Raw genomic sequence first — 230686 nt, forward strand, 5'->3', positions numbered from 1 at the left:
TCGTCGAGCGTGGATCTGGAGCGGGTGTTCGATCGTGAGGGCTGGCCGACGGTCACCTTCGATGTCGTCAACATCAACAAGGCCAAGCGGGACTCGTACTTCCAGTTCGAGAGCGCGCAGTTCGGGTTCTATGACCCGGGCCGCACCTTCCAGCTCGGTGTGCGCGGCGAGTTCTGACCTGACCCGCCCCTCCCGGGCCTGCCGTCCCTCGGCAGGCCTGAGGAGGAGGTCATGATTGCGTTAACATTAATGTTAGAATCATGTCCGAAGGCTTCACCCCGAACCCTATACTGCCGTCCCGAGGGGCGGCACCAGCAATCGAGGAACCCATGACTACCATCCAAGCCAATCCGCTTCCCGATGACCTCGACCGCGCGCTGCTGGTCGGCCGGGTCTGGCGCACCGGCGCCAACGAAGGTCCAGCCGTGGTCGCCGTGCGCGGCGGCCGCCTGGTCGACATCACCCGCCATGCGCCGACCGTGGCCGACCTGTTCGAGCGCAGCGACCTGCTGGCCATCGCGGGCGGCGCCGAGGGCGAAGACCTTGGCGAGGTGCGCGCGCTGATGGACGCCGCGCTGCGCGGCGAGGCCGGCGCCAACGGCATGCGCCTGCTGGCGCCATGCGACCTGCAGGCGATCAAGGCCGCCGGCGTCACCTTCGCCGTCAGCCTGCTGGAACGCGTGATCGAAGAGCAGGCCAAGGGCGACCCGTCGCGCGCCGAGGCTCTGCGCGCGCAGCTGCAGGCGACGATCGGCACCGACCTGTCGGACATCGTGCCGGGCTCGGAGGCCGCGCAGCGCCTGAAGACCGAACTGTCGGCGCGCGGCCTGTGGTCGCAGTACATGGAAGTGGGCATCGGCCCCGACGCCGAAGTCTTCACCAAGTCGCAGCCGATGTCCGCGGTCGGCCACGGCGCCGACATCGGCCTGCATCCGACCTCGCACTGGAACAATCCCGAACCCGAGATCGTGCTGGCGGTGAACAGCCGCGCCGAGATCGTCGGCGCCACGCTGGGCAACGACGTCAACCTGCGCGACATCGAAGGCCGCAGCGCCCTGTTGCTGGGCAAGGCCAAGGACAACAACGCTTCCTGCGCCATCGGCCCCTTCATCCGCCTGTTCGACGATGCGTACTCGCTCGACACGCTGCGCGCGTGCGAGGTGAACATGCTGATCGAAGGCGTGGACGACGGCTTCATCCTCGAAGGCAGCAGCCGCATGCGCGAGATCAGCCGCGACCCGCTCGACCTGGTGGCCCAGACCTGCGGCGCGCACCACCAGTACCCGGACGGCTTCATGCTGTTCCTCGGCACGATGTTCTCGCCGATCAAGGACCGCGACGCCGAAGGCGGCGGCTTTACCCACCACCTGGGCGACAAGGTCGGCATCTCGACCCCATCGCTCGGCACCCTGGTCAACACCGTGCAACGCAGCGACGCGATCACGCCCTGGACCTTCGGCGTGCGCGCGCTGTACGCCAACCTGGCGCGGCGTGGCCTGCTGGTCCAGGAATAAAAACAGCCCTTAATACGAAAACCCATGTCTGACACTAATCAACCAGCCTTTGTATACGCAACTTATCCGGACCTGAACGGCAAGCGCGTCGTCATCACCGGCGGCGGCAGCGGCATCGGCGCCGAGCTGGTCACCGCCTTCGTCGGGCAGGGCGCCCGGGTCTGGTTCCTCGACATCGCCGAGGGCGCAGGACGCGCCCTGGCCGAGTCGCTGGACGGCGCGACCCACGCACCGCGCTTCGTCCACTGCGACCTGACCGACCTCGATGCGCTCAAGCGCGCCTTCGACGGCATCGTGCAGGACGCCGGCGCCGTCGACATCCTGCTCAACAACGCGGCCAACGACGATCGCCACAGCATCGGCGACGTCACCCCGGCCTACTGGGAAAGCCGGATGAACGTCAACCTGCGCCACCAGTTCTTCTGTTCCCAGGCCGTCATTCCCGGCATGCGGGAGCAGGGCCACGGCGTGATCCAGAATTTCGGCTCGATCTCGTGGCACCTGCCGCATACCGAGCTGGCCCTGTACATGACGGCCAAGGCCGGCGTCGAGGGCATGACGCGCGCGATGGCGCGCGAGCTCGGGCCGCACGGCATCCGCACCGTGGCCGTGGTGCCGGGCGCGGTGCGCACCCCGCGCCAGGAAGCGCTGTGGCATACGCCGCACGAGGAAGCGCGCATCCTCAACGGCCAGTGCCTGCAGGAGCGCGTGGAGATGCAGGACGTGGCGGCGCTGTCGCTGTTCCTGGCCTCGAACAATGCGCGCCGCTGCAGCGGCCGCGAATACTTCGTCGACGCGGGCTGGTACGGCGCATGAACACCAACATCACCCTGCACTGCCTCTGGGAGGTGGGCGCCACGCTTGGCGAAGGCGCGCTGTGGCATGGCGCGGCGGGCCAGGTGTGGTTCGTCGACATCAAGGGCCGGCGCCTGCATTGCTATGGCGCCGACGATGGCGAAAAACGCAGCTGGGACGCGCCGGGGCAGGTGAGTTTCGTGGTGCCGGTCGCGGGCGGCGGTTTCGTCTGTTCGCTGGAGGACGGCCTGTACCGCTTCCACGAGGCGAGCGGCGAGTTCACCCCCTTGCTGAAGGTCGAGGCCGACCAGCCGGGCAACCGCTTCAACGACGGCCATGTCGACGCCGCCGGCCGCCTGTGGTTCGGCTCGATGGACGACGCCGAGGACCAGCCCAGCGGCGCCCTGTACCGTTTCGACGGACGCGCGGCGAGCCGCGTGGACGACGGCTACGTGATCACCAACGGCCCGGCCATCAGCCCCGACGGGCGCACGCTGTACCACACCGACACGCTGGCCAGGCGCATCTACGCCTTCGACCTGGGCCAGGACGGCCTGGTCGCGCGCAAGCGCCTGTTCGCCGAGCTGGCCGACGGCGGCTATCCGGACGGGATGGCGGTCGATGCCGAGGGCTGCCTGTGGGTGGCCACCTTCGGCGGCTGGCGCATCGACCGCTTCGACCCGCAGGGACGCAAGGTGGGCGAAGTGCGCTTCCCGTGCGCCAACATCACCAAGCTCGCCTTCGGCGGCGACGACCTGCGCACCGTGTACGCCACGACCGCGCGCAAGGGCCTGTCGGCCGCCGAGCTCGACGCGCAGCCGCTCGCGGGCGGGCTGTTCACCTTCCGCGCCGACGTGCCGGGACTGCCGCAGCATGCGCTGCGGCTGCAGGATCAACCATAGAATAATTGACTCATGAGCAACAACGTCAGCAATAAAGCCAAGCGTCGCTACCGGTCCCAGGACTGGTTCGACAATCCCGAGCGCATCGACATGACCGCGCTCTACCTCGAGCGCTTCATGAACTACGGGATCACGCCCGAAGAGCTGCGCTGCGGCAAACCGATCATCGGCATCGCCCAGAGCGGCAGCGACATCACCCCGTGCAACCGCATCCACCTGGAGACCGTCAAGCGGGTGCGCGACGGCATCCGCGACGCCGGCGGCATCCCGATGGAATTCCCGCTGCATCCGATCTTCGAGAACTGCCGCCGTCCGACCGCGGCCCTGGACCGCAACCTGGCCTATCTCGGCCTGGTCGAGATCCTGCACGGCTATCCGATCGACGCCGTGGTGCTCACCACCGGCTGCGACAAGACCGTGCCGGCCCAGCTGATGGCCGCGGCCACGGTCGACATTCCGGCCATCGTGCTGTCGGGCGGGCCGATGCTCGACGGCTGGTTCGAGGGTGAGCTGGTCGGCTCCGGCGCCGCCATCTGGAAGGCGCGCCGCCAGCTGGCGGCCGGCGCCATCGACGAAAAGAAGTTCGTCGACATCGCCACCGCGTCGGCGCCATCCGCCGGGCACTGCAACACCATGGGCACCGCCTCGACCATGAATGCCGTGGCCGAGGCGCTGGGCATGTCGCTCACCGGCTGCTCGGCGATCCCCGCGCCTTACCGCGAGCGCGGCCAGATGGCCTATGAAACCGGCCGCCGCATCGTCGAACTGGCGAAGGACGACGTGCGCCCCTCGCAGATCATGACGCGCGAAGCCTTCCTGGACGCGATCGTGGTCAACGCCGCGATCGGCGGCTCGAGCAACGCCCAGCCGCACATCGTGGCCATGGCGCGCCATGCGGGCGTGGAGATCACGCCCGAGGACTGGATGGAATACGGCTACGACGTGCCGCTGCTGCTGAACATGCAGCCGGCCGGCAAATACCTGGGCGAGCGCTTCCACCGCGCCGGCGGCGTGCCGGCCGTGATGTGGGAGCTGGAGCAGGCGGGCAAGCTGCGCTCGCAGCGCCCCACCGTCACCGGCAAGACCATGGCCGAGAACGTCTACGACCGCGAGACCGACGACCGCGAGATGATCAAGCCGTTCGCCGAGCCGCTCAAGGAAACCGCGGGCTTCCTGGTCCTGAAGGGCAATCTGTTCGACTTCGCGATCATGAAGACCAGCGTGATCTCGCCGGCCTTCCGCGCGCGTTATCTCGCCAATCCGGGGCACGAGAACTGCTTCGAGTGCAAGGTGGTCGTATTCGACGGCTCGGACGACTATCATTACCGGATCAACGATCCGAGCCTGGGCATCGACGAGAACACGATGCTGGTGATCCGCGGCGCGGGTCCGGTGGGCTGGCCCGGTTCGGCCGAGGTGGTCAATATGCAGCCGCCCGATCACCTGATCAAGGAAGGCATCAACAACCTGCCGACGCTGGGCGACGGCCGCCAGTCGGGCACCTCGGACAGCCCGTCGATCCTGAACGCCTCGCCCGAGAGCGCGGCCGGCGGCAACCTGTCGCTGCTGCGCACGGGCGACGTGATCCGGGTCGACCTGAACCACGGCCGATGCGACGTGCTGCTGTCGGACGAGGACCTGGAAGCGCGCCGCAGCGATGCGCCGCCGGCGATCCCCGCCAGCCAGACCCCGTGGCAGGAGATCTACCGCGCCACGGTGGGCCAGCTGCACAAGGGCGCCTGCATGGAGCTCGCCCTGCCGTATCGCGGCGTGGGGCACGACATGCCGCGCCACAACCACTGATCCGGCCGCGCGGTCACTCCACCACGACCGCGCTGCTGCCGCCACCGGCGGGTCGGACCAGCACCTTGGTCGCGATCCGCTCGGTCATCTCCTGCACGTGCGAGATCACGCCGACCTTGCGGCCCATCGATTGCAGCGCGTCCAGGGCGTCCATCGCCACCCCCAGCGTTTCGCTGTCGAGGCTGCCGAAGCCCTCGTCGATGAACAGCGATTCGACCCGCACCCGGTTCGAGGACAGCGAGGCCAGGCCCAGCGCCAGCGCCAGCGACACCAGGAACGATTCGCCGCCCGACAGCGAGTTCACCGATCGCACTTCGCCGCCCATGTCCTGGTCGCGCACCATCAGCGCCAGCGACGGCATGCCCTGGTAGCTGACGCGCTCCAGGCGGTAGCGGCGGGCCAGCTGCTTCAGGTGTTCGTTGGCATAGCCGAGCAGCACGTCGAGCGTGAATTGCTGGGCGTAGTTGCGGAACTTCTTGCCGTCGCTGGAGCCGATCAGCTCCGACAGCTTGCCCCAGCGCTGCTCGAGCGCCTGCTGGCGTTCGATCTCGGCCAGGCTCGATTCGGCCTGGCGGCGCCGCTCGTCGTCCTGCATCACGCGCAGGCGCAGCGCGGTCGCCGCCTCGATCGCTGCCTGGCGTTCGACGACCAGCGCGTCGAAGGTGGCCTGCACCGCCTCGAACGATTGACCGTCCGCAGGACTGGACTCGAGGTGGGCCGCGCGCTGGGCGCGGCGCTCGTTCAGGATCGCGCTGGCATTGGCGACCGCGCTCTCGATGGCGTTCAGCGCGCTGCGCTCCTGCGCCAGCCAGGCGGCGCCGACCTGCAGCAGGCGCGCCAGTTCGTCGGTGTCCCCGATGTCGTCCAGGCCGTCGGCCTGGCGCCGGTAGTCTTCCAGCCATTCGGCCAGTTGCGCGCTGGCCGTGGCGCCAGCCCCGTCGAGTTCCGCGATGCGCTCGATCAGCTGGGCCTGCGCGGTGCGGGCCCGGGTCTCGGCCTGCGCCGCCTCATTGGCGGCTTGCTGGCGCGCCGCTACCTGCGCGCGCGCCCCGCTCACGGCGCTGGTCAGTTCGCGTTCGACCTCGGCCGCCGCGCGGCCTTGCCACAAGGCGGCGCGCGCCGCGCGTTTCGCGCCCAATTCGCCGTCGATGCGCTCGAACTCGAAGGCCAGCCGGGCGCCGGCCGCGTCGATTTCGGCGATGCGCGCCTGGAGCGCGTTCGCCTCGACTTCGAGGGTCGCGCTCGCGGCGGCGCCGCGCGCCTGGGCCTCGGTCTGCTCGCGCCACCCGGCGGCTTCGGCAGCGCGGGCCTGGCTCCAGCCAGCGGGATCGTGGCGCCAGGCCGTCTGCCAGCCGTCGCCATGGGCGGCGGCCATGGCAGGGTCGAGCTCGGCCAGCAGGGCGTCCAGTTGCGCAGCTGCCGCCTGCTGGCCGGCGTCCAGCGCTTTCAGTTCGCTCTGCAGGCGGGTTGCCGTTTCGCGCTCGGCCTCGGCATTCTGGCGCAGCCGCGCCAATACCGATTGCGCGCCGTCGACGTCGCGCTGGGCCGCATCGCGCGCGCTGGCGGCGCCGCGCAGGGCCTGTTCGCGTCGCCCCAGCGCATCGAGGGCGTCGCGCATGGCGCCGCGTTGCAGGCCGAACCAGTCGCCGCGTTCCTGTTCGCCCGGCGCCTCGGCCGCCAGTGGATCGGCATCCCAGGCCCCGGCCAGGCCGGCGATCTGGAGATCGACCGCCGCGCGATCGTTGGCAAGCGCAGCCAGACGTTCCTGGGCGGCGGCGAGCGCGGCGCCATGGGTCGCCTGCAGCGCGCCATTCTCGCGCACGCGCAGGCGGCAGCCGTCGACCTCGGCCCGCAGGCCCGTCAACATCGCCTTCAGCGTCGCATCCTGGTGGGCGTATGGGTGGTCGAGGGCGCCGCACACGGGGCAGGGGGCGTCGTCCACCAGGTTCGCGCGCAGTTGCTCCACATTGGTGGCGCACGCCAGTTCGGCCGCGCTCAGCGAGCGTTCGGCCTGGGCCATCGCCGCGTCCAGTGCCGGCGCGGCGGCGCGCGCCTCCTGCAGGGCGCGTTCGGCGCCTGCCGCGGCGGTCGCGGCGCGGTCCGCTTCGCGCGCGAGTCGGGCCAGCGTGTCGCGCGCCGCCGACAGGTCGAGCCAGGTACGTTCGGCCGCCGCCAGCCGTTCGCGGCGTCCTTCCAGCTGCTGGCGCTCGGCGCCGATCGTCTCGGCGTCGAACTCCCCGAGCGCCGCCATCGCCGCGCGCCGGTTTGCCTCCAGCAGGTCGCGACGTTCGATGGCCTGCGCCAGCGCGCCGGCCGCCTGGGCGTCGCGTCCGAGCGCCTGGTCGGCCGCGGTGCGGGTCGCTGCCAGCGCCGCTGCGCCCGCAGCGAGCGCAGTTTGCGCCTGGCCGGCCTGGCGCAGCAGGCGTTCCCATTGCGCCCAAGCGGTGGCCACGGCTTCGTGCCGCGACTGCGCCGCCAGCCACGCGGCCGCGGCCTCGACCAGGCCGCGCGCGCGCGCGAGTTCTTCGGACTTCGTCCCGTGCCGGACCCGCGCCTCGCGGGCTTGCTGGCGCGCCGCTTCCAGCGCAGTCTTTGCCTGGGCATGGCCGGGAGCAAGCGTCTCGAGCGCCGCATCCAGGGCCTTGGCCTGGTCCAGCTGCGGCGCGGCGGCGCGCAGCTGCTCTTCGAAGGCGTCGAGACGCGCGATGGCGGCGTCGACGTCGGCATTGCTCACGCGGCGCGCTTCGAGCGCCGCCGCCAGCTCGCTTTCGAGCTTCGCGACCGAAGAATGGGCCTGGCGCCGTTCGGCTTCCAGGCGTTGGACCTCGGCCGCCAGCGGCCGCGCGGGCTGCACCGCTTCCAGCGTGGCCAGGCGCTGGCGCCGTTCGGCGGCCGCGGCGCGCTCGCTGTTGGCGGCGGCCAGCGCTTCCTCGGCCTGGGCCTGGGCGCGCCCGAGCTTGTCGAGCTCCTGGTGCCAGCGCAGCTGCTGTTCCAGCAGGGCGTGGCGGCTGTCGAGCGCCTCACGCGCGGCGTCGGCGGCGCCGCGCTCGAGGTCGAGCTGGGCGCGTTCGCCTGGCGCCAGCGGCGCCACATTGGCCAGCTGGGCCTGCAGCACCTGGGTGCGCTGCTGTTCGAGCTTGTAGCGCTCGAAGGCGCGGCGCGAGATCTCACTGTAGACCGTGGTGCCGGTCAGGGTCTCGAGCAGCTCGCCGCGCTCGTTCTCGTCGGTCTTCAAGAATGCCGAGAACTCGTTCTGGGCCAGCAGCACGGCGCGCGTGAACTGCTCGAACGACAGGCCGATGCGCTGCACGATCTCCGCCGCCACCTCGGTCTTGGTGCCGCCGATCGGCGCGAGTTCCGGCAGGCGGTGCAGGCTCATCTTGGCCGGCTGCAGCGCGCCGCCCGGCTTGTTGTAAGAGCGGCGCACGCTCCAGCGCGCGCGGTAGCGGCCGTCGTCGCTGCCGACGAAGTCGACTTCGGCCCAGGCCTCGGCCGCGCCGCGCCGCAGCAGGGTGCGCGGGTCGAGCGCCGAGACGGTGTCGCCGCCGACGTCCGGCAACTGGCTGCCGGCGCGCTTGAGCATGCGCGGGGTGGCGTCGTACAGCGCCAGGCACAGGGCGTCGAGCAGGGTGCTTTTTCCCGCGCCGGTGGGGCCGCTGATGGCGAACAGGCCGCTGGTGGCCAGCGGTCCGGATTCGAAGTCGACCGCGAATTCGCCCGCCAGCGAGGCCAGGTTCTTGCCGCTGATGCGCAGGATCTTCATCGCGCCTCTCCTTCCACGGCGTGGAACAGTTCGGCGAACGATTCGATCTGCTCTGGCGGCGCCTCATCGCCATATTTTTGCCGCCACAGGCGGCGGAAGATATCGTCCGGCTGCAGCTGCGCCAGCTGGTCCAGGCTCAGCGCTTCGGCCTCGTCGTTTGCCGCGACCAGCTTGCGCGTCGGCTCGATCTTGGCCAGCCGCACGGGTTTGCCCGCCAGGACCGCCTCGATGCGGGCGCGCAGGCCCGGCTCGGGGCCGTCCAGCAGCACCCGCACCTCGAGATAGGGCCAGGCCTGCTGCGGCAGATCCGGGTCCAGTTCCAACGCTTCCAGCGCCGCCAGCGCTTCTTCCAGTGGCGCAGGCGTTGCGGGCACGCGCAGCAACTGGACCGGACGCGGTACGAACAGTGGCGTAATGGCGGCGGCCTTGCCGCCATCGAGATCGATGCGCAGCACCTGGTGCTGGTAGCCGACCTCGGAGAACGACAGCGGCAGCGGGCTGCCGCAATAGCGCACGTGTTCGAGGCCGCCGACGCGCTGGGCCAGGTGCAGGTGTCCCAGCGCCGCATAGGCGATGCTGGCGTCGAACATGCCGACCGGCAGGGCTTCGCTGCCGCCGATCACGATGCGGCGCTCGGAGTCTTCGGACGGCTGGCTTTTCGCCATATGGCAGTGGCCCATGGCGACGATGGCCTGGCCCGCGGCGGCCCGTTCGCGCGCCAGCGCATGCGCCTGGCGGTAGAGCAGGGCGGCGCCGTGCAGATAGGGATCGCTTGGCGCGGCCTCGGCCGGGTCGACGCCTTCGGCCGCGCGCAGGCGCGGCAGGTCGCCGGGACGCAGGAAGGGCACGGCCAGGCACCAGGCCGCCGTCGCGCCGTCGCGGTCGCGCAGCGGCACCAGCAGCCGCTCCAGGTCGATCTCGCCATCGCCGCGGCGCAGGACGTTGCCGACCACGATCGTGCCATGGGCTTCGAGCAGCGGCGTCGGCGCCTCCAGCCGGCCCGGCGAATCGTGGTTGCCGGCGATGACCACCACCTGCAGGTGCGGCACGCGGGCGCGCGCCTGCTGCAGGAAGCGGTACAGCTGGCGCTGGGCGCTCGAGGAAGGATTGGCGGTGTCGAAGATGTCGCCCGCGATCAGGAGCACGTCGATGCGCTCCTGCACCAGCGTGTCGGCCAGCCAGTCGAGGAAGCACTGGTGTTCGTAGGTCCGGTCGTGATTGTGCAGGGTCTGGCCGAGGTGCCAGTCGGAGGTGTGCAGCAGCCGCATGAGAGACTCGAGAAAGGTGGATCGACAAATCGGCGCCTACTATAACGCAGCCGAGCGCTCGTCTGCTGGAGAATGCCGGGACGGTTGACGCGATGTTGCCCAAACGTTCAGAATGGTTGGATGAGCGAACTGACCCTGTCGATCGGCGCCGCGCGCGCACTGCACCTGGCGGCCCAGGGCCTGGCGACGGCGCGCCGCCGCCGCGCGAGCAAAGATGACGTGCTGGCCGCGATCCGGCGCATGCGCATGCTGCAGATCGACACCATCAGCGTGGTCGCGCGCAGTCCCTACCTGGTGCTGTGGAGCCGGCTGGGCGACTACGATCCGGCCTGGCTCGACGAGCTGCTGGCCGAAGGCCACCTGTTCGAATACTGGGCCCACGAAGCCTGCTTCCTGCCGATCGAGGACTATGGCCTGTACCGGCACCGCATGCTCGATCCGGAAGCGATGGGCTGGAAGTATTCGGCGCGCTGGATGCGCGAGCGCGCCGACGAGGTGGCGCGGCTGGTCGAGCATATCCGCGCCGGCGGGCCGGTGCGGGCCGCCGACTTCGCGCGCCAGGACGGCAAGTCGGGCGGCTGGTGGGAGTGGAAGCCCGAGAAGCGCTCGCTCGAGGTCCTGTTCACGGCCGGCGCCCTGATGATCGCGCGCCGCCACAACTTCCAGCGCGTGTACGACCTGGCCGAGCGCGTCCATCCGACCTGGCACGACGACCGGATGCCGGCGCTGGACACGGTGCGGCGCGAATTCGCGCTGCGCGCCGTGCACGCGCTCGGCCTGGCGCGGGCCGCGTGGATCCCGGACTACCACCGCACGCGCCGGCCGCACGTCGATCCGGCGCGGCTGGCCCACGAGGGCTTGCTGGTCGCCGCCCGGGTCGAGGGCTGGCGCGATCCGGTCTACATCCACCCCGAGCACCTGGCGCTGGCGCGCCAGGCGGCGGACGGCGCGTTGGCCGCGAGCCTGACCACCTTGCTGTCGCCGTTCGACCCGGTGGTGTGGGACCGCCGCCGCGCGCTCGAGCTGTTCGGCTTCGATTACCGGCTCGAGTGCTACACCCCGGCGCCCAAGCGCCGCTACGGCTACTTCACCTTGCCGATCCTGCGCCGCGGCGCCCTGGTCGGCCGCATCGACGCCAAGGCGCACCGCAAGCAGGGCGTGTTCGAACTGCGCAGCGTGGCGCTGGAGCCAGGCGTGCGCCCGAGCGCCAGCCTGGCGCGCGACGTCGCCGGGGCCGTGGCCCGCTGCGCCGGCTGGCACGGTTGCCCACGGATCGCGGTGGTGGGCAGCGACCCGGCCGCTTTCGGTAACATGTTGGAAGGGTATTTTGTAGAGGAAATTCACCCCAACTGACCTCGCTCGCATTGTGAAATCGGGTTTGAGCAATGTCAAACCTACTGACCTTCTTCTCTCTACACTACGAAGTTCCTGTCGGCCGGCGCATGACAAGCCAGGAACGCAAACCACTAGCCGGCTACCCCTATAAAGCATCCCCGACCGCCCCAGGCGTGGACTTTCCACGCGCGCCGGAGGAGCAAATTGAGAGGAGACACCATGCTGACATCAACCTATACGCTGGTCGCCTTGTCCGTCGAGCAGGCCCGCGCGCGGATCGAGGTGCAGGCGTTGCTCGAACGCTGGCGACCTTGCGCCTGGTGGGGCGAACCGCCCGCGATGCGCCAGTATCAACAGGCGTGCGATGCGCTGCGCCAGGTGTGCGAGGCCTGTCACTGGCGCAAGCTCGACAAGTTCGTGCTGCCGGCGCTGCGCCGCTGCGGCGAGGACGCCGCCCGCCTGGTGGCCGCGCTGGATGGGTTGAGCCGGCAGGCGCTCGACGCGCGCCAGGCGGCGCAGGCCGCCGCTGTCGACGGCGATCCCGGCTGCCTGGCGGCGCTCGAACGCTGCTGCCAGCTGCTGCTCGAACGGCTCGAGCGCGAAGAGCGCGAACTGCTGCCGATGACGCGCACCATGATCCCGGGCGAGGCCTGGTTCGCCATCGCCAACCAGATGCTGGCGCACGATGCGCACCAGAGCGAAAGCCGGGGTGAAACCCGCGGCGACGGGCGCGGCGCCGACATCGGCGCGATGCGGGCTTTGCCGCCATCAGAGCTTTCTCCGAGGCAAAAGCGGGCCTTGCCGCTGGTAAACTGAGGAGCGTAGCCGGGCCGGACATGCCGAACGATACCGGGGTTCTTTGCTATGATGGGAGTTTTGGAAGTGCGATTTCATCATGTTCGAATTCCTATTCAAGCGGCAGGGCGGGAAATCGGCCACGTCCGGCGACAAGCCGGAGGCCAGGCCTGCCGCGGCGAAGGCTTCCGCGACCGCCGGCGCCAGGCCTGGCGCCGGCAAGTCGGGCAGCGCGCCGTCCGCGCCGTCCCCTGATGCGCAGGCTGCACGTGCGGCGCTCGCCGATGCCCGCGCGCGCCAGGCCGAACGGCTCAAGGGGCTGGACGCCGACGAAGCGGCCGCCGTCGATTTCATCCTCCAATCCGAATTCTCCGAACTGCGTCTCGCCGCGGCCGAACTGGTCCACGGGCGCGAGCACCTCGAGCGCGTGCATGCGGCGATGCGCAACGTCGACCGCCGCGTCGCCAAGCTGGTGCAGGGCAGGCTGGACGCGATCCGCCACCACGACTCCGAACTGCGCCGCGGCGAAGAGACGCTGGCCCAGGCCAGGTCGCTGCTGGGCGACGCCCTCCTGACCCCGAACCACGTGGCCGAGCTGGACCGCAAATGGTCGGTCATCCGCGCGCCCGAGCTGGCAGCCGACTTCGCCACGGTGCGCGACGAGCTCGGCCGTCGCCTCGCAGCGCAGGTGGCGCTGCAGCGCGCCATGATCGACCGCCTGGCCGTCTTGCGCGGCCTCGAGGCGGCCGGGCTGGACGCGGCCGCGCTGGCCGCGCGCCTGGCCGGGCTGCAGCAGGAGCAAGAGGCGGCCCTGGTCGATCCCGGCCACGCCTCGCTGCCGCGCGCCCTGGTGGCCGAATTCGCGACCGAACACGCGCGCCTGACCGCCAGCCTGGCGACCATCGAGCAAGACCAGGCCGCGCTGGCCGCGCGCGAGGCGGCCCTGGGCGCATGGCAAGCCCAGGCCCCGGCCGAACTCAAGCACGAGACCTTGCGCAGGGAGTGGCAGCGCCTGCCGGCCCTGCCGGCGCACGCCGCCGGCGCCGCCCTGCAGGCGCGTTTCGACGCGCTGCTCGCAAGCGTGCCGCAGGAAGCACGTCCGCCCAAGCCGGCGCCGGCCGCGAAGGACGGAGCGAAAGATGGCGCAAAAGAGGGCGCCAGGCCGGCCGCGCGCGGCGCCGACCAGGCCTTCCTCGACAAGCTGGATGCGCTCGAAGCCGCCTTGCAGCAGGGCTCCCTCGGCACCGCCGCCGAGCTCGACAAGGCGCTGAAGGAAGCCAAGGACAAGGGCATGCGCCTTTCCGCGCCGCAGGCCGACCACCTGGCCCATCTGCGCGCCGAGCTCAAGCGGCTGTCGGACTGGGCGCGCTGGGGCGGCAACGTCTCGCGCGAAGAACTGATCAAGACCGTCGAAGCGCTGCCAACCCAGGGCCTGGCGATGGCCGAGCTGGCCAAGAAGGTGGGCAGCATGCGCGATCGCTGGAAGGCCCTGGACAGCCTGTCCGGCCCCGCGCCGCGCAGCCTGTGGGAGCGCTTCGACGCCGCCTGCAGCGCCGCCTATGCGCCGGCTGCGGCCCACTTCAGGCAGCTGGCAGACGAGCGCCACGCCAACGCGGCGCGCGGCCAGGCCCTGGTCGAGGAAGCCCAGGCCGAGATCGGGCGCCTGCAATCGGGCGAGGCCGACTGGAAGCACGTGTCCGGCACCGTGCAGCGCCTGCGCACCGCCTGGAGCCACCTGGGCGCGGTCGACCGCAAGGAAAAGAAGCGCCTGGACGCGCTGTTCGCCGACGCGCTGACCACCTTGCAACGTCCGCTCGAAGACCAGCGCAAGGTCGAGATCGCGGTGCGCGAGCAGCTGATCGAAGAAGTGCGCAAGCTCGACCCGCACGAGCGCCATGCGGTGGACATGCTGCGCGAGCTGCAGGCGCGCTGGCAAGAGCACGCGCGCGCGCTGCCGCTCGAGCGCAAGGCCGAGCAGGCGCTGTGGCAGCGCTTCCGCGGCGCCTGCGACGCGCTGTTCGCCGCGCGCAAGGAGCAGGCGCACGCGGCCGACAGCGAGCGCCGCGCCCACGAGGCGGCCAAGGAAGCCCTGTGCGAACGCCTGGAGGCCGCCGCGCCGGACGCCACGCCTGCCAACGTCGGCAAGCTGCTGCGCGAGGCGGCTGCCGAATGGAATGCGATCGGTCCGGTGCCGCGCGCCCACGAGGCGCGCATCGACAAGCGCTATCACGCCGCCGTCGCCAAGGTGCAGCAGCATGCCGACGCCGCCCGCCGCGCCCAGGATACGGTCCTGGCCGGCGCCGTGCGCGACAAGCTGCGCCTGGTCCAGGCGCTCGAGAATGCGCTGGCCAATCCCGCGGCCCATACCCACGATTCGGACTGGCGCGGGCGCTGGGACGCCATGCTGGCGCTGGAAGGCGGCTACGAGCCGATCCTGCGCGCGCGCTTCGACGCCGCGCTGGCGGCCCTGGACGCGACCGAAGTCGAGCGCGCCGCTTACGTGCGCACGATGGAAGACAACCGCGCGCGCCTGCTGGACGACTTGCTGCGCCTGGAAATCGCGGCCGGCATCGACAGCGGCCCCGAGTTCGCGCGCGAGCGCCTGCGCCTGCAGGTCGAGGTGCTGCAAAGCTCGCTCAAGTCGGGCCAGAAGCCCGGCGCGCAGGCGGCCGAGCTGCGCGCGCTGCTGGCGCTGCCGGCGCTGCTCGACGTGCGCCTCGAGACCCGCATCGAACACCTGTTGTTGCGCCAGCCGAAGGACAATCCATGAATGAAGTACGGGTGCAGGCCGGGGATTTCGACCTCGGCCACGAAGTGGCGCGCCTGCGCGCGAACGATGCGCGCATCGGCGCCGTGGTGTCGTTTGTCGGCACCGTGCGTGACCTGAACGATGGCGCGAAGGTCTCCGAGATGGAGCTGGAACACTATCCGGGCATGACAGAAAAGTCGCTGGAAGCGATCGCGGCGCGCGCCTGCGAGCGCTGGCCCCTGTACGGCACCCTGGTCATCCACCGCGTCGGCCCATTGGCCCCGCTGGACCAGATCGTGCTGGTCGCCTGCAGCGCCGCCCATCGGGGCGATGCCTTCGCGGCCTGCGAGTTCATCATGGACTACCTCAAGACCGAGGCGCCGTTCTGGAAGAAAGAGCAGACGCCGGACGGCGCGCGCTGGGTCGACGCCCGCGTCACCGACGACAGCGCGAAGGCCAGGTGGGAAGCGCCCTGAGCTTCGCCGCGGTCGGCCTGGGCGCCGCGCTCGGCGCCTGGCTGCGCTGGGGCCTGGGCCTGTGGCTGGGCGGCCTGCACGGCTTCGTGCAGGTCGGGACGCTGGCGGCCAACCTCGTTGGCGGCTACCTGGTCGGCCTGGCGCTCGGCTTCTTCGCCGGCCAGCCGGACCTGGCGCCCGAGTGGCGCCTGTTCGTCATCACCGGCTTCCTCGGCGGCCTGACCACCTTTTCCAGCTTCTCGGGCGAGTCGGTGACCCTGCTGCAGCGCGGGGAGGTCGGCTGGGCGCTGGCGCACACGGCCTTGCACCTGTTCGGTTCGCTGCTGCTGTGCGCGGCCGGCTTCGCGACCTGGCGCGCCCTGCGTGGTTGAACCGTCCTACCCATCGGCGCCGATGCCTGCCCGAGCTGGCCATCGACGACGACGACTGGTTCGAGGACGATCATTGCGCCCGGGTGCCGTCCGCGATCGAGGGCAAGAAGTGGGCGTTCTCGTATTCGGTGTACGCCGACGGCAACACCGGCCGCGAATGATGCGTGGACGAGATCGAGAGCGTCGGCCTTGGCCGCGGCAACTACGCCGAGCGCTTCGGCGGTTTCGTGCGGCCGAGCGGGCTGGGGATCGACAAGCTGCAGCTGCTGCATCTCGTGCATCTGTGGTCGTGCGCGGCGTGGTGTACGGCGGGGTGGACAAGGCCGAGTCGAGCAGTTAGCGCTGGTCGGCCCCGATTCAGCTTGGCGCGGCTGCCTTGCCGTTCAGCGAGAGGGGGGGGCGGCGACCACTACCCGGTTACGCCCGGCCTTCTTCGCCGCGTACAGGGCGCGGTCGGCCGCCTGTAGTGGATCGGCCTCCTGCCCGCCATCGCCACGCCACTCGGCCACGCCGAACGAAGCCGAGATGCCCGAGATCGTCGCGCCCTGATGCTGGATGACCATCCCGGTCAGGGTCAGGCGTATCGCTTCGGCACACTTCGCGGCTTCTTCGGCGTCGCAATCGGGCAGCATCAGCACCAGTTCCTCGCCGCCGTAACGGCACGCCACGTCGCTGGCGCGCACCCGCTGTAACAGCACGCGGCTGGCCGACTGCAGCACCAGATCGCCGCCATCGTGGCCATAGGTGTCGTTGATGCGCTTGAAATGGTCGAGGTCGATCATCACGACCGAGCAAACGCTGCGGCTGCGCTGGGTGCGCGCCAGTTCGCGCTTGAGCGACTCGTCGAAGAATCGCCGGTTGTACATGCCAGTCAGCGGATCGACGGTCGACTGGTAGCGCAGCGTATTGCGCAGCAAGACGTTGCTGACTGCCAGGCTGAGCTGTTCGGCCAGCGTGACGATGTGCGCGTTGTCGACCGGATTTCCGTCGTGCCAGTCGCCGGCGATCACCAGCATGCCGATCACATCGCCCTGGGAGATCATCGGCACACAGGCCTGGGTCTCGTGGGCACTGAGCCAGACGGCGCCGTGGTCGCAGCACAGGTCGTGTTTTCGCGTGGCGAGATGGACTTTGCCCAAGCGCAGGCCCCAGCATTCGCCTGGCGCCACCGTGGGCGGCGTATCGTCTACCTGGCCCCAGCTTGCCTTCAGCTCGAGCACGTCACGCGAATTACGATAGAGATAGACCGCGCCAGATGTGTCCGGCAACAATTTACGCAGGAATACCGGTAACACCTGCTCCAGCTCGGACAGTGTCTTCACGCTGTCGAGCGCCTGCAGCATACTGGCCGTGATCGATAAACGCTCGGCGCGCGTGGCCGACTGTTGCGCCAGCTGTGCGTTGCTCTCCGCGAGCGACTTCGACTGGCGCGCCGATTCCGCCTGTTCGTTCAGGCTCCGGGTCACGATGTAGATGGTCGCCCCAATCAGGACCAGGCTGGCCAGGCTGGCGCCAATGCCCAGTGCCGAGTTGTAGCGCAGGGTCGCGGTCAGCTCGTCGCGCAAGCCGTTGCGATGGTCGGCCAGCGCTTTTTGCTGGCGGCCGAGCAGGGTGCGCAACTCGTCCATGATGATCTTGCCGTTCTGGCTGGCCACCATGTCCATGGCCGCCTGCGTATTGCCGGCTTTCTTGAGGCGGATGGTGCGGTCCATTTCAAGGAGCTTCGCCTCGCTCAGTTCGGCGATACGCGCCACCTGCGTGCGCTCCGCTTCCGAACTGGCGTGCCGCTGCAGATGCTCGAGTGCTGCGGGAATGCCCGCCACGCCGGCATTGTACGGGGCCAGAAAACTCTCGTCGCTGCCGATCAGGAAGCCGCGCTGTCCGGTTTCGGCATCCTGCAGCAGGTCGAGCATCAGATTGTAGGCACGTTCCTTGGCCGCCCCTTCCTTCAGCGCTTCAAGGGTGGCGTTGGCCTGGGAACTGCTGAGGATCGGCAGCGTGGCAAGGCAGGCAAGGATGACGATGATCAGGGCGCCGAAAATCTTCAGGCTGGAGTCGAGTCGCGAAAACATGCTTCTGAGAAATAATATATTTGTTGAATCATAGCGCTGGTCGGGTATGAGCGATGCATGGAAAAGCCGGCGACTTCCGCTTCAATTCTGATAACCGGCGCCGGCGCCATAGGCGCGGGTTACGCCGGGAGGCGATATGTCAGGTGGCCGGCGTCAGCGCCGTCGCATATGCCGCACGCGGCCCATACGTTCCCAAGGCGGCCAATGCTGCGTCGTACCCCGTTTCCGCCTGCTCGAAACTGGCTGCCGTCCAGATTGCCGCGAAGTGCTCCGCAGCCCAGGTATTCACCCCGGTCTGCACATAGGTGGACGCCCACGGCGCATCGAGCAGCAGCACCCCGCCCGCGCGCCAGCATGGCGTGCATCACGGCCGTGTCTTCGCTGCGCGCCAGTGCCGGGTAGGCCGGCAGGCTCGCACGCCTGGGCGGCGTGGGCCTGGTCGGTGATGAGAATGCTGAATAATTCATTTGCAGGGACGAAAAGCGTCGTGTGCGCATTGTACGGGATGGCAGGAGAGCACAGCCCGCCACCATCTTGAAATGTCGCCACTCACCCCTATCTTGCTCTCCAGCTAATAACAAACCTCTAGGGAGCAACACCATGCGGCAAGATAAATTGACGACCAAGCTCCAGGAAGCCCTGGCGGATGCCCAGAGCCTGGCGGTCGGCAACGATAACCAATACATCGAAACAGTCCATCTCCTGCTCGCCCTGCTGAACCAGGACGACGGCAGCGCGCGCTCGCTGCTGCAGCGCGCCGGCGTCAATGTCGGCGGGCTGACCAATGCCTTGAAGGCGGCGCTCGAGCGCCAGCCCAAGGTGACCGGCGCCGGCGGCAACGTCCAGGTCGGACGCGACCTGATGGCGCTCCTGAACCTGTCCGATCGCGAGGCGCAAAAGCGCGGCGACCAGTTCCTGTCGTCCGAGATGGTGCTGCTGGCGCTGACCGAAGACAAATCCGACGCCGGCCGCCTGGCGCGCGAGAACGGCCTGGCGCGCAAGTCGCTCGAATCGGCCATCTCGGCCGTGCGCGGCGGCGAAGCGGTGAATTCGCCCGAGGCCGAAGGCCAGCGCGAAGCCCTCAAGAAGTACACGCTCGACCTGACCGAGCGCGCCCGCGCCGGCAAGCTCGACCCGGTGATCGGCCGCGACGACGAGATCCGGCGCGCGATCCAGGTGCTGCAGCGACGCAGCAAGAACAATCCGGTGCTGATCGGCGAACCCGGCGTCGGCAAGACCGCCATCGTCGAGGGCCTGGCCCAGCGCATCGTCAACGGCGAGGTGCCCGATTCGCTCAAGGGCAAGCGCGTGCTGTCGCTCGACATGGCGGCGCTGCTGGCCGGCGCCAAGTTCCGCGGCGAATTCGAGGAACGGCTGAAGAGCGTATTGAAGGAGCTCGCGCAGGATGAAGGCCAGACCATCGTCTTCATCGACGAGATCCACACCATGGTCGGCGCCGGCAAGGCCGAAGGCGCGATGGACGCCGGCAATATGCTGAAACCCGCGCTGGCGCGCGGCGAGCTGCACTGCGTCGGCGCGACCACGCTGGACGAGTACCGCAAGTACGTCGAGAAGGACGCCGCCCTCGAGCGCCGCTTCCAGAAGATCATCGTCGACGAGCCGAGCGTGGAGGCGACCATCGCCATCCTGCGCGGCCTGCAGGAGAAATACGAGCTGCACCACCAGGTGGACATCACCGACCCGGCGATCATCGCCGCGGCCGAGCTGTCGCACCGGTATATCACCGACCGCTTCCTGCCCGACAAGGCGATCGACCTGATCGACGAGGCGGCGGCCAAGATCAAGATCGAGATCGACTCCAAGCCCGAAGTCATGGACCGCCTCGAGCGGCGCATGATCCAGCTGAAGATCGAACGCGAGGCGGTGCGCAAGGAAACCGACGAGGCCTCGCAGCGCCGCCTGGAGCTGCTGGGCGAAGAGATCGCGCGCCTGGAACGCGAGTACAACGACTACGAGGAAGTGCTGAAGGCCGAGAAGGCCGCGGTGCAGGGCACGACCCATATCAGGGAAGAGATCGAGCGCATCCGCTACCAGATGGAGGAAGCACGGCGCCAGAGCAACTGGCAGCTGGCCTCGGAACTGCAGTATGGCCGCCTGCCGGAGCTGGAGGCGCAGCTGCGCCAGGCCGAGGACGCCACGGCCCGCGCCGAAGCCGACAACGTCAAGCCGAAGCTGCTGCGCACCCAGGTGGGCGCCGAGGAGATCGCCGAGGTGGTCTCGCGCGCGACCGGCATTCCGGTGGCGCGCATGATGCAGGGCGAGCGCGACAAGCTGCTGCACATCGAGGACGAGCTGCACAAGCGCGTGGTGGGCCAGGACGAGGCGATCGAGGCGGTGTCCGACGCCATCCGCCGTTCGCGCGCCGGCCTGTCGGATCCGAACCGTCCTTACGGCTCCTTCATGTTCCTGGGGCCGACCGGGGTCGGCAAGACCGAGCTGTGTAAAGCGCTCGCCGCCTTCCTGTTCGACACCGAGGATGCGCTAATCCGCATCGACATGAGCGAATTCATGGAGAAGCATTCGGTCGCCCGCCTGATCGGCGCGCCGCCGGGCTATGTCGGCTACGAGGAGGGCGGTTACCTCACCGAGGCGGTGCGCCGCAAGCCCTATAGCGTGATCCTGCTCGACGAGATCGAGAAGGCGCACCCGGACGTGTTCAACGTGCTGCTGCAGGCGCTGGACGACGGCCGCATGACCGACGGCCAGGGCCGCACCGTGGACTTCAAGAATACGGTGATCGTGATGACCTCGAACCTCGGTTCGCACCGGATCCAGTCGATGGACACCGACGAGCCGGCCGTGGTCAAGCTGGCCGTGATGGCCGAGGTGCGGGGTCACTTCCGTCCCGAGTTCATCAACCGGATCGACGAGATCGTGGTGTTCCATGCGCTCGACGAGAAGAACATCGGCGCCATCGCCCGCATCCAGCTGCACAACCTGGAAGCGCGCCTGGCCAAGATGGAGATGACGCTCGACATCGACGACGAGTCGCTGCAAAGAATCGCGGAGGCCGGCTACGATCCGGTGTATGGCGCGCGTCCGCTCAAGCGCGCGATCCAGCAGCAGATCGAGAATCCGCTGTCCAAGGCGATCCTGGCGGGACGCTTCGGGCCGAAGGACACGATCCCGGTGCGGGTGCGCCACGGTGAACTCGCGTTCGGCGAGGAGACGGTCGACCTGGCCAAGTAACTGAACGGTTGTTCCGGTAACGAAGGGCGCGGCATTTGCCGCGCCCTTCGTCGTTTTTCATGATGCGAAATCACGGCCCCGCGATGCGGGATGCGCAGCAAATCCGCGTGCGGCTGTGATCTCATGGTGAGAAATTTTATTTCATATCATGGAGTGGCAAGAGCAACTATATGATTATAAAAGGATAAAATTTACTGTTCTGTCTTATATAAGAGTGATTGTGCTGCGCACAAACCGCGCTAAGATGATGTCAACGGATTCGCACTACCTTCAATCATGTCTTTGACTTCAGGAGAGCATCATGACTAGCCGTGAACAGCAAATCGCCGAACTGCAGCAGGAATGGGACAGCAACCCGCGCTGGAAAGGCGTGGTCCGCAACTACACCGCGGCCGACGTCGTCCGCCTGCGCGGCTCGCTCCCGATCGAGCACACCCTGGCCAAACGCGGCGCCGACAAGCTGTGGAAGCTGGTGCACGACGAGCCCTACGTCAACGCCCTCGGCGCCCTGACCGGCAACCAGGCCATGCAGCAGGTGAAGGCCGGCCTGAAGGCGATCTACCTGTCCGGCTGGCAGGTGGCGGGCGACGCCAATGCCGCCGGCGAGATGTATCCCGACCAGTCGCTGTATCCGGCCAATTCGGTGCCGCTGGTCGTGCGCCGCATCAACAACACCTTCCAGCGTGCCGACCAGATTCAATGGTCTGAGGGCAAGGACGACATCGATTACTTCGCGCCGATCGTGGCCGATGCCGAGGCCGGTTTCGGCGGCGTGCTCAATGCCTACGAGCTCATGAAGTCGATGATCGAGGCGGGCGCCGCCGGCGTGCACTTCGAAGACCAGCTGGCCTCGGTCAAGAAATGCGGCCACATGGGCGGCAAGGTGCTGGTGCCCACCCGCGAGGCGGTCGAGAAGCTCAACGCCGCGCGCCTGGCCGCCGACGTGATGGGCACCTCGACCCTGGTCATCGCCCGCACCGACGCCGAGGCGGCCGACCTGCTGACCTCCGACGTCGACGCCAACGACAAGGAGTTCTGCACCGGCGAGCGCACGGTGGAGGGCTTCTTCCGCGTCAAGCCCGGCATCGAGCAGGCGATCTCGCGTGGCCTGGCCTATGCGCCGTATGCCGACCTGGTGTGGTGCGAGACCGGCAAGCCCGACCTCGAGTTCGCGCGCCGCTTCGCCGACGCCATCCACGCCAAATTCCCGGGCAAGATGCTGGCCTATAACTGTTCGCCCTCGTTCAACTGGAAAAAGAACCTGGACGACGCCACCATCGCCAAGTTCCAGAAAGAGCTGGGCGCCATGGGCTACAAGTTCCAGTTCATCACGCTGGCCGGCTTCCATGCGCTCAACTACGGCATGTTCAATCTGGCCCACGGCTATGCCCGCAGCGGCATGTCGGCCTTCGTCGAGCTGCAAGAGGCCGAATTCGCGGCGGCCGAGAAGGGCTTCACCGCCGTCAAGCACCAGCGCGAAGTCGGCACCGGCTACTTCGACGCCGTGACCCAGGCCATCCAGCAGGGCCAGAGCTCGACCACCGCATTGCATGGCTCGACGGAGGATGAACAGTTCTTCGAAGCGAAGAAAGTCGCCTGAACTTGTAATACCTTCCGCGTCGCTCTCTTGCCAGCCGCGGTCCCACAAGGGCTGCGGCTTTTTGCGCGGCGCAATGCATTTCCAGCCCCAGGCGGTTGTAGTGGATAATGGCGCCTAATTCTGCCGCCAACTTTCTCGCGGCAACCTCTTTTAGGAATTCCAGCTTATGTTGAGCTACCGCCACGCCTTCCACGCGGGTAACCACGCCGATGTCCTCAAGCATTTTGTACAGGTGCAGCTGCACCTGTACATGAACCAGAAGGATGCCGCCTACACCTATATCGACACCCACTCGGGGGCCGGCGTGTATGCGCTCGACAGTTTTCAGGCGACCAAGACCGCCGAGTTCGATACCGGCATCGGCCCGCTGTGGAACTGCAGCGACGTCCCGGCCCCGCTGAAGGAATACCTCGACCTCATCAAGAGCATGAATCCGAGCGGCAAGATGCGCTACTACCCGGGGTCGCCCTGGGTGGCCGAGCAGATGTCGCGCGAGCAGGATCGCCTGCGCCTGTTTGAGCTGCACCCAGCGGATTGCAAGATCCTGGCCGAAAACTTCCGCAAGCTCGACGCGCACAAGGCCGAGCAGGGCGAGCGCTCGCGCGGCCGCCGTGTGATCATCGAGCATGGCGACGGCTTCCACAGCATGAAGGCGCTGCTGCCGCCGCCGTCGCGCCGCGCATTGGTGCTGATCGATCCGCCCTACGAGATCAAGGACGACTACAAGCGTGTGCGCGACGCGCTCGACGAGGCGCTGGGCAAGTTCCCGAGCGGCATGTACGCAATCTGGTATCCGGTGCTGCAGCGCATGGAGTCGCGCCAGTTCGCCGACCGCCTCAAGCGCCTGCCGGCCAAGGAATGGCTCAACGTCACGCTCACCACCAATACCCCGACCCCGGACGGCACCGGCCTGCACAGCAGCGGCATGTTCATCCTGAATCCGCCGTACACGCTGGAGGCGATCCTGCGCGAGGTCATGCCCTACCTGGTGCGCGTGCTGGGCAAGGATGCCGGCGCCCGCTTCACGATCGAAAAGGGCACGCAGGTGACGGGCGCCGCCGCCGGTCGCCTGGTGGGCGACGCGCCGCGCGTGCCGGTGGGCAATGCGCGCCGCGCCAGCCCGCTGTCGGGCAAGGGCAGCCTGCGCCTGCCGGGCCAGAGCATGCCGCGCGCCGACGAAGCGCCGGCCGCCCCGGCCAAGCCGGCGCGCGCCGGTGGCCCACGCAGCGCCACCCCGCGCGACGGCGCACTGCGCGATGGCGCGCCACGCGGCAACGCGGCCCGCACCCGCCCTGACGCAGCCACCGGCCCGCGCGACGGCGCGCCGCGCAGCGCGCGCACCAGCGCAGCGCGACCGGCGGCGCCGGGCGCGCCACGCAACGGGCGAACCCGCCAGGGTGGCGGCGGCCGCGGCTGATCCGCGCCCCGTTCGATTCGATGTCGAAATGCTAAGATTAGCATTTTTGTAGTATAGTCGGCGCTAGGTGGATGGCGCGTGCCGTCCGCCGGGCGCGGCGCGCTGCCGTGACTGTTTCCAGGAGTATTTTTCGATGCACGCCGATGCAACGGCAGCGGTCTCCGTGCCGTCCGACGATTTCTTTCTTGCGCGTCAGCCCATCCTCGGGCGCGACCAGCATCTGGTGGCGTTCGAGCTGCTGTTTCGTGCGGCCGGCGAGGACGTCGACGCCAAGCTGACCGACGGCGCGGCGGCCACCGCCGCCGTCATCTCGCATGCATCCCAGCTCGGCATGGAGCAGGTGGTGGGCGAGCAACTGGCCTTCGTCAACGTCGACGAGGTGGTGTTGATGAGCGACTTCGTGCGCTTCCTGCCGTCCCACAAGGTGATCCTGGAAATCCTCGAGACCGTGAAGCCGACGCCGGAACTGCTGGCGCGGGTGGCCGAGCTCAAGGAGCTGGGCTTCAAGTTCGCGGTCGACGACGTGGTCGAGCACTCGAGCGAGCTCGACAAGCTGGTGCAGCTGGTCGACATCATCAAGGTCGACGTCAAGGGCGTCGCCCCGAACGAGCTGGCGCAGTTGGTCGATTCACTGCGCCGCACCGGCAAGCGCCTGCTGGCCGAGAAGGTCGAGACCATCGACGAGTTCAAGCTGTGCATGGAACTCGGCTTCGAATATTTTCAGGGCTATTATTTTGCGCGTCCGGCGATCCTGAGCGGACGCAAGATCACGCCGTCCGAGATCACGATCCTGCGCCTGCTGGAACTGGTCAACTCGAATGCCGACAGCCAGGCGATCGAGACCGCCGTCAAGCGCGACGCCCTGATCAGCCTGAACCTGCTGCGCCTGGTGAACAGCCGCGCGGTGCCCGGTCCGCGCATCGAATCGCTGTCGCAGGCCCTGGTCCAGCTCGGCCGGCGCCAGCTGGGGCGCTGGCTGCAGATCCTGCTCTACACGGCGGCCGGGGCCCGGGTCGAGCTCAAGTCGCCATTGCTGCAGTTGGCCACGACGCGCGGCAAGCTGCTCGAACTGATGACGCTGCGCGTGCGGCCGGGCGACACCGCCAGCGCCGACCGCGCCTTCACGGTCGGCATCATGTCGCTGGCCGAAGCCCTGTTCTCGGTGCCGATGGCAGACATCCTGGCCCACGTCGACATCGCGCACGACGTGCGCGAGGCGCTGCTCGAGCGCGAGGGCGATTTCGGCACCATGCTGCGCATCGCCGAACTGCTCGAGGCGGCCGAGGGCGGCGGCAAGCTGGCCTGCGCGCTCAAGAAGATCGGCCTGACCGTGCCCGAGGTGCGCGAGATCGAGCTGGCGGCGTTCGACTGGGTGCGCGAATTGACCAACGAGGCCCAGGAGCCAGTGCAGCAGTCACTGCAGTAGCGATCCTGAAGCCGGCCCGCGTCCGGCTTACTGCCCCAGCAACAGGAACACGGTTGGCTTCTTGTGGAAGTCCGGCCCTTTATTCGCCGCCAGCGCCGCCTTCCACTTGGCCGCCGTCAAGGTGCGCACCGACTCGGTCGCCAGGGTCAGGTCGGTCGCCACGCAGATCAGGGTGCCTGGCTGGCAGCTCGCCGCCAGCGCTTCCAGCATGGCGCCGTTGCGGTACGGCGTCTCGATCAGCAACTGGGTCTGGCGCTCGGTGCGCGAACGTTTTTCCAGGTCGTGGATGCGTTTCGTACGCTGGGCGGCATCGGTCGGCAGGTAGCCGTTGAAGGCGAAGCTCTGGCCGTTCAGGCCGCTGGCCATGACGGCCAGCAGCAGCGACGACGGTCCCACCAGCGGACGCACGTTGACGCCGTGCTGGTGGGCCAGGCGCACCAGGTCGGCGCCGGGGTCGGCCACGGCCGGGACGCCGGCTTCCGACACCAGGCCGGCGTCGCGTCCCGCCAGCAGCGGGGCCAGCAGTTGCGCCAGCGCCGCCGGCGGCGTGTTCACGTTCAATTCCGCGATCTCGATTTCCTGCAGCGGCTTGGCCAGCGGATGATCGATCGCGATCAGCTTCAGGAAGGCGCGCGCGGTCTTGGCGTTCTCGGCCACGAAATAATCGAGCTTGCTGGTCAGCGCCTGCACCTGGGTCGGGAGCAGGGCATTCAGGGCGCCTGGAGCGGGGTCAAGCGGGCCAAGGGTGTTCGGGATCAGGTACAGGGTGCCGGGCATGATGGGATCAAAAGTGTTTCAGGCGCCAAAAAACTCGACGCCGGCCTTGCGCAACATGCCGGTCAGGGCAATCAGCGGCAGGCCGGTGAGGGCGGTGGGGTCGTTCGATTGGATGCGCTCGAGCAGGGCGATGCCCAGCCCTTCGTTCTTGGCGCTGCCGGCGCAGTCATACGGCTGCTCGATGCGCAGGTAGGCGTCGAGTTCACGGTCCGGCAAGTCGCGGAAAGCGACGCGCACCTGCACGTTCTCGAGCTGGGCGGCCTGGCCCGGGTCGGCGACGCGGCCATCCCACAGGCACAGAGCGGTATGGAACACGACTTCGCGTCCGCGCATCAGTTGCAACTGGGCAAGCGCGCGTGCCTGGTCGCCGGGCTTGCCGATCTGCAGCCCGTCCAGCGTGGCGACCTGGTCGGAGCCGATCACCAGCGCGCCAGGATGCAGGGTTGCTACGGCCTGCGCCTTTTCGCGCGCCAGGCGCAGGGCGGTGGCTTGCGGTGTTTCGCCATCCAGCGGCGTCTCGTCGATGTCGGGCGCGACGGCCTCGAACGGCAGGCCCAGGCGCTGCAACAGTTCGCGGCGGTAGGCGGAACTCGATGCGAGGATGAGTGGAGGCATTAGTGTCATGGCGCTGTTGGACGAGAATCGAGATTGCGACGGGAGAATGCGACGGGAGAATGCGACGGTTTTTTGACGCTGGCGCGAAAAGCCTGCTATTATCGCAGGTTTTCCGGGGTAACTTTTCAAATGAGCGCTTTTGTCATCGACGCCTTCGAGTTTTGCAAGAACGACGGCCATCGTGAAGGCTCTACGCCCCTGGTCGAGATGACCCGTCTCGCCGCCGAGAGCACGGACAAGAGCGGCGATATCCGCTGGTCCATCCAGGGCGGCCAGACCCGTCAGGGCTATCCTTCGCTGACCCTCGCGGTCGCCGGGCATGTGAAGCTGGTGTGCCAGCGTTGCTTGCAGCCTATGGATTACGAGATCGATTCGTCGACCATGCTGGTGCTGGGCGAGAACGACGAGGATGCCGACGCGATCGAGGAAATCCTCGACGACGAAAGCATCGACGTGATCGTCGGCAGCCGCAGCTGCGACATCCGCGAGCTGCTCGAGGACGAGGCCCTGCTGGCCTTGCCGCAATCGCCACGGCATGACGTTTGTCCGGATACGGGCTTGCTCGATAGCCTGAAAACCGATAAAGTGTCGCCTTTCGCCGCCCTCAAGAACTTGAAGACGGACTAAGCAGAAGTAATAGCAAGAAAAATCAGCAGCACAGGATTCGCAGTACGGTGGCGGCAGCGTAGAAACAATGTCGTCCAAAATCTGCAAACGAACGTGTCAAACGCGTGCAATCGAGTATGGCATTCGCGGTAGTTGTAGCAGCGTTCAACATGTCGGCAGGCGTCAAAAGCTTGCCGCCGAGATACTCGATTTGCATCTGGTTTGCATATCGAATGTGTTAAAATTTTAGAACTTTGTACTAGGAGTTATCATGGCAGTTCAACAGAATAAGAAATCCCCATCGAAGCGCGGCATGCACCGTTCGCACGATTTCCTGACCGCCCCTAACCTGGCAGTCGAGCCGACCACCGGCGAAACCCATCTGCGTCACCACATCTCGCCAAACGGCTTCTACCGTGGTCGCAAGGTCCTGAAGACCAAGAACGACGAGTAATCGACGTTCTGGCTTTTAGCATCATGAAAGCGGCGCAACGTATGTTATCTGCGTGGCGCCGCTTTTTCTTTGGCATCTGCTCAGTAACCGGCTGCATCCCTAGCACCGCCGTCATGTTGAACAGCCTGGATCCCGTGCGCATGTGCGCCACGAACCGATCCCCTCTGGCCGCCCGTCCTGTGTGAGCCGCGGCATCTCCAACAAATGACAATTAAAATATCCATTGACTGCATGGGCGGCGATCACGGCCCCTCAGTTACCATTCCGGCAGCCATCTCCTTTCTCAAAAAGCAAGCTGACGCCGAGCTCGTGCTCGTGGGCGTCGAAGATGTGCTGCGCGCAGAACTCAAGAAGCATCACGCGGACAACAACCCGCGCCTGACCGTCAAGCACGCCTCCGAAATCGTCACGATGGAAGACCCGGTCGAAGTGGCCCTGCGCCGCAAGAAGGATTCGTCGATGCGGGTGGCGATCGAGGCCGTCAAGGATGGCAGCGCCCACGCCTGCGTCTCGGCCGGCAATACCGGCGCCCTGATGGCCGTCTCGCGCTACGTGCTCAAGACCATGGCCGGCGTCGACCGCCCGGCGATCTGCTCGATCATGCCGAACCAGAAGGGCGGCCCGACCTATATCCTCGACCTCGGCGCCAACGTCGACTGCGAGCCGGACCACCTGCACCAGTTCGCCATCATGGGCTCGGTGCTGTGTTCGGCGATCGAGGGCATCCCGCGCCCGACCATCGGCCTGCTCAACGTCGGCACCGAAGACATCAAGGGCAACGAGGCGGTGAAAGCCACCGGCGTGCTGCTGCGCGCCGACGCCGAACGTGGCAAACTGAACTTTTTCGGCAATGTCGAAGGCAATGACATCTTCAAGGGCACGGTCGACGTCGTCGTGTGCGACGGTTTCGTCGGCAACGTCATGCTCAAGGCGATCGAAGGCCTGTCGCGCTTCATGAAGGCCACGTTCAAGGAAAGCGTCATGTCGATGCTGGGCGCGGTGTTCGCGCGCAAGGCGCTCAAGAAGCTCAATCCGGAACGCTACAACGGCGCCGGCCTGCTGGGCCTGAAAGGCCTGGTCTTCAAGAGCCACGGCGGCGCCAATGCCTATGCCTTCGAGTGGGCGATCAAGCGCGCCTACGATGCCGCACACAATAATGTGCAAGAGCACCTGTCGGCCCTGATCGCCGAACTGATGCCGAACTCCCCGCTAACGGCTCCGGCCGCCGCGCCCGCAGTTACGCCGGCATCGGCGCTCGACGGCCAGCGCCAGGCGCAATAACCCAGCAGGATGGTGAAGCAATGACCTTGTATAGCAAAATCACCGGCACCGGCAGCTACCTGCCGGCCAACCGTGTTACCAACGAACAGCTGGCGGCCCAGCTGGCGGAGATGGGCGTCGAGACCTCGCACGAGTGGATCGTCACCCGCAGCGGCATCGAGGCGCGCCACTTCGCCGCGGCAGGCGAACTGTCGTCCGACCTGGCCGTGCACGCCGCGCGCCGCGCGCTCGAGATGGCCGGCAAGGCGCCGGGCGACGTCGACCTGGTGATCGTCGCCAGTTCCACCCCCGACTTCCACGGCAGCTTCCCCAGCACGGCCTGCATCGTGCAGCAGAAGCTGGGCATGGCCAACGGCAGCGCCGCCTTCGACGTGGCGGCCGTGTGCAGCGGCTTCGTGTATGCGATGTCGACCGCCGACGCCTTCATCCGCGCCGGCAACCACAAGCGGGTGCTCGTGATCGGCGCCGAAGTGTTTTCGCGCATCGTCGACTTCAACGACCGCACCACCTGCGTGCTGTTCGGCGACGGCGCCGGCGCCGTGCTGCTCGAGGCATCGAACGAGCCGGGCATCCTCGGCGCTAAATTGCATGCCGACGGCAGCCATGCCGACATCCTGTCGATCCCCGGCAACCTGGCCAATGGCGCGGTCGCCGGCAGCGGCTTCCTGCACATGGACGGTCCGGCGGTGTTCAAGCTGGCGGTGTCGGTGCTCGAAAAAGTCGCGCACGAGGTGCTCGACCACGCCGGCGTGACCGCCGACCAGATCGACTGGCTGGTGCCGCACCAGGCCAATATCCGCATCATGAACGGCACCGCCAAGAAACTCGGCCTGCCGCTGGAAAAGATGGTCGTCACCGTCAACGAACATGGCAATACCTCGGCCGCCTCGATCCCGCTGGCGCTCGACCAGGCGGTGCGCGACGGCCGCATCAAGCCGGGCCAGAACGTCCTGATGGAAGGTGTGGGCGGCGGCTTCACCTGGGGCGCGGTGCTGGCGCGCATGTAAGCGCCGGCCCGGCCTCCAAGAACAACAACTACGGAAAACAACGATGAGCAAATTCGCATTCCTGTTCACCGGACAAGGCGCCCAGGCAGTGGGCATGCTGAACGGCTTCGCCGGCAACCCGGTCGTCGACCAGACGGTGCAAGAAGCGTCCGACGCCCTGGGCTTCGACCTCAAGCGCCTGATCGCCGAGGGTCCGAAAGAAGACCTCGACCTCACCACCAATACCCAGCCGGTCATGCTGACCGCCGCGGTCGCCGTCTACCGCGCCTGGATCGCGGCCGGCGGCCCGGTGCCGAACGTGGTCGCGGGCCATAGCCTGGGCGAGTATTCGGCCCTGGTGGCGGCCGGCGTGATCCCGTTCGCCGACGCGGTGCCGCTGGTGCGCTTCCGCGCGCAATCGATGCAGGACGCGGTCCCGGTCGGGCAGGGCGGCATGGCCGTCATCCTGGGCCTCGCGGCCGACGACGTGCGCGCCGTCTGCATTGAGGCGGCGCAGGGCGAAGTGGTCGAGGCCGTGAACTTCAACGAGCCGACCCAGATCGTGATCGCCGGCCATACCGCCGCGGTCGAGCGCGCCTGCGAGATCGCCAAGGCCAAGGGCGCCAAGCGCGCCATGAAGCTGGCGGTGTCGGCGCCATTCCACTCGTCGCTCCTGAAGCCGGCATCCGACCGCCTGCGTACCTATATGGCGGAGCTGAAGTTTGCGGCTCCACAAATTGACGTCATCAACAACGTCGACGTCGCCGTGCTGAACGATCCCGAGCAGATCAAGGACGCACTGGTGCGCCAGGCCGCCGGTCCGGTCCGCTGGGTCGAGACCATGCAGAAGATGGCGGCTGATGGCGTGACCCAGGTCATCGAATGCGCGCCCAGCAAGACCCTGATCGGCATGGCCAAGCGCATCGACGCGAACCTGGTCGGCGAAGCGCTGGTCGACCAGGCCGCGCTGGAGCGCGTGCTGGCGTCGATCTCCGAATAAACGATAAAGGAAACCTATGAATCTGCAGAACCAAGTCGCCCTCGTCACCGGCGCATCGCGCGGCATCGGCAAGGCCATCGCGCTGGAACTGGCGCGCCAGGGCGCCAAGGTCGTCGGCACCGCCACCAGCGAATCGGGCGCCCAGGCGATTTCCGATTACCTGGCCGAATTCGGCGGCAAGGGCGTGGTCCTGAACGTGCTCGACGCGGCCCGCTGCGCGGAAGTCGTGGACGAAGTGCAAAAGGGCTTCGGCAGCCTGTCGATCCTGGTCAACAATGCCGGCATCACCCAGGACAACCTGGCCATGCGCATGAAGGACGACGAGTTCGACAACGTGATCGCCACCAATCTCACCGCCGTCGGCCGCCTGTCGCGCCTGGTGCTGCGGGGCATGATGAAAGCCAAGGCCGGTCGCATCATCAGCATCACCTCGGTGGTCGGCGCGGCCGGCAACCCGGGCCAGATGAACTACGCGGCCGCCAAGGCCGGCGTGGCCGGCATGACCCGTGCGCTGGCGCGCGAGATCGGCAGCCGCAACATCACCGTCAACTGCGTGGCCCCGGGCTTCATCGACACCGACATGACCAAGGCGTTGGGCGAAGGCCAGCACGAAGCCCTGCTGACCCAGATTCCGCTGGGCCGCCTGGGCCAGCCGGAAGACATCGCCCATGCGGTGGCCTTCCTGGCCGGACCGACGGCCGCCTACATCACGGGCACCGAGCTGCACGTGAATGGCGGCATGTACATGAATTAATCAGTACAGTAATAGATTGATAAAGACCGCGTTCCAATCGGCCCCGGGGAGCCGGTCCCGATTGGGACGCAATCTCGACTTTTAGCAGGACTTTCCGGCGAAATAGCCGCAGTCGCCGAAAATAGTTTTTCGGGTCGCAAACCTGATAAAATGCGCGCACTTTCCGCAACACATACCTTAATGGAGCCAAAACATGTCGGATATCGAACAACGCGTTAAAAAAATCGTCGCTGAGCAACTGGGCGTTGCCGAAGCAGACATCAAAATCGATTCCTCGTTCGTTGACGACCTCGGTGCAGACTCGCTGGACACCGTGGAACTGGTGATGGCACTGGAAGACGAGTTCGAAATGGAAATCCCTGACGAGCAGGCTGAGAAGATCACCACCGTCAAGCAAGCCATCGACTACGCAACCGCGCACGTCAAGGCCTGAGTAGTCGCTTTACAGTTTTTGGGAGAATCGCTTGAGTCGTTCACGCAACCGCCGTGTCGTCGTCACCGGCCTGGGCTGCATTTCACCGATCGGCAACACCGTTGCCGAAGCGTGGGATGCGGCACTGGCCGGCAAGTCGGGCATTGCCAACATCACCAAGTTTGATGCAGCGCCATTCACGACCCACTTTGCTGGTGAGGTCAAGAACTTCAACGTCGAAGACTACCTGCCGGGCAAGGAAGGCCGCCACATGGATACCTTTATCCATTTCGGCATGGCAGCCGGCATCCAGGCCCTGAAGGATTCGGGCCTGGAAGTCACCGAAGAGAACGCGGACCGCATCGGCGTGGTGATCGGTTCGGGCATCGGCGGCCTGCCGATGATCGAAGCGACCAAGGAAGAATACGCGAACCGCGGCGCACGCCGCATCTCGCCGTTCTTCGTGCCGGCATCGATCATCAACATGATCTCGGGCGATCTCTCGATCAAGTTCGGCCTGCGTGGTCCGAACCTGTCCATCGTCACCGCCTGCACCACCGGCCTGCACAGCATCGGCGCGGCAGCGCGCCTGATCGAGTACGGCGATGCCGACGTGATGATCGCGGGCGGCGCCGAATCCACCGTGTCGCCGCTGGGCCTGGGCGGTTTCGCCTCGGCGCGCGCGCTGTCGACCCGCAACGACGACCCGTCGACCGCCTCGCGTCCATGGGACCGCGACCGCGACGGCTTCGTGCTGGGCGAGGGCGCCGGTGTCATGGTGCTCGAAGAATATGAACACGCCGTCGCGCGTGGCGCCAAGATCTATGCTGAAGTCATCGGCTTCGGCATGAGCGCGGACGCCAACCACATCACCTCGCCGGTCGAGGATGGCAGTGGCGCGGCGCGTTGCATGGTCAACGCGTTCAACAACGCCGGCATCAACGTCGACCAGGTGCAGTACGTGAATGCGCACGGCACCTCGACGCCGCTGGGCGACGTGGCCGAAGTGCGCGGCATCAAGCGCGTGTTCGGCGACCATGCCAAGAGCCTGGTCGTGAACTCGACCAAGTCGATGACCGGTCACCTGCTCGGTGGCGCCGGCGGCCTGGAATCGGTGTTCACCGTGCTGGCGATCCACAACCAGGTGTCGCCACCGACGATCAACATCTTCAACCAGGATCCGGAGTGCGACCTGGACTTCTGCGCCAACACGGCGCGCGAGATGCAGATCGACTACGCGGTGAAAAACTCCTTCGGCTTCGGCGGCACCAACGGTACGCTGATCTTCGCCAAAGTCTGAACCACTTCGCCCCGTCCCGGTCTAACGGGATGGGCGCTTCCAACAGCCCGGCCTGTCGCCCGTTCGTGGCGGCCGGCCGGTGCTGGCGGTAGAAGAGGAGCTTCCTCCGCCCGCCATCCTGCCCGCCGGCAGGTCCTTCCCTCGATTCTTCCTGTGCCTCATGTCGCTTGCGGTGTCCGCCGTCATCGCGCCGTCGCGTCGCCTGCGCTGCGTGCTCGCCGCCTTCTGCGCGTCGCTGTGCGCGGCTGCCCTGGCCGTGGGCCTGCTGCTGCCCGAACGCTTCGCATTCGGCGGCGCTGTCGCATGCGCGCCGCTGCTTGCCGCGCTGTCGCTGGCGCGCCCACTTTTTTCCGCCGTGGCCGGCTGGCCGCGCCGCCTTTGGCGCGTCGATGGGGGCGCCGCAGGCGCCCACCGCCCCACACATTCCAACGCGATCTTGCACGCGATTGCAACGGTGCGCCGGATTGATATTTCTGGAGTTGGGCAGATACGCCTGACGGTACAACAGGAGTTGGGGAAACGCGGGCCGGCGGCCGGGAAACCGGAGCCGGGCTCACCCATGACGCTGCTGCCCGGCGCCACGGTCTGGCCCTGCTGCATCTTGCTGCGCCTGCGCGCCGAGGACGGCGCGATCTGGCCGCTGGTGCTGCTGCCAGATGCCGTGGGCGCCGGCCAATACCGCGCGCTGGCGGTCGCCGTGCGTGCGCTGGCCAATGGCGCTGCAACAATACCGATACAAAACAGTGTGAACTTATTGCAGGGGGCCAACTCTTAAGGATGTACCGATTTTTGCGCTGTACGCATCAGTCGGTGCCTCCTCGCGAGAGGGTCGCCAATGGGGCATGGTCCGTGACGACAGAACGCGAGTGTGATCAGTTGCTGGTAGAGCGCGTCCAGGCCGGGGACCAGGGGGCTTTTGATTTGCTTGTCTCCAAGTACCAACGTCGCCTGATGCGCCTGGTGTCGCGTCTCGTCCACGATCCGGCCGAAGCCGAAGACGTGGTGCAAGAGACCTTCATCAAAGCATACCGGGCCCTGCGCCATTTTCGCGGGGATTCGGCTTTCTATACGTGGCTTTATCGAATAGGAATCAACACGGCCAAGAATTTTTTAGTCACCCAGGGGAGGCGCGCACCGACCTCGACCGAGACGGACGCCGAACGCGCCGAAGGATTCGATGATGCAGACAGCTTGCGCGACATTAACACGCCTGAATCCATGCTCGCCAGCAAACAAATCGCCCATACCGTCAACGCGGCCATGGAAGCCTTGCCGCTCGAGCTGCGTACGGCGATCGTCTTGCGCGAAATCGAAGGACTCAGCTATGAGGAAATCTCCGAAGTGATGGCCTGTCCAATAGGTACGGTGCGCAGCCGGATTTTCCGCGCGCGCGAAGTCATTGCCGAGAAATTACGCCCTTTACTCGATTTCCCGGTTGACAAACGTCGGTAGGTAGCGGGATCGTACGAACACAGCACATATTGAACACTACCGACGTCGATGGAACCGCCGATGGACACCAATAGAAAATTACGCGAGCAGATATCTGCCCTGAAAGATGGCGCCTTGCTCGACGCCGACCTGGAGCTGGCATTGGCCGCACTGCAGGGCAGCGACGGCCGCCAGGCCTGGGATCTGTATCACCTGATCGGCGACACGCTGCGCGACACGGCCGCGCCGGCGCTGTCTCCGGCATTTAACGCGCGCCTGGCCGAACGCCTCGCCGGCGAGCCGCCGCCGCTGCGCCGCGCGGCCGTCGCGGCCGAGTCCACCGGCCTGGCGGCGGTGCTCGCCAAGACCGCTTCTTCCTGACTTCCCGCCAGCCTTCCTTATCCCAGGCTTAAATTCCTTCTCTCACTGCCCGGTCGTGGGCGGCGCGCGGCGGGCGTGGCGCGACAAAGCGCGCAATTTGGCTTACCATTCAGTCAATCTTAGCCATTCGATAGCGAATCCATGACCAGTAAAACTGCCAGCCTGCTCCTGTCGGCACTGCTCGTGTCCGGCGCCACGGCCTTCATCCAGCCCGTCCACGCCGCCGCCCCCGTACCCACCCCGACCGTCACCGGCCTGCCCGACTTCACCGACGTCATCGACAAGGTGGGGCCGGCCGTCGTCAATATCCGCACCACCGAAAGGGTGCGCACCCGCGGCGGCGCACCGGGCGAAGAAGAAATGCAGGAATTCCTGCGCCGCTTCTTCGGCGGCCAGATGGTCCCGCGCGGCGGCGGCCGGCGCGGCCAGCCGCAAGAAGAAGAACGCGAAGTGCAGCGCGGCGTCGGCTCCGGCTTCATCATATCAAGCGACGGCTTCGTGCTGACCAATGCCCACGTGGTAGAGGGCGCCGACGAGGTCACGGTGACGCTCTCCGACCGGCGCGAGTTCAAGGCCAAGGTGCTGGGCGCCGACCGCCGCTCCGACGTCGCGCTGCTCAAGCTCGACGCGACCAACCTGCCTTACCTGCGCACCGGCGACTCCAGCAAGATCCGGGTCGGCGAGTGGGTGCTGGCCATCGGTTCACCGTTCGGCCTCGAGAATACCGTGACCGCCGGCATCATCTCGGCCAAGTCGCGCGATACCGGCGAATACCTGCCCTTGATCCAGAGCGACGTCGCGGTCAACCCCGGCAACTCGGGTGGTCCGCTGATCAATCTGCGCGGCGAAGTCATCGGCATCAACTCGCAGATCGCGACCTTGTCGGGCGCCTATAACGGCATCTCGTTCGCGGTGCCGATCGACGAGGTCATCCGCGTGTCCGACCAGCTCAAGACCACCGGCAAGGTCACCCGTGGCCGCCTGGGCGTGCAGATCAGCGAAGTCACGCGCGACGTGGCCGAGTCGCTGGGCCTGGGCAAGGCGCGCGGCGCCGAAGTCTCGATGGTCGAGCCGGGCGGCCCGGCCGAGAAGGCGGGCATCAAGGTCGGCGACATCATCCTGGCCTTCAACAAGCAACCGATCCAGTCGACCACCGACCTGCCGCGCCTGGTGGGCGCCTCCAAGGTCGGCAGCCGCGCCAGCGTCACCGTGTGGCGCCGCGGGGCCCAGGTCGAGGTGCCGGTCACCATCGTCGAACTGCAAGAGGAGCGTCCGACCCCGGGCCGCCAGCAGCCGAAGAAACCGGCGCCGGGCGCCGCGCCGGACGCGCTGGGCCTGCACATGTCGAATATTTCCCCAAGCGACCGCAAGGAGCTGGGGATCGACCACGGCCTGCTGGTCGAGGAGGCGCAGGGCCCGGCCGCCAGCGCCGGCATCCAGCCGGGCGATGTGATCTTGCAGTGGAACAATACGCCGATCACCAGCGTCGAACAGTTCAAGGCCTTGCTGGCCAAGCACGACAAGTCGAAGGCGGTGGCGTTGCTGGTGCAGCGCGAGGACACCACGCAGTACATCACGCTCAAGCCGCGCCAGTGACGCAGCAGCGAGGCGAGCACGCGCCTGCGCCGACGCAATTCGGCCCAAGCTTCGTCCTGTATTCGCGCAGCTGGTGCCACCTGTGCGAGGACATGCTGGCGGCGCTGCGCGCGCTCGAGCCGCCCGGGCAGCCGTTCGGCGTCGCCGTGCTGGACGTCGACTCCGACCCGGCGTTGCTGGCGCGCTTCGACGAGCTGGTGCCGGTGCTGTATGGCGATCCCGGCCAGCCCGAGCTCTGTCACTACTTCCTGGACGAGGCGGCGGTGCGGGCCTACCTGGCCGCCTGCGCCGCCACGCGGGCCGCGTCCTGAGCCACCCTCTGGAAACCGGCCTTTCTGCCTCGAAATCCGGTAAAATGCCGGGTCGGAGCGGTGATTGCACACCTTCCAAAGAATTTCCTGCTTTGCCAAGGCGCTCGCCTGGGGACCGGCACGGCCCCCGACGCAGCGCTTTTTCGTATTGCGCAGCCAATTCGTGCTGCACGGCAGTACGCCTTATATCGTCGTAGTCGCCGCCTTTCGCGGCCTTTTTGGTTTTGAGCTTTGTTAATGAACAACATACGTAACTTCTCCATCATCGCCCACATCGACCATGGCAAATCGACCCTGGCCGACCGCATCATCCAGCTGTGCGGCGGCCTGTCGGACCGCGAAATGGACGCCCAGGTGCTCGATTCGATGGACCTGGAACGCGAGCGCGGCATCACCATCAAGGCCCAGACCGCGGCGCTGCAGTACAAGGCGCGCGACGGCCAGGTCTACAACCTGAACCTGATCGACACCCCGGGCCACGTCGACTTCTCGTACGAAGTCAGCCGCTCGCTGTCGGCCTGCGAAGGCGCGCTGCTGGTGGTCGACGCTTCGCAGGGCGTGGAAGCGCAGACGGTCGCCAACTGCTACACCGCGCTCGACCTGGGCGTCGAAGTGGTGCCGATCCTGAACAAGATCGACCTGCCGCACGCCGACCCGGACAATGCCAAGAAAGAAATCGAGGACGTGATCGGCATCGACGCGTCCGACGCCACCGTGTGCTCGGCCAAGACCGGCCTGGGCGTGGAAGACGTGCTTGAAACCCTGATCGCGAAAGTGCCGCCGCCGAAGGGCGATCCCGACGCGCCGCTGCAGGCCCTGATCGTCGACTCCTGGTACGACCCGTACGTCGGCGTCGTGATGCTGGTGCGCGTGGTCAACGGCACCCTGCGTCCAAAAGACAAGATCCGCCTGATGGCCACCGAGTCGGTCAACCTGGTGGAAAACATCGGCGTGTTCACCCCGCGTTCGGTGTCGCTGCCACAGCTGACCGCCGGCCAGGTGGGCTTCATCATCGCCGGCATCAAGGAACTGACCGCCGCCCGCGTGGGCGACACCGTGACCCTGGCCAGCCGTCCGGCGCCCGAGCCGCTGCCGGGCTTCAAGGAAGTGCAACCGCAGGTGTTCGCCGGCCTGTTCCCGGTCGAGGCGAACCAGTACGACGCGCTGCGCGACTCGCTCGAGAAGCTGAAGCTGAACGACGCCGCCCTGATGTACGAGCCGGAAGTCTCGCAGGCGCTGGGCTTCGGCTTCCGCTGCGGCTTCCTGGGCCTGCTGCACATGGAGATCGTGCAAGAGCGCCTGGAGCGCGAATTCGACATGGACCTGATCACGACGGCGCCGACCGTGGTGTACGAGGTCGAGATGAAGGACGGCAGCATCATCCGCGTCGACAATCCGTCGAAGATGCCGGAACCGTCGAAGATCAACGAAGTGCGCGAGCCGATCGTCGACGTCAACCTGTACATGCCGCAAGAGTACGTGGGTTCGGTGATGACCCTGTGTAACGGCAAGCGCGGCATCCAGATGGACATGGCCTACCACGGCCGCCAGGTCAAGCTGCACTACGAGATCCCGATGGCCGAGATCGTGCTGGACTTCTTCGACCGCCTCAAGTCCACCTCGCGCGGCTATGCCTCGATGGACTACGAGTTCAAGGAAAATCGCGCGGCCGACGTGGTCAAGGTCGACATGCTGATCAACAGCGAAAAGGTCGACGCCCTGGCCATCATCGTCCACCGCGCCAACGCGCCGTATCGCGGACGCCAGGTGGCGGCCAAGATGCGCGAACTGATCCCGCGCCAGATGTTCGACGTCGCGATCCAGGCCGCCATCGGCGCCACCATCATCTCGCGCGAAAACGTGAAGGCGCTGCGCAAGAATGTCCTGGCCAAGTGCTATGGCGGCGACATCTCGCGTAAGAAAAAGCTGCTGGAGAAGCAAAAGGCCGGCAAGAAGCGCATGAAGCAGGTCGGCTCGGTGGAGATTCCACAAGAAGCCTTCCTGGCCATTCTCCAGGTGGAAGATAAATAATGAACCTGCAACCCATCCTGGGCAATTTTGCCCTGATCCTGTTCGTCTTGATGGTGATCACGGGCATCATCTGGTGCCTGGACACATTCTATTTGGCGAAACAGCGGCGCCGCGCCGCCGATGCCGCCCTGCGCGAGTACGATACGCGCAACGCCAAGCTGGTCGCGGATGGGATCAAGGTCGACCACAACGGCAACCGCGCGGCGATCGAGCAGGCCCACCTGCGCCAGCCGACCTGGATCGAGTATTCGGGCAGCTTCTTCCCGGTGATCGCGCTGGTGTTCATCCTGCGCTCGTTCCTGTGGGAGCCGTTCAAGATCCCGTCGTCGTCGATGGTGCCGACCCTGCTGGTGGGCGACTTCATCCTGGTGAACAAATACACCTATGGCATCCGTCTACCGATCATTAACAAAAAAATCATCCAGATCAATAATCCCCAGCGCGGCGACGTGATGGTGTTCAAGTATCCAAAAGACATGAACCAGGATTACATCAAGCGCGTCATTGGCGTGCCGGGTGATAAAATCACGTACGAGGACAAGCGCCTGACGGTCAACGGCAAGCCGGTCGAGTACACGGCGCTGGACGACTACCTGGACGATCAGCATCCGATCTACCACAAGCAGTTCGTCGAGAAACTGCCGAGCCCGGGCGGCTTGACCCAGCACCGCATCCTGAACACGGCCGACAAGCGCAATATCGACCTGGGCAGCGTAGACAATTTCCCGCTGCGTGAAAACTGCGAATACACCTACGACAAGTTCACCTGCGTGGTGCCGGAAGGGCAGTATTTCATGATGGGCGATAATCGCGACAATAGCGCGGACAGCCGTTACTGGGGTTTCGTGCCTGATCGCAATATCGTCGGCAAGGCCTTCGTGGTCTGGATGAACTTCAGCAATCCGAAACGTGTCGGCGGTATCCAATAACAAGGGGCGCGCATGGATCGCAGGAAGATAGTTAACAAACAAGACGGTCTTTCCCTGTCCGGCCTGATCGGGGCGCTGGTCGTCATCGGCGTGGCCGGCATCTTCGCCATGCGCATGGTCCCGGCCTATATCGAGTACAACGCGATCAAGTCGGCGATCGCCAAGGTCAAGGACAGCGGCGGCAGCATCCGCGAGATGCAGCAAGCCTTCAACCGCCATACCAGCGTCAACGACGTCGAGGCCGTACGCGGCCAGGACCTGGTCTTCACCCGCGATGGTGAAGAAACGCAGATCAGCTTTGCCTACGAAAAGCGGCTGCCGCTGATGGGCAACGTCAGCCTGCTGATCGACTTCGCCGGCACCACCGACCCCAGCGGCGTGGTGGCCGAGGCCGACAGCACCGCTCCCTGAGCCTTTATAGACACACCGTGGCCTGCCGGCCACACACACGACATCGACAATGAATCTTCAGTTATTGCAAACGCGCTTGGGGTATACGTTCCGGGACATCGGGCTGCTGCAGCAAGCCCTGACCCACCGTAGCCATAGCAGTCTGCATAACGAGCGCCTGGAATTCCTGGGCGATTCGGTCCTCAACTGCGTCGTCGCTTCGGTGCTGTACGAACGTTTCGGCACGCTTGACGAGGGCGACCTGTCGCGCCTGCGCGCCAACCTGGTCAAGCAGCAGGCGCTGTTCGAGATCGCCCAGAAGCTCGACCTGTCGCAATTCCTGCGCCTGGGCGAGGGCGAGCTCAAGTCCGGCGGTTTCCGCCGGCCCTCGATCCTGGCCGACACCCTGGAAGCGCTGCTCGGCGCGATCTTCCTCGACAGCGGCTTCGACAGCGCGCGCGACGTGATCCGCGCCTTTTACATTCCACTGCTGGAGACGGTCGACCCGGCCACGCTCGGCAAGGACGCCAAGACCTTGCTGCAGGAATTCCTGCAGGCCAAGCGTATTGCGCTGCCGACCTATAATGTGGTGGCCACCCACGGCGCCGCCCACAGCCAGGAATTCGAAGTCGAATGCCTGGTGCCGAAGCTGAACGTGCAGGTGTTCGGCCGCGGCGGCAGCCGCCGCGCGGCCGAGCAGGCCGCCGCCAGCCTGGCCCTCGACGCGGCCCAGAAGGCGCTGACCAAGACGCCCGGCGCGCGCAAGCCACGCCAGCGCTCGGCCCAGTTGAAACTGGCCGGCATCGGCACCAATCAGGGCGACGCCGCATCGGCCGCCCAAGCAGAACAACCAGGAACAGAAAAAGCATGAACGCCACTCCCGACAATTTCCGCTGCGGCTATATCGCCATCGTCGGCCGCCCGAACGTCGGCAAGTCGACCCTGATGAACGTCCTGATCGGCGCCAAGGTGTCGATCACGTCGCGCAAGGCCCAGACCACGCGCCACCGCATCACCGGCATCCAGACCCGCGACGACGCGCAATACATCTACGTCGACACCCCGGGCTTCCAGACCCGCCATGCCAATGCGCTGAACAAGACGCTGAACAAGACCGTCTCGAACACGCTGACGTCGTCGGACGCGATCCTGTTCCTGGTCGAAGCCGGCACCTTCGGCCCGGCCGACCAGCAAGTGCTGGACATGCTGCCAAAGAATGTCCCGGTGATCCTGGTCATCAATAAATCGGACCGCGTGAAGGACAAGGCGGTCTTGATGCCGTTCGCGCAAAAGATCTCGGCCCTGTTCAACTTCGCCGCCATCGTGCCGGTCTCGGCCAAGCTGCGCTTCCAGGTCGACGCGCTGGAAACCGAGATCAAGCGCCACCTGCCGGAAAATCCGCCGGTATTCGGGCCGGACGACATCACCGACCGCAGCGAGAAATTCCTGGCGGCCGAGATCGTGCGCGAAAAAGTGTTCCGCCTGCTGGGCGACGAACTGCCGTACACCAGCACCGTCCTGATCGAACAGTTCGAACAGGAAGGCAATCTGCGCCGGATCTTCGCCGCGATCCTGGTCGAGCGCGACACCCATAAATCGATGATCATCGGTAACAAGGGTGCGCGCCTGAAAGAGATTTCGACCCAATCGCGCCTCGATATGGAGAAACTGTTCGGCGGCCCGATCTATCTGGAAATTTGGGTCAAGGTCAAATCCGGCTGGGCCGACAACGAAGCAGGCCTGCGCGCTTACGGTTACGAGTAAGGGCGGGGGACGCAAGCCACGCGCATGTCCAGCCACGACCAATTCATCGACGACCTGCCGGAGCAGGGCACGCCGGCCGCGGGCAAGCGCCCGCGCGCGCCGGCACGCGACAGCCGCATCGTCGGCCAGCCGGGTTTCGTGCTGCACAGCTATCCCTACAAAGAAACCAGCCTCATCATCGACATGTTCACCCGCGACCATGGCCGGGTGGGCGTGGTGGCCAAGGGCGCCAAGCGCCCGTTCTCCAAGCTGCGCGGCGTGCTGCAGACCTTCCAGCCCCTGAGCGTCTCGTGGAGCGGCAAGTCCGAGCTGCGCACCCTGATCGATGCCGAGTGGGTGGGCGGCATGCTGCCGCTGGAACGCACGGCGCTGCTGTGCGGCTTCTACCTGAACGAACTGCTCGTCAAATTGCTGGCGCGCGACGACCGCCATCCGGCCCTGTTCGACCATTACGTCTCGACCCTGAACCAGCTCGCCCACGGCGAACCGGCGCAAATCGTCTTGCGAAAATTCGAAAGAGCCTTACTTAAGGAAACAGGCGTGGCAGCCGATCTCGGCCGCTGCACGAACAGCCGCGCCCCGGTGGAGCCGGGCCGCGATTACGTGGTCGATCCGGAGCGCGGCGCGCGCGCGGCGGGCCCAGGCGAAGTCTGGCCCGTGGTATTGGGCAAGACCCTGCTCGACATGGAGCGCGAGGACTATACTGATCCGGCGACCCAGGCGCAGAGCAAGCAATTGATGCGCTTCCTGCTGGCGCACCACCTGGGCGGACAGCCGCTCAATACGCGCCAGATTTTGATCGATTTGATGCAACTGTAAAAAGAACACTATGAGCTTCCTGCAACCCGCCGGCCAGGTGATCGACCTGGGCGTGAACATCGACCATATCGCCACCGTGCGCAATGCGCGCGGCACGACGTATCCGGACCCGCTGCGCGCCGCGCTGCTGGCCGAGCAGGCGGGCGCCGACCTGATCACGCTGCATTTGCGCGAAGACCGGCGCCACATCAAGGATGCCGACGTGCTGGCCCTACGCCCGCTGCTGGCGACGCGCATGAACCTGGAAGCGGCCGTCACCCGTGAGATGATCGACTTCGCCTGCCAGGTGAAACCGCAGGACGTGTGCCTGGTGCCGGAGCGGCGCGAGGAAGTCACGACCGAGGGCGGCCTGGACGTGGTGCGCTACTACAACGAGGTCGAGGCGGCCGTGAAGCAGCTGAAGGAAGAGGGCATCCGCGTCTCGCTGTTCATCGATGCCGATGCGCGCCAGATCGAGGCGGCGGCCGCCGTCGGCGCCACCGTGATCGAATTGCACACGGGCCGCTATGCCGAGGCCGAAGGCGATGAAGTGGCGCACGAGCTGGAACGCATCAAGCTGGGCGTGCATGAGGGCGCGAAACGCGGCCTGCGCGTGAATGCCGGCCATGGCCTGCACTATACCAACGTGCAGCCGATCGCGGCGATTCCGGACCTGCACGAGCTGAACATCGGCCACGCGATCGTGGCGCATGCGCTGTTCGCCGGCTGGGAAAACGCGGTGCGCGAGATGAAGGCGATCATGGTCGCGGCGCGCCTGGGCGTGAGTTACACCGCGAAAGCCGGGGCCTGAGATGATCTACGGCATCGGCACCGACATCGTCCAGATCTCGCGTGTCGAGGCTGCCCTCGCACGCAGCGGCCCGCGCTTCGCCGAGAAAATCCTCGGCCCGCAAGAGCTGGAAAAATACCATGCCCGCAGCGCCAAGAACGCGGTGCGCGGCCTGCGCTTCCTCGCCACCCGTTTCTCGGCCAAGGAGGCGTTCTCGAAAGCCATTGGTCTCGGCATGCGCATGCCCATGACCTGGCGTTCCGCCCAGATGCTGAATGACCCGAGCGGCAAACCGGTCATCGTCTGCAGCGGCGCCCTTGGCGACTTCATGCGCGAGCACCGGCTCAGCGCCCAGGTGACGATCAGCGACGAGGCCGACTACGGCGTCGCCTTCGTGATCGTGACCCAGGCGCCGTTGGCATCACCATCATTGGCAGAGTAATGTCCGAAGCAAAACCCGCAGCAGCTGGCAACCCATCCGTCGAACTCACCCCCGAACTGGCCGCGCGGCTCGGCCGCGAGCGCCTGTCGGAGGCGCGCGAGGAAATGCGCGCCGAAGCCAACCGCGAGCTGAGCCCGAAGGTGGATGCCGACGTGCGCGCGCAGGTGCTGGCCGTCGTCAATCGCCTGCCGGGGCTGCCCGGCGTGTACCGCTACTTCGATGCGGCCGACAACGTGCTCTACGTCGGCAAGGCGCGCAACCTCAAGAACCGCGTCTCGAGCTACTTCCAGAAAAACCTGTCGAGCCCGCGCATCGCGATGATGGTGTCGCAGATCGCGCGCCTGGAAACGACGGTGGTGAGCAGCGAGGCCGAAGCGCTGATCCTGGAAAACAACCTGATCAAGACGCTCAAGCCGCGCTACAACATCCTGTTCCGCGACGATAAGTCTTACCCCTACATCAAGATCACGGGCGGCGAAGCGCCGCGTATGGCGTATTACCGCGGCGCGCTGGACAAGAGGAACCAGTACTTCGGTCCTTTCCCCAGCGCCTGGGCGGCCAAGGAATCGATCCAGCTGCTGCAGCGCGTGTTCAAGCTGCGCACCTGCGAGGACAGCGTCTATGCGAACCGCACGCGCCCCTGCCTGCTGCACCAGATCGGCCGCTGCAGCGCGCCCTGTGTAAAACTGATCGCGCCGGAGGAATACAAGCTCGACGTCGAGAACGCGGCGCGCTTCCTGCGCGGACGCCAGAGCGAGGTGATGGCCGACCTCGAGCAGAAGATGCAGGATTACGCGATGGAGCTCAAGTTCGAGCAGGCGGCGTCGGTGCGCAACCAGATCCAGGCGCTGTCGAAGGTGCTGCATGCGCAGAGCATGGAGACGACGGGCGACGCCGACGTGGACGTCATCGCGGTGGTGGTGCAGGGCGGACGCGCCTGCGTCAACCTGGCCATGGTGCGTGGCGGACGCCACCTGGGCGACCGCGCCTACTTCCCGAGCCACGTGGGCGAATCGCTGGGAGAATGCCCGATCGAGGTCGAGGTGCTGTGCGCCTTCCTGGCCCAGCACTATGCGGGCCAGTTCATCCCGGGCACCCTGATCCTGAACGTCGAATTCGACCAGCCCGAACTCATCATGGCCTTGCAGGAGCAGTGCGGCCACCGCATCAGCCTGGTGCTGCAGCCGGGCGGCCAGCGCCGCCAGTGGCTCGAGATGGCGTGCAAGGGCGGAGAAATCGCGCTGGCGCGGCTGCTGTCCGAGCAGGGCTCGCAACAGGCGCGCACGCGCGCGCTGGCCGATACCTTGCAGCTCGACAGCGAAGACCTGGACGCCCTGCGCATCGAATGCTTCGACATCAGCCACACGGCGGGCGAGGCGACCCAGGCCTCGTGCGTGGTGTTCCACCACCACCAGATGCAGAACGGCGAGTATCGCCGCTTCAACATCAACGGCATCACGCCGGGCGACGACTATGCCGCCATGCGCCAGGTGCTGACGCGTCGCTATGAGAAAGTGGCGGGCGGGGAGGGCGTGATGCCCGACATCGTGCTGGTCGACGGCGGCAAGGGGCAAGTGGAGATGGCGCGCCAGGTGTTTACCGAGCTGGGGCTGGACATCTCCATGATCGTCGGCGTGGCCAAGGGAGAAGGGCGGCGCGTGGGCCTGGAGACCCTGATCTTCGCCGACGGCCGCCCGGCCCAGGAGCTGGGCAAGGAATCGGCGGCGCTGATGCTGGTGGCCCTGATCCGCGACGAGGCGCACCGCTTCGCCATCACCGGCATGCGCGCCAAGCGCGCCAAGGCGCGCCAGGCTTCGCGCCTGGAAGAGATCGAAGGCATCGGCGCCAAGCGCCGCCAGCGCTTGCTGGCGCGCTTCGGCGGCCTGCGCGGCGTGATCGACGCCAGTGTCGAAGACCTGATGACGGTGGAGGGCATTTCGAGCGCGTTGGCGGAAGAGATTTACAGGCAGCTGCATTGAATGACCCCGTCCACCCTACGTTCAATCAACGGTGGGGTGGGCGGCTTGCCGTCTACGCGTTCAACCAGCATGCGAACTACCCGTTCGGCATCAATATTTCCATGCAGTCAACCCGAAACAACCGCCAACCGTTGAGCCGCCAGGCTCCGCGCCTCCCCATACAGATGAGTCAACTGGCCCAAACCAGCATACCCATGTAGACTAACGGCCAAGCATTTTTCCACGGTAATCAGCTCTCTCATGCCCTTCAATATACCGATTCTCCTGACCTGGTTACGCGTCGCGCTCATTCCCCTCGTAGTCGGATTGTTCTACTTGCCGGTTGACTGGATGACGCTCCCCGAGCGCAATCTCGCGGCGACCGCCGTCTTCATCATCGCCGCCGTCACCGACTGGTTCGACGGTTTCCTAGCCCGCCGCTGGAACGAAACCTCGGCCTTCGGCGCCTTCCTCGACCCGGTCGCGGACAAGCTGATGGTGGCCGGCGCGCTGCTGGTGCTGGTCCAACTGGACCGGGTGGACGCGATCATCGCCGGCATCATCATCGGCCGCGAGATCACCATCTCGGCGCTGCGCGAATGGATGGCCCAGATCGGCGCCACCCGCTCGGTGGCGGTGAGCTCGATCGGCAAGATCAAGACCGCGGCCCAGATGACGGCGATCCCGATGCTGCTGTTCCATGACCGCCTGTTCGGCATCGATATCCACTTCTGGGGCGAGTACCTGCTGTGGGTGGCGGGCGTGCTGACGGTGTGGTCGATGTTCTATTATCTGCGCCGCGCCTGGCCCCTGATCAAGGAGAAGGCGGGGGCGATTTAATTTGTTTCGTGGCATCCTTGACGTACAGAATAGAATCTCTATAATGCCTGCCTGTTGCGACAACAACGCAACAGAATGAAAGACGAAGCGGGAGTAGCTCAGTTGGTAGAGCGCAACCTTGCCAAGGTTGAGGTCGAGAGTTCGAGACTCTTCTCCCGCTCCAAAGATTGCAAAGCTGTAAAGCGATCTTGGAAAAACGTCAAAGTTCTGTCATAATCGTTGTTCTGTACGCGGGAGTAGCTCAGTTGGTAGAGCGCAACCTTGCCAAGGTTGAGGTCGAGAGTTCGAGACTCTTCTCCCGCTCCAGTTTTCTAAACTGGCGCTGCAGTTGGTAGTACATTGTAAGGCTCCATGCGGGAGTAGCTCAGTTGGTAGAGCGCAACCTTGCCAAGGTTGAGGTCGAGAGTTCGAGACTCTTCTCCCGCTCCAGGTTTTACAAGATAAGTGGTAACACTCCTAAGCGGGAGTAGCTCAGTTGGTAGAGCGCAACCTTGCCAAGGTTGAGGTCGAGAGTTCGAGACTCTTCTCCCGCTCCAGAATTCAGGAAGATTCCTTCTTCCCTTGTTGATGTGTTTCATAACCGTTCACATCGATCAAGCGCACTATATCCTCTGGCGAGGTAGCAAAGCGGTTATGCAGCGGCCTGCAAAGCCGTCTAGACGGGTTCGACTCCCGTCCTCGCCTCCAGATCCTCATAGTACGGGCCCCGTTGGGGCCCGTTTGCATTGGGTTCAACACCACACGCCAAGTGTGGTGCACCACACCTGATAACGGCCAAATGGCCGTCGCTTGGCCGTTTACATTTCGACGCCAGGTTCTATGATCTATGCATCATGGCGACCATCATCAAGCGTCCGTACGGGTACCAGCTAAGGGTCACTCATAAGCTTCTACCGAAGCCGCTTTACCATACCTTCGACGACTACGAAACCGCTGAGCGATACGGAAAGCAGCTGGAAGCGCTGCTGGCGCAGGGGATTGTGCCGGCAGCACTCCTAGAGAAGAAGAGCTCAAAGGGAGAGACTTGGACACTCCAGAGGTGCGTTGCCGAGTACCTGCGCCATAATTCTGTTCCTCTGTCCGACCGCAAGCTTCTGGACACACTACTTCCTAGTGTCGCTCTGATATCCACTAGCATGCTGAACTATGAATGGGCCGAGGCATGGGTGAGGGAGATGAAGCGCGACCAGCACCTAGCGCCGTCGACCATCAGGCACAGGCATGGCGCGCTTGCCAGGTGCCTGGACTGGATGATACGTAAGCACCCAGACATCATGGTAGCGAACCCGCTCCGGCTACTGAAACGAGGCTTCTCGACATACACTGAAGGCGACGCAGAAGTGCTTGCAAAGGCTGGCAAGCTGCCGCGCTACGATGAGCAGCGCGATCGACGGCTCCATGAAGGCGAGGAAGAGTGTATCCTCGAGAAACTTTCAGACTTGCCTGACGAAAGAATGCTTTTCCAGCTGGCCTTGAATACAGCTATGCGGCTCAGGGAGTGCTATACGCTCGAACTGTCCCAAATTGCCCTTCAAAAAAAGACAATCACGCTGGAGCGAACGAAAAATGGCGATAATAGGCAGGTGCCACTACCGAGTACGTTGATTCCGCTACTGTCGAACTACACGTCGGAAAAGAACCTAGATATCCAGCAGCGGAACCGCATAATTTTTCCATACTGGTCCGGCGAACGCGATGAGCGAGTTCTTGATAAGGTTACTGCTGAATTATCTGCCAAGTTTGCTGCAATTTTCCACGATGCCGGAAGCCCGGATTTACACTTCCACGATTTACGTCACGAAGCCACCTGCAGGCTTTTCGAACGGACCGCATTGTCGGATACCCTGATCGCCAAGATAACTGGACACCGGGACCCTCGCATGCTGAAACGGTATGCGAGCCTTCGGGGAAGCGATCTCGCCTCTCAACTGTGGTAGTTCGTCGTAGACGGTAATCCAGGCAGCAGTGGTGGGGCGCGGCGGCGAGTACGAGTCTTCAGCACCGCAACTGGCTTTGGAGGATCGCCTTCCTTGAAAAGGGCTTCGCTTTCACTTTCTCTCACGGCGCGACGCGCCTCCGTTTCGGCGGCAATGCGCCTGCGAAGAAAATCGAGTACGTCTTCTCTGAGAAAAATCCAGCCCTTGCCGATTTGTGCTCCGGGTAATTCACCTTTTCGAGCCAATTGCGAAATGGTTTCGGTCTTGGCGCCTAAATAAGCGGCGGCAGTCTGAAGGTCCATCGTTTCAAATGTCGTCATGGTGGCAATTTATCCGGTAATTATATTTGAGAATATCTGCAGCAAGATATAGGCGCTGACGTAGTATTTAATTCGACGGCATAGAATGACTTTATCCGTTCGAGCATCACACTGCAATCTCGTCTTTGAGATTTTTTGTTTACGCTCAGGCTGCAACGACACTCAGTAGCCGACTAAAAATTCTAGTGATCAGGAATTTGACATGGCGATACTGTGCGGCAGTTCAATTGAGAAATTTGCAATGAAGTTCACCTCATGAATGCAATCTATATTGACAAGGGAACTGACCGCTGGATGCAACAAGGCGGGGAGAATTTTATCTTCGATTGCTAAAGAAGTAATCCCATGATGGACCGGTCAGGACGTGATGCTAGGAGCATTCGCGTGCGAATGAATAGGGCCTGTTCAACATTCTATGGTTGCAATAAAATGTTCGCTCTCTGCTAAAATACTGTATGAAAAAACAGTATTCGGTGGCGTATGGACGTTCATGTGGTTAAGATGAGGAAAGCTGGAGTCGAGATCGACCGGCGCGTGCTTGGCCAAGCTATCGGTCAGCGCGGCGTTTTGCTGATCATGGACGTCACCGATCAGGGACTACGGCGACCCTGCAAGGTTGCGAGACTTCTTCAGGATGGTCTGGTAAGGTCTGAGCTGTCCGACGTACACGTCGTCTGGCTCAACGAGCGACGCATGACGCTAACGGGGTTCGAGCGCGGAGTGGGTGAGGCAGGGCAGGTAGCCGACTATGCACAGTCATGGCTCATCACCTTCATCGAGCCCCGTTCGCTGAATGACGCAAGACATTGATCAGTTCTGCATGCTGTACTACAAGGTTTTGGCTGTTAGTCAATCTCGGTACGCGTTTAGGTCATCCACTGACTCCGGAAGGGTCGATATCAGTCTACAGACAACACTTGCCAGGAAAGCTGCACGGTGGCGTCCTGTTTCATCCAGATCCAGTGTTCCGCCAGTTGCCAGTACTCTCAGTCCGATCGCGGCATCAGCGAGGTCGCGATCGCCGCAGGAGTAGGTTGCAGTACTCAGTGCCAGTGCGCCGGCGATGAGTCGGGACCGATTTTCTACAGGGTGTGCATCAGCGAGATCGCGCAGCACCTTGACCGCATCCTGCAGGCTCATCTCACCGCTCCCTTAGAATAGCGGCGCACTCTCACGCGCTTGTTCCACGAATGCGCATCCAGCGGCATCTACGTCGACGCTCCAAGCTGATCGTTCCCGCCGATAGCGCACCAACTGCATCCGGTTTCGTCCACGGCCACGCATCCAGGTCGCCAAGCTTCAGGATTCCGGAGTTCGTTCACCCATCCTTGTGCGATGCCATCGAAGACAACAACGATGCCACCCCGTCCGGCGTAGCCGCGACGCGCTCGCCACTCCTGCGCAGCTTGTAGGTCTTCCATGGAGCCACCTCTTATCAAATCGGTTCTGTGTTGGACACGTCATCGGAGCGTTCGTTTCCTGCGTAGTCGTACCAGCCCCGCCTCCAGGAGCAGTAGACGCCAGGCTGCATAGGCGATCTTCGCGTGCGTACTCGATGACGGGGGAGCGAGCCAGCGCCGGACAGCCCTGCCATCCCGTACTCCCACCAGCGCCGCTACCTGATCGGCGGTCAATCCCAGCATGTCGATCACCACCCTGATATCTTCCGGCTCCGGAACTTGATAACCCTCGTCGGTATAAAGGCACAACGTCGCTGGTGCCGGCCCGGTCATGACTTCCGTACCGGGTGCTTGGCTTGCAGGAACGTAGGGGCCGCATACTCCGCATCGGCACGCCGCGACAACGTGCGTGGCTTGCTATATGAGCGATCGGTTCGACGAGCAGACTGTGGAAAACGCCCTGTGCCTCGGGCCTGCGCGTTGCAATCCATCGGGTCGAGTGTGAGGAAGGCATGGATCAGGGGCTCGTTCGCCAGCATGCGGCGTGCGACCATGGTCACGCAGTGGACGTCATGGCCCTGTGCACCCTGTAGAACGCCGTCGCAGTTCAGGCAGTAGACGTGCCCTCCGACCACTTCGGCATAGCCTTCCGCAATCTTCTCAACACACTGGCGCCACCCTTCCGGCGCCAGTTCGAGGTGCTGGGCGCTTAGTTCCGAGATCACTGATTGAACGGATCGAGGATCGACCGTGTTCATGATAATGACTCCTGTCGAGGCCTGGCCGGGGTGGCCTGGCATATAGACAGGATAGGTCTGAACGACCTAGCGCTCATTGAGGTGAATCAGGTCTTATCGACCTACCTTGACAGGTCTTCTGCGTTGTCGACGGCGTGTTCGCGAAGACGTTTTTTCACCTGCTCGACCAAGGCTCGTTGTATCTGGCGCCGCTCCGAATCAAGGGGAGCCATGTCCTTGGCGAATCGCTCTACCTGATCGGCCAGCTCGGAATCACCCTCGCGACGAAGTCGGACAGCATTTTCCGCGAGTTCACGCAGTACATCGCGCCGCCGCGCCGCCATCGCGATTTCCCATGGCTTCGGTTCGGTCCTGCCCTCGCGCAGTTCCTCTGCCGCAGCATGGAAGCGGGCCACCCTGGCTTGCGATGCATCGCCGGAACCGCGGGGGCCTGTAGCGTTCTGATACCGCTTTTGGATATGCCACTCGGCGCTGCTAACCGCCTTGCGCGACCGTCCACGCTCGGCGCGCGAAGTCGCGTTCGCGTCGATGCCGCGTGCGCGCAGCTCCGAGGCAAACAGTTCGCGCCAGGCGCGCAGGTCGGTCTTGCGGATGTGGATCCGATTCCCATCCTCGTCCTCTGCCCGCAGGATCAGGTGGACGTGCGGGTGCTCGGGAGCGTCCTTCGCTGGATCAGTCTCATGCGTATGTAGCGCCATGAGGTATTGGTGGCCCTGGAAGCTTGCTTGCGCGACTGCCTGGGCCGCTTCAAGGACCTTCTCCGGGTCGGTCTTGGCCGGCATGGAGAAGATGATGTTGAACGAGGGATGCAGAGGCACGTTTTTCATGCCCTTCATTCGCTGCATGTCGAGGTTCCACGACGCATGCTTGTCGTGCACTTCTTCGCGTCCCTCGCTCCGTTCGCCGTGCTCGTCGAACGTCGGCAGCTGCCCATTACGCGAGATATACATCATGTAGCGCAGAACTCCTTCGATCGCGGCATGGTCGCTGTCTTGCGACCGACGGCTGCCCTTGACGTTGATGACGACTTCGGGGGCGCGCTTCACGGTGAGGCGCAACCCCTCCTTGATAGTGGCCCAGTCTCGACTGCGCCATGACTGCCCTGATCCCTTCGGCGAGTCAGCCGATACATTCCGAGTCGGCGGGTGGAAAACCAGTCTCTTGATGCTTGGCCGTCGACCAGGGCGAGCGTCGCCCAGTGGTTCATGCTTCTGCATCGCACACTCCCCATCCACGTACGTTCGCCTGCATCAGGTTTCTGACGGCGGAGGATTCGAGGTCTATGATCATTTTGACCAGCTCGAAATCGAGCGATGTCACGAGGTGTGCATGCTCCAGCGACGCATTCAGCTTCCTGGCAATCTGGTTGATGTTCCGGCCCAAGTCCGCTAACTGCCGTGCCACTTGCCGAACGGCGTTGATTTCGGCCTCACAAAGCACCGGGGAGTTTGTAACGTGTGCGCGGAAGAGGTTCGCAAGATATGTCCCTCGATACCAAAGCCGTTCCTGCGCCAGTCTTCCCAGTTCTTCGAAGTAGAAGGGCTCAAGACGCACAAAGACCTGCTCCGTCTTCGCTTCGACCTCTTTCGCCTGCATGGTCATCGGCGGCACCGAAGGCGTTTTTCCTGCCGCCTTGTCCGTTACAACACCCTGCGCGAGAAAGTCGCCGATGATGGCCGCGGCCAGTCGCGAAGAGGTCGTGCCGCGTGACCGCGCTTCCAGATCGAACTGCGCTTTTATCTCGTCAGTGACTATCGTGCCTATCTGTGCCATTTGCATCCTCCACAAATTTCTGATGGTTGCGAATCGACTTCGGTATAGTCCTGGCCGCGCTGGGCCTGACGGTTTTGTCTTGCTTGCGGTTTTAGGTCTTAGGCAGGATAGACTGTCGTCTTAAATGCTTAATCTCTTCGAGATCAAGCATTGGTCCTCGCCCTTCGGGCTGCGGGCGCACAGCTTAGATGTCGCGAACAATCGTGGTCCCCTCGGGCGCCACAAGGCGCAATGCCGTGTCATAGAAGACCGAAGCGGCGGTCGACGTTAGAGCGAGACCAGCGCCGGACAACATTGGTATCTGCAGATCGGGACGAAACAGCGCGCAGAACGCAAACACGACGACTCCGATGGCGGCCGCTACACCTGCGACCGGAAGGAAAACTCGCCCGACCAGAAGCAACAGCACGTAAAGAGAGAACTTGACCACTGCAAACATGCTCCTAGCGGCAACTACCAGCAGCGCTTTCGTCGTTTCCTTCACGGTAAGCTCCTTGTCGATCGGATGGCGCAACGTCATCGACTTTTCGAAAACTCCAAATCCGCCAACCTCACTTCGGTTCTTTCACCATCAACAGCAATCGTCACTTTTGTTTCCGGCGATACCGTTGCATCGCGACCCATGTAACGCACCGGAATCTCCTCGCTAGTAGCGTCGCCGTTCCAAGCCGGATTGGTGGTTGACGGGTTCGCGCCAGATGACTTGCGAGACGGCGCTGGCGTCGAGGCCGCAGGTGAGGGAGGGCTCCGCAAAATTACGTCATGACGTAATCCGCCGCTCGTTGAAGGCGGATCGCCGGACTGCTGTTCTTCACCACCGCAGTTCAACGTAGGCTCGTCACGCTGAGGGCATGCAACGATTACGTCATGACGTAATCGCGCACGCTCCAAAGCGTCCTGAACATTATTTGAGCCGGATTCATCTCCTGCCTGGTCATCGGCACGAGTCCTTGTTTCGAGCGTGCTATTAGGCAATGCGATCTCGCTCTCCTGCTGTGAAACGGCCCCGATTACGTCATGACGTAATCCCTCCAGCAACTCCCTGATTGAATCCCTTGTAATCCTCGCACCACCGAGGCACCACGCATCGACCTGCTCCGGAAACTCGTCATGCGCGCGACGCAAGTCGTACAGAGTCCGCGGCGATCGAACCGCGTTCGCATATGCCCCGTGTACGCAATGCGGAGCATCGACCAGAGCCAGATGTTCCGTCACATAGTTCAGTCCTTCTTTCCCGAGCCGCTGCGCGATCGCGGTCTTCGACTGACCCTCATCGAGTTTACGCTTGATGAAGCCTGCGATCGCCCAGATCGACAAGTCACTACGGTGCAAATTCTCGGCAACCTGGTCGTAGCTATCGAAGTTTGGATCGATAAAATAGGGAATCGTGGGGAACCCTGCAGCTTCGGCCGCATCGTACCTGCAATGCCCATGATTGATCACCCACGTATCCGGCTCCGATGGATGAGGGCGGAGCGAAATCGGCGACTTGATACCACGCTGCCGGACGTTTTCGTTCAGCTCGATCTGCTGCTGCTGTTCGTCCGGCGTACGAAGGTGCAGCGGCGGTCGAGGATTCTCCGGATCCCTGACAATCTTGGAAAGCGGCATCTCGGGCGGACGGCCGTCGGCGTGCGGCGGTGCCTTGGCAGCCTGTTTCAATGCGGTCAGCGCCCTCATGTCAGGACCTCGTTCGTGTCCATCAGCTTCTTAAAATAGGCAAAGACAGTAAGGATCTCCTTGCCAGCATCGCGAGCCGCAGTCTTGACATGATTCCCGTCGTCGCTGCGCAGTCTCCACACGGGCACCCTCGCGCAGACCGCTTCGCGATAGGCCTGCCGGTCCGTGATGGCGTACGGGACCATCAAATCTCCATGTTCCTCAAGTAGCCGGCCGAATTGCTTCACCTGAAACGGCTGACGCGGGTCGTACTCATTCACCAGGATGCCAAGGAAGGTCAGCTTTTCATTGCGCATGCGCGGATCCGTGTGCGTTTGTACTCCACCAATACGTCCAATAGTCTCAACCGATTCCCGGATACTGTGCTCATCAATCTTGGTTGGAACTGCTACAAAATCGGATGCAATCAGAAATGCGTTGGCAATACGACTATTGGCACCTGCAGTGTCGAAAACGGCATATTGGTAGTGCGGTTCCAACTCCGCTAACCGTGCTCGCAAATTGATGACTAACTGCAGGTCATCGGTCGTAGATTCTTCAATCTCGCGGAGTGCTTCACGATCCGAGGCGATTAAGCTGAGCATCTTGGATGGCGCCGTTGTATTAAGTGGAAGATTGCCGAACAGGTGATGAGTACGGATTCCAGGTAATTCGTATTCAATCATCATGTCATTGGTGTCTTCCTGTTCATCGCCATTAATGATCAGCGTGGAATTGCCGGCTTCAGCCAAGCAATGCGAGAAATTGCAGTTGGTATTTGTTTTCCCAACTCCGCCTTTCTGATTTACAGCAGCGAACTTCTTCATCTTCGCCTCCTCTGTAGCACATCCGCAAGCTCTTCCACAACTTCCGCGTATTCCGCTGGAAGCACTACCTCTACCGTCCTCCACCCCTCTGGCCGAATACCGTACTTGAGATGAGCCGCCCAGGCGCGTGCAACCATCGCACTGACGGCTTCTTTACTCATTCCCAGTTCTGCGGCGATATCTTTTTGCATGATCCCATCAACCAAAATCCGGCGGATTGCTTCGATATTCTTGCTGCTAAATTTATTTAAGTGAATGCGGATGGAGTTGAATTCAATTTCTGTGAGTTTCTTTTTGTGTCTCACGATTCCGCTCCCTCTCGCACCATTTAGTGCTGTGTCTACTATATATAACTTAAATGTTAAGTCAACATAGTAGGTTTGCGTTTACTCAAAGTGGACTATTAAGTCATTGGATAACTTTTGGATCAATGTATGAAACGAAGCTGCAACTATTATTTCCCCAGGGATTTATTCATCATAACGAGTTCAAAATTTTGGCCCGCTTTTCTTATTTGGGGGAAATTACTTATGTGGGAGTTTCGTAAGTTCATTTTTTTCCTAGTTGGATGTTCCGCTAATGCGCTAGCTCAGTCTTCCTATCCAGTTATCGACAATAAAACTCAGGAAGCACGAGATCAGGAACGTCACCTGATCCTCAACACGGAACTGTTGGCGGAATATCAAGAATTTTGGAAGACCACGGGTGCGTTGGCTGCAAGCCCAACACCGGAGCTCGCAGCAAAAGCGCATCGTCATGACGAGAACATCAAGGCACTCCAGAGAGAGCTCCGTAGCGCCGACGCAGGACGGAAGCCCCCGAATGCGCCGCTACGTGTCGTCGTTAGGGCGGAACGCCAGGCAGGGCCGAGAGGCGGAGCCGGGGCCGCCACCTATTGGAACCCCTACAACCGCGCGACCAATGACAGGTCGCCCAACGTTTCTTCAACCACCCTGAGGAGGGACGCACCATGAGTACCAAAACCGATCGTGCACTCGCTGCCGCCATGCTAGCTGGCCTGTGTGCGCTGCAGGTGTCGACAGCATTCGCCCAGTTCACCGGAACCGGTACGCAGGCCACGAACTGGGTCGTGGAACTGCTGACCCCTATCATTCCGCTGGCCGCTGCCGTGGTCGGCGTCCTGGCCTGGACCGGTCGTGTCAACTGGGGCTGGTTCCTCGGTGCGATCGTCGGAACCATTCTGTTCTTCGGCCGCGACCAGGTAGTCAGCATGCTGCGCGGCTGGACGGGAGCCTGAGATGGACGTCGAGGACGGCGTCAACGTCGACACGCTCGCGGTCGGACTCACCCGGCCCTCGACGATCCTCGGCGTGCCTTACGGGGCCGTGATGCTCAACCTGCTGGTGTCGGTCGAGACCTTGTCCGTGACCGAAAACCTGATCTGGCTGCTGATGTGCATCCCGGTCCACGGAATCTTCTATCTCGTTACGCTGAAAGATCCGCGCACGTTCGAGCTGATCGGGCTGTGGGCGCGGACCACTTTCGGCACGCTGATCTCGTCAAGATGGTACTGGGCGGCCTCATCTTACAGCCCCCTGACGTTCAGGGACCGGCCGGGATTCTTCAAACGGTGGCGCCTCCAGCGTCGCCAGCAGCAGGGAGAGCGATCATGAGTATTTCAGAGAGACGTCGCGAAGCGGTGCGACGCGAAACCCCCGCCGCCAGGCACATACCGTATCAAGGGCACCTGACACGCAACATCATCGACACTATCACCGGTGAGTGCCTGTGCGTGCTGCGCCTTGCCGGCGCAGCCTTCGAATGCGCTGACGACGACGTGATCAACAACCGCCACGACCGCCTCAACCGCGTGATGATGGGCCTGGCCGATCCGCGCATCGCCGTCTGGCAGCACATCGTGAGACGGCAGGAAAACCAGTACCCGGAGGGTGAATTCGCTCCTGGCTTCGCGCGGGAACTCAATGACCGCTTCCGGACAAAGGTGAGCGCCGAACGGCTCATGGCGAACGAGCTGTACCTGACAATCGTCTTGCGTCCCCACGGGTCGAGGACCGAAAGCGTGCTTGCCGCATTATTCTCCGCGAGGAGTGCGGAAGAGATCAGGCGCGCCAGAACTAGGCAAGTGGCCGAGCTGGAGCGTATCGTGACCGATCTCGTTGCAGCGCTGGCCTACTACGAAGCTGAATGCCTCGAGCTGTACGAGCGCAACGGTGTCCTGTTCTCGGAGCCTGCGGAGCTATTCAATTTCCTCATGACCGGGAAGTGGGAACGCGTTCCCTACGCCCCGGTACCGTTGAACCGACTGATTGGCGGCATGCGGCCGGTTTTCGGCGACGAGTCCGTCAAGGTCCTCAATCCGGACAGTACCCACTTCGGCGCCATGCTTGGCATCGAGGCCTATCCGTCGGAAACCAACCCAATGTTCCTCGACGACCTGCTGACGCTGCCGTTCGAGCTGGTGGTCACGCAGTCCTTCGAGTTCCACGCCAAGGATGCGGCGCTACTCAAGATGCAGATGAGAGGCCGTCGCATGGAGAACGTCGGCGACGCGGCGCAGTCGCAAATCGACGAAATTCCCGAACTCGCTGACGACCTGGTCTCCCGGCGCACTGTGCTGGGCGCGCATCACTATAACGTGCTGGTGAAGGCAGAGAGCCTGGAACAGCTGCAACAGAACGTCGCGGACGCCCGGAGCGTCCTAATCGACGCCGGCATCAAGCCCGCGCGCGAGGACCTGGTCGTCGAGGCAGCCTACTGGGCACAGCTGCCGGGCAACTTCGCGATGCGTCCAAGGCTATCGCCGATCAACAGCCGCAACATGTGCGGCTTCGTCCCGCTGCATAACTTTCCTACCGGGCGACGTAGTGGAAACCATTGGGGGCCCGCGATCACGATGCTGGTGACCGCGGCCGGGACGCCGCACTACTTCAACCTGCATGCCTCCGACCCCAAGGCCAAGAATGGGGGCAACAAGAAGGACGTGGCGAACACCCTCGTGATGGGTCCTACCGGTTCGGGCAAGACGGCGACCGTCACATTCACGCTGACAATGATGCAGAAGTTCGGGATGACGTCGGTGCTGTTCTCGACCGACCGCGATACCGAGATCGCAGTGCGCCGCCTCCATGGAAAGGTATATCGGCTCCGGCTGGACGAACCGACCGGACTTGCTCCGTTCGCGCTCGACCCGGACGAGGCGGAGACTCGCCGACACCTGCAGATACTGGTCCGCAAGCTGGTCAGCCGGCCGGTCGTGTCCGAGGCCGGTGTCGAAGTCGACAGCAAGCCGCTGACCGTGCAGGAAGGAAAGGACGTCGACAAGGCGATAGACGCTGTCCTTCACATGCAGCCAAGGGAGGTCCGGCAGCTCGGGCGGGTGCTCGACTTCCTGCCGAAAGGGGAGGTCTACGACCGGCTAGCCCGCTGGTGTCATGCGCGCGAAAAAGGAAGGGAAGACGGGCCGCTGGCGTGGGTTTTCGACAACCCGGTCCCCAGGATCGCCAGCGAACTCGGAACGGCTCCCATCACCGCATTCGACACCACCGCATACCTGGACGATCCGGAACTGCGCACGCCGATCAACATGCACCTGCTGCACCTGGCATCGCGCCTGGTTGACGGCCGGCGTTTCGGCCTGTTTGTCGCGGAATTCTGGAAGCCGCTGGGCGACAGCCACTATGCTGCCTACTTCAAGAAGGCCCTCAAAACTGTGAGGAAGCTGAACGGCTTCGTCGTGCTCGACACACAGTCGCCCAGCGATGCTCTAAGGCTAGAGATTTCGCGCACTCTAGTCGAGCAGTGCCCGACGCTGATCCTGTTCCCGAACCCGCAGGCGGACCGGAAGGAGTACCGCGAATACCTCGGCTTGTCCGAGCGGGAATTCAAGCTGATCAAGACCGACCTGCCGGAGGGATGCGGCATGTTCCTGCTTAAACAGGGCCGGCACTCAACCGTCGTCCGCCTCCCCCTGGACGGCATGGACGACGACATGGCGGTCCTGTCGGCGCGCACCACCAATCTGGCCCTCATGGACCGCCTGATTGCGCAGTACGGCGAGGACCCCGATGCCTGGGTTCCACGCTTCAATGAGGAAAGGAAATCATCATGAAAATCCGCACTCTAGTGCTCGTCTCCCTCATGGCAGGGACGTCGTTGCAGGCCCATGCCCAGTGGGCGGTGATCGACGCCGCAAATCTCGGCCAGGCTACCCAGCAAGTGAAGGCATGGGCCGAGCAGTACAAACAGATGCGCGCCCAAATCGATAGCATGACAGCGCACTACAAGGCCATGACGGGAAATCGCGGGATGGCGACGCTGCTGCCAACGGTGGCACCGTCGCTCCCCCCCGACTGGGCAATGGCAATGCGAAACTTGTCCTCGCTGGCCCAGCAGATTCGGCAGTCACAGGCTGTCCTGACACCTGAACAGGCTGTCCACATGACGCAGCAACTCCAGCAGTTTCTGGCCCAGGCCCAGGATTTGTCGGCCGCGAACCAGGCCATGGCGCAGATCGCATTTAATGACGCCGCTGCCCGTCAGTCGCGCCTGCAGACACTCACAGCGACGTTGGCCACTGCCGAGGACCCAAAGGCTGCCTATGACCTGGCTAACCGGATCGCCATCGAGCATGCGGCATTGGTCAAGGACCAGAACCAGCTGGAGGCGGCGGCCAGCGCGGCGACAGCCCAGGACCGGGCGCAGCGCCTCATGATCAGCCAGATGCGCGCCGCATCGGCTGGTACTGCGATCCCGCGGTTCGATATGCCGCAGCCTTGACCACCATTCCCATCCTTCCTGGAGTTTGCCATGCAACGTTCCATTCTCTTCTTCCTTCTGCTGGCCGCAACCGTTGCCGGCTGCAAGCGCCAGGCGGTCATCGTGCCTGCCGATCGCGTCTATACCGTCGATGAGTACCTTGCCGCCCCCGAACTTCGCCGGAGGGTGAGTGCCGCCTGCAGCAACGACCCCGGACGCACCGCGCAGGACCCCAACTGCGTCAACGTGCATCGCGCCGACCGGGTAGCAACTGCGGGAACCCTGGGCGGCATGCCGCGCACCGTTCCCTAGGAGACGACATCATGGCAGCGCCCATCACCCTGTACACCGAGAGCCTCAACTACATTAACGCGGTCTGCGAGAGCTACGTGGGCGAAAACGTGGCCGCGGTCGCGCGCCTGATCGGTCCCTTCGCCTTCACGATGCTTACCCTGTATGTCGTGCTGTGGGGCTTTGCCAGCTATCGCGGCATGATTAGGGAGCCGGCGAACGAGTTCATCAACCGCGTGATCACGGTCTGCATCGTCTTCGGGATCGGCTTCAACCTGGCTACCTACAACGTGCTAATCACGAACACGTTTCTGCGCGGCCCGGACGAGTTCGTCGCTGGACTCGCCCGCGCAGACGGCTCGAGCAACGTGGTGAGCGGACTGGATGCAATGCTGGCCCAGGGTTTCGAGCTCGGAGCGAGGTTCTGGGCAAAAGCGGGCATCCTCGATGGCGACCTCGGCATGTATTTCGTGTCGATCGCGGTCTGGGCGTTGACCATCATCGTTACCGCGTACGGATTCTTCCTCATGGCGCTGTCGAAGGTCGCGCTGACCGTGCTCATTGGACTTGGGGCGCTTTTCTTCCTCGGCCTGCTGTTCCAGGCAACTGCCGGATTCTTCAACTCCTGGATACGGCAGCTGGCCAATTATTTCCTAGTACCCCTGCTGGTCGTGATGGTCAACCTGCTTGTCATGAAACTGTTCACGCGCGCCGGCAGTGGTGCAGCGGCCATGACGTCAACGACCGAGGTGGCGCAAGTGTTTCCGTTCTTCGCGATGGGACTCGTGTCCCTGCTGGCGCTTGCGTCGGTACTGTCCATCGCGTCAGGACTAGCCGGCGGGATGTCGCTTTCTTCCTTTGGTATGGGCCGGTTGACAGCGGGACTGCTGCATCGGTTCGGCGTGAAACTCGGTAAGAGCAGCGCGCGGCTCGGGGCCAATACGGGCCGAACGCTAGGAAACGGAGCGAAGAAAGTCACAAGGGGCGCCTGGAATTCGTACCAGAACCGCAAGCGCAACACCATCCAGCCTGCCAGACAGAAGGCCAAAACGAAGCTCCTGACCTACGAACCCTCGCGACCCGCGACAACCGCAGCAGCTAGCAAGCAGAAGACCTGAATCGAGAGGACGACCATGCAAAGACTTCTGATCGTGCTGGCCATCGCCAGCATCCTCGCGGGGTGCGCAAGCACCACGCCAAGCTGCGACGGCAAGGATCGTCGCCCGATCAACGCTCCGGCCAAGGTCGAAGTCAAGTATCCAAGTTGCGGCCTTGCCGCGTGAGGAGAATGTGATGAAGAGCCAACCTGATGCGGGCAAACTGGCCGAGGAACTGGCGGCCGTACGAAAGCTGATCGAAGGTCATGCGAACATACAGCAATTGCTTGACTTGGCTGCGGACGAGGCAGATCGTCGCGCAGTTGCGGGAGAGCGATCCCGACGCGTCGCATGGCGCGTAGCAAGTGCCTTCGGCGGACTCACGGTCGCCGCGTTCGGCGTTGCTTGGGGCGCCGTGCAAACCGCCATGCGTCCGGCGCCGCCACCGGAAGTGTTGGTGGTAGACAAGGCCGGCGGTGTCGTCCAGCCGTTGGTCTCACTGGCTGACTTCCAGCTGGCGCCGGAAGAGGCGACCATTCGCCGCAATATCGACACGCTCGTGTCTGCATGCGAGGGGTACAGCTACGAGCTGGCGGATGTGCACTATTACCACTGCGCCGCCTTTTTCAGTCCACAGCTCCAGGCTGACTGGGCCCGAAAATGGGATAAGTCGAACCCCGAGTCGCCCCCCAACAAGTACAAGAGGGAGCGCAAAGTACGTGCCAAGGTCGGCGCCATCACGGTCCTGCGCAATGGAACCGGAACCGCGATCGGCGCCCGGGCCAGCTTCACGCGGACAGAGTCCCTGAATGGCCTGGACGATGGGGCACCGACCACGTGGGTGACGAATCTCTCGTTTCGCTGGGTGAACCAGCCGACAAACGAGCGGGACCGCCGCGTCAATGACCTAGGGATGGAAGTCACCGACTATTCCTCCGACCGCGACCTGACGTCCAACAGGCCGGTTATGCCATCTGCTCCATCCCGCCACGCCTCCAGCGCGCCGCAGGAATCGCAGATGGCCCTGGTTGCGCCTGCCAACGCGCGAGGAGCGACACCATGAAAAAGCCCATCATGACAGCGGTGGTCGCGCTCGCGCTGGCAACGAACGCCAGTGGCGCACAGCTACCCGAGGCGGGAAACAAGGATGCGCGCATCCGGTTCGCGACCTACGATCCCTATGACGTGGTAACCATCCACACCCGTGTTGGCCTGCTCACCCAGATTGTCCTGGACCAAGACGAGGAAATCGTCGACATGACCGGCGGCGACGTCGAGGGATGGGGCGTGGCCACGAAGCAGGCGCGCAACGGTGTATTCCTCAAACCCGCCGCCGAACTGGCGGATGCGAACCTGCATGTGGTGACGAATAAACGCAGCTATAGCTTCGACCTCAAGATGGCCAGAAAGTCGAAGGGCGAGATCGGCTTCATGACCGTGTATTTCCGCTATCCGGAAGCCGAGAGGGCGAAAGAGGCTGTGGCCAGTGAATCGGAACAGGTCCGCCGCCTGCTGGATGCCGGCGTTCCGGCCGGGAACCGGCGCTATACGGTGCAAGGATCGAGCGAGCTGGCTCCGATCGAGGCCTGGGATGACGGCCGCACGACGTTCCTGCGCTTTCGCGCGCGGTCCACGATCCCGGCAATCTACGAGGCCAGCGAGGAGGGCAACCCAGCCAGGATCGAGAACATCAACGTCGAGGACGATGTCGTCCAAGTGCAGGGTATTCGCCGCAAGCTGGTGCTGCAGAGCGGGAAGCGAGTCGCCTGCGTATTCAACGAGAGCTTCGACCCTGATGCCGCGCGGCCTGCCACCAACACGGCGTCGCCTCAGGTCAAGCGCACCCTGAAAGGAGCTGGAAAATGAACTTCTTCAAGTCGTTGTTCAAGCCCCGAAGTTTGGAACCGGATCCTGACGAGGAGGGCGCCATCGAGGACGAGCGGGAGCTTGGTTCCGTCAATAAGGGGCTTGCACGGCAGAACAAGATTATCAACTGGCTTGGCGCCATCGGCGCCTGCGCACTAGCTGCCTTCTTTCTTTACAAGTACTACGCCGGTGTGTACGAGGATCGGCAGCAATCCAGGATGGCGTCGAAAGACTTGACGCGCACAGTTGCCACTATATCGCTGCCGCCACTTACCATGCCTGATCCAGGCATGGAGCAATCGCCTGAGGCAACCGGGGCTGCAGAAGTGCGCCCGCCTCCGATGCAGGCACCAGCCTCACCAATAGCGGGGCCTTCCGCGTCTGGCCATTCTCCTGAGAAGAGCCTGAGCCAACTGGCACGAGAACGCCGGCTCAAGCGCGAAGTGCGATTCAGCCTTGACGGCAGCCTCGCACGATCGGCGGCAGCAGAAGAGAGGGAAAGTCACGCCGCAATCGCCAGCAGCGGCGAGACAGACGAGGAAAGGCGCGGCACTCCTGCACTTGGTGCAGCGGCCCAGGACACGATGCCCAAGACAGGTATGGAGATGGCTCGCGCCTACCTACTTCCCGATCCAACGCTGATGATGACGCGCGGGAAGCTCATCCGCTGCACCGTGCTGCCCGCCTTCGACACCACGCTGACCGGTCCGGTTACCTGCGTCACTGGGGAGGACGCGACCGGCGCTGACAACAAGGTCTCCCTGATGGATCGCGGGACGGTCTGCTTTGGCCAGCAAGGTGGCGGGATCACCCATGGGCAGCGGAGGATAGGCATTATCTGGCAGCGCTGCGAGACGCCGCAGCATGCGCTCGTGCCGTTCAATTCGGATGCTACTGATCCGCTCGGGCGCCCCGGCATTCCTGGAACCGTCGATAACCATTTCTGGGACAGATTCGGCGGCGCGATTGCGCTGAGCCTGATCACCGATGTCGGGCCATACCTGATAGCGACTCGCCAGCGTGGCGACAACAATACGACGGTTTCATTCCCGTCAATGAGCGGACCGAAGGACGTGTTGTCTGAGGTGATAAAGAGTACCGTGGACATCGCCCCCACCATCACTGGACCGCAGGGCGCCGAAGTATTCATCTACCTCGCACACGACATCGATTTCCGTGACATCTACCAGTTGGAACGAGTGAGGTGACCATGAGCACTAGCGAACCTTTCCATGGCGCGGGCAAATCGACGCTCGAGCTGCACCTGCAACCAATCGCGGCGCATCTGGTCGACGACTCGGTGACCGAAATCGTGATCAATCGTCCGGGTGAAGTGATGCTGGAGCGCAGGGCTGGTTGGGAGTCCGTGCAAAACGAGGCTGTTTCGTACAAATGGTGTGAAGGCCTCGCCATGCTGCTCAGGAATCAGGCGAACCAGGACCTCACCGAAGGTTGGCCGCTCCTTGGCGCGCAGATGCCGGGCGGCTTGCGCGTCCAGGTCGTGATTCCACCAGCGATCGATGCGGGCCAGGTCTCGTTCACGATCCGTCGTCCGATCGGCGATGTGCTGACACTTCAACAGATCATCGACGGCGATGCCTTCGAGCATGCGCGTTGTGAGCAATCGCTTTTGTTAGGAGGCGAAGAGCGGGTGCGCCTCGAAGCGGCATTGCCCGCAAGCGAGCGCAGGCTGCTGGATATGTTCCGGCAGAGGGACTGGGGTGGGTTCTTCAAGAGCGCAGTCGAGGGGAAGAAGAACATCGTGTCCTCCGGTGCGACCGGATCGGGCAAGACGACTTTCAGCAACGCCCTGGCGGCCTTGATTCCCCTCGATGAGCGAATCATTACGGTCGAGGACACCCGCGAGATGCGACTGCCGCATACAAACCAGATCAATCTGGAATACAAGAAAGGGGAGAACGGGGTGTCGAAGCTGAAGGCGCGCGATCTTCTCGAGGCGACGCTGCGAATGCGTCCCGACCGCGTGCTGTTGGCCGAGTTGCGTGGCGACGAGACGTTCTTCTTCATACAGAACGTACTCAATTCGGGGCATCCCGGAACAATCACCACCGTGCACGCCACCCGCGCGAAGCTCGCTTTTCGCCGGCTGGCCTTGCTGGTCAAGGGGAGCGTGGAAGGTGCCGGTCTGGAACTGGCAGATATCACTGACAACCTGTACACCCTGGTCGACATCGTCGTGCAGATGGAACGTTTGCCTGGCGGTGGCCGCGTCGCCAGCGAGGTCTACTACGATCCCGCGTTCGCGGCCCGGCAGCTTGGATAGGAGGCTTCTCATGCTCATCACTCCGATCGATAGCGCCCGCTACAAGGCACTGGCTTTCAGTGGCCTGCTGCTTACGGGCGTGCTCTCCGCACTCTACCTGGCAAGCTACTTTTTCCTAATCAAGCTATCCAGCCCCCAACTGCCCCCGTCCGCCGCTACACCGTTGACGGTGATCCGTTACTGGCAGTATTACGGTAGCGATCCGTACACCCGGCATTGGCTGATCGGATGCCTAGTCGCTGGATCCGCAGCCGCCGTTGCTGGCGTGAGCTGCCTGATCAGGCCGGTCAGCCGGTCGTTACATGGAGATGCGCGCTTCGCTACGCTGCGGGAAGTGATCCGTGCCGGCCTATGCGGCGACGCAGGCATCATCCTGGGGCGGTGGGGCCGGCGCTACCTGATCCTGGGCCGGCAACTGGCGGCGATCATCATCGCACCGCCGCGGTCAGGGAAGGGCGCCGGACTTGTCCAGCCGAATGCCTTGTCTTGGAGCGGAAGCCTGATCGTCAACGACGTGCGCCGCGAATGCTATCGCATCACGGCGGGCTATCGTAGCCTCTTTTCCAAGGTGTATCTCTTCGACCCATTGTCGTCCAAGGGCGTCACTGCGCAGTGGAACCCGATATCGACCCACTACGTGCCGGACGATCCGCCACTACGCGTTAGTGCGCTGCAGAAGATTGCCAACCAGCTTTCGCCGGATCCGGCGACGGGCGATCCATTCTGGCCGGCGTCCTGTCGCGACCTGTTTCTCGGCCTAGGCCTGTATGTGATCGAGACGCCATCGCTGCCACGTACCCTGGGCGAGATGGTCCGCCAGATCATGCATGGCGAGGATGACTCCGTCAGTGAGCACTGGAGGCAAATCATCAATGATCGCGACGAAGCCGGCCAGCCCCTGTCATCGACATGCAAGCGCATGCTGTATGACTTCATCGCACTGAGCCCCCAGACCCAGTCCTCGGTGCGAAAGACCTTCACCGCGAAATTACAGCTATGGACTAATCCGCTCATAGACGCGGCGACCAGCAAAGACTCTTTTGACTTCCACGACCTGCGTCGCAAGCGCCTTTCGATCTACCTTGGTGTCAACCCAGGCGACTTAGGGCGCCTATCGCTGCTGATGAATTTGTTCTTTACCCAGATGCTGGACGCGAATATGGACACCATGCCGGAGGACGATCCGACCGTCAAATATGAACTGCTGCCAATCATGGATGAATTTGCCGCCTTGGGGCGCATGCCGATCATCGAGAACAGTATCCAGTTGATGGGGGGATACGGTATCCGTCCGCTGTTGATAGCACACTCCATCCCTCAATTGCGTTCCGTGTATGGTCCGGACCACACAAAGAACATTATCGCGTGCTGTGGAGCACGTGTAGTTTATGCGCCTAACGACAGTGATTACGCGACCGATATCTCCCGCGAACTGGGCACGTTTACGACCGATAGTATTTCGCATTCACGCCCGGCTCGTGGCATCGAGTCCGGGACGATTACCAAGGCGAAGGTCGCCCGCGCCCTGCTCAATCCTCAGGAGGTAAGGATGATGGGTATAAATAATGAGATCGTGTTCATCGAACACTGCCCGCCGATCTTCTGTCGCAAGATCTGGTACTGGCAGCGCCTAGTTTTTTTGAATCGAGCAAACCGACCGCGGCCCGAGATCATACCGATCGAGATCACCATGCCACCACCACCACTTCTCGTCAAGAAAGCTGGGGAAGGTTCGGGGAAAGGCAAGGCTGCGCGTGATATCACGCCAAAAGACGTCTCAACGATCAACAAGCTCAAGCTCACGGATTTTGCGACAAATTTCTCGCATGTCCAGTTGCCGGAAGGAGGCCGACCTACCGATGAAGACCTCAGACAGACGTTTAATTCCTTTATCACAGCAATTGAGGCGTGAGGACCGAAAACATGAACCTACTGAACGAAGAGAGCAAAAGCCAGCAGCCTTTGACACCAACCAAGGAGTTGTCAACCCTTGATCGAGGTGCGATACCGACGCTGGACGCGGCAACAGAGGACGCTCCTGGCCTAGGTGCGAAGCCCAAGAGTCCTAGAAAGCGCGTCGTCGATGAGAAACCAGAAGAGGAGGGCAAGGCTAAAAAGTCCAGGCGTGGCGGTCAGACTAAAGCACGAGCGGAACAAGCGATCGTCGCCCAAGTGCCTACGGCACCCGCGATGAAGCCGGCGCGTGCAAAGCGGACACAAAAGCAGATGGACGTTCAAGCGGCTGTCCAGGAGGAGCCGATCAACAGGTCTAAAGGTGCATCGGGCAGTGAGGAAGCCAAGGAGGCTGACGCCCGCACTCAAGTGGCAGGTGACACGAATGACATACCTCAGATTACCGCGTCGGCAATCAAGTACCTGGGAAAGAAAAATGCGACGCTTGCCGACTATATCAAGCTCGATCCAGAGAGCCTCACATTTGTCCGATACCACCTCAAGCGCATGCATCAGTTCGAGGCAGGCAGTCAGCCAGCGGGAGAGCACGCAGACGCGAAGACGCGGCCGGTTAGCCCGGCCCTGCAACGGTTTGCCGACGCACGGGCAAAGGAGGTTGAACAAATTCGTGGGACTGTGGCAGTGCAAGTCTCAGCCAATCGGATTGACAAAGTAGATCAGGCGCAGATGCGTACAGCTGTCCGTTCCTATGGCCAGAAATTGACTGCAAATTCGACCTACCCATCTGTTAATGTCCAGCTCCGCAAGTTTGAACTTGCTACTCGTAAGCCCGGCACAGACGTTCAAACTGGCGAAGTCGCACTAGACGACAGCCAGCGCATGCACAGGGTACTTGGTACCGCACAAATCCTGACGGCTAATCCGAACCGCGAGCTCGCGCTTGTTGACGCTACTAACCTGGTCGCAAACGACCTCAAGGAGGTTCGTGCCATTCAAGACGTGTCGGCGCGTCGCCTTGCGCTAAGTGCGGTGATCGAAAGCGGCCTTGCTCAGCCGTTTTACAATTCCGAATTTGCAAGGCAGGCGCCAGAGCTGGTTGAACAGGCCACCCAGGCTCACAGGGCCACTAGAGCTGATTGGGGCTTGACGTACGAGGTCATTAGTAATCTCAGCAGCCTTGTCGGGTCCGAGATGTCGTTGACCAAAGACGAGACCGCTGCGCTTGCGCGAAGGACGATCGCGACGATTCGCGCAATCGAGGTTCCCCGGTATCGCGAGCAGGCACTAGCCGCCAGCCATCAGGCTGCTCTTTGGCACCCTCAGTACCGAACGGAGTTCGCCCACAACGCTCCAGACCTCGTTGGGATGGCGGAATTGGCCTATAGGCCGGATGATTCCACAACCCTAGCCGGCTCAAAGAAGCGCCTCATGGACGAAAACTCTATAGAACAAAGTCCGTTGCTGCTCGTTACGAAGGCCCAAACAGTTCATCAGAATGACCAAGCAGCATCTGCGGTACACAGGCCATCGTCGTCCGAAGAAGTCGGGAAGGAGGCGGCCGTCTCCGGGGCCTCTGATGAGGCGGCTGCGCCAGGCGCTAGCGGGCATTCAGGCCTAGGCCGACGTCTGCTGCTTGCTATTGAAGGAGCCATAAGTCAGACAGATACTTGGCTATCGAAACGGCGGATGAAGAATGTGGATTCTGTAGGCGTCACGCCAGTGACGCTAGAAAAGCCGGCGACAACGCCGGTAAAGGAAGACAACAAGTCATCAGTGGTGCCGGAATCGGTCGCGCGACGCTTCCTCAGGGTTGAGACTGAATATTACTTTCAGGATCGAACACCGGCGTTCTCGGATCGAGGCAGCAAGCTGGCCACTCGTAGTGCAAAACCCGAAATAGTTCGTTCGATGGTGGAAATCGCAAAGGCACGTGGATGGGAAACAATCACCGTCAAGGGTGCCGAAGAATTTCGGCGAAGCGCTTGGATGGAAGCAATCCAGGACGGCCTGACCGTCGCCGGCTATAAGCCCACTGCCATTGACTTCGCAGCGCTGGCAAGTCGACCGGCAAAAAATACGGTAGAGAAAGGTATCGCTCAGAGCAAGGGCAACGTGCCGATACAACCTCAGGCCGGAAAACAGCCACCGCAGACCGATTATTTGCAAACAGCAGGTGCCCAGGATACGACAGAGATTGAACGTGCGCCGGCTGATTTCCGTCCTGATCCGGACTTGGTAGCGAAGGCTAAGGCATTTGAGGAAGGCGAGCCAGCGACCGTCGTGAAGAAGTATCCGGACCTTGCCAAGGCATATGGAGTCGTGGCAGCGGCTAGGGCCTTTGCCTCCGAAAAGTTACCTGAGGCCTCGCGCAACGATTTCGTCAAGATGGCGAAGCGGCATATGGCCGAAAAGATCACGTCCGGTCAGCAGATCCATGGGCCGAAGATTTACCTTGAACCCACCAAAACCATTGACAGCCGCGATAGGGTGGAGGTGGCTACCGAGGCGGTTGATCGTAGCCAGCCGCCAGGGCCAAAGGCGGTGAACAGGGAGCGATAGACTTCCACTAGCGAGTAGTCGAACTCGCGCCTGTTCATGTTTATGACTAGGACCGCGGGAAGCCGGCAGTTGCTCGAATAAATCGCTATGAGCAATTGAGCGGACAGGCTATCCCGCCCCGACTCAAGTTAGCGGGCCTCCACGAAAACCGGGGTGATTCCTTCTTGCTCACTGTATTTCAGCCTGTGAAGCTATTTCATGCACATGGCCGCTACCAGTATCGAATTCCTGTTCTCAAGACTGATCACTCCTCGCGAATTTCCACCTCCCTACCTCTACAGTGATTAACTGGCAGTCAGGGCAAGTTTCCTGAATATATTCGATAGCCCCGGACAGCTCCCTCCACGTTTTAACGTCGCCTCTGCTTGTAAGAGCTTGAAAATCTTGCGGCGGGTCGGTAAGCAACGTAACAGTGACCTGCCATAAGTCGAATTGTTCAAAAATCCGAATCTTGTAGCGGTCGCGACTGGTCTGAGCAATCACTTCAATTTGAAGCTTGTTCAATCCTGGAAGTGCCATAAAAGTCTTTCATGGTAACTAAGCCGTCGGGATAGGTCATTTTAGCGTAATGACGTGAAAGTCGGATATTTTCCGACGAGAGTCTGATTTGTATATATCTATAGCTGACGGCACGGCTTTGTACGGTTTGAGCGGAGCCACTAGGAGCTTCTAGAGTGCATACGCGGCGTCTAAGCGCAGTCTGATGCTGGGTGAGCGATTGAAGCGATCCAGCTCCAGGTGGTGTGTACGCAGTAAACCCTCGCAGCCTGGCCAGCGTCCCGCTGCCTGCACGACCTGCTGCTCCGCAACGAGGTCGCTGTCAGCCCCTGGTGATGCGCATGCTGCCTAAAGTAGGTGCCGGTGGCCAGCGTTCGCTTGGATACATGATTTGTCTAGTCCGAGCGATGGCGCTGTCAGCAGTATGTTGTGCGCATGCGGTAGAACGGTGCTTGGGCAGTGTCCGCTGGCGGCGCCTATTGCCAACCTAAAGTTCCGCACATAACTCTACGTTCTAATGGTAGCGCTTCCGGTCCTTTGACAAAACTCCACATCGACGAACAAATTCAGTATTTGTGAACAAAATCCGATTTTGATGATCGAAATACGTGAATGATAGCGAAACTGCTCATCACTATTGGCGGCACGTCTCCGTCAAGTCGATTCCGCAATGGAGTTGTCATGTCATGCCGGGCACAGCAATCGACTGTTCCCGTATTCGATTTCTCTAGTCAAAAGGATAATCATGAGTACCGCAAACCTGATTCGCGCAGTAGGTGCCAGCGCTCTCTTGGGCACTGCAATGTTGGCCAGCGCTGCCACCCAGATGGCGACCTATAACTACTACGTGTCGCCGACCGGATCCGATACTGCGGCCGGCACAAAGGCGGCTCCTTTCAAGACTCTGGTGCGCGCCGCGAAGGCCGCCACCCGTCCGGGCACTACGGTTTGGGTGGCTCCGGGCACATATACCGGCGGCATCAAAACCACCGCCAGCGGCACCGCCAACGCCCGCATCTACTGGGTCTCGACCACCAAGTGGGGCGCCAAGATCGTTCCTCCTGCGCGCTCGACTAACAAGAGTGCTTGGGACAATCGTGGCCACTACGTCAGCATTATCGGCTTCGATGTCGATGGCAGCAAACTCGGCAGCGGCACGAAGTGGGTGCATGGCATCTATACCGGCGGCTCCTTCAGCGTCATCGAAGGCAACCACGTACATCACGTGGCCACCACCATCCCCTGCAATAGCGCGGGCGGTTCGGCCATCGGCGTCGACAGCTACTACAAGGGCGTCAAGGGCGACGTGATCGGCAACGTGGTGAGCGACATCGGTCCGCCCGGCTGCACCTATGTGCAAGGCATCTATCACAGCACCTCGGGTACCATCAAAAACAACGTGGTCTACCGCGTCGGTTCGGCGGCGATCCACCTTTGGCACGACGCGACCGATGTCCAGATCGTCAACAACACGGTGAGCTCGTCGGTGTTCGGCATCATCGTCGGCGGCGGTGACTTCTACTTCACCAAGGCTGGCGCCAACAATGTCCACGTCCACAACAACATCGTGTACGACAACACCTATGGCATCTCGGAGCAGGGCACGACCGGCAAGGGCAACACGTACAGAAATAACCTGGTGACCAAGAACACCAAGTACGCCTTCCAGCTGCGTAACGGCCTGAGCCACAACGGCACCATTTCATCGGCACCACTGTTCGCCGGCTACTCGCGCAACGCTGCGTTGCCAAATTTCAGACTCAGTTCCAGCTCGCCGGCTATTGGCCGAGGCCTTGGGGCACTGGCACCGGCCATCGATATCAACGGTCGCGCACGCAACTCCATCTCCGGTGTCGACGTCGGCGCATATCAGTATTGAGTGAAAGCCACGTTGGCGGCAGGAGCCAACGTGGAATTTTTTGAGGGTAACAGGAAATAGGTCGTGCTATGCTGGAAAAAGGGTCGGTGTCCGATTCCTCTGAATCCGCTCCTAATCAATCCTATTAGAGGCGAGTGTGCTCAGCAGGTAACGAAAGAAAACGTCATGGCGATATTTGTGATACGAGAAGGTGAGAAGGAAGGCGCGGTTCAAACAACAGAGTTGCCCAGCGGTGATATCGCAGTAAGCTGCCATATCACCGTCAATAACAGCGTCAAAGCCGTATGTTCGTCCTTCACGGGAACGACCTTCAACTGGACCTACAAGAACTGGATCGTCCCTAAAGTGTGCAAGGATGCCTTGTATCAGGCCTTGGAATTGCGCGGGATGCGCGCTTATTAAACTGCAGCCACGGAAATGCTATGGATAAGATCTCGATCATGCAGGCGATTACATTGGCAATCGCCGTCCTTGGCGCAGTACTAGGTGTCATCAATACGTGGATCGGTCTCGACAAATCTCGCGTCAAGCTAAAGGTAGCCCCCGCTCATGCGATACCGGTCGGCGGCGCCGATCCTCGGCTTCAATTCTGCCTGACGATCACGAATATGAGCTCGTTCGCGGTCACGATTGATGACGCTGGAGTGCTGTATTCCCGTTCTACAAGTCGTGGGAGTTTTATCCGACCGGTGATCGCTGACGGTGGTCCCTGGCCGAGGAGGCTGGAGCCAAGGTCTTCGGTGACGTTATACGCTCATCGGCCAGGACCACACGGTGCGCATCGCATTAAAACTGCTTACGCTCGAACAGCTTGTGGAGTTACTAAGACTGGCAACAGTCCAGCACTTCGACAGATCGCTGCTGGTAAAGCCGACTTCTAATCGAAGAGCCCCGATAAGCGCGTCGTGCCAAAACCTGTGCAAGCTTGGTCGGCCCGCCGCGAACTGCCTGTTCTTGGGGCAGGGCGCGATTGAGCTTGCACCCGTTGCCTGAATGGGATCGTGCAGACGCTGGTCTCGGATGATCGTTCAGTCTTTCATCGACGCAAGACTGGCGACGACGGCCGCACGGGCGGCAAGTGGGACGGTGAAGGGTCATTACGCCACCAGCGGGTACCAAAGCATGTGCGCGGGCGCGATGATCTACCTAGAGAAGATGGGCTGCCCGACAGTAGGGACGCGCGTCGGGCGCGTCCTGCGAATGTATGCGCGGCACGATCTAGCACGGCATTTGGACACGGTCATTAAGTCGGCCAACTGAGGAAGGGAAACGCAATGGCCACTTATGAGCAGATCCGGGGGATGTGCGAGAGAGGCACGGAGTGTACGTGCAGAGCTGCTGGATCGCCCATGTGAAGGAGCTGCATGGGTTGACGTCTAGGCCAGCGCCGAACAGGCGGTCGTTGAGTACCCGCGTCAAACCCTGTCCTGCCGAGGTGCGGCCGCTCATCGAAGCTTCGATGAGCCACTTCGAGATGATCTGAACAAACAGGAAAGTAATGACTGTGAATCTTGGAGAACCTAGTATCACGATGATTTGGCGAGATAAAAAAGTTCGCCACAAGTGCAGAGCCCGCAAGAACGCTGGACTTATCGCTATGCTTTACGCCCAGATAGACGGCTGACAATGTGTGCTGATAAGGTCAAGGGTGGTTGATGGGCATGTGGGCTATCTGTGACTTTTTGTGAGATTTTCGCATTCCTTGTCGATCATAATAGCCGGTACGGAATTTCCTGCTGCGACAGTGTTTGCCCGCTTCGGCCTTAAGCAGCAGATGCCGGTGTGAATGGCTGCCTTGTGTAGTGGGAGCAGGTTTTCATCCACTTCGAGGAGGCGCCGTGCAGGTTGTACGATTGAAGATCGAGAATTTCCGCGGCATTCGCTCGACTGAACTCTTGTTCGACGGCCATACCTTGCTGGTGGCTACGAACAATGTCGGCAAAAGCACGATCTGCGAAGCCCTTGAACTGGTACTCGGACCGGACCGCTTGAACCGCGTGCCGGCGATCGACGAATTCGATTTCTACAACGCCCGATATCTGAAAATGGCTGAAGCGGAAGGGGATCCGCCAGTCACGACACAGCTGCGCGTGGAAGTGATCCTGATCGAACCCGGCGACGAAGTGCTGGTGAAATGCGGCGGGCACATTGAATATTGGCATATGGAGGAAAAACGCCTTCTAGGTCACGGCGAGGCGGAGATCAACCACGCCCCGCACGTTTTGCCTTGCCTTCGTATGGAAACCCGCGGCGTCTACGACCTCGACGAAGACGAATTCGTCGCACGGACCTACTTCTCACATAGTCCGGACGCGGACGAGGGTGAGCTGAGGACCGTTCCGCGTCCGATAAAGCGCCTGTTCGGCTTCCTCTACCTGCGTGCGCTGCGGACCGGGAGTCGAGCATTAAGCTTGGAGCGCGGCAGCCTGCTGGACGTCATTCTGCGTGCCAAGGGGATTCGGACGTCCCTGTGGGAAAAGTCGATCCAGCGTCTGCGTGCACTGGATCTGGAGGATGATGCTGCCGAAATCACGCCCGTGTTGCGGGACATCGAAGAGCGCCTGTCGCGCTATATCCCGATGGGCGCCAACAGTCACGCCACGAAATTGCATGTGTCGGAACTGACGCGCGACCACTTGCGCAAGACCATGGCATTCTTCCTTGCACTGACACCAGATCAAGACCATGTGCCATTTGCCCACGCGGGCACAGGTACACTCAATACATTGGTGCTGGCACTTCTAACCGTCATCGCAGAGATGAAACCCGAGTCGGTGATTTTCGCGATGGAGGAGCCCGAGATCGCCGTGCCTCCTCATACCCAACGTCGTATCACGCAATACCTGCTTGAAAACACCACGCAGACCTTTGTAACGTCGCACTCACCCTTCGTCATCGAACGCTTCGAACCCAGCAACACGCTGATTCTAAGCCGTGATGACGGGGTCGTTACAGGGCGCAAGGTATCGGAGGCGAGCGGCCTGACGGACAAGGAGTTTAAGCAGTACGCGCGCTGGGGCCTATGCGAATGCATGCTCGGCAAGGCAGCCATCGTGCTGGAGGGCCTGACAGAATTCCATGCGTTGCCGGTCGCCGCCCGCCGTATCGAGGAGCTCGGGCTCGGATTCCAGCCGCTGGACATCGCCGGCGCCTCCTTCTTCTACGCCTACGGCGAATCGAACGTTCCGAAGTTCGGAAAGTTCTTCAAGACATTGGGGTTGAAGACCTTCGCCTTTTACGATCTGGTAGCGAATCGACCGCAGGCACAGAAGGACGTGCTTGCGGCAAACTATGACATCAACACTGAGCACGTACACCGTGGCTTCGAGGATCTGGTATCCCAAGAAATGCCTGCCGATCGCCTGTGGATATTCCTGACGGCCCTACGCGACAGCGGCGAGGGAGCGCATATCGGCATTCCGGTCCAGCGCCCGGTTGAAGCTGCGGTACGCGTGTTGGCGCGCAGCGCGCTCAAAAGTAGCAAAGGCGCTGGCTGGGCTGCACGCCTGTTCGAGGAATGCGAATATGGAGAGCTGCCCCACTCAGTCATGAACTTCCTGTACGAAGTATTTGGGATGATGGTGGAGCCGGCGGTCAACGGCGCCGGCGAGGAGCAGTAAGCATGGCGGACGTCGATCCGCGCGATCTGATCCTGGACTGTACCGGCCATGCGATGGTGCTGGGTGGGCCGGGCAGCGGCAAGACCACGCTTGCGCTGAAGAAGGCCTTAAAGCGAATTCGGGAAGGCTTAGCGCCGGGTCAGTCTATTCTGTTCCTCAGTTTTTCCCGGGCAGCTGTGGCCCGCGTGCTGGATGCCGCTAACTTAGTAGTCCCCAAATCGAACCTCGTCGCTCTGTCCGTGCAGACGTTCCACTCCTTCTTCTGGAATCAGCTGAAGATCCATGGTTACCTGTTGGGCGCCCCGAAGAAGCTTTCTATCCTGTTGCCACAGGACGAAAAGGCTATCAACGGTGGCATTGACAAGGACGACGCTGACTGGGCGGCTTGGCAACAGGAGCGCGAGCGCCTGTTCCGAGAGGATGGCAGGGTAGCTTTCGACCTGTTCGCACCGAATACGGCAGCACTGCTAGCGGCCAGTTCGAATGTCCTGGCACAAGTTGCAATGACCTATCCGCTCGTCATCGTGGACGAAGCGCAAGATACCGGGGACGATGCCTGGCGTTGCATTGAATTGCTTTCTCCGCATACCCAGATCATTTGCCTAGCGGATCTGGAACAGCAGATCTTCGATTTTTTGCCCGGTGTCGGGCCGGAGCGGATTCGCAGCATACGCGCCGCGCTCCAGCCGCTGGAGGCGGACTTAGGTAACGATAATCACCGTAGCCCGGGAACCCAAATCTTACTCCTTGGTAACGAGCTGCTAGCCTCAACGGTCAACCCCGGCGCCTATGCCGGTGTGGCATCGATCCAGTACGGCGTCGGTAGGCAAGCGCCGAACTGGAATCATCTGCTGCGCCGCGCATTGTGCAGTCTGTTTCGTGATCTGCGGGCAGACGGCAAGGGGGCAGTCAGCGCCGTAGCGATACTCACCATGGGTAAGAGTGGGGCGTTGAAGGTATCGAACGCGCTGAATGGGTTGGGTGCTAACCCGGGGAAAGTCGTGCGCCATAAACTGCTGTTCGACGAAGCAGAGGCTCTGCTGACCGCGCGTCTGGCGGCTTTCCTGCTTGAGCCGAAGAAAGAAGATGCCGAGGCAGCCGATATTGTGACCTGTATGGAATTGGTTGCTGCGGCGCGTCGCTCAATCGGTGGTTCAAAGGCAGCGGTGGATAAGCTGTTGGAACAGGCAGCCAAAATCCGGGCTGGAAAAGCAGTGAACATTAAGTTGGTCGTCGCTTTGCGTGAGATCCTGTTGAAATTGCGGCGCGATGGATTGACAGGAGATCCAGCGGCAGACTGGATGGTAGTGAAACGGTACCTGCGTGCCAGTGGCCGCGAGGAACTGATCCGGTGTGCCACCCAACTTGATTACCTCGTCGCATTACAACGCGGCCAGCGCATTTCGGCGGCGCTGTCGGACGAATGGTTGAGTGACGGGGCGTACACTCGGGCCCGCGTCGCTCTGGATTCGGCGCTGGCGCAAGAGCAGCTCCTGGACGGTATCGCCGAGCCACCAGGTATTCAGGTAATGAACGTGCACAAGGCCAAGGGTAAGCAGTTCGATGGAGTGATCTTTGTGCGAGAGATTCGCCAAGCGGAGGATGGCCCGACATCATCTTTTGTCTGGCGGGGAGACATCGCCCCCTACGTGCAGAGCCGCCGCTTGGTTCGGGTGGGCGTCACCCGGGCGCGTCGCCGTTTGTTGATCTTGACGCCGGTATGGCCTGCCTGCCCGTTGCACCGATGGGAAAAATTGTGATGACGCAGTCTCGTCTGGTTACATGCCGCCGAGTGATGCCGTGGCAAACTATTACGAGCAATTGATTGATTAGGTTGTCCCACCGACCACGTAAGCCCGTCTCCATGGAAGCCGGGGCGATTCAGTTTGCGAAGTAGGATTTGCAGAAGCTCAGAACGTCGTCTGAGCGATCTCAAGCGGTGAAAAGTGCGGTTCTCAGCTAAGCCCTTGATTTCATTAGTGAGAATACGGCCTGGTAAGCCGTTTAGGTCGGTTCGACTCCGATCCTCGCCTCCAAATAATAAACGAATGGGCCTGATTTGGGGCCCGTTTTGTTTTTACAAGTCGCTTCAGCACGGAATTAAATTCAGTAAAGACGCGGCTCAGATCGAGTTCACCGTCAGCGGCTCAGCAAGCCGTTGTAATCGGCTTGAATGGATGCCACTGTCCCCTTCGCGAACACACAGAAGCCAAGACTCGCCGCTCACCTCAGTCACGCCGGCTCAAGGCATCGATGATCCTGCAGTCAGCGACCCTGCCGCCGCCGCAGGACGACAGCAGGCCCGACAGTTGGATCTTGAGCGCCACCAAATCGGCGATCTTCTGCTCGATCGCGTCGAGGTGCTCACGCGCCAGGCAATCGACCGTGCCGCAATCGTGCTCGCGCTGGTCCGACAAGTCGAGCAGATTCCGGATCTGGTCAATCGAAAAGCCGATATCGCGCGCCCGCCGCACGAAGATCAGGCGGTCCAGGTCACCGCTCCCGTAGGTCCGGTAATTGGCGGCGGTGCGCGCCGGCGACTGCAGCAGCCCGATCTTCTCGTAATAGCGCACCGTTGGCGCCGGCGTGGCGGCGGCGCGTGCCAGCTCGCCGATGTTGAAATTTTGCATAGTTCCGCTTGACCTTATAGTGACTTGAAGCTTTATAAAGTGAAGCTCCTTCACCGTCAAGCAACTCCTCTTTCCATGCGAAGTCCATTCATTGCCAGGCGGTTCGCCGCATTACTGGCGATTTTCCCTATTGCCATGGCCCAGGCTTCCGATCTGACCCTGGACCAGGCCATTGTGCTGGCGCAACAACGGCTTCCGGCCGTGGCGGGCGCTGCGGCGGGTGTGCGTGCCGCGGACGCCGGCCTCGACGCCGCAAGGCTGCGTCCCAATCCTGTCCTCAATGTCGAGGCCGAGAACGTGCTCGGCTCGGGGCCTTACGCCGGCTTCGGCGGCGGCGAAAAAACCTATTCGCTGTCGCTCCCGGTGGAACTGGGCGGCAAGCGCGCTGCGCGCATCGCCGTGGCCGAGGCCGAGCGCGATTTCGCCGGCGTCAATGCGCTTGCCGCACGCGCCGACACCACGCTGCGCATCACGCTGGCCTGCACGGCGGTGGCTGCGGCCGAGCGCCGGCTGGTGGTGGCACGCGAAGAACTGACGCTGGCCGAGCGCGGGGCGCGTGTCGCGGGCGAACGCGTCGATTCCGGCAAGGCCTCGCCGATCGAGCGCCAGCGCGCCCAGGTGATGCTCACCAATGCCCAGGTCAAGCACGACCGGCTGGCGCGCGCGGTCGGCACGGCGTCGAATGCGCTGGCGCGGCTGCTCGACCTGGCCGCACCGGTGACGCTGGCCGCTCCCTGGTTCGACGATGCCGGTACTGGCGTGCCGGCGCCGGTGGCGGGCGCGCTGCTGCCGGTCGCCGCCGCCGACGCCCAGGTCGCCGCCGCGCGGGCGCGCAGCACCGCCGCACGTAGCGCGCGCATCCCCGACCTGGTCGTGACCGCCGGCACCCGCCGCTACGGCGACAGCCGCGATTCGGCTGCCGTGCTGGGCCTGTCGATCCCGCTGCCGCTGTTCAATACCGGCAGCGCCGAACTGGCGCGCAGCCGCGCCGAACTGGACCGCGCCGAAGCGGAACGCGCAATGGTCTCCAGGGATGCCGAGCAGGCTGCCATCGATGCCCTGGCCGAGGTCGCAGACACCCAGGCCGCAGCGCTGGCGGCGAACGGCCCGGCGCTGGACGCCGCCAGCGAGGCGGCGCGCATCGCCAGGATCGGCTACGCCGAAGGCAAATTCTCGCAACTCGACCTGATCGAAGCCGAGCGCTCGCTGGCCGAGACCCGCGCCACCGCCATCGACGCCCTGGCCGCGCTGCACGAAGCCCGCGCCCGCCTCGCGCGCCTGCAAGGAAGCAGCGCGCCACTCTATAAGGAATAAGAATATGCAAGCACTTCTCCGATCGGCCGTGTGCGCCGGTTTGCTCCTGCTCGGCGCCTGTGGCCGCACGCCGGAAGGCGCACCCGCGGCGGCGGCTGCCAAGCCGGCCGCCGAGGCCGCGCACCACGATGACCATGACGACCATGCGCAAGGCAAGGACGAGCACGCGCAGGAAAAGGACGAGCATGGCCACGCGCACGAAGACGGCCATGGCGACGAGCACGGCGACGAGCATGCCGGGGGCGAAGCCGACATGGTCCGCCTGACCGACGCCCAGGTCGCCGCCGCCGGCATCTCGGTACTGCCTGTGGAAAGCGGCTTTGCCGGCGCGCTCGAGGTGCCCGCCGTGCTGGTGGCCGATCCCGCCGCGACCGGCGTGGTGGCGACCGCGGTCGGCGGTCGCGTCGTCGAATTGCGCCGCAACCTCGGCGACGCGGTCGCGCGCGGCGACGTGCTGGCGGTGATCGAGAGCGCCGACGTGGCCGAGCTGCAGGCCGAACTGGCGAGCGGCCAGCGCCAGCTGGAGCTAGCCGAATCGACCTTCCGGCGCGAAGAGCGCTTGCTGCGCGAGCAGGTCACGGCGCGCCAGGACTTCGACGCCGCCCGCACCGCGGCCCAGCAAGCCCGCATCCGGGTCGACCTGGCGCGCCAGCGCTTGGCGGCCTCCGGCGGCGCAGTCGATGGCGCCCTGAACCGGCTCGCGATCCGCGCGCCGATCAAGGGCTTCGTCACCGCGCGCCAGGTCACGCTGGGCGATGTGGTCGCTCCCAACGCCGAACTGTTCCGCGTCGCCGACCTTGGCCGGATCGCGGTCGAACTGTCGCTGTCGCCCGACGACGCGGGCGCGGTCGCGGTGGGCGCGCCGGTCACCGTCAGCGCCGGCAAGCGCAGCGCCGAGGCGCGCGTGATCTCGCTGTCGCGGGTGGTCGACCCGGCCACGCTCCAGGTGCGCGCGGTGGCGATGCTGCCGAACGGCCAGGGCCTGTGGCGCATCGGCGAGACGGCGCGCGCCTCGGTGCCGCTCGGTGCTGGGGAGGGGGCGGGGCAGCTCGCCGTGCCGCGCAGCGCGATCCAGACCGTCGAAGACAAGCCGAGCGTGTTCGTGCGTGTCAAGGACGGCTTCGCGGTCAAGCACCTGGTGCTGGGCGCAGCCAGCGGCGCCTGGGTCGCGGTCACGCAGGGCCTGGAGGGCGGCGAACAGGTCGCGGCCACCAACAGCTACATCCTGAAGGCCGAACTCGGCAAGGGCGAGGGAGGCCACCATGACCACTGACGCCATTCGCTCCGCAGCAACGGAGGGCGTGCACGCATGATCGCCGCCATCGTCAATTTCTCGGTGCGGCAGCGCTGGCACGTGCTGCTGGCCGCCATCGTGCTGGCGCTCGTGGGCGCGGTGGCGCTGTCACGGCTGCCGATCGACGCCGTGCCCGACATCACCAACAACCAGGTGCAGATCAATGTGGTCGCGCCGGCGCTGTCGCCGGGCGAGCTGGAACGCCAGGTCACGTATCCGATCGAAACCGCGTTCGCCGGCATTCCCGGGCTCGAGTCGACGCGCTCGATCACGCGCCACGGCTTCGCCCAGATCACCACGGTGTTCAGCGACGCTACCGACATCTATTTCGCGCGCCAGCAGGTGGCCGACCGCCTGCGCGGCGCCGAGCGCGAGCTGCCGCCCGGTGTCGATGCCGAGATGGGCCCGATCGCCACCGGCCTGGGCGACATTTATATGTGGACGGTCGAATTCGCCACTGGCCACGAGAAGGGCGCCAGCGCCGGCGCCCAGGCGGACGGCAGCTACCTGACGCCGGAAGGCGAACGCCTGCGCACCGAGGTCGAGAAAGCGACCTACCTGCGCACGGTGCAGGACTGGATCGTCGCCCCGCAGCTCAAGGGCACGCCGGGCCTGGCCGGGGTCGACGTGATCGGCGGCTACGTCAAGCAGTACGTGGTGCGGCCTGACGTGCAGCGCCTGGCCGCTGTCGGCATGAGCCTGGCCGACCTGGCCGCCAGCCTGGAACGCAACAACACCAGCAGCGGCGCCGGCATCGTCGACCGCAACGGCGAAGCGCTGACCGTGCGCGCCAATGCGCGCGTGGCCAGCAGCGCCGAACTGGCGCGCACCGTGGTCGCGACCCACGATGGCACCCCGGTGCTGCTGTCGCAGGTCGCCAGCGTCGGCACCGGCCAGGCGGTGCGCTTCGGCTCGGCGTCCGAAGACGGTCGCGAAGTGGTGGTCGGCACCGCCGTCATGCGCATCGGCGAGAACAGCCGCACGGTGGCGATGGCGGCTGACGCCCGACTCATGGAGATCGCCCGTTCGCTGCCGCCGGACGTCGTGATTAAACCGGTGCTCGACCGCACCCAGCTGGTCGATTCGACCATCGCCACCGTTGCGAAAAACTTGACGGAAGGTTCGCTGCTGGTGATCGCGGTGCTGTTCGCGCTGCTGGGGAATTTCCGCGCGGCGTTGATCGCGGCGGCCGTGATTCCGATTACCATGCTGCTGACGGCAACCGGCATGCTGCAGACCGGCCTGAGCGCCAACCTGATGAGCCTGGGCGCGCTGGACTTCGGCCTGATCGTCGATGGCGCCGTCATCATCGTCGAGAACGCGTTGCGCCGCATGGGCGAGCGCCAGCATGCGCTGGGCCGGGTGCTGGACACGGAAGAACGCATGGAAACGGTGGCCGCGGCGGCGCGCGAGATGATCCGCCCGAGCGTGTTCGGCCAGGCGATCATCATCCTGGTGTATGTGCCGCTGTTGGCCTTTCAGGGCGTCGAGGAACGCATGTTCGCGCCGATGGCGATCACCGTGATCCTGGCGCTGGCCTTCGCCTTCGTGCTGTCGCTTACCTTCGTGCCGGCCATGATCGCGCTGTGCCTGACGAAACACGTGGACGAAAAGGAGAACCGCATCGTCGGCGCCGCCGCGCGCGGCTACCGCCCGTGGCTGGAACGCGCGCTGCGCCGGCCGCTTCTCACCGCCGGCATCGGCGCCGGCGCCTTCGCCGGCGCGCTGGCCCTGTTCACCACGCTGGGCCAGGAGTTCCTGCCGACTCTGGACGAGCACAACGTGCTGCTGCAGGTCTCGCGCGTGCCCGGCACCTCGGTCGACCAGAGCCAGGCGATGCAGTTCGCGGGCGAGAAGGCGCTGGCCAGGGTGCCCGAGGTAAAGCTGGTGTTCTCGCGCACCGGCACCGCCGAACTGGCGGCCGACCCGATGCCGCCCAACGCCACCGACACCTTCGTGATGATCAAGGACCGCAAGGACTGGCCCGATCCAAAGCTGGACAAGTCCGAGCTGCTCGAGAAGATCGAGGCGGCGGTGTCCGGCATCCCGGGCCAGAACTACGAGTTCACGCAGCCGCTGCAGATGCGCTTCAACGAGCTGCTGGCCGGCGTGCGCGGCGACATCGCGGTCAAGGTCTATGGCGACGACTTCGACGCCATGACCCGGAGCGCCGAACTGGTCGCCGCCCAGTTGCGGACGGTGGAGGGCGCCGCCGACGTCCGGGTCGAGCAGGTCGAGGGCTTGCCGCTGCTCGACGCGGTGCTCGACCGCGACGCCATGGGGCGCCTCGGCCTGTCCGCGGCCGACGTGTACGACACGCTGGGCGCCGCGCTGGCGGGGCGCGAGGCCGGCCATATCTACGAGGGCGACCGCCGCTTCGACGTTGTAGTGCGCCTGGGCCAGGAACAGCGGCAGGACATCGAGGGCCTGGCGCAGTTGCCGGTGCCGCTGCCGGGCGGGGGCTTCGTGCCGCTGGGTGCGGTGGCGCGGCTGGAGACGGCCAAGGGCCCCAACCAGGTCAGCCGCGAGAACGGAAAGCGCCGCATCGTGGTGCAGGCCAACGTGCGCGGGCGCGACATCGCCGGCGTGGTGGCCGACGCCAGGGCCGCCATCGACGCCAACGTGCGCCTGCCGGCCGGCACCTGGCTGGCCTGGGGCGGGCAGTTCGAGAACCTCGAGCGGGCGCGCGACCGCTTGCTGCTGGTGGTACCGCTGTGCTTCGCGCTGATCGTGTTCCTGCTGTATTCGGCGCTCAAGTCGTGGCGCGCCACCGCGATCGTGTTCACCGGCGTGCCGCTGGCGCTGGTCGGCGGCGTCGGCGCGCTGTGGCTGCGCGGGATGCCGTTCTCGATCTCGGCGGCGGTCGGCTTCATTGCGCTGTCGGGCGTGGCGGTGCTCAACGGCCTAGTGATGGCGGGCGCCATCGACGGTCTGGCCCGGCGCCTGCCGTGGCGCGAGGCCGTCAGCAGTGGGGCCCTGAGCCGCCTGCGTCCGGTGCTGATGACGGCGCTGGTGGCGTCGCTCGGCTTCGTGCCGATGGCGCTGGCCACCGGCGCCGGGGCCGAGGTCCAGCGCCCGCTGGCCACGGTCGTCATCGGCGGGCTGGTATCGAGTACCTTGCTGACCCTGTTCGTGCTACCGTCGCTGTACCTGCGCTTCGTTCGGCCCAGGGACGCCATGGCCGCCAAGCCGGCAAGCCATGACTGAGCGCGCGACAGACCGCCGCTGGGTGCTGTTGTTCGGCGCTTGGCTGGTCGCGCTGCTGTCCAGCGGCGCGGTGCTGTTCGTGGGCGAGGTGATGGGCCAGGCGCCCTGCAATCTGTGCTGGTTCCAGCGCGCCTTCATGTTCCCGCTGGCGATCGTGCTGGGGCTGGCCAGCCTGCGCGGCGACGCCGGCGTTTGGCGCTACGCGCTGGCGCTGAGCATTCCGGGCGTGCTGGTGGCGCTGTTGCACAGCCTGGTCTACCTCGGCCTGGTGGCCGAGAGTATTACCCCTTGTGGTGGCGGCGTGTCCTGCGCGGGCGCCGACATGACCATCCTGGGAGGGCTGCCGCTGCCGTTGCTGGCCCTGGCCGCCTTTTCCACCATTACGCTGTTTCTTGTCTTGATCCGATCGAGGACCCCCGCATGAGTACACGCACTGGTATCGTCATCTTCACCGCCTTGCTGGCCATTGCCGCCTTCGTCGCCGGCGCCTCGTGGTATGGGCGCGCGCAGCAGGAGCAGGGCGCCAGCCTGGCCGCTGCGCACGCGGGCAGCATGGAACGTCCGCATTCGCCCATGCTCGGCCCGGCTGCCGCACCGGTCACCATCGTCGAATTCCTCGATCCGGCATGCGAGGCATGCCGCGCGTTCCATCCCCACGTCAAGCAGATATTGCGCAGCCACCCGGAGCGGGTACGGTTGGTGATCCGCTACGCGCCTTTCCACGGCGACGTCTCCGTCACCGGCGTCCGGATACTCGAAGCGGCGCGCCGCCAGGGACGCTTCGAGCCGGTGCTGGACGCGTTGATGCGCGGCCAGCCGGTGTGGGCCAGCCACGACGCACCGGCCCCGGAGCGCGCTTGGGAGTTCGCGCGCGAAGCGGGTCTGGAACTGGGCACGGCGCGCGAATTCAATGCCGGCGATACGGTGGAAAAGATGCTGGAACAGGAAGTCGCCGACCTGCAGGCGGTGGGCGTGCGCTTCACGCCGACCTTCTTCGTCAACGGCCAACCGCTGGCGGAGCCGGATCCCGCTGCGCTGTTGCGGGTGGTCGAGGAGGCGCTGGGCGAAGCGCGCGCCCAGTAGGCGCGTCACGTGCTTAACATCATCTTAACGCGCTGTTTTCTACGATCGGCCCGGCGGGTTCAGGGCCAGGCCCCGCAAGCGATTTTGGCGAAAGGATGATCATGGCCCATACCAATAATGCACTGCGTCTCGATATTCCGGTGCTGCTGCCCGGTGTCATCGACGCCGATGACGTGGTTGTCGGCCGCTTGTTGGGGGAATTGCAAGGCAGGGAAGGCGTGCAGCATGTGCATGTCGAGGCACCCGCCGGCGACGGTCCGGCGCAGCTGTGCATCCATTATGACCCGGCTGTGCTGCCGTTGGCGCGGGTGCGCGAACTGGTGCGGGCCAGCGGCGCGCGCGTCGGCGAACGCTTCGGTCACGTGCTGTGGGAGGCGGACGGCATCGGCCATGCGCGCCGAGCGCGCACCGTGGCCGAGCGCCTTGGGGGCGAGCCAGGCGTGCTGGCGGCGCAGGTCAGCGCTGCGGGGTTGGTGCATCTGGACTTCGACCGCAGCCTGACTTCCGAGGACGCGCTGCGCCAGGCAATGGCGGCGCTGGGCGTCACGGCGCCGCACGACGGCGGCCATGGGCATGCGCACAGCAATGAACACGAGCACGAACACGAGCACAAGCATGGTGAGGAGCACGGCCACGCGCATGGTGGCCTGCTCGGCCCTAACACCGAACTGATCTTCGCACTTGCCAGCGGCGCCCTGCTGGCCGCCGGTTTCGTCGCCGGACGCTGGTTCGCGGGCGCGCCGGACTGGCTGCCGTTGGCCTGCTATCTGCTGGCGTATTTGTTTGGCGGCTTCTACACGGTGCGCGAGGCAATCGACAATCTCAAGCTCAAGCGTTTCGAGATCGACAGCCTGATGCTGGTCGCGGCGGCCGGCGCCGCGGCGCTCGGATCTTGGGCAGAAGGCGCGCTGCTGCTGTTCCTGTTCAGTCTCGGGCATGCGCTGGAGCATTACGCGATGGGCCGTGCGCGGCGCGCGATCGAGGCGCTGGCGGAGCTGGCGCCCGACAGTGCGACGGTGCGGCGCGAAGGCGCGCTGCTGGTGGTGCCGGTAGAGCAGCTCGAGATCGGCGACATCGTGCTGGTTAAACCGAACGAGCGCCTGCCGGCCGACGGCTTCATCGTGGCCGGCACCTCGGCAGTCAACCAGGCCCCGGTGACTGGCGAGAGCATCCCCGTCGACAAGCGGCCAGTCGACGACGCGACTCGCGCGCGGGCACGGCCTGACGCCGTCGACGCTGCCTCGCGCGCCTTCGCTGGCACCATTAACGGCGCCGGCGGCCTCGAGATCGAGGTTACCCGGCGCGCGGGTGAGTCGGCACTGGCGCGGGTCGTCAAGATGGTGAGCGAGGCCGAGACCCGCAAGTCGCCGACCCAGCGCTTCACCGATCGCTTCGAGCGCATCTTCGTGCCGGCCGTGCTCTGCCTGGTGGCACTTCTGCTGTTCGCCTGGGTCGTGGTCGACGAACCGTTCCGAGACAGTTTCTACCGTGCGATGTCGGTGCTGGTCGCGGCTAGCCCATGTGCGCTGGCGATCGCCACGCCAAGCGCGGTACTGTCGGGGATCGCTCGCGCGGCGCGCGGCGGGGTGTTGGTCAAAGGCGGCGCGCCACTCGAGGAACTCGGCGCGCTCAACGCCATGGCCTTCGACAAGACCGGCACGCTCACCGAAGGCCGGCCGCGTATCGTCGACCTGGAGCCTGTCGATGGCAGCAGCGAACAGGAATTGCTGGCGGTGGCGGTCGCGGTGGAGTCGCTGAGCGACCACCCGCTCGCCGCCGCCATCGCGCGCGACGGCGGTGCACGCCTGGGCGGCCTGGCGTTGCCGGCCGCGAGCGGCCTACGTAACCTGATCGGGCGGGGCGTCGGCGCGAAGATCGACGGCCAGCCGGTCTGGATCGGCAAGGTCGAGATGTTCGGTGCCGACGGCGTGCCGGCTCTGGGCGCGGCCGCGTCGGCCGCTGCCGAAGGCTTGCGCGAACGGGGCCGCACCACGATGGTGGTGCGCATGGGCGGGCGCGACCTGGGCGCGATCGGGCTGTTAGATACACCGCGCGCCGGCGCGCGCGAGGCGCTGCAGGCGCTGCGCGGCCTCGGCATCGAGCGCATGATCATGATCTCGGGCGACCACCGCAAGGTCGCAGAGGCGATTGCCGCCGACGTCGGCCTGGACGAGGCTTGGGGAGACCTGATGCCGGAAGATAAAGTCGAAGCGATCCGTGAGCTGCGCCGCGAGGCACGTGTGGCGATGGTCGGCGACGGCGTGAATGACGCGCCAGCGATGGCGAACGCCACTGTCGGTATCGCGATGGGCGCGGCCGGCTCCGATGTCGCGCTCGAGACGGCCGACGTCGCGCTGATGGCCGACGACCTACGCCACCTGCCGTTCGCGGTGGGCCTGAGCCGCCAGACCCGCAGGATCATCCGCCAGAACGTGTTCGTCAGCCTGGGCGTGGTGGCGATCCTGATCCCGGCCACCATCCTCGGCCTCGGCATCGGACCGGCGGTCGCGATGCACGAAGGATCGACCCTGCTGGTGGTCTTCAACGCCCTGCGCCTGCTCGCCTACCGCGACGCCGGCGCCAAACCCGCACTGAAAGGAGCCGCATGAGCGGACATCATTCGATCGAAACCAGCCCGGCGGACAGTGCCGACGCCGGCAAGCAGCAATCGGCATTGCTGAAGGTAATGTTCATCAACGGCGGCCTGGCGGCAGGCCTTTTCGCGGCGGCCCGCGCGTCCGATTCCAGCGCGCTGATGGCGAACGCGCTCGACAACCTGTCGGATGCGACAACCTATGCGGTCAGCTATTTCGCCGTTACCCGGTCGCTCAAGTGGAAGGCCGCGGCAGCGGCGATCACCGGTGTCATGCTGCTGCTACTCGCCGCAGGAGTGCTTTGGGACGCTTGGGGGCGCTACCAGGAAGGGTCCGAACCGCTGGGGCCGGTAATGGTGGTAATGGCCTTTCTGGCTGTCGGGCTGAACTACTGGTGCATTCGCATCTTGCGCGCTTTCCGCAGCGAAGACGTCAACCTGCGCGCTGCGTGGACCATGAGCATCAACGACTTCGCTTCCAATACCGGCATCGTCGTGGCCGGCGTGCTGGTCTACCTGTTCGGCGCCAACTGGCCAGACTTGCTTGTGGGCGCGGCCATTGCCCTCGTTGCGATCTACGGCGGCGTCGGCACGCTGCGCGACGCCTGGAACGAATACCGCAAGGCGAACCGAGGCGCCTGAGTCGGCGCCGCGGCGCCAGGTCAGGAAGTGCTAAGCGCGTCCAGGATGGCACAGGCGCCTCCGGCGCCGCCGCCGCACTGGCTGCGCAACTGGCGCAGTTGCGTTTCGAGCGAGGTCAGAGCAGCGATGCGCTGGGTGACGTCGCCGATGTGGCGATCGATCAGGGCGTTCACGTCGGCGCAACTCTGTTGCGGATGGTCGCGCAACGCCAGCAGGGCGCGGATCTCATCGAGTGTCATGTCGAGCGCGCGACAATGTCGGATGAAGCCGAGCCGGTCGGCATGCTCCTGTCCGTAGCTACGGTAATTGTTGGCGTGGCGGTCAGGAGGAGGAAGCAGGCCGACCCGCTCGTAGAAGCGGACGGTCTCCACCAAGCATCCGGTCCGCTGTGCCAGTTCACCGATTTTCATTTTTTCGTTCCTTTGCAAGAAAAACCTTGACCCTGTACCAGGTACAGGCTGTTAAATGGAGATATTACACAATTGTTGAGGAGCCGACATGTCGGACTGCAATTCCAAGTCATGTTGCCAGCCCAAGCCGCCGGCCCGGACCATCCCAATCGCTCCGACAGGACCGGTGATCCGGATTATTCCCGCGGAATTGGACGAGCCGAACGTCCAAGCCGTTCCGGATGTCGCGGCGTCCGACGCACGGCAGATGACAGTGCACATTGCCCAGATGTGCTGTCCCACCGAGGAACGCGTATTGCGCAGTTCACTCGGTAAGCTGGCCGGCGTCGAACAGCTCGACTTCAACCTGATGCAGCGCGAACTGCGGATCATCCATACGATGGCCGATCCGGCGCCGATCCTCGATACAATCCGCGCGCTGGCGATGGTGCCCGTGATGGCTCCGGCTGGCACGCAACGCACCGCCGCCATGACGGAGACGGCGGCCACGCCGTCTGGCGCGACGGCGGCGCCCGCGCCGGGCGCTGCGCAGACGCCGGCGGCGTCATCGCGCGCGCCGTTCCTCAGACTGTCGCTCGGCCTGGTGGCCGCAATCGGCGCAGAGGCCTGGGCCTGGGCGACAGGCAACGACGGCGCCTGGCCGGTGTTCGCGCTGGCCGTGATCGCGATCGCGCTGACCGGCCTTGGGGTCTATCGCAAGGGCTGGGCCGCGCTGCGCCACCGTGACCTGAATATCAATGCCTTGATGTCGATCGCCGTGACCGGCGCCGTCCTGATCGGGCACTGGCCCGAGGCGGCGATGGTAATGGTGCTGTTCGCGCTGGCCGAGCAGATCGAGGCGCGCGCGCTGGACCGGGCTCGCAACGCGATCCAGGGTCTGATGGCGCTCACGCCCGAGCGCGTAACCGTGCGCGACGCCGACGGGCAGTGGCGCGAACGCGCCGCGGCCGGCGTCACCGTGGGCACGCTGGCGCGGGTGGCGCCGGGAGAGCGGGTCGCACTCGACGGCGAAGTGACGGCCGGCGAATCGAGCGTCAACCAGGCGCCGATCACGGGCGAGAGCATGCCGGTGCCGAAGGGCGCCGGCGACCGGGTGTTTGCGGGCAGCATCAACGAAAGCGGCTCGTTCGAGTACCGCGTGACGGCCGCCCACGACGATTCGACCCTGGCGCGCATCATCCGCACCGTGCAGGAAGCGCAAGGCAAGCGCGCGCCGACCCAGCGCTTCATCGACCGCTTCGCCGCCGTCTACACGCCGATCGTGTTCGTGGTGGCGCTGCTGGTGGCGCTGCTGCCGCCGCTGCTGATGGGCGGCGCCTGGGATGACTGGATCTACAAGGCGCTGGTGCTGCTGGTCATCGCGTGCCCGTGCGCGCTGGTGATCTCGACGCCGGTGACGGTGGTCAGCGGCCTCGCGCGGGCGGCGCGTGCCGGCATCCTGGTCAAGGGCGGCGTCTACCTGGAGCAGGGCGCCTCGCTACGCAGCGTGGCGCTCGACAAGACGGGCACCGTGACCCAGGGCCGGCCGGCGCTGACGGACATGGTGCCGCTGAACGGCGATGGCGACGAGGCGCTGCGCCTGGCGGCGGCGCTGGCAAGCCGCTCCGACCATCCGGTTTCGACGGCTATCAGCCGCCACTGGCAGGAACAGCGCGAGGCGCAGGTCTTGCCCGAGGTTGACGACTTCGCGGCTTTGCCCGGACGAGGTACCCAGGGCCGTGTGGCGGGCGCCATATATTCTCTCGGCAACGCCCGGCTGTTGGCCGAACTCGGCAGCGTCGATGTCGAAGCGGCGCGCGCGATCGAGCGGCTGGAAGGCGAAGGCAAGACTGCAGTGGCGTTGTGCGCGGGCGCGCGCGTGCTGGCGGTGATCGGCGTGGCCGACACCATCCGCGCGACGAGCGTACAGGCGGTGGAACGCCTGCACCGGCTTGGCATTCGCACCGTCATGCTTAGTGGAGATAACGTGGTCGCCACCGCCGCGATCGCGCGCCAGGTCGGCATCGACGACGCCCGCGGCGGCCTGTTGCCCGAAGAGAAACTGGCGGCGGTCGAGGCCGAGGTGGCGCGCCACGGCATGGTCGGCATGGTCGGCGACGGCATTAACGACGCCCCGGCGCTGGCGCGCGCCAGCATCGGTTTCGCGATGGGCGCGGCCGGCACCGACACCGCCATCGAGACCGCTGACGTGGCCCTGCTCGACGACGACTTGCGCAAGTTGCCCGAATTTGTTGTCCTGAGCCGGCGCACGTTTGCCGTGCTGCGCCAGAACATCGCGGCGGCCTTGCTGATCAAGGCGGTATTCCTGGTGCTGGCGATCGGCGGCTGGGCAACCCTGTGGATGGCGGTTTTCGCCGATGTCGGCGCCAGCCTGTTGGTTATTTTCAACGGTTTGCGTTTATTACGTGCAGAGTTGCACGAGCGCAGCATCTAATCGGCCCCGATGGTATACTTCATCCCATGACCCGCCGCATCCTCTCCTGCCTGCTGCTGATGCTCGCGTTCCAGTTCACCTGGAGTGCGATCAGCGCCTATTGCATGCACGAGACCGGCGCCGCAGCCAAGCACCTGGGGCATCACCAGCATAAGCAGGATGACCACGAGGGGCAAGCCGCCGAGCGCCTGGCAGCCGTTGACGACGGTAAGACGGCGTCCGGCAAGAAGACCGCCGCCCACACGCATTGCGCTTCCTGCGTTCATGCGGTGCTGGCGCCGGCCGCCGTGGCGCCGGCACCTTATTTGATGCTGGCCAGACTCGCGCCGGCCACCACAGAGGTGCGTTTCGCCTCGGTCGTCCAGCTCCCCCCCGAGCGCCCCCAATGGCGCGCCGCCGTGTAAGTCCGGCGGCATTTACCTGCACTTGATGTAGCCCACATGGCCCGTGGCCGCGCGTTGACGCGCGTGCCGCATGGCAGGCCTGTCGCCGGATAGCTTTCGATTCAATTCTTTCGGAGTTATCCATGCAACCCAGATTCCTGATCATGGGGGCGATCGCGCTGCTCGCGCAGACCGTCCCCGCCTATGCACAACCCATGGCGCAAGCGGATGCGCATGCCGCCACGCCGCGCGCCGCTGCCGTGGCTGCCGCTGCGGTGGCCGGCGAAACGGCGCCCCTGACCCTGCAGCAGGCGCTGCAGGCAGCCTACGACCGCAATCCCGACCTGCGCACGGCAGGCCGAGCGATCGGCATCGCCGACGGCCTGCGGGCCCAGGCCGGCGTCTTGCCCAACCCAGAACTCGGCCTCTCTACCGAGGGAACCGACCGCCGCAGCCGGGTCGAGACCGTCGAGATCTCCCAAGCCATCGAGCTCGGCGGCAAGCGCAGTGCCCGCATCGCCGCCGCAGAGCAGGAGCGGGCGCTGGCCCAGGTCACTGTCAGCGGCCGCCGCGCCGAGCTGCGCGCCGACGTCATGGCCGCCTATCTCGACGCCCTGACCGTGCAGGAACGCGTCGCGCTGGCCCGTTCGGCGATTGAGGTGGCCAGCCGCGCCACCAATGCCGCAGCGCGCCGGGTCGCGGCCGGCAAGATCTCGCCAGTCGAGCAGACCCGTTCCAGTGTCGCCGAAGCGGCGGTGCGGCTCGAACTAACCCAGGCCACGGCCGAGCTGTCGCAGGCACGTCGCAAGCTGGCTACCTTGATGGGCAGCACCGGCACGGTCGAGCAGCCACTGGTCACCCCGGAGCTCGAATTCGCCGCCATCCCACCGGTGGCCGAGCTGGAGCAGCGCCTGGAGTCGGCGCCGCGCCTGCGCCAGGCGCGCGTCCAGGTCGGGCGTGAGGAAGCGCTGGTGCGGGTAGAGCGCTCGTTGCGGGTGCCCGACCTGCGCGTGACAGTCGGCAGCCAGCGCGACCGCGAACGCAACGGCGCCACCCAAACTCTGCTGGGGGTGTCGATTCCACTGCCGCTGTTCAACCGCAACCAGGGCAACCTGGCGGCCAGTCTGCAGCGCGCCGACCAGGCCCGCGACGAGCTCGACGCCGAACGCTTGCGCCTGCACGGGGCGCTGATGGATGCGCGCGAGCGCGCAGAGGTCGCCCAGCTCCAGCTCGACAGCCTGCGGCGCGACATGGTGCCAGCCGCCCAGCAAGCCTACGACGCCGCCGTCACCGGCTTCGAGCTCGGCAAGTTCGGCTTCCTCGACGTCCTCGACACCCAGCGCGCGCTGATCCTGGCGCGCACCGAATACCTGCGCGCGCTGTCGGCGCGCTACCTGGCCGCGACCGACATCGAGCGCCTGGTGCCGACGCCAGGCGCCGGCGGCACCGCCATTTTCAAGGAAAGCATCCAATGACTGCCCCCAACAAGCAAAACAAGAAATCCATGCCGCTGATCGCGGCGATCGTGGCTGTCGGCGCCGTGCTGGCGCTGGCGATCCTTTTCTGGAACCGCGAACCCGCCGGCGACGACGACGGCCACGGCCACGCCGAGAGTGCGCACACCGAGGCACCGAAGGCCGCCGCTAAAGATGGCGCCAAGGAAGGCGCCGAGGAAGAGCATGGCGACGAAGACGTCGTCAAGCTCGGCGCCGAGCAGATCAAGTCGGCCGGCATCACCAGCGCCATCGCTGGCCCTGCCACCATCACTAACACGATCCGCCTGCCCGGTGAGGTGCGGGTCAACGAAGACCTGACCGCTCATGTGGTGCCGCGCCTGCCCGGCGTGGCCGAATCGGCTCCGGCTGAGCTCGGCCAGTCGGTGAAGAAAGGGCAGGTGCTGGCGGTGATCTCGAGCCCTGCGCTGGCCGACCTGCGTAGCAGCCTGGACGCGGCCCAAACCCGCTTGGCCCTGGCCAAGACCCTGTACGAGCGCGAGAAGAAGCTGTGGCAGGACCGCATCTCGGCCGAGCAGGATTACCTGCAGGCCCAGCAGGCGTTCCGCGAGGCCGAATTGGCCGCGCAGACTGCTCGCTCGAAGCTGACCGCGCTGGACGTAAAGACCGGCGGCGGCGCCCTTAACCGCTACGAACTGCGTGCACCGTTCGATGGCGTGGTGGTGGAGAAGCACATCACCATCGGCGAAGCCGTGGCGGAGAACACCAATGTGTTCGTGCTGAGCGATCTGTCGCGTGTCTGGGTCGATTTAGCCGTAACACCGAAGGACCTGGGCACCGTGCGTAGTGGCGTCGACGCCACCATCACCGCCCCGACCGCTGGATTGTCCGCCAAGGGCAAGGTGAGCTACGTGGGTTCGCTGGTCGGAGCCCAGACCCGCAGCGCGATTGCGCGCGTGATCATCGACAACCCCGAGGCCGCCTGGCGTCCGGGCCTGTTCGTTGACGTCTTGCTGTCCCAGGGAACCCGCGTGGCGCCGGTCACGGTGCCGGTCGGTGCCATCCAGACGGTCGAGGACAAACCTTCGGTCTTCGTGGTGACGGAAGAGGGCTTCCGCGCCCAGCCGGTCAGGACCGGCATCGTGGATGGTCCGGCGGTCGAGATTTTAGAGGGACTGGCGCCGGGTGTGCGCTACGTGAACAACGGCAGCTTCGTGCTCAAGGCCGAACTCGGCAAGGGCAGCGCCGAGCACGCACACTGACCAGGAGAACCCATGTTTGAACGCATCATACGTTTCGCCATCGACAGCCGCTGGCTGATCATGGGGCTGGTCCTCGCCATGGCGGCGATCGGCGTCTATAACTACCAGCGCCTACCGATCGACGCAGTGCCGGATATTACCAATGTCCAGGTCCAGATCAACACGTCGGCGCCGGGCTATTCGCCACTCGAAGTCGAGCAGCGCATCACCTACCCGGTCGAGACCGTAATGGCGGGCCTGCCCGGCCTGCAGCAGACCCGGTCGCTGTCGCGCTACGGCCTTTCGCAGGTGACCGTGATCTTCAAGGACGGTACCGACATCTATTTCGCGCGCCAGCTGGTCAACCAGCGGCTACAGGAAGCGCGCGAAGGCCTGCCGGAAGGCGCGACTCCCGTCATGGGCCCGATCTCGACCGGCCTGGGCGAGATCTACCTGTGGACCGTGGAGACCGAGGAGGGAGCGAAAAAGCCGGATGGCAGCGAGTACACGCCGACCGACCTGCGCGAAGTCCAGGACTGGATCATCAAGCCCCAGTTGCGCCAAGTGCCGGGAGTGACCGAGATCAACTCGATCGGCGGCTTCAACAAGGAGTACCACATCACGCCGGACGCCAATCGCCTAAGCTCCTACGGATTGGGCCTGGGCGACATCGCGCTGGCGGTGGAGCGCAACAACGAGAACACCGGCGCAGGCTACATCGAACGCTCCGGCGAACAGTTCCTGATCCGCGCGCCGGGCCAGGTGGCCACCATGGACGACATCCGCAACACCGTGCTCAAGAACGTCGACGGGGTACCGGTGCGCATCCGCGACGTGGCCGACGTCGCCATCGGCAAGGAGCTGCGCACCGGTGCCGCCACCGACAACGGCAAGGAAGTCGTGCTCGGCACCGTGTTCATGCTGATCGGCGAGAACAGCCGGCAAGTGTCGCAGGCGGTGGCAGAAAAGATGGCCGAGATTAACCGTACCCTGCCGCCCGGAGTCAAGGCGGTGCCGGTGTACGACCGGACCGTGCTGGTCGACAAGGCGATCGCGACGGTCAAGAAGAACCTGATGGAAGGCGCGATCCTGGTGATCGTCATCCTGTTCCTTTTCCTCGGCAATATTCGCGCCGCGATCATCACGGCGATGGTGATCCCGCTGTCGATGCTGTTCACTTTCAGCGGCATGGTGACTGGGAAGGTGAGTGCCAACCTGATGAGCCTGGGGGCGCTCGACTTCGGCATCATCATCGATGGTGCCGTCGTGATCGTCGAGAATTGCGTGCGCCGCCTCGCCCATGTGCAGGAACACCTGAAGCGTGACCTGACGTTGAAGGAACGCTTCCGCGAAGTGTTCGCTGCCGCCCAAGAGGCGCGCCGGCCGCTGCTGTTCGGCCAGCTGATCATCATGGTGGTGTACCTGCCGATCTTCGCCTTGAGCGGGGTCGAGGGCAAGATGTTCCACCCGATGGCGTTCGCGGTCGTGATCGCCCTGCTGGGCGCGATGATCCTCTCGATTACCTTCGTGCCGGCCGCGGTGGCGCTGTTCATCGGCAAGCGCGTGGCCGAGAAGGAGAACCGCCTGATGTCCAAGGCGCGCGACCTGTACGCGCCGGCGCTCGCTGCCGTGCTGCGCAACGGCCCGGTGGTGCTGACCGGCGCGATCGTCGTCGTGGTGCTGTCCGGCCTGCTGGCCACGCGCCTGGGCAGCGAGTTTATCCCCAACCTGAACGAAGGCGACGTCGCGATCCAGGCGCTGCGCATCCCGGCGACCAGCCTGACCCAATCGGTCGAGATGCAGCAAAAACTCGAGGTGGGATTGAAGGCGAAGTTCCCGGAGATCGAGCGCGTGTTCGCCCGTACCGGTACCGCCGAGATCGCATCGGACCCGATGCCCCAGAATATCTCGGACGGCTACATCATGCTCAAGCCCGAGGCCGACTGGCCGAAGCCGAAGCGCAGCCACGCCGAGCTGGTCGCGGCAATCCAGGAAGAGGCCGGCAAGTACACCGGTAACGCCTACGAGTTCTCGCAGCCGATCCAGCTGCGCTTCAACGAGCTGATTTCCGGGGTGCGCAGCGACGTCGCCGTCAAGCTGTATGGCGACGACATGGACGTGCTGAACCAGACCGGGGCGCGCATCGCAGCGGTGCTGCAGCGCGTGACTGGGGCTGCCGAAGTGAAGGTCGAGCAAACTACCGGCTTGCCGATGTTGACCGTCAAGATCGACCGCGACAAGACTGCGCGCTACGGCCTGAACATGTCTGACGTGCAGGAAACCATCGCCGCCGCCACCGGCGGGCGCGAAGCCGGCACGCTGTTCGAGGGTGACCGCCGTTTCGCTATCGTGGTGCGCTTGCCGGAAGTCCAGCGAACCGACCTCGACGCGCTGCGGCGCCTGCCGATCCCGCTGCCGGCGCAAGTCGGAGCGGAGGGCAGCGCCGGGAGCGGCAGCGGCGCGGCGCCCTCGGCGGGCGCGGCCTTCATCCCGCTGGGCGAGCTGGCGACGTTGGAACTGGCCCCGGGCCCGAACCAGATCAGCCGCGAGGACGGCAAGCGCCGCATCGTGATCAGCGCCAACGTGCGCGGTCGCGATATCGGTAGCTTCGTGCCCGAGGCGCAGGAGGCGATCGCTGCCGGCGTGAAGATCCCGGCCGGTTATTGGATGAAGTGGGGCGGCACTTTCGAGCAGCTGCAGTCCGCGACCGCGCGCCTGCAGATCGTGGTGCCGCTTGCGCTGTTCCTGGTGTTCACGCTGCTGTTCATGATGTTCCGTAACGTCAAGGATGGTTTGCTGGTGTTCACCGGTATCCCGTTCGCCCTGACCGGCGGCATCGTGGCGCTGGCGCTGCGCGGCATCCCGCTGTCGATCACCGCGGCGGTGGGCTTCATCGCATTGTCCGGGGTGGCGGTGCTGAACGGCCTTGTGATGATCTCGTTCATCCGCTCGCTGCGCGAAGGCGGCATGTCGCTCGACCAGGCGATCACCGAGGGTGCGCTCACACGCCTGCGTCCGGTCCTGATGACGGCGCTGGTAGCCTCGCTCGGCTTCGTGCCGATGGCGATCGCGACCGGCACAGGCGCCGAGGTCCAGCGCCCGCTGGCCACCGTTGTGATCGGCGGCATCCTGTCGTCGACGATCCTGACCCTGTTGGTGCTGCCGCTGCTGTACCGGATGGCGCACCGCAAGGACGGCGACAAGCCGCTCGTTGCGGAGCCAGTGGTGGTGCCGCACTGAGCGGTCGCAGCGGACGTCGCCTCGCCTTGTCCGCTGCAGTCTTAACGCCATCCTGACGTACCGCCGCCTATCATCGGATGATTTGAGCGGCGGATTTGAAAAGTGAAAGAAGACATCGTCAGTGAATACAAGAGCGTCGGCGGCCTGCGCCGCGTCGGAGCCGCATTCGGCTACTCAGTCAAGGGATTGAGGGCGGCCTGGGCGTTCGAACATGCTTTTCGCCAGGAACTGCTGGTAGTGGCGCCCGGCATGCTGCTGGCCCTGTTCCTGCCCGTCGCGCGGCTGGAAAAGCTGGCTCTGGTCGTGGTGCTGTTGCTGGTGCTGGTGGTGGAACTGTTGAATTCAGCGATCGAGGCAGTGGTCGACCGGATCTCGCTCGCCCACCACCCCTTGTCCGGGCGTGCCAAGGACTTGGGGAGCGCCGCCGTGCTGCTGGCGATCGCCATCGCAGCGCTCACTTGGGCGATGCTGCTCGCGCCACTGTTCATGGGCCTATGGGCGGTCTGACGCGCGGCGTTTAGCGGAAACTTAACGTCCGCCTGACATCCGCCTGAGCACCGGCTGTCTATTCTTCCGCACAGCGCGCCGACTCCCGGCCGCGGTTCGAGGAATGGAACGGGTGGAAATCACAGCCAAGCGGCGCATCGGCGCCTTCACATATTCGCTGGGCGCGGCCGTGGTGTTCGCGCTCGCCTTCAATGCAGGATTCTGGATCGACCTGGTCGATGCCGTCGGCGGCCTGGAGCCCGCGCGCCTGCCGCTGCTGGCGGCGGCGCTGTTGGTGCTGATGCTGTTTTTCGTGGCGCTGCTGGCGCTGGCCAGCTTCCGCTGGGTCTACAAGCCGGTGCTGGTGGCCGGCATCCTGGCGTCGTCCGCGATCGGTTATTTCATGTACCAGTACGGCATCGTGATCGACCGCACGATGGTCCAGAATGTGCTCGAGACGGACGTCCGCGAAGCCGCTGAGCTGGTCAACTGGCAGATGGGCATCTACCTCGGGCTGACCGGCCTGTTCCCGGCGTTGCTGGTGGCGCGCGCCCGCATCGACTATCCTGCCGGCCTCCGAGGACTGGCGACGCGTGTCGGGGTGGCGGGCGGGGCGCTGCTGCTCGCGGCCGTGGTCCTGCTGCTGTCGTTCAAGTCGCTGGCGCCGGCATTCCGCGAACACCGCGAACTGCGCTACCAGCTGACGCCGATGAACCTGGTGCATGCGCTGCAGGGGCACATGCGCAGCCGGCTGCGCACGCCAGTAGCCGTGGCCGCGCTCGGGCGCGACGCGGTCAAAGGCCGGACTTGGAACGGCCAGGCGCGGCCGACTGTCGTCGTGCTCGTGGTCGGCGAAACGGCGCGCGCCGCCAGTTTCTCGCTCAATGGCTACGCGCGCGAGACGAATCCGCTGCTGGCGCGTGAGCCCGGCCTGATCAATTTCACCAATGTGCAGTCGTGCGGCACCGCCACCGCGGTCTCGCTGCCCTGCATGTTTTCGGGCATGGGTCGCGAGGAATACGACAGCGCGACGGCGCGCAGCCGCGAAGGCCTGCTTGACGTGCTGTCCCACGCAGGCCTACGAGTGGTATGGCGCAACAACAACTCGGGCTGCAAGGGCGTCTGCGACCGGATCGAGGTGGTCGACTTGTCGATCCCGCAACCGGGCGCCCCGCATTGCAACGCCGCCGAATGCTACGACGAGCGCCTGCTGGAAGGTTTGCCGGAGATGCTGCGCCAACCGCAGCGCGACCTGGTGGTCGTGCTGCACCAGAAGGGGAGCCATGGGCCGGCATATGCGCGCCGATATCCGGTCGGCTTCGCCCGCTTCGGGCCGGTATGCGAGACCACCGAATTCCAGAAATGCCGGCGCGAAGAAATCGTCGCTGCCTACGACAACACGATTCTGTACACCGACCATGTCCTGAGCCGGGCGATCGGCATGCTGCGCCGCGCCTCGCAGGAGGGGGGCGCAGACACCGCCTTGCTGTATGTGTCGGACCACGGCGAGTCGCTCGGGGAACGCAACCTGTACCTGCATGGCGCGCCCTACTTGTTTGCGCCTGCTGAACAGACCCGGGTGCCGATGATGCTGTGGATGTCGGATGCGTTCAGCACGCGCTTCCGTATCGACCGCACTTGCCTGGCAGCACGCCGCGAGCAGTCTTTCTCGCATGACAACCTGTTCCACTCGGTGCTAGGAATGCTGGACATCAATACCGCGATCGCGAATCCGCGCCTCGATATTTTCCGCCCGTGCATCCGCAGCAGCTGAGTGCGATCGGCGGTGTTCTGCGCCGCACGCCGGTGATATACTGACGCGCATGACCCGCCGGCTCTTCCAGTTGTTGATAATGACGCTCGCGCTGCAGTTCAGCTGGAGCGTGGTCAGCGCCTATTGCATGCACGAGACCGGGCGGGCGGCCGAGCATTTTGGCCACCACCAGCACAAGTCCGAGGTACACGATCCACTGGCCTCGGCGGACCTGGACCATCCAGCCGCATCCAAGAAGGCGAGCGGCGCCCATTCGCACTGCGCCTCCTGTAGCCACGCGGTTTCCGTGCCGGTCGCGGTCGGCGAATCCGTCTGGCGCGCCGCGCGCGTCGGCGCTCGCCCGGCCAACCAAGAACCTTCCTTCTCTTCTCGCGTACTCGCCCCTCCCGAGCGTCCCCAGTGGCGCTCTATCGCCTGAGCCCAACGACAGCCGCGATTCTCCAGTCTGACCGGTAGCGCCACGCGCTGCCCGGCGGCCGTCCGGCATGCACTCCAGTCGTTCCAGATGACCGGCGCGCGCTCGCGCGTTGTGCCACGACACGATCGACAGCAAAACATGGGCCATTGTGCCCGACATGACAGGAACGCGGGGCCCAACGCTGCGCGTTCCAGGAGGTTCATTCATGACGCCTATACCTGATCCGTCCGGCCGCGCGCTAGCGCGCGCCGCCACTGGCGCCGGCGTGTTGGCGGTACTGGTGGCTGCCGCCAGCGCCAGCCTGCTGGAAAGTATCACCCTCGCCGCGGCTGCCTTGTATCAGCTTGCCCTGCTGTTGCTGCACGGCCCGCGCCTGCGCCCAGCCCTGCGCATCGCGCTGGCAGTCGCGCTGCTGGCCCCGGCGCCATTCCTGATCGGTGCCGCGATCCACGCACTGACCCATGTGCAGGCGTTCTCGCCACTGTCGATGGTCCCGGCGGTGCTGTCCAGCCTGCTGGCGGCGTTGCTGCGCGGCCTGCTCGCGCGCCGCCGGCAAGGGGGCGATGGCGTCGACCACCCGGCCGTGGCGCCGCCCGCGCCGGCGCAGATGCTGGCGCCGGGCATGGTGACACTGTGCGCCGCTACCGCGCTCGGCGCAGGCGCCTGGCAGGCCGACGCAGTGATCGGCATCGGCCTGCTGCTGGCGATGCTATTCGGCCTGCTAGGCCGGCATCTGCTGCAGGCCGGCAGCCTGCTCGACTGACGTGCAGGCATCCAAGCAACCCTTACAAGGAAATACGATGTCTCATTTTTACTATCGTGCCGATGGCGGCACGTCCCAGCCATGCGCATCTTGATCATCGAAGACAACCCCGACATTCTTGCCAACTTGTACGGCTATCTGGAGCCCAGGGGCTACGTCGTGGACTCGGCCCGCAACGGCTACGGCGGGCTGGCGCTGATCTCGGAAAACGCCTACGACGCAGTCGTTCTGGACTTGATGTTACCCGGCCTGAGCGGACTCGAGCTTTGCCAGAAGATGCGCGCGGAATTCCGGCTCGATACCCCGGTGCTCATGCTCACGGCGCGCGACAGCCTGGAAGACAAGGCGGCCGGCTTCAACAGCGGCGCCGACGACTATCTAGTCAAACCTTTCTCGCTGGCCGAGCTCGACATGCGGCTGCGGGCGCTGGCGCGGCGTGCTGCGGGTCGCCATGTTCCCGATCGCACGCTGCGCTTCGGCGAGCTGGTGTTCGACCCGGACTTGCAGAGTGCTCACCGCGAAGGTCGTCGGGTTGCCCTGACTCGGACCGGCTACATCCTGCTGCAGGTGCTGATGGAGGCGGCACCACGCATCGTCCCGCGCGCGGTCCTCGAGCATGCGGTGTGGGGCGAGGACCGTCCGGACAGCGATGCGCTGCGCACCCATATCCACGCGCTGCGCCAGTCGCTCGACAAGCCCTTTTCCGCTCCGATGGTCTTGACGGTGACCGGAGTTGGATTTCGCCTGGTGCTGCCCGATGCCTGAGGCCAGCTCGCTCAGACGGCGCATCGTCGCCGTATTCGTCCTGTTCGGCGTCGTGCTGTCGATCCTGGTGGCCATGCTGGCCGCCATCGCAGTGGAAGGCATCGAGGCCTCGCTGGTCGATGACCGGCTGGCCGAAGTCGCCAAGTGGGCGTTGCCGCGCGATGCGGCCGGACTCGAGGTCGACCTGCCGGCCGGCCTTCGCTTTCATCGCGGCTCCGACATCCCGCCTGCGTTGCGCGGCCTGCCGGCGGGCGTATCCGACCCTGACCTTGGCCGCGACGGTGTGCACGTGCTGTCCGGAGCCGATGCCCGCGGGCCCTACGTGGTGGTTGACCACGAGAGCGACTACGAGAAGGTCGAGCTGGTCGTGTATGCGATGTTTGCAGCTTCGTTCGCGGTGTTCGTCCTGCTGGCAGCCATGCTGGGTGCGGTAGTGGGGCGTCGTGTGGTGGCGCCGATCAGCGCACTAGCAGCTGCGGTCGATGCCGGGGCAACTCCCCTACCTGAGACCGGCCGCGAGGACGAACTGGGCTTCCTTGCCCGTGCTCTCGATAGCCATACGACCGACATGAAGCGGGTACTGGACCGCGAGCGTTTTTTCACTGGCGACGTAAGTCACGAGTTGCGGACCCCGCTCATGGTCATCGCAGGGGCCGCCGAGATACTTCTCGCCGAGCCAATGACCGCGGCGCTGCACGCCGCCGCCCAGCGCATTGCCAGGGCCGCGCGCGAGGCTGCCGAATGTATAGATGTTCTCCTGCTGCTGGCGCGCGAGCCCTACGCGGACCGATTGGCGCCAGTGTCGCTTCGCGACCTGGCATGGCGCGAAGTGGAGCGCTACCAACCCATGATGGCGGGCAAGCCAGTGATCTTGCTGTGCCTGGGCGATGCGCCATTGCCAGTACGCGCGCCCCCTGAGCTCTGTGCCTGCTTGGTGGGTAACCTGATACGCAACGCTTGCCAGTACACCGAACAGGGTAGTGTGACCGTAATGATTGAGGATGGGCTCCTGAGCGTGGAAGATACCGGCCCGGGATTACCCGATGCTGTGCGTGTAACCCTGGGACATGGTGATCGGGCCGCGCCGTCGAGCGGTTCGGCCGGAACAGGTCTCGGATTGTCTCTCGTGGCCCGGATTTGCGATTACCTGGGAGCGTCGTTCAGCTATCAGGATCGCGTGAATGGCGGCAGCAGATTTGTCGTGGGTTTTCCTGCATTGCAGGCCAGAGCGGAAAATAATTGAGCGGCGGCTGCGCAATGCTGGATAGTCCTGCTACTGGCGCTCTTCCACTCGTATTGCGTGTACAAATCGGCAGACCAGCTATAGAGGCCTGCTCCGCTGGACACTGATGTGTGTAGTGGCCTCGTATTTAACGTACGTTTAACAAGCTGTTTTCTAAGATATCGCAGAAATCAGGCGGGCAGCACGGCGACGTGATATCCGCAAAATCGTCGGATGATATGCGCAGGAGAGCCTATGAATATCGGTGGTATTGACAGTAGCCGCATCCAGGCCATGATGGAGCAACTGAAGTCAGCGGCGGCCAAGCCGGCCAATAGCCCGGACCCGGTGCCCGCATCGACCGCAGTCGATGGCAAGCCGGTAGCCAAGGTTGATTTTGCCCAGACATTGCATAATACGCTTCAGGCGGTAAGCGATCGCTCTGCGGAAGCGCGTGCCATGGGGCAGCGGTTCACTGCGGGTGACAACTCGGTTAGCCTGGCGGACACCATGGTGGCGATGCAGAAATCAAGTATCGCTTTTCAGGCAACGCTGCAGGTGCGCAACAAGGTCGTTTCCGCGTACACCGACATCATGAACATGCAGGTGTAGTGAGCATAGCGAGCTGACAATCTGCACTGGTTCGGACGCGCGCTACCGTAACAAGCTCTCTGTTAATCCCCCTCTTTGCAGGTCACTGTTCAATCGAGGAGCTACACTAAAATCGTTGCACTGTCTTTAGGCCGAGTCTAGGGCCCGGCAATGCTATGGAAGGAGAGGGCCTAAGGAGTGCGTGGCAACCTCGAGTGTTCGTCAGCCCGGCGAGGTTGCCATCGTTGGCGATACCGATCAGGCGGCGAGCCTTCCAGACTTTTTGAGATGACGTACCAGAATGTACGAGCCCAGCCAAATTGCGAAAGCGGTGATGAGGATGGTGCTGTCTGGTACGCCACTAATGCCCTGGACTTGGTAGCTCGACCAGAATACCCCGAGTGCCAAAGCGAGCACCACCACGAACATGGTGTTGTATTCCTTGACGATCACCCGGGTCCAATTAAATGTCAGCTTCGACATCGTGTGCCTCCAGTCGTGCCACTTTGGGAGCCAACGATTCACGCTTCGGCAATATTGGACGTACTCGTTCCCGAATTTTTCGGACAAAAATTTTTCTTCGGCAGAGACGATTGAAATATAAGCGATCAACACAAAAGGAAGCACCGTCAGATAAAACAACGTGGAGTGAATAACAAGTGCCAGTCCAACGGCGAGTAAGATGTTTCCCACATAAAGGGGGTTTCGGCAATGGCTGAATACACCTCCAGTAACCAGCTTGCTGGCATAGACCTTGCGATCTCTTCCGCCCCGCTCGATGTATTCGTATCCAATTGTAATAATCCTGAGTCCTTGCCCGAGCAAGGCAACGGAGATGCCTGCGAGATCGAGTAAAGCGTTTAATCCCGGTCGATTCAATGGGTAGGACGACTTGCCAAAAAAAATCGCGATCAGGAATATTGATGGTCCAATAATATTGCGATAACGGAAAAAGTAGCTGCCTAGATTTTGAAGCATGGAGACGCCCTAATGAATGAGTTCTGAATTTTTTAAAACTTACTTAACGGCGAGAAATCCTTCAAAACAAACATATTTCTGAATGCTAACGATGTCGGAGAATCCAGCCCGTTTCAGCATGTCGATGTTTCCCTGTGTGGAAAAAGGCTCCATCACGCCTTTGATGCTGCGTGCCTTGCCGATGATCTCAGCCTCGCTGAAACCGTGTTTCAATTTGAATTCAGTGTACACTTGGTTTGCGTAATCCTGGAATCGGCTGTCTGGCGCACGCACTTTCTCGAACATGAAAAAGGCGCCCCCCCAATTCAGCGATTGATAAATGGCATTCAGAAGATTTTGCCTAACACGTGGAGGGAGAAACTGTATTGTATAGTTGGCGACCACCATATCGGTTTTCTTCATGTCGAAATCGAGGGCATTCCCAACCACGAACGAAAGGCGCGGGTCATCGACAGGAAGACGCGATGCAAAATCGATCATGTCCTGGACGGTATCGATCCCTATCATCTGCAAGTTGGGCTTGTGCTCATGGTGTCGGGCCAATCTTGCCAGAAACTGTCCAGTGGAACATCCGATATCGTAAACGACACTATCGGGTTTGAGAAAAAAATCGCTGTAGTGACAGATTAGTTCATGCCCTTGATCATATAACGGAATAGATTTCTTAATGTGTTCATCAAAATTATCGCTAATATTTTCGAACGACCAGCCGGCGTTATGCTGGTTGATGTTTTTGTCAACATTGACCATATCATGGCCCCCACTGAATGAATGATGGCGACATTGTCTGTTGTTGAGCGTCTCGTGCACGTTAATCCGAAGTTATATCGACGTTAAATGGACAAACTGCAGGTTGGATAATCTACTTAGTGTCTTGATAGACAGGGGCTATACCATTTGAGCGAACTCAGGGGGCGCCAGAGCGCTTTGTGACGCGCGCAGCGCCTCGCGCGATGGCCGCCGCGAAGGCGTCGGTGGACATGGCCAGCGCAAGCAGCGCGAGTGCGGCGAAGCCCATGTCAGTCGGCGCTCCACAATGCATGCGCGTCGAGCTGGACGCGTGCGGCGGCGGCCAGCGCCGCGATCTGCGCAGTCTGCGCCGACAGGGCCGCGTCGAGCGCCAGGCGACGCGTGAGGAGGGCGTCGGCCAGCGAGGTTTCGCCGGCCTGGTAGGCGCGCTCCATCAGGTCGGCCTGGCGCGCGCTCTGCGCCGCCACGTCGCGCAGCTCGATCCACAGGCGGTAACGGTGCGCCTGCTCGGCCAGCACGCGGCGGGCGTCGACCTCGACCCGCACGCGGGTCTGCTCGACCCGCTCCTGCGCCATGCTGGCGCGCAGCGCCGCCGCCCGCGAGTCGGCCGAGCGCAGCGCGCCCGGGATCGGCATCGACAGGCTCAGGCCCACCAGCCGCTCTTCGCCGGCGCGCTCGCGCGCCACGCGCACGCCGATGGTCGGGTCGGGCATGCGCTCGCTGGACGCACGCCGCGCGCGCAGCCGCTCCCACTCCGATTCGGCCCTGGCCAGCGCCAGTTCGTGGTTGTCGTGCATCAGGTGCGGCAGGTCCACCTGCGCCTGGGCCTCGAGCGCGCCCGGTTCCGGCAGCGCATGCGCGTCGGGCGCCGGCAGCGTGGCATAGGTGGCGGCCAGCAGGCTGCGCGCCTGCACTGCGTCCAGGCGCGCCTGTTCCAGCAGGGCGCCGGAGCGGCGCAATTCGGTGTCGGCCTGCATCAGTTCGAGGGCGGCGCCGTCGCCGGCCTTGACCCGCCGCTCGGCGACTTGCCGCAGCCGTTCCACCAGCGCGTGCTGCTGCGCCAGGCGCAGCTCGGCGGCGTGGGCGGTCAGCGCGGCGTACCAGTCGCGCATCAGCGCGCGGCCCGCTTCGTGCCACAGGTCGGCGCGCTGCGATTCGGCCAGCGCCACGCCCTGGTCGCCGATGGCGCGGTCCTGGCCGGCCTTGCCGAACCAGCGTACGGTGCGCTCGAGGCTGGCCTCCTCTTCGCGGAAGCGTTCGTCGCTGGCGCGGATGCTGCGCCGGGCCAGGCCGGCGCTGGCGATCCATTCGTAGGGACCGGCGGCAAGGCGCTCGCGCTCGGCGCCGGCCAGTTCGCGGCCGATGCTGCCGGCGCGCAGCGCCGGCAGGGTGGCCAGCGCCTGGCGCGCCGCCGCCTCGGGCGGCAGGGCGTACAGCCGATCGCCGGCCAGCGGCAGCTGCGCCGCCGTGTCGGCGGCGGCCCAGGCGCCGGCGCCAGGCAGTACCATGGCCGCGAACAGGGCGCGGATCGCAAGGCGCTTCATGCCAGCCTCCCGCTCGCGATGATGGGGCTCATCCAGTAGCTCACTTCCGGGCTCGGGATGTCCGCCGCCAGCGCGGCGAGCAGGCTGTCCAGTTCGGTGCGCAGGCCCCCGATCAGGATCAGCTTGCGCGCGCTGCGGCCCTGCACCAGTTCCATCGGCGATTGCAGGCGTGCGCCCTGGCCGGCGCCTTGCGCGCCGAGGATGGTGAAGCCGCCGGCCCATTTCGGGTGCAGCAAGAGGAAGTCGATGATGTCTTCTTCCAGGCCGACCGGGATGGCCAGCGTCAGGAGGGTATCGTTAGCGTCAGTCTTCATGGTGTGTGCAGGATGTCGTTGGCGGGCGCGCGCGCAGCCTTCGGCACGCCGAAGCGGCGGAACAGCAGCGGCAGCAGGATCAGGGTCAGCGCGGTCGCGCTCACCAGGCCGCCGATGACGACGATCGCCAGCGGTTTCTGGATCTCGGAGCCGGGCCCGGTCGCCAGCAGCAGCGGGATCAGGCCGAGGCCTGCGATGCAGGCCGTCATGACCACCGGGCGCAGGCGGCGCAGGGCGCCCTGGCTGACCACCTGGGCCAGCGGCAGGCCGCGCGCGGCGAGCTGGTTGAAATAGGTGATCATCACCAGCCCGTTGAGCACCGCGATACCCATCAGCGCGATGAAGCCCACCGAGGCCGGCACCGACAGGTATTCGCCGGTGGCGAACAACGCGACGATGCCACCGATCAGCGCGAACGGAATGTTCACGAACACCAGCAAGGCCTGGCGCACGCTGCCCAGGGTGGAAAATAGCAGCAGGAAGATCAGCGCCAGCGCCACCGGCACCACCAGCGCCAGGCGGCTGGCGGCGCGCTGCTGGTTCTCGAACTGGCCGCCCCAGCTCAGGCTGTAGCCCGTGGGCAGCTTGACCTGCGCTGCCACGGCGGACTTGGCCTCATCGACGAAACCGACCAAGTCGCGTCCGCGCACATTGGCGCGCACCACCGCCATGCGGCTGCCGTCTTCGCGCTCGACCTTGACCGGGCCGTCAGTCGTGCGCAGCGCGGCGACCTGGCTGAGCGGGACCGACTGGCCGTCGGCGAGCGGTAGGCGCAGCTGGCGGAACAGCTCGGGCGACATGCGCAGGGCGTCGCCGCCGCGCACCAGCAGCGGCAGGCGGCGCGCTTCCTCGATCACCACGCCGACCGGCTGGCCTTCGACCAGGGTGCGCAGGTCGGCCTGCACCTGTTCGGCGGAAAGGCCCAGACGGCCGGCCGCGACGCGGTCGATCTCGACCTGCAGGTATTGCACGCCCTCGTTTTCGACGGTGAGCACGTCCTGGGCGCCGGGCAGGCGCTCGACCACCCCGACGATGCGGCGCGCCAGTGCAGTCAGCTGCGCGGTGTCCTGGCCGAATACCTTGATGGCCAGGTCGCCGCGTACGCCGGACAGCATCTCGGCGGTGCGCATTTCGATCGGCTGGGTGAAGCTGACGTTCACCCCGGCGAAATCGGCCGTGGCCTGGCGCAGCGCCTCGACCAAGTCTTCCTTGTCCGGGCTGCGCCATTTCTCGCGGGGATTCAGCACCAGGAAGGCGTCGGTCTCGTTGGGACCCATCGGGTCCAGGCCCAGTTCGTCCGAGCCGACCCGCGCCACGATGCGGCTGACCTCGGGCACCTGTTCCAGGATGCGGCGCTGGATCGCCAGGTCCTGCTTGACGGATTCCTCCAGGTTCATCGACGGCAGCTTCTCGGTCTGCATGATCAGGTCGCCCTCGTCGAGGGTCGGCATGAACGACTTGCCGACTACGGTGAACAGGCCCGCGGCCACGGCCAGCGCGACGCCGGCGGCGATGAACACCGGCCGCTCATTGCGCATGACGTGCGCCAATACCGACGCATACGCCGCTTCCATGCGCTGCACGATCTTCGGCGCCGGGCCATGGTGGTCCTTGAGCAGCATCGACGCCAGCACCGGGATCACGGTCAGCGACAGCAGCAGCGATGCGCCCAGCGCGAAAATAATGGTCAGCGCCACCGGGGCGAACAGTTTTCCTTCCAAGCCCTGCAGCGTGAGCAGCGGCAGGAACACGATCATGATCACCGCCATGCCGGCGCTGACCGGCACCGCCACGTCGCGCACCGCGCGGTAGATAACGTGCAGGCGCAGGTGCGCCTGGCCCGGCTTGCTAGAGGTCGAATGGGCTTCGATGTTCTCGACCACCACCACCGCGGCGTCGACCAGCATGCCGATCGCAATCGCCAGGCCGCCCAGCGACATCAGGTTGGCCGACAGGCCGAAGTGGCGCATCAAGAGGAAGGTGCCGAGCGCCGACAGCGGCAGGATGCAGGCCACCACCAGCGCGGCGCGCACATTGCCCAAAAAGACGTACAGCAGCACGATCACCAGCACCGTCGCTTCCAGCAGGGCCTTGGCCACCGTCTGCACGGCGCGCTCGACCAGGTTGCCGCGGTCGTAGAAGGTGCTCACGGTGGTGCCTTGCGGGAGGGTCTTGCCGATGTCCTCGAGGCGGTTGCGGATCTGTTCGACGACGCTCTGGGCGTTGGCGCCGCGCATGGCCAGCACCAGGCCCTGCACCGCCTCGGCCTTGCCGTCCTGCGTCACGGTGCCGTAGCGGGTGAGGCTGCCGACGCGCACGGTGGCCACCTGGCCGACGGTGACGGCGACGCCGTCGCGGCTGGCGATGGCGATCGCGGCCACGTCGTCCAGGGTGTGCACGCCGGCGTCGCTGCGGATCAGCAGCGACTCTTCGCCGCTGCCCAGGCGTCCGGCGCCGTCGCTGCGGTTGTTGGCTTCCAGCGCGTCGCGCAACTGGGCCAGCGACACCTTGCGCGCGGCCAGGGCGGCCGGGTCGGGCACCACCTCGAAGCTCTTGACTTCGCCGCCCAGGGCATTGACGTCGGCCACGCCCGGGATGCCGCGCAGCGCCGGGCGGATGGTCCAGTCGAGCAGGGTGCGCTTGTCCATCAGCGACAGCGGGCCTTCGATGGTGAACATGAACACGTCGCCCAGCGGCGTGGTGATCGGCGCCATGCCGCCGCTGACCGATTCGGGCAAGTCCTGCATGACGCTGGCCAGGCGCTCGCTGACCTGCTGGCGCGCCCAGTAGACGTCGGTGCCGTCGTCAAAATTGAGGGTGATGTCGGCGATCGCGTATTTCGACTGCGAGCGCAGGATGGCCTGGTTGGGGATGCCGAGCAGCTCCTGCTCGACCGGCGCGACGATGCGGGTCTCGACTTCCTCGGGTGTCATGCCGGGGGCCTTGAGCACGATCTTGACCTGGGTGCCCGACACGTCGGGGAAGGCGTCGATCGAGAGTTCTCCGATGGCGCGCGCGCCGGCGCCGATCATCAAGAGGGCGATCACCAGCACCAGCAGGCGCTGCGACAGCGACAGCGCAATCAAGCGGCCCAGCATCACGGTTGTCCTTTCTCTTCCTGCGCCGGCTCGCCCAGCCCGCTCCACACGCCCTTGAGCGCGGCGACGCCGCGCGCCGCGACCGGCGCGCCGGCCGCCACGGCGCCGCGGACCCAGACGTGCTCGCCGGCGGCGGCCCCTGGCTGCACCGGCACCGCCAGGAAGCCTTTGGCGTTGCGCACGAAGACATAGGTCGCCGCGCCGCGCCGCGCCAGCGCGCCGGCCGGCACCGCCACCGCACCGTCCTGGCGCGCCGCATGCAGCAGGCGCGCCTCGACGAAGGCGTTCACCCGCAGGCAGTCGTTGCGCTCGCGCTGTTCGGCGCGCACCGTGGCGGTCTGGTTGGCGTCGTTGAGCAGGGGCGAGATCGCGGTCACGCGCACGCTGCAGCCTTCGCCCACCAGCAGCGTGTCGCCGATCGCGATCGACGGCAGCTGCTGGCGCGAGGCCTGCAGTTCGACCCACAGCGGGCCGGGGCGCACGATGCGGGCCACGGCCATCCCCGGCTCGACCTGCTGGCCGGCGGCCAGCGGCATGTCGAGGATGGTGCCGGCGGCCTGCGCGCGCACGGTCAGCAGCGGCGTCACCTGGCGCGAGTCGACCAGGGCGCGGATCTGGGCGGCGCTCATGCCGCCGGCGCGCAGCGCATGCACCTGCTGTTCGGCGCCCAGGGTGGCCGCCTGCGCCGCGGCGCGGCTTTCATCGAGGCGCACGCGCGCGATGATGCCGTCCTTGTATAGGCCTTCGTCGCGCGCCAGCCTGTCGCTGGCCAGGCGCGCCTGGGCGGCCTGCCCGAGATAGTCGGCCTGCAGCGCCATCCACGGCTGGCTGTACAGGACCGCGAGCGGGGCGCCGGCGCGCACGGTCTGCAGCGGCGCCGCCTTGAGTTCCTGGATCACGCCGCTCCAGTTGCTGCTGCTGACCGACTGGGCCGTGGACGGCGCGACCACGGTGCCCGTCAATACGAGGGCGCCGCTGCCGGCGTCGCCGCCGCCCACCGTCGCCAGCGCCGGCGCGGTCTTCACGCCGGCGCGCTCGATCTGGGCGGGCGACACGACGAGCTGTTCCGGCTTGACTCCCGGCTGGGCCAGGGCGGACTGGGAAACGAGGGTGGCCGCGGCGAGCAGCGCGGCGGCGGGGAAGTGGCGTGCGGGTGTCATGATGATGGACTGGCGGCAAGAAGATGGCGCCGATCTTGCGTGGGAGTTCTTAACAAGTTCTTAAATAAACATTTTTTTGGTCATTCAGAACTTCTTCACGGCTTGCCGGTAACATGAGGGGTTTCACGAAAAGGACACCATGCGGATCTTGCTGACCGAAGACGACCCACAGATCGGACGTGCCACCCAGATCGGCCTGGAGCAGGACGGCCATGCGGTCGACTGGGTCACGTCGGCGGAGCACATGCACACGGCGGTGCGCCTGCACGACTATGCCTGCGTGCTGCTCGACCTGGGCCTGCCCGGCCAGGACGGGATGGCGGCGCTGGCCCGGCTGCGCGGCGGGGGCTACGATGGCGCGGTGCTGATCGTCACTGCGCGCGACCAGGTCCCGGACCGCATCGCCGGGCTCGACGCTGGCGCAGACGATTTTCTCGTCAAGCCGTTCGACCTGGACGAGCTGGCGGCGCGCATCCGCAGCGCCTCGCGCCGCGCCGCCGGCCGGGTACGCGAGCGGCTCGTGCACGGCGACCTGGTGCTGGACCTGGCCGAGCGCCAGGTGTTGCAGGAAGGCCGGCCGGTGACGCTGTCGGTCAAGGAATTCCGCATCCTGCAGATGCTGCTGGAGAACCGCGGGCGCGTCATCAGCCGCGAGCAGCTGGAAAAGCACCTGTACGGCTGGGGCGAGGAAGTGGAGAGCAATGCGGTGCAGGTGCACATCCACCACCTGCGCAAGAAGCTGGGCCGCTCGCTGATCCGCACCGTGCACGCGGTGGGCTACTGCATCGACGCACCCGGGGCGCCGGCGTGAGGCCCGCCAGCGGCGCGCGCTGGTCGCTGCGCAAGACTCTGCTGGCGCTGCTGTTGGGACTGACCGTGGCGCTATGGGCGGGCAGCGCGGCGATCGTTTACGTGGAAGCGGAGCAGGAAAGCCATGAACTGTTCGACCATTCGCTGTCCGAGACCGCCAACCTGCTGCTGTCGCTGGTCGAGAACGAGCTGCGCGAGCATGGCTACATCAAGCTGCCGGTGCAGGTGCATCCGAATCCCGATCGCTACCTGATGTTCCAGGTGTTCGACGCCCGTGGCCGCCTGATGTACCGAAATGCCGGCGCGCCCGCCGCCACGCTGGCGGCGGCGCCGCCCGACGGCTTTTCGTGGTCCACTCTGCAGGGGCAGCGCTGGCGCGTGTACGCGCTGCGCGACCGCGAGCGTACGCTGCGGCTGGTGGTGGCCGAGCCGAACACCCACCGCGAGGACATCAGCACGCGCTTTTTCTACAAGGTGCTGGCCTTCGGTTCGGTGCTGGTGGCGCTGGCGGCGGCGGCGATCTGGTGGAGCGTGCACCGGGTGTTTCGCGTGCTGCAGGCGTCGGCCGACGAAGTCGCGGCGCGCACGCCCAACGACCTGGCGCAAGTGAAGCTGGACGGCATCCCGAGCGAAGCCTTTCCGCTGATGCAGGCGATTAACCGCCTGTTCGGGCGGGTGCGCCACGCGATCGAGCACGAGCAGCGCTTCACCGCCGACGCCGCGCACGAGCTGCGCACGCCGCTGGCGGCGATCAAGACCAATCTGCAGGTCTTGCAGCGAGCGCGCAACGAGGCCGAGCGCGCTGAATTCATCGGCGCGCTCGGCGTGAGCGTCGACCGCGCCTCGCGCCTGGTCGATCAGTTGCTCACGCTGGCGAAGCTCGATCCGGATGGTGGCGCCGCACCGGCATTGCGGCCGGGCGACATCGCCACGTTGCTGCGCGAGGATGCGGACGACTGGCAGGTCGCCGGCGCAGCGCGCGGGCACGTGGTGACCTTCAAGATCGCGCCCGCACCCTGCCTGCTGGAGCCGGACAGCCTGCGCATGCTGGTGAGGAACCTGGTCGACAATGCGCTGCGCTATAGCCCCGCGCCGGGCAAGATTGCGATCGCCTGTGGCCAGGAGCATGGGCAAACTTATCTGCAGATAAAGGATGGCGGACCAGGAATCCCCGAGGCCCAGCGTGATAGGGTGTTCGAACGCTTCGTGCGGCTGGCCGGCTCGCACCAGCCAGGCAGCGGGCTCGGACTGTCGATCGTGCGCCGGATCGCCGACCTGCACGGCGCCGAACTTCGTCTGACCAGCGGCTTTGCGCCGGCCGGTCTGACGGTCGATCTCGTGTTCGTGCCCGATGCCGCTACGCAGGATGTTAAACAGCAGATTGCCGCCTGATTGTCTTCTTTCCGCCTGCTTCAGCGTCGGCCGCGGCCGTAATCGGCTGCAGCGCCGAGCCCGTCGGCGCGGCAGTCGGTCAGCTGCTCGCCAGCCTGTTGGGGACATCGCGCGCGGTAGTGGGCCCAGCGGCCTGATTTGCGGCAGGCAGCGCCGCCAATGCTTCGTCCAGCATGATCGGCGCCGTTGCCAGCAGCGCCGCGTCAAGGCTTTGTGGATCGATCCCATCATGCAGTAATCGCAGGGTAAGTTGCAGCAGCGCAGGCATATCGATGCCGAGTACGCGCGCCTCGAGGAGCGTTAGTTGCAGCGCGTGAAGCAGCGGGCGGCCGGACGGTGCCGGTTTGATCGAGCACGAAGTCGGTCCACATCGAGCTGCTCACGCGCCAACCCACGATCCGCCGGGCGAAGACGTCAATGACGAGGGCGGCGTACACGAAGCCCTGCCATGCGGAGACGTAGGTGAATTCACTCACCCACAGCTGGTCCGGCCGCTGAGACTTGAATTGGCGGTTGACCCGGTCGAGTGGGCACGGGGCTTTCGCGTCCGGGACCGTGGTGCGCACGACCTTACCGCGCAGGCCGGCGCGACGTATCAGCCGCTTCACAGTGCAGCGCGCCATGACAGTACCCTCACGGCGTAGCTGTCGCCACACCTTGTCGACACCGTAGACCTGCAAGTTCGCCTGCCAGACGCGCTCGATTTCGACGCTCAACACCTCATCTCGCCGCACCCTTGCGCACTGCAGTGCCGGGTTACGCTGCTGCGCTACATGACGCCAATAGCCCGACGGCGCGACCTGCATGAGGCGGCAGATCGGCTCAACGCCCTAGACATAACGGTGCTTGTCGATGAACGCTCTTACGAATTGAAGCGGCGGTCGAGCTCCGCCAGGGCGAAAGCGCGCCCGCCACGCGCAGCGCTTTCATGCGTTCCTGTTCGGCGCTGCTTGGGCCCGGGCGTTGTCCCGTATCGGTTTCCTGCTGGCGTACCCAACGACGCAGCGTTTCAGGCGTGCAGCCAATCTTGGCAGGAATCGAGGTAATTGCCACTCATTGCGACGGATTCTCGCTGCCGGCTTCGCTGAACATGCGCACGGCGCGCTCGATGACCTTGGGGGAATACTTGGGTTGCTTCTTCATAGCTCCATTCTCTCAAACAACGGAGCCTCCTCAAAGCCTGTGGCTATTCAGCGTTTTCAGAGGCGATGAATTTTCCATTCCCTGTAACGTTGCAGCAACGCATATCTTAATTTCCTTGTGGAAATGTCTAAAATATTTATAATGAAGCCTCATTAGAAATTTTTTTGGCGTGGATTGTGTCAATGGCTAACGAAAAATTTGAGAGTGGTGACATCAATATTCTTGGTAATGGCAACGCTGTTGGTAACCGTATTAGAGTAACGAACGTCAGCAAGACAGTTATTCACAATCGAGGTGGCTCGGGCGGTCCAGGTGGTGCCGGCGGTGGCGGTAACGACAGAGAAGATGGAGCAGCAGTTCTAGGTTTAGGATTGGGAGCGCTAGTAGCTTTAGCAGCGCTTTCGTTCTGGTTTGCACGCTATTCAGACTTGATCTACTCGCTCTTGACGGTGCTCAGCATAACTAACGGTGGACTCGGACTTATAGCTGCAGTCAGGCAGATTTATATCGACGATTACATGGAAGCTCTGCGGAGCATGGCCGTTGCTCTCATCGGAATCCTTACATTCTTCATCGTAGGAACAGCTGAGGACACAATGCCTAAGGACCTGGCCATGCTCGCTCAAAGTGGTACGTTCCAGAGTTTTTGGTGTGGCCTGAGCGTCTACGGTCAGCAAGTAGCATCGCAGCACTCGGTGCTAGGTACTTTGCTTCTGGTGCCACTGGGTATTCTGACCTTGCTTCAAAGCTGGCGTGCCTTCGTTGTTGCAGTATGCGCTGAGGACGAGCTGCCAGATTGGGTCGATTCATTCTTTAATTTCATTTCGGGAGATCGCCAATTTTTTGCAATGTGTATCATTTGTGCAATTGCCGTCGTTGGGCATTCACAAATTGGTGATGAGTTTTGGAAGGAGCATTTCAGCTCTCGAGTGGATTTCTTCTGTGGTGTTAAGTAATCGCCATCTTGGTTTATTATAGTCATGAATAATAATCAGGTCATCTTTCGTGTTCAAGGTTCCGGTTCTGAGCCCTACGTCGTCACGTTTACAAGATCCGACGAGCTTTATGTTTCGTGCACCTGCTCAGCTGGTCAACTCGGTCAAGCTTGTAAACATCGTTTAAGCATTTTAAACGGTGATTTAAGTGATATCGTGAGCGAGAACCGGGATGATGGCCAGCATATCGCGCAGTGGCTTTTAGGGACCAAGCTTGCAGCGGCTTTGTCAGCGGTCGACGCAGCAGAAATTGACCTCGCGCTTGCCAAGAAAAGGGTCAGTGACTCTAAGAAGGCACTCAGCCGCGTTATGGGGACGTGAGAAAGCTAGGGTCGCACTGATCAGTTCGCGTCGACAGCAAAACTGATGCACAAAGTGATCGAACTGTGCACTGGTCCATCTGCGCATGTTAAGTCTCTAACTAACGCGTGCCGATTCAGATTGCTGCTTCATCAATCTCGAGGACGGGGTCAGATCTCGCCGAGTGAAGCAGCTGAGCACGGCAGCCCGCACTTGCAAGTCGGCGACCTGATGGTAGAAGTGACTCGCCATGACGCGTTCACCAAGCAGCTTGAAGCAACGGATCTTAGTCTCGACAAGGCTGCGCCAATGATGCTCAGTCCAAATATTCCGGCCAAGCTGGCGCGTCGCCACCAGAACGGCATTTCGCGCTGCGGCCGGATCGTAGGTCCCTCTATAGCTTGGCGTTATTGCGAGTCCTGATGACCGCCTGCGCGCCCCAGGTCGCGCAATCGCTTCATGACAGTCTTCCGTATCGTAGACGCCGTAGCCACCGACGCTCGCGGTCTTGTGCTAGACGGGGAATCTGTCTAAAAGGCGCGGTGATATCGACGCACCGCCAGTGGCGTTGTCGGTTACCTCAATGGCCAGGATTTCCAGCGTAGTTGCGTTAATGTCACGGTGGACGTTGCGCCATCGGTGACGGTAACCGGCCATGCTATTTGGTCTTCGACTTTCCTTCGCCCAGCATCTTGATGCCCGTGCTGTCGGTCAGTAGGTGCACTCCCTTCGTTGTCGGCTGCGCCCCGATCCTTACCGAAGGATGCTTCTGGCGCCGGCTAAGCGTGCTGAAGTCGGTAGCCCGCCTGTCCAGCCTGGTCAACTCGAGAAGGTTCTACGCTATTTCCATCGCTTGACGCAAAGGCGGATTGAACAGGACTTTGACGGGCAGGCAGTACTGGATCGCCACCCCTGTGTACTTCAGAGCGCGCAACCGCTTGCCGCTAGCACTGCCATTGCTAGCACATACCCTTGTCCAGCCAGATTAGCAGCGAGCCACGCGCTTTCACTGCGGCGTTGTAGTCTTGCCAGTTGGTCGTTTGGTACATCCGTTTTGTAGGGAAGGTTATGCCGTCAGGCTACCGGCGATGTCTTCTCGCCAGCTGTAGGATTAATTTTTGCAACAAAGCCTATCACTGATGTACAGACCTGATATGCTGTATATCCATACAGTATTGAGCGTTCGGCCGAATCTCTATGAGCGGCCCGACGCTGTTGCGAAAATACCAACTGGATATACAGAGAAACAAGTTTTTTTGTTTGGGTTGAGATATAGTTGCATATGTTAATGATGTGCAATTGTCCCTAAACAAAGGAAAGATGTGAGTTTTTTCTCTGAAAATGAAACAAGGTCTCTCCAGATCGAAAATATGATTCTTCATGTTGTAGGAGGGAAAGACTTTACCCCTGAATCGAAAAGAAAGGTAGAGCATTCTCAATTTTTTATTAAGAGAATTGTTGAAGCCGATGCACAGCCGATCTACTCCTTCGATGCTCGCTCAACTACCAAACTTATGCTGGAGCAGATTGCTAGCGGGAGACTAGAGTTTGAGCAGGGAGCTCAAGACTTATCTAGAGAATTTTCTCGATTGCACGTTGGGGGTAGTATTGATGGAGCGCTTTTCATATTTGAGCTGACCTGCGATGAGCCCGGTACTAAATTTTACTGTCTCATAAAATATGACTATCGCGAAGCAATTGAGCAATCCGAGCAGGATGGTGAAAGTTTATTGCGAAAAATCGTGCATGCGTTCATCGACGATAAGAAGGCAATCCAGAAGGCAGCTATTGTTCGTGTAAAAGGAGGTACTGCGGACCTGTCGGTCGCAACTAAGGACCGCGCCAAAACTGCGCCTGCTATTGGTGATTATTTTGCAAAGTTTCTGAACGTTAATAGAACACTCAGCGATACTGAGTTGACCGCAAATGCGGTTCAGGCTTTAAAGCTTGCAATAACGGAATGCAAGCAATATCTTCCGGACCAAGATGTGCCTAAAGCATTCCGCGTCGCCAAGGCAATTTTGCGCGGGCGCGCTGAGATTGGTGAAGATGCTATTGTAGAAGCAGTTCAAGCTGCAGCAGAAAACCCGGTCGATGAAGCTATAGCCAGTGCAATCAAAGATATATCGCTGAGAAAGATTAAGGGGGCGCGTCTTACTGGTCTGTCCTTTAAGCCGGACAGGCAATTGTTAGGGCGTCCGCCTGTGCGTCGTATTAAGACAATTGAGGGCGTTGTTTTGACCTATCCAGACGCATTGGAAGCTGCTTCTGTGGAAAGGAAAGCGGGAAAGGACGGTAGTGAAGTGATTGTGATCACAACTAAGAAGATTGTGGAGGATAAGGTTGTCGCAAATTCAGCTAGCTGAACTGCTTGATCGACTAAACGACACTGAAAGAGCTGTTCTTGTTGAGTCGCCAGAGCAGGTTAGTATCTCTAATCTTTCTGCTAGCGCAGCGGTTAGCGTGCTCAAACACGTTCAGAATTTGGAGTGGAAATGCGCTGCATCCGATGCTGAAGATAATGCTTGGGATATCTCTGAAATTTCGGATGATTTTGCGCCATTTCGAGTCGAATTTACTAAGAATATTAATCTTGATCAATCGCTTTTCATTCTCACCAACAGAGGTTTTGCAAATTTTCTACAATCAGGCCATTCTGCGACTGTATGGCGAGTTGCTCGCATTCATACGGTCTTAAAGACACAGTCGCGGATTTTTTCACCGTGGGAGCACGAAGAGCCTTTTGTGTCAAAACCCTCTACCAAAAGTCCACGGGCTCTGGTTCGTGAGACTACTGCCCAACGATCCGTTCCGGACAGCATTCAACCATGGATTATTTCGGACGAGAATTATCTGTTTGCTTGCGAAGCTTCAAAGATTTGGGCTGACGTTTGTATTGCTGCGAACGTGCGCGCTATTCCTGATGAGATCGAGCCTATCGAAGGTAATTTAAAGTTCAAGGGCCCACCTAGATTGACCTTAACAAGCGAAGGCCTGGTTCCGGGATTATTCGAAAAGTTTGGATGCGAGAATTTTACTCATCTTCAAAAGGTCGTGGGCTGGATATATGAAAATGAACGTGAAGCTGAAGTCAGACACCTTTTATTCAGTGCGGAACTGGCGAGATCTGGTGGCGGCACAGAGAACGTCCTATCGAGATTAAAGCGCGATGGTGTGGCGGCCTTTGAGGGAGCTAAAATTGCTTATCAAATGTCTATTTCTGATCTTGGAAAAGATACCCTTAAAACACTCGCGGATTTAAAAAAATCAGTAACAGAGGACACTGCTAAGGTCACAGATGCTACTCGCCAGACTATTGGCGCGGTTGCAACCGCGCTGGCTGTTGGGCTCGGTTTACTGGCCGCACGGGCCGCTACAGCTACCGAGCCGTGGTTAATTTGTAGCGTAATGTTCATTGTTGTTCTGTATGTTCTCGCTATAATCAACTCCGGATGTTCTTTTATTAAGCTTCAGCAGCAATTGCGAAAGGACTGGCAGCCCAGACTTTATAGATTTCTTTCTAATGAGGATTACAGTCGGATGGTTGGCATTCCGTCCGCGAATGCAGAAAGGACCTTCTTTTGGACTGCCTGGATCGGAGGTGGTTCAATAAGTGTGCTTTTTCTTGTTTTTCTTTATATCGGCTTATCGTCCGGGGAGGAAAAATCCGTGGGGCAGAAGGAATCGACTAAATTGAATTCTAAACCAGTCTCTGCTGCGAGTAATGGCTCAGCTGTGCGCTCCACGTCTCAGCCGCAAATGCCGCTCACGGCAGACAGCAAGACAGTGCGACGTGGAAATGAATCTTTGAAAAATAGTTCAGATACAAAGCACGCTCCGAATACACGACAAAATAGTAGTTTGACTAATCAAGCTCCGAAAGCAAAACAGTAAGAGACCGTCGTCATAAATCAATAGTTTTGTTATAGTGTCATCTAGTTCGAAGCCCGCTTGGTTTGCGTACTATCATCACCGCGCCCGCTTGATGAAGTAATGTTTTCAAAGACGATACACAACAGTAGTTTGCGAAGTAGGCTATGCAGAAGATCAGCATGCCATGTGAGCGATCTCAAGTGGCGAAAAGTGTGGTTCTCAGCTAAGTCATTGATTTTATTAGTTCGAATACGGCCTGCAAAGCCGTCTAGACGGGTTCGACTCCCGTCCTCGCCTCCAGCTTATCTCATGTCCGAAATTGGATATTGATCAAAATTAGAAGATAAAAATCGCCGGCATATGCTGGCGATTTGCATTGGACATCCGCAAATTGTTCATGCTCTTGAGACTTTCAAGTCTCTAGCCGACTAATGGCGATTCAGGTTCGCTATGATCGGCTCGCCTATCACCGATTCGAGACGCTGGACGAAATCCAGGGATTTGCCACCAACTGGTTGTGGACCTACAATCACGACCGGGCCAACATGGGGCTCGGCGGTATCACGCCAGAACAGAAATTGGCTCTTGCCGCTTAACCTCTGCTTTTAGTGTGCTCTAAAAATGGGGGAATACCGATCGAAAAGTCGCAGCTGTCCGACAAACCTCATGCCCGCTTCCATGCCGCCAGCGGCCGATCGGCATCCGTAGATTCGAGACGGCGCTCATGCTGCAGCGTGGCAAACGAAGGCGTATCCTCACCATCCCGATTTTCTCGTCGGACTCGGGCGCCGATGCGGCAGCCATGCGGCTACTCTGCGCCGCGCGGCTGGAGGACTGGAAAGACCAGATGCGGATCGACGAAGTACGGCGCCTGCTGAGCCAGACCGATCACTCAATCATCGACGTCACGATGTCGGTTGGCTACTGCAGCCCCAGCCATTTTGCCTGTGTGTTCCGCCAGCTCGCGGGCGTGACGCCCAGCGTCCAAAGTAAGCAGGCTGCCGGCACCGCCGCCAGCCAGGCGGGAACCCGGCATCTAGATCACCGACAGCGTCGACAAGCATCTGGCAGTGCGTGTCCCGACGGACATCGGGGCCGAGTTCCATGGCTAATGCAGCTTCTGCAACACGGCGATCAGTGCGTCGCCGAGCGATCCGACCAGGAATGGCTTGACGATGAGGGCGTCCACTGACGCAGACAGGTCCTGGGGGAGGGATACAGGAGAAACCAGAATGACCTTGATGTTCGGCTGCATGGTCTTCGCTGTCGCAGCATGGCTCGGTTCATGGCTTGCCGGGGATTGTGCAGGAATAATAAGCGCATCGAAACCAATGCCGCTCATCACCCTGACCGCACGCCCGAACGAGTTGACACCGAAGGCGCGATAGCCCAACGCTTCGAGCATATCGCAAATCGTTCGGCAAGTATGGCGGTCTTCTTCGACCAGCAGGACGAGGGCTCGCATGGGACGACTTTCGGCAGGTCAATCAACGATCCTACCTTGCCTCCTGCCTGCGCACTACGATCTCGCAAGATATATCTCAGGAATGCACAACCCGGATGGACGAGCGATTCTTCCGCCATGCGCCGTGCTCGAGGAGCGCGCTACGCCGCCGAGGCGGCGCTGGTAGCGCTTGGCCGTGTGCTCGCGCCACTTCATCCTGCGCGCGAAGCATCGATCGTGTGGTCTCACGAGCCGTTTCCCAAGCCATGCGCACGGTATGAATACTTCGTCGGTCTGTTGGAACCGCGTGCTAGCATGCAAAGGACTTCTCGCGTAATGCACCCCTCGCGGCGGGCTTGAACATGTCGACAGGGCCCACAGGCTTTCAGCGCCCCCGAGGCGCGACATGCATGACCCGACCACCATGCGACACCGGTCGCAGTCAATCCGGTGCTCTGCCACACCCTGGCACGCTGTGTCGGACAATGCGCTGGCGTGCACGGCTCATTAACGATATTTCTGAAGCCACATTATGCGAACCACCATAGCGCCATCTACCCTGTTGAGGCATGTCTACGACAGTGCCACAGAGTTCGCCATCATCACCATCGATCTGCGGGGACTGGTCAGCAGCTGGAGTGCCGGCGCGGTGTCCATCCTGGGATTTTCGGAGCAGGAAATGGTCGGCGCCGACCCATACAGGATGTTCACCGTGGAGGACCGCGCCAGTGGCGAAGCAGCACGGGAGATGCTGACCGCGGCCGCCACAGGCAAGTCGGGAGATTACCGCTGGCATCTGCGCAAAAGCGGCGAGCGCTTCTGGGCGGACGGCGTCATGACGCCCATTCTTGGCAATGCCAACGAGGTCATCGGTTATTTGAAGATCTTGAGGGACATTACTGAGCGAAAACTTGCCCAGGATCAGATCGCGTCGCTCAGCACCACCGATGCACTGACGGGCCTGGCAAATCGCACCGCGTTCCATGCCAGGATACGGGAGGTGGTCGCCCTGTGCGCTCGGTCAGGCCAATCATTGCATCTGATGATGATCGATCTCGACCGATTCAAGGGAGTCAACGACACCCTCGGTCATGCGGCAGGCGACGATCTGCTGCAGCAGGTGGCAGCGCGACTGCGCCTCGCATGCCGTGAGAGCGACTATATCGCACGCCTTGGTGGCGACGAGTTCGGACTACTGCAAACGGGGGGGCACGACGCTTCCGCCGGCGGCGTGCTCGCCGCCAAGATCGTCGAGGCGATCGCGCAGCCATTCCAGCTAGGCGACAGCGTCGTGCGGATCGGCGCAAGCATCGGTATCGCGTCGACCGGTCACGGCTCAACCGATCCCAGCGTACTGATGAAACGGGCCGACCTGGCGCTGTACAAGGTGAAGCATGCCGGCCGTAATGGTTTCCAGCATTTTACCGACGAGCTGGACCGCATAGCGCACAAGCGCAATCTGGACAGCGATGCCTTGCGCAAAGCCGTCGTCGACCGCCACTTCACGCTGGCTTACCAGCCGATCATCAACTGCGACAGCGGGCAGGCGACGGCGATGGAAGCACTGGTCAGGTTCACCAGTCCGGAACTGTCGGGTTATACGGTGGACTACCTGATCGATCTTGCGCGTGACCTCGGCCTGATCTTCGATATCGGCGCCTGGGTGTTCGAGGAGGCCTGCCAGCAGCTGACGCGCTGGCGGGCCATGGGTTTTACCGATCTCAAGATATCCATCAACACCTGCGCGAAAGAACTGCTCAATGAGCATTACCTTGCCTCGATCAATAACGCGCTGGCATTGAGCAACATCAATGCGGGGGATATCGACATCGAGCTGACAGAGCGTGATGCGATCGTCCTGCACAACGAAAGCAGTATGGTATTACAGCATCTGGTCCTGGCCGGCTTCAGGCTTTCGCTCGACGACTTTGGCACCGGTTACTCGTCGCTCAGCTATCTCAGAACGCTCCCGGTCGCGACGCTCAAGCTGGACCGCAGCTTCCTGCGGGGCGTTCCCACCGACGCGGCTGCCAACGCCGTGGCGAGAGCCATCATCGCAATGGCGAACGACCTCAAACTCCACGTGATCGCGGAAGGCGTCGAGGAGCGCGCGCAGGCGTACTTCTTGCACGATCTCGACTGCGGTGCATTGCAGGGCTTCCTGTTTTCGTCTGCCATGCCCGCATCCGATGCAACGACGTGGCTGCTTGCCAATCGCGCCCAGGATGCTTCAGCGCAACCGAACTCCATTAATTGAAGAGACTCGATTGGTGCGCTCGTGGTTGCCAGGGTCATGCGCGCGGCCGCCATGAACGCGCAACCGCCGCCGTTGACCAACCTGAGTGCCGCGGGTGCTCGCCGTCCCTGTCCGGCGTCAGGGCGTGACCGGATGGTCGCCCGCATTGTCAGGATTCGCGCGCCAGGGCGCCGTTGCCCGGATGGTTCCTGCGAACGGCGTCACGGTCATGGCCAGGCCAATGCGCGCGCAGTGCACAGCGTCGCCAGACGGCTGGACCTTACGCTTCATGATGGTCCCAGCCTTTTCGCATGGCTGGCTCGAGTTCTTCCCAGGACCATGGCTTGCCTTCAAGATGGCCACGTGACCATTCCTGGCGCAGATCGTCCTGGACGTCGTCCCAGTCTCGGCCCCGAAAGACGCTTCTGCGGCGCGCATTGTTACCGTAGCGATAGACGGGGGCAATATCGTCGTAATTGGTATCGGGATAGGCGCTCGCATGGTGCAGCCGGTAGTCGGCTTCGTCCATGTCGATGCCGATCACGATCCTGCTCCAGCCATGGCGTACTGCATCCATGAACGCTTCCCAGGGCGGGAGTTCCCCTGGGTGGCGCCGTCTCCAGTCGGCCTTGGGGGCGCGACGCGGCCTGTCCGCGTTGGTCGCTTTCCTTGACGGAGCCGGCGTGGCGCTGCCGGCATAGCGCGTCCTCCAGTGACTGCGATGGTAGTCGTCGCCATCGATTTCCGGGCTGGTGCTGTTCCATCCAGCGCGCACGGACAGCGCCGACGATGCCCAGTCAGGTCCTGTCGGCATCCGTTCTTCCCATAACTGCTTCAGGTCGCCGTCCGCTTCGCGCCAGGAACGGTTGCGGTACCGGTCGTTCTCATGCATGTCGTGACCGAAGCGATAGGCGGCCTGCGCTGCCTCGTCACCGCCGGGCATGCCATGGGCGCCGGCGCCATGAGGGTGGTCGTGCAGGCGATACTGCATCCCTTCGCGGACCGCGTGGCGTCGATAGCGCAGGTGCGGCATGCCTGCGTCTTCATCGGCGCTTCTCCCACGGTCGGCGCCGGGGTTCAAGCCGGCGAACGCGGACACCAGGGCGACCGCGCCTTGCGCCTCGGCATCCGATTCCGTCGCGAACGTCAGCACATACTTGCCAGGCGGGCAGGCGAGGGTATGCATGGTCACGCGACCGCCGTCTGCAGCGCCCGGAGACCATGCCGGAAATGCCGCGGCGGCTGCGTGGCGGGCGCCTGGAGAGCGCCGGGCATCCGGCTCGCCGCTGTCTTGGGCGGGACTGGGCTCCGGCATGTCGGTCAGCGTGATGTTCGCTCCGTCGTGTCCGGCGCCCAGCAATCGGTCCAGCGCTTGCCGCGCCTGGTCGCGGTCTGTGAAGACCGCTGTCAATGTATGTCGCATGATGTCCTCCTGCGGTGATCTAGGGGAGCATGCTGGCCCGTGGCCATCGTATTGCCGCCATGCCTGGAATGCAGGCGGTGATGGATCGATGTGGCATGCGTGGTACGGCCCGCAGCGTGCGGGCTGTGGTGACCAGCGGGCAGTGTGTCCATGTCCCTCCACGACCGGAGTCAACGTCGTGCAGCGGGGATGACATTCATGGCGCTGCATCCAGTGTACTCCGGTGCGTCGCGGATGCGGTCATATAGGCGATTGCAATGCCGAATCGTGCGCGTCGCTTGCACGGGTTCGCGCTCGCACGACACAATTCATTGCCGCGCGCCACGGCGCGCAAATAGATGCGCGCGCTCGCCGCACGCGCGCGAAAAATAGCGCATAGTGTGCAAGTCACATGCGATCTTCAGGGATCGTTTTCTTCCAGTCGGCATCCGCCACGCGTCCATTCCCGCCAGACATTGCAACGTATTGCGTCCAGCGCGCGTTTGGCCAGTTTTTTCTCCAATGAAAGGTACACCATGTATCCGTTCGACCAATCCGTCAATCCCGCCGTGCGTTCGCATATCGATGCACAGACCGCGTTCATGAACGAGCTCTCCCAAACTGTCGCGCGCTCCTTCCAGCAGGTGATCCAGCTGAACATGCAGCTGTGCCAGACCCTGTTCGACGAAACCACCAGCACCGCCCAGCGCATGCTGAACGTCGATCGTCCGATCGACGCGCTATCGAAAGCAGCCCTGGGCGCCCAGCCCGCCACCGACAAGCTGCGATCGTATCAACAGCAATTGTCGGAGCTTGCCGCCAGCACCCAGGTCGACCTGTCACGTGTGAGCGAACAGCATGTGCAGGAAACCTCGCGTACCGCGCGTACGCTGGCCGATGAGGTCACGCGCGCTTCGGTCGAAGAGACGGACAAGAACCTGCGCCAGCAGGACGATGCCATGAAAGAAGTGCGCGCGTCGTTCGTGAAGGAGGCAGAGCGGGGCGCCAGGTCAGGCGCGCAGTTCCTGAGCGAACTGGGAGGTGATCTCGCGGACACGAAGCCCGATGGCCAGGCCGGCCCGGCACGCACTTCGGGCGACACCGGTGACGGCTATCGCCAGCCCGGCGGCAGGACTGCGCCGCCGGCACGCTGAGCGTCGCCATCGCCCCGGTTGCGCGGGGCATCCGTCGCGGCGGCGCTGAGCATGCAGTGTTGCCGTTGTCATCCGCGCTCGCCGTTTGCTATCCACCCCGGCGGCGCTGATCCACTCCTGCGACGGCCGCGATGCTTGCAAGCAGTGCGCACGACGATGGGCAATGCGCGCAGGCTCCGCATTGCCCACCATACCGTTGAGGGAACACGATGACATCCGAACCCGCGAACACGTTCCGCGGCCTGCCGCTCACCGCCGCGCAGGATAGCGAGATCAGGCATTACATTCATACCAGAGTGCGCTCGGGCCGCCCCTGGGACACGCTGGAGTTGGAAGCGATGCTTTCCGACATGCTCGACCCACCCGAAACCGACCAGGAAGATCAGCGCACGCTATCGGACAGCATGACACTGGAGCGGGCGGCGCTGGTCCTGGATGGAGGAAAAGACCTGGATCGGGCAGATCCTCATCCCGAGTCTTGAATGATTGCCTCGTCTCCGACGGGCCGCTTGCGCGCGCTGTTTTTTCGCCGCATGCTGAACTGTGTGGAGCGCGCACCGGTCACGGATACTTGCCGGTGTCGAGCATGTGCTGCATGCGCGTCGCATCGACAGGATGGCTGAACAGAAATCCTTGCCCTTCGTTGCAATTATGGTGCTTGAGAAAGGCGAGCTGCGCTTCTTCCTCGACGCCTTCGGCGATGACGCGCTGGTGCAGGTTCTTTCCCATGTCGATCACTGCGCTGACGATTGCCCCGTTGCTGACAGCGCCTCCCTCAGCCTTGATCGCTCGGACAAACGACTGATCGATCTTGAGCACGTCGATCGGAAACTCATTCAGGTAGCTCAGGCTCGAGTAACCGGTGCCGAAGTCGTCGACCGCGATCTGCACCCCCATTGCCTTGAACATCGTCAGCAGGCGGGCGCTGGCGGCAACATTGTGCATGAGCACGCTCTCGGTCAGCTCAAGCTGCACATGCATGCGATCCACGCCGGTGGCATCGAAGATCGCGAGGGCATGGGCGAAAAAATCGCGGTGGCGAAACTCCAATGCAGATATGTTCACTGCGATGGACACGTTCGAGATGCCGAGACTGCGCCAGCGTGCCAGCTGCGCACACGCCTCGCCCAGAACCCACCGTCCGACGGGTACGATCAGGCCGGTTTCTTCGGCGACCGGTATGAAACGCTCGGGTCCGACCAGTCCCAATTCCGGATGCTCCCAGCGCAGAAGTGCTTCGACTCCTGTAATGCAATCGGTTTCCAGGTCGACCTTGGGCTGGTAGTACAGCCTGAACTCATTGCGTTCCAACCCCCACCGCAAGCTGGTCTCGATGCGTTGACGCTCGACTGCGCGCGTATTCATGTTCTCGCGGAAGAACTGGTAGTTGTTGCGTCCGAGCTCCTTTGCACTGTACATGGCCGTGTCGGCGTTCTTGATCAGCGTGGCGGCATCCCTACCATCGGAAGGAAAAGCGCTGATGCCGATGCTGGTGGAGGTATGCAGCTCCTGCGAGTCGATCATGAACGGCGTCGACAGCGCTTGCAGTATTTTCTCGGCGGCCAGCGCCGCATCCTGGGCGCGCCGTTCGTTGGCAAGCAGGATCACGAATTCGTCGCCGCCATGGCGGCTGACCGTATCGGACGTGCGGACGCAGTCCACCAGGCGCTGCGAGACGGCCTGCAGCAGCCGGTCGCCAACGGCGTGACCCTGCGAGTCATTGATGTGCTTGAACTTGTCGAGGTCGAGGAAGAGGAGGGCCGGCGCGGTGTTGTTGCGCCCGGACAGGGCGATCGCCTGGGCGATGCGGTCGTTCAGCAGCGCACGATTAGGCAGGTCGGTAAGAAAATCGTGCTGTGCCAGATGCCGCATTCTGGTGGTCAAGGCCACCGTGTCGGAAATATCCCGGAACACCATCACGGCGCCGACGAGTTGACGGTTCCAGTCGTGGATGGGGGCGGCCGAGTCTTCGACTGGAATGCGCTGGCCATGGCGGGACACGAGAATGGCGTTGCCGTTCAGGTTCAGGGCCTGGTTGCTTTGCAGGTATAGTCGATGGGATTGGCGATCGCATGCCCACTGTCGCCGTCGACGAACTTGAGCACGTCGGCGACCGGCAGTCCGTGTGCTTCGCTGCGGGACCAGCCACAGATCGTCTCAGCCGCAGTGTTCAGATAATCCACGCGCCCCGTCACGTCAACCGAGACGACGGCATCGGCGATGGAATCGAGCGTGATTTCGGCGCGTGCTTGGGCCACATATACGCTACGCTCCACCTTCATGCGCTCGATGACGTTGCGCAGCGACTGTGGCACCAGGTAATTGTCGTAGTAGCCCCTGGACAACCAGCCCTGCGCGCCGCGCTGGACTGCTTCGATGGCATCGGCCTCGTCATCGAGTCCGCACAGCGTCAGGATCGGGGTGTGGCGTGCCGCCGCGTGGAGCCGGTCGAAGCAGGCCAGCCCCTGGGCATCTTCGAGCAGCAGATCCACCAGGATCGCATCGATCGTGCCGCTGCCGATACTGCGCAGTCCGTCCAGCATGGTGGACGCGGTCTCGATCTCGAAGGGGCCATCGCGTGCGTTGGCCAGGGCACGCTGCAGCACGCGGACATCGTCTGGGCGGGCAGAAAGAATCAGGACTCGAAAAGGCATGACGTCTTTCACTGTCGTCGCTCACCAATCCATGCGAGCGTTACCCCGGACGTCTCCCCATCCGGGAACGATGATGAGCGTTAGTATAGTACGAATCGAGGCATTGTAAAATTTACAATATCCAACTGTCGTAGTGCATTAACGTGGGCGGCCGGCAGGCGTGCGGCGCCGGGCTCGGTCATCGGTCGACGTGTCCCCCGGGCGGCAGCGTTTCAAAGGACTGCTTCATCGATCCTTTCCTTTACTACAAGGATGATGCGCTCCAGGGCGTCTGCGGCACTGTGCTGCGGATTGACGAGCGAACCCCGGATGGTGTGTTCCCCCTCCTTGATCGCGTGAAAGTGTCCCAGCCATTTGGTGGGCTGATTCTGGGATGTGATGGTTGCCCATTCGATGCGATAGCCGCGGTATCGCTCGTCGAGCTGGGTAAACACCAGGTCATTCGCGCCTGTCAGGTTCTCCATGGTCCCTCCGGATGTGGCGCAAGCAGGCGCGACGGCTGGGGCGGCTCATGCCGGCACGCGCGCTGGACGAGGATACCAGGCGCTCTAATGGATTTGCGGTATGTGCCTGTGGTCGATCCACTTGCGGGCATTGTCGAAGGACTCGTTGATCGCTTCCTGGGCCGTCAGAAAACCCTTGCTGCCCATCGCCTGGTCATGGCAAAGAGGGAAGGTGGCATGTTCGCTCTCGTAGATCGTGAAAATGGCCATGAAGCGCCGGCGAATTGTTTCTACCGGATTTGCCACGATGGTATAGCCCTTGTAATGCGTTTTTGGCTCGATGTGCATGGCATGCTCCTTGGTGTGGAGACCACATTAGCATGGAACCATGCAGCTAACCCGATTGGAAAAAAATATATTCGCCGCGTTCGCCACCCGGGTGCTAGAGTGGCCAATGCGCACCCGAATCGACAGCCTGAACGCCATTCTCATCGACGCCATCGTGAGCAACCATCGCCCGCTGGGCATTCGATCCGCCGCCGACGCCCTGGCAAGCAATCATATATCGCTGGAGGTGGCCTTGCGGGTGCTGACCCGGCCATGGCAACGGCGCTGCGTGCATACCCGTGCTACGGTTTTCGGGCAACGGATAGCGCTCGACTGAGCAACGCCCCCGTGCGGGGCTGGCGCAGCGCAAGCATTGGCTCATGGTCGGAAAGACGGCATATGTATTACGGCGAACGTTTCAACAGCGTAACCCATGCCGCGGGCACGGCGGCGGCGGCCCTCGGTGGCGCGCTGCTGGTCGTCGTGGCGGCGCGCACCGGCGATGTGTGGAAGATCGTCAGCATCAGCGTCTACGCGCTCATGCTGCTGTTGCTGTACCTGACCTCGACGCTTTACCACAGCGCCCGTGGCGCTACCAAGGTAGTGCTCCGCAAACTCGACCATTGCGCGATTTACCTCATGATCGCTGGTACCTATACGCCGTTCACGCTGGTCACGCTGCGCGGCGCCGCTGGCTGGACGATGTTCGGCGTGGTCTGGAGCCTGGCCTTGCTGGGCATCGTGCAGGAACTCTGGTACCCCAGGCAGCGGCGCATCCTGTCGCTCGCGATCTACCTTCTGATGGGCTGGCTCGCCGCCGGGTATGCCAGACCTCTGGTGAATGCGCTCGGCGGTACTGGTTTTGCCTGGCTGGCGGCCGGCGGTGTGTTCTACACAGCCGGCATCGTGTTCTATGCCAATGACCACAGGGTGCGCCATGGCCACGGCATCTGGCATCTGTTCGTGCTGGCCGGTAGTATCTGCCACTATATCGCCGTGCTGGTGCATGTCGCCTGAAAACGGCGCGACGTTCAATGCGCCGTGCCGACCGGGGTTGCACGATGCGTGGAATGGCAGGCGGGAACGCGGCCCGACCTGTCTGGCGGACCTCCATGAAAAGCGCTGGCGGCCGGCTGGTACGGCGCGTATGATGAATCGCACCGGGGCTTGAAGCGTCGGCAACGCGCCTCTCCCGACGCGGCCCTCGTTCCGGTGGAGGGTGATGGAGGAACCATGTGCAGCAATGAACGTCAGCGTCGAACGGACGAGCCGACCGCCAACGCGGTTGCCCGCGGACTGAATATCCTAACAGCGCGTAATGGTGACCTGGCCAGTCGCTATATGCGCTACAAGCATGTGCCCGACCATGTGATCGAACGTGTTCTCGGCCATCCGCTCCTGCGCCGTCGGGAAAGCGTAGGACAGTCGATATCGGAAGCGATCACCCCGTCCTCACCCGGCGGCTAATGACACCGCAGCCATGGCCGCGGACCAACGCATGTGGAGGAGCAGCGATGACACGCACTACCGAACAGGGTCTGGAGGCAGAAATAAGGCAATTGCGCGCCGTGGTCACCATGTCGCGTGAACTCATGCAGGCCGATAAGGCCTCTGACGCGCTGGCGCTGGCTGGGCGGGCGATGACGGAACTCGCCGATGTCGACAGCGCCTTGCTGCTCGTGCGTGGAGAAATCAACGAATGTATCGAGTTCGACTGCAACGGTGAGCCACGCAAGGGGCCGCCTGATCCCGACTGGTACAGCATGGCGCTGGAGCGCCTGGACAGTGGTCCTGGAAAGGCTGTGATGGTAGCCCCTCGCACGATGCTGATGGGCGTGCCCTCCCCGCATGCCATGGCGGCGCTGGCCGCCGCCTGGACCGCCGATGCGGCGCCGAAGACATGGGTCGTGCGGCGCCGCCTGCTGGGCACGATACTCGAACTGGCCGTTGCGACGCTCGGCAGAATCCTGGAACGCACATCGCTCGAGACCCAGGTCGCCGTCCAGCGGCAGCAGATGGAGGGCAGCGCCGTGGCGCATGCCGACGAACTGGCGCGCCGCGACGAGTCTGAAGGCGCGGTGCGCACCCTCGCCCTGACCGATGTCCTGACTGGCCTGAACAACCGACGCGGCTTCTTCGTCCAGGCCGAGCACATGTTCAGGCTGGCCCGGCGCAAGCATGCCGGCTGCGCCGTCATCTATGCCGACATCGATGGCCTGAAGCTGGTGAACGATCAGCTCGGCCATGCCGCCGGAGACCGGCTGATCCAGGACGCTGCGGCCGTGCTGCGTGAATCGCTGCGCGACAGTGACGTGCTGGCGCGGTTCGGGGGCGACGAGTTCGTCGCATTCGTACTCGACGATGCGCACCCCGGCGCGATACTGGCGCGGCTTCGGGACAACCTGCACGCATTTAACCTGATGCAGGAGCGCACTTACTTGCTCGCGGTCAGCGCCGGGGCCGTGCAGTGTGATCCGGGCAGCGGTGCGGCGCTGCTGGACTATGTTCAGTTGGCAGACCGGGAGATGTATATTCACAAGCGCAGCTGCCTGCATTAGATGTCAGGCGCTACCCGCGCGTGCGCAATGTCGAGGGCGTGCCAGGTGCGCCTAGGCTGGAGGACGCTGGTCGCGCATCGCCTCCAGAACGGCATCGATGGCGACCGGCTTTGTCATGTGCACTGCGAAGCCCGCGGCGCTGCTTGCCGCCAGCGTGCGCGCATCGCCCCAGCCCGACACCGCGATCAGCATGGGCTTGCAGCCATAGCCGCCATCGCGGATGCGCGTGGCCACATCATGGCCGGATATGTCGGGCATGCCGATATCGCAGATGACGACATCCGGCATGAAGTCCCGAACCGCTTCCAGTCCCTCATGGCCGGAATACGCGGTTCTGGTCACGTAACCGTTAGCCTCGAGCAGCATCGCGAACATATTGGTCAGGTCGATGTTGTCGTCGATGACCAGCACCCGTCGAGGTAAGGAAGTCGTCATGTTGGAATGGTCCTGTTGAGGCGACGGACCAAAGTTCGACGCGGGTGAGGGCAAACCACCCTGATGTACAAGGATAGCATGCCCGGCAGACGCTCACGTTCAATTGTCAGGCAAAGCCTTACGGCATCGCGCGCACAGCCCGGCGCCAAGCCTCGCCGCGCTCCCGGCCGGACGGCTGTCAGCTGCACAGCATGGGCTGGCGCGGATAATCGACCCGGGGGCGATGGCCGACATTGTCGCCTGACAAGCTGGGCATGCCAGTATCCCTGGCACCGACGGCCGGCAAAATAAGGGCGGACGTCGCACGACCGTCCTGCTACACGGGTCCGGCAGGTCTGGGACGACGCGCACACTGTCCATGCTCCTACGCGGCATGACTGGGAAAGCGGCGAGAATGATTGTCAGACCAACGAAGAATGGATAGACGATGACAACCGACCGGAACGCGTTGCGCGAGCCGGGTTGGCCGGTTTCCTGCATGTGGGTGATCGACCAGATCGCATGCCCGGCATTTTGCTGCGCCAGGAATGGAGAGGTCGTGCACAGCAACCGTTCGGCGAAACGCTTGTGGGGCGAACACGTGCACATGGGCGAGCCCGGCAGGTGGGATGGGTTTGCCGCGCTATACGATGCTGGCGGCACTGCGCTGCAGAGGTCGGTCTCACCGGCCGCCCGAGCAGTTGCCACCGGGCATGCCCAGGCGCCATTCGAGTGCATCGCCGAATCGGCTGATGGCCAGCGGCGCCGGCTGGTGATCCATGCCCGTCCGGTCGTTGCGGATGGTGGCGAGGTCGTTGGCGTAGTCTGTTCGCTGACCGATATCAGCGAACGCTGCCGTCTCGAAAGCGAAGTCGACCACGCCGCGCAGAATCGGGACGTGTTCCTGCGCATCCTCGCCCACGAGCTGCGCAATCCGCTCGCGCCGATCATGAGCGTGGCCCAGACCATGGGCAGGATGGCGACCGAGCCCGAGATCGCGCGCATGGCCGGGATCGTCGAGCGGCAGACGCGTCAGCTTGCGCGTTTCATCACCGACCTGCTCGACGCCTCGCGCATCGAGCGCGCCTGCGATGTTCCGGTAGCGATCCGCGCGGCGACAGTGGGAGAGGTACTCGGCCTGGCGCGAGACGTGGCCGCCACGTCGATCGGCACACGCCGCCAGACGCTGCGTATCGATGTCGGTGACAGCGACGAACACGTCGCACTGCTGTGCGATCCTGAAAGGCTCGCGCAGGCGCTTGGAAATGCGCTGCTCAACGCAAGCGACTTCTCGGACGATGGCGCTTCCATTGCACTGTCCGCACGCACCGATGGCGCGCTGCTCGAGATTTCGGTGGAAGATGTAGGGATCGGTGCAGAGCGGCACCAGTTGCGCGACCTGTTTGTCCCGTTTCGCAAGTTTGCCCACCACCCTCGCCGGGTGTCTTCCGGCGCCGGAGTGGGGCTGGCGATCGCGAAAAGCGTCTGTGACGCCCACGGCGGCATGGTGTCGGCGCATAGCGCCGGGCCAGGGCAGGGGATGCGGCTGAAATTCGTCCTGCCGGTCGTCAACCTAGCCGGGACCGCCTAGAGCAAGGCGGGCTGCGTCCCTCTTGGCCGCCACGATGTCCATGGCGGGCAATTGCACTTCGAACGCGCTCCCGGCGCCGATGCCGACACTGTGCGCTGTCACTGAGCCGCCATGGGCTTCCACGAGGCTCTTGACCAGGGCGAGCCCGAGGCCGAGCCCCCCAGTCCTGCCATCCGGGCGCTCGGCCTGCGTGTACAGGTCGAACAGGTGCGGCATCAGCGCAGCCGGGATGCCGATGCCATCGTCGGCAACGCGCACCGCGACCGCGGCGTCGCGCATCGACACGGCTACTTCGATACGGCCACGTTCGGGTGTATAGCGGATCGCGTTCCCCAGCAGGTTGGCGACCACCTGCAACAGTCGCGTCCGATCACCTGTAACCAGGCATTGGTGCTCTGGCAACGTCACGACGATCGCGTGGCGCCGCGCGGCGGCAGACGCCTCAAGCTGTTCCACTGCCGCTTCGACGACGTGGCGCACATCCACCGGCGTCCGGTCCAGCGTCACGAGGCCGCGACTGACGCGGGAGATATCGAGCAAATCCTCCACGAGGCGACTCATGTGGCGCACCTGCCTGCCGACCAGCTGGCCGAGTTTTACGCTGCGGTGCTGGGAATCGGCATCGCCCTCGAGCAGTTGCGCGGCCATGGCCGTCGCTGACAATGGACCGCGCAGCTCGTGGCTTAGCACGGAGAGAAACTCGTCCTTGCGCCGGTCCGCCGACATCAGCGCTTCGGCCTTGTCGTGCAGCCTGGCATTGAGTGCGACGACTTCCTGGTTGGTGCGTTCGAGCCTTGCCGACACGCCAATCAGCTCATCCTGCTTGGCCTGCAGTGTGGCGAGGGCGTCCGTCAATTCGCGGTTCTGCTGGTGCGCCTCTGAAAGCGCAACATTGCCTGGTAGCGCATCCATATGGGCAACGGCGCTAGCGATGGCGTCGTCGTCCATGGCTTTTGCGGACTCAGGGAACGCACGGACCAGCGCGATGCGGGTGCCGCGGGAATCCGAGTCGATTGCCCAGGCGTCGACGAAGCGGCGAGCCGCCGCGAGGCCGCCACTGCCACGGGCCAGCAGGCCGGCAAGTCCGGGAATGCCCCGACCTGCGTCCTCGATGGCGACGATGAGCTGCCGTGATACTGCTGTCGTGGCAGTAAGGAAGCGGACCCTTCCGCCACCCGCATGCGCGACGGCGTTGCGTGCCAGTTCCGACACCGCGGCCGCGATGCGCGCCTGGTCATGCGCGCCGAAGCCGCACAAGGCGGCGACGTGGCGTGCTCGCAGGCGCGATGCAATGACGTCGAGTTCGTTATGAATGACGACCTCGAGCAGTGGTCGCAGGCTGCCGAAGCCGGCCAGCAGTGCATCGACCGGTCCCGGCATGGGAGCGTGTCGCATAAATGATCCTTGGATTCGTGGTAACTGCCGCTGGCAGCGCATGTGGGATAGCGGATACGGAGCGCAACTGCACAGCCGTCGCTTCGCGTATTTGATGTCAGCATTATCCTACAAGCCCGTCAGTTTCGTGTGGGCCGCATCTGTCGGCGTGGCAAATTGCCGACGGCTTCCAATTACTGCTATAGTCCGCTGCTGGAACAAGCAGGATCCGATGCCTTGACGGTCGGCGAACGATGTAGACGACCAACCCGACAAGGAGCTCCCGATGACGACAGCGAATCCGCTGGAATCTCTTGGTATACTTTTGCGCGAACATGGCCCTGCCGTACTGGCGAGCTGGCAAGCGTATGTGAAACAGCAGGCGCCAGGAAGTACCCGTGCCGGCATGGCGCGGCTGCCTGGCCAGTGCGAGACCCTGCTGGCAGCGCTGGCTGATGCCCTGCGCCCCGGGATCGCTGCAGATATCGCGCACAGCGCGTGGCAGGAAGTGCGTACTTTGCTCGACGAGATTGCTGCCGAGCGGGCACGTTCCGGCTCGACCCCTGTCGAGACGGCCACCTTCATTTTTTCGCTCAAACAGTCGCTGTTCAACTTGCTGAACGACGCGTTCGGGGACGAGCCCGTCGTCCTTGCCGATCTGGTGTGGCAAGCGTGCAGTCTGTTGGACCAGTTGGGCTTGTATTCGCTGGACGCTTTTCAGCGCGGCCGAGACCAGGTCATCGCGCGCCAGTCGCATGAACTCCTGGAACTGTCGACCCCGGTGATCGACTTATGGGAAGGCGTGCTGGCACTGCCGCTGGTCGGTACGTTGGACAGCGTACGCGCCCAGGTGGTCATGGAAAGCGTATTGCAGAAGATCGCCGACAGCGGAGCGACGGTCGCAATCATCGACATTACCGGCGTGCCGGCAGTCGATACGTTGGTCGCGCAGCATCTGATGCGCACGATCGCGGCGGCGCGCCTGATGGGCGCCGAATGCATGATTTGCGGCATTAGTCCGCAGATTGCGCAAACCATGGTGCACTTGGGTGTGGAGTTCTCCGGGGTGACGACCAGGGCAACGCTGGCCGAAGCGTTTGCGGTGTCGCTCCAGCGACGTGCAATGCGCGGTGCGTTCCTGCGAACAGGACTACCTGTCGATGCTACAGCGATGACCCACTGCATCGACATGCAATGAATCGCCCGGCTTTTGCGGAGGCAGGTTTGTATGATACGAGACGTGGACTTATCGCCAAAACGCAAGCTCATGTGGTAAAAAGTGTGGCTCTCAGCTAAGTCATTGATTTTATAGGTGCGAATACGCCCTGCAAAGCCGTGTAGACGGGTTCGACTCCCGTCCTCGCCTCCAGATCCTCATAGTACGGGCCCCGTTGGGGCCCGTTTGCATTGGGTTCAACACCGTTCGTTTCTTGCAACGCGTCCTGTTCATTTTTGGTACAGATTGATCAAGAGACGACCGCAGTCAAAAAAGTCGCAGTGTTGCACACCGGAGCCCGCCATTGGATGGGCCCGTTGGAACCAGCTTGCCCGGACGATGTTCTGCCGTGCACACTGACCCAACTACATTATGCGATCCTGTCGGGATTGGCTTAGCTTATCCCTATCATGGACTCGCAGGAACCTGACCAGCCAACTTCCGACACTTACGCACAAGCCCGGCTTCCTTTTCCGATCGTCGGTATCGGGGCGTCTGCCGGCGGCTTTCCGGCACTCGCCACGTTGCTCAAGAAGCTGCCCACGTCCCCGGGCATCGCGCTGGTCATCGTCCTCCACCTGCCGGTCGATCAGCAAAGCAACGCAGACCGCGTCCTGCAGCGCTCCACCCGCCTGCCGGTCGTGCAGGTGCATCATTCGATGCCGATCCTGCCCGACCAGGTCTACGTCGTTCCGCCAGCGCGCAGCCTGAAAATGGAAGACGGCCACTTGGTCCTGCACGAACTGAACAGCACACCGGGCGATCCGAAGACGATCGACATCTTCTTCCGCACGCTGGCCATGGCGCATCAGGAGAAAGCCGTCGGTGTGATCCTGTCGGGCATGGGTTCGGACGGCACCGCCGGCCTGGCGTGCATCAAGGAGCAGGGCGGCGTCACCCTCGTCCAGTCGCCCGCCGATGCCGAGCAACCCAGCATGCCGCAGTCGGCAATCGATGCCGGCATGGCGGACTTCGTGCTCGGGGCCGCCCAGATTCCGGCCAAGCTGATCGAATTGCGCGGCATCACGCAAGCGATCCGGGAACATGCTCGGCATGGCCATCCGCCGGCCGAGGTCAGCTTCGACATGGGTGCCGATCCGGAACAGACGCTGCAGGACGTGCTGTCGCTGCTGCAAGAACATACGGGCCACGACTTCCAGCAGTACAAGCACGCTACCCTGCTGCGCCGGCTGGAGCGGCGCCTGCAGGTACGGGGTCAACCGGATCTGCCCAGCTATCGCGATTTGCAGAGGCGCGACGCCAGCGAATCGCATGCCCTCTTCAAGGACCTGCTGATCGGCGTGACCCAGTTCTTCCGCGACCGCGAGGCCTTCCTGGTACTCGAGCACACGGTGGTGCCGCAAATCTTCCTGGGCAAGGGACCTGCTGATACGGTACGCGTCTGGGTGGCGGCCTGCTCGACCGGGGAGGAAGCCTACTCGCTGGCCATGTTGCTGGCCGACCATGCGGCCACGTTGGCCGACCCGCCCGCGATCCAGGTATTCGCTTCCGACATCGATGCGCAGGCGATCCGCACGGCACGGGCGGGCCTGTATCCCGCGGCGATCGCGCAGGACGTCCCGCTCGAACGCTTGCAGCGCTATTTCACGATCGAGAACGGGGCTTACAAGGTGCGCAAGGCCTTGCGCCGGCAGGTGCTGTTTGCCGAACACAACCTGCTGCACGATCCGGCTTTTTCCTCATTGGACCTGGTCAGCTGCCGCAACTTCCTGATCTACCTGAATACGGAGATGCACCGGCAGGTGCTGGGCACCTTCCATTTCGCGCTGCGTCCTGAAGGCTACCTCATGCTTGGCAGCGCGGAAACCGTGGACGATGCGTCCGACAAGTTCGCCACGGTCGATGGCGGCATGAAGCTATATCGGGCCAAGCCTGGGTCGAGGCCGCATCCGGCGCATCCGCCGGCCGCGGTGCCGCCTCGCGAAGCGCCGCATCCCCGCGCACTGCCGGTCGAGCGCGACCCGGCGCCGCCCGCCGGGCGCCTTGGTCGTGGGCGCCTCTTTTCCTTCGCCGAGATCCACCTGCACAAGGCGGCGGAACAGGCGCCGCCCAGCATCCTGGTCAACGGCAACGGGGAAGTCGTGCATATCGCGGCGCAGGCCAGCCGGTTTCTACGCCACGCTGGCGGCGAGCCCACGCGCGACCTCGTGTTGCTGGTCACTCCGGCCTGGCGGCTGGCGTTGCGCACCGCGCTGTTCCAGGCGCAGAAAAGCGGCGGCGAGGTCAGCACCGGCCCGGTCCGCTACGAGCAGGATGGCGGACAGCGTGCCGTCGACATGACGGTGCTGCCATTTCACGATGAGCATGCCGAAGGCCTGCTGATGCTGGTGAGCTTCCGGGAAACGCCTGGCATGCCCGTAAGCGTCGCGCCCGCCGACGTGCGCGACCAGTCGCTGCTGGAGCGGCTCGACGCGGAACTTCGCCACACCCGCAACCAATTGTTGGAAACCATGGACCAGGCGGAGCAATCGAATGCCGCACTGCGCACTACCGTGGAAGAGCTGAAGACCACCATCGAACAGCTGCGCTCGACGAACGGGCAACTCGAATGCGCACTGGAAAAGAAGCAAGCGGCCAGCGAGAAGTTCGAGATCGCCAACAACGACCTCACGCAGCGCCTGGAAGACGTGGCCAGATCCCATGACGATCTGAACAACCTGATCGCATCGTCCGACGTGGCCACCCTTTTCCTCGATCGCAAGATGCGCATCCAGCGCTACACGCCGCGCATCGCCGACCTGTTCAACGTCATCCCGGCCGACGTCGGCCGCCCGCTGCCGCACATCACCAACCGGCTCGAGAATGCCCACCTGGCCGAGGAAGCGGCACACGTGTTCGAGACGCTGCAGCCGCTGGAGCAGGAAGTGCGCGGCAAGGACGGCCGCGACTACATCGTACGCGTGCACCCGTACCGCACCGGCTCGCACCGCATCGATGGCGCGGTCATGAGCTTCTTCGACATCACCAGCCGCCGTGTCGCCGAAAAAGCCCTGCTCGAGAGCGAACAGCGCCTGGCGCTTGCCTTCGCCGCGGTCCCGGTCGGGATCTGCACCGTCGACACCGCCGGGAATACCGTCATCCTCAACGACGTCATGCGGCGCTTCCTGCCGACCCGCAGGATACCATCGCGCGATCCCGCAGAAGCGCCGCGCTGGCGCGGCTGGGACGCGTTTGGGGCGCCCGTCCAGTCCCATGACTTTCCGGGCGCACGCGCGCTACGGGGCGAGGACGTCGTGCCGGGCATGCAGATGCTGTACCTGGACCACGGCGGCAAGGAGACCTGGACCGAAGTGCGTGCGCAGCCGCTGCGCGACAGTGATGGCAAGATCACTGGGGCACTGACCGTGGTGATCGACGTCGACCGCCTGAAACGCAGCGAGGAAGCGGCGCGGCAAGGCGAGGAGCGCCATGCATTCCTGCTCAAGTTTGGCGATGCCCTGCGCGCTCAGCCAGATGAACAGTCGATCAGGGAACAGGCCGTCGACATGTTGGCCGAACACCTGCGTCTCGACCGGTGCTACATCAGCGAGGTGTTCGAGGAACAAGGAATATCGACGGTCGGCCCTGAGCGTATCCGGCCCGGCCTGCCGCCGATGTCAGGCATCTTCCAACTGGCAGACTATCCCGAAACGATGCTGCAGCTCGCAACGCAGCCCATGGTGATCCCGGACGTGACCGATGATGCGCGTTTCTCCGCATCCGAAAGGCAGTTGTTGGACAAATTACAGCTGCGGGCGTTGCTGGTAGCGCCATTGCGCAGGGGGCGCGGACGGGTCATCTGGGCCCTCGCGACCGCCATGGCGACGCCGCGGCGGTGGAGCGACGGCGAGCGGATACTTCTGGAAGAAGTTGCCGAGCGGACCTGGTCCGCCATCGACCGCATGCGCGCGGAACGGCGTGCGGAAAGTATTCTTGAACGCATGAGCGAGGCGCACTGCGTGCTCGGCCCCGACTACCATATCCTGGCCCTGAACGCCGCTGCCGAGCGCCAGCTCGGCAGGGAACGCGCGACGCTGCTCGGGCTGTCGTACCGGGAGGCCTTTCCGTGGACGGTCGACGGCCCGGTCGAATCCGCCTGCAGGCGTGTCGTCGAAGACGGCGTCGAACAGCATTTCAGCTGCCACTGGACGGGCGGCGGGTACGATGTCCGCCTCGAGATCGACGCCTACCCGACCGACGAGGGCGGCGTGGCACTGTTCTGGCGCGACGTCACCGAAAAGCTGCGTGCGTCGCAGGCACTGCAGGCGAGCGAAGAAAAGTACCGCACGCTGTTCAATGAAATGGACGAGGCCTATGCCGTGGTCGAGGTGTTGGCTGACGCAGAAGGCAACTGGCACGACTTCCTGTTCCTCGATGCGAATCCTGCCTTCATGCGGCACACGGGCATGCCCTATCCCGTGGGCCGCACCGCGACCCAACTTCTCGGCGCCCCGAATCCGCGATGGGCCAGGCTCTACGGGCGTGCCGTGGAAACGGGCGTGTCGATCCGCCTGGAAGAGAGTGAGCTGACGCTCGGACGCGTGTTCGATCTGAACATCTTCCGCATGGGCGGAGAAGGCAGTCGACGGGTCGCGGTGATATTCCGCGATGTCACCGAGGAGCGGCGCATCCAGCAGGCGCTGCGCCGCAGCGAAGAACGCTATCGCATGCTGTTCGAAGCCTCGCCGTTGCCGTTCATCGTCACCAAGCCCGACGCGCCGGACTTTACCGTCCTCGGCGTCAACGACGCCTATCTCGCGGCGACCATCCGGACGCGCGAATCGTTGGTCGGGCACGGCTTCTTTGAAGCATTCCCCGACAATCCAGCCCGAGGCATCCCGAGCGTCCTGCGCGCGTCATTTGAACGGGTGGTCATCACCCGGGAACGAGAGGTGATGCCTGTCATGAAATACGACATGGTGCGGCTGGATGGCGCCTCCGAGGAACGGTGGTGGATCCCGCTGCAATCGCCCGTGCTGGACGACGACGGCCAGGTGACGGCGATCATTCACAGTGCCACGGACATCACCGACATGCACCGCGCAGAGGTGGCTTTGCGCGCCAATGAAGAGCGGCAGGCATTCCTGCTGAAGCTGAGCGATGCGGTCAGACCCCTGACCAGCGTGGAGGAAATCCAGTCGGTCACGAACCAGTTGCTCGGGACCCAGCTCGGCGTGGACCGGGTGATGTTTGCCGAGGTCGAAGGCAAACCTGGCGCTGAGACCGGGTTCATCCGCACCCAGTATGTCCGGCAGGCGCAGGCCGGCCGCGCGTCGCTCAGTCGCTTCCCCGCGCACTTCGATTACCGCTCGTTCGGGGAGCACGCGATGGCGATACGCTATCGCGGAGATCTTCTCGTCGTCGCCGATATCGACGCGGGCCCGGACTTCATGGCAACCGAGCGGGCGGCCTGGGCGGCGGTCAACGTAAAGGCCGCCATCGTCGTGCCGCTCGCCCGGGGTGGCCGACTGCTGGCCGAGTTCGGCGTGCAAAGCGCCACGTCGCGCGACTGGACCGAGGCGGAGGTGTCGCTCGTTCGCGATGTCGGCGAGCGTACCTTGGCGGCAGTGGAACGCGCCGTCACCGCCGAGGATTTGCAGGAGAGCGAAGCGCGCTTCCGCGCGCTGGCAGAAGCCTCGCCGGCGCTGATCTGGCAGCTCGACGCCAGTGGCGAATTGAACTATTCGAACGGGCGCTGCCAAACGGTCATCGGTGCCAGCCTGGCGCAGTTGAGCGGCACCGGCTGGCACCGCGTACTGCATCCGGACGACGCGGCCGGGTACCTCAGCGTGCTGGCGCGCGCGCTGGACACGCAGGACGCCCTCCAGCAGCGCGTGCGGGTACGTACACAAGACAACCGCTATCGCTGGTTCGCATCCTACGCGCTGCCCTGGCATGCCGCCGACGGCCAGTTCCAGGGCCTGGTTGGCATATCGATCGATGTTGAAGAGGCGGTCGAGGCCGAGGAGGCGCTGAAGACAGCCGACCACCGCAAGGATGAGTTCCTCGCCACCCTGGCGCACGAGTTGCGCAATCCGTTGGCGCCGATCAGCAATGCGCTCCAGTTCCTGCGCTACCCGGAGGGCAAGCGCCGTGCCGACCGCCTGCTCGCAATGGTGGAGCGCCAGGTGCGGCACATGGTGCGCCTGGTCGACGACCTGATGGAGATAACGCGCATCAGCCGCGGCAAGGTGGATCTTCAGCGGGCGCCGGTCGCACTCGCCGACGTCCTGAACAGCGCAGTGGAGACCAGTTTGCCCTCATTCGAGCAAAAGCGTCAGCAATTGACGGTCGAGGCCACGGACGACATCTTCACGCTCTACGCCGGCAAAGTGCGCCTGACCCAGGTGTTCGCAAACCTGCTGAACAACGCAGCCAAGTACACCGCACCGGGTGGCAGCGCCTGGCTCACCGTTCGCCGCGACGGACAACAAGTCCGGGTCACGGTACGCGATACGGGAATGGGCATCGACAAGGAACAACTCCCGCTCATATTCGACATGTTCTCTCAGCCACATGGCAGGAAGGGGCATACGGACAGCGGCCCGGGCATCGGCCTTGCGATGGTGCGCAGCCTTGTCGAGCTACACGGCGGCACGGTGGGAGCGCAGAGCGAAGGTGCTGGACATGGCAGCGAATTCGTCGTCTGTCTGCCGCTGTCTGACTGCCCTGACGCCGCTTTTTGCGATGCCCAGGAACGCTTCGAGCAAGATGCGGCGATGCTCGGCGGCCGCCGTATCCTGATCGTGGACGACAACCGCGATGCCGCCGATTCCCTATGTCAGCTGCTGGCCGCGCGCGGGGCTGACGTCAGGGCAGTCTACGACGGCCGCAGTGCGATCGAATCTCTCGACGACGTCATACCGGATGCCATCGTGCTCGACATCGGAATGCCAGATATGGACGGTTATGAGGTGGCGCGCCGTATTCGTCTGGACGAGCGCGCAAAGCGTGTCCGGCTCGTCGCGTTGACTGGGTGGGGCCAAGCTGCTGACCGCCAACGTTCGCGGGCCTGCGGGTTCGACCATCATTTAACCAAACCGGCGGCAATCGACAGCTTGCTCAATATCCTCTCTGCTTCTTGAAAAGCTGCGTGACCGGCTGCGAACTGAATCGTCCCGGTTTGCGTGCAGATATGGATTGGCTTGATGTCCATAATGTTTTCGTAAAGGGCAATGAGCGCGATACGGCTCCAGATAGCCGGTCCGCACCTCGCAAGACCTACGATCTATTCATCGCTATCTGATGATTTTTCAGATGTTTGCGCCTGATATACGCTTCGACCTCGGCCACGATTTGTTCTACCGAGACAGTGGTGTTCAGACCGCTACCTTGTTTGTCGAAGCTTGTGGTTAACCATTCTTGATAGGATGTCAGGGTCGTGAACTGGCAGACATGGGCCAATAAGTCACGTCCAGCTACCTCGCCTCTTGCATACGCATTGATCATGGTCATATCGTAATGCTCTATCCCGATGCCTTCGGCAATGACGGCATTGAGCATGTGTGCAACCCGCCGGCCACGCATGCTTCGAAACTTGGATGACATTCTTGCCAGATGAGTGGATGACGCTGCTTGCATGGTAGATGGCTGTGATAATTGGTGAGATTTCAGAGCCTAGCTTAGTTCCGTCTACCGCCATCCACAAGGGACATAAGTACCTGATGGAAACATCAATCTGCCGGATTAGCGGGCGATGAGTAACTTCCACGACCAATCCTTGGCCACGAGCTGCGGGCGCAAGTGCACCAGACCTTGAAACCAGCGTAGCGCCGGAACGTGAATAGCCGGTTCGACATGTCGACCGAAAGAGCGGGCTTGGCCGTCCGACCGCGCTAACAAGATGCTATTGTCTTGCTTTTACCGGCCGGCCATGTCATCGACCTTTCTTTAATGCAAGATATCACCCGAATTCAACCACCTGCTGCAAGCCTCGGCTTCCTGGCGGGCGGCGCAGCCATGGGAGCGGTTTTCCGAAGCTTCGACTGGACGTCTACACCGCTCGGCGCTCTGGACACATGGCCACAGTCGCTTCGAACCGTCGTCAGCATCATGCTCAATGCGCACCATCCCATGTGCGTCGTCTGGGGGGCTGAGCTGCTCCTGCTCTATAACGATGGCTATCGTGAGATTCTTGGCGCGAAGGCGTCAGACCCATCGCAGGTCCTTGGCAAGCCGTTCGAGCAGGTCTGGCCCGACATATGGGACCAGATCGGCCCCATCCTGGCGGCAACGATGGAAGGTGAAACCCTGTGGTTCGAAGACCAGGAATTCGCCCTCACCCGCAATGGCTTCGTGGAGCAGGTCTTCGCGAGCTTCTCGACCAGCCCGATACGTGCCGAGGCTGGTGAAATCGCTGGGGTGTTCTGTGTTTGCAGCGAGACCACCCGGAAGATCCGTTCTCAGCAGGACCGCCTGCGATTGCTCGACGCGATCGGTGAAGCGACCCGCCTTGCCGACGAGCCGCAGGCCATCATGGAACACAGCACGCGGCTGCTCGGCGAGTACCTGAAGGTGACCCGGGTCGCCTATGCCGACCTGGAGCCGGACAACGATCGCTTCACCATCCGCCACGACTGGCGGGTCGAAGGAGCGATCAGCACGGTGGGCGTTTATTCGCTCGACCTGTTCGGTTCGCGCGCCACGTCCAATCTGCGCATCGGCCGCACGCTCATGATCGATGATGTCGATCGTGAGTTGACGGCGGACGACGGGGCGAACATGTTCAACCAGATCGGCATCAAGGCGATTATCTGCTGCCCCCTGGTCAAGCAGGGCCGGCTCGTGGCCATGATGGCGGTGCACCAGGAGCGGCCGCGTACCTGGAGCGCGGACGATGTGGCGCTGGTGGAGACCGTGGTCGACCGCTGCTGGGCCCACATCGAACGGGTGCGCTCGATGGAGGCGTTGCGCGAAGCCGACCGACGCAAATCCGAATTCCTGGCCACCCTGGCGCACGAGTTGCGCAATCCGCTCGCCCCGATCCGCAATGCGCTCGAATTGCTGCGCCTGAGCGGGGACAAGCCGGCGATGCTGGACAGAGTGCGCGGCACGATGGAGCGCCAGGTCGACCAGATGGTCCATCTCATCAATGATTTGCTGGATATCGCACGCATTTCCAGCGGCAAGATGGTCCTGCAGATCGAGCGCGTCGACATGCAGTCGGTCATCGCGAGCGCAGTCGAAACCAGCCTTCCCCTGATCGAGGCAGGGGGACACGAACTCGCGCTCGACCTGCCGGATGCTGCGATCTGGGTCGATGTCGATACGGTGCGCCTGAGCCAGGTGCTCAGCAACCTCTTGTCGAACGCGAGCAAGTACACGCCCCAGCATGGCCGGATCGGCATTTCGGCGCGTATCAGTGGCGACGCCGTGGTCATCGACGTGTCGGATACCGGCATCGGGATCGCGACCCATGATCTGGAGCGGGTGTTCGACATGTTCTCCCAGGCGCCCCACAGCATCGGGATATCGAAAGGTGGGCTCGGCATCGGCCTGTCCCTGGTGCGCCGCCTGGTGTCTCTTCACGGCGGGAGCGTCAGCGCATCCAGTGCGGGCGCTGGCCATGGCAGCACGTTCACCATTCGCCTGCCGTGCATGTCAGCCGCCCCGGCAGGCACGCCAGTTTCAGTCGCAGAGCCACCGGGCGTCGCGGCGAATGCCGTCCAGCTGCGCATACTCGTGGCCGACGACAATGCGGATGCCGCGGACACCCTGTCATTGGTGCTGCGCGAAAAAGGGCATGAGGTGCATGTGGCGTATGGCGGAGAGGACGCCGTGCGAATGGGAACCTCTATCGTGCCGGACCTTGTCTTTCTCGACCTCGGCATGCCTCACATCGACGGCTACGAAGCGGCGCGCGCCCTGCGCGCGCTGCCCGCGCTTGCTGAAGCCAGGCTGGTGGCCTTGACCGGCTGGGGTGCGCAAGAGGATCGGGCGCGGACACGCGCCGCCGGCTTCGACGCCCATCTGCTCAAGCCGGCCATGCCGGAGGCGCTGGATGCTGTTCTGGCCTCGGCCATTGAGCGAAGCCGGGATCGGCGTCGTCATTCATGACCTGGATTCACCAGCTCATGTAAACATATCGTTTGTCACCGGTGAGCGCGATATGGAGAATGCCGTATTCTTCATCACCCGCCGGCGCGCCATCGATGAAATTCCTGCGCAGGTGGAGACGCGCGCGGGGGAACGCCTGGCATCGACAACAACAGGCTGTTCGTGAAAAAAACAACGATCGCAGTGCCGCTTCTTTGTGCACTGGCATTTCCGGCATTCGCCGATGAGGCAATGTCTATTTATGGCGTGATCGACATGGCGCTGGTGCGCGAGGCGGGCGGCAAGGACGGCGCCCTGACCAGGCTCACCAGCGGCGTGCCCATGGGCTCGCGCCTCGGCTTCGGTGGCAGCGAGGAGCTGGGCCGCGGCGTCAGGGCCTTGTTCCTGCTCGAGAACGGCTTCCAGGCCGACACCGGAGAAGTCGGGCAGGGAGGCACATTGTTCGGCCGCCAGGCCTGGGCCGGACTACAGGGGCCGTTCGGCAGCGTGCTGGTTGGGCGCCAGTACACGCCGCAATACGCGACCGCGGTGATGGCCGATCCTTTCGGTTCCGGCTATGTTGCCGACAGCAAGAACCTGGTGGCCACGAGCGGGAATGCCTTCAGCCGCATGGACAATACCGTCAAGTACCTGTCGCCGTTCAAGGCCCAGGGCGTCACGGTCGAACTGGCGGCGGCGCCGGGTGAAGCCGGCGCCGCTGGCGGGCGCCAGCTGGGTGCGGCGCTCGATTGGCGCGCCGGCGCGCTGCGCCTGCGCCTCGGCCACCACGACCGCGACAACGGCAGCGCCGGCGCCAACGGGCGCAACACGCTGCTGGGCGCGAACTACGACGCCGGGATCGTGACACTGTACGCCGCCTACGGGCGCAATCGCGGCCTGAACAGCGCCGTGCTGCGCAACACGTCCAACCCGTTCGGGCGCGCGCGGGCGCCCGCGGCCTCCCGGGACAGCATCGACCGGCTGATCGGCCTGCTGCTGCCGTTCGGCCCATACGCGCTGATGGCGTCGCTGATCGACAAGGACGACCGCGGCGAGGCCGACCAGGATGCGCGCCAGTACGCACTCGGCCTGCGTTACGCGCTGTCCAGGCGCACCGAGCTGTACGCGGTGCACTCGCGCATCGTCAACCGCAACGGCGCCGGCTACACCGTCGGCAACGCCAGCGAGTCGGGCAGCGGCGACCGCGCCAGCTCGCTTGGCGTGCGCCATTCATTCTGAGGCGCCGGCGCCCGCCGCGGCCATATGTGGCGCGCCGCGCGCCAGCTCGCCGAGCAGCCAGCGCTTGAACAGGGCGGTGGCGGTATCCTGTTCGAGGCTGTGCGGATGCACCAGGTAGTGCGCCACGTAGCGTACCGTGGTGCTGCGCCCGATCAGCGGCGCCACCAGCCGGCCGGTGGCCAGTTCGCGCTCGGCCAGCAGGGTCGATTCCAGCGCCACCCCGAGGCCGTCGACCGCCGCCGCGATCGACATTGAGCTGCGGTCGAACGCCAGCGCGAAGTCGCCCGGCGTGGCCAGCCCGTTGGCGCTGAACCAGCCGCCCCATTGCACCGACTGGCCGTCGCTCTGGATCAGCGGCGCCTGGTACAGGTCGCGCACCGACCCGATCGTCGCCGCCAGCGCCGGGCTGCACAACGGCGTGAGTTCTTCGACCACCAGCGGAATCTGCGCGTGACGTGACGGCTGCGGGACGCCGTACACGATGTCGATGTCGTGGCGGTCGTCCTCGAAGGTCGCGTAGTCGGTGTCGGCCGACACCTGCAGGGCGATGCCGGGATGGGCAGCCATGAAACCGGTCAGGCGCGGCATCAGCCACTGCACCGCGAAGGTCGGCGCGGTGTGCAGGCGCAGCGGCGCCACCCGCTGCTCGGGCTGGGCGCGCTGGAAGCCGCGCCGCATTTCCTCGAATCCGCGCTGCACGTGCTCGAGCAGCAGCCGGCCTTCGCGCGTCAGTTCCAGGGAGCGCGTGGTGCGCACGAACAGCGTCATGCCCGCGCTGTCCTCGAGCTTGCGGATCGCGTGGCTGACGGCGCTCGGCGACAGGTCGACTTCGCGTGCGGCGGCGGCGAACGAGCCCGTGCGGCCAGCCGACTCGAACACCCGCAAGGCCGTCAACGGCACCCGGCGAAACTGCTTGATTAGTGAATTAGATTCACCATCCGGCGTAAATATTTCCTTTGTGGCAGTCATCTGTTTTGCGTGAAAATAAAGATCAGCCTTCAACAAGAAAGGCGCGCATCGGTGAACATTTTGCATGAAATCGCCGAGTCCAGCGCCTTCTTATCCACTTTTCGATCAGGGGAGACCATGCCCGATTCCGGCGACCAGGTCGCATCTACCGCATTCCAGACAATCCGCGCCCATGCCTGGCGCATGCGTCGCTTCGCCCTGCGCATGGGCGAAGTGCAGGGCCAGGGCTACGTCGGCCAAGCCCTCGGCTGGGCCGACGTGCTGGCCGTGGCATATTGCCACGCCATGAACCTTCGCCCGGCCGAACCAGAGTGGGAAGGGCGCGACCGCTTCCTGCTGTCGCACGGCCACTACGCCATCGCCCTGTACGCCGCATTGTTCGAGGCGGGAGTGCTGCACGAGGACGAACTCGAAACCTATGGCTCGGACGATAGCCGCCTGCCGATGTCGGGCATGGCCACCTATACGCCGGGGATGGAAATCTCGGGTGGTTCGCTCGGCCAGGGCCTGGCGATCGGCGTCGGCCAGGCGCTGGCGCTGCGCATGAAGGGCAGCAGCGCGCGCGTGTTCAATTCGATGTCCGATGGCGAACTGGACGAGGGCGCCGTGTGGGAAGCGGCCATGTCGGCCGCGCACCACAAGCTGTCCAACCTGATCAACCTGGTCGACATCAACCGCCAGCAGGCCGACGGTCCGTCGCACGACATCCTGCAGTTCGAGCCGCTGGTGGACAAGTGGCAAGCCTTCGGCTGGCACGTGCAGCGGGTCGACGGCAACGACCTGGCGGCGGTGATCGCCGCCTTCGACACCGCGCTCGCCTTCGAGGGCGAGCAGCCGCGCGTGATCCTGTGCGACACGCTGATGGGCAAGGGCGTGCCGTTCCTGGAGCAGCGCGAAAAGAACCATTTCATCCGGGTCGAGGCCGACGAGTGGCAGCGGGCCCTGGCCGACCTCGATGCCACCTACGCCGAATGGAGCCGCGCATGAATCCCGTCCCGACCGCAGAACACGGCAAGCCGGCCAAGCCGCGCCTGACCACCTCGGCGATGATCGCCTCGATCGCCTCCGAAGGACAGCGCACCCAACCGGCCCCGTTCGGCCATGCGCTGATCGAGGCGGGCAAGCGCGATCCGCGCATCGTCGGACTGACCGCCGACCTGGCCAAGTACACCGACCTGCACATCTTCGCCCGTGAATATCCGGAGCGCTTCGTGCAGATGGGCATGGCCGAGCAGTTGCTGATGGCGGCCGCCGGCGGCATGGCGAAGGAGGGGTTCATCCCGTTCGCCACCACCTACGCCGTGTTCGCCACCCGCCGCGCCTATGACTTCATCCACCAGGTGATCGCGGAAGAAAACCTGAACGTCAAGATCTGCGCCGCGCTGCCGGGCCTGACCACCGGCTACGGTCCCAGCCACCAGGCCACCGAAGACCTGGCCCTGATGCGCGCGATCCCGAACATGACGGTGATCGACCCCTGCGACGCGCTCGAGACCAGCCAGTGCGTGGCCGCGATCGCGCGCCATGAAGGCCCGGTCTACATGCGCCTGTCGCGCGGCCGGGTGCCGCTGGTCCTGGACGACTACGATGGCCAGTTCGAGATCGGCAAGGCCAGGCTGCTGCGCGATGGCAAGGACGTGCTGGTGATCTCCAGCGGCCTGATGACGATGCGCGCGCTCGAAGTGGCGGACAAGCTGGCGCAGGATCGCATCGAGGTGGCGGTGCTGCATGTGGCCACCATCAAGCCGCTCGACGTCGACACCATCGTGGCGCAATGCCGGCGCGCAGGGCGGCTGGTCGTGGTGGCCGAGAACCACAGCGTGGTCGGCGGCCTGGGCGAAGCGATCGCGCTGGCCCTGCTGCACGCGCGGGTCCAGCCCGAGTTGCGCCACGTGGCGCTGCCGGACGCGTTTCTCGACGCCGGCGCGCTGCCGACGCTGCACGACCGCTACCGCATCTCGCTCGAGGCGATGGCGGCCGACGTCCGCGCCTGGCTGGGCTGACGCCAGCGCGAATGCCAGGCCCGGCTGGCAGGCAGGCAGGCGCCGTCGAGACGCGGCGCCTTTCTTGCCGGGCGCCCCACGATAAAAACGACAAGGAATTCGGAGATGCACATCGACCAAGCGGTGGCCACGCCATCCACGCCCGCGGCAGGACCCCGGAAACGTATCTGGATTTACGTTTTCCTCTTCACGCTAACACTGATCAACTACATCGACCGGATCTCGCTGTCGGTCGCCTCCACCGCCCTCAAGGAAGAATTCGGCATCTCGCCGGTGGCCATGGGCTACCTGCTGTCGTCCTTCGTGTGGCTGTACTTCATCGCCCTGATCCCGATGGGCTACCTGGTCGGGCGCTACGGACCCAAGCAGGTCAACACCTATGGCATCGGCGTGTGGTCGGTCGCCACCGTGTGCACCGCCTTCGCCACCGGCTTCTATTCGCTGCTGGCGGCGCGCCTGGTGATGGGCGCCGGCGAAGCGACCACCTACCCGGCCGGGGCGCGCGTGGTGCGCGACTGGATGCCGCTCAAGGAGCGCGGCATGGCCACGGCGGTATTCCACAGCGGCAGCCTGGTCGGGCCTGCGGTCGGCGCGATCGGCTTCGGCTGGCTGATCACCACGGTCGGCTGGCGCATCGCCTTCGTGGTAGCCGGTGCGACCGGCTTCATCTGGCTGGCGGCCTGGCTCAAATGGTACCGCCACCCGAGCAAGGCGCCGTGGCTGAGCGCGGCAGAGCTGCGCGAGATCACCGATGGCGACGCCGCAAACGCCACCGTTGGCGCCACCGCGGTCGCGCCGTTCGGCATCCGTGGCCTGGCCCGCTCGCGCACCATGTGGGCCATCGGCCTGTCGCACGGCTGCGCCGTGTATGCGACCTATTTCTTCCTGACCTGGCTGCCTTCTTACCTGCAGGCAGAAAAGGGCCTGTCGGTGATGACGAGTTCGATGTACACGGCGATTCCCTACCTCGGCGCCGCGGTGCTGGCGATCGTGGTCGGCCGCGTCAGCGACCTGGTGGTGAGCCCGGCCGCGGCGCAACGTGGCGGCCGCCGGCTGGTGGTCGGCGCCGTGCTGCTCGGATCGTCCGTGATCCTGCTGGTGCCGATGCTGGCCGAGACCTGGGCCATCCTCTTGGTCATCACGCTGTCGCTGGCCACCTGCGCCTCGGCCATCTCGCTCAACCTGTCCCTGGTCAACGACCTGCTGCGCTCGAACCAGGACGTGGGCACCGCCGCCGGCTTCGTCACCGCCGTCGGCAACCTGTTCGGCCTGCTGGCGCCGATCGTCACCGGCTACGTGGTGGCGGGCACCGGCGGGTTTGCCGCCGCCTTCGCCGTGGTCGGCATCCTGCTGATCGTCGGCGCGGCCCTCTCGGTCTTCGGAGCGCGCCGCCCGGTGGGCTGAAAGCGCTGTCGCAAGACCTGTTCATCTTTATCGTCGTGAAAACTGGAGCACCATGAGTACTACCAACAAGAGGGGCAACCCCGCCCAGCCGTCCGCGCCAGCGGCCGGCACGGGCTGGCGCATCGCCCTCGTCGTCATTCCCCTGTTCATCGGCCTGTTCGGCCTGGCCATGCTGGGTGGCGGAATCTGGCTGATCGCCGTCGGCGGCAGCCCCTACTATGCGCTGGCCGGCGCCGCCCTGCTGGCCGGGGCCGTGCTGCTGGCGCGCAGGAAGCGCGGTGGCCAGGCCGTGATCGGCATCGCCTGGCTGGCCACGCTGGCCTGGGCCGTGTGGGAAGTCGGCTTCAATGGCTGGGGCCTGGTGCCGCGCGTGGTCGGCATGACGGTGCTGTTCATGCTGGCGCTCGCGCTGTCGCCGATGTTGTCGCCGATGTTGTCGCAGATGCCTTCGCGGTCACCAGCCGTCGGCGCGCGCCGGCGGGCGCTCGACCCACTGCAGACCGCTTCGGCGCTGGCCGCGATCGCCGTGCTGGCGATCCTCGGCGTGCTGGTCGCGCGCGAAGGCGTGCGCAGCGTCGAATCCGCGCAGTTCCCGGCCGTCCTGGCCGGCGCGGTCGGCGGGACCACGGCCGATTGGCCGACCTATGGCGGCGACGCCAGCGCCCAGCGCTACAGCGCGCTGTCGCAGATCACGCCGGATAACGTCGGCCGCCTGGAGCGCGCCTTCGTGTTCCATACCGGCGACCTGCCGGCCAAGGGCGAGCGCTATTCGCCGGCCAACACGCCGCTCAAGATCGGCGACGACCTCCTGGTGTGCTCGGCCAAGAACATCCTGTTCGCCGTCAACGCCGCCACCGGAGAACAGCGCTGGCGCTACGATCCGCAGGTGCCGGGCGAAGGCATCGCCCACGCCGCCGTCTGCCGCGGCGTGGCGGTGTACACCGCGCCCCAGCTGGCTGACGATGCCGCCTGCAAGACGCGCGTGATCAGCACCACGCTGGATGCCCGCATCGTCGCAGTCGACCTGCGCGACGGCAAACCGTGCGCCGACTTCGGCGGCGCCGGCGGCAAGCCGGGCCAGGTCGACCTGTGGCAGGATCTCGGCAAGAAGGTGCCGGGCTGGTATTCGCCGACGGCGGCGCCGACCGTGGTGCGCGGCGTGATCGTCACCGGCGCCCAGGTGCGCGACGGCCAGGACGAAGACGCGCCGTCGGGCGTGATCCGCGGCTACGACGCCGTCACCGGCCAGCTGGCCTGGGCCTGGGACCTGGGCAATCCGGACAATGTCAAGGGTCCTGCGGCGGGCCAGACGTACACCCGCGGCACCCCGAATATGTGGACCACGGCGGTTGGCGACGAGGCGCTCGGCCTGGTCTACCTGCCGATCAGTAATTCGTCGATCGACTACTTCGGCGGCAACCGCAGCGAGGCCGAGAACACATACTCCGATTCGCTGGTGGCGGTGGACGTGACCACCGGCCGCGACGTCTGGCACTTCCAGGCGCTGCAGCGCGACCTGTGGGACTACGACCTCGGCAGCCAGCCGAGCCTGCTGGATTATCCCGGCCCCGACGGCAAGCCGGTCGCCGCCATCCTGCTGCCGACCAAGCAGGGCGATATGTACATCTTCGACCGCGCCACCGGCAAGCCCTTGATCCCGATCGGCAGCGTCAAGGCGCCCAAGCTCGGTTCGGTGGAGCCGGACTTCGTGGCCGACACCCAGCCGACGTCGCTCTGGCACAGCCTGCGCAAGGACCCGAAGACCGAAGCCGACATGTGGGGCTTCTCGCCGGTCGACCAGCTGATGTGCCGGATCCAGTTCCGCCAGTCGAACTACGCCGGCTACCTGACCCCGCCGTCGAGCGACAAGCCGTGGATCCAGTACCCCGGCTACAACGGCGGCTCGGACTGGGGTTCGGTCGCGATCGACCCGGTGCGCCGCATCCTGATCGCCAACTACAACGACGTGCCGAACCGCAGCCAGCTGATCCCGCGCGAACAGGCCAACAGGATGGGCGTGCAGCCGATCTACGCCAGCAAGGACGCCAACGCCAAGGCGGCCGGCAAGGGCGAGGGCGGTTCCTCGGTCTACCCGCAGATCAATGCGCCGTACGCCATCAGCGTGAATGCGGGCTGGCGCAATATCGGCACCGGCGTGCCATGCACGGCGCCGCCGTACGGCGGCATCCGCGCCGTCAGCCTGGACACGGGCGAGACCTTGTGGGACGGCCCGCTCGGCACGGCGCGCCGCAACGGCCCATGGGGTATCCCGTCGTACATCCCGTTCGACATCGGCCTGCCCAACAACGGCGGTTCGGTGGTGACGGCCGGCGGCCTGGTGTTCATCGGCGCCGCCACCGACAACCTGTTCCGCGCGATCGACATCCGCACCGGCAAGACCGTCTGGACCGACGTGCTGCCGGCCGGCGGCCAGGCCAACCCGATCGCCTATGAGATCAACGGCGAGCAATACATCCTGATCGCCGCCACCGGTCACGCCTTCATGGAAACCGGCAACAGCGACGCCATCATCGCCTACAAGCTGCGCAAGTAAGCCAGCCACGAAGCAGCAGGCCAGTCATCCGACTGGCCTTTTTCACTTCAGAAAGGACACTCTCATGGATCTCGGACTGCAAGGACGCAAGGTACTGGTCAGCGGCGGCTCGCGCGGCATTGGACGCGCGATCGTCGAATGCTTTCTGGCCGAGGGCGCGCAGGTCGCGTTCTGCGCGCGCAATGCCGGCGGTGTGGCGGCGGCGCAGGACGCCTTCGGCGCGCGCGCTTGCGGCGCGGCGGTCGACGTCACCGATGCGGCCCAGGTGACGGCCTGGGTCGGGGAGGCGGCGCGCCGCATGGGCGGGCTGGACATCGTGGTGCCGAACGTCAGCGCGCTGGCCGGCGGCGACGACCTGACCACCTGGCGGCGCGCCTTCGAGACCGACCTGCTCGGCACCGCGGCGATGGTCAAGGCGGCGCTGCCGCATCTGCAGGAGTCGGACGCGGCCTCGATCGTGCTGATCTCGAGCGTGTCGGGACGTGAGATCGACATGTTTGCCGAACCATACGGGGTGCTGAAGGCAGCGCTGACCCATTACGGAAAGACGCTGTCGACGCGGCACGCCGCCGATGGCATCCGTGTCAATACGGTTTCGCCTGGAAATGTGTATTTCGCCGATGGGGTATGGGGTGACATCGAGCGCAATCAGCCGGAAACCTTCGCCGCCTGCCTGGCCGCGAATCCGCTCGGCCGCATGGCGACGCCCGACGAGGTGGCGCGCGCCACGGTATTTCTTGCCAGCCCGGCGGCGGGATTCACGACCGGCACCAATCTGCTGGTCGACGGCGGGCTCACGCGCGGGGTGCAGTTCTGACGACAGCGCGGTCTGCGCCATGCAATCGTCCCAGCTATCTTGCAAGCCAATGAGTGGCTATTCAAAAAACGAGCTGGATGTAAAAAGAGCGCGATACATCCCGCTCTTTTTACCTTGTCCGTCACGACGCAGTATCAGCGCGGCTTGGCGCTGTTTCAGCGATCACTTCTGCTTGTAGTAAACACGACCCGATAACCCGATCGTGCCGGCGCCGTTGGACAAGTCTTCGGTGCCGGTCAGGTAGCCGCCGCCGGTTGCGCGAGCATAGGTGCCGGTGCCGCCGGTGATGGTGAAGGTGCCGCCGTTCATGACGTAGGCAGTGCCTGCGCCGGTGGGGACGAACTGGCCACCGTAGTTGGCGAAAATCTGGTCGCCGTTTGGATACAGCAGGACGAACTTGCCATTGCTGAAGGTGAATGTGGTGCCAGACTGGGCGAAGCAATCTCCGCCGACGAACGCGACCGGCGTTCCTTCGGCCGTCTCACCGTGGCCGGCAAGCTTGCCGCCGAGCGACGACGCACATTGCGGCGCAGGACCAACTTTTTCATTGAACACGCCTTTGATTTCAAGCGCCTTGACCACGTTAGGACCGGCCGAGGCCGAGAACGAAGCGGCCATCAGGACCAGGCTGGACAGGAGGCGGAGCGAGACGGTCTTCATTAAACTAGTTCCTTGGTTGTTAAAAAATTGTTAATGGAACATAGTAAGATAAGCGACGACTTTTTTTTACGCGCACGATTCGTTTTTTAACATTGTTGCGAGTTTTCCACGCTTACGTCATAGACCACCTCATCCCCCGAGGATCGCGCCGAACCCGGTCGCCAGCGACCTGATTCGGCCATTTTGTTGACTGAGTCAGCAATATCGCGCACAATCGGCGTGTTTCCTATGCTGGAGCATCGATGCCCGCCTCGCCAAACTCTGAAAAAATTACGCTAGTCCGCTCGTACAACCGATTCTTCACGCGCCACATCGGTGTGCTCAGCGAAAGACTCCTGCAAACCGAATTCACCTTGACGGAGCTGCGTGTACTGTATGAGCTGGCGCATCACGGCGACCAACAACCAGCAGCCCTTTGCCGCCAGCTCGGTCTGGATCGCGGCTATTTGAGTCGTATTGTCGGGAGATTCGAGTCCGCGGGAATGGTCGCCAAGATCGCTTCTGCGGTCGACGGCCGCGCCAAGCTGCTTCACCTGACGGACCATGGCCGCGCGGTCTACGAACCACTGGATCGCCGTTCCTGCGAAGAAGTGGGGGACATGCTGGCGCGTTTTGACGAGGCTGATCAGCAACGCTTGCTCGATGCCATGGCCACGATCCAGACGCTGCTAGAGAAAAAAGGGGTCATGAAATTTGCTCAACCTTTTGTCGTGCGCACCCATCAGCCCGGGGACTTGGCGTGGATTGCCCGGCGCCACGGTGAATTCTATGTAGAGCAGCAGGGTTGGGACAGCAGCTTTGAAACAATGGTGGAACAGATTTGTGGTGATCTGGAGCACGATTTCGACCCGGCAGCCGAGCGCTGTTGGATTGCCGAAATGGGGGGAGAGCGCGTCGGTTCGATTGCGGTAACGCGCAGTGGAGAGGCGGGCGTCGCAAAGCTACGTTTGCTTCTGGTGGCGGAGCAGGCGCGTGGCTCGGGATTGGGCGCGCATCTGGTTGATACATGTCACGAGTTCGCCCGGAATGCTGGCTACAGACGGATGCGTCTCTGGACGACCAACCATCAAGAGGACGCGCGCCATATCTACCGCAACAAAGGCTATGTGCTTGTCGCTGAAGAACCCGTGCATGCCTTCGGCAAGGCCATGATCAACGAGACGTGGGAACTGGATCTGTAGTGCCGAAGTAGTACCGAAGACTTGCCGCGCGCCGGCGCTCGATATCGGTCGCGCGCGGGCACTGCAGAAACATGTCGAGAATGTCTCGAGATGCCCCCCCTGGAGCGGCAAGCCCTTGAGCAGGCCGCACCCTGAAAAACATCTTGCTCGCCTCTCTGAACACGTCAGCCTTGTCCCTTCTTGGATCCGCCATGTCGAGGGTGAGGTTGGCGCCACCGGGTCACGCCGCCACCCCCGCACAGGCATCGACCGGATCGAGCGCGAACAGCGCCTGCCCCGCATGCACCATCCTGCCGGCCCGGCAATACACGGCGGTGACCGTCCCCGCGTGCGGCGCCTGCACCGAAAACTCCATCTTCATCGCCTCGAGGATGGCCACCACTTCTCCGGCCCGCACCGCCTGGCCTGGTTCCACCATCAGCTTCCACACATTCCCCGACATTTCCGCGGCGACCGTGGATCCCGCACCATCGGTCGATTCAGGCTGGTTCTCGTCCTCATGCGCCGCGCCGGCGCCCACGTCGCCATGCCACAGCGCCACCTCGGCCGTGAACGCAGCCTGCTGACGCGCCTTGAAGACCGCGATCGCATCGGCATCCTCAGCCAGCCCGCGTTCGTGTTCATCCAGGTCGAATAGCGCGTCCTCGATCCGCACCTGGGCGCGCCCTGCGCGGAAGTCGTCGCGGAATCGCTCCAGCTCGGCCTCGCTCACCGGATAGAAGCGCACCCGGTCAAAGAAGCGCAGCAGCCACGGCTGGTCGCCGAACTGCCGGTTGTGCAGGAACTTGTTCCAGATCGGCACCGTGCGTCCGACCAGCTGGTAGCCGCCGGGCGAATCCATCCCGTAGATGCACATATAGATGCCGCCGATCCCCACCGTGCCTTCGGCGGTATGGGTGCGCGCCGGGTTGTACTTGGAGGTCAGGAGGCGGTGGCGCGGGTCGAGCGGCACCGCGCATGGGGCGCCCAGGTAGACGTCGCCCAGGCCCATCACCATGTAGCTGGCGTCGAATATCGCGTCGCGCACTATGTCGCGGCTGTCCAGCCCATTGATGCGCTGGATGAAATCGACGTTGTTCGGCAGCCAGGGCGCTTCGGCCTTGACCGTTTCGCGGTAGCGCGCGACGGCGCCGAGCGTCGCCGAATCCTCGAACGCCAGCGGCAGGTGCACGATGCGGCTCGGCACCCGCAAGCCGGCGACGTCGGGCAGTTGCGTCTCCAGCGCCATCAGGCGATCGAGCAGCGCGGCCTGCGCCAGCACCCGGCTGTCGTAATGGATCTGCACCGAGCGCACGCCGGGCGACAGCTCCCGCACGCCCGGCAGGCGCAGCTTCGTCAGCGCCTCCATCAGCAGGTGCACGCGCAGCCGCGCGCGCAGGTCCAGCACGTTCGGGCCGTATTCGAGCAGGATGTACTTGTCGCCGGCCTGGCGGTAGGCCACCGCCGGGCGCGCGCCGCTGGCCGGCAGCGCGGCCAGCACGCAGTTCTGCATGACAGCCGGCGCTTCCGGTGCCAAGCCCTGCACGGGCAGGCCGGGCAGGGGATCAAGGTCGCGGATCGCGCTATCCATGGCCAGCTCGAGCGCGAGCGCGTCGTCGAAGCCGATGCGCCGGAAGCGGATGGTGTCGCCCGGCTTGACCTGGCCCACCTTCCACAGCTCGGCGCGGGCGATCGTGACCGGGCACACGAAGCCGCCCAGACTCGGTCCGTCGCAGGTGAGGATCACCGGCGTGTCGCCCGTGAAGTTGACGCTGCCGATCGCGTACACGCAGTCGTGCACGTTCGACGGGTGCAGGCCGGCCTCGCCGCCGTCGCTGCGCGTCCATTCCGGCTTCGGGCCGAGCAGGCGCACGCCCAGCCGGTTCGAGTTGTAGTGCACCTCGTAGTCGGTGGCGAAGAAGGTCGCGATGCTGTCCTCGGTGAAAAAATCCGGCGCGCCGTGCGGGCCGTACAGCACCCCGATGTCCCAGTGGCTGCCGTAGGCCGGCGCCAGCGCCGGCGCCAGCGCGCGCGGCGCGTCCAGGGGCGCAGCCCCGGGCCGGCAGATCGGCAGCACGTCGCCCACGCCCAGCGTGCGCCCCGCGTGGCCGCCGAATTTCCCGAGGACGAAGGTCGACTTGCTGCCCAGGTAATCGGGGATGTCGAGGCCGTGGCGCAGGGCGATGTAGCTGCGGCAGCCGCTTGCCGCGCGCCCCATGCGCAGCACCTGGCCGGCGCGCACCGCGACCGGCTGCCACCAGGCCAGCGGGGCGCCGTCGTCGAGGGTGGCCTCGGCCGGCGCGCCGGCCAGCGCGATCAGCGCGTCGCCATGGAAGCGCAGCGTCGGGCCCTGCAGCGTGCATTCGAGGCCGGCGGCATCCTCGGGGTTGCCGACGATGCGGTTGGCCAGGCGGAAGGCCAGGTCGTCCATCGGCCCCGAGGGCGGCACGCCGATGTCCCAGTAGCCGGCGCGGCCCGGGTAGTCCTGCACGGTGGTGTAGGTGCCGCCGCTCAGCACCTCGACCAGGGGCGAGACGTGGGTGTAGCGGTCGAGGAAGGCGGTCGACACCCGGCCGTCGGTGAAGGCACTGCTTTCCAGGATGCCGCGCAGGTAGTCGAGATTGGTGGCGCTGCCGTGCAGGCGGGTCGCTTCCAGCGCCGCCAGGAGCTTCTTGCGCGCATCCTCGCGGTCGGCGCCGTGGGCGACGATCTTGGCGATCATGGGGTCGTAGTGCGCCGATACCTCGGTGCCGGTGCGTACCCAGGTGTCGACCCGCACGTGTTCCGGGAAGGCCACCTCGGTCAGCACGCCCGGCGCCGGCTGGAAGTCGCGCGCCGGGTTTTCGGCGTATACCCGCACTTCGATCGCGGCGCCCCGCGGCGGCGCCAGGTCGTCGAACGAAGGCGGTTCGCCGGCGGCGATGCGGACCATCCATTCGACCAGGTCGAGGCCGGTGACCGCTTCCGTGATCGGGTGCTCCACCTGCAGGCGAGTGTTCACCTCCAGGAAGTAGAAGGCGTCGCGCGCGCCGTCGTAGATGAATTCGACGGTGCCGGCCGAGACGTAGTCGACCGCCTGGCCCAGGCGCACGGCGGCGTCCAGCATGGCGGCGCGGGTGGCCGCCGGCAGGTGCGGGGCCGGGGTCTCCTCGATCACTTTCTGGTTGCGGCGCTGCACCGAGCAATCGCGCTCGCCCAGCGCCACCACCCTGCCGCGGCCATCGCCGAAGATCTGCACTTCGACGTGGCGGGCGTCGGCGACGAAGCGCTCGATGAACACGCCGCTGTCCTTGAAGAAGTTCTGGCCGAGGCGCCGCACCGAGGCGAAGGCCGCTTCCAGCTGCGCCTCGTCGTCGCAGCGCGACAGGCCGATGCCGCCGCCGCCCGCGGTGCTCTTGAGCATGACCGGATAGCCGATCTCCAGGGCGGCGGCGCGCGCTTGCTCGATGTCCTCCAGCAGGCCGGTGCCGGGCGTGAGCGGCACCCCGGCCGCCGCCGCGATCTCGCGTGCGGTGTGCTTCAGGCCGAAGCGCCGCACCTGGTCCGGCGTGGGGCCGACGAACACGATGCCGGCCGCCGCGCACTGTTCGGCGAACGCGGTGTTCTCGGACAGGAAGCCGTAGCCCGGGATGATGGCCTGGGCGCCGCTGGCGCGTGCGATCTCGAGGATGCGCTCGCCGCGCAGGTAGCTCTCGGCGGCGCTGTCGCCGCCCAGGGGGACGGCCACGTCGGCGGCGGCCACGTGCAGGCTGTCGCGGTCGGCGTCCGAATGGACGGCGACCGAGCGGATACCCATTTTCTTGAGCGTGCGGGCGATGCGCACGGCGATTTCGCCGCGGTTGGCGATCAGGACGGTATGGAACATGGTGGCGTACTCCGGTCAGGGTGGCGGCGGATGGTCGGCGGGTGAGCGGCGGGCGATATAGGCGCGCCAGCCGCCCAGCGCCGTGATGTCCTCGGCGCCGGCGGTGGCCCAGGCTTCGCACACGAAGCCCTGCACGCTGCGGCCATTGGCCAGTTCCAGCGTGCCGATGCCCAGCGGCGCCGGGATCGAGGCCACGAAAGAGCCGAAGCGTTCGACCGGCATCGCCCACAGTTCGAGCGCGATCGGCGCGCCGTCGCCGGTGCGCACCAGGCCCGGCTTGGGCGGGATCGTCCCGGGCAGCGCGTACAGGCGGTAGGCCGGCGAGGTGTGGGCGGTCTCCAGCAATACCGCGCCGCGTTCGGCCAGCTGCCAGTTGAGCGGCATGCCCGACAGGTGAGCGCCGACCACCGCGACCACGACCTGTCCTTCGAGGGATGGCGCCGGGGCCGCCGGCAAGGGCAACGGCCGCTGCGACGCCCCGCGCAGCCAGGGCGAGGCCGCCTGCCAGCGCCGGCCGAATTCCAGCAGGCGCGCCTCGTGCCAGCCGGGGGCGATCAGGGTGAGGCCGGCCGGCAGGCCGTCGGCGCGCATCCCGGCCGGCACCGCGATCGCGCTCCAGTCCAGCAGGTTGACGAAGTTGGTGTACACACCCATGCGCGAATTCAGGGCCACCGGGTCGGCCAACACGTCCGCGATCGTGGGGATGGTGGGCGCGGTCGGCACTACCAGGCCGTCGAGGCCCGCCATCAGGGCATCGGCCTGGCGCGCCAGCGCCATGCGCCGGTACTCGGCCTGGTAGGCGTCGACCGCGCTGAAACCGGTGGCCCTGGCGACGATGGCGCGCACGGTCGGATGCACCGACTCGGGATGGTCCCGCATCAGGCTTTCGATCGCGGCGTAGCGCTCGCCCACCCATGGCCCTTCGTAGAGCAGCGCGGCCGTCTCGAACAGCGGGCTAAAGTCGACCGGCTTGAGTTCCACGCCATCGGCTTCGAGGCGCCGCAGCGCGTCCTCGTGCGCCTGGCGCGCTAGGCTGTCGCCGAACCAGTCGGGATCGAGCGGCACGCCCAGCACCGGCCGCGCCGGCCACGCCGCCGGGCGCGGCGGCGCGCGGCGCGAATAGGGATCGTCGGCGTCGTAGCCGGCCATGACGCGCAGCGCCGCAGCGGCGTCGTCCACGCCGAGGGCCAGCACGGTGATGCAGTCGAGCGTGCGGCAGGCCGGGACCAGGCCGCGGGTGGACACCAGTCCGCGCGTCGGTTTCAAGCCCACCAGGTTGTTGTGGCCGGCTGGGACCCGGCCCGAGCCGGCGGTGTCGGTGCCGAGCGCGAACGGCACCAGGCCGCGCGCCACGACCGAGGCCGAGCCCGAACTCGAGCCGCCGCTGATGTAGGCCGGATCGAAGGCGTTGGGCACCGCGCCATGGGGCGAGCGGGTGCCCACCAGGCCGGTGGCGAACTGGTCGAGGTTGGTCTTGCCGATCACCACCGCGCCGGCCGCTTCCAGGCGCTCGATGACGGCGGCGCTGGCCTCGGGCAGGTGGGCGAAATCGGGGCAGGCGCAGGTGGTCGGCAGGCCGGCCACGTCGATATTGTCTTTTACCGCGAACGGCACGCCGTACAGCGCAAGACTGTCGTCCCCTGCCGCTTCACGCTGCTGCGCCAGCCGTTCCAGGCGCGCGGCGAGCGCGGCGTGATCGAGGCGTGTGATCCAGGCCGGGTCGGCGTCGTCCAGGGCGGCGACCAGCGGCGCCAGCAGCGCGGCCGGCTCGGCGCCGTTGCGGTAGGCGGCGGCCCAATCGGCCAGCGTCCAGAACGCGGTGGAAAGGGGAGGAGCGCTTGGGTGTTTGTCCATGATATGCCTGTGGGGTTGGCGGTCAGTTGCGAGAACGCTGTGCGCTGCCTCGTCAGTATCCCGGGCCGGCCACGCGGGCTCAATACGCTAAGTGACGTAGATAAGTGACGTAGATAAGTGACGTAGATCGGCGCCGGTCGCGCCACTACGTCAGTTGACGTATGGGCGGGGCTGGTGCGCCTCGCTAAGCTTTTCGCATTCCTCATCCACCAGGAGCACTCCCCATGCAACAGCGCCGCCGTTTCATCGCCAGCCTGACCCGCATCGCCGCCGCCACCGCCGTGCTGGGCGGCAGCCTGCCGGCCGTGGCCGCCGACACCATCAAGGTCGGCATCCTGCATTCGCTGTCCGGCACCATGGCGATCTCGGAAACCACGCTCAAGGACGTGGCCCTGATGGCCATCGAGGAAATCAACGCCAGGGGCGGGGTGCTGGGCCGCAAGCTCGAGCCGGTGGTGGTCGATCCGGCCTCGAACTGGCCGCTGTTCGCCGAGAAGGCGCGCCAGCTGATCGCCAAGGACAAGGTGGCCGCGGTGTTCGGCTGCTGGACCTCGGTGTCGCGCAAGTCGGTGCTGCCGGTGTTCAAGGAACTCAATGGCCTGCTGTTCTACCCCGTGCAGTACGAAGGCGAAGAGCTCGAGAAGAACGTGTTCTACACCGGCGCCGCGCCCAACCAGCAGGCGATTCCCGCGGTCGAATACCTGATGAGCAAGGACGGCGGTGGGGCGCGCCGCTTCGTCCTGCTCGGCACCGATTATGTGTATCCGCGCACCACCAACAAGATCCTGCGCGCTTTCCTGAAAAGCAAAGGGGTGAAGGACAGCGACATCCAGGAAGCCTATACGCCGTTCGGCCATGCCGACTACCAGACGATCGTCGCCAACATCAAGAAGTTCTCGGCCGGCGGCAAGACCGCCGTGATCTCGACCATCAACGGCGACTCCAACGTCCCGTTCTACAAGGAGCTGGGCAACGCCGGCCTGAAGGCGACCGAGGTGCCGGTGGTGGCGTTCTCGGTCGGCGAGGAAGAGCTGCGCGGCGTCGATACCCGGCCGCTGGTCGGCCACCTGGCGGCCTGGAACTACTTCGGGTCGGTGAAGAACCCGGTCAACGTCGACTTCACCAGAAAGTGGCGCGCCTACGCGGCCGCTAGGAAGCTGCCGAACGCGGACAAGGCGGTCACCAACGACCCGATGGAAGCGACCTATGTCGGCATCCACATGTGGGCGCAGGCGGTCGAGAAGGCGAAGTCGGTCGACACCGACAAGGTGATCGCGGCCATGGCGGGCCAGTCGTTCAAGGCGCCGTCCGGCTTCACGCTGACCATGGATGCGAGCAACCATCACCTGCACAAGCCGGTGATGATCGGCGAGATCAGGGCCGACGGCCAGTTCAATGTGGTCTGGAAGAGCAAGGCGCCGATCCGCGCCCAGCCCTGGAGCCCCTATATCAAGGGCAACGAGAGCAAACAGAAGCTGTGACAGGCGCCGACTTTTAACGCCGAGACGGGGGAGAAGCTGCATGATGGTTTACCTGCTACGCGCACTGCTGGGCGCAGCCGCATTCTGGCTCTGGCTGGCGGCCGGCGCCGCCCTGGCCGCGCCGGCCGGCGTGGCGCCGGCGCTGCTGCAGCCGCTGGCCGGCGACGATCCCGACGCCCGGGTGGCGGCGGTGGCGGCGCTCGGCGCGCTGGCGACGCCGCAGGCGGCGGAGTTGCTGCGCGCACTGCAGGACGACGCCTTGTACGCCACGCCGGACGGGCAGGTCGGCATCGCCGGCCCGGACGGCGCGCTGCCCGAGGGCGCCGAGACGATCGTCGTCAACAACCGCCTGCGCACCGCCATCGCGGCGGCGCTCTCCGGGATGGACCTGATGGCGCCGCAGGGCGCGCGGCGGCTGGCGGCGGCGCGCGCCATGCTCGCCGCCGAGCCCGACCCGGCCCAGCTGCCGCTGGTGCAACGCGCCCTGGCCGCCGAAACCGATGACGCGGTGCGCGCGCCGCTGGCGCTGCTGGTGGCGCGCGCCGGCTTGGGCGCGGACGATCCGGCGCAGCGCCGCGTCGCCGCGCAGCAGCTGGGAGAGCTGGGCGGCGCCGCCCAGCGTCCGCTGCTGCAGGCGCTGCTGGAGCCGGGCGCCGAGCCGATTGATGCGGTGCGGGTCGCCGCGGCCCGGGCGCTGGCCGTCCTCGACGGCCGCCTGCGCCGCGCCGACCTGGCCGGCCACCTGTTCCAGGGACTGTCGCTGGGCAGCGTGCTGCTGCTGGCCGCGCTGGGGCTGGCCATCACCTTCGGCCTGATGGGCGTGATCAATATGGCGCACGGCGAACTGCTAATGATCGGGGCCTACACGACCTGGCTGGTGCAGACCCTGTTCCGGCGCTACCTGCCGGACGCGCTCGATCTGTACCTGCTGGCGGCGTTGCCGGCCGCTTTCGCGGTGGCGGCCCTGGCCGGCATGGCGATCGAGCGCACAGTGATCCGCTGGCTGTATGGCCGTCCGCTGGAAACCCTGCTCGCCACCTGGGGCATCAGCCTGGTGCTGATGCAGGGTGTGCGCACGCTGTTCGGGGCGCAGAACGTCGAGGTGGCCAATCCGGCCTGGATGTCGGGCGGGGTGACGGTGCTCGGCTCGCTGGTGCTGCCCTACAACCGCATCGCGATCATCGTGTTCGCGATCCTGGTGACGGCCGCCGTCTGGCTGCTGCTCAACGCCACCCGGCTCGGGCTGTTCGTGCGCGCCGTGATGCAGAACCGGCGCATGGCCGACTGCGTCGGCGTGCCCACCGGGCGCATCGACATGCTGACCTTCGGCCTGGGTTCCGGCATCGCCGGCCTGGGCGGCGTGGCGCTGTCGCAGCTGGGCAACGTCGGTCCCGACCTGGGCCAGGCCTACATCATCGATTCGTTCATGGTGGTGGTGCTGGGCGGCGTCGGCCAGTTGGCCGGCACCGTGATCGCGGCGCTCGGCCTGGGCGAATTGAACAAGCTGCTGGAGCCGCTCGCCGGCGCCGTGCCGGCCAAGATCGGCATCCTGGTGTTCATCGTCGTCTTCATCCAGCTGCGGCCGCAGGGACTGTTTGCCCTCAAGGGAAGGAGCGTGGAATGAAGAAGCCGAGGACCTTCACGGGCGTATCGATCGCCGCGCTGGCGCTGCTGGCGGCGCTGCTGCCGCTGCTGCACCTGGCGTTCCCGCCCGAGCATGCGCTGCACGTCTCCGGCTATACGCTGGCGCTGGTCGGCAAGTTCATGTGCTACGCGCTGGCCGCGCTGGCGCTCGACCTGGTCTGGGGCTATACCGGCATCCTGTCGCTGGGCCATGCGCTGTTCTTCGCGCTGGGCGCCTACGCCCACGGCATGTACCTGATGCGTGCGATCGGCCGCGACGGCGTGTACGGCAGCGCGCTGCCCGACTTCATGGTCTTTCTCGACTGGCAGGAACTGCCCTGGTTCTGGGCCATGACCGACAGCTTCTGGTACTGCATGGCGCTGGTGGTGATGGCGCCGGGCGTGCTGGCCTTCGTGTTCGGCTACTTCGCCTTCCGCTCGCGCATCAAGGGCGTGTATTTCTCGATCATCACCCAGGCCCTGGCGTATGCCGGCATGCTGCTGTTCTTCCGCAACGATACCGGCTTCGGCGGCAACAACGGCTTCACCGACTTTCGCCGCATCCTGGGCCACGACATCACGGCCCCGAGCACCCGCGCCGCGCTGTACCTGGCTACATTGGCGTTCCTGGTCGGCGCGCTGTGCCTGTGCCGCTGGCTGGTCGCCTCGCGCCTGGGCCGCATCTTGCAGGGCGTGCGCGACGCCGAGCCGCGCCTGATGTTCCTGGGCTACGACCCCTTGTGGTTCAAGCTGTTCGTGTGGACCCTGTCGGCGGTATTGTGCGGCATCGCCGGGGCGCTGTACGTGCCGCAGGTCGGCATCGTCAATCCGTCCGAGATGTCGCCGGCGAACTCGATCGAGATGGTGATCTGGGTGGCGGTGGGCGGGCGCGGCACGCTGCTGGGGGCGATCCTGGGCGCGTTCACCGTGAATGGCCTCAAGAGCTGGTTCACCGCCGCCTTTCCCGACCTGTGGCTGTTCGCGCTCGGCCTGCTGTTCATCCTGGTCACGCTCTTCATGCCGAAAGGGCTGCTCGGACTGCGCCTTCCGCGCCGGCGGCCGGCGCCGGCCGCGCACGAGGCGCCAAAGCTGGAGGAGGCGGCATGAGAGTCGCCCAGGACGATACGCTGGACGCCAGCCACGGCGCCATCCTGTACCTGGAGGACGTGAGCGTCAGCTTCGACGGCTTCCGGGCTCTCAACCGGCTGACGCTCGACATCTCGGTGGGCGAGCTGCGCTGCATCATCGGTCCCAATGGCGCCGGCAAGACGACCATGATGGACGTCATCACCGGCAAGACGCGGCCGAGTTCGGGGCGCGTGTGGTTCGGCCAGCGCCACGACCTGGCCCTGCTCAGCGAGCACGAGATCGCGCGCGCCGGCATCGGCCGCAAGTTCCAGCGCCCGACCGTGTTCGAATCGCATACGGTGTTCGAGAACCTGGAGCTGGCGCTCAGGATGGACAAGCGGGTGCGCGCCAGCCTGTTCGCGCGCCTGGATGGCGAACAGCGCGACCGCATCGGCGCGGTGCTGCGCCAGATTCGCCTCGAGGACCAGGCCTGGCGTGCGGCCGGCCTGCTGTCGCACGGCCAGAAGCAGTGGCTCGAGATCGGCATGCTGCTGATCCAGGAGCCGGCCCTGATCCTGCTCGACGAGCCTGTGGCCGGCATGTCCGACGCCGAGACCGCGCGCACCGCCGAACTGCTCGACGAACTGCGCGGACGGCACTCGATCATGGTGGTGGAGCACGACATGGGCTTCGTCGCCGAGATCGCCCGCCAGGGCAAGGTCACGGTGCTGCACGAAGGCGCGGTGCTGGCCGAGGGCCGCATGGACGAAGTGCAGGCCGACGAACGTGTGATCGAAGTCTACCTGGGACGCTGACCATGATGCTGCAAGCCGATGACCTGAACCAGTACTACGGTTCTTCGCACACCCTGCGCGGCGTGTCGCTGGCGCTCGAGCAGGGCCAGTGCCTGGCTCTGCTGGGCCGCAACGGCGTGGGCAAGACCACGCTGCTCAAATGCCTGATGGGTGTGCTGCCTGTTGCCTCCGGACGAGTCCGGCTTGCAGGCCGCGACGTCACGCGCCTCAGCCCGCACGCGCGCGCCGCCGCCGGCATCGCCTATGTGCCGCAGGGGCGCGAGATCTTCGCGCGCCTGACGGTGGAAGAGAACCTGCGCATGGGCATGGCCGGCCTGCCGGGCCGCGCGGCACGGCACATCGATCCCGAGGTCTACGCCCTGTTCCCGGTATTGAAGGACATGCTGCGGCGGCGCGGTGGCGACCTGTCGGGCGGCCAGCAGCAGCAGCTGGCGATCGCGCGCGCGCTGCTGCAACGCCCGCGCCTGTTGATCCTCGACGAGCCGACCGAGGGCATCCAGCCGTCGATCATCAAGGACATCGAGCGCGTGATAGGCCTGCTGCGCGCGCGCGGCGACATGGCGATCCTGCTGTGCGAGCAGTACTTCGACTTCGCCCATGCGCTGGCCGACCGCTACCTGGTGCTGTCGCGCGGCGCGGTGGTCGCGGCCGGCGCGCGCGCGACCATGGACAGCGTCGAGGTCAGGCGGCACCTGGCGGTCTAGCGGACCGTCCCGCCGCCGCCGGACGCGACATCGCGAGCGAGGCCGCCGCCGTGCGGGTCTCGACGCCGAGCTTGGCGAAGACATGCTCGAGATGCTTGTTGACCGTGCGCGGACTGGTGCCGAGGATGTCGCCGATGTCGCGGTTGGTCTTGCCCTTGCTGACCCAGTGCAGCACCTCGGCTTCGCGTCGGGTCAGCGTAAAGCCGGCCATCAGGCCCTGGACCTGGGCGGCGTCGGACTCCTCGCGCAGCACCATCGAGTAGCAGCCGCCGTCGAGCGCTTCGGCCAGTTCGAAGCCGAGGCGGCGCGTGCCTTGCGCCAGCACCAGCGGCGCCGGCTCCTGTCCCTGTTCGCGGGCGGCGACTGCCTCGCGCAGCCAGAGCGCCACGCGCGCCGGCATGCCGGCCCCGGCGCCCTCCGGGAACCAGGCCTGCAGCCACTGGCGCGCCAGCGGTGTCTGCCATGCGATGCGGCCGTCCAGCCCGGCCACCAGCACCGCGTGACCGAAGGCGTCGAGCGCGCTGCGCGCCTGGGTGACCAGGCTGGCGGTGCGCATGTGGGCGCCGATGCGGGCCAGCACTTCGCTCTGGCGCACCGGCTTGGTCACATAGTCGGCGACGCCGGCCTGGAATGCGGCGAGGATGTGTTCGTCCTCGGTGAGGCCGGTCATGAACACCACGGGAATGGCGCGCGTGCGCAGGTCGGCCTTGAGCTGGCGGCAGACCTCGAAGCCGTCCATGCCGGGCATCACGGCGTCGAGCAGCACGATGTCGGGCACCAGCGCGCGCGCCCGCTCCAGCGCGGTGGCGCCGTTGTTGGCCACCACCACCGCGTAGCCCGATTCGTCCAGCGCATCGTGCAGCACGGCGAGGTTGTCGGGGACGTCGTCCACCACCAGCACCACCGGGCCCGGTGGTCGTTCAATCGTTTGCGGCATGGGATTCTCCGGTGTCGATCAGGCGTGTCATGGCGTCGAGGTCGAGGCGGGCCGCATGCCCGCGCATCAGCTCGACAAAGTCGTGGTGCGCCGCGCCGAGCGCGGCGAGGCGATCCAGTTCGGCGCGCACGCCGCGCACGTAGCCGGCCGCGAGCTGGGCGCGCAGCGCGGCCAGCGCGCCAGGCGCAGGCAGGCGAGGCGAGGCGCCTGCGGTCGCGGGTGCGGGTGCGGGTGCAGGGACGGCGCCGAGCCAGTCGAGCCGCAGGCGCCGTCCGATCCAGTCGAGCAGCTCGTCGACCTGGACCGGCTTGGTGAAGAAATCGTCGGCGCCGATGCCGGCCGGATTCGGCATGCCCTTGTCGTAGGCGTTGGCCGAGACGATCGCGATCGGGGCCCGGCATCCGTGCTCGGTGCGCAGCAGGTGGCTGGTCTCCCAGCCGTCGATGCCCGGCATGGCCAGGTCCATCAGGATCAGGTCGGGGGCGAAGCCGGCCTGGCGCTGCAGGCATTCGGCTCCCGATGCCGCCTGGCCGACCACGAAACCCAGCGGCGCCAGCAACTGAACCAGGAATTCGCGATCGTTGCGCTCGTTGTCCACCACCAGGATGCGGCGCCGGGCGCCGGCATAGCCGTGGCGCCGCGCTGGCGCATCGGTCTGACCAGTAGCAGGACTGTGCGCTTCGCCATGCACGCGCGGCAGGAGCAGGCGCACCGCGAACACGCTGCCGCCGCCGGCGCTTGGGCGCAGCGTCAGTTCGCCGCCCATCAGCTCGGTGAGCAGCTTGCTGATGGGCAGGCCCAGTCCGGTGCCGGCGCTGTCGCCGGCATTGCCCGCGCTGCCGCGCGTGAACGGCTCGAAGATGCTTTCCACCTCTTCGGGCAGGATGCCGGGCCCGGAATCCTCGACCTCGAAGTAGGCCATGTCGCGCGCATAGCGCAGGCGGAACACGATCGCACCGCGCGCCGTGAACTTGACGGCGTTACCGAGGAGATTGATCAGGATCTGGCTGAGCCGCTTGCGGTCGGCCCGTACCAGCGGCGGCAGCACGCCGTCGCATTCATGGACGAAGGCCAGGCCCTTGCCGGCGGCCTGCTGCTCGAACATGCGCACCAGTTGGCCGATGAAAGCGTCGAACCGCAGCGGGCGCATGTCGATGCTGAGCTTGCCGCCCTCGATGCGTGCGATATCGAGCGTTCCCTCGATCAGCGACAGCAGGTGTTCGCCGCTGCCGCGGATCACCCGGATCGCCTGGCGGCGGTGGTCGGGAATGGACGGGTCGTCGTCGAGCAGCTGGGCGTAGCCGAGGATGCTGTTGAGCGGGGTGCGGATCTCATGGCTGATGCCGGCGATGTAGCGGCTCTTCGCCTGGTTGGCCTGGTCGGCCTGCTTCTTGGCCTGCTGCGCTTCTTCCTGCGCCACGCGCCGGCTCTGGCTGTTGAGCACCAGCCACCAGGCGATGATGGCGCTGACCAGCAGCAGTGCGCCGAACAGCTTCACGAACGCCAGCTGCAGCGGCGCCAGCAGGCGGACGTCGCCGCCCCGCGCCAGGGCGGCGGCTTCGTGCAGGTAGAGCGTGCCGAGGAGGGCGCCCAGGAACAGCATGGTGACCGTCATCAAGAGCAGGTAGTGACCGAGCCCGCCGCCCAGGTAGGGCCAGCTGGCGCGCGGCAGCAGCCAGCGCATGGCCGCCTGCCACTGCACGGCGATGCGCGCCTGGGGCTTGCAGGCGTCGTCGCAGCGGGCATCGAGGCAGCAGCACAGCGAGCAGATCGCGCCGCCGTAGGCCGGGCACTGGGCCATGTCCTCCGGCTCGTATTCCTTCTCGCAGATGCTGCACACGGTGCTGCGCGGCGGGTCGGTATGCGGCTGGCGCGCCATGTAGTAGCGGCCGCGGGTGGCGTGGGCGATCAGGGGCGCCGCCACAAAGGCGGTGGCGAGGGCGATGAAGGCCGAGAAGGCCTGGGCGACCGCGCCGAACAGGCCGCCGAAGGCGGCGATCGACAGGACCGAGGCCAGCAGCATGGCGCCGACGCCGACCGGATTGATGTCGTACAGGTAGGCGCGCCGGAACTCGATCCCGGGCGGACTCAGGCCGAGCGGCTTGTTGATCACCAGGTCGGCCACCACCGCCGCGATCCAGGCGATGGCGACGTTCGAGAACAGGGCCAGCACCAGGTCGAGCGCCTGGAACACGTTCATTTCCATCAGCAGCACCGCGATCAGGGCATTGAAGCAGGCCCAGACCACGCGCCCGGGATGGCTGTGGGTCAGGCGCGCGAAGAAGTTCGACCACGCCAGCGAGCCGGCATAGGCGTTGGTCATGTTGATCTTGATCTGCGAGATCACGACGAACAGCACCGTCGCCAGCAGCGCCGCGCCATGGCTGTCGAAGAACTCCCCGAATCCGGCCAGGTACATATGGGTTGGATTGACGGCATCGGCCAGGCTGGCGCCGCCCTCGATCGCCAGCAGGGCGAGCAGGGCGCCGGCCAGCATCTTGAGGATGCCGAGCACGATCCAGCCGGGACCGGCGACCAGCACGCCCAGGTGCCAGCCGAGCGTGGGCTTGCTTTGAGGCGGCATGAAGCGCAGGAAGTCGACCTGTTCGCCGATCTGGGTGATCAAGGCCACGCCGACGGCGGTCGCGGCACCAAAAGCGAGCATGTCGAAGCCGCCATGGCCGCCCTGCGCACCGCCGAAGTGCAGCAGCTCGGCCGGCAACTCCGGGCGCTTCACCAGGATCGCAATGAAGGGCAGGGCCATCAGCCCGAGCCAGAGCGGCTGGGTCAGCATCTGGATGCGGCTGATCAGGGTCACGCCATGCGTCACCAGCGGCACCACCACCAGCGCGCTGGCCAGGTAGCCGAGCCACAGGGGCAGGCCGAAATACAGTTCGAGCGCATAGGCCATGATGGCCGCTTCCAGCGCGAACAGGATGAAGGTGAACGAGGCGTAGACGAAGGACGAGACGGTCGAGCCGATATAGCCGAAGCCGGCGCCGCGCGTGAGCAGGTCCATGTCGACGCCGTGGCGCGCCGCATAGTAGCTGATCGGCAGGCCGGTCAGGAAGATGATCAGCCCCACCGCCAGGATCGCCCAGAAGGCATTGATGAAACCGTACTGCAGGGCGATGGTGCCGCCGATCGCTTCGAGCACCAGGAAGGAGATGGCGCCGAAGGCGGTATTGGCGACCCGGAACACCGACCATTTGCGAAATGCGCGTGGGGTAAAGCGCAACGCATAATCCTCGATGGTCTCGTCGGCGACCCAGGTATTGTAGTCGCGCCGGATCTTGACGATGCGCTGGACCGGCTGGGCGCCCGGCTTGCCGGGGTGTGGGGCGGATGCGCTCATGGGCGGAGGAATGGTGGGTTCTCCAACCCGGAACGCAATTTATGTGCCAGAACCCGGGCTACGGCCCGCCACGCGCCCGCTTCTTTATCGCCGCGTCAAAAGAAATACCGCAGCGATGCACCGCCGCTGGCCTCTGGCACCGTGGTGACCACCAGCCCGGCCGCCGTGCCATAGGCGATGTCGCTGGCGAACTTGTGCGGCTGCAGCGTCGCGAACAGCGCACCCTGGAACTTGCCGATGTCATAGGTCGCCTTGACGTCGTAACGCACATAGGTCGGCATATCGCGTTCGTACAAGGGCGTGCCCATGTAGTAGGGATTGCCGGCCGTGACATACACGTCGCCGGCCAGCGTCAGGCGGCCCGGTCCCAGTGCGCTGCGGTACTGCACGCCGGCCTTCCAGGTATGCTCCGGCACCGACAGGCGGGCGCCGGCGCCGGGCGCCGGGTTGTCCAGGCGCGCGCGCAGGATGCGGCCATAGTTCAGGTACGTGCTGAAGGCGCTGCTGAACTGGTAGCGCAGGTCGAGTTCGACGCCCCGGCGGGTGGTCTGGCCCGAGGCCACGAACACGTCGGGCGCGGTGTTGACGATCTCGTCGTCGTTCTGGATGGTGTAGAACGCGCCGGACACGCTCAGGCCGTCGAGCGGCCTGGCGTTGAACCCGACATCGTGCGAGCGGACCCGGCTCGGATCGATGCCGGCGTTGATGCGTCCGCCCGCAGCGCCCAACGGTCCCAGGCTGCCGCTGGTGCTGATCTGCTCGGCGGCCGGCGAGCGAAAGCCCTGCGCGATATTGGCGTACAGTTCCAGGTCGGGCGCCACGTTCCAGATCGCGCCGTACTTCGGCGTGATCACCGAACCCTTGTAGCCGGTCGACGCGGCCGGCAGCTTGAGGTTGACCAGGTCGTAGTCGAAACGGTCGTAACGCGCGCCGCCATGCAGCTTGACGGTGGGCAGTACCCGGTACTGGCCCTGCACGAACACGCCGTAGGTCAGCAGGTCCAGGTCCTGGTTGTTGACGTAGTTGGCGGTCGGCTGGCGTTCGCGGTACTGCTGGCGATACGCGTCGCCCTTGTCCTTGCGCGCTTCGGCGCCCAGCGTCAGCACGGCGGCGTCGCCGAAGGTCCAGGTATTGCCGCCGCGCGCGCCGTAGATGCCGCGATCGTCATAGCCGTAGGTGTGCTGGGTGGTGCTGGTCTGGATCGCGCGGCTGCGCTCGAAGTCCTCGGCGTAGGCGGTGGCGAACCAGCCGGCCTCGCCCGATGCCGGGCGGCGGTTGAACACCAGGGTCTTGCGCTGCGCGGCGCCGAAGCCGGGCAGGTCGTACATCGTCGAATGCGGGTCGAGGCCGGCTTCCATGGCCGGCAGCGAAAGGTAGCCGGCGCCGGCGAAGTCGGACTTGTAGTACGTGGCGCGCAGGCTGTAGACGCCGTCGCCGATCGTGGTCGACAGTTTCCAGAACAGGTTGCTGCGATCGGTAAAGGCGCCGTGGCGGAAGCCATCGAGGCTGTAGCGGTCGGCCACGACCAGCGAGCGCAGCTTGCCATGCTCGCCCGAGAGCACCAGCGAGCCACGCCGCCCGCCATAGCTTTCCACGGTCACGGTGGCGCTCGAGGGCGTGGCGGCGCCGCCTTCGCGGGTACGGATCGCCACCGCGCCGGCGCGGTTCTGGTCGCCAAACAGCGCCGAGACCGGTCCCTTGATGACGTCGATCGTGTCGATCATGTCGCCGGTCATCCACTCGAGAAATGCCGGGCCGTGGCCGGCGCCGCCCTGGCTCGACGGGATGTTCTGCGGCACGCCGTCGATGTAGATCGCGGTGTCGGCGCCGTGCGTGCCCTGGGTGGCGAAGCCGCGCATGCGAAAGCCGTTGCCGGTGTCGCCCTGGTCGATATTGTTGGCGACCACGCCCGGCACGCGCCGGAACACGTTCGAGATATCGCGTCCGATGTCCAGCGTGGCGAGATCTTCCGACGTCACCGTGGTGACGCCGCCGGGCAGCGACCTGGCGCCGGTGCCAGGCGCCAGGCGCTCGTCCTCGCTGCGCTGCCCCTTGACTTCGACGACCTGGGCCGGGTCGGCGGATGCGGCGGCGGCCATGTCTTCCGCCAGCGCCGGCGCGGCCAGCGCGCAGGTGAGCATGACGGCATGCGGAATCGCACGCACGTGCAGATTGAGGTCGTTGACGACGGTGCGCTCGCCGTAGCGTTTGGTCAGGTGGTCGATTCTGATCATAGGGGTGTGATGGTGAAGGCGGGGCGCCGGGATGCGGGAATCGGAGACGCACAGGGGCCGTCAGGACGATGTGTCTCCTTAATGATAATGATATCTCATTATCAAAAATGTGTAAATGTGCTGGTCCGTCGCGGACGGGCGAGGGGAGGGCAGGGCCATCGGAACACGTTGCAACGATGGTCCGTCATGATGTGACCGCTGGAGTATCGACGTTAACGGCGCCGGTCTTTCAGCCGCTCGCCAACCACACGCCGTAAAATGCGGTCTTGATCCACCACGTATAAAACATCACATGGAAACCATCGACCAGCGTTACCTCGTCCAGCAAAAAAAGCGCACCGAGGAAGGAAAGCCACCCGTATTCGCCAAGGTGATGCGCAGCAAAGAGGGCAAGTTCGAAGGCGTGTCCTTCATTAGGAACAAAGAAAAGGCCACCGTCATGACGGTGGCCGACGCTCAGGAAGTCATCGACTGGGCCGCCAGGAAGAAAGGCAATGCCCACGAATACGACACCAGGATCATCTGCGTTGGACAGTAGCCGGGGATCCGGCAGCATGCGTCAACCGGGCATCCCCCCAGGTCGCCACCACGGGCGGCGCATCGGTTGCCTGCGATCCACGCACCACGAGTTCGATGAGCCTGACGCCCCGAACGTCCGCCTGTAATAGCGGCGCCCTGGCGCCAAACGCCACCGGCGCGCTTTCGGCCAGCAGCTTCCCATCGCCATACACGTAGAAGCGCACGGGCTGACGCGTGTTTTCGGTCGAATCATCCACGCCGACCGAGGCCGTCAGCTGCGCATGGCCGCCATCGTTCTTCACCTGCAGCCGCGAGTTCGACAGTACGCCGAGCCCCGACTCGAACACCTGTCCGGCCACTTGCAGGGTCTGGCCATACGGCGTCGTATCCGCCTGCGCGCCGCCCCAGCCCGCATACTGGGGACGCGAACCGCCGGAGCGGGTGCTCGACCATGGGTCGATCATGCGGTGGACGGTCGGATCGAGTTGCGGTTGACGGGCGCCGTCGACGGCGACGTTGATCGAGCCGGGGATTTCCGACAGATAGACGCCGTTTTCCAGTTGCCGCTTGCCGGTCGCCTCGAACACGAGCGTCTCGTGCGGCGCGAGCGTGAAGGCCTTCTCGCCGGTGAAGGTCGTGCTCTCCTTCGACCACAGGTCGCGCAGCAGGACCGGTGCGCTGCCCGAGAGTTTCAGGTGACTTGCCAGCAGGGTCACCGGCGCCGGCGCGGCGCCGCGGTTGAACAGCGCCACCGCCTTGCGCTCACCAGTGCCCAGCGTCTTGACGATGATCTGCGCATCGTCCGAGTCATAGGCGACCACGCCCTGGTGTCCCGCCTTGTCCTGGTTCAGGCCGACCACGTCCGCGTTGCCCAGCACCTCGAGGAAGGATGCCGGTCCATTGCGCAGGTCATAGCTGATCAGGAGCGGCGCATTGATCATCGCCCACAAGGAGAAATGCGAGCGCACTTCGACCGGGTTGGCGACATCGAATGCGCCATGGCCGATGTGCAGGATGTCGGGATCGTTCCAGTGGCCGGGGCCGGCGTACAGCGCGCGTTTCGCCGCGCTGTCGAAGTTGTGCAGCATGCTGGTCCAGCTGGGCGTGATGTCGGCGCTGGTGCGCCACAGGTTGCCGACATCCTTGCCCCAGGTGCGCACGTTCGCCATGCCCCAGGCGCAGATCGACAGCACATAGTCGTTGTTCGGCCGCGCCTCCTTGAGGGCGGCTGCGACGTCTTCGTAGCGGGCGCGCACCGCCTTGACGTCGGTGCGGTTGATCGAGCCGCGTTCGATCAGGGGCGGCGCCGCGCGGTAGTCCTGTTTCTTTACCAGGTCCGAACCCGGCAAGAAGTCGGCCAGCCCGCAGGCGTCGATCTTGATGTAGTCGAAGCCCCATTCCTTGAAATACAGGTTGATGTCCTGCGTGACGTGGCCTTCCAGTCCCACCTCGCGCTCGGCGGTCGTGCCCTGCGGCAGGTTGGGCGAATGCAGGTCATAGGCTTGCGAACAGGCGTTGCGTCCGATGTCGGTGTAGATCCCGGCCTTCAGTCCCATCGCATGCAGCTTGTCGGTGAATGGCTTGAAGCTGGTGCCGGCAGGTCCACCGGTGGCTGCCGAGGGAAAGATATTGGTGCGGATCTGCAGCCGGCCATCGCCGGTGCGGCGCTTCAGCCACCAGCCGTCATCGATGTTGACGTGCTGGTAGCCGAGCCTGGCGAGGCCGCTGTCGACCAGCGTTTGCGCGGCGCCGAGCACCTTGCCTTCGTCGACTTCGGTGCGAAACGCGTTCCAGCTGCTCCAGCCCATCGGCGGCGTGCTGGCGCTGCCGCTGGTGGCGCCTTCCCAGCGGCCCGCCGGGGCCAATGGATCGCCGGGGGAGCTGGCATGCGCCGGCGTGAACAACAAGGTCAGCGTGGCAGCCAGGCTGCCACAAACGATTTTCCATGCCATGGGTTGGCCTGCTCCGGTCCAGCGTTGTTGCATGCACATCTCCTGCTCGTGTCGAAGGCGGGGCAGGGCACATCCTGCCCCGTGCCGCATCAGAATTTCAGGCTCGCGCCCAGGGTAATGGAGCGGCCGTAGCGGTAATAGCCGTTGGGCAGGCTGACGATGCCGTTGGTCAGCTTGGGCGCCTGCTCCGCGTCGGTCAGGTTGTTGCCTTCGATGCTGATGCGCAGCGACTTGTTCACCTCGTAGGCGATCTGGGCCGTCACCCACGTCATCGAGTTGGCCATCTCGTTGAAGCCGGAACCGATCACATTGGTGGCGGTGACGAAGGAATCGGTGTAGTCGGCCGTGGTGCTCATGCTCCACGGGCCGCGCTCGTACAGGATGCCGAACGAGGCGGTGGCCGGCGCGATGCCTTCGAGCGGGCGCTCTTCGCCGCCTACCCAGCTCTTCGACAGGTTGCGCGTGTATTGCGCACGCACGCCGAAGCCGTTGTCGAACAGGTGCTGCAGGCCGATCTCCATGCCGCGCGCCTTGGCGCTGTCGCCGTTGATGGGGCGCTGCACGTTGAACAGGCGCCCGCCGGGCGCGCCGATGTCCTGGCCCGTCAGCCAGAGGTTGGTGATCTGGTTCTTGATGTTCTTCTGGTAGACGGCGAAGGTCAGCGCGGAGCTTTTGGCGTAATACCATTCCAGCGACACGTCGGCCTGGCGCGCCGTGTACGGCTTCAGGTCGGCATTGCCGCCGTAGATCTGCGTGAAGTCGCCCCACGAGATGCTGGCGGTGGTGCTGGACGGCGCCAGCTTGTCGACCGAAGGACGCGCCATCGTCTTGGCGGCGCCGAGGCGCAGCTGCAGATTGTCGGTGAGCGAATAGGTGAAGTTACCCGACGGCAGGGCGAAGGTGTAGCCGGCGTCCTGGCGCACGACCGACGGATCGGCGTAGACGGCGGTGAAGTTGAACGCGCCGTTCTGGATGATGTCGTTGATCTTCGCGTCCCAGGCCTGGGCGCCGGTCCTGGTGCGCACGAGGCGCACGCCGACGTCCGCGAACCAGCGTTCGCCGGACATGTCCGCCTGCACGAAGGCGGTCGAGGTCTTTTCTTCCACGCGATAGCTTTCCAGCGGGTTGAAGGCGGGCGCCGACAGGGTCGAGCTGTAGACGCCGCCGCCCGGGCGGGGCTGGCCGTCGAGGCCGGCCAGCGCCTGCGCGTAGCTGTTGACGTCGAAACCGAGGAAGCTGCGCGGGAAGTTGCCGCTCACGCCAGACAGGAAGCCGCCCGGGCTCAAGGTCTGGTTGATGACGTTGCCGCCGAGGGACCCCACGTTGACCGCGTTCTCGCCGGAGTAGTGATCCTGGCCCGCATTGAAGGCGTTGTTGATCATGTCGCGCGACTTCTTGCGGTTGGTCTGGCTCAGGCCGAACTTCAGGTTGTCGATGTTAAAGCGGGCCACCTTCCAGTCGGCGTCCAGCGTCGCGCCGCCGATGCGGTCGTCGATATTGTCGCCCGTGCGGCTGTAGAAGTGGGTGTTGAAATCGCTGGCGCTGAACAGGCCCTGGGCCAGGCCGGTCTGCAGGTCGCGGCCATCGGCCAGCGTGGTCGTCACGTCGGGCACGGCGGCGCCGGTGAGCCGGATGCGCGTGGTGTTGGGCTGGTTCATGCGCAGCACGACATAGCTGTCGTTGCCGCCGGAGTCGCGCTTCGACGTCGACAGGTAGACGTCGCCGGCCACCTTCAAGGCCGGCGACACCTTCCATTCCGCCCTGGTGCCGACCATCGCGGTGTCGACCACCCGGTATTCGGTCTTGTTCAGGACCTCCGGGTTGAGGCGCAGCTCGGGGTCGGTGCTGTCCAGGGTCAGGTCGGTCACCACGCCGTTGGAGACCTTCATGTCGGACCAGCGGCCCGGCGCGAACAAAGGGTAGTACGACAGCTGGTAGCCGACCTGCGGCGAGTCGAGCCGGGTCTTGAAGCCGTCAAAGACGACTTTCACGTCATTGGTGGGCCGCCACTCCACCTTGCCCGACAGCGCCAGGCGTTCTTTCTTCTCCATGATGGAGCCGAAGCGGAACTGGCCCGGCCCGATCAGGCCCTCTTCGTCGGGGTCGAGCATGCCGTTGCCGTTGGGGTCGATGGCGCCGCCCCAGGCGTTGCCTCCCTCCCAGAACTGGCTCGGGTCGCTCGGGATGGCGTTGCGCGTCCAGCCGCCGTCGTTGCCGGCCGTGTCGGTGCGCACGTCGCGCTTGGCATACACGAGGCCGAGCAGCACGCCGACCTTGTTGTCGAAGGTGTTGCTGTAGGTGCCCGACAGCTTCTTGCCGTTCAGGCTGCTCATATCGTTGTGGTCGCCTTCCAGGCGCAGCAGGCCGCGCTGGCCCTTCTGGTCGAATGGGCTGGCCGAGCGCAGGTTGACGAGGCCGCCGATGGCGCCTTCGATCAGCTGCGCCTGGGTCGACTTGACGACGTCGGCGCCGCTGATGACGTCGGCCGGCAGCACGTCGTAGGCGAAGTAGCGGCCCGCGCTGTCGGTGCCCAGCAGGCGGCCGTTGAAGGTGGTGATCGTGTAGTCGGGGCCGAGGCCGCGGATGCTGACCTTCTGGCCTTCGCCGCCGGCGGTGCGCGAGATCGAGACGCCGGTGATGTGGCTGAGCGAGTCGGCCACGTTGTTGTCGGGGAAGCGTCCGAGCTCGGTCGCGCTGATGCTGTCCTGCACGACAGCCGAGTTGCGCTTGAGCGCCAGCGACTGTTGCAGGCTGGCGCGGGTGCCGGTCACGACGACCTGCTCGACCTTGTCGGCCTCGAGCGGGGCGGCATCCGACTGGGCGCGGGCAGGCGCCGCGAGGGTGGCCAGGGCGAGCAGGCAGGCAGAAGTGAGCGGATTCAGCGCAAAGCGGGCATGGCTGTCGGCGTGAGAACGGCATTGCAGATGAGAACTCATTAAACGCTTCCTTTTTTATAGGTTTGTTGGAGCAGCACGGGCGATGCTGGGCACACGGGAAGGCTGTCCGGTTGCGGTCACTACCTGTCTCGGCCGGCAGGCGGACGAGTTGTCGCGGGTTGATTCGTTCTTTCGTTTGGTTTCGTATGGATTTCGCTTTGCTATACGGGTTTCGCTTCCGGAGGTATCGAAAGCGCACCGTGGTGCGCAATCCGTATAACGTTATTTAGTCTATAGCGAAATCCTGAGCGTGACAAAGCATCTTTCGATCTTTTTCGAATCACTTGTTGTATCTGTGTTAAATCGGGATTTAGCTTTCGATTCGAAAGCGGGCGGTCCGGGGGACGGCCGGGGGTGCGCGGGTCAGCGCTTGCGCAGCATTCCCGCCAGCGCCTGCGCTTCCAGCGGTCGCGCGCACAGGTAGCCCTGGTAGGCCTGGCATCCGTTCGCGAACAGGAAGTCGCGCTGGTCCTCGGTTTCCACGCCTTCGGCCAGCACCTTCAGGCCAAGGCTGGCCCCCAGGGCGATGATGGTGCGCGCGATCACCGCGTCGTTCGGATTCGTGGTCAGGTCGAGCACGAAGGAACGGTCGATCTTGAGCATGTCGAGCGGCAGCCGCTTGAGGTAGGCCAGCGACGAATAGCCGGTGCCGAAATCGTCGATCGCAAAGGTCAGGCCGTGGGCCTTGAGGGCATTGATCTTGCCGATCGCGTCTTCGATGTCGTCCAGCAGCGAGCCTTCGGTGATCTCGAGCTTGAGCTTGCGCGGATCGGCGCCGCTCGGGCCGAGGCAGCCGAGCACCTGGGCCACGAAGGCCGGATGGTGCAGCTGGCGCGCGCTGACGTTGACGGAGATTTCCAGGTGCGCCGTTTCCGCCTGCCCGGCCCAGTCGGACAATTGGCGGCAGGCGCGTTCGAGCACCCAATGGCCGAGTGGAAGGGCCAGCCCGGTCTCTTCGGCGAGCGGGATGAATTCCACCGGCGAGACCGTGCCCCGCTTGGGGTGACGCCAGCGCACCAGGGCTTCGACGCCAACGATGCGGCCGTCGCGCTCGACCTGCGGCTGGTAGTGCAGGAAGAACGCATGGTCGCGCAATCCCGCGCGCAGGTCGTTTTCGAGCGTCAGGCGCGCCGCGGCGGCGGCTTGCAGGGAAGGATCGAAGAAGCGGACGGTGCCGCGTCCGGCCGCCTTGGCACGGTACATCGCCAGGTCGGCGCGCCTGAGCAGGTCGCCGGCATCGACGGCGTCGTCGGAAAAAACGGTGATGCCGATGCTGGCGCCGAGCTGCAGCCAATAGCCGTCCAGCTGGACTGGCTGGTTCAGCAGGTAGTTGATGCGTTCGCCTTCATGCTTCGCCTGGGCGCACGCCTGCTCCTTGTCGGCGGGCAGATTTTCCAGCAGCACGCCGAACTCGTCGCCGCCGAAGCGGGCGGCGACGACGTCGCTGGGAAGGCCGGCGACCAGCCGTATCGCCATCTGCTGCAGCAAGCGGTCGCCGACGGCGTGGCCGAGCGTCTCGTTGAGCGTCTTGAAATTGTCGAGGTCGATCAACAGCAGCGCCTTGCGCCGCGCATCGCCCCCTGTGTCGCTGCGCGCGGCGGCCAGGGCAGCCTCCAGGCGCTCGGTCAGGAACGCGCGGTTGGGCAGTCGAGTGAGCGTATCGTGGAAGGCAAGGTAGCGGATGTGGAGGTCGGCCGCATGCCGTTCGGATACGTCGATCACGGCGCCCACCACGCGCAAGGCTGTGCCGTCGCTGTCGCGCAGGATCTGCGCCCGGTCGTGCACGTGGGCCACGCTGCCGTCCTTGCGGATGAAGCGGTAATCGTCGCTCCAGTGGACGTCGCTGCCGCCATGGAGCGCATGGTCGAAGCGCGCGATCACGCGCTGGCGGTCGTCAGGATGGATGCGGTCCATCCACAGCGAGAGCGAAGCCTGGAATTCATCCGGCGCGTAGCCGAACAGCTCGTGCAGGCTGGCGCCGAACCACAGGGTGTCGGTGCGCACATCGAGATCCCAGATCGCGTCGCTGGTGACGCGGGCGACGATGCGCAGCCGTTCCTCGCTCTGGCGCAGCGCATCCTCGGTCAGCTTCTGCAGCGTGATGTCGCGCATATAGACTGCCAGCCCGGTCTCGGACGGATAGGCCCGCACTTCGCAATGCAGCTGGAGTGCGGCGTGGAAGTCGTCGAAGGCGACCGTGCAGCGCTCGCGCATGGCGCGCCGCAGTTCTTCCCGCGCCGGCGGCGCGCCCAGTTCGGGAAACTCATCCCACAATACCCTGCCCAGCAACCCGGCGCGCGGCCGCCCGAACAGCTGCTCGGCTTCGCTGTTGAGGTAGGTGAAGCGCCATTCGCGGTCGACCGTGTAGAAGACATCGGTGATGCTCTCGAGCGTGGCGCACAGGCGCCGCGCCAGGCGCACGTTGGCCTGCTCGGCCGTGTGCCGTTCGGTCACGTCCTGCACCGAGCCGTAGTAGGCCGGTTCGCCGTCTCTTCCGTGCATCAGGTCGCCGCGCGCATGCACATGGCGCACCGCGCCGTCCGGCCGTACCACGCGGTGTTCCATGTCGAGCGGCGTGCCGTATTGCAGGGCGTGCGCGATCTGGGCCTCGACGCTGTGCTGGTCGTCGGGATGCACGCGCGTGAACAGTGTCGCGAAGTCGGGATCGGGCGCGTCGGCGCAGATGCCGAACAAGGTGCGCATTTCATCCGAGACATACAGGCGCCGGTCCCGCACGCGCATCTCCCACAGCCCGACCTGGGCCACGCGCTGGAGGAAGTCGAACCGGTCTCCCAGCGTCGAACGTGGTGCCAGGGCGGGTCTGGTTGTCGGAGGAGGCATGGCGCAGCAGTCCGGGGCGTTGGGAACGCGACTGCGGAAAGCCTGGCGATATCGAGGGCAAGATCGGGCGCGGCGTCGAAGGCGCGCGTGCGCGTGCGGCAGTCGAAAAGACACCTCCTTGTATCATCCCCGGTCGGGTCGTGCAAGCGACGCTCCGATTCCCGGGCGCCGGAACGGCGAGGCCCCGCGCGCGCGGCTGCCAGTGCGGACTGTTGTAATATTTGCACGTACATTTGTACGAATCTTCATTGCTGGGTTACAATACGCTTTTCTGCCGCCAGTCATGGCCAGGCATTCATCAATGTTTCCCCCAATCGATGCGGCGCCGGGCGCGCGTGCAGGCATGGGGCGCGTTGAGCAGCGTTCGAGATCGCTGTCTTGTCTGGATCGACCCCATGCGCCAGGCAGGGCGCCCTGTGCGGCGTCGTCGCCGTGAAAGGCGACCCTGGTCCTGTATTCTCTGAACGATGACGTCATCGGCCTGGCCGTGGCGCTCATCGGGGCAATCGCAGGCCGCTTCGACCTCGGGAACTTACGTCGCGCGTCACATGTCGCCGATATCAAGCTCTGCTGCGCCGTCAATAGGCCGTAGGCCCGGGATTCCTCGTCCATTGCGCCACCGCCGGCCCGACGCCGGCCGTTGGGCGCCGATCATCACTCAGGAAACCTACGTGAATTTGCACTACACCATTACCCCGCAAGACCTCGATTCGCCAATGGCGGCATTTGCCGCGCGCATGAAAACGAAGACGGCGACCGGCCTGTGCGCCGCCCTGGCCGGCATCGCGGTCCTCGCGTCCGGCCATGCGCATGCCCAGGAGGGCGCCACGGAAATCGCGAGCGCGCAGGAAACGACGAAGTCGCCGCTGACGATCGGCGGCGCGATCCGCTTCAATTATGGCCACAAGAGCTGGGACGACGAGCGCCGCAGCGGTTTCGTCGGCCTCGACACGGCGCGGCTGGACGTCAACTACGATGACGGCCGGATGATCGGCTCGGCCCAGTACCGCTACAATAACTACCCCAAGGGGCAGGGCGACTACTGGCAGCATTTCCTGCGCCATGCCTGGGGCGGCGTGCGCTTCGACGACAAGAGCGAACTGCACGTCGGCCTGGACAGCAATCCCTTCGGTCTCCTGCCGTTCGCCTCGAATAACTTCTACGAGTCGATCGCCTTCTATGCCGGCTTCGAAGACAAGTACGACCTCGGCGTGAAATACATCAGCCGCCCCGGTCCGGTCGAATGGCAGCTCGCCTTCTTCCCGCGCGATGGCGGTTCCTACGGCGGCGGCAGCAATACGGCGGGCGCCTCGAACCGGTATTCCTACAATATCGTCAAGGATGACGACGAGCAGGGCTACGGCACCGGCCAGACCGACAGCGAGCGCAACACCCTGGTCGGACGCGTGGTATGGAACCTGGGGGCGGAGGGCCGCCACGAGTTCGGCTTTTCCGGCCTGACCGGCGAGATCGACAATGGCCGCGGAACCGACACCCGCCGGTACGCCGGGGCGGTCCACTATCGCGGCAACTATGGCCGCGTCAACGTCATGCTGCAATCGATGCGCTACCGCTACCGCACCGCGCACGGGCCCGAACAGACGTATGGCGGACTGGACCCGAACAGCTTCGTCCTGGTCGGCGGCTTCGGATATCCGTTCCCCGTCGCCTCCGCGGGCGACATCCATATCGCCAACGTCAGCTACGACATCCCCGGCAGGATCGGCCCGTTCAGCCAGTTCAAGGTCTACAACGACTACAGCGTGCTGAACAAGCGCAGCGGCGCCTACCGCGACTCGGTGCAGAACGTGACCGGGATGAGCTTCGCGGCAGGGAAGTGGTCGTTCTATGCCGACCTGATGATCGGCAAGCACCACCCTTACATCTCGCCCGATCTCGGCGGCCTGGCCGCGACCTCGTCCGAGCATCAGGGCTTCACGCGCCGGATCAATCTGCAGGCTGGCTATTATTTCTGACGCCATCGGCTGAGGGTGACCCACGGCGCGACCCGCGCGGCATCCAGTCGTTGTGAGCATTAATGCAAATGAGTATAATTCTCATTTGCATCTACTGACCTCACACTGACTGGACCCGCTCATGACCAAGCCGCGCCGCTCGCCTTCCATCCTGACCACCCGCCAACCGACCCTGTCGCTGCTGTCCAGGCGCGCCTGGGGCGCCGCGTTCGCGGCGGCGCCCGTCGCCCTGCTGGCCGGCGCCGCGCACGCCCAGGACAGCGGGGCGCCCCAGATCGAGCAGGTGCTGGTGACCGGCGCCCGCACGCTGGACGAGGCGCCGTACATGAACGGCGGGGTGGCGCGTCGCGGCGGCATTGGCGTGCTGGGCGCGGGCGACATCATGGACACGCCGTTCAGCACCACCAACTACACCTCGCAGTTGCTGGAAGACCAGCAGGCGCGCACGCTGGCCGACGCGGTCGTCAACGAAGCCTCGGTGCGCGTGCAGACCTCGACCTCGGGCTTCAGCGAAGACTTCCAGATCCGCGGTTTCAGCGTGGCCAGCGGCGACGTCGGCGTGAACGGCTTGTATGGGCTCAGTTCGGGCAACCGCATGCCGGCCGCGATGATGGAGCGCGTCGAAGTGCTGAAAGGCCCGGGCACGCTCATGTATGGCATCAGTCCTGGCGGCAGCATCGGCGGCAACATCAATATCGTCACCAAGCGCGCGGGCGACAAGCCGCTGACCCGCGTCACCGGCACCTTCGAGAGCCAGTCGATCTTCGGCGCCCACGTCGACGTCGGCCGCCGCTTCGGCGACGCCGGCGAATGGGGCGTGCGCTTCAACGGTGTCTACCGCAACGGCGACAACACGCTCGACGACAGCCAGGTGGAATTCGGCCTGGCCGCGCTGGCGCTCGACTACCGTTCTTCGCAGCTGCGCTGGGTGGTCGACGCCTATGCCCAGCGCGAGGACACCGACGGCTTTCGCGGCCAGTCCAGCTTCCGTCCGAACGTCACGCGAATCCCGGATGCGCCGTCGGGCCGGCGCGCGATGTATCCGGGCGTCGAACTCACGATGCGCGACTCGACCATCTCGTCGCGGCTCGAATACGACCTCGCACCGAACCTGATGCTGTACGCGGCCGCCGGCTACCACTATGGCGCCAGCGAGCAGGACTTTCCTTCCGCGCGCGGCCAGGATGCGATCGACATGGCGGGCAATCTGCGCATCAGCAACGCCTGGTACGATGCCGCCACCCGCAACAAGACCGGCGAGGTCGGCGCCCGCGCCAGCTTCGAAGGCCTGGGCGTGAAGCACCTGGTGACCGTGTCGGCCTCGCGCCTCGAGCAGGAGTCCGGCAGCTTCTTCCTGGCGGCGCCGGCCGGCGTGGCGGTGATCTCGAACATCTACCATCCGGTGTCGCTGATCCCCATGACCGGCGTGCGCCAGTCGCCGGCCACGACCTCGGGCACCGAGCTGTCCAGCGTCTCGCTCACCGACACCCTGTCGTTCTTCGACAACCGCCTGCTCGTGACCGGCGGCGCGCGCAAGCAGAAGGTGGTCGCCAAGAACTTCACGCCCGCCGGCGTCTCCACCACCTCGTACGACGAGAGCGCGACCTCCCCGCTGCTGGGCATCGTGGTCAAGCCCATGGACAACGTGTCGCTGTACACCAACTTCACCTCCGGACTGACGCGCGGCGCGATGGCGCCCGCCACCTCGGCGAACGCGGGCGAGGTGTTCGCTCCCTATAAATCGAAGCAGTACGAGGCCGGCGTCAAGGTCGAGCAGGGCAAGCTCCTGAGCGGCATCTCCGTGTTCCAGATCGACCGCCCGAATGCGGTCACCGACCCGGTCACCACGATCTACAGCATGGACGGCAACCAGCGTAACCGCGGCCTGGAACTGTCGGTCATGGGCGAGGCCGTGCGCAACCTGCGCCTGATGGCCAGCGCGACCTTCTATGACGCCGAACTGCAGAAGACCGCGGGCGGCGTGAACGAGGGCAACGACGCCAACGGCGTGCCGAAGCGCGCCCTCAGCGCCGGCCTCGACTGGGATCTGGACGCGGTGGCGGGCCTGAGCTTCAATGCGCGCGCCATCCATACCTCGGACATCCCGTTCAATGCCGCCAACACGCTGTACCTGCCGTCGTGGACCCGGCTCGATATCGGCGCCCGCTACCGCACCAGCGTGATGGGCAAGCCGGTCATCCTGCGCGCCAGCGTCGAGAACGTGGCCGACAAGGCGTACTGGCTGGCCAACGGCACCTTCGCCAGCGCGGCGGCGGCGCGCACCGCGCTGGTGTCGGCGCAGTTCGACTTCTAGGCGCGTCAGCGGGTCGGCCGCTGGCGCTCCCCGCGGCGGTCGCCGTCGCCAATAGTGCGCTTGCGCAGCGCGGTGACGAAGGCGTCATTGATGGCGCCGAGCGAAGAGGGCTTGCGCACGAACTGCACCTTCAGGTCCTGCAGCCGTTCCGGCGACAGCATGTAACCGCTGGTGAGCACCACCGGCAGCGCCGGTTGGTGGACAGCCAGCTGGCGCGCCAGCTCGATGCCGTCCATCTCTCCCGGCATCATCACGTCCGAGAACACCAGGTCGACGTCCGCCAGGTCGCAAGCCAGCGCCGCGGCCGCGCCCGTGACCAGGCGCACTTCGACGCCCAGCGACTGCAGCAGCGCGCCGGTCGCGTCGGCCACGTCGGGGTCGTCCTCGACGTACAGCACGCGCAGGCCGCTCAGGCCGTCGGCGCGCAGGGCGGATGGATCGATGCCGGGGGCCGCGGCCTGCTCCTCGCTGCGCGGCAGCAGGATGCCGATCGTGGTGCCGGCCGGATCGCGCCGGATGAAGGCCAGGCCCTGGCTCTGGATGGCGAAGCCGTAGACCTGCGACAGTCCGAGTCCGGTGCCCTTGCCCATCGGCTTGGTGGTGAAGAAGGGCTCGAAGGCCTGGCGCGCCGTCTCCTCGCTCATACCGTGGCCGTCGTCGCTGACGAGCAGGCTGACGAAGTCGCCGGCCAGGTGGCCGCCCTCCGGCAGCGCGGGGTCGGGCAGGGTCCAGTTGCGCGCCGCCAGCGTCAGCACGCCGCCGTCCGGCATGGCGTCGCGCGCATTGCCGGCGACGTTCAGCACCGCCGCGTCGAGTTGGGCCGGATCGACCACCACGCGCCACAGGCCGGGCGCGACGTCGCTGCGCAGCTCGATGCCAGGGCCCAGCGTGCGCAGGATCATGTCCGAGGTCGCGCGCAGCTGCGCGCGCAGGTCGACCGCGACGCTGGCCAGCGGCTGGCGGCGGGCATAGGCCAGCAGCTGCTGCGTCAGCGAAGAACCGTGGCCGGCCGCGCGCCGGATGCCGTCCAGCGCGCGCGTCACGCGCGCGTCAAGGCTGTTCGCCAGCAGCATGCGCAGCAGGGTCTCGCTGCCGGCCACCACCTGCAGGATGTTGTTGAAGTCATGGGCGATGCCGCCCGTGAGCTTGCCGAGCGATTCCAGCCGGCGCGCCTCGGCCAGCGCCTGTTCGACCCGGCGCCGCTCGAGCACCTCGCGCTCGAGCGAAGCGGTGCGCCGCGCCACCGTCGCCTCGAGTTCGCCGGCATGGCCGGCCAGCTGCGCCAGCTGGTCGCGCACGGCGAACTGCAGGCGCCGCGTGCGCAGCGCCGAACGCAGCGCCATCGCGAGCGCCAGGCGCGCGGTGGGACGGATGAGCAAGGTCACGTTGCCGAGTTCGCCGAGGCGCCGGAAGCGGCCGTCGTCGACCTCGCGGCTGTCGGCGTCGGCCAGCACCAGGATCGGCAGGTCGGACCACGCCGGCTGGCGGCGCAGCCGGTCCGCGAGGTCCTGCAGCGCGCAGCGCGCCAGGCCTTCTTCGGTGATGACGACGGCGAGCGCGCCGTCGCCCAGCGCGGCGTAGAATTCAAGAACGTCGGCGCAGGTCCTGGCCGCCACGCCCTCGTGCTCGACGATCGCGCGCAGGGCGGCGGCGTCGCCCGCCAGCGGGGCGAACACCACGACCGCTTGTGTCGCCTCAGGCGCCAAGGGCCGCCACCCCGATGTCGTCGTCCTTGCTCTGCACCCGATCGCCGATGCGGATGCCGTCGTCGGTCAGCTCGAGCTCGCGGATCTCGTGCACGTGCGGTCCCTGGCGCTTCTTGAGCACGCACAGCGCCTTGCACACCACGTGGTCGCGCTCGTAGTAGCGCAGCGAGATGATGTTGTCGGTGATGATGCTGACAGCGTCCGGCTCCTTCGAGGTGTCCAGCCGCTGCGAATGGGCGCCGACGACGATCGACGACACGCTCATATTGCTCAGGTAAGAGAACAGCTCGTTCATCTGCGGCAGCAGCGACTTCTCTTGCCGGATCACGTCCAGGTAAGAGTTGATGCTGTCGATGATCACCAGCTTGACGTCGTGGTCTTCGACCAGGCGCCGCACGCTCCAGATGAATTCGCCGGGCGAGATGCGCGATGGATTGACGCGGCGCAGAAAGAAGCGGCGGTTGTCGTCCGGATCCGCGGCATCGCCGGCGCCGGCGTCGCCGGTGTCGAGGTCGCGCACCGGCCCTTCGCCCATGTCCGCGACCAGGCGCGAACGCAGCGTCGATTCGGATTCGTCGAAATTGAAGTAGGCGACCCGCAGGCCCGACCTGACCGCCGACCGCGCATACTGCAGCGCCAGCGTGGTCTTGCCCACGCCGGACGGCCCCAGCACCATCGTCGAGCTGCCGGCGACCAGCGGGCCGCCGGCCAGTTCGTCGAGGGTCGCGATGCCGCTCACGATGTCGTTGCGCTGCGGCGGCCGGTGATGTTCCTGCGCGATCAGGCTCGGAAAGACCAGGATCTCGCCGGGAAGGATCTTGTAGTCGTGCCAGCCGCTCTGGAAACTGCCGCCGCGCATCTTGACGACGTGCAGGCGACGGCGGGCGGCGCCGAAGCTGCGTTCGACGTATTCCAGCGAAATCACGCCATGCACGGCGCTTTGCAGCTCGTATTCGCGGCCATCCGAAGTGATGTCGTCGAGCAGCAGCACAGTCGCACCGATGCGGCTGAGGCGCTCGCGCAGGGCGATGATCTGGCGCCGGTAGTGGGCGCTGTCGCGCGCCAGCAGCCGGATCTCGACCATCGAATCGATCACCACGCGCGCGGGACGGGTTTGCTCGACGCGGTCGGCGATACGGTTGACCAGCTCGACCAGCTCGCTGTCGGTCGGCAGCAGGATGCTCTGTGGCGCCGGCTGCGGCGGCAGCGGGATCATGTCGACGATCTCGACCCCGTCCAGGTTCCAGCCGTGGTTGGCCGCGGTGGCGCGCAGTTCGTCCTCCGCCTCCGACAGGCTCAGATACAGGCCGGCGTCGTCGCTGGCCACGCCCTCGATCAGGTAGCGCAGGCCGAGCGTGGTCTTGCCGGTGCCCGGCCGGCCTTCGATCAGGTGGATGCGGTTGCGCAGCAGGCCGCCGTGCAGCACTGCATCGAGTTCCGGGATTCCAGTAACAATGCGTTGCGGACAATGGGTCATATCGGTGTCGTGTATGGCTCGAAGGAGGCCTGCCACGTCGCGTGTGGGGCCTGAATTATGATGAAAATATGATAACAATCTTGATCAAGCCGCGGCGCGAGATTGGAACTCTCTGGCATTTATTGGCTTGAGGCAATATCTCTGATTGGTGGCGGGAATACCATGGAGCAGCGGCCAGCACGCCGCGCGCCGGTCCATCGAGGAGGTGACACTGCCATGGTGCATGAAATGAAATCCGTCAGGGAAGTCGCGGCCGAACTGCGGCAAGTGTGGCGCGCGGCGTCCGGATTCCTGCTCAGCATCGAGCTGTGGCTGATGGTGCTGGTGGCTGCCAGCATGGTCGCCGGGTTCTGGCTGGCCTTCATGGGCCAGCCTTGCTGCCTGCTGGCTTTCGGCGTCGCGCTCGGCTACCCGGCGCTGCGCATCGCCCTGCACCTCAAGGGGCGTCTCGCCTGGCCGTTCTTCTGAGGCTCTCGGCCGGCGTCCGGCTGGATTGCCAGGTCTGCTATGCTGCCCGCTTGGCGCTCAATCGCCGCTCAATTGCTGCTCAGTTGCTGCTCAATTGCTGCTCAATTGCTGCTCAATCGCCGCTCATTTGCAGCTCATGGAGAACACATCGATGACGTTTGACTCTTGCGCCAAGGCGCCGAAGGCCTGTTCGATCCGGCTCGCCACGGCCGTCGCCCTGGCCGTCGCGACGGTGGGCGGCAGCGCCGCCCAATCCGTCCGCGACCCCGCCTATGACGCCTTTGCGCTGATCCCCGAGGCGCCGGGTTCCGCCTGGATCGACGCGACCCTGCCCAAGGTTCCGGTCGCGCCGGCCCTGCACGCGACCGATTCCGTGTTCATCGACGTCGACCACGACGGCGACCTCGACGTCGTCGTCTCGGTGGAACACGGCGTCAACCGCCTGTACCGCAACGACGGCGGCGGCAAGCTGACCTACGTCCCGGACGCCTTTGGCCTGCGCATGCACGACAGCGAACACGTGCGCGCGGCCGATGTCGACCGCGACGGCCATATGGACGTGGTGTTCGTGGCCGAGGCCGACGAAGTTCACCAGCTCTACCTGGGCAACGGCAGGGGCGGCTTCGTCGACGCCAGCGCGCGCCTGCCGGCCCACAGCCAGGGCAATGCTCTGGCGCTTGGCGACGTCAATGGCGACGGCCTGCCCGACATCTTCATCGGCAGCACCGGCGAGGCGGGCGGCGGCAAGGAGGTGGCGGCGAAGAACCTGCTGTTCCTGAACGATCCGAAGCGTCCCGGCTACTTCGTCGATGCCTCCGCCACCCACCTGCCGCAGGGGAACGACCAGACCGAGGGCGCGGCGCTGGCCGACATGGATGGCGACGGTGACCTCGAACTGGTGCTGGCCAGCCCCAGCCAGCCGAACCGGCTGCTGGTCAACGACGGCGAAGGGCGGTTCAAGGACGAGTCGCACCGGCTCGAGCTGGAGGCGCCGATGGAAACGCGCGAAGTGCAGGTGCTGGACGCGAACGGCGACGGCAAGCTCGACATCGTGTTCTTCAACATCACCAGCAACAACGCCGGCTGGGACAAGGATCCGCAAACCCGCTTGCTGGTCAACGACGGCAAGGGCCGCTACCGCGACGAGACTGCAAAACGCCTGCCGGCCCACACCTTCTCGAGCTGGGCCGGGACGGTGGTCGATTTCAACGGCGACGGCGCGCCGGACCTGCTGGTGGGCGCGATCCAGGTGCCGGGCTTCGTGCCGCTGCAGCCGCGCGCCTGGCAGAACGACGGCAAGGGCCATTTCAAGGACGTGACCCTGGCGGTGCTGCCGGGCGTGACCGTCGGCCGCAGCTGGAGCATGGGCCGGGGCGACCTCGATGGCGACGGCAAGATCGACGTCTTCATCGGCGGCTGGGGCACCCAGGCGCGACTGCTGCTGAGCGACATCGAGAAGCACCGGGCGTCGCTGCCGCCGGTGCCGAAGCTCGAGAAGAAGGCGCGCTGAGGGTCAGCGCGCCGGCCTGAGGATGAATTCCGTGATCTCGGCCGGCACCCCGAGCCGGATCGGGAAGCCGTTCCACAGGCCGGTGCCGTTGCTGACGTACAGCTGCATGCGCTTGACGCGGTAACTGCCCGAGACGTAGCCGCCATTCGCGCGTTTCACGACCTGGTCGACGCCCCGGATCATGCCGCCATGGGTGTGGCCCGACAACTGGACGTCGATCCCCGACTCGGCATTGGCAGCGACGCCGATCGGCTGGTGGCTGAGCAGCACGACCGGCGCGTCCGGCGCCGCGCCTTCGAGCGCGCGGCGCGTGCTTGGTCCCTCCATGCCGAAGCGCGGCGCCACCCGGTCGGTGACGCCGGCGATCGTCAGGCGGCCGCCCTCATGGTCGATCGTGGCGTGGCGGTTGACCAGCACGCGCATCCCGAGTCCTTCGAAGGTGCGCGTCCAGCGCTCGGCGCCAAAATAATATTCGTGGTTGCCGAGGCTGGCGATCACGCCGTGCCGGGCCGCCAGGTCGGCCAGCGGCCGCACGTCGCCCGCGCGCGCCTGCGGCGAACCGTCGATCAGGTCGCCGGTGATGACGACCAGGTCGGGGCGTAGCGCATTGCTGCGCTCGACCACCTCGCGCACCCAGTCGCCGTGCATCAGGCGGCTGATGTGCAGGTCGGTCAGCTGCACCATCCGGAACCCATCCAGGGCCGGGGGCAGGTCGCGGATAGCCAGCTCGACCCGGCGCACCTCGGGCGCCTGGATCGCCTGGCCCACGCCGACGGCCGACAGCAGCGTGCCGGCGGCGACGACGGCATAGCGCAAACGCAGCGTCAGGCGCGCATCGATGGCGCGTCCGCGGCGCAGCACCCAGGCGGCCAGCAGGGCCAGGTCGGCCAGCAGCTGCAGCAGGAGCACCAGCAGGAAGCTGCAATACAACCAGCCCAGCAGGACGATGAAGACGCGCGGGATCTCGGGCGAGAACATCGTGCCGAACACCCATTTCTGGATCATGTGGTGCTGGCAGACCAGCAGCAGGGCCAGGCCCAGGCCGATCCGGGTGAAGCGGTGCAGGGGGAGGGGAACGATCAGGCGCAGTACGAGGTACAGATAGGCTAGATACACATAGGGGAAAAACACAGCGGCAACACTCTTGTCTCTGGTTAAGTTGCCGCGATCATATCGCACCCGGCGCCAGGAAACGGGGCTGCGCACGGTTTATCGGCGTTTACTAAACTTCGCTAAACTTCGCCCTTTCGGCGAAAGACTGTTGAGTGCAAGTTCTTTCCTTTGTATAAATTCGCTTGTTGTTACACGAAGACCTCTGCTATGCACGCGGCATCACTGTCGTTTAGTAAATCCCTGTGAACGCTATCATTCCCGCGTTCCGAACCCCGGGGAGAGCACGGCACGCCGCTCGATGGAGCCCGCAAGGTTCCGCCTAAAAGAAAGCCCGCCACAGGGCACGACCAGGAGACACACGATGACTTCAAGAACCCAAGCCGCTTCCCGGCAGCTGCGCTGCCGCGTCACGCCCATCGCCACGGCGGTCGGGATTGCGCTGCTGTCCCTTTCCAACGCCTATGCGCAGACCGAGGCCGCGCCGGCGCCATCGGCCAACCAGCCGGTCCTGCCCGCGGCGCAGTCGCCGGCAGGCTCCGCGCTGCCGACGCCGGCCCAGCAAAACGCCGCCAGCCCGGCGGCGACGGTCAAGGTGACCGGCTTCCGCTACGCGATCGAGAAAAGCCTCGACCAGAAACGCGACGCCAACTCGATCGTCGAGGTGGTCACCGCCGAAGACGTCGGCAAGTTCCCCGACAAGAACGTGGCCGACGCGCTGCAGCGCGTGCCGGGCGTGGTTGTCACCCGCAGCGGCGGCGAGGGCAAGAACGTCAGCGTGCGCGGCCTGTCGTCCGACCTGACCCTGACCCAGCTGAACGGCAACTACGTCGCCACCGCCGAATCGAACGGCGATCCGACCCGCTCGTTCAACTACATGCTGATGCCGTCGAATATGCTGGCCAGCGCGGAGCTGTACAAGACGTCCGAAGCCCGCTTCGACGAGGGCGGCATCGGCGGCACCGTGATCCTGCGCACCCGCCGTCCGCTGGACGTCAAGTCGGGTTCCGGCTTCGTCAACGTCGAAGGCACCTGGGCCGACACCACCAAGAAGACCGACCCGCAATATTCGGGCCAGTACGCCTGGCACGACGAGAGCAACCGCTTCGGCGTCCTGGTCGGCTTCACCAAGCAGAAGCGCACCACCCGCACCATGGGCGCCAGCACCGAGAACTGGCAGTGGTATGCCGACGACTACGACGCGCAGCCGCCGGTCGACGTCAACGGCAATCCATCGGGCCTGAATTCGTTCTGGTGGGGCGAGTCGGGCTTCTACGACCAGTCGGGCAAGTACTACAGCAAGTTCGCGATGCCGACCTCGGTCAACATGGACGTGCGCGAGACCGAGCGCGAACGCAAGGGCGGCCAGATCACCCTGCAGTTCAAGCCGCTGCGCAACCTGAACATGACGGCCAACTACTTCCGCTTCGACCTGCAGCAGAACTCCCAGCTGAACCAGCTGAAGGTCCCGGAATGGAATATCGCGCGTTACGACGGCGACGGCAACTGGCCGGGCGGGCGCCTGCTCGACGGCCTCACCTTCGACCCGAGCGGCACGGTCGTCACCGGCGCCCAGTACAGCGCGCATCCCGGCAAGGCCTATTACTGCAACAGCGCCCAGGCCGGCGCCGGCGGCCTGGCCAATACCGGCGGCTTCGGTCCGGACGACTGCACCATCCCGACCCCGCAGATCACCGGCAGCTACAGCCGCGAGAAGGCGCTGTCGCAGACCGCCGACTTCGAAGTCGAATGGAAGGGCGATGCGGTCGACGCCAGCTTCAAGGCCGGCCGCACCTGGGCCAAGGGCGGTCCGGAGCTGCAGTTCGGGATGCCGATCAAGCCGCGCGTGCAGAACGCCGACGGCAGCTGGACCCTCGGCAACACCGCGACCTCGTGGGACGTGTCGGGCACGCCGACCATGACCTTCGCGCCGGAACTGATGCAGAACCTGCGCAATGGCATCGGCGAGATCGACCTCGGCTCGACCTCGTCCTCGTGGACCCGCAACAGCACCGAGCAGAATTACGCCCAGACCGACCTGACCTGGCACGCCGACAGCAGCTGGCTCGATTCGATCCAGTTCGGCGCCAAGTACCGCGACGGCGGCACCAGCCGCAGCACCGGCAACAACTACTGGGTGTGCCAGGGCACCGACCCGGGCGACTACGACAACCGCTACCAGAACGGCTGCGACGCCAACGCCAACAAGTTCCGCCCCGAGTTCCTGTACAACGAATCGCTGGGCAACCTGACCAACGGCCTCAAGGCCAGCGCCTTCCCCGGCATTAACTATCCGGCCTACATCGCGTACCTGAACCAGACCTACGGCGACATGCAGACCCGTAACGAGGACAACTTCATCTACAACGTGGACGAGAAGATCACCTCGATGTACCTGCAGGCCAACATCAAGACCGACCGCCTGCGCGGCAACTTCGGCGTGCGCGTGGTGCGCACCAGGCAGCATGCCGATTCGACCGACAAGGTCGACTACTACAACGACTACTTCTTCGACGGTCCTGACGGCACGCCGGCGCCATGCCAGGCCGGCGGCCTGCCGGCGGCCGGCGCGCCCGCGGGTTCGGGCTGCACCAGCGGCTTCACCGTGGTGCCGGACAGCCAGACCAATCCGGCCACCGGCCACGTGTCGACCTATGTGGTCAGCTCGCTCGACCGCAAGTACACCGACGTGCTGCCGAGCCTGAACATCGCGTATGACCTGACCGACACCCTGCTGCTGCGCGCGGCGGCCTCGAAGGTGGTGGCGCGTCCGAGCTACAACGACATCGGCGCGCCGGGCGCACTGAACTACTACAGCCAGGAATACGTCGAGGACCGCCGCCTGATCGGCGGCGGCGACCGCCAGGGCTGGTATGGTTCGGGCAGCAACAAGGACCTGGAACCGTACCAGGCGACCCAGTACGACGTCGGCCTGGAGTGGTACTTCCACCGTGGCTCGGTGCTCGGCATGGGCCTGTTCCGCAAGAACGTGCAGAACTTCGCGGTGCCGGTGGTGCGCGACGTGACCCTGAACATCGGCGGCGACGCGATCGCGGTCCAGAACTACGCGACCAGCGCCGGCGGACGCGATGCGGTGTCGAAGGGGATCGAGCTGTATGGCCAGCACACCTTCGACAACGGTTTCGGCATCCAGGCCAACTACACGTACAACAAGACCAACCAGGCCGCGATCACGCTGGCGGACGGCACCGAGATCGGCACCTCGCCGCTGGTCGGCAGCGCGAAGAACCAGGCCAACCTGACGGTGTTCTACTCGAACGACAAGCTGATGCTGCGCGCCTCGTACAACCGCCGCGGCGAAGTGGTCAACGGCCTGATGAACGGCTTGAACGTGTACGAGGAACCGTACAGCCAGGTCGACCTGAACGCTTCCTACAACTTCACGCCGGAGCTGAGCCTGACGGCGTCGGTGCTGAACCTGACCGAGGAAGAGTCGCGCTCGCACCTGGGTAACGACACCAAGCAGCGCTTCTACTCCAACAACTACGCCGGCCGTGTCGCGTACATGGGCCTGAACTACAAGTTCTGAGCCCCGTTCCGTCCTCCCCGCGCCGCTCGGCCCGGGGAGGTTTTTCTCATTCTGGACAAGCCATGAACATGCACGAACATGCCCGCGCTGCCGGGCCTTGGCCGGGGCGGTGGTGCGCGCGCTTTGTGTCGGGATTGATCCTGGCCCTGGCCGCGGGCATGGCGGCGCCGCCGGCTGCGGCCTCCCGGCTCGTGATCGACAAGGATTGGACCTTCCGCCTCTTGCGCGGTCATGCCCAGGGCAACACCCACGTCGAAGCGCTGCCGTCGCGCGCCGCGACCGTCCCGGGGACGGTGCATACCGACCTGCTCGCGCACGGCGTGATCCCGGACCCCTATGTCGGCGCGCCCGAAGGCGGCCTGCAGTGGATCGGCCTGGCCGACTGGGAATACCGCACCAGCTTCGACGTCCCGGCCGCCACCTTGCGCGCCGCGCGCAGCGACCTGGTGTTCGCGGGCCTCGACACCTTCGCCGAGGTCTGGCTCAACGGGGTCAAGCTGTTCGAGGCCGACAATGCCTTCCGCACCTGGCGCGTGCCGGTCGAGGGCCGGCTGCGCGCGGAGGGCAACATCCTGCGCGTCGTGCTGCGCTCGCCGATCGCGAAGATGCTGCCGCAGGTGGCCGCGATGCCGCACAAGATCGCCGGCAACTATCCATCGCCGTACGGCGACGAGCCGCAGGACGCCATGACCGGCAACTTCGTGCGCAAGCCCGGCTACCACTACGGCTGGGACTGGGGTCCGCGCTACGTCAGCGCCGGGATCACGAAACCGGTGGTGCTGCAAAGCTGGGATGCGGTGCGCATCGACGACCTGCAGCTGCGCCAGGACCGCGTGGATGCCGCGCGCGCCGACGTCAGCGCGATCGCCGCGCTCGACGTCGTGCGCGCCAAACGCGCCGAGCTGCGCCTGTGGCAGACGGCCCCGGACGGCAAGCGCACGCTGGCCGCTTCCAGGCGCGTCGACCTGGCCGCCGGCGCCAACCGGATCGCGCTGCCGGTGCGGGTCGATTATCCGCAGCGCTGGTTCCCCAACGGGTACGGCGCGCAGCCGCTGTACCGCTACGAGCTCGAGGTCCGCGACGGCAGGGAGACCCTGGCCACGCATGCGGCGCGCACCGGCCTGCGCAGCGTCGAGCTGCGGCGCGACCCGGATGCGCGCGGCAGCAGCTTCCACTTCGTCGTCAACGGCATCCCGGTGTTCGCCAAGGGCGCCAACTCCATCCCCTTCGACATGTTCCAGCCGCGCGTGAGCCGCGAACAGCTGCGCCGCGTGCTGGAATCGGCGAAGCACGCCAATATGAACATGCTGCGCAGCTGGGGCGGCGGCTATTACGAGGGCGAGGATTACTACGACCTGGCCGACGAGCTGGGATTGATGGTGTGGCAGGACTTCATGTTCGGCGGCGGCATGCAGCCGGCGTACGACGATGCCTTCCGCGCCAGCGTCGTGCACGAGGCGCGCGACCAGGTGCGGCGCCTGCGCAACCGCCCCAGCGTCGTCCTCTGGTGCGGCAATAACGAGGAAGAGATCGCGTGGAAGTACTGGGGCCACCGCAAGACCCTGGAGCAGGCCGACCCGGTCTTCGCCGACAGGGTGTGGAAAGGCTATGTGCAGCTGTTCGGCGTCGACCTGCGCAAGGTGGTGGAGCAAGAGGGCGGCGGCATCGGCTACTGGTCCAGCTCTCCCGGCAACGACCTGCAGGAAGTCGCCAACACCCCGGCCGCCGGCGACATGCACTACTGGGAAGTGTGGGGCAATCCGGCCCATCCGGTGTCGACCTACTTGGACGTCACGCCGCGCTTCATGTCCGAGTACGGCCTGCAGGCCTGGCCGGACCAGCGCACCATCGACGCTTTTGCCCGCCGTGACCAGCAGCGCATCGACCATCCGGTGATCGAGGCGCACCAGAAGTTCATGGCCGGCAAGGGCAATGCGCGCCTGCTGAAATACGTGCGCGACGAATTCGGCGAACCGGCCGATTTTGCGGGCTTCGCCTACCTGAGCCAGGCGATGCAGGCCGAGGGCGTCGAACTGGCCGCGCTGCACCACCGGCGCAGCCGTCCGACCACGATGGGTTCGCTGTACTGGCAACTCAACGACGTGTGGCCGGGGGCGTCATGGTCGGGCATCGACTGGTTCGGCCGGCCCAAGGCGCTGCAGTTCCATGCGCGGCGCTTCTTCGCGCCGGTCGCGCTGGCGGCGCTGCGCGACGCCGCCGGCAATACGAAAGTCAGCCTGCTCAACGACCGCACGCACGCCGTGCAAGGCGAACTGCGCACACGCGTCATGACATTGGACGGCAAGCTGCTGCGCGACGAGCGCAAGGCGGTCGAGATCGCGCCGCTGTCGGCGTTCGAGGCGGCTGGCTACCGTGACGCCGACCTGCTCGGCGGCGCCGATCCGGCGTCCACCGTCGCCGTGTTCGAGTTGCACGCTGAAGGTGAAGCGCCATCACGCGGCGTCGTGTACTTCAAGCCGGCGAAGGAGATCACACGGCATCAGGCCGGTCTGCGCGCCGAACTGCGCCGCGACGGCGATGGCTACGTCGTCGAGATCGAGGCCGCCCGGCTCGCACGCGCGGTCTGGATCGATTTCGGCGCGCTGGACGCCGAGCTGTCGGACAACGCCCTGACGGTGCTGCCGGGCGAGCGCGTCCAGCTGCGCTTGAACTCCACCGCCAATGAAGACGCCCTGCGCGCCGCCATGAACATCCGCTCGCTGTCTGACGCCATGCGGGCCATTACAACAACACCATAGGAGACCGTCCTCACATGAAGAAGACGCACACCATATCCGCTGCTGTGACTCTGCTGCTGGCGGCAAGCGCTGCCGGCGCCGCCGAGCCCCGCTTCTCGACTTCCTTCGAATCCGGCCAGCCGGCGCCGGCCGCGCTGACGGGCGAGGGCGTGAAGGTGGCGCTGGGCGCCGGCCCGGAACGCCCGTACGCCGCCAGGAAGAAGGCCGGCTATACCGGCGCCCAGGCCTTGCACTACCATGCCGAAGGCCAGGGCGGCCGCCTGCAGCTGTACGCGGTCGATATCGAGGTCAAGCCCGATACGGTGCTGTCGTGGATGGTCTTGCCCGAGATCGTCGACGGCGACATCGACACGTCGGCCTACGTCTCGCTCGACCTGATGCTGGACGACGGTCGCCGGATCTCGAGCCTCGACTTGCGCGACCACCACGGCGTGCGCCTGGGCGCCAGTGCCCAGGGCCAGTCGAAGACCTTGTACCCGCAGCAATGGGCGCACAAGGCGGTACGGCTGGGCAGCCTGAAAGGACGCCGCATCAAGTCGATCGAACTGGAGCTGCGCCCCACCGCCAAGGGCGGCGCCAGCGGCTGGATCGACGACGTCGCGGTGAGCGAACAGGCAATCGCGCAGGTCGCGCGCCTGTCCGACCACGTGCTGACCACGCGCGGCACCCAGGCCAACGGCACCTTCTCGCGCGGTAACAACATCCCGGCCGCCGCCGTGCCGCACGGCTTCAATTTCTGGACCCCGGCCACCGACGCCGGCACCCTGAGCTGGCTGTATCGCTGGAACGAGCAGAACGACGCGAATAACCGCCCGCGCCTGCAGGCGCTGTCGCTCAGCCACCAGCCCAGCCCGTGGATGGCCGACCGCCAGACTTTCCAGATCATGCCCTCGGCCGCACAGGGCCGTCCCGACGCCGACCGCCAGCGCCGCGCGCTGCCGTTCGCGCACGACCGGGAACTCGCGCGTCCCTACACCTACCGCGTCGATTTCGACAACGGCATCCGCGCCGAGCTGGCGCCGACCTCGCGCGCCGCGATCTTCCGTTTCCGCTTCCCGGAGAACGGCGACGCCAACCTGCTGTTCGATAACGTCGACGACCGCGGCGGCTTAACCCTGGACGCGGCGACCCAGACCCTGCGCGGCTATACCGACACCCGCAGCGGCCTGTCGAACGGCGCCACGCGCATGTTCGTGTTCGCGCGCTTCGACCAGCGCTGGCAGGACAGCGGCGCGATCGAGACCGGCCGTCCGACCGGTTTCATCAAGTTCGCGGCGGACAAGGGCGAGGTGCGGATGCGCATCGCCACGTCGCTGATCTCGGTCGAGCAGGCGCAGCGCAACCTGGACCTGGAAATCGGCGACGCCGGCTTCGATGCCGTGCGCGAACGCGCGCAGGCGGCGTGGGATGCGGAACTGGGCCGGGTCAAGGTCGACGGCGCCAGCAAAGACCAGCTGACCACCGTCTATTCGAACCTGTATCGCCTGTTCCTGTATCCGAACGTCGCCCACGAGAACGTCGGCACCGCCGCCAGGCCCGACTGGCGCCACGCCGACCAGAGCGGCTGGTCGAAGGACAAGACCGGCGGCGATGCGCTGCGCACGTCGGCGCCCGTGGTCCCCGGCCAGGTCTATGTCAACAACGGCTTCTGGGACACCTTCCGCACCACCTGGCCGGCGTATGCGCTGTTCGCGCCGAAGCGCGCCGGCGAGATGGTCGACGGCTTCCTGCAGCAGTACCGCGACGGCGGCTGGGTGGCGCGCTGGTCGTCGCCGGGCTACGCCGACCTGATGGTCGGCACCAGCTCCGACGTGGCCTTCACCGACGCCTGGCTCAAGGGCGTGCGCGGCTTCGACGCGCACCAGGCCTATGAGGCGGCGCTGAAGAACGCGACCGCGGTCCCGCCGGTCTCGAACGTCGGCCGCAAGGGCCTGGCGCAGTCGATGTACCGCGGCTATGCCGACACCTCGGTCCACGAAGGCATGTCGTGGACGCTGGAAGGCGCGCTGAACGATTTCGGCCTGGCGCAGCTGGCCGCTGCCCTGGGCGCTGAAGAAGGGGAGGGTGGCAACGACAGCGCGCGCGGCCGCCGCTACCGCGAGGAGGCAGCCTACTTCCGCGCCCGGGCCGCCGATTATGCCCATGTCTACGACCCGGCGACCAGGTTCTTCCGCGGCCGCGACGCCAAGGGCGGGTGGCGCGTGCCGGCGAAGGACTTCGATCCGCGCCGCTGGGGCGGCGACTACACCGAGGCCAACGCCTGGACCTTCGCCTTCACCGTGCCGCACGACGCGGAAGGGCTGGCGAGCCTGATGGGCGGCCGCCAGGTGCTGGCCAGCCGTCTCGACGAGTTCTTCGCCACGCAAGAGACGGCGGAAGCGAAGTATTCCGGCAGCTACCGCCAGGTGATCCACGAGATGACCGAGGCGCGCGACGTCCGCATGGGCATGTACGCCCACAGCAACCAGCCGGCCCACCACATCCCCTGGATGTACGTCGCCGCCGGCCAGCCGTGGAAGACGCAGCAGATCACGCGCGAGATCATGCGCCGCCTGTACCTGGGCAGCGAGATCGGCCAGGGCTATGCGGGCGACGAGGACAATGGCGAGATGTCGGCCTGGTACACCTTCGCCATGCTGGGCCTGTATCCGCTGCGGATGGGCTCTCCCGAGTACGTGATCGGCTCGCCGGCCTTCGCGCGCAGCGAGGTCACGCTCGAGAACGGCCGCAAGCTCACCGTGATCGCCCATGGCAACAGCCAGGACAACGTCTACGTGCAGTCGCTGAAGGTGAACGGTAAACCGTGGAACCAGCCCTGGATCCGCCACGCCGACATCGCCGCCGGCGCCACGCTGGAATTCACGATGGGCAGCAAGCCCTCGACCTGGGGCAGCGATCCGAGCACCTTGCCGGCATCGATGACCGCCGCCGGGCGGCGTCCCGCCGGCCTGGTCGACCGCGGCAAGGGCGCCACTGTCACGCTGGATGGCAAGCGTGCCGACGCCGCGCTGGTCGACGACGATGCGATGACGGCCACGGAAGTCCCGGCCAGGGCCGCCATCGGCTTCGCCTTCGCCAAGCCCACGACGATCAGCCATTACACCATCACCGGCGGCAAGGCGGCGCTGGGCAAGGTGACGTGGACGCTCGAAGGACGCGACGGCAAGGGCGCCTGGGTGGCGCTGGACGCACGCGAGGACGAGGTGTTTGCCTGGGAGCGCCAGCTGCGGCCGTTCGGCATCGCCAAACCGGGCGCCTACCGCGAGTACCGCCTGCGCTTCGCCCAGGGCGCGGCGTTCGAGCTGGCCGAGCTGGAGCTGCTGGAGGCCGGCGCGGCGGCGGCGCCGAAATAAGGATGCGCGACGAGGCAGGTAAATACTTGTGTTTACAGTGAACAACCAGTGTTTACTAAAAAACGCTAAAACACACGCTGTCCTACCTGCCTTTGTTGACGCTTTCGAAACGCGGCTGCTATAAATTCAAGTACAAGAACGCGACAACAAGCGTTTATTAAACCACTCAATGGAGACGATCATGTATATGGTCACGCAGATGAGCCCGATGGCGGCAAGGGCGGCGCCGTGAGCCAGGTCACGCTGCGCGACATCGCGAGCGAGACCGGGCTGTCGATCGGCACCGTCTCGCGCGCGCTCAAGAACCAGGGCGGCATGACCGAGGCGACCCGCGGCGTGGTGCGCGAGGCCGCCATCCGCCTGGGCTACGATTTCTCCCTGCTGAAGAAGGGCCGCATCCGCCGCATCGCCTTCCTGCTGCACAGCCAGCACAACACGCTCACCTCCAGTCCGTTCTTCACGCCGGTGCTGCACGGCGCCGAAGAAGCCTGCCGGCGCGAGGGCATCGCGCTGTCGCTGATCGTGGTCGGCCCGGCCGAGCCGGTGCTGGAACAGATCCGCCTGCACCAGCCCGACGCGATCCTGTGCGCCGGCTTCTTCGAGCCCGAAGTCCTGAGCGCGCTGCAGCAGACCGGCAAGCCGATGGTGCTGGTGGACATGCACCGGCGCGGCTTCACCTCGATCAATCCGGACAATATGAGCGGCGGCTACCTCGCCACCCAGCACCTGCTGCGCTGCGGCCGCAAGCGCATCGCCATGCTGTCCGGCTCCCTGGCCCACTACAGCATCCAGCAGCGCAACCGGGGCTTTCGCCAGGCGCTGTTCGACGCCAAGGTGCATGCCGATCCCAGCCTGGAAGTCATCGTGCCCACCATGGGCGAGGGCGAGGAGGGCGTGATCGAGGCGATGCGCAGCCTGCTGGACCTGCCGAAACGCCCGGACGCGCTGTTCTGCTACAACGACAGCACCGCCCTGGTCGCCATGAAGTACTGCCTGGCCGAAGGGCTCAAGATTCCCTACGACCTCGCGATCGTCGGTTTCGACGATATCGCCGCCTCGGCCGCCGCCATCCCGCCGCTGTCCACCGTCCACGTGGACAAGGAAGCGCTGGGGCGGACCGGGGTCGACTCCCTGCTGCACAAACCCGACGAAAACCCATCCCAGATAACCCTGCCAGTCGAGATGATCGTGCGCGAGAGCAGCTACGACGACTAGCGCACACCACCCCTAGCCACCATGACCACTTTCCCGAACTTTCGCAGCCCGGACGTGCTGCTCGACCACGCGCGCCACACGATGCGCTTCTACCACCCGCGCGCGATCGATCCCGCCGGCGGCATGTACCACTATTTCAAGGACGACGGCGAGGTCTACGACGCAAGCCACCGCCACCTGGTCAGCAGCACCCGCTTCGTGTTCACCTATGCCATGGCTTACCGCCACTTCGAGGATCCGGCCTATCGCGAAGGCCTGGAGCACGCGGTGCGCTTCCTGCGCGAGGCGCACCGCGCGCCGGATGGCGACGGCTATGCCTGGATGCTGGACGGCCGCGCGATCGAGGACGGCACCCAGCACGCGTATGGCGAAGCCTTCGTGCTGCTGGCCTATGCGCACGCCACGATGGCCGGCATGGAGCAAGCGCGGCCCTGGATCGGCGAAGCCTTCGACCTGATGGAAAGACGCTTCTGGAGCGCGGCCGACGGCCTGTACGCCGACGAGGCGAGCCGGGACTGGCGCGCGCTGTCGACCTACCGCGGCCAGAACGCCAACATGCACGCCTGCGAGGCGCTGCTGGCGGCCCATGCCGCGACCGGCGAACGGCGCTACATCGAGCGCGCGTACACGGTGGCCTACAACATCACCCAGCGCCAGGCCGAGCGCTGCGGTGGCCTGATCTGGGAACACTACGACACGCACTGGCAGCCCGACTGGAAGTTCAATATCGACGACCCGGAAAACCTGTTCCGTCCCTGGGGCTACCAGCCGGGCCACTTCACCGAGTGGGCCAAGCTGCTGTTGCAGCTGGAAGCGCGCGGCAAGGACGTGCTGGAGCACGACCTGGGCTGGCTGCTGCCGACCGCCGAAATGCTGTTCAAGGTGGCGGTGCAGAAGGGCTGGGATCCGGAACATGGCGGCCTATGCTACTCGCTGGCGCCGGACCTGAGCATATGCGACTTCCACAAGTATTTCTGGGTCCAGGCCGAGAGCGCCGCGGCGGCGGCCATGCTGGCCGCGCGCACCGGCAATGCCGACTACTGGACCTGGTACGACCGCCTGTGGCAGTACAGCTGGACCCATTTCGTCGACCACGAGCACGGCGCCTGGTACCGCATCCTCGACCGCGAGAACCGCAAGCTCAGCGACGAGAAGAGCCCGGCCGGCAAGGTCGACTACCACACCATGGGCGCGGCCTACGACATCGTGGCCGTGCTGAAGGATGGCGCGCGTGCTTAATCCTCCCCGCATGCTGTGCGCCGGCGAGGCGCTGACCGACATGATCCACCAGGGCGACGAACAGTGGGTGAGCCGCGTGGGCGGATCGACCTGGAACGTGGCGCGCGCGCTGGCGGCGCTGGGCGAACCGACCGCCTTCGCCGGCGCCATCAGCCTGGACCGCTTCGGCGACGCGCTGTGGAGCGCGAGCGAAGCCGTCGGCCTGGACACGCGGCTGCTGCAGCGGGTCGACCGTTCGCCGCTGCTGGCCGTGGTGGAACAGGGCGAGCCGCCGCGCTACTTCTTCATCGGTGACGACTCCGCCGACCTGCACTTCGAACCGGCGCTGTTCCCGGCCGGCTGGGCCGAGGGCCTGCGCTGGGCCCACTTCGGCGGCATCAGCCTGGCGCGCGAGCCGCTTGCTTCGAGGCTCGTTGCGCTGGCGCGTGAGCTCAAGGCCCAGGGCGTGGCGATCAGCTACGACCCCAACTACCGCAACCTGATGGACGAGCGCTATGCGCCGATCCTGGCGGCGATGGCCTCGATCGCCGACCTGGTGAAAGTGTCGGACGACGACTTGCGCGGCCTGTTCCCCGGCGTCGCGCTGGACGAAGCGCTGGCGCGCCTGCGCGCCTTCAATCCGGCGGCGTATTGCCTGCTGACGCGCGGCGGTGAGGGCGCGAGCCTGTTCCACGGCGCCGAGCGCTGCGATGCGCGGGCGCCGAAAGTCACCGTGGTGGACACGGTCGGCGCCGGCGACGCCAGCGCCGCCGGCCTCTTGACCAGCCTGGTGCGCCACCCGCAGCGGCGCCTGCAATCGCACCTGCACGCGGCGCTGGCCGCCGGTTCCGCCGCCTGCCTGCAATCCGGCGCCACGCCGCCGCCGCCCGCGGCCATGCAACAACTATTCGAACAGCTCGAAGGAGACGCAGCGCGATGAATCAAGCCCGCACCAACCCGTTCCCGCCCATTCTGCATGGCGCGTGCCTCGCACTGGCCGCCTGCCTGCTGCCGCTGTCCGCGCTTGACGCGACCGCGGCGGGCGCAGCAGCCAAGGCGACGATCGCTGCCGGCGCCATGCCGGTCAACACCTTCATCGGCACCCAGGACGAAGGCAATACCTTCCCCGGCGCCTCGGCCCCCTTCGGCATGATCCAGGTCAGCCCGATCGCCGACCACTACGCCGGCTACCGCTACACCGACAAGAAGATCCGCGGCTTCGGCCATTCCTTCCTGTCCGGCGCCGGCTGCTGGGAGCAGGGCGGACAGCTGTCGGTGCTGCCGGTGACGGGCGCCATTGGCCCCGGCGGCGACTTCGACACCAGCAAGAAGGGCGCGTTCGACCACAAGAAATACGCCGCCGATTACACGCATGACGGCGAGGTCGGCGAAGCCGGCTACTACAAGGTCAAGCTGACCAGCTATGGCGGCATCACGGCCGAGGCCACCGCGCTGACCCGCGCCGCCGCCGAGCGCTATACCTACGCGCCGGGGACCAAGACCGGCCACGTGCTGCTCAACCTCGGCCAGGCCAACGAGCGCCATTCCGTCATCGGCAGCGAAGTCAGGATCGTGGGCGACCGCAGCGTCGAGGGCCGGATCGTCACCCGCAGCTTTTGCGGCGGCGCCAAGTACACGACCTGGTTCCGCATGGAGTTCGACCAGCCTTTCGCCAGGCGCGGCATCTGGGACGACCGCGCCGGCTGGCCGGACGTCGACGGCCCGAGCCAGCAGGGCGAGGCCAAGCCGCACGGCGTGTGGCTGAGCTTTGACCTCAAGGCTGGCCAGGCGGTGACCGCGGTCAGCGCGATCTCGCACGTCGACGCCGAAGGGGCCCGCATCAACCTGAAGGCCGAGGGGATGGAAGGCGGCAAGCCAATGGGCTTCGACGCCATGAAGGCCAAAGCGCAAGCGAACTGGCAGCGCGAGCTGGCCAGCGTGCGCATCGAGGGCGGCAGCAAGGACGACCGTACCGTGTTCTATACCGCGCTCTACCACACCTTGCTGCAGCCGCTGACCGGCAACGACGCCGATGGCCGCTACCGCGGCTACGACGACGCCATCCATACGGCGAAGGACTGGACTTATTACGAATTCTTCTCGCTGTGGGACACCTACCGCGCCCAGAACCAGATGCTGGCGCTGCTGCGTCCGGAGCGCGCGAGCGACATCGCGACCTCGGTGCTCAGGATCCGCGAACAGGGCGGCTGGCTGCCGCGCTGGGGCTATGCCAACTTCGAGACCAACATCATGACCGGCGACCCGGTGACGCCGTTCCTGGTCGACCTGTGGCGCTTCGGCGCCTTGAAGGGGCGCGAGGCCGAGGCCTATGCCGCGCTGCGCGAGAACGCCTTCGGCGTGCCGGCCCACGGCATCCGTCCGCAAGGCCGTTCGGGCAATCCGAGCTACCTCAAGCAAGGCTTCGTGCAGTACGACCGCAGCTTCATCTCGAAGGGCATGGACACCGACCCGCACCACGGCGCGTCGGCGACGCTCGAATACGCGGCGGCCGACGGCGCGCTGGCCGGCATGGCCGCTGCGCTCGGCCATCTAGATGATGCGAAGGCGCTGGCGCAGCGCGCCCTGAACTGGAAGGCGATCTGGGACCCGAGCGTGGTCGACGCCGAGACCGGCCAGAAAGGTTTCCCGCGTCCGCGCCTGCTGGACGGCAGCTGGTTCGGCGACGTCGGCAGCGGCTACGATCCGCGCGGCGACCACGGCTTCCATGAAGGCACGGCGTGGCAATACCAGTGGCTGGTGCCGCAGGACGTGCCCGGCCTGGCCGCCGCGATGGGCGGCGTCGCGCCGGCCCTCGGCCGCCTGGACCAGTTCTTCGACTATCCAGCCGTGCTGGCCGACCCGAACGCGGTGCGCAAGTCGTGGGTGGTGGGGCCGTACAGCTACTACGCCCAGTTCCGCTACAACCCGAACAACGAGCCCGACCTGCACGCGCCGTGGATGTACACCCTGATGGGCCAGCCGTGGAAGACCACCACCGTGGTGCGCGCGGCCGAGACGCTGTTCACCAACGGTCCCGGCGGCGTGACCGGCAACGACGACCTGGGCACGATGTCGTCCTGGTACCTGTTCAGCGCGCTGGGCATCTACCCGGACATGCCGGGCAGCGGCCGCTTCCTGCTGCATGCGCCGCGCTTCGCCAAGGCCGAGATCGACCTGCCGCAAGGCCGCATCCTGCGCATCGAGGCGCCGGGCGCCAAGCCGGGCGAGCGCCGCTTCGTCAAGTCGGTGAACCATGGCGGCCGCGCGGTCGAGCGCGTGTGGCTGGACTGGGAACAGCTGCAGTCGGGCGGCGCCCTGAAGTACCAGCTGACGACCCAGCCGGACACGAAAGGCTGGGGCACGCGCGGGCGTGACCTACCGCGCCCGCCGGCCGACCTGGCGCACTAAGCGCCGCATAAAAAAACGAAGGAGACAGCATGGCCAATATGCCATACAAGGCGGCGCCTGCCGCCCACAACGGGGGCGCGGCGACGCAGCTCGACAGCAATACGAGCGCGCTCGTCATCGTGACGATCCTGTTCTTCATGTGGGGCCTGATCACGTCGCTCAACGACGTCCTGATCCCGCACCTGAAGGCGGTGTATACCCTGACCTATGTGCAGGCCATGCTGGTGCAGTTCTGCTTCTTCGGGGCGTATGCCATCGTGTCGCTGCCGGCCGGCGCGTTGATCCGCCGCATCGGCTACCAGAAGGGGGCGGTGGCCGGCCTGCTGGTGGCCGCCGCCGGCTGCACGCTGTTCTATCCGGCCTCGTTCGGCGGTTATGGACTGTTCCTGCTGGCGCTGTTCGTGCTGGCCTCGGGCATCACGGTGCTGCAGGTGGCGGCCAATCCCTACGTGGCGGTGCTCGGCCCGGCGCGCACGGCCTCGAGCCGCCTGACCCTGACCCAGGCCTTCAATTCGCTCGGCACCACGATCGGGCCGGCCGTCGGCGGCCTCCTGATCCTGTCGGCCGCGGGGGCGGTCGCGGTGGCGGGTGTCGATGCCGCGGCCGAAGCGGCGTCGGTGCGCGGTCCCTACCTGGTGCTGGCCGGCGTGCTGGTCGTGCTGGCGGTGCTGTTCCGGCTGGCGCGCCTGCCGGCGATCGCCGACACCGACGACGCGCCGCTGGCAGGGGAAGCCCGGGGCTCGGCGCTGGCGCACCGCCACCTGGTGCTGGGCGCGATCGGCATCTTCCTGTACGTGGGCGCGGAAGTGAGCATCGGCAGCTTCCTGATCAACTTCATCGGCGAGCCGCACATCGCCGGCCTGTCGCATGCCGACGCCGCCCACTACGTCAGCATCTATTGGGGCGGGGCGATGGTGGGGCGCTTCATCGGCTTCGCCGTGATGCGCGTGGTCAGCCCCGGCAAGACGCTGGCCTTCAATTCGCTGGCGGCGATCGCGCTGGTGCTGGTGGGGACGTTTGCCCAGGGCGACCTGGCGATGTGGGCGATCCTGGCCGTCGGCCTGTGCAATTCCATCATGTTCCCGACCATCTTCAGCATGGCGCTGCATGGCCTGGGCAGGCATACGGGCCAGGCCTCGGGCATCCTGTGCATGGCGATCGTGGGCGGCGCGCTGGTGCCGTTCGCGCAAGGAGCGCTGGCGGATGCCTTCAATGTGCAGGTGTCGTTCCTGCTGCCGGCGGCGTGCTATGCCTTCGTCCTGTACTTTGGCGCCAAGTATGCGTCGATGTACACGGCAAAATAGACATTCAGGCGTGCCGGTTGCCGACTGCTAGTCGACGATCGGCACGACGATGTCGTTCCGCGGGATGGCGACCCATTTGCCCTTGATCTCGATCCAGGCTTCTTCGTAGTCCAGCCGTATCCGGACCTTGCTGCCGGGACAACCCGCTCCCGCATTCAGGACGGCCTCGGTCTTCCGGCCCTTGACACTGGTGAGCGTGCCGAATTCCGGCTTGCCGTCGGTGAAGCACTGGAAGAAGAATTGCTGACCCTCCGCCGTCGCCGTCACGATCAGGTTGAACATGCCGTCCGGCGACGCGCTGCGGGCGCTGCTGAACGTCCCCGAGACCGGCGGGTCGGAGGCCTGGGCCAGGGACGACAGGAACAATATGAGCAATCCCAGCTGTTTCATGCGTCCCTCCATCAGGCGGTCTAGTTGAACGAATAGTTCACGCTGGCATAGAACCGCCGCCCGCGCGGATCGGTATAGCTCGGATCGTACCCGGACAGGAAGAAATAGGCCTGGTTCGAATACGGCGGGCTCTCGTCGAACAGGTTCTGCACGCCGGCGCGCAGCTTCAGGCGCGGCGTCGCCTGATACGCCGCCGACAGGTCCCACAGCGAATACGACTTGACCTTGTTGGCCGCCACCACCGAACCGTCGTCGATATTGATCGCCGTGTTCTGGTCGTCGTAGCCGCTCGACCAGGTGTTCTGCAGGCTGGCCGAGACCGGCCCGCGCTCCCAGTCGAAGCTTACCGTGTGGCGCCAGCGCTGCACCACGCCGTCGGTCACGAACTTGTTCAGGTTGCTCACAAAAGCATCGCCCGGCGCGTTCTGGATTTCCGACGACAGCACATAGGTGCCGTTCAGGCGTCCGCCAAAGCGACCGATGGCGGTGTCGACGCCGCGCACCGTGACCGCCAGGTCCAGGCCCTTGGCTACCTGGGCGCCGCGGTTTTCCTTGCGCAGCTCGATGTAGTCGATCACGTCGTCTTCATCGCGGTGCACCAGATCGCCGTACTTGGCCAGGTTGCCCAGGATGATGTCGTCGCCGATCTCGCTGATCAAGTCGGTGCGCTTGATGTTCCAGTAGTCGAGCGAGGCGCTCACGTTGCGGCCGGCCGCGAACACGGCGCCGAACGAGAACTGGCGGCTGCGCTCCGGTTGCAGGTCGGCGTTGCTGTAGCGGCGCGTATCCCAGTTGTCGGCGCAGTCGGCGTAGTTGTTCTCGACCGTGGCGCAATACACCGGATCGGGCAGGGTCGCGGTGCTGCTGTAGACGGTGGGGCGGAACAGCTCCGTCATGGTCGGCGCGCGGAAGCCGCGGCCGGCGGAGGCGCGCAGCAGCAGCGCATCCGTCGGACGGTAGGAGAGGCCGATCTTGGGGCTGGCCGCGCCGCCGACCTGCTCGTAATGGTCGTAGCGGGCCGACAGCTGCGCCTCCCACTGCTGCGCGAACGGCACCAGCAGTTCGCCATACAGGCCGGCGACGTCGCGCTTGTCGCTGGTGGCGCGGCCGCCTTCCGGCGCCGCGTCGTTGTTGATGTTGTCGGAGAGGAGCAGGGCGGAAGGCGTGAAATTGTTCTTCTCGCGCCGCACCTCGCCGCCGATGGCGACGGCCAGCTCGCCGCCCGCCAGCGGCATGAGCGCGCGCGAGAACTTGAAGTCGACCGAGTCGAGCGTGCCGCGCGCGCGGCGCACGACGTCGTCGACCTGGATGCTGTCGAGCAGGGCAAGGCCCTCCGGGCTGGACGGACCGAACGGGTTGATGCGGCCGTCCAGGATCCCTTCCATCAGCTCGTTGTACAGCACGTAGCCGTTGGTGTCGCGGTCCTTGACCGTGTTGACGCTGTGGTTATACGCGGTGTCGTAGTCCCAGCCGCCCACGGTGCCGCTCACGCCGACCACGAAGCGCATGCCTTCGCTGGTCAGTTCGCTGGTGCGCTGGCCGGCCTCGGACAGGCGCATGCGCAGCTCCAGTTCGCCCGGATAGTCGTCGTCCAGTTCTTCCAGGCCGGTGCCCACCAGTTGCGGCACCAGTCGGTAGTCGATATAGCCGGTGACGCGCGCCGACGAGCCGGTGTAGTACGACTTCGAGCGGCTGAGCGCGACTTCGGCATAGGCCTGGTGGCCGCCGCCGAGCTTCAACACGCCGCGGCTGAGCAGGCTGGCTTTCTCGGTCTTCGGATAGAGCTCGGTGTCGCCCATGTAGTTATAGGTGCAGGCGTCCACGCCGCCGGTGCCGTCGGGCAGGTAGACGTTGGCCGGCGGCGCGCAATCGGGCGCCGACAGGTTGATCAGGCGGTTGGTGATCGGGCGGCCGTTGATGGTGAAGCCGAGTTCCTGCAGGTGGTCGCGCTGGTTCGAGGTCAGGCGGATATTCGCCGGGCCGGTATAGCCCGACAGCAGATGGCCCAGGCGTTCCTCGACCCGCAGGCCGGGGATGAAGCTGCGCTGCGAGGTATTGAGCGCATTGGTGCGCTGGAAGTCGGCCACCGCGAACACATTGTAGCCGTCGCGTTCGAGGTCGCCCTTGCCGGCGCTGATGCTGGCGGTGCGCTTGCCGGCGCCGCCCTCGTCGGTGGTGCTGCCGTAGGCGTTCAGTTCCAGGCCCTGGTAATCCTTGCGGGTGATGAAGTTGATGACGCCGCCGATCGCGTCGGTGCCGTACAGCGCCGAGGCGCCATCCAGCAGCACCTCGACCCGTTCCAGCGCGGCGGCCGGGATGTTGTTCAGGTCGACGCCGCTGTCGTCGCCGGGCGAGGCGAAGTTGGCCATGCGCCGGCCATTGAGCAGGACCAGGGTCGACGAGGTGCCGATGCCGCGCAGATTGGCGCTGTTGAAGCCGCGCTGGTCGCCGCCGACATTGATGCTGGCGCCGTCGGTCAGGCCGTTGACGTTGCTCGATACCCGGGCCAGCAGCTCGGAGGCGGTGGTCACGCCGGCCTTTTCGATCTCGGCGCGCGAGACGATCTGCACCGGCAGGGCGGTCTCGGACTGCACCCGGCGGATGGCCGAGCCGGTGACTTCGACCTTCGGCATCGCGGCCGGCGCCGGTGCGGCTGCCGGCGCAACGTCGGTCGTCACCGGCGGCGTTTCCTGCGCCAGCGCGCCGCCCGCCACCCCTGCCGCCATCCAGGCGCCCGCCAGCAGCGCGCCGCGCACGGCGCGCGCCGCCGCCTTCAACTTCATATTCATCAATTGTCCCTATGAAACCACGTAAATATCGAGGAGTGTAATCGCGCGGCGAGCAGTAATGACAACTATTGGCGCGGGAAACGAGGGATGTTGCGAATCTGATACGCGGACGATGGCAATCCGGCCCGGCATTCCTTTTGGAGAAATAATGAATTGCGGATTGCGCCGATTCCCTGCCTTTGCATAATTCATGAGAATGGTGCCACGATGAACGCGGCCAGCGCGCCGCCAGCCCGGGAGGAACGCAGCATGACGACTTCGGTTTACCACGACGGCGAACGCGCCGTGCAGCACCGCGCCGGCGAGGCCGCCATCGCCGACCGCAACGGCGTGGTCATCGCCGACTCCATCCTGGGCGGCGCCCGGCCCTTCATCGGCAAGCAGTCGATGGTGGTGCTGGCGAGCGTCGACCCGGAGGGGGCGCCCTGGTCCACGGTCCTGTTCGGGCAGCCCGGCTTCGCCCATGCCGACAGCGCGACGCAGGTCACCGTCGACCTGCCGGCGGCGCTGCGCGATCCTGACGAGCCATTCTGGCGCAACGTCGCCGCCAATCCGGCGATCGGCAGCCTGTTCATCGAGCTCGGCTCGCGCCGCCGCTACCGCATCAATGGCGCCCTGGCGCGCCTGGACGACGGGGGCTTCGACCTGGCGGTGCGCGAGGCCTACCCGAACTGCCCCAAATACATCCAGCGCCGCCAGCTGCGCCGCATCGATGGCGAGTCGGCGCCGGCCCTGCTGGGCGAAGGGCGCGCGCTCGACCAGGCCGCGCGCGCCATCGTGCGCCGCGCCGACACCGTCTTCGTGGCCAGCAACCACCAGGAGCGCGGCGCCGACGCCTCGCACCGCGGCGGCAGCCCCGGCTTCGTCCAGGTGGTGGACGACACGCTGCTGCGCATTCCCGACTACGCCGGCAACAGCCTGTTTAACACCTTCGGCAACCTGACGGTCGACCCGCGCGTGGGCCTGTGCATTCCCGACTTCGACGGCCAGCGTCTGTTGCAGCTGAGCGGCCGCGCATGCATCCTGCATGGCCAGGACGATCCGCACGGCCTGAGCGGCGGCACCGGACGCTTCTGCGAAATCGCGATCGAGCGCTGGCTGCTGCGCCGCGCGCCGCAGCGCCTGGACTGGGAATACCTGGACGCCTCCCCGTTCAATCCGGCGGTAGAGGCGTGAGTCATGGCTGACTTCATGATGTATCTGATCGACGCCATCGTCCGCCACGGCCCCGTGGTCAGGGAATTCCGCCTGGCGCCGGAAGGCGGCGCGCCGCTGCCGCCGTGGCAGCCCGGAGCCCACGTCGAACTCGCATTCACTTCGCGCGCCGGCGCCCGCCACCGCAACGCCTATTCCGTGGTGGGCGAGGAGGGCGGAATGCTGCGCATCGCGGTCCAGCGCGAGGAAGGCGGGCGTGGCGGCTCGCGCGTGCTGCATGACGAATTCGAGCCGGGCATGGCGCTCGAGGTCAGCCTGCCGCTGAACGGATTCACGCTGCACCCGGGGAGCACCCGCACCGTGCTGATCGCGGGCGGCATCGGCATCACGCCGATGCTGCCGATGGCGCGCGCGCTCGAGACGGCCGGCGCCAGCTACCAATTGCACTACCTGGCGCGCGATAGCGCGCGGCTGGTGCTGGCCGCCGATTGGCAGGCCCTCGGCCAGGACCGCGTGCGCACCTATGCCACCGCAAGCGAAGGGCGCCCCGACCTGGGCCGGATGATCGGCCCGTGGCAGCCGGGCTGCGAGCTGCATGCCTGCGGCCCTTCGGTCCTGCTCGAGGCAATCCGCGCCGCCGCGACGGCGCAGGGCTGGCCGCAGCGGCACGTGCGCGTCGAAAGCTTCGGCGCGCGCGCCCACGACGAGGACCGGCCGCTGCGGGTGGTCTTGCGGCAAAGCGGCATGACGCTCGACGTCGCGCCGGGCGAGTCGATCCTCGAGGCGATGATCGAGGCCGACGTGTTCGTTTCCTACGAGTGCAAGCGTGGTGAATGCGGCAACTGCTATGCTGGCGTGGTGTCGGGCGAGCCGCTGCATCGCGACGTGTGCCTGAACGCCCGGCAGCGGGCCATCGGCATGACGCCCTGCGTCTCCTGGGCCAGGGGCCCGCTGCTGGAACTCGATCTGTAAGCTGTCTTCCACCACCACCAATCGAAAGGTCTCACGATGACAACGCCCACCGCAGTGCGTCCGCCGCTGCCGCCATTCACCCGCGAATCCGCGATCGAAAAAGTGCGCCTGGCCGAAGACGGCTGGAACACGCGCGACGCCGCCAAGGTGGCGCTGGCCTACAGCCTGGACACGCGCTGGCGCAACCGCGCCGAATTCGTCAACGGCCGTGACGAGGCGCGCGCCTTCCTCGAGCGCAAATGGAAGAAGGAGCTCGAGTACCGCCTGATCAAGGAGCTGTGGGCCTTCACCGACAACCGCATCGCGGTGCGCTATGCCTACGAGAGCCGCGACGACTCAGGCAACTGGTACCGCTCCTATGGCAACGAGAACTGGGAATTCGGCCCGGACGGCCTGATGGTCAACCGCTACGCCAGCATCAACGACATGCCGATCAAGGAAGAAGAGCGCAAGTTCCGCTGGCCGCTGGGACGCCGCCCCGACGACCATCCGGGGCTGTCCGACCTGGGGCTGTGAGCGCGACGGCGCGCAACGCAAGTCATCATTTCGCAGGGAGTACCGGGTGGACCAGATCCATTTGATGCACGTCTTCGTGGCAGTCGGCGAAGAAGAGGGCTTCGCCGCGGCGGCGCGGCGCCTGGACCTGTCGCCGGCCGCCGTCACGCGCGCCATCGCCGGTCTCGAGGAGCGGCTGGGCGTCAAGCTGCTGCTGCGCACCACGCGCAACGTGCGCCTGACGGAAGCGGGGCGGCGCTACCTGGACGACACGCGCGCCATCCTGGCCAGCATCGATGAAGCCAACGAGGCGGCGGCCGGCGTCAACGCGGCGCCGAAGGGCAACCTGTCGGTGACGGCCCCGGTCCTGTTCGGCAAGACCTTCGTCATGCCCTGCATCGTGCAGTTCCTGAACGAGTATCCCGAAGTCGAGGTGTCGGCGCTGTTCCTCGACCGCATCGTGAACCTGGTCGACGAAGGCGTCGACGTCGCCGTGCGCATCGGCCACCTGCCCGATTCGAGCCTCAGGGCGCTGCGCGTGGGCCAGGTGCGGCGCGTGCTGTGCGCCGCGCCCGACTATCTGGCCAGGCACCCCTTGCCGCAGCATCCGGCCGACCTGCTGCGCCATACGATCATCGCCGCCACCGGCGTCTCGCCGCGGGTCGAGTGGAAGTTCGGCGCGGTCGACGATCCGGCCATGGTGCGCCTGCGGCCGCGCCTGACGGTGACCAGCAACGACGCCGCCATCGAGGCCGCCTGCGCCGGGCTGGGCATCTGCCGGCTGCTGTCCTACCAGATCGCCGACCAGCTGACCGACGGCCGCCTCAAGATCGTCCTGTCCGAGCATGAGGAAGCGCCATGGCCGGTGCACCTGGTGCACCGCGAGAACAAGTTCGGCTCGTCCAAGGTGCGCAACTTCATCGACCTGCTGGCTGACCAGCTGCGCGCGAATCCTCATCTCCACTGAGAAAACCCTGCGTTTCGTTTGACGCAATAATGAATTGTCTTCGGCATGATGTTTCTTGGCGGTCGAGCTTCCTAGAATGGGGTCATTCGCTGCCCGGCGCGGCGAACACCACCCTACCACCCCAAGGAGAACACCATGAAAGCAGCCATCATCATCCTGTCCGATCCCAAGGCCGGCGAAGACGCGCTGGGCCGCATGTTCAACGGCCTGGCCGCGGCCTATGACTTCAAGCAGAAACAGACCGAAGTCGGGATCTATTTCCAGGGCGCCGGCACCCGCTGGCCGGGCGTGCTGGCCGACGACAAGCACCCGATCCACGCCCTGTACAAGGCGGTGCAAGACAAGGTGGTGGGCATTTCCTGCGGCTGCGCCGACGTGTTCGGCGCGCGCGAGGAAGCCGAGAAGGCGGGGTTCGACCTGATCACCGATAACAGCGTGCCGGGCACCTCCGGCCTGCCGAGCATCGCGCAGATCGCGGCCGACGGCCATACCGTGTTCACCTTCTGAACGGGCGACGGGGCGCGCCGTGCACGTCGCCCCCCTGTTGTCTCCGGTTCAGACGATAATGTCAGGGTTATTCAAAAAAAATTCGGAGACAGCATGTTCGACACCGCAAGCCGGCCCGGCGCGTTCGCGGCAGGGACCGGCCCGGCCATTTTGGAAGGGGCATACCGCAAGGCCATCTGGCGCCTGATCCCGTTCATCTTCGTCTGCTACCTGTTCAACTACCTGGACCGGGTCAACGTCGGTTTCGCCAAGCTCGAGATGCTCGACGCCCTGCAGTTCAGCGAGACCATCTATGGCCTGGGCGCCGGCATCTTCTTCATCGGCTACGTGAGCTTCGGCGTGCCGAGCAACCTGATCCTGCACCGGCTGGGCGCGCGGCGCTGGATCGCCGTCATGATGATGGCCTGGGGCTCGCTGTCGGCCTGCATGCTGTTCGTGACCACGCCGCTGGAGTTCTACCTGCTGCGCTTCTTCACCGGCGTGGCCGAAGCCGGCTTCTTCCCGGGCATGGTCCTGTATTTCACCAAGTGGTTCCCGTCGCACAAGCGCGGCCAGGTGATGGCCTTGTTCATGGCGGCGATTCCCGTCTCGGGCCTGGTCGGCGGCCCGCTCTCGGGCTGGATGCTGAGCCACTTCGCCGACGGCCAGGGCGGCATGGCTGCCTGGCAGTGGCTGTTCCTGCTGCAAGGCCTGCCCACCGTGTTCCTGGGCCTGGCGGCGCTGTTCTACCTGAACGACGGCGTGGCCCAGGCCAGCTGGCTCGGCGCCCATGAGAAGGCGGCCTTGCAGGAGGAGCTCGCGCGCGACGAGCGCGAACGACCGCCCGGCGCCAGCGCCGTGCACTCGCTGCGCGCGCTGCTGCTCGACCGCCATGTGTGGATGCTCGGCTTTATCTATTTCAGCATCAAGATGGGGGCGTACGCGATCAATTTCTGGCTGCCGTCGATCATCCGCGAGCTCGGCTTCGAGGACCTCGGCACGGTCGGCTGGCTGAGCGCGATTCCCTACCTGTTCGCCTGCGTGTTCATGGTGCTGGTGGGCCGTTCGGCCGACCGCCGGCGCGAGCGCCGCTGGCACCTGTCGGCGCCGCTCCTGATGGCGCTGGCGGGCCTGGCGATGGCCGCGCACTTCTCGGACAACGCCGTCGTCGCCATGATCGGCCTGTGCCTGGCGACGATGGGCGCGCTCGCCGGCCTGCCGATGTTCTGGCCGCTGCCGGCGGCCTTCCTCAGCAGCGCCGCCGCCGCCGGCGGCCTGGCCCTGATCAATTCGATGGGGCAGGTGGCCGGCTTCGCCAGCCCCTTCCTGGTCGGCTGGATCAAGGACCTCACCGGCAGCACCGACGTCGCGCTGTACATCCTGTCGAGCGTGATGCTGGTCGGGGCCTTGCTGGTGCTGACCGTGCCGGCGCGGCTGGTCGATCGCTGACCGCCACGGGATCAGGCGCTTGCGGGGCTGAGCAGCGCCGACACGTACAGCAGCAGCTTGTCCTCGCTGCGCGCCAGGTCCAGCCCCGTCAGTTCGCCGATGCGGCGCAGGCGGTAGTCGAGCGTGTTGCGGTGGATGCCGAGACTGGCCGCAGTGGCGGCCGAGTTCTCGTCCTGGGCGAACCAGGTGTCGAGCGTGGCGCGCAGCATGGCGCGGCTCTTGTCGCCCGCCAGGCGCGCGATCGGCATGCGCAGCTGGTGCGCCTGCCAGCCGCTGTCGAGTCCTGACAGCAGCACCGGCAGCGCCAGGTCGTAATAGCTGAACACCTGCTGCTGCGGCATGCGCAGGCGCCCCAGCCGGCTGGCGCTGCGCGCGCTCTGGTACGAGACGGCGGCGCCTTCCAGGCCGGGCAGGGCGATGCCCATCGCCAGCGTGAAAGGCAGCTCGCATTCCTCGCGCACCAGCTGGGCCAGCAAGTCCAGGCGCCGCTGCGGCGGCGTCTCGTAGCCCTTGCGCGCCGGGTCCCAGGAATCGAGCAGCACCATCTCGGACGGGCCGACGGTGGCGGTCAGCGCATCCTCGCGCCGCGCCAGCAGGCGCATCTGCAGGCGCTGGATGTCGTGCAGGGCGGCCCCGGCCTCGGCGCCGTCCGGCTGCAGTTCGAGCAGGAACGCCAGTTGCATGCGCTCGAGGTCCAGGCCCAGGCGCCGCGCCCAGCCTTCGAGCTCGGGCCGCTGCGCCGCCTCGAAGCGGATCAGGTTCAGCACGAAGGCTTCGCGGTAGCGCGAATTGTTCTGCAATTCGTTCGCCAGCGCCGCCTGTTCCAGGATCATCTCGGCCGTCAGGCGCACCAGTTCGCCGAACTGGCGGACCTCGTCCGGCGCGCCGGAGAGGCCCACCGCGCCGCACAGCTGGCCGCCCACGGAGAGAGGCAGGTTGATGCCCGGCTGGGCGCCATGCAGCTTGCGCGCGGCCGCCGCGTCGATCTCCACGGTCAGCTTCTTGGCCAGCGCCAGCAGGGCGCCCGCATGCAGTTCGCCGATCCGCTCGGGGTTGCCGCTGGCGAGGATCACGCCGTTGGCGTCCATCACATTCACGTTGAACGGGATGATCCGCATGGTGCGGGTGACGATTTCCTGGGCAAGCCGGGTGTCGAGGATATGCATGGGGTAGGGCCTGGAAGGTGGAGCGAACCTTGTGATTATGCACAAAACTTCCTGCGCCGAGGAGGCCGTATCCGGCCTATGATGGTAAATATTGTGAGGTTGCACGAAAAATGCCGGCTATTTCCCGCTCTGGTTTGTGCGTGTCGCCGACGCTGGATATCCCTTGTTTGGCCGATAATCTTGCAGATCACCCTATTAGAAATTCGGAGACAGCATGAGCACCACCGCAAGCACATCCGGCGTCCAGGGCGGCGCCGCCGGCGCGGCCCTGTTGGACGGCGCCTACCGCAAGGCCACCTGGCGCCTGATTCCCTTCATCTTCGTCTGCTACCTGTTCAACTACCTGGACCGCGTCAACGTCGGCTTCGCCAAGCTCGAGATGCTCGACGCGCTCCAGCTCAGCGAAACCGTGTACGGCCTGGGCGCCGGCATCTTCTTCATCGGCTACGTGACGTTCGGCGTGCCGAGCAACCTGATCCTGCACCGGCTGGGCGCGCGGCGCTGGATCGCCATCATGATGATGGCCTGGGGCTCGCTGTCGGCCTGCATGCTGTTCGTGACCACGCCGACGGAATTCTATGTGCTGCGCTTCTTCACCGGCGTGGCCGAAGCCGGCTTCTTCCCCGGCATGGTGCTGTACTTCACCAAGTGGTTCCCGTCGCACAAGCGTGGCCAGGTGATGGCGCTGTTCATGTCGGCGATCCCCGTCTCGGGCCTGATCGGCGGCCCGCTGTCGGGCTGGATGCTGAGCCACTTCGCGCACGGCCAGGGCGGCATGGACGGCTGGCAGTGGCTGTTCCTGCTGCAAGGCCTGCCGACCGTGTTCCTGGGCGTGGCCGTGTTCTTCTACCTGAACGACGGCATCAGGCAGGCCGGCTGGCTGAGTGACGCCGAAAAGGCCGCGATGCAGGACGCGCTCGACCAGGACGAGCAGCAGCGCGCGAAGGGCGTGCACGCGGTGCATTCCTTCGGCGCCGTGCTGCGCGACTGGCATGTGTGGATGCTGGGCTTCATCTACTTCAGCATCCAGATGGGCGTCTACGCGATCAACTTCTGGCTGCCTTCGATCATCAAGTCGCTGGGCTTCGAGAACGCGACCACGGTCGGCTGGCTGAGCGCCATCCCCTACTTGTTCGCCGGCGTGTTCATGGTGCTGGTGGGCCGCTCGGCCGACCGCCGGCGCGAGCGCCGCTGGCACCTGTCGGCGCCATTGCTGATGGCGCTGGTGGGCCTGCTCATGGCCGCCAACTTCTCGGACAACGCGGTGATCGTGCTGGTCGGCCTCTCGCTGGCCACGATGGGCGCGCTGACCGGCCTGCCGATGTTCTGGCCCCTGCCGGCGGCCTTCCTCGGCAGCGCGGCGGCGGCCGGCGGCCTGGCCCTGATCAATTCGATGGGGCAGGTGGCCGGCTTCGTCAGCCCCTTCCTGGTCGGCTGGATCAAGGACGCCACCGGCAGCACCGACGTCGCGCTGTACATCCTGTCCACCGTCCTGTTCATCGGCGCCATGCTGGTGCTGGTCGTGCCTGCCCGTCTGGTCAATCGCTAAAGGAGAGGTCCATGAAAATCGTCATCGCTCCAGATTCGTTCAAGGAAAGCCTGTCGGCCCTCGAAGCCGCCAGCGCCATCGAAGCCGGCTTCCGGGAGATCTTTCCCGACGCCGCCTACGTGAAGGTGCCGGTGGCCGACGGCGGCGAAGGCACGGTCGAGGCCATGGTCGCCGCCACCGGCGGCCGCCAGGTCGTGTTGCAGGCCACCGGCCCGCTGGGCCGGCCGGTCGAGGCTTTCTATGGCTTGAGCGGCGACGAGTCGACCGCCGTGATCGAGATGGCGGCCGCGAGCGGCCTCGAACTGGTGGCGCCCGCCGAGCGCGATCCGCTGGTGGCGACCAGCCGCGGCACCGGTGAACTGATCCGCGCCGCGCTCGATCGCGGCGCGCGCCGCTTCATCCTCGGCGTGGGCGGCAGCGCCACCAACGATGGCGGCGCCGGCATGCTGCAGGCGCTCGGCGTCGAACTGCTCGACGCGCAGGGCGCCCAGCTGGCGCCGGGCGGCGCCGCGCTGGCGCTCCTTTCGCGCATCGACGTGTCAAGGCTCGACCCGCGCATCGAAGAATGCGTGTTCGAGGTGGCCTGCGACGTCAGCAATCCGCTGGTGGGCCCCAGGGGCGCGTCGGCGATCTTCGGACCGCAGAAGGGCGCCACGCCCGAGATGGTGGAGCGGCTCGACGCCAGCCTGCGCCACTACGCGGACGTGATCGCGCGCGACCTGGGCCAGGACGTGGCCGATATTCCCGGCGCCGGCGCCGGCGGCGGCATCGCCGCGGCGATGCTGGTGTTCCTGAAGGGGCGCCTGCGTCCCGGCAGCGAGATCGTGGCCGACGCGGTGGGCCTGGACGCCTTCGTGCGCGACGCCGACCTGGTGGTCACGGGCGAGGGGCGCATCGACAGCCAGACCGTCAACGGCAAGACCCCGATCGGCGTCGCGCGCGTGGCCGGGCGCCACGCCAAGCCGGTGATCGCCATCGGCGGCTGCCTGGCGAACGACGCCAGCGCGGTGCACGCGCACGGCATCGCCGCCACCTTCAGCACCGTCATGAAGGCGGGGACGGTGGCCGAGGTGCTGGCCGGCGCGCAGTTCAACCTGCAGTGCACGGCGCGCAATATCGCGGCCGCGCTCAAGCTCGGCATGGATTTGCGGCGCTAGGCCGTCAGCGGCGTATCGACCTTCTTGAGGGTGCGCAGCACGAAGCTCGACTTGCTGTGGCGGATGCCGGGGATCTTGTACAGGCGTTCGCGCAGCAGGCGCTCGTAGTCGCGCGTGTCCTTCACCGCGATGCGCAGGAAATAATCGTAGTCGCCCGAGATCAGCGAGGCTTCCAGCACCTCGGGAATCGATTCGAGCGCGCGCCCGAATTCGTACAGCGTTTCTTCGCTGTGGCTGTCGAGCGTGACCTGCACGATCAGCTGGTCGTGGTAGCCGAGGCTCGGCAGGTCGACCTTGACCGTGTAGCCCTGCAGGGCTCCGCTATCCGTCATCCGCTTGATGCGGTTCCAGCACGAGGTGGTCGACAGGCCGACCGCGGCGCTGATCTCCTGCAGCGGCGTGCGCGAGTCGCGCAGCAGGATGCCCAGGATGGTCAAATCGGTCGCATCGAAAGATTTTCTCTCTTGATTCATTTTTTATGAAAATTATTCAGGTAGAGCGCCAATTCTAGCTGAAAGTATGAAGCACTTTCATGTCTTTCCTCGATAGACTTCAAGGCATGAAACCACATCCCGAATTCCTCCCGCCAGCCGCCGGCAAGGTCGCCCTGACCGGCGCCGGCCTCTTGCTCGACACCCTGGTCGCCTGCGGCGTCGACACCGTGTTCGGCTATCCCGGCGGCGCCGTGCTGCCCTTGTACGATGCGCTGGCCCAGGACGGGCGGCTGCGCCACGTGCTGGTGCGCCACGAGCAGGCCGCCGTCCATGCGGCGCAAGGCTATGCGCGCTCGACCGGCCGGCTGGGCGTCGTGTTCGTGACCTCCGGGCCGGGCATCGCCAACACCACCTCCGGCCTGCTCGATGCGCTGAGCGATTCGATCCCGATCCTGTGCATCAGTGGCCAGGTCGCGACCGCCGCCATCGGCACCGACGCGTTTCAGGAGTGCGACGCGCTGGGCATCTCGCGCACGGTCACCAAATGGAACACGCAGGTGCGCGCCACGCGCGACATCGTCGCCACGATCCGGCGCGCGGTGGTTGAAGCGAGCGAGGGCCGGCCCGGCCCGGTGCTGGTGGACGTGCCCAAGGATATCCAGGCGCGCGCCGTGGACGCGGCCGACTTCGGGCGCCAGGTGAAGCCGTCTCCGATGCTGCGCGCCGCGGACGACGACCGGGATGGCCTGGACGCCGCGGCGCTGCTCATCCGCCAGGCGCGGCGCCCGGTGTTCTACGGCGGCGGCGGCTTGATCAATGCGGGGCTGGACGCCTGCGCCGCCTTCACGCGCCTGGTGCGCTGGAAGGACGCGCCATGCACGCTCACCCTGATGGGGCTGGGCGCCTTTCCGGCCTCGGACCGGCGCTGGCTGGGCATGCTCGGCATGCACGGCACGCTGGAAGCGAACCTGGCGATGCATGGCGCCGACCTGGTCGTGTGCGTCGGCGCGCGCTTCGACGACCGCGTGACCGGACGGCTGGCCGACTTCTGTCCAGGCGCGCAGATCGTCCACATCGACATCGATCCGCGCTCGATCGGCAAGGTGGTGGCGGCCGATGTCGGCCTGCGCGGCGATTGCGGCGCGGTGCTGCGCGGCCTGCTGGACCGCCTTGTCGGCCTGCGCGCCGATCCCGCCTTGCTCAGGGATTGGTGGCGCACCATCGACGCCTGGCGCGCCGAGCGCTGCCTCGACTTCGCCGCGCAGGATGCCGCGATCGTCCCGCAGCAGCTGATGTCCACCCTGGCCGGGCGCCTGGCTGGCAGGAATGCGATCGTCTCGACCGACGTCGGCCAGCACCAGATGTGGGCCGCGCAATACCTGGGCTTCGAGGCGCCGCGCCGCTGGCTGACCTCGGGCGGCGCCGGCACCATGGGCTATGGCTTGCCGGCGGCGATCGGGGCCCAGGTCGCGCATCCGGACGCGCTGGTCGTGTGCGTCAGCGGCGATGCCTCGGTGCTGATGAATATCCAGGAGCTGTCGACCGCGGTGCAGCACCGCTGTCCGGTCAAGCTGGTCCTGTCGAACAACGGCTGCATGGGCATGGTGCGCCAGTGGCAGGAGCTGCATCATGGCGGGCGCTATAGCCACAGCTACACCGAAGCCTTGCCCGACTTCGTGGCGCTGGCGAGCGCCTTCGGCTGGGAGGCGAGGAGGGTGGAGCAGGCGGGCGAACTGGAAGCGGCGATGGATGCCTGCCTGGACTCCAGCCGGCCCTTCCTGCTCGATGTGCGGGTGGCGCAGGCCGAGAACTGCTTCCCGATGACGCCTCCCGGGCGAGGACACCACGAGATCATGCTGGGCAAGGATCGCTGGTATCGACATGCTCAGTAGTTGCCTGTATTGAAAATGATTCTCATTCGCGCTAGGATGCCGGTTTCCATCATGAATCCTGCATGCCATGCCTCTCGCGCCCCGTCGTCCGCTCCTGATCGTCCTTGCCCTGTCTCAGGCTTTCCCAGTGTTGGCGGCGCCGCAGGAGCTTGATGAACAGGACATGCAGGCGGTGCGCGTCACGGCGACGCGGGCGCAGGGCTTCATGCCGAACACCGTGGAGGCGGGGAGCTTTCGCGGCTCGGACGTCATGGACGTGCCCTCGACCGTCAACGTGATCACGCGCGAGGTGCTCGAGCTGCAGGCCGCCGCCGGCCTGTACGACGCGCTGCGCAACACGGCCGGCGTCACCCGCCAGCAGAATGGCGGCGACACCTGGGACCAGCTGGTCATCCGCGGCATCGCGGTCGAGAACCGCACCAACTACCGCCTCAACGGCTCGCTGCCGTTGATGAACTTCGGCCAGGTCTCGATGGAGAATAAAGAACGGGTCGAGGTGCTCAAGGGCGCCACCGCCCTGTACTACGGCTTCACTTCGCCGGCCGGCGTCGTCAACTTCGTCACCAAGCGGGCCGGCAGCGTGCCGGTCAATACGGTCGGGCTGGCGCTGGACGACAACGGCTCGGCCGTCGCCAGCGCCGACGTGGCGCGCCGCTTCGGGCAGCGCCAGGAATTCGGCGTGCGCGTCAATGCCGCCGGCGGCACGCTCGGCTCGCACCTCGACGGCGTCGGCAACGGCAACCGCGGCTTCGCTTCCGCCGCCCTCGACTGGCGCGTGAACGAGCGCCTGCGCCTGCGCGCCGACCTCGAGTACGACAAGCGCCGCGTGACCGAGCAGGTTGGCGTCAACCTGCCGCCGACCGTCGGCGGCGTCATCCGGTTGCCGCGCGCCGTCGACCCGCGCCGCCTGGTCGGCCCCGAGTGGGCGCGCTTCGAGACGCATGCGCGCAATGTCCAGCTGCGCGCCGACGTCGCGCTGAACCAGGACTGGGCCCTGACCCTGGAGGCCGGCCACGCCGAGACCAGACGCGAGCGCAACCTGCCGATCTTCCGCTTCGATAATGCGGCCAGCGTCGCCACCGGCGCCGGCCGCATCACCGGCAATTCGCAGTTCGCGGACGTCGATTCCGACATGCTGCGCGCCGAGCTGGCCGGGCGCTTCGCGACCGGCGCGCTGACCCACGACCTGACGCTCGGCGCGAGCGGCACCGACAAGGGCCAGGCGCCGGTCTACCAGTCCAACTACACGATCCCGTTTCAAAACCTGTACGACCCGGTCCCGATCCGCAATGCCAGCTTCGGCGCCGTGCCGACGCAGCCGACCACCGCCGCGCTGGAAAGCCGCGACAAGGGCCTGTACCTGGTCGACCGTATCCAGCTGGGCCAGTGGCAGCTGATCGGCGGCGTGCGCCGGGTCGACTACTGGAGCCGCCAGGGCGCCAACCGCTACGACGTGAGCGAAACCACCCCGCTGGCGGCCGTGATCTGGCGCGCCCGCGCCGACTTCTCGCTGTATGCCTCGATGGCCGAAGGGCTGGAGGAAGGCGAGGCGGCGCCGGCCGGCAGCGCCAACGAGGGCACCCGTCTGGCGCCGGGCGTGAGCAAGCAGAAGGAGGTCGGCGCGCGCTGGCGCACCGGCGGCGGCTTCCTGACCCAGCTGGCGCTGTTCGACATCGACCGTCCCGGCTACTACACCAATGCCGCCAACGTGTTCACCGCCGACGGCGAGCAACGCTATCGCGGCGTCGAGCTGTCGGCGCAAGGGCGCGTCACGCGCCGCCTGTCCTGGCAGGGTTCGGCCCAGGTGCTCGATCCCGAGTTCCGCGACATCGGCGCGGCGTACGATGGCAAGCTGCCCGAGAACGCGGCGCGCCGCACCGCCAGCAGCTTCCTGGCCTACGACCTGGATGCGGTGCCCGGCCTGTCGCTGACCCTGGGCGCGTATTACACGGGCAGGCGCCCGGTGAATGACCTGAACCAGGCCTGGCTGGGCGGCACGACCCTGTTCAGCGTGGGCGGGCGCTATGCCACGCAGGCCTTCGGCAAGCGCACCACCTGGCAGCTCAATATCGACAATGCGGCCGACAAGCGGTACTGGGCGGGGGCCGGGACGCGCCTGTCGGCCGGCCTGCCGCGCCTGGTCAAGCTGTCGGTGAAGGTGGACCTGTGAAGGCGGCGCCGGATTCGCCACGGCGCTGGCGCCTGCCGACCGTGCGCGAGGTCTGGTTCCAGCTGCACTGGTTCGTCGGTATCACGGCCGGCACCTTGCTGGCCGTGATCGGCCTCACCGGCGCCATCCTCGCGTTCGAGGACGAGATCGTGGAAAGCATCAATCCCGGCGTGTTCGCCGTGCCGGTGCAGGAGCGGGCGCGCCTGGAACCGGAACAGATCCTGCGCGCCGCGCGCCAGGCCCATCCCGGCGAACGGGTCGCCACCCTCTCGTTCGCGGCGCAGCCCGGCAGCACCGTCGGCGTACGCTTCGCCCCGCCGCCCGGAGAGCGGCGCGGCCTGGAAATCCGCATCCACCCCTATGACGGCAGCGTGCTGCCTGCCGTGCGTGGCGCGGCCTTCTTCGAGTTCGTCGATGCGCTGCACCGCTGGCTCTTGTTGCCGCGCGCGCCGGGCCGCATCGTGCTCGGCATCCTGGCCCTGTGCCTGGTCGGCCTGGCCCTGAGCGGCCTGTATCTGCGCTGGCCGCGCAAGAAGGACTGGCGCAGCTGGCTGACCTTCAACACGTCGCTGCGCGGCCGATCCTTCCTGTGGGCGCTGCACGCGATCGCCGGCACCTGGGCCCTGGTCGCCTACCTGGTGGTGGCAGGCACCGGACTTTACTGGAGTTTCGACATCGTACGCGGCGCCTTGCAGGACTGGGCCGGCGCACCAATGGCGCAGCCGCGCGAAGGCAGATCCGCCGCCGCGCCGCGTGGCGCGGGAGGCCTGGCGCCGGCCTGGAATACCTTCGTGTCGACCGCGCCCGGCTGGTCGAGCGCGACCATCCGCTTGCCGGAGCGCGCGAGCGGCGTCTACCAGCTGACCTGGCTCGCGCAGGATGCGCCGCACGACCGCGCGCGCAACCGCATGACCGTCGGCGGCGACGGCGCGGTGCTCCAGGACGAGCGCCATGCCGACAAGAGCGTCGGGCAGCGCGCCCTGACCACCATCCGTCCGCTGCACACGGGGACCTATTTCGGATTGCCGGGGCGGATCGTCATGATGCTGGCCAGCCTGGCCTTGCCGGGCTTCGCGATCACCGGCTGGATGCTCTACCTTGGCCGGCGGCGCCAGAAGCGTGCGCTGGCGCGCGAGCGTAGCCTGGCGGCGCGGGCCGACATGAACGCCGACGTGGTCGCGACTGGTGCGCCGGTCCTGGTGGCCTTCGCGACCCAGGGCGGCCAGGCCGAACGGATCGCGCTGCACAGCGCCGGGGCGCTGCGCGCAGGCGGTCGCGCGGTCGACCTGCGTCCCGTGTCGGCGCTGGCGCCGGGCGACCTGGCCGGCTACGGGCAGGCGCTGTTCG

At 65.1% G+C, this 230686-nt stretch carries 181 protein-coding genes, 6 tRNA genes, 3 pseudogenes and 1 other annotated feature (2 of these 191 cut by a window edge); of the genes and pseudogenes, 138 read left to right on the forward strand and 52 right to left on the reverse strand.

Annotation, left to right across the window (positions count from 1 at the left end; genetic code table 11):
• From LO55_RS15640 to LO55_RS15660, 5 genes are all read left to right on the forward strand, one after another.
• Positions 1-177: the 3' portion of a TonB-dependent receptor gene (locus LO55_RS15640; protein ID WP_071362156.1), read on the forward strand. The gene continues 2904 nt to the left of window position 1, outside the view; only the last 177 of its 3081 coding nucleotides appear in the window; its start codon lies off the left edge, out of view; its stop codon occupies positions 175-177.
• Positions 178-329: 152 nt separating this feature from the next.
• Positions 330-1514 carry a fumarylacetoacetate hydrolase family protein gene (locus LO55_RS15645; protein ID WP_071362157.1) on the forward strand — a complete coding sequence of 395 codons (1185 nt, stop codon included), beginning with the start codon at positions 330-332 and terminating at the stop codon, positions 1512-1514.
• Between the two features lie 24 nt (positions 1515-1538).
• Positions 1539-2330: a D-xylose 1-dehydrogenase gene (gene xylB, locus LO55_RS15650; protein ID WP_071362158.1), complete on the forward strand. Its 792-nt coding sequence runs from the start codon at positions 1539-1541 to the stop codon at positions 2328-2330.
• Positions 2327-3211: an SMP-30/gluconolactonase/LRE family protein gene (locus LO55_RS15655; RefSeq protein WP_071362159.1), complete on the forward strand. Its 885-nt coding sequence runs from the start codon at positions 2327-2329 to the stop codon at positions 3209-3211. Before xylB ends, LO55_RS15655 begins: the two co-directional genes overlap by 4 nt.
• 12 nt (positions 3212-3223) lie before the next feature.
• Entirely contained in the window at positions 3224-5014 is a 1791-nt protein-coding gene (locus tag LO55_RS15660; protein ID WP_071362160.1) for an IlvD/Edd family dehydratase, read from the forward strand.
• Positions 5015-5027: 13 nt separating this feature from the next.
• Here the strand turns inward: LO55_RS15660 and LO55_RS15665 are convergent, their stop codons facing one another.
• Together LO55_RS15665 and LO55_RS15670 are read right to left on the reverse strand one after the other, a co-directional pair.
• Positions 5028-8777, reverse strand: coding sequence for an AAA family ATPase (locus tag LO55_RS15665; protein ID WP_071362161.1), 3750 nt, complete (start codon positions 8775-8777; stop codon positions 5028-5030).
• Positions 8774-10045 carry an exonuclease SbcCD subunit D C-terminal domain-containing protein gene (locus LO55_RS15670; protein WP_071362162.1) on the reverse strand — a complete coding sequence of 424 codons (1272 nt, stop codon included), beginning with the start codon at positions 10043-10045 and terminating at the stop codon, positions 8774-8776. Before LO55_RS15670 ends, LO55_RS15665 begins: the two co-directional genes overlap by 4 nt.
• A 120-nt stretch (positions 10046-10165) precedes the next feature.
• On the opposite strand from LO55_RS15670, the gene LO55_RS15675 reads away from it, so the two are divergent.
• The 6 genes from LO55_RS15675 (at position 10166) to LO55_RS26690 (ending at position 15932) form a co-directional block, all read left to right on the forward strand.
• Complete coding sequence (locus LO55_RS15675) at positions 10166-11398, forward strand: winged helix-turn-helix domain-containing protein (RefSeq protein WP_071362163.1); 1233 nt, start codon at positions 10166-10168, stop codon at positions 11396-11398.
• 201 nt (positions 11399-11599) lie between these two features.
• Complete coding sequence (locus LO55_RS15680; RefSeq protein ID WP_071362164.1) at positions 11600-12196, forward strand: hypothetical protein; 597 nt, start codon at positions 11600-11602, stop codon at positions 12194-12196.
• Between the two features lie 79 nt (positions 12197-12275).
• Positions 12276-14945 (forward strand): DUF349 domain-containing protein, encoded by a 2670-nt coding sequence (locus tag LO55_RS15685; RefSeq protein ID WP_071362165.1) that lies wholly within the window; start codon positions 12276-12278, stop codon positions 14943-14945.
• Positions 14942-15400, forward strand: coding sequence for a molybdopterin synthase catalytic subunit MoaE (moaE, locus tag LO55_RS15690; RefSeq protein ID WP_071362166.1), 459 nt, complete (start codon positions 14942-14944; stop codon positions 15398-15400). The genes LO55_RS15685 and moaE overlap by 4 nt, the downstream gene beginning before the upstream one ends.
• Complete coding sequence (crcB, locus tag LO55_RS15695) at positions 15385-15771, forward strand: fluoride efflux transporter CrcB (protein WP_083415344.1); 387 nt, start codon at positions 15385-15387, stop codon at positions 15769-15771. The genes moaE and crcB overlap by 16 nt, the downstream gene beginning before the upstream one ends.
• On the forward strand, positions 15768-15932 hold the full coding sequence (locus LO55_RS26690) for a hypothetical protein (RefSeq protein ID WP_177185530.1): 165 nt from the start codon (positions 15768-15770) through the stop codon (positions 15930-15932). The genes crcB and LO55_RS26690 overlap by 4 nt, the downstream gene beginning before the upstream one ends.
• 222 nt (positions 15933-16154) lie before the next feature.
• Here LO55_RS26690 and LO55_RS15700 read toward each other — a convergent pair whose 3' ends face one another.
• Together LO55_RS15700 and LO55_RS15705 are read right to left on the reverse strand one after the other, a co-directional pair.
• Positions 16155-17843 (reverse strand): diguanylate cyclase, encoded by a 1689-nt coding sequence (locus LO55_RS15700; protein WP_071362167.1) that lies wholly within the window; start codon positions 17841-17843, stop codon positions 16155-16157.
• Between the two features lie 139 nt (positions 17844-17982).
• Positions 17983-18180 (reverse strand): hypothetical protein, encoded by a 198-nt coding sequence (locus LO55_RS15705; protein ID WP_071362168.1) that lies wholly within the window; start codon positions 18178-18180, stop codon positions 17983-17985.
• A gap of 263 nt (positions 18181-18443) precedes the next feature.
• Here LO55_RS15705 and clpB point away from each other — a divergent pair, with 263 nt between their 5' ends.
• From clpB to LO55_RS15725, 4 genes are all read left to right on the forward strand, one after another.
• Positions 18444-21053: an ATP-dependent chaperone ClpB gene (gene clpB, locus LO55_RS15710; RefSeq protein ID WP_071362169.1), complete on the forward strand. Its 2610-nt coding sequence runs from the start codon at positions 18444-18446 to the stop codon at positions 21051-21053.
• Between the two features lie 301 nt (positions 21054-21354).
• Positions 21355-22653, forward strand: a complete 1299-nt coding sequence (gene aceA / locus LO55_RS15715) for an isocitrate lyase (RefSeq protein ID WP_071362170.1) — start codon at positions 21355-21357, stop codon at positions 22651-22653.
• 166 nt (positions 22654-22819) lie between these two features.
• Positions 22820-24070, forward strand: a complete 1251-nt coding sequence (locus LO55_RS15720) for a 23S rRNA (adenine(2030)-N(6))-methyltransferase RlmJ (protein WP_071362171.1) — start codon at positions 22820-22822, stop codon at positions 24068-24070.
• 133 nt (positions 24071-24203) lie between these two features.
• Positions 24204-25496 (forward strand): EAL and HDOD domain-containing protein, encoded by a 1293-nt coding sequence (locus LO55_RS15725; protein WP_071362172.1) that lies wholly within the window; start codon positions 24204-24206, stop codon positions 25494-25496.
• Positions 25497-25523: 27 nt separating this feature from the next.
• Here LO55_RS15725 and LO55_RS15730 read toward each other — a convergent pair whose 3' ends face one another.
• The gene (locus tag LO55_RS15730; RefSeq protein ID WP_071362173.1) at positions 25524-26273 is read right to left on the reverse strand and encodes an SAM-dependent methyltransferase; all 750 of its coding nucleotides are present in this window, start codon (positions 26271-26273) and stop codon (positions 25524-25526) included.
• 18 nt (positions 26274-26291) lie between these two features.
• Positions 26292-26888, reverse strand: coding sequence for a Maf-like protein (locus LO55_RS15735; RefSeq protein WP_083415345.1), 597 nt, complete (start codon positions 26886-26888; stop codon positions 26292-26294).
• Between the two features lie 129 nt (positions 26889-27017).
• On the opposite strand from LO55_RS15735, the gene LO55_RS15740 reads away from it, so the two are divergent.
• The 30 genes from LO55_RS15740 to LO55_RS15880 all read left to right on the forward strand — a co-directional run bounded on the left by LO55_RS15740 (position 27018) and on the right by LO55_RS15880 (position 49279).
• Positions 27018-27515 carry a YceD family protein gene (locus LO55_RS15740; protein WP_071362175.1) on the forward strand — a complete coding sequence of 166 codons (498 nt, stop codon included), beginning with the start codon at positions 27018-27020 and terminating at the stop codon, positions 27513-27515.
• A gap of 250 nt (positions 27516-27765) precedes the next feature.
• Positions 27766-27948 (forward strand): 50S ribosomal protein L32, encoded by a 183-nt coding sequence (gene rpmF, locus LO55_RS15745; RefSeq protein ID WP_005666806.1) that lies wholly within the window; start codon positions 27766-27768, stop codon positions 27946-27948.
• A 204-nt stretch (positions 27949-28152) separates the two neighbouring features.
• Complete coding sequence (gene plsX / locus LO55_RS15750; protein WP_071362176.1) at positions 28153-29229, forward strand: phosphate acyltransferase PlsX; 1077 nt, start codon at positions 28153-28155, stop codon at positions 29227-29229.
• 20 nt (positions 29230-29249) lie between these two features.
• The gene (locus LO55_RS15755; RefSeq protein WP_071362177.1) at positions 29250-30236 is read left to right on the forward strand and encodes a beta-ketoacyl-ACP synthase III; all 987 of its coding nucleotides are present in this window, start codon (positions 29250-29252) and stop codon (positions 30234-30236) included.
• Positions 30237-30279: 43 nt separating this feature from the next.
• On the forward strand, positions 30280-31215 hold the full coding sequence (gene fabD / locus LO55_RS15760) for an ACP S-malonyltransferase (RefSeq protein WP_071362178.1): 936 nt from the start codon (positions 30280-30282) through the stop codon (positions 31213-31215).
• Positions 31216-31231: 16 nt separating this feature from the next.
• Positions 31232-31969, forward strand: coding sequence for a 3-oxoacyl-ACP reductase FabG (fabG, locus tag LO55_RS15765; RefSeq protein WP_005666811.1), 738 nt, complete (start codon positions 31232-31234; stop codon positions 31967-31969).
• A 193-nt stretch (positions 31970-32162) separates the two neighbouring features.
• Complete coding sequence (gene acpP / locus LO55_RS15770) at positions 32163-32402, forward strand: acyl carrier protein (protein WP_005666812.1); 240 nt, start codon at positions 32163-32165, stop codon at positions 32400-32402.
• A gap of 31 nt (positions 32403-32433) precedes the next feature.
• The gene (fabF, locus tag LO55_RS15775; RefSeq protein ID WP_005666813.1) at positions 32434-33681 is read left to right on the forward strand and encodes a beta-ketoacyl-ACP synthase II; all 1248 of its coding nucleotides are present in this window, start codon (positions 32434-32436) and stop codon (positions 33679-33681) included.
• A gap of 79 nt (positions 33682-33760) precedes the next feature.
• Positions 33761-34456 carry a hypothetical protein gene (locus tag LO55_RS15780; RefSeq protein ID WP_071362179.1) on the forward strand — a complete coding sequence of 232 codons (696 nt, stop codon included), beginning with the start codon at positions 33761-33763 and terminating at the stop codon, positions 34454-34456.
• A 74-nt stretch (positions 34457-34530) separates the two neighbouring features.
• On the forward strand, positions 34531-35133 hold the full coding sequence (rpoE, locus tag LO55_RS15785) for an RNA polymerase sigma factor RpoE (RefSeq protein WP_040776532.1): 603 nt from the start codon (positions 34531-34533) through the stop codon (positions 35131-35133).
• 60 nt (positions 35134-35193) lie between these two features.
• Positions 35194-35493, forward strand: a complete 300-nt coding sequence (locus LO55_RS15790; protein ID WP_005666817.1) for a sigma-E factor negative regulatory protein — start codon at positions 35194-35196, stop codon at positions 35491-35493.
• Between the two features lie 141 nt (positions 35494-35634).
• Positions 35635-37089 (forward strand): DegQ family serine endoprotease, encoded by a 1455-nt coding sequence (locus LO55_RS15795; protein ID WP_071362180.1) that lies wholly within the window; start codon positions 35635-35637, stop codon positions 37087-37089.
• Positions 37086-37400, forward strand: coding sequence for a glutaredoxin family protein (locus LO55_RS15800; protein WP_071362181.1), 315 nt, complete (start codon positions 37086-37088; stop codon positions 37398-37400). Before LO55_RS15795 ends, LO55_RS15800 begins: the two co-directional genes overlap by 4 nt.
• Positions 37401-37464: 64 nt before the next feature.
• Positions 37465-37638, forward strand: a complete 174-nt coding sequence (locus tag LO55_RS26695; RefSeq protein ID WP_177185531.1) for a hypothetical protein — start codon at positions 37465-37467, stop codon at positions 37636-37638.
• A complete protein-coding gene (lepA, locus tag LO55_RS15805) occupies positions 37638-39431 on the forward strand; it encodes a translation elongation factor 4 (RefSeq protein ID WP_005666820.1) in 1794 nt (597 codons plus the stop codon). The genes LO55_RS26695 and lepA overlap by 1 nt, the downstream gene beginning before the upstream one ends.
• Positions 39431-40360 (forward strand): signal peptidase I, encoded by a 930-nt coding sequence (gene lepB / locus LO55_RS15810; protein WP_005666821.1) that lies wholly within the window; start codon positions 39431-39433, stop codon positions 40358-40360. The genes lepA and lepB overlap by 1 nt, the downstream gene beginning before the upstream one ends.
• A gap of 12 nt (positions 40361-40372) precedes the next feature.
• Positions 40373-40771: a DUF4845 domain-containing protein gene (locus LO55_RS15815; RefSeq protein ID WP_071362182.1), complete on the forward strand. Its 399-nt coding sequence runs from the start codon at positions 40373-40375 to the stop codon at positions 40769-40771.
• Positions 40772-40847: 76 nt separating this feature from the next.
• Positions 40848-41621, forward strand: coding sequence for a ribonuclease III (gene rnc, locus LO55_RS15820; protein ID WP_229410152.1), 774 nt, complete (start codon positions 40848-40850; stop codon positions 41619-41621).
• Positions 41618-42514 carry a GTPase Era gene (gene era / locus LO55_RS15825; protein WP_071362184.1) on the forward strand — a complete coding sequence of 299 codons (897 nt, stop codon included), beginning with the start codon at positions 41618-41620 and terminating at the stop codon, positions 42512-42514. Before rnc ends, era begins: the two co-directional genes overlap by 4 nt.
• Before the next feature lie 24 nt (positions 42515-42538).
• Positions 42539-43333 (forward strand): DNA repair protein RecO, encoded by a 795-nt coding sequence (gene recO / locus LO55_RS15830; RefSeq protein ID WP_071362185.1) that lies wholly within the window; start codon positions 42539-42541, stop codon positions 43331-43333.
• A 10-nt stretch (positions 43334-43343) separates the two neighbouring features.
• Entirely contained in the window at positions 43344-44123 is a 780-nt protein-coding gene (gene pdxJ / locus LO55_RS15835) for a pyridoxine 5'-phosphate synthase (protein WP_071362186.1), read from the forward strand.
• A gap of 1 nt (position 44124) precedes the next feature.
• Entirely contained in the window at positions 44125-44544 is a 420-nt protein-coding gene (acpS, locus tag LO55_RS15840) for a holo-ACP synthase (RefSeq protein WP_071362187.1), read from the forward strand.
• A gap of 104 nt (positions 44545-44648) precedes the next feature.
• Complete coding sequence (gene uvrC, locus LO55_RS15845; protein WP_143054663.1) at positions 44649-46523, forward strand: excinuclease ABC subunit UvrC; 1875 nt, start codon at positions 44649-44651, stop codon at positions 46521-46523.
• Positions 46524-46763: 240 nt separating this feature from the next.
• On the forward strand, positions 46764-47342 hold the full coding sequence (gene pgsA / locus LO55_RS15850) for a CDP-diacylglycerol--glycerol-3-phosphate 3-phosphatidyltransferase (RefSeq protein WP_071362188.1): 579 nt from the start codon (positions 46764-46766) through the stop codon (positions 47340-47342).
• Between the two features lie 87 nt (positions 47343-47429).
• Positions 47430-47505, forward strand: a tRNA-Gly gene (locus LO55_RS15855).
• A gap of 67 nt (positions 47506-47572) precedes the next feature.
• A tRNA-Gly gene (locus tag LO55_RS15860) sits at positions 47573-47648 on the forward strand.
• Positions 47649-47695: 47 nt separating this feature from the next.
• A tRNA-Gly gene (locus tag LO55_RS15865) sits at positions 47696-47771 on the forward strand.
• Between the two features lie 31 nt (positions 47772-47802).
• Positions 47803-47878, forward strand: a tRNA-Gly gene (locus LO55_RS15870).
• A 77-nt stretch (positions 47879-47955) separates the two neighbouring features.
• Positions 47956-48029: transfer RNA gene (locus LO55_RS15875), tRNA-Cys, on the forward strand.
• 146 nt (positions 48030-48175) lie between these two features.
• A complete protein-coding gene (locus LO55_RS15880; RefSeq protein WP_071362189.1) occupies positions 48176-49279 on the forward strand; it encodes a site-specific integrase in 1104 nt (367 codons plus the stop codon).
• Here LO55_RS15880 and LO55_RS25890 read toward each other — a convergent pair.
• The 9 genes from LO55_RS25890 to LO55_RS25910 form a co-directional block, all read right to left on the reverse strand.
• Positions 49267-49599 carry a helix-turn-helix domain-containing protein gene (locus LO55_RS25890; RefSeq protein ID WP_083415346.1) on the reverse strand — a complete coding sequence of 111 codons (333 nt, stop codon included), beginning with the start codon at positions 49597-49599 and terminating at the stop codon, positions 49267-49269. The genes LO55_RS15880 and LO55_RS25890 overlap by 13 nt on opposite strands.
• A gap of 849 nt (positions 49600-50448) precedes the next feature.
• The gene (locus LO55_RS26380; protein ID WP_143054527.1) at positions 50449-50739 is read right to left on the reverse strand and encodes a hypothetical protein; all 291 of its coding nucleotides are present in this window, start codon (positions 50737-50739) and stop codon (positions 50449-50451) included.
• A gap of 589 nt (positions 50740-51328) precedes the next feature.
• The gene (locus LO55_RS15895; RefSeq protein ID WP_143054528.1) at positions 51329-51757 is read right to left on the reverse strand and encodes a hypothetical protein; all 429 of its coding nucleotides are present in this window, start codon (positions 51755-51757) and stop codon (positions 51329-51331) included.
• A gap of 101 nt (positions 51758-51858) precedes the next feature.
• Positions 51859-52803 carry a relaxase/mobilization nuclease domain-containing protein gene (locus tag LO55_RS15900; RefSeq protein WP_143054529.1) on the reverse strand — a complete coding sequence of 315 codons (945 nt, stop codon included), beginning with the start codon at positions 52801-52803 and terminating at the stop codon, positions 51859-51861.
• 157 nt (positions 52804-52960) lie between these two features.
• Positions 52961-53530: a plasmid mobilization relaxosome protein MobC gene (locus LO55_RS15905; protein WP_177185532.1), complete on the reverse strand. Its 570-nt coding sequence runs from the start codon at positions 53528-53530 to the stop codon at positions 52961-52963.
• Between the two features lie 184 nt (positions 53531-53714).
• Positions 53715-54050: a hypothetical protein gene (locus LO55_RS15910; RefSeq protein WP_071362195.1), complete on the reverse strand. Its 336-nt coding sequence runs from the start codon at positions 54048-54050 to the stop codon at positions 53715-53717.
• On the reverse strand, positions 54047-55210 hold the full coding sequence (locus LO55_RS25900) for a ParB/RepB/Spo0J family partition protein (RefSeq protein WP_083415348.1): 1164 nt from the start codon (positions 55208-55210) through the stop codon (positions 54047-54049). The genes LO55_RS15910 and LO55_RS25900 overlap by 4 nt, the downstream gene beginning before the upstream one ends.
• Complete coding sequence (locus tag LO55_RS25905) at positions 55207-56016, reverse strand: ParA family protein (RefSeq protein WP_083415349.1); 810 nt, start codon at positions 56014-56016, stop codon at positions 55207-55209. Before LO55_RS25905 ends, LO55_RS25900 begins: the two co-directional genes overlap by 4 nt.
• Positions 56013-56321, reverse strand: coding sequence for a TrfB-related DNA-binding protein (locus LO55_RS25910; protein WP_177185533.1), 309 nt, complete (start codon positions 56319-56321; stop codon positions 56013-56015). Before LO55_RS25910 ends, LO55_RS25905 begins: the two co-directional genes overlap by 4 nt.
• A 129-nt stretch (positions 56322-56450) precedes the next feature.
• On the opposite strand from LO55_RS25910, the gene LO55_RS26385 reads away from it, so the two are divergent.
• From LO55_RS26385 to LO55_RS16005, 18 genes are all read left to right on the forward strand, one after another.
• Positions 56451-56990 (forward strand): hypothetical protein, encoded by a 540-nt coding sequence (locus LO55_RS26385; protein WP_143054530.1) that lies wholly within the window; start codon positions 56451-56453, stop codon positions 56988-56990.
• Positions 56987-57274, forward strand: coding sequence for a TrbC/VirB2 family protein (locus LO55_RS15920; protein WP_071362197.1), 288 nt, complete (start codon positions 56987-56989; stop codon positions 57272-57274). Before LO55_RS26385 ends, LO55_RS15920 begins: the two co-directional genes overlap by 4 nt.
• 1 nt (position 57275) lies before the next feature.
• Positions 57276-57650 (forward strand): VirB3 family type IV secretion system protein, encoded by a 375-nt coding sequence (locus LO55_RS15925; protein ID WP_071362198.1) that lies wholly within the window; start codon positions 57276-57278, stop codon positions 57648-57650.
• Positions 57647-60106 carry a VirB4 family type IV secretion/conjugal transfer ATPase gene (locus tag LO55_RS15930; RefSeq protein ID WP_071362199.1) on the forward strand — a complete coding sequence of 820 codons (2460 nt, stop codon included), beginning with the start codon at positions 57647-57649 and terminating at the stop codon, positions 60104-60106. Before LO55_RS15925 ends, LO55_RS15930 begins: the two co-directional genes overlap by 4 nt.
• The gene (locus tag LO55_RS15935) at positions 60103-60774 is read left to right on the forward strand and encodes a type IV secretion system protein (RefSeq protein WP_071362200.1); all 672 of its coding nucleotides are present in this window, start codon (positions 60103-60105) and stop codon (positions 60772-60774) included. The genes LO55_RS15930 and LO55_RS15935 overlap by 4 nt, the downstream gene beginning before the upstream one ends.
• A gap of 30 nt (positions 60775-60804) precedes the next feature.
• Entirely contained in the window at positions 60805-61065 is a 261-nt protein-coding gene (locus tag LO55_RS15940; RefSeq protein ID WP_071362201.1) for an EexN family lipoprotein, read from the forward strand.
• 11 nt (positions 61066-61076) lie between these two features.
• A complete protein-coding gene (locus LO55_RS15945) occupies positions 61077-62162 on the forward strand; it encodes a TrbL/VirB6 family protein (RefSeq protein ID WP_071362202.1) in 1086 nt (361 codons plus the stop codon).
• A 15-nt stretch (positions 62163-62177) separates the two neighbouring features.
• A complete protein-coding gene (locus LO55_RS26700; protein ID WP_177185534.1) occupies positions 62178-62327 on the forward strand; it encodes a hypothetical protein in 150 nt (49 codons plus the stop codon).
• A 10-nt stretch (positions 62328-62337) separates the two neighbouring features.
• Entirely contained in the window at positions 62338-63204 is an 867-nt protein-coding gene (locus LO55_RS15950; protein ID WP_071362203.1) for a VirB8 family type IV secretion system protein, read from the forward strand.
• Complete coding sequence (locus LO55_RS15955; RefSeq protein WP_071362204.1) at positions 63201-64007, forward strand: TrbG/VirB9 family P-type conjugative transfer protein; 807 nt, start codon at positions 63201-63203, stop codon at positions 64005-64007. Before LO55_RS15950 ends, LO55_RS15955 begins: the two co-directional genes overlap by 4 nt.
• Positions 64004-65215 (forward strand): TrbI/VirB10 family protein, encoded by a 1212-nt coding sequence (locus tag LO55_RS15960; protein WP_071362205.1) that lies wholly within the window; start codon positions 64004-64006, stop codon positions 65213-65215. The genes LO55_RS15955 and LO55_RS15960 overlap by 4 nt, the downstream gene beginning before the upstream one ends.
• A 2-nt stretch (positions 65216-65217) precedes the next feature.
• A complete protein-coding gene (gene virB11, locus LO55_RS15965; RefSeq protein ID WP_071362206.1) occupies positions 65218-66291 on the forward strand; it encodes a P-type DNA transfer ATPase VirB11 in 1074 nt (357 codons plus the stop codon).
• Positions 66292-66301: 10 nt separating this feature from the next.
• Entirely contained in the window at positions 66302-68203 is a 1902-nt protein-coding gene (locus LO55_RS15970; RefSeq protein WP_071362207.1) for a type IV secretory system conjugative DNA transfer family protein, read from the forward strand.
• Between the two features lie 11 nt (positions 68204-68214).
• Positions 68215-70764 (forward strand): LPD7 domain-containing protein, encoded by a 2550-nt coding sequence (locus LO55_RS26870; RefSeq protein ID WP_143054531.1) that lies wholly within the window; start codon positions 68215-68217, stop codon positions 70762-70764.
• A gap of 1243 nt (positions 70765-72007) precedes the next feature.
• Positions 72008-73141 (forward strand): right-handed parallel beta-helix repeat-containing protein, encoded by a 1134-nt coding sequence (locus LO55_RS15985; RefSeq protein WP_229410153.1) that lies wholly within the window; start codon positions 72008-72010, stop codon positions 73139-73141.
• Between the two features lie 165 nt (positions 73142-73306).
• Positions 73307-73543, forward strand: a complete 237-nt coding sequence (locus LO55_RS15990) for a hypothetical protein (RefSeq protein ID WP_071362210.1) — start codon at positions 73307-73309, stop codon at positions 73541-73543.
• A gap of 1451 nt (positions 73544-74994) precedes the next feature.
• Positions 74995-76761, forward strand: a complete 1767-nt coding sequence (locus LO55_RS16000) for an ATP-dependent nuclease (RefSeq protein ID WP_221434708.1) — start codon at positions 74995-74997, stop codon at positions 76759-76761.
• Positions 76762-76763: 2 nt separating this feature from the next.
• On the forward strand, positions 76764-78521 hold the full coding sequence (locus LO55_RS16005) for a UvrD-helicase domain-containing protein (protein WP_071362213.1): 1758 nt from the start codon (positions 76764-76766) through the stop codon (positions 78519-78521).
• Between the two features lie 468 nt (positions 78522-78989).
• Here LO55_RS16005 and LO55_RS16010 read toward each other — a convergent pair whose 3' ends face one another.
• On the reverse strand, positions 78990-79391 hold the full coding sequence (locus tag LO55_RS16010; RefSeq protein WP_071362214.1) for a MerR family transcriptional regulator: 402 nt from the start codon (positions 79389-79391) through the stop codon (positions 78990-78992).
• Between the two features lie 135 nt (positions 79392-79526).
• Between LO55_RS16010 and LO55_RS16015 the strand changes: the two genes are divergently transcribed.
• The 7 genes from LO55_RS16015 (at position 79527) to LO55_RS16045 (ending at position 89524) form a co-directional block, all read left to right on the forward strand.
• Entirely contained in the window at positions 79527-80705 is a 1179-nt protein-coding gene (locus LO55_RS16015) for a TolC family protein (protein WP_218145981.1), read from the forward strand.
• Between the two features lie 4 nt (positions 80706-80709).
• Entirely contained in the window at positions 80710-81978 is a 1269-nt protein-coding gene (locus LO55_RS16020) for an efflux RND transporter periplasmic adaptor subunit (RefSeq protein ID WP_083415354.1), read from the forward strand.
• A gap of 36 nt (positions 81979-82014) precedes the next feature.
• Positions 82015-85206 (forward strand): efflux RND transporter permease subunit, encoded by a 3192-nt coding sequence (locus LO55_RS16025; protein ID WP_071362215.1) that lies wholly within the window; start codon positions 82015-82017, stop codon positions 85204-85206.
• The gene (locus LO55_RS16030; RefSeq protein ID WP_071362216.1) at positions 85199-85630 is read left to right on the forward strand and encodes a disulfide bond formation protein B; all 432 of its coding nucleotides are present in this window, start codon (positions 85199-85201) and stop codon (positions 85628-85630) included. The genes LO55_RS16025 and LO55_RS16030 overlap by 8 nt, the downstream gene beginning before the upstream one ends.
• Positions 85627-86289 (forward strand): DsbA family protein, encoded by a 663-nt coding sequence (locus LO55_RS16035; protein WP_071362217.1) that lies wholly within the window; start codon positions 85627-85629, stop codon positions 86287-86289. The genes LO55_RS16030 and LO55_RS16035 overlap by 4 nt, the downstream gene beginning before the upstream one ends.
• Before the next feature lie 101 nt (positions 86290-86390).
• The gene (locus tag LO55_RS16040) at positions 86391-88898 is read left to right on the forward strand and encodes a heavy metal translocating P-type ATPase (protein WP_071363807.1); all 2508 of its coding nucleotides are present in this window, start codon (positions 86391-86393) and stop codon (positions 88896-88898) included.
• Positions 88895-89524, forward strand: a complete 630-nt coding sequence (locus tag LO55_RS16045; protein ID WP_083415355.1) for a cation efflux transmembrane domain-containing protein — start codon at positions 88895-88897, stop codon at positions 89522-89524. Before LO55_RS16040 ends, LO55_RS16045 begins: the two co-directional genes overlap by 4 nt.
• 20 nt (positions 89525-89544) lie before the next feature.
• Here LO55_RS16045 and cadR read toward each other — a convergent pair whose 3' ends face one another.
• A complete protein-coding gene (gene cadR, locus LO55_RS16050; protein WP_071362218.1) occupies positions 89545-89934 on the reverse strand; it encodes a Cd(II)/Pb(II)-responsive transcriptional regulator in 390 nt (129 codons plus the stop codon).
• Between the two features lie 88 nt (positions 89935-90022).
• Between cadR and LO55_RS16055 the strand changes: the two genes are divergently transcribed.
• The 12 genes from LO55_RS16055 (at position 90023) to fliE (ending at position 104726) form a co-directional block, all read left to right on the forward strand.
• On the forward strand, positions 90023-92368 hold the full coding sequence (locus LO55_RS16055) for a heavy metal translocating P-type ATPase (protein WP_218145982.1): 2346 nt from the start codon (positions 90023-90025) through the stop codon (positions 92366-92368).
• Positions 92369-92394: 26 nt separating this feature from the next.
• Complete coding sequence (locus tag LO55_RS16060) at positions 92395-92772, forward strand: hypothetical protein (RefSeq protein ID WP_071362220.1); 378 nt, start codon at positions 92395-92397, stop codon at positions 92770-92772.
• Positions 92773-92894: 122 nt separating this feature from the next.
• Positions 92895-94226 (forward strand): TolC family protein, encoded by a 1332-nt coding sequence (locus LO55_RS16065; RefSeq protein ID WP_071362221.1) that lies wholly within the window; start codon positions 92895-92897, stop codon positions 94224-94226.
• Positions 94223-95467 (forward strand): efflux RND transporter periplasmic adaptor subunit, encoded by a 1245-nt coding sequence (locus LO55_RS16070; RefSeq protein WP_071362222.1) that lies wholly within the window; start codon positions 94223-94225, stop codon positions 95465-95467. The genes LO55_RS16065 and LO55_RS16070 overlap by 4 nt, the downstream gene beginning before the upstream one ends.
• Before the next feature lie 12 nt (positions 95468-95479).
• The gene (locus tag LO55_RS16075; protein WP_071362223.1) at positions 95480-98686 is read left to right on the forward strand and encodes a CusA/CzcA family heavy metal efflux RND transporter; all 3207 of its coding nucleotides are present in this window, start codon (positions 95480-95482) and stop codon (positions 98684-98686) included.
• Between the two features lie 102 nt (positions 98687-98788).
• Positions 98789-99193, forward strand: coding sequence for a diacylglycerol kinase (locus LO55_RS16080; protein ID WP_071362224.1), 405 nt, complete (start codon positions 98789-98791; stop codon positions 99191-99193).
• Positions 99194-99296: 103 nt separating this feature from the next.
• Positions 99297-100946: a phosphoethanolamine transferase gene (locus LO55_RS16085; RefSeq protein WP_083415356.1), complete on the forward strand. Its 1650-nt coding sequence runs from the start codon at positions 99297-99299 to the stop codon at positions 100944-100946.
• A gap of 49 nt (positions 100947-100995) precedes the next feature.
• The gene (locus tag LO55_RS16090; RefSeq protein ID WP_071362226.1) at positions 100996-101364 is read left to right on the forward strand and encodes a hypothetical protein; all 369 of its coding nucleotides are present in this window, start codon (positions 100996-100998) and stop codon (positions 101362-101364) included.
• A 205-nt stretch (positions 101365-101569) separates the two neighbouring features.
• Positions 101570-102127, forward strand: coding sequence for a hypothetical protein (locus LO55_RS16095; protein WP_143054532.1), 558 nt, complete (start codon positions 101570-101572; stop codon positions 102125-102127).
• 81 nt (positions 102128-102208) lie between these two features.
• Positions 102209-102892, forward strand: a complete 684-nt coding sequence (locus LO55_RS16100) for a response regulator transcription factor (protein WP_071362228.1) — start codon at positions 102209-102211, stop codon at positions 102890-102892.
• On the forward strand, positions 102885-104135 hold the full coding sequence (locus tag LO55_RS16105; protein ID WP_071362229.1) for a sensor histidine kinase: 1251 nt from the start codon (positions 102885-102887) through the stop codon (positions 104133-104135). The genes LO55_RS16100 and LO55_RS16105 overlap by 8 nt, the downstream gene beginning before the upstream one ends.
• A 234-nt stretch (positions 104136-104369) precedes the next feature.
• Positions 104370-104726 carry a flagellar hook-basal body complex protein FliE gene (gene fliE / locus LO55_RS16110; RefSeq protein WP_071362230.1) on the forward strand — a complete coding sequence of 119 codons (357 nt, stop codon included), beginning with the start codon at positions 104370-104372 and terminating at the stop codon, positions 104724-104726.
• A 237-nt stretch (positions 104727-104963) separates the two neighbouring features.
• Here the strand turns inward: fliE and LO55_RS16115 are convergent, their stop codons facing one another.
• From LO55_RS16115 to LO55_RS16140, 6 genes are all read right to left on the reverse strand, one after another.
• Positions 104964-105683: a methyltransferase family protein gene (locus LO55_RS16115; RefSeq protein WP_071362231.1), complete on the reverse strand. Its 720-nt coding sequence runs from the start codon at positions 105681-105683 to the stop codon at positions 104964-104966.
• 39 nt (positions 105684-105722) lie between these two features.
• Positions 105723-106493, reverse strand: coding sequence for a methyltransferase domain-containing protein (locus LO55_RS16120; protein WP_218145983.1), 771 nt, complete (start codon positions 106491-106493; stop codon positions 105723-105725).
• 209 nt (positions 106494-106702) lie between these two features.
• Positions 106703-107977 carry a TolC family protein gene (locus LO55_RS16125; RefSeq protein WP_071362233.1) on the reverse strand — a complete coding sequence of 425 codons (1275 nt, stop codon included), beginning with the start codon at positions 107975-107977 and terminating at the stop codon, positions 106703-106705.
• Positions 107974-108291, reverse strand: coding sequence for a DUF3240 family protein (locus LO55_RS16130; RefSeq protein ID WP_071362234.1), 318 nt, complete (start codon positions 108289-108291; stop codon positions 107974-107976). Before LO55_RS16130 ends, LO55_RS16125 begins: the two co-directional genes overlap by 4 nt.
• Positions 108288-111389 (reverse strand): efflux RND transporter permease subunit, encoded by a 3102-nt coding sequence (locus LO55_RS16135; protein ID WP_071362235.1) that lies wholly within the window; start codon positions 111387-111389, stop codon positions 108288-108290. Before LO55_RS16135 ends, LO55_RS16130 begins: the two co-directional genes overlap by 4 nt.
• Positions 111389-112549: an efflux RND transporter periplasmic adaptor subunit gene (locus tag LO55_RS16140; protein WP_083415357.1), complete on the reverse strand. Its 1161-nt coding sequence runs from the start codon at positions 112547-112549 to the stop codon at positions 111389-111391. The genes LO55_RS16135 and LO55_RS16140 overlap by 1 nt, the downstream gene beginning before the upstream one ends.
• Before the next feature lie 139 nt (positions 112550-112688).
• On the opposite strand from LO55_RS16140, the gene LO55_RS16145 reads away from it, so the two are divergent.
• Complete coding sequence (locus LO55_RS16145) at positions 112689-113360, forward strand: winged helix-turn-helix domain-containing protein (RefSeq protein ID WP_071362236.1); 672 nt, start codon at positions 112689-112691, stop codon at positions 113358-113360.
• Positions 113357-114751, forward strand: a complete 1395-nt coding sequence (locus LO55_RS16150) for an ATP-binding protein (protein WP_071362237.1) — start codon at positions 113357-113359, stop codon at positions 114749-114751. Before LO55_RS16145 ends, LO55_RS16150 begins: the two co-directional genes overlap by 4 nt.
• A gap of 347 nt (positions 114752-115098) precedes the next feature.
• On the opposite strand, the pseudogene LO55_RS25920 reads toward LO55_RS16150, so the two are convergent.
• A pseudogene (locus tag LO55_RS25920) lies at positions 115099-115894 on the reverse strand (IS3 family transposase); the annotation flags it as partial.
• Positions 115543-115656 (reverse strand) — a sequence feature (AL1L pseudoknot). It overlaps the preceding pseudogene by 114 nt.
• Before the next feature lie 182 nt (positions 115895-116076).
• On the opposite strand from LO55_RS25920, the gene LO55_RS16160 reads away from it, so the two are divergent.
• Together LO55_RS16160 and LO55_RS26395 are read left to right on the forward strand one after the other, a co-directional pair.
• Positions 116077-116850, forward strand: coding sequence for a hypothetical protein (locus LO55_RS16160; RefSeq protein ID WP_143054534.1), 774 nt, complete (start codon positions 116077-116079; stop codon positions 116848-116850).
• 24 nt (positions 116851-116874) lie between these two features.
• Positions 116875-117210 carry a hypothetical protein gene (locus LO55_RS26395; RefSeq protein WP_143054535.1) on the forward strand — a complete coding sequence of 112 codons (336 nt, stop codon included), beginning with the start codon at positions 116875-116877 and terminating at the stop codon, positions 117208-117210.
• A gap of 96 nt (positions 117211-117306) precedes the next feature.
• Here the strand turns inward: LO55_RS26395 and LO55_RS16165 are convergent.
• Positions 117307-118259: pseudogene (locus LO55_RS16165) on the reverse strand (IS5 family transposase).
• Positions 118260-118511: 252 nt separating this feature from the next.
• Between LO55_RS16165 and LO55_RS25925 the strand changes: the two are divergent.
• The 5 genes and pseudogenes from LO55_RS25925 (at position 118512) to LO55_RS27380 (ending at position 122254) form a co-directional block, all read left to right on the forward strand.
• Positions 118512-119555, forward strand: a complete 1044-nt coding sequence (locus tag LO55_RS25925) for a nucleoid-associated protein (RefSeq protein WP_083415358.1) — start codon at positions 118512-118514, stop codon at positions 119553-119555.
• Positions 119533-121083, forward strand: a complete 1551-nt coding sequence (locus LO55_RS26400; RefSeq protein WP_143054536.1) for a hypothetical protein — start codon at positions 119533-119535, stop codon at positions 121081-121083. Before LO55_RS25925 ends, LO55_RS26400 begins: the two co-directional genes overlap by 23 nt.
• A 181-nt stretch (positions 121084-121264) precedes the next feature.
• Positions 121265-121362, forward strand: a tRNA-Cys gene (locus LO55_RS26710).
• A 176-nt stretch (positions 121363-121538) separates the two neighbouring features.
• Positions 121539-121658: pseudogene (locus LO55_RS26405) on the forward strand (IS3 family transposase); the annotation flags it as partial.
• Between the two features lie 206 nt (positions 121659-121864).
• Positions 121865-122254, forward strand: coding sequence for a helix-turn-helix domain-containing protein (locus LO55_RS27380; protein WP_370659621.1), 390 nt, complete (start codon positions 121865-121867; stop codon positions 122252-122254).
• Here the strand turns inward: LO55_RS27380 and LO55_RS26410 are convergent.
• Complete coding sequence (locus tag LO55_RS26410) at positions 122171-122527, reverse strand: ANTAR domain-containing protein (RefSeq protein ID WP_071362240.1); 357 nt, start codon at positions 122525-122527, stop codon at positions 122171-122173. The genes LO55_RS27380 and LO55_RS26410 overlap by 84 nt on opposite strands.
• 511 nt (positions 122528-123038) lie before the next feature.
• Here LO55_RS26410 and LO55_RS16180 point away from each other — a divergent pair.
• Positions 123039-124763 carry a putative bifunctional diguanylate cyclase/phosphodiesterase gene (locus tag LO55_RS16180; RefSeq protein ID WP_071362241.1) on the forward strand — a complete coding sequence of 575 codons (1725 nt, stop codon included), beginning with the start codon at positions 123039-123041 and terminating at the stop codon, positions 124761-124763.
• A 117-nt stretch (positions 124764-124880) separates the two neighbouring features.
• Here the strand turns inward: LO55_RS16180 and LO55_RS26715 are convergent, their stop codons facing one another.
• Together LO55_RS26715 and LO55_RS16185 are read right to left on the reverse strand one after the other, a co-directional pair.
• Positions 124881-125033, reverse strand: coding sequence for a hypothetical protein (locus tag LO55_RS26715; RefSeq protein WP_177185535.1), 153 nt, complete (start codon positions 125031-125033; stop codon positions 124881-124883).
• The gene (locus LO55_RS16185) at positions 125023-126165 is read right to left on the reverse strand and encodes a hypothetical protein (RefSeq protein ID WP_071362242.1); all 1143 of its coding nucleotides are present in this window, start codon (positions 126163-126165) and stop codon (positions 125023-125025) included. Before LO55_RS16185 ends, LO55_RS26715 begins: the two co-directional genes overlap by 11 nt.
• 515 nt (positions 126166-126680) lie before the next feature.
• On the opposite strand from LO55_RS16185, the gene phaP reads away from it, so the two are divergent.
• The gene (phaP, locus tag LO55_RS16190; protein WP_071362243.1) at positions 126681-127298 is read left to right on the forward strand and encodes a TIGR01841 family phasin; all 618 of its coding nucleotides are present in this window, start codon (positions 126681-126683) and stop codon (positions 127296-127298) included.
• A gap of 209 nt (positions 127299-127507) precedes the next feature.
• Positions 127508-127780 carry a hypothetical protein gene (locus tag LO55_RS16195; protein WP_071362244.1) on the forward strand — a complete coding sequence of 91 codons (273 nt, stop codon included), beginning with the start codon at positions 127508-127510 and terminating at the stop codon, positions 127778-127780.
• 79 nt (positions 127781-127859) lie between these two features.
• On the opposite strand, the gene LO55_RS16200 is transcribed toward LO55_RS16195, so the two are convergent.
• The 4 genes from LO55_RS16200 to LO55_RS16210 all read right to left on the reverse strand — a co-directional run bounded on the left by LO55_RS16200 (position 127860) and on the right by LO55_RS16210 (position 130743).
• Positions 127860-129299, reverse strand: coding sequence for a putative bifunctional diguanylate cyclase/phosphodiesterase (locus LO55_RS16200; protein ID WP_229410154.1), 1440 nt, complete (start codon positions 129297-129299; stop codon positions 127860-127862).
• Between the two features lie 23 nt (positions 129300-129322).
• Positions 129323-129952 carry a response regulator gene (locus LO55_RS27025; RefSeq protein WP_229410155.1) on the reverse strand — a complete coding sequence of 210 codons (630 nt, stop codon included), beginning with the start codon at positions 129950-129952 and terminating at the stop codon, positions 129323-129325.
• Positions 129953-130164: 212 nt separating this feature from the next.
• Positions 130165-130416, reverse strand: coding sequence for a hypothetical protein (locus tag LO55_RS16205; RefSeq protein WP_071362245.1), 252 nt, complete (start codon positions 130414-130416; stop codon positions 130165-130167).
• A gap of 84 nt (positions 130417-130500) precedes the next feature.
• A complete protein-coding gene (locus tag LO55_RS16210; protein WP_071362246.1) occupies positions 130501-130743 on the reverse strand; it encodes a DUF6566 family protein in 243 nt (80 codons plus the stop codon).
• Between the two features lie 106 nt (positions 130744-130849).
• On the opposite strand from LO55_RS16210, the gene LO55_RS16215 reads away from it, so the two are divergent.
• From LO55_RS16215 to LO55_RS16225, 4 genes are all read left to right on the forward strand, one after another.
• Positions 130850-131059 carry a hypothetical protein gene (locus LO55_RS16215; protein ID WP_143054537.1) on the forward strand — a complete coding sequence of 70 codons (210 nt, stop codon included), beginning with the start codon at positions 130850-130852 and terminating at the stop codon, positions 131057-131059.
• Positions 131060-131121: 62 nt separating this feature from the next.
• On the forward strand, positions 131122-131739 hold the full coding sequence (gene trhA, locus LO55_RS16220) for a PAQR family membrane homeostasis protein TrhA (protein WP_071362248.1): 618 nt from the start codon (positions 131122-131124) through the stop codon (positions 131737-131739).
• A 216-nt stretch (positions 131740-131955) separates the two neighbouring features.
• Entirely contained in the window at positions 131956-132189 is a 234-nt protein-coding gene (locus LO55_RS25935; protein ID WP_083415361.1) for a hypothetical protein, read from the forward strand.
• Positions 132190-132236: 47 nt separating this feature from the next.
• Entirely contained in the window at positions 132237-133280 is a 1044-nt protein-coding gene (locus LO55_RS16225) for a GGDEF domain-containing protein (protein WP_071362249.1), read from the forward strand.
• A 51-nt stretch (positions 133281-133331) separates the two neighbouring features.
• Here LO55_RS16225 and LO55_RS16230 read toward each other — a convergent pair whose 3' ends face one another.
• Positions 133332-133715: a response regulator gene (locus tag LO55_RS16230; RefSeq protein WP_083415362.1), complete on the reverse strand. Its 384-nt coding sequence runs from the start codon at positions 133713-133715 to the stop codon at positions 133332-133334.
• 427 nt (positions 133716-134142) lie between these two features.
• Between LO55_RS16230 and LO55_RS16235 the strand changes: the two genes are divergently transcribed.
• The gene (locus LO55_RS16235) at positions 134143-135285 is read left to right on the forward strand and encodes a PAS domain-containing sensor histidine kinase (RefSeq protein WP_071362251.1); all 1143 of its coding nucleotides are present in this window, start codon (positions 134143-134145) and stop codon (positions 135283-135285) included.
• Here the strand turns inward: LO55_RS16235 and LO55_RS16240 are convergent.
• Positions 135268-136680: a sensor histidine kinase gene (locus tag LO55_RS16240; RefSeq protein ID WP_071362252.1), complete on the reverse strand. Its 1413-nt coding sequence runs from the start codon at positions 136678-136680 to the stop codon at positions 135268-135270. The two genes, LO55_RS16235 and LO55_RS16240, sit on opposite strands and share 18 nt — an antisense overlap.
• Before the next feature lie 265 nt (positions 136681-136945).
• Between LO55_RS16240 and LO55_RS16245 the strand changes: the two genes are divergently transcribed.
• Complete coding sequence (locus LO55_RS16245) at positions 136946-137857, forward strand: STAS domain-containing protein (RefSeq protein ID WP_083415364.1); 912 nt, start codon at positions 136946-136948, stop codon at positions 137855-137857.
• A 428-nt stretch (positions 137858-138285) separates the two neighbouring features.
• A complete protein-coding gene (locus tag LO55_RS16250) occupies positions 138286-144960 on the forward strand; it encodes a PAS domain-containing protein (RefSeq protein WP_083415365.1) in 6675 nt (2224 codons plus the stop codon).
• A gap of 136 nt (positions 144961-145096) precedes the next feature.
• On the opposite strand, the gene LO55_RS16255 is transcribed toward LO55_RS16250, so the two are convergent.
• Positions 145097-145378 (reverse strand): hypothetical protein, encoded by a 282-nt coding sequence (locus LO55_RS16255; RefSeq protein ID WP_071362255.1) that lies wholly within the window; start codon positions 145376-145378, stop codon positions 145097-145099.
• A 390-nt stretch (positions 145379-145768) separates the two neighbouring features.
• On the opposite strand from LO55_RS16255, the gene LO55_RS16260 reads away from it, so the two are divergent.
• A complete protein-coding gene (locus LO55_RS16260) occupies positions 145769-147931 on the forward strand; it encodes an ATP-binding protein (protein ID WP_229410156.1) in 2163 nt (720 codons plus the stop codon).
• 183 nt (positions 147932-148114) lie between these two features.
• Entirely contained in the window at positions 148115-149149 is a 1035-nt protein-coding gene (locus LO55_RS16265; RefSeq protein ID WP_267873257.1) for a porin, read from the forward strand.
• Here LO55_RS16265 and LO55_RS16270 read toward each other — a convergent pair.
• Complete coding sequence (locus LO55_RS16270) at positions 149141-150118, reverse strand: LysR substrate-binding domain-containing protein (protein ID WP_083415367.1); 978 nt, start codon at positions 150116-150118, stop codon at positions 149141-149143. The genes LO55_RS16265 and LO55_RS16270 overlap by 9 nt on opposite strands.
• A gap of 117 nt (positions 150119-150235) precedes the next feature.
• Between LO55_RS16270 and LO55_RS16275 the strand changes: the two genes are divergently transcribed.
• The 5 genes from LO55_RS16275 to LO55_RS16295 all read left to right on the forward strand — a co-directional run bounded on the left by LO55_RS16275 (position 150236) and on the right by LO55_RS16295 (position 156896).
• Positions 150236-151105 (forward strand): transketolase, encoded by an 870-nt coding sequence (locus tag LO55_RS16275; protein ID WP_071362258.1) that lies wholly within the window; start codon positions 150236-150238, stop codon positions 151103-151105.
• Positions 151102-152121 (forward strand): transketolase family protein, encoded by a 1020-nt coding sequence (locus tag LO55_RS16280; RefSeq protein WP_071362259.1) that lies wholly within the window; start codon positions 151102-151104, stop codon positions 152119-152121. Before LO55_RS16275 ends, LO55_RS16280 begins: the two co-directional genes overlap by 4 nt.
• A gap of 105 nt (positions 152122-152226) precedes the next feature.
• Entirely contained in the window at positions 152227-153525 is a 1299-nt protein-coding gene (locus tag LO55_RS16285) for an MFS transporter (RefSeq protein ID WP_071362260.1), read from the forward strand.
• A gap of 52 nt (positions 153526-153577) precedes the next feature.
• Positions 153578-156079, forward strand: coding sequence for a pyrroloquinoline quinone-dependent dehydrogenase (locus LO55_RS16290; RefSeq protein WP_071362261.1), 2502 nt, complete (start codon positions 153578-153580; stop codon positions 156077-156079).
• Positions 156080-156143: 64 nt separating this feature from the next.
• Positions 156144-156896, forward strand: a complete 753-nt coding sequence (locus LO55_RS16295) for an SDR family NAD(P)-dependent oxidoreductase (RefSeq protein WP_071362262.1) — start codon at positions 156144-156146, stop codon at positions 156894-156896.
• A gap of 162 nt (positions 156897-157058) precedes the next feature.
• Here LO55_RS16295 and LO55_RS16300 read toward each other — a convergent pair whose 3' ends face one another.
• Positions 157059-157556 carry a hypothetical protein gene (locus LO55_RS16300; protein WP_005667070.1) on the reverse strand — a complete coding sequence of 166 codons (498 nt, stop codon included), beginning with the start codon at positions 157554-157556 and terminating at the stop codon, positions 157059-157061.
• Positions 157557-157798: 242 nt separating this feature from the next.
• Here LO55_RS16300 and LO55_RS16305 point away from each other — a divergent pair, with 242 nt between their 5' ends.
• Complete coding sequence (locus LO55_RS16305; RefSeq protein WP_071362263.1) at positions 157799-158737, forward strand: bifunctional helix-turn-helix transcriptional regulator/GNAT family N-acetyltransferase; 939 nt, start codon at positions 157799-157801, stop codon at positions 158735-158737.
• A 220-nt stretch (positions 158738-158957) separates the two neighbouring features.
• Here the strand turns inward: LO55_RS16305 and uca are convergent, their stop codons facing one another.
• Positions 158958-162581, reverse strand: coding sequence for an urea carboxylase (gene uca, locus LO55_RS16310; protein ID WP_071362264.1), 3624 nt, complete (start codon positions 162579-162581; stop codon positions 158958-158960).
• Between the two features lie 15 nt (positions 162582-162596).
• On the reverse strand, positions 162597-164435 hold the full coding sequence (gene atzF / locus LO55_RS16315; protein ID WP_071362265.1) for an allophanate hydrolase: 1839 nt from the start codon (positions 164433-164435) through the stop codon (positions 162597-162599).
• A gap of 224 nt (positions 164436-164659) precedes the next feature.
• Here atzF and urtA point away from each other — a divergent pair, with 224 nt between their 5' ends.
• The 5 genes from urtA to urtE are packed head-to-tail and all read left to right on the forward strand — an operon-like array spanning position 164660 to position 170126.
• Positions 164660-165916: an urea ABC transporter substrate-binding protein gene (gene urtA, locus LO55_RS16320; RefSeq protein ID WP_005667075.1), complete on the forward strand. Its 1257-nt coding sequence runs from the start codon at positions 164660-164662 to the stop codon at positions 165914-165916.
• 43 nt (positions 165917-165959) lie between these two features.
• Positions 165960-167540, forward strand: a complete 1581-nt coding sequence (urtB, locus tag LO55_RS16325) for an urea ABC transporter permease subunit UrtB (protein ID WP_071363811.1) — start codon at positions 165960-165962, stop codon at positions 167538-167540.
• On the forward strand, positions 167537-168646 hold the full coding sequence (urtC, locus tag LO55_RS16330; RefSeq protein WP_071362266.1) for an urea ABC transporter permease subunit UrtC: 1110 nt from the start codon (positions 167537-167539) through the stop codon (positions 168644-168646). The genes urtB and urtC overlap by 4 nt, the downstream gene beginning before the upstream one ends.
• Positions 168643-169422: an urea ABC transporter ATP-binding protein UrtD gene (gene urtD / locus LO55_RS16335; RefSeq protein WP_071362267.1), complete on the forward strand. Its 780-nt coding sequence runs from the start codon at positions 168643-168645 to the stop codon at positions 169420-169422. Before urtC ends, urtD begins: the two co-directional genes overlap by 4 nt.
• 5 nt (positions 169423-169427) lie before the next feature.
• A complete protein-coding gene (gene urtE, locus LO55_RS16340; protein WP_071363812.1) occupies positions 169428-170126 on the forward strand; it encodes an urea ABC transporter ATP-binding subunit UrtE in 699 nt (232 codons plus the stop codon).
• On the opposite strand, the gene LO55_RS16345 is transcribed toward urtE, so the two are convergent.
• The 3 genes from LO55_RS16345 to LO55_RS16355 form a co-directional block, all read right to left on the reverse strand.
• Positions 170104-171063, reverse strand: a complete 960-nt coding sequence (locus LO55_RS16345) for a response regulator transcription factor (protein ID WP_071362268.1) — start codon at positions 171061-171063, stop codon at positions 170104-170106. The genes urtE and LO55_RS16345 overlap by 23 nt on opposite strands.
• Complete coding sequence (locus tag LO55_RS16350; RefSeq protein WP_071362269.1) at positions 171047-174418, reverse strand: ATP-binding protein; 3372 nt, start codon at positions 174416-174418, stop codon at positions 171047-171049. Before LO55_RS16350 ends, LO55_RS16345 begins: the two co-directional genes overlap by 17 nt.
• A 95-nt stretch (positions 174419-174513) precedes the next feature.
• Complete coding sequence (locus tag LO55_RS16355) at positions 174514-176652, reverse strand: TonB-dependent receptor (protein ID WP_071362270.1); 2139 nt, start codon at positions 176650-176652, stop codon at positions 174514-174516.
• Between the two features lie 292 nt (positions 176653-176944).
• Here LO55_RS16355 and LO55_RS16360 point away from each other — a divergent pair, with 292 nt between their 5' ends.
• The gene (locus tag LO55_RS16360; RefSeq protein WP_005667085.1) at positions 176945-177190 is read left to right on the forward strand and encodes a hypothetical protein; all 246 of its coding nucleotides are present in this window, start codon (positions 176945-176947) and stop codon (positions 177188-177190) included.
• Here the strand turns inward: LO55_RS16360 and LO55_RS16365 are convergent.
• The 3 genes from LO55_RS16365 to LO55_RS16375 form a co-directional block, all read right to left on the reverse strand.
• Positions 177171-179123: an NPCBM/NEW2 domain-containing protein gene (locus LO55_RS16365; RefSeq protein ID WP_071362271.1), complete on the reverse strand. Its 1953-nt coding sequence runs from the start codon at positions 179121-179123 to the stop codon at positions 177171-177173. The two genes, LO55_RS16360 and LO55_RS16365, sit on opposite strands and share 20 nt — an antisense overlap.
• Positions 179124-179212: 89 nt before the next feature.
• The gene (locus tag LO55_RS16370; protein WP_071362272.1) at positions 179213-182059 is read right to left on the reverse strand and encodes a TonB-dependent receptor; all 2847 of its coding nucleotides are present in this window, start codon (positions 182057-182059) and stop codon (positions 179213-179215) included.
• Positions 182060-182422: 363 nt separating this feature from the next.
• The gene (locus LO55_RS16375) at positions 182423-184900 is read right to left on the reverse strand and encodes a sensor domain-containing protein (RefSeq protein WP_083415369.1); all 2478 of its coding nucleotides are present in this window, start codon (positions 184898-184900) and stop codon (positions 182423-182425) included.
• A 671-nt stretch (positions 184901-185571) separates the two neighbouring features.
• Here LO55_RS16375 and LO55_RS16380 point away from each other — a divergent pair.
• Together LO55_RS16380 and LO55_RS16385 are read left to right on the forward strand one after the other, a co-directional pair.
• Positions 185572-186876 (forward strand): hypothetical protein, encoded by a 1305-nt coding sequence (locus LO55_RS16380; protein WP_071363813.1) that lies wholly within the window; start codon positions 185572-185574, stop codon positions 186874-186876.
• 121 nt (positions 186877-186997) lie between these two features.
• Positions 186998-189190 carry a TonB-dependent receptor gene (locus LO55_RS16385; RefSeq protein WP_071362274.1) on the forward strand — a complete coding sequence of 731 codons (2193 nt, stop codon included), beginning with the start codon at positions 186998-187000 and terminating at the stop codon, positions 189188-189190.
• A 5-nt stretch (positions 189191-189195) separates the two neighbouring features.
• Here LO55_RS16385 and LO55_RS16390 read toward each other — a convergent pair whose 3' ends face one another.
• Positions 189196-190896 (reverse strand): response regulator, encoded by a 1701-nt coding sequence (locus LO55_RS16390; RefSeq protein WP_071362275.1) that lies wholly within the window; start codon positions 190894-190896, stop codon positions 189196-189198.
• On the reverse strand, positions 190886-192373 hold the full coding sequence (locus LO55_RS16395) for an ATPase domain-containing protein (RefSeq protein ID WP_071362276.1): 1488 nt from the start codon (positions 192371-192373) through the stop codon (positions 190886-190888). Before LO55_RS16395 ends, LO55_RS16390 begins: the two co-directional genes overlap by 11 nt.
• Positions 192374-192601: 228 nt before the next feature.
• On the opposite strand from LO55_RS16395, the gene LO55_RS16400 reads away from it, so the two are divergent.
• Positions 192602-192841: a hypothetical protein gene (locus tag LO55_RS16400; protein WP_229409791.1), complete on the forward strand. Its 240-nt coding sequence runs from the start codon at positions 192602-192604 to the stop codon at positions 192839-192841.
• A gap of 151 nt (positions 192842-192992) precedes the next feature.
• Entirely contained in the window at positions 192993-194351 is a 1359-nt protein-coding gene (locus LO55_RS16405) for an FG-GAP repeat domain-containing protein (protein WP_083415370.1), read from the forward strand.
• A gap of 3 nt (positions 194352-194354) precedes the next feature.
• Here the strand turns inward: LO55_RS16405 and LO55_RS16410 are convergent, their stop codons facing one another.
• Entirely contained in the window at positions 194355-195482 is a 1128-nt protein-coding gene (locus tag LO55_RS16410; RefSeq protein WP_071362278.1) for a metallophosphoesterase, read from the reverse strand.
• 343 nt (positions 195483-195825) lie between these two features.
• On the opposite strand from LO55_RS16410, the gene LO55_RS16415 reads away from it, so the two are divergent.
• The 8 genes from LO55_RS16415 to LO55_RS16450 all read left to right on the forward strand — a co-directional run bounded on the left by LO55_RS16415 (position 195826) and on the right by LO55_RS16450 (position 212268).
• Positions 195826-199011: a TonB-dependent receptor gene (locus LO55_RS16415; RefSeq protein WP_071362279.1), complete on the forward strand. Its 3186-nt coding sequence runs from the start codon at positions 195826-195828 to the stop codon at positions 199009-199011.
• 62 nt (positions 199012-199073) lie between these two features.
• Positions 199074-201770 (forward strand): beta-mannosidase, encoded by a 2697-nt coding sequence (locus LO55_RS16420; protein WP_071362280.1) that lies wholly within the window; start codon positions 199074-199076, stop codon positions 201768-201770.
• A 14-nt stretch (positions 201771-201784) separates the two neighbouring features.
• Complete coding sequence (locus tag LO55_RS16425; protein WP_071362281.1) at positions 201785-205123, forward strand: GH92 family glycosyl hydrolase; 3339 nt, start codon at positions 201785-201787, stop codon at positions 205121-205123.
• A 228-nt stretch (positions 205124-205351) separates the two neighbouring features.
• The gene (locus tag LO55_RS16430; RefSeq protein ID WP_071362282.1) at positions 205352-206338 is read left to right on the forward strand and encodes a LacI family DNA-binding transcriptional regulator; all 987 of its coding nucleotides are present in this window, start codon (positions 205352-205354) and stop codon (positions 206336-206338) included.
• Between the two features lie 21 nt (positions 206339-206359).
• Positions 206360-207577, forward strand: a complete 1218-nt coding sequence (locus tag LO55_RS16435; RefSeq protein WP_071362283.1) for an AGE family epimerase/isomerase — start codon at positions 206360-206362, stop codon at positions 207575-207577.
• Positions 207561-208496, forward strand: a complete 936-nt coding sequence (locus LO55_RS16440) for a carbohydrate kinase family protein (protein WP_071362284.1) — start codon at positions 207561-207563, stop codon at positions 208494-208496. Before LO55_RS16435 ends, LO55_RS16440 begins: the two co-directional genes overlap by 17 nt.
• Positions 208493-210964 carry a GH92 family glycosyl hydrolase gene (locus tag LO55_RS16445; RefSeq protein WP_143054540.1) on the forward strand — a complete coding sequence of 824 codons (2472 nt, stop codon included), beginning with the start codon at positions 208493-208495 and terminating at the stop codon, positions 210962-210964. Before LO55_RS16440 ends, LO55_RS16445 begins: the two co-directional genes overlap by 4 nt.
• Positions 210965-211002: 38 nt before the next feature.
• Positions 211003-212268 carry a sugar MFS transporter gene (locus tag LO55_RS16450; protein WP_229410256.1) on the forward strand — a complete coding sequence of 422 codons (1266 nt, stop codon included), beginning with the start codon at positions 211003-211005 and terminating at the stop codon, positions 212266-212268.
• Positions 212269-212295: 27 nt separating this feature from the next.
• On the opposite strand, the gene LO55_RS16455 is transcribed toward LO55_RS16450, so the two are convergent.
• Complete coding sequence (locus LO55_RS16455; protein ID WP_071362286.1) at positions 212296-212658, reverse strand: hypothetical protein; 363 nt, start codon at positions 212656-212658, stop codon at positions 212296-212298.
• Between the two features lie 20 nt (positions 212659-212678).
• A complete protein-coding gene (locus tag LO55_RS16460) occupies positions 212679-215447 on the reverse strand; it encodes a TonB-dependent receptor (RefSeq protein WP_071362287.1) in 2769 nt (922 codons plus the stop codon).
• A gap of 249 nt (positions 215448-215696) precedes the next feature.
• Between LO55_RS16460 and LO55_RS16465 the strand changes: the two genes are divergently transcribed.
• The 6 genes from LO55_RS16465 (at position 215697) to LO55_RS16490 (ending at position 220971) form a co-directional block, all read left to right on the forward strand.
• Positions 215697-216623: a pyridoxamine 5'-phosphate oxidase family protein gene (locus tag LO55_RS16465; RefSeq protein ID WP_071363816.1), complete on the forward strand. Its 927-nt coding sequence runs from the start codon at positions 215697-215699 to the stop codon at positions 216621-216623.
• Between the two features lie 3 nt (positions 216624-216626).
• Positions 216627-217574 (forward strand): PDR/VanB family oxidoreductase, encoded by a 948-nt coding sequence (locus LO55_RS16470; RefSeq protein WP_083415372.1) that lies wholly within the window; start codon positions 216627-216629, stop codon positions 217572-217574.
• Positions 217575-217610: 36 nt separating this feature from the next.
• A complete protein-coding gene (locus tag LO55_RS16475; RefSeq protein ID WP_005667122.1) occupies positions 217611-218090 on the forward strand; it encodes a nuclear transport factor 2 family protein in 480 nt (159 codons plus the stop codon).
• Between the two features lie 46 nt (positions 218091-218136).
• Entirely contained in the window at positions 218137-219036 is a 900-nt protein-coding gene (locus tag LO55_RS16480; protein WP_071362288.1) for a LysR family transcriptional regulator, read from the forward strand.
• A 135-nt stretch (positions 219037-219171) separates the two neighbouring features.
• Positions 219172-219543 carry a DsrE family protein gene (locus tag LO55_RS16485; protein ID WP_071362289.1) on the forward strand — a complete coding sequence of 124 codons (372 nt, stop codon included), beginning with the start codon at positions 219172-219174 and terminating at the stop codon, positions 219541-219543.
• A gap of 93 nt (positions 219544-219636) precedes the next feature.
• Complete coding sequence (locus LO55_RS16490; protein WP_229410158.1) at positions 219637-220971, forward strand: MFS transporter; 1335 nt, start codon at positions 219637-219639, stop codon at positions 220969-220971.
• A gap of 11 nt (positions 220972-220982) precedes the next feature.
• Here LO55_RS16490 and LO55_RS16495 read toward each other — a convergent pair whose 3' ends face one another.
• The gene (locus LO55_RS16495; RefSeq protein WP_071362290.1) at positions 220983-222137 is read right to left on the reverse strand and encodes a sugar diacid recognition domain-containing protein; all 1155 of its coding nucleotides are present in this window, start codon (positions 222135-222137) and stop codon (positions 220983-220985) included.
• A 214-nt stretch (positions 222138-222351) separates the two neighbouring features.
• On the opposite strand from LO55_RS16495, the gene LO55_RS16500 reads away from it, so the two are divergent.
• Positions 222352-223686, forward strand: coding sequence for an MFS transporter (locus tag LO55_RS16500; protein WP_218145984.1), 1335 nt, complete (start codon positions 222352-222354; stop codon positions 223684-223686).
• An 11-nt stretch (positions 223687-223697) separates the two neighbouring features.
• On the forward strand, positions 223698-224843 hold the full coding sequence (locus LO55_RS16505) for a glycerate kinase (protein WP_071362291.1): 1146 nt from the start codon (positions 223698-223700) through the stop codon (positions 224841-224843).
• Here the strand turns inward: LO55_RS16505 and LO55_RS16510 are convergent.
• Positions 224840-225316 (reverse strand): Lrp/AsnC family transcriptional regulator, encoded by a 477-nt coding sequence (locus tag LO55_RS16510; RefSeq protein WP_071362292.1) that lies wholly within the window; start codon positions 225314-225316, stop codon positions 224840-224842. The two genes, LO55_RS16505 and LO55_RS16510, sit on opposite strands and share 4 nt — an antisense overlap.
• 86 nt (positions 225317-225402) lie before the next feature.
• Between LO55_RS16510 and ilvB the strand changes: the two genes are divergently transcribed.
• The 3 genes from ilvB to LO55_RS16525 all read left to right on the forward strand — a co-directional run.
• Complete coding sequence (gene ilvB, locus LO55_RS16515; protein WP_071362293.1) at positions 225403-227169, forward strand: biosynthetic-type acetolactate synthase large subunit; 1767 nt, start codon at positions 225403-225405, stop codon at positions 227167-227169.
• A 67-nt stretch (positions 227170-227236) separates the two neighbouring features.
• On the forward strand, positions 227237-229339 hold the full coding sequence (locus LO55_RS16520) for a TonB-dependent siderophore receptor (protein WP_071362294.1): 2103 nt from the start codon (positions 227237-227239) through the stop codon (positions 229337-229339).
• Positions 229336-230686, forward strand: the 5' portion of a protein-coding gene (locus LO55_RS16525; RefSeq protein WP_083415373.1) for a PepSY domain-containing protein. It continues 1052 nt past the right edge of the window; the window shows 1351 of its 2403 coding nt (coding positions 1-1351); it begins with the start codon at positions 229336-229338; its stop codon lies off the right edge, out of view. Before LO55_RS16520 ends, LO55_RS16525 begins: the two co-directional genes overlap by 4 nt.

The organism is Massilia timonae (assembly GCF_001866515.1).
GTDB classification, from domain to species: domain Bacteria; phylum Pseudomonadota; class Gammaproteobacteria; order Burkholderiales; family Burkholderiaceae_D; genus Telluria; species Telluria timonae.

Bases quoted from the DNA above. Each gene is read 5' to 3' on its own strand.
- LO55_RS15665 (WP_071362161.1), bottom strand. From the start codon at position 8,777: ATGAAGATCCTGCGCATCAGCGGCAAGAACCTGGCCTCGCTGGCGGGC.
- LO55_RS16195 (WP_071362244.1), top strand. From the start codon at position 127,508: ATGACATCCGAACCCGCGAACACGTTCCGCGGCCTGCCGCTCACCGCC.
- LO55_RS16355 (WP_071362270.1), bottom strand. From the start codon at position 176,652: ATGATCAGAATCGACCACCTGACCAAACGCTACGGCGAGCGCACCGTC.
- LO55_RS26870 (WP_143054531.1), top strand. From the start codon at position 68,215: ATGAACCTACTGAACGAAGAGAGCAAAAGCCAGCAGCCTTTGACACCA.
- trhA (WP_071362248.1), top strand. From the start codon at position 131,122: ATGTATTACGGCGAACGTTTCAACAGCGTAACCCATGCCGCGGGCACG.
- fliE (WP_071362230.1), top strand. From the start codon at position 104,370: ATGAATATCGGTGGTATTGACAGTAGCCGCATCCAGGCCATGATGGAG.
- LO55_RS15740 (WP_071362175.1), top strand. From the start codon at position 27,018: ATGAGCGCTTTTGTCATCGACGCCTTCGAGTTTTGCAAGAACGACGGC.
- LO55_RS16185 (WP_071362242.1), bottom strand. From the start codon at position 126,165: ATGCGACATACATTGACAGCGGTCTTCACAGACCGCGACCAGGCGCGG.
- LO55_RS26380 (WP_143054527.1), bottom strand. From the start codon at position 50,739: ATGAGCCTGCAGGATGCGGTCAAGGTGCTGCGCGATCTCGCTGATGCA.
- LO55_RS16025 (WP_071362215.1), top strand. From the start codon at position 82,015: ATGATCGCCGCCATCGTCAATTTCTCGGTGCGGCAGCGCTGGCACGTG.
- LO55_RS15985 (WP_229410153.1), top strand. From the start codon at position 72,008: ATGAGTACCGCAAACCTGATTCGCGCAGTAGGTGCCAGCGCTCTCTTG.
- LO55_RS16370 (WP_071362272.1), bottom strand. From the start codon at position 182,059: ATGAGTTCTCATCTGCAATGCCGTTCTCACGCCGACAGCCATGCCCGC.
- LO55_RS15730 (WP_071362173.1), bottom strand. From the start codon at position 26,273: ATGCCCGGCACCCTGTACCTGATCCCGAACACCCTTGGCCCGCTTGAC.
- LO55_RS15990 (WP_071362210.1), top strand. From the start codon at position 73,307: ATGGCGATATTTGTGATACGAGAAGGTGAGAAGGAAGGCGCGGTTCAA.
- LO55_RS15725 (WP_071362172.1), top strand. From the start codon at position 24,204: ATGCACGCCGATGCAACGGCAGCGGTCTCCGTGCCGTCCGACGATTTC.
- LO55_RS15910 (WP_071362195.1), bottom strand. From the start codon at position 54,050: ATGACGTTGCGCCATCCGATCGACAAGGAGCTTACCGTGAAGGAAACG.
- fabG (WP_005666811.1), top strand. From the start codon at position 31,232: ATGAATCTGCAGAACCAAGTCGCCCTCGTCACCGGCGCATCGCGCGGC.
- LO55_RS16475 (WP_005667122.1), top strand. From the start codon at position 217,611: ATGACAACGCCCACCGCAGTGCGTCCGCCGCTGCCGCCATTCACCCGC.
- LO55_RS16385 (WP_071362274.1), top strand. From the start codon at position 186,998: ATGACCAAGCCGCGCCGCTCGCCTTCCATCCTGACCACCCGCCAACCG.
- LO55_RS16205 (WP_071362245.1), bottom strand. From the start codon at position 130,416: ATGGAGAACCTGACAGGCGCGAATGACCTGGTGTTTACCCAGCTCGAC.
- LO55_RS16095 (WP_143054532.1), top strand. From the start codon at position 101,570: ATGACGCCTATACCTGATCCGTCCGGCCGCGCGCTAGCGCGCGCCGCC.
- LO55_RS16260 (WP_229410156.1), top strand. From the start codon at position 145,769: ATGCAAGATATCACCCGAATTCAACCACCTGCTGCAAGCCTCGGCTTC.
- LO55_RS25900 (WP_083415348.1), bottom strand. From the start codon at position 55,210: ATGAGGGCGCTGACCGCATTGAAACAGGCTGCCAAGGCACCGCCGCAC.
- LO55_RS15960 (WP_071362205.1), top strand. From the start codon at position 64,004: ATGAACTTCTTCAAGTCGTTGTTCAAGCCCCGAAGTTTGGAACCGGAT.
- urtA (WP_005667075.1), top strand. From the start codon at position 164,660: ATGCAACAGCGCCGCCGTTTCATCGCCAGCCTGACCCGCATCGCCGCC.
- LO55_RS16005 (WP_071362213.1), top strand. From the start codon at position 76,764: ATGGCGGACGTCGATCCGCGCGATCTGATCCTGGACTGTACCGGCCAT.
- urtC (WP_071362266.1), top strand. From the start codon at position 167,537: ATGAAGAAGCCGAGGACCTTCACGGGCGTATCGATCGCCGCGCTGGCG.
- LO55_RS16075 (WP_071362223.1), top strand. From the start codon at position 95,480: ATGTTTGAACGCATCATACGTTTCGCCATCGACAGCCGCTGGCTGATC.
- LO55_RS16450 (WP_229410256.1), top strand. From the start codon at position 211,003: ATGCCATACAAGGCGGCGCCTGCCGCCCACAACGGGGGCGCGGCGACG.
- LO55_RS16040 (WP_071363807.1), top strand. From the start codon at position 86,391: ATGGCCCATACCAATAATGCACTGCGTCTCGATATTCCGGTGCTGCTG.
- urtE (WP_071363812.1), top strand. From the start codon at position 169,428: ATGCTGCAAGCCGATGACCTGAACCAGTACTACGGTTCTTCGCACACC.
- aceA (WP_071362170.1), top strand. From the start codon at position 21,355: ATGACTAGCCGTGAACAGCAAATCGCCGAACTGCAGCAGGAATGGGAC.
- LO55_RS16105 (WP_071362229.1), top strand. From the start codon at position 102,885: ATGCCTGAGGCCAGCTCGCTCAGACGGCGCATCGTCGCCGTATTCGTC.
- fabD (WP_071362178.1), top strand. From the start codon at position 30,280: ATGAGCAAATTCGCATTCCTGTTCACCGGACAAGGCGCCCAGGCAGTG.
- LO55_RS16100 (WP_071362228.1), top strand. From the start codon at position 102,209: ATGCGCATCTTGATCATCGAAGACAACCCCGACATTCTTGCCAACTTG.
- LO55_RS16445 (WP_143054540.1), top strand. From the start codon at position 208,493: ATGAATCAAGCCCGCACCAACCCGTTCCCGCCCATTCTGCATGGCGCG.
- lepB (WP_005666821.1), top strand. From the start codon at position 39,431: ATGAACCTGCAACCCATCCTGGGCAATTTTGCCCTGATCCTGTTCGTC.
- LO55_RS16035 (WP_071362217.1), top strand. From the start codon at position 85,627: ATGAGTACACGCACTGGTATCGTCATCTTCACCGCCTTGCTGGCCATT.
- LO55_RS15930 (WP_071362199.1), top strand. From the start codon at position 57,647: ATGAGTATTTCAGAGAGACGTCGCGAAGCGGTGCGACGCGAAACCCCC.
- LO55_RS16090 (WP_071362226.1), top strand. From the start codon at position 100,996: ATGACCCGCCGGCTCTTCCAGTTGTTGATAATGACGCTCGCGCTGCAG.
- LO55_RS15880 (WP_071362189.1), top strand. From the start codon at position 48,176: ATGGCGACCATCATCAAGCGTCCGTACGGGTACCAGCTAAGGGTCACT.
- LO55_RS16125 (WP_071362233.1), bottom strand. From the start codon at position 107,977: ATGAAGCGCCTTGCGATCCGCGCCCTGTTCGCGGCCATGGTACTGCCT.
- LO55_RS16060 (WP_071362220.1), top strand. From the start codon at position 92,395: ATGACCCGCCGCATCCTCTCCTGCCTGCTGCTGATGCTCGCGTTCCAG.
- cadR (WP_071362218.1), bottom strand. From the start codon at position 89,934: ATGAAAATCGGTGAACTGGCACAGCGGACCGGATGCTTGGTGGAGACC.
- LO55_RS16045 (WP_083415355.1), top strand. From the start codon at position 88,895: ATGAGCGGACATCATTCGATCGAAACCAGCCCGGCGGACAGTGCCGAC.
- LO55_RS16510 (WP_071362292.1), bottom strand. From the start codon at position 225,316: ATGAATCAAGAGAGAAAATCTTTCGATGCGACCGATTTGACCATCCTG.
- LO55_RS16240 (WP_071362252.1), bottom strand. From the start codon at position 136,680: ATGCGACACGCTCCCATGCCGGGACCGGTCGATGCACTGCTGGCCGGC.
- era (WP_071362184.1), top strand. From the start codon at position 41,618: ATGAACGCCACTCCCGACAATTTCCGCTGCGGCTATATCGCCATCGTC.
- LO55_RS15970 (WP_071362207.1), top strand. From the start codon at position 66,302: ATGCTCATCACTCCGATCGATAGCGCCCGCTACAAGGCACTGGCTTTC.
- moaE (WP_071362166.1), top strand. From the start codon at position 14,942: ATGAATGAAGTACGGGTGCAGGCCGGGGATTTCGACCTCGGCCACGAA.
- LO55_RS16210 (WP_071362246.1), bottom strand. From the start codon at position 130,743: ATGCACATCGAGCCAAAAACGCATTACAAGGGCTATACCATCGTGGCA.
- LO55_RS16350 (WP_071362269.1), bottom strand. From the start codon at position 174,418: ATGAGCGCATCCGCCCCACACCCCGGCAAGCCGGGCGCCCAGCCGGTC.
- clpB (WP_071362169.1), top strand. From the start codon at position 18,444: ATGCGGCAAGATAAATTGACGACCAAGCTCCAGGAAGCCCTGGCGGAT.
- LO55_RS15920 (WP_071362197.1), top strand. From the start codon at position 56,987: ATGAGTACCAAAACCGATCGTGCACTCGCTGCCGCCATGCTAGCTGGC.
- LO55_RS16395 (WP_071362276.1), bottom strand. From the start codon at position 192,373: ATGACCCATTGTCCGCAACGCATTGTTACTGGAATCCCGGAACTCGAT.
- LO55_RS16345 (WP_071362268.1), bottom strand. From the start codon at position 171,063: ATGCCGCAAACGATTGAACGACCACCGGGCCCGGTGGTGCTGGTGGTG.
- LO55_RS15655 (WP_071362159.1), top strand. From the start codon at position 2,327: ATGAACACCAACATCACCCTGCACTGCCTCTGGGAGGTGGGCGCCACG.
- LO55_RS16300 (WP_005667070.1), bottom strand. From the start codon at position 157,556: ATGAAGACCGTCTCGCTCCGCCTCCTGTCCAGCCTGGTCCTGATGGCC.
- LO55_RS15755 (WP_071362177.1), top strand. From the start codon at position 29,250: ATGACCTTGTATAGCAAAATCACCGGCACCGGCAGCTACCTGCCGGCC.
- LO55_RS15790 (WP_005666817.1), top strand. From the start codon at position 35,194: ATGGACACCAATAGAAAATTACGCGAGCAGATATCTGCCCTGAAAGAT.
- LO55_RS15680 (WP_071362164.1), top strand. From the start codon at position 11,600: ATGCTGACATCAACCTATACGCTGGTCGCCTTGTCCGTCGAGCAGGCC.
- xylB (WP_071362158.1), top strand. From the start codon at position 1,539: ATGTCTGACACTAATCAACCAGCCTTTGTATACGCAACTTATCCGGAC.
- LO55_RS16275 (WP_071362258.1), top strand. From the start codon at position 150,236: ATGCCCGATTCCGGCGACCAGGTCGCATCTACCGCATTCCAGACAATC.
- LO55_RS16145 (WP_071362236.1), top strand. From the start codon at position 112,689: ATGCGGATCTTGCTGACCGAAGACGACCCACAGATCGGACGTGCCACC.
- LO55_RS15660 (WP_071362160.1), top strand. From the start codon at position 3,224: ATGAGCAACAACGTCAGCAATAAAGCCAAGCGTCGCTACCGGTCCCAG.
- urtB (WP_071363811.1), top strand. From the start codon at position 165,960: ATGGTTTACCTGCTACGCGCACTGCTGGGCGCAGCCGCATTCTGGCTC.
- LO55_RS15795 (WP_071362180.1), top strand. From the start codon at position 35,635: ATGACCAGTAAAACTGCCAGCCTGCTCCTGTCGGCACTGCTCGTGTCC.
- LO55_RS15735 (WP_083415345.1), bottom strand. From the start codon at position 26,888: ATGCCTCCACTCATCCTCGCATCGAGTTCCGCCTACCGCCGCGAACTG.
- LO55_RS15935 (WP_071362200.1), top strand. From the start codon at position 60,103: ATGAAAATCCGCACTCTAGTGCTCGTCTCCCTCATGGCAGGGACGTCG.
- rpmF (WP_005666806.1), top strand. From the start codon at position 27,766: ATGGCAGTTCAACAGAATAAGAAATCCCCATCGAAGCGCGGCATGCAC.
- LO55_RS15675 (WP_071362163.1), top strand. From the start codon at position 10,166: ATGAGCGAACTGACCCTGTCGATCGGCGCCGCGCGCGCACTGCACCTG.
- LO55_RS26385 (WP_143054530.1), top strand. From the start codon at position 56,451: ATGAAACGAAGCTGCAACTATTATTTCCCCAGGGATTTATTCATCATA.
- LO55_RS16295 (WP_071362262.1), top strand. From the start codon at position 156,144: ATGGATCTCGGACTGCAAGGACGCAAGGTACTGGTCAGCGGCGGCTCG.
- LO55_RS16245 (WP_083415364.1), top strand. From the start codon at position 136,946: ATGACGACAGCGAATCCGCTGGAATCTCTTGGTATACTTTTGCGCGAA.
- LO55_RS15950 (WP_071362203.1), top strand. From the start codon at position 62,338: ATGAAGAGCCAACCTGATGCGGGCAAACTGGCCGAGGAACTGGCGGCC.
- LO55_RS16180 (WP_071362241.1), top strand. From the start codon at position 123,039: ATGCGAACCACCATAGCGCCATCTACCCTGTTGAGGCATGTCTACGAC.
- LO55_RS25905 (WP_083415349.1), bottom strand. From the start codon at position 56,016: ATGAAGAAGTTCGCTGCTGTAAATCAGAAAGGCGGAGTTGGGAAAACA.
- LO55_RS16435 (WP_071362283.1), top strand. From the start codon at position 206,360: ATGACCACTTTCCCGAACTTTCGCAGCCCGGACGTGCTGCTCGACCAC.
- LO55_RS25890 (WP_083415346.1), bottom strand. From the start codon at position 49,599: ATGACGACATTTGAAACGATGGACCTTCAGACTGCCGCCGCTTATTTA.
- LO55_RS16425 (WP_071362281.1), top strand. From the start codon at position 201,785: ATGAAGAAGACGCACACCATATCCGCTGCTGTGACTCTGCTGCTGGCG.
- LO55_RS15700 (WP_071362167.1), bottom strand. From the start codon at position 17,843: ATGTTTTCGCGACTCGACTCCAGCCTGAAGATTTTCGGCGCCCTGATC.
- LO55_RS26715 (WP_177185535.1), bottom strand. From the start codon at position 125,033: ATGAAGCGTAAGGTCCAGCCGTCTGGCGACGCTGTGCACTGCGCGCGC.
- recO (WP_071362185.1), top strand. From the start codon at position 42,539: ATGTCCAGCCACGACCAATTCATCGACGACCTGCCGGAGCAGGGCACG.
- LO55_RS16255 (WP_071362255.1), bottom strand. From the start codon at position 145,378: ATGCTCAATGCCGTCATTGCCGAAGGCATCGGGATAGAGCATTACGAT.
- phaP (WP_071362243.1), top strand. From the start codon at position 126,681: ATGTATCCGTTCGACCAATCCGTCAATCCCGCCGTGCGTTCGCATATC.
- LO55_RS16375 (WP_083415369.1), bottom strand. From the start codon at position 184,900: ATGCCTCCTCCGACAACCAGACCCGCCCTGGCACCACGTTCGACGCTG.
- ilvB (WP_071362293.1), top strand. From the start codon at position 225,403: ATGAAACCACATCCCGAATTCCTCCCGCCAGCCGCCGGCAAGGTCGCC.
- LO55_RS16280 (WP_071362259.1), top strand. From the start codon at position 151,102: ATGAATCCCGTCCCGACCGCAGAACACGGCAAGCCGGCCAAGCCGCGC.
- LO55_RS16455 (WP_071362286.1), bottom strand. From the start codon at position 212,658: ATGAAACAGCTGGGATTGCTCATATTGTTCCTGTCGTCCCTGGCCCAG.
- LO55_RS15645 (WP_071362157.1), top strand. From the start codon at position 330: ATGACTACCATCCAAGCCAATCCGCTTCCCGATGACCTCGACCGCGCG.
- LO55_RS16215 (WP_143054537.1), top strand. From the start codon at position 130,850: ATGCGCACCCGAATCGACAGCCTGAACGCCATTCTCATCGACGCCATC.
- LO55_RS16115 (WP_071362231.1), bottom strand. From the start codon at position 105,683: ATGCTTCAAAATCTAGGCAGCTACTTTTTCCGTTATCGCAATATTATT.
- LO55_RS16440 (WP_071362284.1), top strand. From the start codon at position 207,561: ATGGCGCGCGTGCTTAATCCTCCCCGCATGCTGTGCGCCGGCGAGGCG.
- LO55_RS26395 (WP_143054535.1), top strand. From the start codon at position 116,875: ATGAATAATAATCAGGTCATCTTTCGTGTTCAAGGTTCCGGTTCTGAG.
- LO55_RS16235 (WP_071362251.1), top strand. From the start codon at position 134,143: ATGACAACCGACCGGAACGCGTTGCGCGAGCCGGGTTGGCCGGTTTCC.
- LO55_RS16400 (WP_229409791.1), top strand. From the start codon at position 192,602: ATGAAATCCGTCAGGGAAGTCGCGGCCGAACTGCGGCAAGTGTGGCGC.
- LO55_RS16415 (WP_071362279.1), top strand. From the start codon at position 195,826: ATGACTTCAAGAACCCAAGCCGCTTCCCGGCAGCTGCGCTGCCGCGTC.
- virB11 (WP_071362206.1), top strand. From the start codon at position 65,218: ATGAGCACTAGCGAACCTTTCCATGGCGCGGGCAAATCGACGCTCGAG.
- LO55_RS16055 (WP_218145982.1), top strand. From the start codon at position 90,023: ATGTCGGACTGCAATTCCAAGTCATGTTGCCAGCCCAAGCCGCCGGCC.
- pgsA (WP_071362188.1), top strand. From the start codon at position 46,764: ATGCCCTTCAATATACCGATTCTCCTGACCTGGTTACGCGTCGCGCTC.
- LO55_RS16495 (WP_071362290.1), bottom strand. From the start codon at position 222,137: ATGCATATCCTCGACACCCGGCTTGCCCAGGAAATCGTCACCCGCACC.
- atzF (WP_071362265.1), bottom strand. From the start codon at position 164,435: ATGGACAAACACCCAAGCGCTCCTCCCCTTTCCACCGCGTTCTGGACG.
- LO55_RS16270 (WP_083415367.1), bottom strand. From the start codon at position 150,118: ATGACTGCCACAAAGGAAATATTTACGCCGGATGGTGAATCTAATTCA.
- LO55_RS27025 (WP_229410155.1), bottom strand. From the start codon at position 129,952: ATGCCTTTTCGAGTCCTGATTCTTTCTGCCCGCCCAGACGATGTCCGC.
- LO55_RS16230 (WP_083415362.1), bottom strand. From the start codon at position 133,715: ATGACGACTTCCTTACCTCGACGGGTGCTGGTCATCGACGACAACATC.
- uvrC (WP_143054663.1), top strand. From the start codon at position 44,649: ATGCGCGCCGAAGCCAACCGCGAGCTGAGCCCGAAGGTGGATGCCGAC.
- acpP (WP_005666812.1), top strand. From the start codon at position 32,163: ATGTCGGATATCGAACAACGCGTTAAAAAAATCGTCGCTGAGCAACTG.
- LO55_RS16140 (WP_083415357.1), bottom strand. From the start codon at position 112,549: ATGACACCCGCACGCCACTTCCCCGCCGCCGCGCTGCTCGCCGCGGCC.
- LO55_RS16305 (WP_071362263.1), top strand. From the start codon at position 157,799: ATGCCCGCCTCGCCAAACTCTGAAAAAATTACGCTAGTCCGCTCGTAC.
- LO55_RS16020 (WP_083415354.1), top strand. From the start codon at position 80,710: ATGCAAGCACTTCTCCGATCGGCCGTGTGCGCCGGTTTGCTCCTGCTC.
- LO55_RS25935 (WP_083415361.1), top strand. From the start codon at position 131,956: ATGTGCAGCAATGAACGTCAGCGTCGAACGGACGAGCCGACCGCCAAC.
- LO55_RS27380 (WP_370659621.1), top strand. From the start codon at position 121,865: ATGCGGCTACTCTGCGCCGCGCGGCTGGAGGACTGGAAAGACCAGATG.
- LO55_RS16460 (WP_071362287.1), bottom strand. From the start codon at position 215,447: ATGAATATGAAGTTGAAGGCGGCGGCGCGCGCCGTGCGCGGCGCGCTG.
- acpS (WP_071362187.1), top strand. From the start codon at position 44,125: ATGATCTACGGCATCGGCACCGACATCGTCCAGATCTCGCGTGTCGAG.
- uca (WP_071362264.1), bottom strand. From the start codon at position 162,581: ATGTTCCATACCGTCCTGATCGCCAACCGCGGCGAAATCGCCGTGCGC.
- LO55_RS16015 (WP_218145981.1), top strand. From the start codon at position 79,527: ATGGCCCAGGCTTCCGATCTGACCCTGGACCAGGCCATTGTGCTGGCG.
- LO55_RS16360 (WP_005667085.1), top strand. From the start codon at position 176,945: ATGGAAACCATCGACCAGCGTTACCTCGTCCAGCAAAAAAAGCGCACC.
- LO55_RS16065 (WP_071362221.1), top strand. From the start codon at position 92,895: ATGCAACCCAGATTCCTGATCATGGGGGCGATCGCGCTGCTCGCGCAG.
- LO55_RS16420 (WP_071362280.1), top strand. From the start codon at position 199,074: ATGAACATGCACGAACATGCCCGCGCTGCCGGGCCTTGGCCGGGGCGG.
- LO55_RS16160 (WP_143054534.1), top strand. From the start codon at position 116,077: ATGGCTAACGAAAAATTTGAGAGTGGTGACATCAATATTCTTGGTAAT.
- LO55_RS16365 (WP_071362271.1), bottom strand. From the start codon at position 179,123: ATGGCATGGAAAATCGTTTGTGGCAGCCTGGCTGCCACGCTGACCTTG.
- LO55_RS15945 (WP_071362202.1), top strand. From the start codon at position 61,077: ATGGCAGCGCCCATCACCCTGTACACCGAGAGCCTCAACTACATTAAC.
- LO55_RS16225 (WP_071362249.1), top strand. From the start codon at position 132,237: ATGACACGCACTACCGAACAGGGTCTGGAGGCAGAAATAAGGCAATTG.
- LO55_RS16085 (WP_083415356.1), top strand. From the start codon at position 99,297: ATGGAACGGGTGGAAATCACAGCCAAGCGGCGCATCGGCGCCTTCACA.
- LO55_RS16010 (WP_071362214.1), bottom strand. From the start codon at position 79,391: ATGCAAAATTTCAACATCGGCGAGCTGGCACGCGCCGCCGCCACGCCG.
- LO55_RS15685 (WP_071362165.1), top strand. From the start codon at position 12,276: ATGTTCGAATTCCTATTCAAGCGGCAGGGCGGGAAATCGGCCACGTCC.
- LO55_RS16405 (WP_083415370.1), top strand. From the start codon at position 192,993: ATGACGTTTGACTCTTGCGCCAAGGCGCCGAAGGCCTGTTCGATCCGG.
- LO55_RS15670 (WP_071362162.1), bottom strand. From the start codon at position 10,045: ATGCGGCTGCTGCACACCTCCGACTGGCACCTCGGCCAGACCCTGCAC.
- LO55_RS15815 (WP_071362182.1), top strand. From the start codon at position 40,373: ATGGATCGCAGGAAGATAGTTAACAAACAAGACGGTCTTTCCCTGTCC.
- LO55_RS16250 (WP_083415365.1), top strand. From the start codon at position 138,286: ATGGACTCGCAGGAACCTGACCAGCCAACTTCCGACACTTACGCACAA.
- LO55_RS26700 (WP_177185534.1), top strand. From the start codon at position 62,178: ATGCAAAGACTTCTGATCGTGCTGGCCATCGCCAGCATCCTCGCGGGG.
- pdxJ (WP_071362186.1), top strand. From the start codon at position 43,344: ATGAGCTTCCTGCAACCCGCCGGCCAGGTGATCGACCTGGGCGTGAAC.
- LO55_RS16520 (WP_071362294.1), top strand. From the start codon at position 227,237: ATGCCTCTCGCGCCCCGTCGTCCGCTCCTGATCGTCCTTGCCCTGTCT.
- LO55_RS16500 (WP_218145984.1), top strand. From the start codon at position 222,352: ATGAGCACCACCGCAAGCACATCCGGCGTCCAGGGCGGCGCCGCCGGC.
- LO55_RS16485 (WP_071362289.1), top strand. From the start codon at position 219,172: ATGAAAGCAGCCATCATCATCCTGTCCGATCCCAAGGCCGGCGAAGAC.
- lepA (WP_005666820.1), top strand. From the start codon at position 37,638: ATGAACAACATACGTAACTTCTCCATCATCGCCCACATCGACCATGGC.
- LO55_RS16135 (WP_071362235.1), bottom strand. From the start codon at position 111,389: ATGCTGGGCCGCTTGATTGCGCTGTCGCTGTCGCAGCGCCTGCTGGTG.
- LO55_RS16070 (WP_071362222.1), top strand. From the start codon at position 94,223: ATGACTGCCCCCAACAAGCAAAACAAGAAATCCATGCCGCTGATCGCG.
- LO55_RS16285 (WP_071362260.1), top strand. From the start codon at position 152,227: ATGCACATCGACCAAGCGGTGGCCACGCCATCCACGCCCGCGGCAGGA.
- LO55_RS16290 (WP_071362261.1), top strand. From the start codon at position 153,578: ATGAGTACTACCAACAAGAGGGGCAACCCCGCCCAGCCGTCCGCGCCA.
- LO55_RS16470 (WP_083415372.1), top strand. From the start codon at position 216,627: ATGGCTGACTTCATGATGTATCTGATCGACGCCATCGTCCGCCACGGC.
- LO55_RS15720 (WP_071362171.1), top strand. From the start codon at position 22,820: ATGTTGAGCTACCGCCACGCCTTCCACGCGGGTAACCACGCCGATGTC.
- LO55_RS15895 (WP_143054528.1), bottom strand. From the start codon at position 51,757: ATGAACACGGTCGATCCTCGATCCGTTCAATCAGTGATCTCGGAACTA.
- LO55_RS16505 (WP_071362291.1), top strand. From the start codon at position 223,698: ATGAAAATCGTCATCGCTCCAGATTCGTTCAAGGAAAGCCTGTCGGCC.
- LO55_RS16130 (WP_071362234.1), bottom strand. From the start codon at position 108,291: ATGAAGACTGACGCTAACGATACCCTCCTGACGCTGGCCATCCCGGTC.
- LO55_RS16490 (WP_229410158.1), top strand. From the start codon at position 219,637: ATGTTCGACACCGCAAGCCGGCCCGGCGCGTTCGCGGCAGGGACCGGC.
- plsX (WP_071362176.1), top strand. From the start codon at position 28,153: ATGACAATTAAAATATCCATTGACTGCATGGGCGGCGATCACGGCCCC.
- LO55_RS16030 (WP_071362216.1), top strand. From the start codon at position 85,199: ATGACTGAGCGCGCGACAGACCGCCGCTGGGTGCTGTTGTTCGGCGCT.
- LO55_RS15955 (WP_071362204.1), top strand. From the start codon at position 63,201: ATGAAAAAGCCCATCATGACAGCGGTGGTCGCGCTCGCGCTGGCAACG.
- LO55_RS15905 (WP_177185532.1), bottom strand. From the start codon at position 53,530: ATGGCACAGATAGGCACGATAGTCACTGACGAGATAAAAGCGCAGTTC.
- LO55_RS26410 (WP_071362240.1), bottom strand. From the start codon at position 122,527: ATGCGAGCCCTCGTCCTGCTGGTCGAAGAAGACCGCCATACTTGCCGA.
- LO55_RS16465 (WP_071363816.1), top strand. From the start codon at position 215,697: ATGACGACTTCGGTTTACCACGACGGCGAACGCGCCGTGCAGCACCGC.
- LO55_RS15940 (WP_071362201.1), top strand. From the start codon at position 60,805: ATGCAACGTTCCATTCTCTTCTTCCTTCTGCTGGCCGCAACCGTTGCC.
- urtD (WP_071362267.1), top strand. From the start codon at position 168,643: ATGAGAGTCGCCCAGGACGATACGCTGGACGCCAGCCACGGCGCCATC.
- LO55_RS15925 (WP_071362198.1), top strand. From the start codon at position 57,276: ATGGACGTCGAGGACGGCGTCAACGTCGACACGCTCGCGGTCGGACTC.